We start from the raw sequence: 230,686 nt of genomic DNA, 5'->3' as shown, positions 1-230,686 counted from the left end.
CCAATGCCCCTATCAGCTTTGAATAAGGCTATTGGGCCTATCAGTATGGTAAAGGTAGCTTCAGGCAGTGTGACACGGTTTGATTTTGATGTAGATGCCACGCGCTATGCAGCTAAAGGTAAAATGACATTTTTATACAAAGACCTGAAGATTAACATCCTTAAACGTGACGAAGAAAGCGGCAAGCTTAAGAAAAAAGGGCTGACTTCTCTGTTAGCCAACTATCTGGTTATTGAGCGCAATAACCCGGACGAGCCCGGCAAGCAACCGCGCAGCGCCAATATCACTTTTGTGCGACCGTTAAATTACCCGTTCTTTAAAATAGCCTGGAAAACACTGTTTGCAGGAGTTAAAGAATGTGCCGGCGTAAGCGAAATGGATGAGAAACGTGCGAACGCTAAAATGAGCGAAGGCGATTTAGAAAAGCAGCGGGGAGAGAAGGATGATTGATTAGTAAGTCTACGAGAAAATCTTTATATTAGTGTAGTTAAACTTGTCTATGACAATTACCGTTTTTGGTTCTCGCACTAAATCATTATTTGTAATAGTAAATTACAGCTTAGGCTTATCTTTCATTTTATTTATAGCAACGATAATTACTTACTCTTTTGCAAATTCAAACCTTCTCATCTTTCTAATGTTTGGCTTTCTGCTTTGTGTTATTACGGCATCAATTTGTACTTTCTTATCATCAATAACAAAAGAGACAGCTACTATAGAACTTAATGAAATAGATGTACTGATATTAAATACTAATAATAAATCTGGTGATAAACTCTCCAGAAGAGGTAGCTATATTATTTCAGACAATCGTGAGTTTGAAATTTCTCGGAACGATGCCGAATTACTACGCGAATTGATTACTAACATTGACTATAAAAAACCCACATCTTTTATATACGAGCACCCGGCTGACGCGTTTAAAGGCCTTTTAAATGCATTACTAAATATCGGCCCTTTCTAATTTAGCCCTTATTTCCGCATATCCTTTTTTGAATATTCGCGCCGGTATTGCTTGACATCCTTCCCACCGTCCCAAACATTTGCCACAGCTTCTATTTTCACAGGGGGGGGTCTTTTTTTAGTTCGATAAGTTTCTTGCTCACCCGCCTAAAGGCTTTATTCTAGCGGCGTTTATCCGCTTTTCAGAAGTAGCCGTGGTGTAACCAAAAAAAGGGGTCTTTTTGTGTGAGCGCGACATGAAAAAATCAATTATATTGTGACAAATAAAGTGTCATTTCGACGAAGAATGAGGAAAAATCTTCCACGACATTTAAGCTCTAAAATGCAAATCTTAGAAGATTTCTCCCTACGGTCGAAATGACAACAATGATCTCAAACTTTATAATTCTAACTAACCACTCACTAACCCTACTGCAACAACAGCTTCAAATTCACACCAAAATTGGTAAACGAGGTATTAAAACTTTGTGATGTATAAGGTTTGGTGATGTTTGAATCGTAAAAAATGTTTAAGTTAAAACGCTGATTGATTACGTAATCGATAGCCGGGCGCAGGGTGATATTCTTAGCGCCTGAAGACACCTCGGCCGATTGCACATCGGCGCGGTATATCAGGGTTTTGTTATCGCGAAGAGCTACGTCAAGCTTAAAGTTCACATCGTTATTGCTTTTCATGTTAGGGAACAGCCCGAACGGAAATTTGAATTTATTGGTGCGGTAACCGAAGCCCAATACAACAATGTTCTCGCTTTGTTGCGCCAGCTGACTGTTAAGCAAACTCAAGCTAAGCGTACGACTTTTGCGGTACTCAAAGTTTGCCGTCATGCTGTTTTTAAAGCGGGCATCCATTCCTACAAGCGGTACAAACTGCTCAAATATGGTTACTTGGGAGAATTGGTAGAACGGCAGGAAGTCGCCCTCGGCATCGCGGGTAGCTTGCCCTGTACGGCTTTGCAGCAGCGTAGTATAACCGTTTACGTTGTATGACGAGCGGTACCCATGCCGTACGTCGAACGAATCAAACAGGTCAGCCAGGAAAGCGATACGGCTTAAGCCGCTGTAATTGATCTGCCAGTTTGGTATCGGTATTTTGGGGAACTGGCTCAGGCTATAGGTAGCCGCATCTTTACCGGTATAGGCTGCAAGGAACGAGGTCACCAGCACATCCTGTGAGTTTGGCCCGTAACCATCGGCAAAACCGTCGGCACCGGCATTAGGGCTTGAAGCGGGATTACCGGCCGCCAAACGCTGAGATACTATCTGCCGGTTAGCCAAAAACTCCTGGAAAACAGTTGAGATATTATCTATGCCGCGTTCACCTTTAAACGCTGTAGCCAGCGACAGGAACGACACGCTGTAGTTACCAGTAGTAACAGGGCTTTGTTCGTCGAACCCGTTTGTTGAAGAGTTATACTTATAGTTGGTTTGAAAGTTTCTGTCCTGCGCGCGGAAAGCGATCAGTTCGATACGGAAATCTTTAAATGGTTCAATAGTTCCCTTCAGGCGGATATCCTCATTAAAAGTTTTTACATACAGCTGGTTTTGCAGTGAATCAGCCGACAGCCAGCCATTGGCAACAGCCTTCATACGTATATCGGCCTGGCTGCCCAGCACAAAGCCTAAGCCCGGCGCACCGTAGCTGAAATCCTGACCGAAGATATTAGTCTCCGGCAAATAGCCCGGCAGGAAGGTTCCTTCAGTACGGGTATAAGTACCGCTTAAATTTTTAATACTGGTTAACAGGCCTATCCAAAACTTGCCGCCGCCGGTGTTATTCGGGTTGTTCGCGCGGCGTATAAACGGAAATTTATTATACAGCGTGGTAAAGGTAAGCGTTGGGTTTACCTGAATGGTGCGTGAGTTTTGTATGGTGTTACCTACGTTCAGGTCGGCATTGCGTAACGAAAATTCCGGTTCGGTTTGCCAGTTAAAGTGCGTACTGTAACGCACTATGGCAGCCGTCCAGTTTAACCCCGGTATCTTGTTTATTGGTGTTGTCCAGTTAAAGTTAAGCGTATGGCTATAGTTGGTATTGCGGCCCAGGTTAGTAATATTTTGCCACAGTATATTCGGTTTTAACCCGTTCACACGGTTGGCAGGCTCATCAATCACCGAAAGGTTGGTAGCGTCTATATCCATTGTTAATGACTTTGATAGGTTCCACCCTATGCCGTACACCCGGGTAATGTTAAAGTTCTTGTTATATGTTGTCGGCACCAAAGTATTTGGTATAGGCACCGTGGTTGTCAGGTTAGGGTCGTTATAACTCCTTAAGGTATTTTCCGAATAGAACCTGTCGAAATTCACGCTAAAGTTCAACCTCGATGGCAATATGCTAAAGTTAAACTCGCGAAGCAGCGCCAATGTATTGCTTTTGATGATCTTTTGTAGCGGCGTAATATATCTCGGCTGATTGCTGTAGTTATAAGCGAGTCCGAGTCTATAAGTCTTTTGCAGATCCAACTGCGTAACATAGTCACGGTGCTGGTATTCGTTATAAGCAAAGCTTGCGCTTAGGTTCTCCACATCCCATATATGGCTTTCAGCATTAGGGTCAGTTTTAGCCTTGTGCACATTGGTTAAATTAAAGCTTTTGCGGATGGTATAATTCTCAGCATAGTTGCGTATCGAATCACGCTTACGGGCATCCTGCTCGGCATTAAGTACATCTTTCAGCTCGATATCACCGGTAGCAGGGTCATACTGCGGCGTACCTTTTTGAGTTGATACGTTGACATACGCCGGAATATGGATACCAGTTTTCTCTGGGAAAAACTTGCCTAATTCCATATTTGCGGCAACATCCAAAGTTTGGTTATCGCTACGGCTGCGTTCGCTTACTTTTGAATCGAGCGAGCCAAACCCTACAGTACTTTTTGTACCGGCAACGGTGATGTCGGCAAAATCGGCCAGCTTGGCATTAAACCTTGCCGCTGCCGCCCAACCACCACGTTGGTCAAAATCGGTAAGGCGAAGCTCATCGTACCAAACGGTCGCGGTTTTCTCAAGGCCGTCATCATTGGCGCCGGTTTTTAGTGGATTACGCACACCAAGCATAATAGTTCGCAGGCGGCTTAAATCAGGCTGGCCTTTTATCAATACTCTTTTGCCATTTTCCACATACTCAAACACTGTATTATAATCAACTTTTGCTTGATTACGGGCAAGCTTAGCACGGGTTAGTAACGCCAGTTCCAGGTCAATCCTGTTCTCTAACGGCCAAATAGCATCGGGGTCTCGGGTGCCGGGTTGAGTTATTTTCAGCGGCACCTCATATTCATAGTAATTATCCTGGTAGTCAACTCCAAGCCTGATGAATGCCCGGATATCGTTATCTCTTAATTGCGTACCCTCGGCATGTACAAAAGCCTGTATTTTTTTGTACGACCGCAGATCGTTATAAAACGTCTTGAATGCAGCCTGTGAGTAACCATCACGCAGGTTGTCAACAAACAATGATAACGACTGCTCATTCAGCTGCGTATTGGTTTTTAAGTTATTATAATTACGCTGGCGCTGAATACCCGGCGGCACCACATAAGGTATTGGCGTACGATTGCCGTTCTCTTCAATATTTACTGCTTGTACGTCAATAAGATTAGGATCAAGCACCGGCGTTGGAATGGCAGGGTCGGCAATAATGTTGAGCGGATTTCTTTCACGGTTAAAGGCACGCCATTCGCTGCGCACCAATTGCAAAGTTGCAAAACGCAGTATCGATGTATCGGCGAAGCCCGTCATGAACATCCGCATAAAACGGATAGCTTTAAAATCGCTTATTCCGCTGGTGTTTGATTCGTATTCATTAATTGGCACCCTGAACTGGTACCAGGTAACAGCCTGTGTGCTGCCGTCAACCAATTTTACCTGCGAAGTAACTTTATCGGTAATAAAATTCTGGCCAACCATCATATCCTGCGGGCGGATAGACACCCTATACTGGAAGTACTCGTCCGTCTGGCTCATGTTATTATCCCGGTTGATATCCTCGCCATCAGGCAGCGGCGTTGATGCTGATGTGTTTACGCCCAGTTCATTTTGAGATTGCTCAGTGGTTTTTGAGTTACCTTCGGTACCGTTAAACTTTACATAACGGTCGAGTATCGAGGCCCCCCTTGCGTCAAGGTCAGGGCTTTGATAGTATTGAAAATCGTCTGACGATGGGTCGGCAGAAAGGCTGGCGGCTGCCTGTGGCTGCAGTCCGGCGGTTTGCTGCAGCACAGGTGCGAATTTGGTACGCTCATCATCATTATTTAATCCGTCTAAACCTACGTCCTGGCGGGTACGCGCTACCGGATCGTTATCAAATGCATTGATAACCGGTTGCAGGCGGGTTACTCTTCCCCAAACGGTTTCGTCAACCTTGGTAAAGTCACCATCAACAGGCAGGCCATTTTCTAAGCTTTTACGCCCATCTTTCAGAATATCTTCAGAAATGTTACCAAGGTTAAAATACAGGTCGCCGCCGGTATCTTCAGGCTTATAGATAAACGGATCAAGCATCCAGAATTCTATATAACCTACGTTGAGCGATTCAAAATCATTAGTTTCCAGCTTGCGGAAAATACCGCCCCAACGCGACTGAGGATTTTGCAGCGTACCATCGGTGTTAAGCCCGGTAGTAGTATAATTGTACTGTCCGCGCTGATTGGGGTAGAAAGCCAGGTTTAAAGTAGGCAGCAGCAGAGGCTGACCGGTTACCGACTGGCGGTAAGGAAACACTTCAGTTTCCAAAACCTGCCTTACATAGTGATTTGAGAGCTCGGCCCGTGAAATATTAAACGTTCCGGAACTGTTGTAAAATATAGGGTCGATATTAAAGAAAGCCAGCCGCGCACGGTTATATCCGTAACGCAAATCATTGATAAATTCTGACTCAGGGAATAGCCTTGGCGTACCTGATATTTGCCAGCTTATATAGCTTTTTACATCAATAACCGACTTGCTGTTCTCAAAGTCATCCAGGTAGGAAGTACCGTTTTCTGAGCCGGCGAAGGTAAGTACACCGGGGGTACCTGGTACCAGTTGCGCAAATTCGCCGGTAAAGTTTATAGTTGATTGTTCTTTGGTATCAATAAAAGGTATCTTATCTACCAAACGTGTTAAAAACCTCGACTCCGAAGTATAAGTACCATCAAAACCCCAGATGGTGTTTGATATCGATTCGTCGCCAACGGCTTCATTTTGTGATAACGGCTGTTCGGTAAGGTGCATCAACGTAGCACCCAATGCCAGTTTTTTACTGGCCACATAATCTAAGCGGGTACCAAAGAGTGTTTTTTGTTGTACGCCGAAAAGTTCGCTGTTTTCAAGCTTAATATTGATGGGCTGCCCGGATGACAGCAACGCCTGGTTAATGATACGAATACGCCCGGCCGAATAATCAACGGTATAATCAGTACCTTCGGTAAGTACCAGTGTACCGGCCGTTACCACTACTGACCCTTGCGGAATATTAACCGCGTTCAATAAAAACTCCGAGCCACCCTGCGACGAATATGTTCCCTTTATAACATAACGGTTAAGGTTGGGGTAATTTTGCTGAGCAATGGTTTTTTGCACCGTGTACAGCGAATCGAACACATAGCGGTTTATCAGTTCGGCCGGTTCACCGGCAAGCTGTGCACGCAGGTCGGCACCAAATGGTTCAACCTGCGGAAACATAATGCGCCCCTGTTGCGAGTCAATGGTAATGCCTTCCAGAAAGTCGAAATAACCATCGGGTTGTTCATCATTCTGTTGATTCAGCCTGTCAACTCCGTTTATATTCAGCCATAACCTGTCTTTAAGTTTCTGGCCTTCATCCATTACATATTCTTCAACGCTGCTTTTGTCATCCAAACGGGCAATACGTAGCCTGAAATCTGAAGGGTTGATCTGGAACGCACCTAACGAGTAGATGTTTTTCATCATCAGGTCCCAGCTTGGCAGCGATGGCCTGAGCAGCTCATTTTTTAGCAACTTTACAAACAGTACTTTAGGGTTGTTAGGATCAACCGAGATATCACTCGAGAACTCACCCACCTGGTATGTTTGGCCGTTATAGGTATACTGGAAAGCTACAGCCAGCACCTCATCATTGTTAAGCGGATAGTTCAGCGAAATATAACCCAGTTGTGAATGCAGCGTGTACTCACGGTCGGTTAGCTTACGCGCATAGGTCAGTTTTGCAAAATTGTCGGTATTGTTCTGAAAGAACGTAATAACATCATTTGAGTTGGTTTGCCTTGCACCTGCAGGTAATTGCGAAAGCAAGTTGTTTGACTGCTGCGGAAAGCCCGGACCTGAAAACCCTGCCGGCAATGCTGAACCACCGCCCGCAATCTGTGCATTGTACGGATCATTCTCACCTAAGTCGAGCAAGGCCACAATATCACGCGAATCGGTAGTATTATTAGTCCGGTTGGTTGTCCAAACCTCAATTTTGGTAATGTTGATACCTGAACTGATGATAGGTATATTCCTGAGCGCACGGTTATAATTATTACGGAAATATTGCGCCAGGAAGAAGTGTTTGTTGGCCTCATAATCAGCAGCCGTTACCCTGAACTCACCTTGCTGCTGGCCATTAGTGATTGTAATGGTTTTTGACTCAGACCGCTGTTGCGAGAATACGCTGGTAACATCGAGCCTGCCAAAACGCAGTTTTGTTTTTACCCCGAACAATGCCTGGCTACCGGTAATCAATGAGGTGTTCAGCGGCATGCTTACCATACCGGCCTCTATTTTCTGGATGATGTCGTCTTCCTTGCCGGTGTAATCAAGCTTCAGTTGGTTATCAAACTGAAACTGAGCGTCTGTATTGTAATTGGTGGCAATCTTTATCCTGTCGCCGATATTACCGGTAACATTTAACTGGATACGCTGGTCGAAATTGAAGTTAAATTGTGTGCGCTGGCGGGCATTGAAAAGCGGGTTCGAGTTTTTGTTTATTTGACCCGCAAATATCATCTCAGCCGATCCCTGCGGCTTTATGCTGATATCATTCCCGCCAAATATGCGTTCAAAAGTTCGACTACGTACTTTTATACGTGGCACAAAGCCTTCCTGCTGCGATTCGTAAGCATACGCGTCAGAAGCTCTTTTGAAATTTTCACGTTGATTTTCGCGCTGGGTAAGGCGCAGGTATTCCGAGAATGTCAAATACTGCGGCGGCCTCAACAGGTAATTACCCGACCGCTCAACCAGCATATACTGATTGGTTATCGGGTCATATTCTATACTGCGTTCGGTATTAAAAGGATTCGGGGTAAAGTAGCCTTCGCGGTTTCGCGCCTGGTTAGTTCGCGGTGCTTTTAATGGCACGGCAACCTTTGCCGAATCACCATCCTGCTGGGCAAAAGCAGTGGCTACACTGCCCAAAAGGCAGGCAATTAAAGCACCAAAAAATATCCTGACGGTAAAACTTCTTGCCAAAGTAAAAAACTTAAAAAGTTTAGAATAATACTTTAATAATGGTTTTAACCGCGTAAGCAGCTTTGGAATTTTAATAAAATTGTGTTCATGCCCATCCCCTCAAATGCAGACAGAAAAGCCTTACAGGCTTTGCCGGTCCAGGTTTTTGTTTTCTGTTGTAATTATAAACTTTTTAATGCAAATTTAATAAGCTGTTCAACTGATAATTCACCGTTTGCCTTGTTCATTTCATTCTCTAACACCTTCTCAGCAGCATTTCTGGCAAAACCAAGCATTACCAGTGCTGATAGCGCTTCATCTTTTACTGTTTGTGAAGCAGTAGGTTTAACAGGGGATAATAAACCTTCTTTTCGCAATTTGTCCTGCAGTTCAAGTATGATACGCTGCGCCGATTTTGGGCCGATGCCTTTTATGCGTTGAATTAACGGAACATTGCCGTTTATAATTGCAGTTTGTATCTCATCAGGCGTTACCGACGACAGTACCATACGGGCTGTGGCTGCGCCGATGCCCGATACCGAAAGCAAATGCAAAAATAAACGGCGCTCATTTTCATCAGCAAAGCCGTAAAGCGTGTGTGCATCTTCCTTTACGTGTAGCCAGGTGTATAACGTTACAGCCTCCTGGTCGCCCAAAAGCGAAAAAGTATTTAACGAAATGTTTACATGATAGCCTATGCCTCCGGCTTCTATAACTACATAGGCCGGGTTTTTGAAAACTAATTTACCTTTTATATAGGCGTACATCTACTTGCGTTTGCTTGTGGGTTTAGCGTTTTGAACTTTTGATTTTTCCTGAGCGTCAACTACCGCGATCGTGATCATATTTACTATTTCACGTACCGAACTGCCCAGTTGCAATACATGCACAGGCTTTTTTAATCCGAGTAATATCGGACCAACCGCCTCGGCGCCGCCAAGTTCCTGCAATAGTTTATAAGCTATGTTGCCCGATTCAAGGTTTGGAAAGATCAGCGTATTGGCCGGCTTACCGTTAAGTGTCGAGAACGGAAAATTATCTTTCAGCAGATCGGCATTAAGCGCGAAGTTAGCCTGCATATCGCCGTCAACCACCATGTTCGGATATTTTTCATGCAATACCTTTACCGTCTGTCGGGTTTTTTCAGGCACTTCACCCTCATTCGAACCAAAGTTCGAGTAAGACAGGATAGCCACCCGTGGATCGACACTGAATTGTTTCACGGTACGCTCAATCAGCACGGTTATATCAACCAGTTCTTCAACCGACGGATCAACGTTCACTGTAGTATCTCCGAAAAATACAGGGCCTTTAGGCGTAATCATCAGGTACATGCCTGCCACACGGTTCACGCCTTCTTCAATACCGATTATCTGCAATGCAGGTTTAACAGTAGTAACATAGTTTTTGGTCAAACCCGAAATCAGCGCGTCAGCCTCACCAAACTCAACCATGCAGGCGCCGTAATAGTTACGGTCGGCCATCATTTTACGTGCCTCCAGCAAGGTTATCCCCCTGCGCTGGCGTTTTTTGTATAGAAACTGCGCATAATCCTCAAACTTTTCGGTGCCTTCTTTCGGGTCGATGATCTGCACATCATCCAGATCCAGATCATTTTCCCTCATGATGGCTTTAATACGCTGAACGTTGCCAAGCAGTATCGGCGTAGCAATACCCTCGTCTTTCACTATCTGTGCCGCACGTAGTATCTTATAGGTATCGGCCTCGGCAAAAACAACGCGTTTAGGATCTTGCTTGGCTTTGCTGGTCAAATTGCGCAGCAGCTTGTCATTTCCGCCTAAACGGTTGCGAAGCTCTTCACCATACGCGTTCCAGTCGGTAATGGTTTTCCTCGCTACACCTGATTCTATGGCAGCCTTCGCAACCGCAGATGAAACTTCTGAAATAAGGCGCAGGTCCATCGGTTTAGGTATGATGTAATCACGGCCAAACTTCAGGTTGGTAATATTATAAGCCAGGTTCACTTCTTCAGGAACGGGCTTTTTGGCTAAAGCCGCGATGGCGTTCACCGCAGCGATCTTCATTTCTTCGTTAATGGCCGTCGCCCTGACATCCAGCGCCCCACGGAAAATATACGGGAAGCCCAATACGTTATTTACCTGGTTAGGATAATCAGAACGGCCGGTAGCCATGATGATATCCTTACGAGCGGCGGTAGCCGTATCATAATCAATTTCAGGCACGGGGTTAGCCATGGCAAATACGATAGGGTTCTTCGCCATACTTTTCAGCATATCAGCAGTAACCACATTGCCTGCCGATAAACCGATGAAGACATCAGCGCCCTTCATGGCATCAGCAAGGCTACTTATATCTTTACGCTGAGTAGCAAATTCAAGGCGGATATCATCAAGGTCGGTACGCTCAGGCGTGAGCAAACCGTTAATATCAAACATTACCAGATTCTCTTTTTGCACACCAAGCGACAGGTACATTTTTGAGCAGGATATAGCCGCGGCACCCGCGCCATTCACTACCATTTTTATTTTATCAAGCTTTTTACCCTGTATCTCGCAGGCGTTAATCAGCGCAGCTCCGGATATAATGGCCGTTCCGTGTTGGTCATCGTGCATTACCGGGATATTCATCTCGGCTTTCAAACGCGTTTCTATCTCAAAACAGGTAGGTGCCGAAATATCTTCGAGGTTAACGCCGCCAAATGTTGGCTCAAGCGCTTTTACAATAGTTACAAATTCATCAACATTTTTGGCGTTCAACTCCAGGTCGAACACGTCGATATCAGCATAAATCTTGAACAGCAGGCCTTTGCCTTCCATCACAGGCTTACTGGCTTCAGGGCCGATATTGCCCAGGCCTAAAACGGCGGTACCGTTGCTGATAACTGCTACAAGGTTACCCTTTGCGGTGTATTTATAAACATCTTCGGTATTGTCAGCTATACGCAGGCAAGGTTCAGCTACGCCTGGCGAATAAGCCATAGTAAGGTCACGCTGAGAATTAGTTGGCTTTGTTGGGACTACCTGTATTTTACCGGGCCGTCCCTGGGCATGGTAATTTAAAGCATCCTGCTTACGATTGGGTTTGTTCATCTTCTCAAATTCAGGTCAGAGCGCTAAAATTACAAATGTATTTGCACCATGTGCAAATATTTAATGCTTTTATTAAGCGTGTGAAATGAACTAAGGGATTAAACGCCGCTTATTTTCAGCAGCATACCCGGCTGCAGGCTTGCTCTTTTAAGGCCGTTTATCGCTTTGATTTTTTCAACAGAAGCGCCTTCAAACTTGGCCGCAATTTCGCTAAGGGTATCTCCGCGTTTTACCTTGTAGGTAACGTATTCTTTGATCTTTTTGCTTTTAACAGCGGGTTCGTCAGGAGCGGTTAAGCGTAAAACCTTGCCTATAACTGCTTTGTTGCTTTTCAGATTGTTCCAAACTTTTAGGTCCTGCACTTCAACGCCATAAGTATCGGCAATATCGCCAAGCGTTTCACCGCGACGAATTTTGTGACGGGTTGGCTTAGGCTCGGGCTTGGTATCAACATATGATGCATATTGAACACGCGGCTCGGCAACTGAGGGTGCTGCTTTAAAACCTTGTCCATTCAGCGCTTCATACAAAGCACTATAGTTTTCTTTCGCCGTTTGCGGGATAATCAGTCTGCGCGGTGCTTTATCTGACCCGTTAACAATTAAACGTTTATAAGAAGGATTCAATAATGCCAGTTCGCTTATGCTTACATCAAGCACACCTGCAATACTTTGCAGTGGTACGGATTTATTAACCAATACGGTATCAGTCAGAACAGAGAAAGTACATGCCTGCGGCGTAATGTTATGGTGCTTATAATAGTTCATTACATAGGTCATGGCAATGTATGCAGGCACATAGTTACGTGTCTCGGCAGGAAGATATGGCCTTATCGACCAAAAATCATTAGCTCCGGCCTTTTCAATTGCACGTGTAACGGCTCCTTTGCCACAGTTGTATGAAGCTATGGCCAGCAGCCAGTCGCCAAACTCCTGGTACGCGTCACGAATGTAAGCAGCGGCAGCATAGCTCGATTGGATAGGATCTCGGCGTTCATCTACATAATTATCCACCGCTAAACCGTACAGCCTCCCGGTAGCATACATAAACTGCCACGGACCGGTTGCTCCTACCCTTGATACAGCAAGCGGGTTAAGTTCTGATTCTACAATAGATAAGTATTTAATTTCTTCAGGCACACCCGCGTCGCGGAAAGCCTTTTCATATATCGGGAAGTAGTATTTTGATTTACCAAGAATGGCTGCTATACCGTCGCGACGGCGACTGTACACATCGATATAACTTTGAACGTATTCGTTGTAATCAAGCTGTACATCCTTTTGTATCGAATCTAATCGGCGTTTGAATATGCTGTTCTCATAGCTTGACGGAGCAATTTCCTGAGCTGCCAACGGCACAATAACGGTGTCGGCAGATAGACTACGTGTATTAAAATTAACGGGTTGTTGAGCTGCTGCGTTGAATTTCGCAGTGATTAATATCAGAAAGCAGATAAAAAACGTAAATAATCTCTTCATTCTTTAGGGATATCTATACGATTAGTTAACGCAAATTGTTTGCATTTACCAAAGTATTAATTTTTTATAGCTTAACGAAATATTCCGAAAAATTTAACAATTCGGTTTCCGCAAAACGTTTAGCCAGTAATTGTAACCCTAACGGCAAACCTTTGCTGTTATTGCCCGCCGGTAAAGAAATTGCCGGCACACCGGCCAGCGATGCCTGCACCGTAAAAATATCCGCCAGGTATGAGCGTACCGGATCTGTTTCACCCTTTCCTATCTCAAAAGCAGGCTCGGGTGCTGTAGGCGTCAGCAAAAAGTCGTACTGGTTTAAAATCTCGTTTGTTTTTTGCTGGATCAACCGGCGTACTTTTTGTGCTTTCGCATAGTAAGCATCGTAATAACCTGAACTCAGCACAAACGTACCAAGCATAATGCGGCGCTTCACCTCTTTGCCAAAACCTTCAGAACGGGACTTTTTGTAGGTAGACGTTAGGTCGGTTGCTGCGGGACTACGGTAGCCGTAATGCACACCATCATACCTTGCCAGGTTTGACGAGGCTTCGGCCATAGCCAAAATATAGTATGCAGGTACCAGATAGTCGAGCAGTTCAAATGAAACCGGCTCAACCGTGTGCCCGTCGGCGCGTAATTTATCAATGTAAGTAATCAGATTTGCTTTTACCTCAGGATCGACTCCCGAGCTTGAAACCGCTTCCTGGATATAAGCTATGCGTTTTTTTGATGTATCGGCGTGTACCGGATGTGCTTCCACGGGCTTGCGTGATAAGGTACTGTCATATTCATCAGTACCGGCCATCACACTATACAAAAGCGCTGCATCTTCAACCGAATTTGTAAGCGGGCCCACCTGATCAAATGACGACGCGTAAGCGATAATGCCATGCCTCGAAATACGGCCGTATGTAGGCTTAAATCCAATCACGCCGCAAAAAGCCCCCGGCTGACGTACTGAGCCGCCTGTATCAGTACCAATCGCCGCATGGCACATACCCGCCTGTACCGCCACTGCCGAACCACCCGATGATCCGCCTGATACCCTTGATGTATCAGCATAATTTTTTACCGGGCCAAATGCCGAATTTTCGTTAGACGCGCCCATGGCAAATTCATCGCAGTTGGCACGACCGATAATAATGGCGTCTTCAGCCAGCAGGCGGTCAACTATGGTTGATGAATAGATGGAAGTAAAACCGTCGAGTATTTTTGAAGAAGCCGAAACTTTATGGCCTTTGTAACAGATGTTGTCTTTTATGGCGATAACCATACCGGCCAGTTTACCGGCAGTACCGTTTTTTAATTTGCTGTCAACTTGTTTTGCCTGACTGATGGCTTCATCAGCGAATACCTCGTTCAACGCGTTCAAGTGCTTGCAAGCCTTTATTTGTTCAAGATACCCGGCAACAAGTTGCTCAACAGTCACAGCTCCGCTATTTAACTTACTTTTTATTTCAGTTAACGAGGAATAAAATTTAGCCATGCGGCTAAAATAAAAAACTTATCCGTTTGAAAATAATATAAAATCAACAGATAAGTTTTTAAATACAATGCCCGAGGTATGGGCAGCAGCTAATTTATTAAGAGTTAGCCTCAGTTTTTTTCTCAGTATGTACGGTTGTTACATCGTCAGAGGGGCTGTTGCTGGCGTCTTTAAATTCTTTTACACCCTTGCCTAAGCCTTTCATTAGTTCAGGAATTTTTTTACCCCCGAATAAAAGTAACACTACACACACGATGGCAATTATTTCGCCTGTTCCTAATCCCATGATCTTAGTTTTTATTATAAATTAATGTATTATCCTTTATACTCAACAGTGTTGGCAGGTTTTGTAAAATCAATCTTTTTACGCTCCTGGGGCTCACTTTCCTGCTGTGGCATTTCAACCTCTGCAACCGGCGCTTCAACTTCTGCACTCGTATCTACGATATTATTGTGATCAGGGTTTTCGGCATCACTTACAATAACCGGCTCTTCAACCTTTTCGGTAGAATAGTGGTCGGTAGTCTCTTCAATAAGCGTTGGCGTTTTCTTTTTACGCTCGGTTACTTCGTCGAAACTGTTGATCTGCTTGTTAATTTCGCGCTTTACGTCTTCAGAAGCATCTTTGAAATCACGTATCCCCCTACCCAATGTGCGTGCAATGCCCGGAAGTTTTTCGCCCCCAAACAGCAGCAACGCTACAAAAAATATCAGCATCAGCTCCCCGGTACCAATATTCAAAAACAAATAAACTGAATGCAGCATGATATTTAATTAACGTACAAATATATACATTTACTATTTGTCAATGATTTTTTATTAATCAGGCGCAAGCCATAATTTCGGATTTACCGGATTTTGGCCTTTGTACAAATCGAAATGCACCTCGGTTTCTCCTGTAGAAGCATCAGCGCCAACACTTCCAATAACCTGCTTGGTACTTACCTTTTGTCCTTTTGATACACTAACCGAACGAAGGTTTGAATAAGCGGTAAAGTACTCTCCATGCCTGATGATAACCAGGTAGGTACCGCTTACGTTAGCTACATTACTTACTTCGCCGTTAAATATGGCACGAACGGCAGCTCCGTCATTGGTGCGTATATCAATACCGGTATTTTCGGTTTTAATGCCATCAATATAATAAATGCCAAATCCCTGGGTTATATTACCGTTAGCTACCGGCCATGGCAAACTGCCGCGGTTTCCTAAAAAGTCGCTTGACAGTTTTGCGGCTTCAGGTGTAGCGTTCAGCACCTCGCTATTGCTTGATGATTTGGTAATGGTTTTTGTTGGTTTTGGAGCTGTGGCAGTAGCAGGTGTACCCGCGGCAGCGGCTTTTTCAGCAGCAATCCGGGCTCGTTCTGCAGCGGCGCGCGCTTCGGCCTCGGCCTTGCGGCGTGCCTCTTCAATTTCACGCTTAATTGCTGAAGCTATCTGCCGTGTTATCTTGGTGATCTGCGTACGTTTTACGCTTTGTTGTTTCTTTATATAACCCTGCTCTTTGGTAAGTTTAGATACAATTTTTGCCTGGTTATCCTTTTCACGGCCTAAGTTTTCTTTCTCTTTACGCTGATCGGCAAGCAGGGTGCTTTTTTCTTTTTTGGTACGATCAAGCACGTTTATCTTGACGTTAAGATCCTTTTGCGTGCCCTGAATATACTCGGCTTGTCGCTGGCGATATGAAGCAAACTGCTGCAGGTATTTAAGTCTTTTATACGCCTGATTAAAATCTTTCGCAGCGAAAATAAACATCAGTTTGTTGTAGGCGCTTTTGTTATGATAAGCAAAAAGAACCATGCCGGCATAATCCTTACGCAACTGGTCAAGTTGATCCTGCAGGCTGTGTACGGTGCGTGTGTTTTCTGATATCTGGCTGTCGAGATTACGTACCTCAGCGTTGATAGTATTGATTTTATCTTCCCGCAGATTTATTTGGGCTTTTAAGATATTAAGCTGTTTTATTGAGACCTTTTTGCTGTTCGCCGTTTTCTGATATTCACGGTTAAGTTCTTCCAACTCATCGTTCAGCTTATCGCGGCGACGTTTAAGTTCGGCGCTGCTTTGCGCGAAACTTTGCACCGCTGTAAGTATCCCGATAACAATTAAAAACAGTTTAAATAATCTCATCAATCAAAAATATCCTTTTAATCGGCTGCAGGCGTATATGAATCCGGTATGCTGAAAGGAAAATCAAGCTGCCTGTCAAACTCCACTTTACTGTAACGCAAATTAACCTGTATTTTTTGGTTTTTCACAACAGAAGCGATATCAATTTGCGATGGCACCACCCGGTTATCGGCCTGTATAAATACGTTATTTGTTACCTGTAACGATTGCTGCATAGCCTGATTAGCCAAACTGGTTTGCGTTACGCGCAGGTCGGGACCTAAAATTAACTTATACAACAGTCCGTCTAATTTGCCTGAAATATTGGTGTTTGGCGCTGCTACCTCAAAAGTCGTACTGTCATTCAATAGCTTGGGTATAGCATTACCAACCAGCAGCGACTGCAACGTGGCATAATCAATTTGACGGCCGGTAAATTTATGCACAAAGCTGAAAGGTTTTTTGGTGTATAAGCCTTGTAACTTGTTTATTACTAAAATACTATCGGGAGTTATCAACGCACGTGCAACTTCAACACCCAAAATAGCGGTGATTGATACCCATATCTTTTTGTCACGCTGTACCCTCAGGTTCATGGTTACATCGTTGTCATCTTTACCTATGGCAAGCTGCGTTTTGGCTTTTGCCGAAAAGGTATTGAATGTTATTTGTTTTGACCGTATGGTTGCCAGCCGGGCCGCCACATCATTGCTTGTATTTACCTTCGTAGTGTTACGGTTTACCACTACCTGCTTTTTTGACTTACACGCTGCCAGCGTAAGCAGCATGCACATGGCGATAAGCAGTTTATTCAACGTATTTCTTCTCATTTATCTTTCTGTCTAAAATTGGCGAGCCGCCCCCATTTGCTTTCGCTTTTTTCCAGTTTTGCACGGCCGCCTCAGTGTTGCCTAAATAAAACATTATATCGCCATAATGTTCTGACTGTACGGCACTATTATTTTTATCGTGCAATAAGGCCTTTTCCATCCACTCTTTTGCCTCGGCGTATTTTTTCTGTTTAAACAGAATCCAAGCATACGTATCTTCAAACGAAGCTGTGTTGGGCTGCAACTCGTTCGACCGCTTTGACATCTCCGCCGCTTTTTCCAGTTGCTCACCTCTTAACGATAAATAGTAAGCATAATTGTTTAGCGTGAAGGCATTATCAGGATTATAATCAAGCGCCTTTTCATACGCCTCGTCAGACGATTTAATATCGTTCAGTGAATGATAGCTATCGCCGAGTGATGAATAGGCATAGGCAAAGAGGTTCTTGTCGTCCGCATTAAGACCAATCGCTGTTTTAAGATAGCTAACCGCTTTTTTATGATCCTTCTTCATAGCCCAGGCTGCGCCTACCAGATAATTCATCCATGCCTGGTTAGGGAAATAGCTAAGCGCTTCCTCGCCATCGGTTATGGCTTCATCTGTGCTTTCTTCCGAAAGTTCAAGGCGTACCAGTTGCTCAAATGCCGCATAATTATCTTTCGCCAACGAAATGGCTTTTTTAAAAAGGGGTTTTGCCTCATTATAGCGTTCGTTCTGCATCAGCATATCGCCGTAAAGCGCCTGCGCCTTGGCATCACCGGGATGCGTGTTGGCCAATATACCGCTTAGTTCAAGCGCACTGGCCTTGGCGTCAGCGTCAGGAAACTTGGGCAAATAGCCAAGCACTATCCGTATCTTTTGGTTTACATCAATCTCAGCGCTCGAAAAGGCCATAACCAGTTGGTTAAAGCTGCTTTTAAAGTCTTTTTTATCACGGTAAATATCAGCCAGCGCAAGGTGAAGCAATCCGTTATCAGGGTTTAGCCTGCCGGCTTTTTCCAGCACTTCAAGCGCCTTATCGGCAAACCCGTTCGAATTATATAATTCAGCTTGAAGCAAATAATAGCGCAGTTCACCGGGGTTCGACGCGATCATGACGTCAAGATCGGCAGTGGCTTTTTCAAATTTGTTTTGTTTGAGGTAGATCTTCTGACGATTGGCGATAATATCATCAGTCAAACCGGTTAGTTCCTCAACGCGGTCATACAACTTTAATGCCTCATCATATCGCTTTTGCAAAAAATAAGCGCTTGCCTTGTCGAAATAATAATCGGGTTTTTCCGGATTCAGGCGTATAAGTTCGTCATAAACATTCTCCAGTTTGTCTATATCATTGGTTTTTTGATAACTATCGGCCAGTGCTACCCAATACCATTCATTATCAGGGTTTACTGTAACGGCTTTTTGCAGCAATTCCTGGGCTTCGTTTTCTTTATCTGCCGATTTTTTGAGCGCAGCAAGTTCAAATAGCGCGGCATCGTTTTCAGGATTTATCTGCAGTACACGGTTAAAAAGTTCGCCCGCAAGGGTAAAGTTCTCTATGGTTTTTTCGCGCAGGGCGGAAAAGAACAGCTGTTTGGCCATAATGCTGTCCATGGCGGTCATGGGTTTGCCCACCACCATTACCACACCGCTTTTTGCCTTTTTTTTATCCTGGGCAAAAGTAATGGCGGGCAAAGCCAGCATTAATATAAACAGCCTGAATTTCATGTATTAACCTATCCCTGTATGTCCATAACCGCCCGTACCTCGCGATGTTTCATTTAATTCGTAGGCTTCAAGCCATTCCACCCGCTCATGCCGTGCCACTATCATCTGGGCTATCCTTTCGCCTGTATTTATAACGAAATTTTCGGCAGATAAATTTACCAGCAGCACTTTTATTTCACCGCGATAATCGGCATCAATAGTACCCGGCGAATTTACGATGCTGATACCGTGCTTATATGCTAGGCCGCTACGCGGGCGTATCTGTGCTTCATATCCTTCGGGCAGCTCAATAAACAACCCAGTTGGGACAAGCGTACGCTCCAAAGGTTTAAGCGTAATGGGCGCTTCAACTTCAGCGCGAAGGTCCATACCGGCGGCGTGCAGCGTTTCGTAAGCAGGCAGCGCGTTGCCCGACTTGTTTATAACTTTAACGATCATCTTTTAAATATGCTCAATAATTCTTTACGCTCAAAGTAGAGCGTCGTAAGCCCGTAGGCAATCAGCAAAGCGTTGCCTACGAAAATATTCCGCTTAAATACTACGAATGACAAGTATACTATTACCACAGAAGATAATATGTAAGCAAGATTTTTTTTGACATTATACGGAATCGGGTAGTGTTTTTGTCCCCATAGATATGAAAGCACCATCATGCTGGTATAAGCTATCAGCGATATCCACGCCGAACCTACATAGCTGTACTTTGGTATAAATATAATGTTGAGTACAATGGTTATTATAGCACCGATGCCCGAAATGTAAAGCCCATAGCGGGTTTGGTCAGACAGTTTATACCATACCGACAGGTTCATGTAAATACCCAGACTTACATAACCGAACAGCAAAATGGGTACTATTTTTAACCCCGACCAGTACAGCTCTCGTTGCACCGGGTTTGAGGCACGTATAAAATATTTAAGTATCTCAATATTGGCTACCAGCCCGACAAAGATTATGCAAACCACTATAACAAAGTAGTTCATGATACGGGCGTAAGTTTGCCCGGCATTTTTATTTTGCGCATGGCTGAAAAAAAAGGGTTCGGCACCCAAACGGAAGGCTTGTACAAAAATGCTAAGGAACAGCGCTATTTTGGCGCAAGCCCCGTAAATGCCCACATCCTGGTCGTTTATACCGGGCGGCAACAGCTTATCAAGCATTATCTTGTCTATATTCTCGTTGATAATGTATGAAATATTAGCAATGAGCACCGGGAAGCTATACATCAGCATTTCTTTAAAAATGCCTGTATCAAATTTAAAACGGAGTTTAAAAACCTCGGGCAGCAGCATTATAAAGGTAAGTATGCTGGCCAGCAGGTTTGACAGGAACACATACCCTACCCAGTGCAGCCGGTACCATTGCTGCATCCATTCGGCACCCAATAAATTGTGTTTTATAACGTATGGTACACCAAACAGCAGGAACAAGTTCAGCAACACCACAAACAGCACGTTAAAAAATTTCACCATGGCGTAGCGCATCGGGCGGCCTTCGGCACGCAATCGCGCAAATGGTATTACGCACAGCGCGTCGATAACCAGTATGTAGATGAAACATCGCACATAAAACACATAATCGTCAAGCGTATTGGTGTAGCCCGATTTTAGCCAGGCAGCAATTGGGTGCGCGAATAGTGCTGAGAAGGTGAGGAACACCGTACACAAAGCTATTACAGCCAAAAAGGTATTATTATACACCTTATCCTTATCATCGGCGTTTTTGTTGAGGTACCTGAAATAGGTGGTTTCCATACCAAACGACAGCAGCGCGTTCAGGATAGATGCCCAGCTGTACATTTTGGTAAAAATACCGTATACCTTTACCGATAGTATACCGGCCAGTATTGGCGTAAGTATAAAATACAGCGTACGCGAAACAATAGTGCTTAGTCCGTAAACAGCCGTTTGTCCGGCAAATTTTTTAGCAGTTGACAATGTGAGTTATTACAAGAATACACTTTGAACCTTTACAGTAGGTTCCTTTTTATCACCTCAAAATTACGATAGTTTTTCAATTCGCCCTCATGTGTTTCAACAGCGGTTACTTCAGCTTTTTCCGGCCCCTCATTACACCACTCCAAAAACATATCCATATCGGCAGGTTCAGCCTCGGCTTCTATGTAAACACTGCCATCTTTTTGATTGTGAACAATACCTTTTATCCCCAGCTGATCGGCCACAGCCTTGGTTGATGCCCTGAAAAAAACGCCCTGCACATTGCCTTTTACCGTTATACTAAGATGTTTTTTCATGGGGAATTAGTGAATGGTTTATTATGTTGATTGAGTGAATAGTTGTTTGTATGCAAAGTTATAAACCCACTTAGCTTAATCAACCAATTAAATCAATCGCTTCACCTTTGTTTCCGGTGTGATTTTCAGGTTATCAAGCCCGGTTATCAGATTAAGTCCGGGAGTTTTACCGGGTTGCAAGCTGCCTTTATCTTTATCGATACCTAAAAATTCGGCGCCATTGAGGGTACCCCATTGTATCAGTTGCTCAAGTCCTATCGTCGGGAATTTTTGCTGTATTACGCGCATTTCGCTTAGTATGCACAGCTTGTTATTTGAGGCAAGGCTATCGGTACCCAGTGTAATGTTAAAACCCTGATCTAAAAACAGATTTATTTTAGGCAAACGCTTTTCAATGTAAAGGTTAGCATTCGGGCAAAAGCACCAGTTGATATGCCTGTCGAAGCGTTTAATAAAATAAATATCTTTTAAGTTGGTGCAGGTATTGTGCACCAGTAATATTTCCTGGTTGCTGGTTAACAGTGGGATAATCGACTGCAGCGAGTTACGTGCCTGCGGTTTAAAATAATCGATGTCTAAACCCAGAAAATCATACAGATCATTAAACGCGCCAAGCTTGTAACGGTAAAATTTGTTCTCGTCCTCGCATTCCTGGTTGTGTATACTTATCAGGTTTTTACCGCTGTCGCTGTATCTTTTTATCAGTTTAAAAAGTTCTTTTGATACGGTATAAGGCGCATGCGGCGTAAGCGAAACTGAAAGCGGTTTAAACTTTTCAATCAGTTCAACGGCTGAATCAAAAACGGCCTGCGCCCGTTCGGGCAAAAAGCTAAAGGTTTCAACAAAAGTGTGATAGTATAGCTTACTATTTTTCTTTATATCGACAGTAATGCCGGTATTTGCGATGTCGCCAACGGCCACTATACCGTTATCATACATTTCCTGGTCGGCAAGGCGGGCCGCTTCAGTTACCTGATCATCATTATACTGTGCTTCTTTACGTATAGTTAGGATAGCCTTAATAAACTCTACAAGACCGTCGCCTGCTTTAATTTTGTCTTTAAGGTGTGATAATTCAAGATGGCAGTGGGTGTTTACAAAACCGGGACATAAAATGCCGTTCAATTGCTCTATATTACCTGATTGAATTGAGGAGGGGTCATCTGAGATCGCTAAAATTTTTCCGTTATCATCAACGGACACAATACCATTTTTTATCGGATCGGCATAAACTGGGTAAACGTAATCGGCTCTAAAGTGTTTCATTCAGGTATCTGTTAGCATCTTCTCAAAATTTCTCTCCAAATATATGCCATTTCGAATTATACAATTAACCTATAGTTGTTGTTTTTTAATCAAATAAAAAAGAAATGACTTTTTAAAAATATTAAATTTTTAAAATTAAGTACCTTTGTGTTGTGAATAGTGCAAAAGTAAAAATTGATATCCGCAGCCTGAGCCTGAACGACTTACAGGAGCAATTCATTCGTATGGAAGAAAAAAGCTTCAGGGCAAAACAGGTTTACGAATGGCTTTGGAAGAAATCATGTTTCTCATTTGATGAAATGAGCAATATTTCAAAAGAACTACGTACTAAGTTAAACGATAACTTTATTATTAATAACGTTAAAATTAACAGTTCACAACTTAGTGGAGATAAAACTATAAAAAATTCTTTTATTTTACACGACAATCATTTAATCGAAGGGGTTCTTATTCCAACTACTGAAAGAATGACTGCCTGCGTATCTTCCCAAGTAGGCTGCAGCTTAACGTGTAAATTTTGCGCGACAGGCTATATGGAGCGTAAAAGAAACCTTAATCCCGATGAAATTTACGACCAGGTGGTATTAATTGACAAGCAGGCGCGTGAAAATTATGGCATGCCGCTTACAAATATTGTGTACATGGGCATGGGCGAACCGTTGCTCAATTACGCCAATATGATGAAGTCGATTGAAAAAATAACCAGCGAAGATGGCCTGAACATGGCGGCAAAACGCATAACCGTTTCTACCGCGGGCATTGCCAAAATGATAAAAAAATTGGGCGATGACCAGGTGAAATTTAACCTTGCACTATCGTTACACGCCGCTAACGACGAAAAGCGAAATACCATTATGCCTATTAACGAGCAGAATTCGCTTAAATCTCTTGCCGAGGCATTGAAGTATTATTACGCTAAAACAAAAAATCCGGTAACATACGAGTATATTATTTTTGATGGTGTTAACGATGGCATACAGGATGCCATGGAACTGGCACGTTTTTGTAAACACCTGCCCTGTAAAGTGAATATTATTGAATACAATCCTATCGCTTTTGCCAGTTACCTTAATGCGGGCGAAGATAAGGTTGAAGCCTTCGCGGCATATCTGCGTAAACAGGGTATTACTACAAATGTTCGACGTAGCCGCGGTAAGGATATTGATGCTGCCTGCGGTCAGCTTGCCATAAAAGAAAAAGATAAAGCGCTGGCATAAGCACAATGAAACTGCTTAAAACCTACCTTTCCGACTTTTTTGCGCTTATATTTCCTGAGGTTTGTGCCGCTTGCGATGGTACGTTACTATCAGGCGAGCAAATTTTATGTACCGACTGCAGGTACAATTTACCATATACCAACTTCCATTTACAACCTGACAACATTGTTGCACGCCAGTTTTGGGGTAAAATAAATATTAAAGGCGCATACGCGCTGTTTTATTTTACCAAAGGTGGCAAAGTGCAGCAAATGGTGCACCGGCTTAAGTATGACGGTATCCAAAAAGTTGGTGTACTAACCGGTACCATAGCTGGTGAACAGCTAAGTAACAACAACATCTTTAAAACTGTCGATTATATTATACCAGTACCGCTACACAAAAGTAAGCTGCGAAAAAGAGGCTTTAATCAAAGTACCTGTTTTGCCAACGGATTGTCAGTAAAACTGAATGCACCTGTTGAGGAGCATAACCTGATACGAACAGTGGCTACAGAAACACAAACCAAGAAAAGCCGTTTTAGCAGGTTTCGTAACATGCAGCAAGTATTCGCCGTTGCTGATCCTGACAAATTGCAAGGCAAGCACATTTTGCTGGTAGATGATATTGTTACTACCGGCTCAACGTTGGAGGCCTGTGGTGTGGAACTGCTTAAAATTCCCGGGGTGAAGTTAAGTATTGTTACTATTGCGTATGCAGAGTAGGTAGTGATCAGAGATTGGAGAATAGAGACTAGTTTTTTGAAGACTAAACGTCATGCCAAATTTATTTCGGCATCCTACCTTTCAATAATTGCTTATTTTCAGAAGGAGAGATCCTGAAACAAGTTCAGGATGACCGTATGGCAAGTTACTGTTTCTGGTAACGGCTTAATTTAGTGTACAGCGTTTTCGGGTCGAATGGTTTAAGCAGGTAATCATTCATACCGGCGTGCGTGATCTGGTTAATCTCTGTATTCAGCATTGACGCCGTTAAGGCTATAATAGGCAATTGCTGAAAATAGCTTTCACTTTTCGAGCGGATGATTTGCGTAGCTTCTAGGCCGCCCATTTCAGGCATGTGTATATCCATCAGCACGGCATCGTAATTCAAGTTAGCCTCAATTTTTTCAACCGCCTCTCGACCGTTCTCAGCAAAATCGGCAGTGGCGCCCCATTTCTTAAGCACCTTGTTAACCAGCAGCCTGTTAATCTGGTTATCATCAACTACCAAAACGTTTATGTTTAATTCTGCTTCCACTGTGCTATTGTTATTGTTTATCTGGCTTTCGGCCTTTTCAAACGATATTGTAAACCAAAAGGTTGAGCCTTGACCAACTACACTATCAACATTTATACGCGAATCGTGCAGTTCAATAAGTCGCTTACTAATAGGTAAGCCAAGCCCTGTACCTCCGTATTTGCGTGTTGTATCGGCCTCGGCTTGCTTAAATGCCTCAAATATGGTATTTATTTTGTCATTTGCAATACCAATTCCGGTATCAGCCACTGCAAACCTTATACGTACTTTCTTAGCACTTTGTTCTATAACTTTTATATCAATTGTTACACCACCCTCATTGGTAAATTTAACCGCGTTACTTACAAGGTTTAACAATATCTGGCATAAGCGTGTACGGTCGGCCAGTATAACCTGAGGCAATGAAGGATCAAGGTTCGCTTTCAGATAAATATTTTTTTCCTGAACCTTATATTTCAACGACGCGATAACGCTTTGTATCATTTCGCGGGTGTCCACATTTGCTTTCTCAAGCTCGATGTTACCGGTTTCTATCTTGGTAAAGTCAAGTACATCGTTTATCAGCGTAAGCAGGTTCTCGGCGCTAAACTTTAATATATTCAGGTTCTCTTTTTGTGATTCGAGCGGATTTTCTTCTATCAGCAGGTGCGACATGCCTATCACCGCGTTCAGCGGCGTACGCATTTCGTGGCTTAGTACTGATATAAACATATCCTTGGCACGGTTAAGCTGTATGGCCTCTTCTTTAGCGGCTATCAACTCAAGCTCAACCTTCTTTTTGGCAGTTATATCAATAATTACCTCTATATATTTGTCAACCTTGCCGGTATCATCCAGTATCACCGAATTAATTACCGATATCCACAGCGGTTGCCCGTCTTTACGATATATCAACAGATCTACCTCAAACGATTGTTTATTTTTTGATAGTTCACGGGTGCGCTCAATTATTGAAAAGTCGGTAAGTTCACCCTTAACCACATCGCCAAGGTGTTTCCCTTTTATATCATCAATACTGTAGCCGGTAATCTTTTCAAAACCACTGTTTATCCATTCAACGTTACCTTCGCTATCATTTATAATAACACCACCTGTAGTGCTGCTGGCCACCAGTGAAAGCATTTTAAGCTGCTGTTCAACTTTTTTACGCTCGGTGATATCAACCATGACACCTACCTGGCGCTCAACAGTTCCAACTTCGTTAAACAACGGACTGTTGGTTATCCATACCCACTTAGGTGTACCGTCTTTTTTGTAGATTTTTATTTCAACATCATACGGGCGATTTTCGGCAACGGCTTTTAACGCTTTTTCAAACACGCTCATGTCAGTATCTTCGCCCAGCAGCATGGTACCAAAGGTTTTTCCTTCCATCTCGGCAAGGGTATAACCAATAATATCTTCCATTACCTCATTCATCCAAACCACTCGTCCCTCAGCATCGCGTATTATGATACCTCCCGGCGATTTACGTGCGGCAAAAGAAAGTATCTCCAAATCCTGTTCGGCACGCTTACGCTGATTGATATTGATTATAACCCGTATATACTTGTCTATCTCACCATCAGCTTTAAAAATAAATGAGTTAATGATCTTAATCCAAAGTGGTTCACCCTCTTTTTTGGTCATTAAAAGATCAATCTCATATGACTTCTTTTTGCTGATCAACTCATTTAACCGCAGTATATCAGGGTTGGTCTCCGGATTTTTAAGAATGATATTTCGCAGGCGATTGCCTTCAACATCTTTTAGGTTAAAGCCGGTAATATCTTCAAAAGCATCGTTAACCCATACCACCTTATCATTGGCATCGCTTATTACTACTCCGTTACTTACCTTACTGGCTACCAGCGACAGCTGTTCCAACTCGACATGAAGGCGCTTATGTTCGGTTACGTCACGTCCACTGGCATACCACTTATTCTCTTTAAATGATAACGACCAGCTTATCCATAATTTTTCTCCTTTTTTATTAATAAGCTGCGTTTCGATATCCTGGCTGCGGATGTTGCCTGATTTAAGCCTTTCTAATGAAACATTGCGGCTTTCTTCACTAAAAAACTCCCAGATGACATGGCCTGTCACTTCCTCGGGCGAATAGCCTAAAACATTGGTAACCGCTTTGTTAATAAGTTCCACTCTGAAATCCTTGTCCATTATGCAATGAACTTCAGGAGAGGTATTAAAAAGATCAAAAAACTCCTCGTGAATGCGTACACTGGCTTCAAGTTCCATTTTTTGCTTGCGCAGTGTAAGGTGCGACATCACCTCGCCGGCAAGTGTGCTTAAAGCTTCACGCTGTTGCTCGTCAAGCTGGCGCGGAACACGATCAATAACACACAATGAGCCCAGTCGATGCCCTTCGGGATCAACTATAGGTGCGCCTGCATAAAATCTGATGTTAGGATCGCCGGTTACGAAAGGATTATTTTTAAATCTATCGTCTTGTGTGGCGTTATTTACCTCAAGAATGTTGTCGCTTTGTATAGTGTAATTACAAAAAGCGTCGGCACGGGGAGTGCCATCACCATCAATACCCACCACCGACTTAAACCACTGTCTCTTTTCATCAACCAGTGTTATAAGCGCTATTGGCGCCCGGCAGATGTATGATGCCAGTTTTGTAATGGCATCATACTCTTTCTCGGGTAGGGTGTCCAATATGGCGTACGAATCAAGCGCCGCCAAACGTTCAGCTTCGGTATTTTGAGGGGTATTTTCTTTAATCACGTAATTATTCTGATCCCTTATCCTTGTATAAAGGATAATCTGCCATTAATTTATGAACTTTTTTACGTATCTTCTTTAAAGAAAGTTCATTTTCAGGATCAACAATTACAGCGTCAATTAGTTCAACAATTTGTTCCATTTGTTTTTCTTTTAGTCCGCGGGTAGTGATGGCGGCAGTACCAACTCGTATTCCCGAGGTTACAAACGGTGATTTATCGTCAAATGGAACCATGTTTTTGTTCACAGTGATGTCTGCATTTACCAACGCGTTTTCAGCAGCTTTGCCCGAAATATTTTTGTTTCTCAGGTCGATAAGCATCAGGTGGTTATCAGTTCCGCCCGAAATAATATCGTAGCCACGCTCAACAAATGCTTTTGCCATTGCTTCGGCGTTCTTTTTTACCTGTACAATATATTTCATATAGCTATCGCTAAGCGCTTCGCCAAAGGCAACGGCTTTAGCGGCAATGATATGCTCAAGCGGACCGCCCTGTGTACCCGGGAACACGGCCATATCCAATAACGACGACATCATACGAATTTCGCCTTTTGGTGTTTTGTGGCCAAACGGGTTTTCAAAGTCTTTACCCAGCAATATCAAACCACCACGTGGACCGCGCAAGGTTTTGTGTGTAGTAGTGGTAACAATGTGGCAATGCGGCAGCGGATCAGTTAACAAACCGCGGGCAATTAAACCCGACGGGTGCGAAATATCAGCCAATACTAAAGCGCCTACTTTATCAGCCACTTTACGGATGAATTCATAATCCCAATCGCGCGAGTAGGCTGAAGCGCCGCAGATGATCATTTTCGGTTTTTCTTTCAGAGCCACTTTTTCAAGCTGCTTGTAGTCAATCAAACCGGTTTCTTTATCAACACCATAAAAATGCGACTCATACAACTTTCCCGAGAAGTTTACCGGCGAACCGTGCGTTAAGTGCCCGCCATGTGATAGGTCGAACCCAAGAATTTTGTCGCCCGGATTTAAGCAAGCCAGCATTACTGCGGCGTTTGCCTGCGCGCCTGAGTGTGGCTGCACGTTTGCCCATTCGGCGTTAAACAGTTGCTTGGCACGCTCAATAGCAATTACTTCAATTTCGTCAACTATCTGGCAGCCGCCATAATAGCGTTTGCCCGGCAGGCCTTCGGCATACTTGTTGGTAGCAACAGAACCCGCGGCTTCCATAACCTGGCGACTTACAAAATTTTCAGATGCTATAAGTTCAATGCCTTCTTCCTGGCGTTGCTGTTCTTCGTCGAGTAGTTTAAATATTAGTTTGTCTCTTTTCATGTGATATTTAAAAACGCCGCTAAGTTAGGTATTAGATATGAGATAAGAGATTTGAGATGTGAGATTTAGAGGTTTTAGATATGAGGCCTGAGATTTAAGAGGTGAGACAACCACTCACTTTTGATAATTATCAACAGACCTTTTAAATACCAACCTATCTCATATCTAAATATTCAATCTGAACATTATGTCTCCTTAGGCGATATCCTGAAATTGTTGTAACCAAGTCCAATTTGAATATCGATGAGTTCCTGCTGCAGCATTTCAAGCATGGCGAGGAAATTATATACAAAATGGACTTTGTTGTCGGAGCTTGACGCCATCGATTTAAAATCCATCATTTTGTTGATGCGAAGCAGGTCGGCAATAGCTTTTTTTTGCTGTTCAATGGTATACGGATATTGTACTACTGTATGGACAACCTCTTCGCGGCGATTAAACAGATTGCGCATCACACGCTCATACACCACCATCAGCTTATACAAAGTAACTTCCGACAGTTCTTCGCCCGGCAGCGTTACCTTTTCCATCTGCTCGATATCTGAAGCAATGTTTCCGCGTTTTTCCTGTTTTAGCCGTTCGTCCTCAAATACGCGCAACTCCTCACACAGGTCTTTAAAACGTTTATATTCTACCAGTTTGCGTATCAGTTCTTCCTTGGTGTCAATCTCGTTACCGGCCTCGTCGGTTTCGAAACGCGGCAGCAGCATTTTAGCCTTGATGCGCATCAGCGTGGCAGCAACGAAAATAAACTCACTGGCCACTTCCATGTTCAGGCTGGCCATCTGGTTAATGTAGTTCAGGAAATCATCGGTAATACGGGCTATGGGAATATCATGAATATTAAGCTCATCGCGCTCAATAAAAAATAACAGCAGATCGAACGGTCCTTCAAACTGGGGAAGTTTTATTTCGAAATTTTCATCCGTCATAGCCGGTATAAAAGTAAGGAATTTGCCTGATGTAGCCTCACCCATTAATGTTAGTGCTAAATCACTGACTAAACCACCCTCTCCGACTGGAGAGGGTTTGTAGTGTCACTGCAAATTGTAGTTGAGTTGATGGGTGAGGCGGTAAGTCACAAGTTTGCTTTGTAGTTCCTTTACGCAAAACGGAATTCGTGACAACCCCCGCATCTCACAAATCATGCTCAAAATTTCTCTTCCTATTTAAAACAATTATATCTTTATAGTTGTCCTTTTTTTATTCTGTTAATTCCCGTAATTTGCGGGTTAAATTTTTACTCTTAATGTCGATGCAGGTACCGGCCGGTAATTTGTTAGAAAAAATCAATTACCCATCTGATTTAAAGCAATTTAGCGAAGACGAGCTTGAGCTTGTCTGTCAGCAGCTGCGTCAGTATATTATTGATGTTGTGTCGGTAAACGGCGGACATTTCGCTGCCAGTTTGGGTGTTGTTGAGCTAACCGTAGCTTTACAATACGTTTTAAACACCCCTTACGACCAGCTGGTTTGGGACGTGGGTCACCAGGCTTACGGGCACAAAATATTAACCGGCCGCCGTGATGTTTTTCATACCAACCGTGTATATAAAGGTATAAGCGGTTTCCCTAAACGCGGCGAAAGCGAGTATGATACCTTTGGCGTAGGCCACTCGTCAACCTCTATTTCGGCGGCATTGGGGATGGCTGTTGCATCACACTACAAAGGTGAAAAAGACCGCCAACATGTGGCAGTGATCGGCGATGGAGCCATGACAGCAGGTCTTGCTTTTGAAGCGCTTAACCACGCTGGGATCGAAAACTCGAACCTGCTGGTGATATTGAACGACAATAACATGTCGATAGACCCGAACGTGGGCGCGCTTAAAGAATATCTCACCGACATTACTACCTCAAGACAATACAACCGTTTCAGAGACGATATAGCGAATGTGCTTACCAAGCTGTCGCAGGTTGGGCCCGATGCGTTCAAGATCGCCAAGAAAATAGAGAAAAGCATAAAAGGCACCTTGCTTAAACGCAGCAACTTTTTTGAGGCGTTAAAGTTCAGATATTTTGGTCCGATTGACGGGCACGACGTAAAGCACCTTACTAAAGTGCTGCGCGATCTGCGTGATATACCCGGCCCGAAGCTTTTGCATTGCATCACCGTAAAAGGTAAAGGCTATGCGCTGGCTGAAAAAGACCAGACCAAGTGGCACGCTCCGGGCTTATTTGATAAAATAACCGGCGAGATCAAGAAAACAATAAGCGAAAAACCGCAGCCACCAAAATACCAGGACGTATTTGGCCATACAATTATTGAACTGGCCGAACAAAATCCAAAGATCATGGGTATAACCCCGGCTATGCCATCCGGCTGTTCGCTTAACCTGATGATGAAGGCTATGCCCAACCGCGCGTTCGACGTTGGTATTGCCGAGCAGCATGCGGTAACGTTCTCTGCCGGACTTGCTACACAAGGACTTGTACCCTTTTGTAACATATACTCAAGCTTTATGCAGCGGGCGTATGATCAGGTGATTCATGACGTAGCTATACAAAAACTTAACGTGGTGTTTTGCCTCGACCGTGCCGGTATTGCCGGTGCTGACGGCCCGACACACCATGGAGCATATGACCTTGCCTACATGCGCTGCATACCCAATATGACGGTATCGGCACCTATGAACGAGGAAGAACTGCGTAACCTGATGTTCACTGCCCAGCAGGAAAACATGGGACCGTTTGTGATACGTTACCCACGCGGCAATGGCGTTATGGTTGACTGGCAGCGCCCTATGAAGGCTATTCCCGTTGGTAAAGGCCGGTTAGTAACTGATGGTGAAGAAGTGGCCATATTAACTATAGGTACCATTGGCAACGAAGCAGTGAAAGCAATCACCGCCTTAAATACCGAAGGCTACTACCCTGCTCATTACGACCTGCGTTTTGTTAAGCCGTTAGACGAAGCATTACTGCATAGCGTATTCCAAAAGTTCTACAAAGTTATCACTGTTGAAGATGGTTGCCTTGAAGGCGGCATGGGCAGCGCGGTGCTTGAGTTTATGGCCGACAAAGGCTATAGCGCACAGGTAAAACGACTGGGTATGCCTGACGCAATCATTGAACACGGTGAACAACCCGAACTTTGGGCCGAATGCGGTTATGATGCCAACGCTATTGCCGAACAGGTAAAAGCCTTCGGCATCAGCAAAAAGGCGCATACTATAGCGTCGTAAAAGTTAGCTGTTATTATTCTACGTCATCCCGAACTTGTTTCGGGATCTCTCAAAATATGTTTATTAGTTTGTGAGATGCTGAAAGAAGTTCAGCATGACATAAGTAATCAAGGTAATTTTAAAATCGTTAAATCGAGGTCTATCTCGCCCTATAACTTGCCAGATCGCTGTAAAAGCTACGGAACGAACTGCGGATACCCAATGTCAGCATGGCGGTTCGGCTGGTGAATTGTTCGTTAGTATCATTTCTGAAAATGCCGCCTAATTCGATACGCAGATTAGTTTTAGGATTAAGCAGGAAACCTACCTTGCCTTCAAAATAAATCATGTTAGTTGTTAGTCCCTGACCGGTGTAGTTACCAAAAGCACGCACAGGATCTCGATAGTTTTCAAACAGGTCTTTACCGTAATTCTTTCCATCTTCATCAAGTCCGTAATGGCCATAGTCTATCTCACCCGAAAAATCAAAACGTTTGTACGAGTAATTCAGCAAACCAACTACCTCCCTGAAGTTAGCTCCCCATGGATGCGCCAGTGGTTCGCTGTTGCCGGTATAATTCATTTGCGGACTGCGCTGCGAGTAGGTGTATGGGGTTACGTTGTTGGTCTCTACCAAATAATTCAATCCTGATACACCAAACAGATTAGCGCCCCTTAAACCCAGTTGCCAGCCATACTTATTACGCGCACTGCCATTGTTGGAAAAAAAGTTTGATGTTTCAAACTCATCAAGCATAAACTGTCCGTATAAAGTTGCGCCATTACTTATCTTCCATTTCGAGTTGAAACCCAATATCACGTTATCAGGCGAGCCGCTTGATGCCTCAACCGGACGCAGGAAGATTATAGGGTTTATATATGCGAAATCAAACCCACGCTTGGTTCCATCATCAAACTGGTTAGCCCATGTAACTGTTTCAAAGAACCCAACCGAAACACGGTTGCTGATATTCCAGTCTAAGTAGTGAAATATGGCCCATTTGTGCTTATCGGCAGAATAGTTGTTAATTGCCGGGTTCATTGGGTCGTTCATATAACTCCACATAGCCATGTATCGTACGTTACCTAATGTACCTACCAGCCTGAAAAATGGTGCCGGTGAAGCATAGTCTGATAATAACAATGAACGATAACCATCGCCAACGAATGATTTATCGCGGCCAGCTGAAATATTAAGATACTTTATGGGCGTGTATGATACGGTAGCAGTAATGTACGACCAGTCTTTATTTTGGCCCGAACCGCTGCGGTTGTATGCCTGCCCCGGCACAATACCTACCTGGTTAATGTAAGTATCAAGGTATTCGGGAAAGTTGGCTGTGTTTAAAAATCCACCAACGTTGTAAGAAAACTTATCTCCTACCGTTCCGCCCAGTTGCATACCAAGGCCAAACAGGTGAGTATTTTCTTTAAACTGACTGAAATTCCTGCCAATTGTAACGTCGGGCAATACATCAGCATAAAAACTGTTGTTTGCCGTCCGGCTATCAATTAAATGCTCTGTAAAAAGCTTACGGTAACCTAAGGAATGTGTATCACCGTCGTTGCCCATGTTCATCAGCGAATCGTACGCCGCACGCAGCAGCGAGTCATCGGCGAAATATGGCTTTAACGCGGTATGTACCCGGGTTTGGGTTGAATAAGCGGTACTATTTAGTTTTTGATAGAATTGATATGAATAAGGCTGGTATTGTGATTGCGCTTTTGCCGCAAATACAGTTAATCCTAAAACAGCGCTTATAAATAGTTTTTTCATGCGTTATTGTTTACCTTATTCAAAATAATTAAGTGTTTTAAATCCTCCCCTGCGTAAATGATCATCCTTCTTAACCAGATGCAGATCTGAACGTACCATATCCTCAACCAGCGCCTGCAGATCATACTTAGGTTGCCAGTCCAATTTTTGATGTGCTTTTGTTGCATCACCTATCAGCAAATCAACCTCAGTAGGGCGGTAATATTTAGGGTCGATCTTTACCACTGTTTGCCCGAAGCGCAAAACATCCGGATTTAGTCCGTTGTGCTGCATCTTCTCAACATCCATATCAATTACTACCCCTTTTTCGAAAGCTTCTTTACCGCTGAACTCTACCTCAATACCTAGTTCGATAAAGGCAAGACGAATAAAGTCGCGCACGGTGGTTGTTACACCTGTAGCTATCACAAAATCTTCCGGTTTATCCTGCTGCAGCATCAGCCACATGGCTTCTACATAATCTTTGGCATGGCCCCAGTCGCGCTGCGCCGACAGGTTACCCATGTACAAAAAGTCCTGCAAGCCCAATGCTATTTTGGCCACACCACGGGTGATCTTTCGGGTAACAAAAGTTTCGCCACGTACCGGGCTTTCATGATTAAATAATATGCCGTTGCAAGCATACATGTTATATGCTTCGCGATAGTTTACGGTTATCCAGTAGCCATACATTTTGGCTACGGCATAAGGCGATCGGGGGTAAAAAGGCGTTGTTTCGCTTTGCGGAACAGCCTGAACCAATCCGTATAACTCTGATGTAGATGCCTGGTAAATCCGCGTTCTTTCTGTTAGCCCGAGTATTCTTACAGCCTCAAGCACTCGCAGTACGCCTATTCCGTCGGCATTGGCGGTATATTCGGGCGTATCAAAACTCACTTTTACATGGCTTTGCGCAGCAAGATTATAAATCTCATCAGGCTGTACTTCCTGTATAATCCGAATCAGGTTCGTTGAGTCGGTAAGGTCGCCGTAGTCAAGCTTAAGCTTTACGCCCTGTTCGTGCGAGTCGTGGTACAGGTGGTCAATACGATCGGTATTAAAAAGTGACGACCTGCGTTTAAGCCCATGTACCATATAGCCCTTTTTCAGCAGAAATTCTGCCAGGTAGGCGCCGTCCTGCCCGGTTATACCTGTAATTAAAGCCGTTTTCATGTACAATAGGCGTGCTAAGCTTAAACACTACAATATTATCTATTTTAATTGTAAAACAGGCATAAGTATAAGCTTTGTGGTTGATTTAATCCCATATATCGTATTACAAAAATATTACCTGCAACATATCGTTTAAGTTATTAACACATAAATACTGTTTGTTAAAAAATAAAGGGTTATCAGGCAGTTAAACCATTTATCTTTATATAGTCTTAACAATTAAATAACCTGATATACTGATTTTTGTAAAAACTTATTACAATGAATTTTGAGTTTGCTTATTTGATTGTGATAGCGTTGCTGGGGCTCACCGGCATCTTCTATTTCAGTCCGTATGAACTGAAAGTTGATGAAGACGAAGACAACGAATAGTTGCACCTGCCCCAATAATTTTTTATTTCCGGTTCAGCGAGCCGGCCGGATAAATATCCCCGAATTTTAATGGCGAAACGCGAAGTTGACATAGTTGTAATATCTGATGTGCATTTGGGCACATATGGCTGCCATGCAAAAGAACTGCTGAAATACCTTAAAAGTATTAAGCCTAAACTACTGGTGCTTAACGGTGATATTATTGATATATGGCAGTTCAGTAAATCGTACTGGCCCGAGGCGCATATGAAAGTGGTGCGCCGTATTTTGAAATTTGTTACCGATGGTGTACCTGTTTATTATCTTACAGGAAACCACGATGAGATGCTGCGCAAGTTTGCCGATTTTAATTTAGGTACTTTTCAACTAATGAACAAAGTTGTGCTGAACATCGAAGGTAAAAAAGCCTGGATATTCCACGGTGACGTGTTCGACGTTACCATGCAGCACTCAAAATGGCTGGCTAAACTGGGCGCCGTGGGTTATGATTCGCTGATACTGATCAACAGCTTTGTAAACTGGGTACTTACCTTATTTGGTCGCCCCAAAATGAGTTTCTCGCAAAAGGTTAAAGCAAAGTTTAAAGACGCCGTTAAGTTCATCAATCAGTTTGAGCAAACCGCCGCCGATTTGGCTGTAGACAAGCAATACGACTACGTAATTTGCGGACATATTCACCATGCGGAAATACGCGAAATAGCATCAACCGAAGGTACCGGTTCAGTAACATACCTTAATTCGGGCGATTGGGTGGAAAGCCTTTCGGCACTTGAATATCACGATGGCAACTGGAAAATATTTCGTTACCGGCCTGAGGATTTTATGGCGCTGCCTGAAAGTGAGGACGACGACACTACTGATACCGAAGACCTGAAATCACGTCTTGATGTAAACATTCTGCTGGAAAAATTCAGGCAGGAACATCATTAATTGTTCCACCCTTATATATTTGCGCATCAAGTAAGCTGCTTTTGCTAAATGAACATCCTTTTTGCCATACAGGGAACAGGTAACGGCCATATAAGCCGGGCACGCGAAATTGTACCGCTGCTGCAACAGTACGGCAATGTCGATTTGCTGGTAAGCGGCACCGAGGCGGAGGTAAGCCTTTCGCAACCGCTTAAATACCGGTTTCACGGCTTCAGTTTCATATTTGGCAAAAACGGAGGGGTAGATAAGTGGGCTACGTACAAAACCATGAACATCCGTAAGCTGATTAATGATATCCGCAGCCTGCCGCTGAAGCATTACGACATCATCATTAACGATTTTGAACCGGTAAGCGCATGGGCATGTAAGCTGCAAAAGCTGCCATCAGTATCGTTAAGTCACCAATGCTCGTTTGTATCACCAAATACGCCTCGCCCTGAAAAGTGGAACTATGCCGAATGGCTGTTTAAATACTACTCGCCAACCACGCATCATATCGGTTTTCATTTTGAGCGGTATGATGACTTTATACACACCCCGGTTATCCGCAGCGAAATACGCCGCATGGAAGTAAGTAATAAAGGCCATTATGCAGTTTATTTACCGGCTTACCAGGATAAAACACTTGTAAAGTATCTGTCTAAGCTAAGTGGTGTTGAGTGGCAGGTGTTTTCTAAAAGGCAGAAGCGACCTATACGTGAAGGCAATGTGCAGATATTTCCGGTGAATAATGAGTCATTTAACACCAGCCTGGCCAGTTGCGAAGGCCTGCTAACCGGCGGTGGTTTTGAAGGCCCGGCAGAAGCGTTGTTTCTGCAGAAAAAGGTAATGATGATACCCATGAAAGGTCAGTTTGAGCAACAATGCAACGCGCTGGCAGCATCAAAAATGGGCGTACCGGTAGTGAATGCAATTGACGACCGCTTTGATCGTCACCTGTTCGACTGGGTACACAAGGGCGAGGTAGTTAAAGTTGATTTCCCCGATGAAACCGCGCAGATTGTGGATGATATGATAAAAAAGTATGCTAAAGCCGGTTTGATTTCGGCATAGTAAAAGAGACAATTCATTCAGGCATAATGTCATATCGACGAGGTAACGAGGAGATATCTTCTGAAAGCGAAATATCGGCATGGTGAAGAAGATTTTTACAATCGTGCGAAATGCCCCTCTTTGCCCTATTATCAATGGCACATAAAAACAACTTCATTACGCGAGTGGTTAAATACCAATAGCTAACTCAAGTCAATTTCATTAATATTGTGCCACGAAAACCGGCGCTAAATGATTAATATTTTCAGGAGCTATAACCCAATAAACATTGCATGGCTTGCCGTACTTACCTTACTTTTGCGCTTTGGGTATTTGGCACACGCGCCTTCGCAGGTAGAGTTTATTTTTGTTGAGCCTTTCGCACGACTGCTGGTACCGGTGAACTACGAATTTGCCTTGTCGCCGTTTTTTAATGTGCTGCTTGCTTCTGCGCTGGTGTTTGTACAGGCGCTATTGCTGAATACGCTGGTTAATTATTTTAACCTGGCTGGTAAGCCTTCATACTTACCGGCGTTAATGTATATTACCCTTTCGGCTCTTTTTACACCCTTTTTGATACTAAGCGCCCCGTTAATATGTAATTTCCTGGTTATACTAATGTTGTATAAACTTTTTGCATTGTACCAGGGCGGTGGTGTTATGGCGGCCGCGTATGATTTGGGGCTTATCGTGGCATTGGGCTCACTTATTTACCTGCCGTTTATTTACCTGTTTTTAGTGGTGCTGATAGCGCTTGTTACCTTCCGCCCATTTAACTGGCGTGAGTGGACGGCCGCCATATTAGGCTATGCCACAGTGTTTTTCTTTTTAGCGGTTGTTTACTACAGCACTGGCAGAATGCATGCCTTTACCAAAATATGGCTGCCGCTGGGTACAAAGTTCCCTAATAGTATCAGCATAAACACTTATAACTTTTTATTGCTGATACCGGTAGCTTTTATACTTGTGTTATCCGCATACCGCTTGCAGCAGCATTTTTTTAAAAGCTATGTGCACATACGTAAGTCGTATCAATTACTGCTGATTTTTTTTATAGTTGCAGGGCTTTCTTTTTATGTAAAAGCTACTTTTCAGTTAAACCATTTCCTGCTTTGTGCTATTCCGGCGGCTATAGCATTTGCCTACTATTTTTTGTACTCAAACAGCCGCTGGTTTTACGAAAGCATTTATATCCTGCTGCTTGCCGGCATTATATGGTTTCAATTTAACACTTTTTAACCTTAACATTCGTTCTAATTTAAGCGGTTATGTTAGCTTTGTAGAATGAAATTTGGAGTAGTTATTTTTCCAGGCTCAAATTGTGACGAGGATATCATTTATGTTCTTGATAAAATTTTAGGGCAGGAAGTTGTTCGCCTGTGGCATAAGGATCATGACCTGCAGGGTGTTGATTTTGTAATATTGCCCGGCGGTTTTTCATTTGGCGATTACCTGCGCTCAGGCGCTATCGCGCGCTTTTCACCAATTATGCAGGAAGTGATACAATTTGCCAATAAAGGTGGCTACGTATTCGGCATTTGCAACGGTTTCCAGATACTCACGGAGTCGGGGCTGCTGCAGGGTGCGTTGCTGCACAACAAAAACCGCAAATTTATTTGCCGCAACACCTTTGTAGTTCCGCAAACCCAAAATTCACTGCTTACTAACCAGATCGATCTTCAGCGTGTGCTTAAAATACCTGTAGCCCATGGCGAGGGTAATTATTTTGCAGATGAAGCTACGCTGAAGTCGCTTAACGATAACGACCAGGTGTTGTTCAGATACAGTGACGACAGCGGAAATATAACTGATGACGCCAACCCTAACGGCACACTTGAAAACATTGCAGGTATTTGCAACATCAAACGCAATGTATTCGGTTTTATGCCTCACCCTGAACGTGCTGCCGACTCGGTGCTTGGCAACGAAGACGGGCTGGCCATTTTTGAGTCTATACTGTCAATGGTGAAAGCCTGATGGCCAACCTGGTTATTGATATTGGCAATACGCTAACAAAACTTGCAGTTTTTGAGCACGGCGACTTAGTGTTTGATGGCTTTTATGAGAATGGCGAGCAATTAACCACGCTGATATCAACACACCAGATAAAACAAGCCATCTATTCATCAGTAAAAAAAGAAACACCCGCATGGCTTGAAAATTTACAGCAAACCATGCAGGTAATAAAGTTTACTAATAGCATGGCTGCGGGCATAACAAACCGGTATGTGACACCACAAACCCTTGGTGCCGACAGGATAGCCGCCGTAGCTGGCGCCCGGCATTTGTATCCGGGTGAAAGCAGCCTTGTAATTGATGTGGGTACTACCATAACGTATGACAAGGTTGACGCTGAAGGAAACTATTATGGCGGCAGCATATCGCCGGGTTTAAATATGCGTTATAAAGCTTTAAACAATTATACCGCCGGTTTACCGTTAATTGATGCTGACGGCGCTTTTAACCGTGAATACGGCGACAGTACCGAAACTGCCATACGCTCGGGCGTGCAAAACGGCCTGAAATATGAACTGACGGGCTTTATTGAAAGTTATACAAAACACGATACAAAACTGAATATTATATTAACCGGGGGCGACAGCGAATTTTTTGATACTCTGCTGAAAAATAGCATCTTTGCGCCCTGCATAAAAATTGAACCTCACCTGGTTTTGATAGGATTGAATGCAGCTTTACTACAGGATAATGATTAAGTACTCAAGGATTTTTATAACAGCCGTACTGGCTGCCTTTGCATTTAATGCAAGCGCACAAAACACAAGTAATACCAGTTCGCCATATTCACAATTCGGGCTTGGTGATATTGAGCCGCAACTAACACCGCAAAGTGCGGGAATGGGCGGCATAGGTGTGGCCACAAACGTTGTCAGCAGTTTCAGCACAATTAATTTTCTAAACCCGGCCTCATATGCCATGATAAACCTAACTACGATTGATGTGGGCGTATTTGGCAGCAGTTTAAAATTAAGCCGCACGGGACAAGGGTCAGAAAACAGTACTAATTTCAGGTTGAACCACTTAGCTTTTGCTATTCCTGTAACAAAAAAATCAGCTTTAAGCTTTGGGCTTCTTCCATATAGCTCAGTAGGTTATAATTATAAACAAAGTTCACCCAACTTTGGCACCGGTTTGCCGGCTGATACTAACGAGGTTAATTTTACTTATAGTGGCGAAGGCGGTTTAAATAAAGCATATCTGGGTTATGGTTTCGGGATAGGCAATTTATTGTTAGGCGCAAATGTATCTTACCTGTTTGGCAATGTAAAAAATTATAGCTCAACAGAAATACCTGACCTCTACGGTACCCAATATACACGTAATGAAAACAACCTGAGTGTATCAGGCTTTAATTTTGATTACGGCGCGCAATATATGATTAAGATGGGTGATAAAAACTGGCTTACTTTGGGTTATTCAGGCTCGTTAAATTCAAAGCTAAACTCGCAGCAGGACAGATTTGTTACGCATTATATTAACGACAGTGAGGGCAGCCCGATAAATATTGACAGTTTAATAAATGTAGAAGGCGCTAAATCAAAACTGCAGTTGCCAATGATTAACCGCTTCGGGCTTTCATTCAAGGCAGGCGATAAATTACTGATTGGAGCCGATTACAGTACCGGTAAATGGAGTGAGCTTACTATAGCTGGCACTAATGCCGGGTTAAAAAACAGTCAAACTTTTAACGTTGGCGCTCAAATAACTCCTAACGTAAACAAGCTGAATAATTATCTTGCCCTTGTTGATTATAGGGTAGGCTTTATGTACAACCAAACCTACCTTAACCGTAACAATACTGATATTAACCAGTATGCGGTAACCTTTGGATTAGGCCTGCCGTTGCGCCCGAGCATCACTAACACAAGCTTTTACAAAATAAATGTGTCAGCTGAAATTGGCAAGCGGGGTACCCTGCAAAACAATCTGGTTAAAGAAAACTTTGTAAACATACGCCTTGGCTTCACCATAAACGACAAGTGGTTCCAACGTTACCGTTTCGATTAATGCTATGCCATACTTCAGGTCAAAATATTTCTTCAAATTAAGTACAGCAGGATTAATTTCCTGCTTTGTTTTTAGCGCGTGTGAAAACGATCTGAAGAAAATTAAAGAGATATCTGAACTTGAAGTAATTAAACCCGTTGAACGCAGTAAAGATGTCGAGATCATTTTCAGCGATTCGGCAAAAGTAAAAGCTAAGGTTGAAGCGCCTGTTATGCTTAATCATACCGTTGCCAAACCCTACCGTGAAATGCCCAATGGCGTTAAGATCACTTTTTATGAAAACCTGAAACCGGTTAACGTTATTACCGCCGAACATGGCATACAAAGGGAAAGTGAAAACCTTATTGAACTGCATAAAAACGTAGTGGCTAAAAATGAACAGGGCGACATTTTTAAATCGGAAGAATTGATATGGGATGGAAAAAATAAAAAGATCCGGTCGACCCAGCCTGTTCAGATATTCATGAAAAATGGAGACATCATTAACGGCACAGGCTTTGAAAGCAATGAAAGCTTTTACCCTTATACTTTAGATAATACTACAGGTATATTTAACGTGAATGAAAACCCCGGTTTCACACAGTAATTTGCGCTAAATTTTGTTTGCCCTAAATGCAGTAAAATTGTATCTTGCGCCCTCTTTTTAAATAGTTAAGTAACACAGAGATCTATATGGGAATAATGAGTTTTTTGCGCAACAGGATGGGCCTGATTTTGGTCATCGTCATCGGGTTGGCGCTTTTTGCTTTCATTGCAGGTGAGGTTATCCAATTTGGCGGGTCGTTTTTCCGCGACGATGCTACTACGATAGGCGTAATCGGCAAAGAAAAAATTTCATACGACGACTTTAATCAGAAGTACGAAAAAAATGCCGATCAGGCTAAACAGCAATTTGGTGGTAACATGTCGCCTCAAATTGTAAATTATATACAGGAAAACACCTGGAACCAGATAGTAAGCCGCACCATCCTTACAAACGAAATGTCCAAGCTTAACCTGGTTGTGGGCGCTGATGAAGCAAAGTCATTAATCAGCGGACCTAATCCGCATCCTCAAATTGTGCAGGCATTCACTAATCCGCAAACCGGCCAGCTTGACAGAGCTCAGTTGAACAACGTTCTTTCTAACGTAAGCAACGCTAAGGATGGCGACCAGATGAAAGCGCAATGGAGTGAGTTTGTTAACGGTATCATTGAATCAAAAAAAGCTGAAAAATATGTAAGCCTGGTTACTAATGGCTTGTATGTAAACTCACTTGAGGCGAAAGACGATTATGAAGCCAAAAACAAACTGGCTAACTTTAAATATGTGTCGCTTGACTATGCATCATTGCCTGACAACAAAGTAACCATCAGCGATGATGATTATCAAGAATACTACAATGAAAACAAACACCTGTTCAAAAACAAACAGGAATTAAGGAGTTTTGAATACGTAGCTTTTAACGGCGCACCAAGCAAAGAAGACAGCCTTGCCATTAAAGCACAAGTTGAAAAACTTGCCCAGGAATTCAAATCAACCAACAACGACTCGTTATTTGTACAGGTAAATGCTGATACAAAAGCCCCTTTAACATATCACAAAAAAGGTCAGCTTGATCCTGCACTTGACTCTGTAATGTTTAACGCTGCAAATGGTTTTGTTTACGGACCATACTCTGCAGACGGCAGCTACAAGATAGCGAAACTGATTGACGGCCGTACCGGACCTGATTCGGTAAAAGCAAGCCACATCCTTATCAGCGCAGCAGGCGGCCCGGAAAAAGCACTTGCAAAAGCCGATTCATTGAAAAAACTTATTGAAGGTGGTCGTTCTTTTGAAGAACTTGCAAAAACTTTCTCTGAAGACAAAGGCTCTGCTGAAAAAGGTGGAAGCCTTGGAACTTTCGGCCGTGGCGCAATGGTGCCTGTATTTGAAGAAGCAGCTTTTAACGGCAGCAAAGGTCAGTTAAAGGTAGTAACTTCTCAGTTTGGCGTTCACCTTATCCGTATTGAAGATCAAAAAGGTTCATCAAAAGTGGTTAAGGTTGCTGTGGTTGATAAACAAATAGCGTCAAGCCGTAAAACTCAGGATGCTGCTTATGGTAAAGCCAGCGCTTTCCTTAGCAAGGTTAATGAAAACAACTTTGATGCCCAGGCAAAAAGCGCTGGTGCAAAAGTGATTCCTGTAAATGATGTTAACGGCCTGGCGGCGGCACTTCCGGGACTTGATAACGCCCGCGATTTGGTACGCTGGATATTCAAAGCCGAACAAGGCGATGTGTCTGAACAAGTGTTTACAGTAGGTAACCAATATGTTGTTGCCCGCGTAACCCAGGTAAAACCCGAAGGTACATTATCACTTGACCTTGTTAAAACACAAATTGAGCCAATGGTTCGTAACAGGGTAAAAGCAAAACAGCTTACTCAAAAACTGCAAAGCGCGCTTAATGGCTCAACTACTATAGCACAGGTAGCACAAAAAGCAGGTGGCAAATTAGCTCCCGCACAAAATATAGTATTCGCTAACCCTGTTATCCCGGGATTAGGCTTAGAGTATAAAGTTATTGGCTCAGTGTTTGGTTCGCAGCCGGGTAAATTGTCAAAACCTGTGGAAGGCCAAATGGGCGTATATGTGTACAGTGTTGATGGTTTTGTTAAACCAGCTCCGCTTACCAATACAGTAAAAGAAAAAGAACAAATAGCTCAACAATTAGCTCAACGCTCGCAAGGTGCCCTGTTTGAGGCGCTGAAAGATAAGGCGAATGTAAAAGATTACAGGGCCAAGTTCTTATAACAGTATTTTAAAGTAATTTTGCATCCGGGAATGGTTACGCTGTTCCCGGATTTTTTATTTTAAGTAAGATGGAAATACAGGAAAACATCATCAACAAAGTGGCATTAAGCGGCCTGGTTACTTTAGACCCTGCTGAATTTTATACGCCTGGTGAACGTGTGGTGTACGATATAAAGGATAACCTTTTTCATGGACTTATTCTGAAAGAAAAAGATTTCAGGGAGTTTGTAAAAGGACATGACTGGAGCCAATATCAGGACAAGTATGTTGCCGTAACATGCACTGCCGATGCTATAGTACCTGCATGGGCTTATATGCTGCTGGCCAACCGCATGGCGCCTTATGCCAAAGAAGTTGTTTTTGGCGATGCCGATGTGTTGGAAACCGTGCTGTTTGTTAAAACAATAACCGCTAACCTTGAGGTAGAAAAATACCGTGATCAGCGGCTGGTTATTAAAGGTTGTGGTGATATACCGGTGCCTGTATCAGCCTACGTTGAGCTAACCAAACGGCTAACACCTGTAGCTAAAAGCCTGATGTTTGGCGAACCATGCTCAACAGTGCCTATTTATAAAAGGAAAGACTGAGTGGTCATTAGTCATTACTGAGACAATGACTAATGACAAGCGTAGCGAAATGACCAATGATCAACCTTATTAAACTATTTACTATACTGATTGTCAATACATGGCAAACAGTATAAACATAAATGAGAAATTTTTTTTTAAGCATCATATTTTTAGCATCGGCATTAACGGGCTTTTCACAAACGTTGGATCATGTTGATAACCCGGTATTTGGTGCAGGTGAGCAGCTAAGCTATAAATTGAAATATGGTATTTTTACAGCTGCCGAAGCTAATTTAAGGGTACAGGAAAGCGCCACCAAATTTGGCGGCAAACCAGCTTTACAAATAGTAGCCGAAGGCAAAACCGCCGGTACGTTTGATGTATTTTACAAGGTGCGCAACCGGTACGACAGCTATATTGATAAAAGCACCCTGCTGCCTTATTTTTACAGCGAGAACCGCCGCGAGGGCAGCTGGAAACATACCGATAAAGTGACCTTTAACCAGGCGGAGGGCAAGTTAAAAGCCGAAAAAGGCGAGTTTACTTTTGAGGGCAAGGTATTTGATTTTGTATCGGCATACTATTATGCACGCTCACTTGATATATCAAACGTAAAAGTAGGCGAAACGATAACTATGCCTTACTTTCTGGAAGATGGCATACATAACCTGACGGTAACTTATTTAGGTAAAGAAAAGGTGAAATGCTCAATGGGTACGTTTAACTGCCTTAAATTTAACCCGACCATTATACCCGGAAAGATTTTTAAAAAGAACAGCAAATTGATGCTATGGGTTACTGATGATGGTAACCGTATACCTGTTAAAGCGCACGTTGAAGTTATAGTTGGCAGTTTAACTATGGACTTAACCGGCGCCAAAGGGCTTAAACACCCGTTAAATCCTGTAAAGAAGTAAAATAAATAATGATTGAAGTTGGCAGTGTGCTGGTGCACGAGGATGTGATTAGAGAGAATTTTGTTTGTAACCTGAACAAGTGCAAAGGCGCATGCTGTATTGAGGGTGATTCAGGCGCGCCACTGGCTCATAATGAACTTGCCATACTTGATGAGATATACCCGAAGGTAAAGCCTTACATGACCGAAAAAGGCATTGCTACTATTGAGAAAGAAGGCACTTATGTTACCGACTTTGAAGGCGATTACACTACTCCCTGCGTTGATACTAACAAAGAGTGCGCTTATGTAACCTGGGAAAACGGCATTACCAAATGTGCTATTGAAAAGGCTTGGGAAGCTGGTGAGGTCGACTGGAAAAAACCTATTTCATGCCACCTCTACCCTATCCGGGTTACTAACTACCCTGAATTTGATGTATTACATTATGACCGCTGGAGTATTTGCAGCCCTGCCTGTTCATTTGGCGATGAATTAAAAGTGCATGTACACGAATTTCTGAAAGCGCCGCTTATTCGCAAATACGGCGAAGAATGGTATAAAGAATTGGAAGAGGCTGTAGAGATGATGTAAATTTGCTTCATTACCATGCTGTTCAAACATCCATCGGCGAATAGATTCTTCGCTATCGCTCAGAATGACAGAATAACCATTGTCATGTTGAAGAACTAAACATTTATCGACAATAGATCCGATACTTCGCTATCGTACAGAAGTACTATAACAACTCCATTAATTCTTTCAAACTGCTTATCTGCGCGGGTACATCCTTAGGCTTTTCCAATCCCGCGGGGTTGAAATAAATCGCATCCATACCATAGCTTAAAGCGCCGCGAATATCGGCTTCAATACTGTCCCCTATCATCAGGCAGCCGTTTTTGTCGCACCCTGCAAGGGTTATAGCATGTTCAAATATCGCCTGGTCAGGTTTATTGTAGCCGATGGTTTCGGATATAATAATGTTTTTAAAATAACCTGTAATATTGGTTCCGGCTGTTTTAAGCTCGGTTGATTCTTTAAAGCCGTTAGTGATTAGATGCAGCGTGTACTTGCTTTGTAAATATTGCAGGGTTTCATGCGCGTGCGGAAACAGGTTGGTTTTTGTTGGGCACAGTTGTACATACTCGTTTTCAAACGTTGGCGGCATCAAATCAGGTTCTACACCTAAATCAATAAAAGTCTTTTTAAAACGTGTTTCCCGCAGTTCGGCTTTACTAATATTCCCAACATGATATTGTGCCCATAACTGGTGATTGTTGCGTGTGTACGTTTCTATAAACGCATCTGCCGCAGGCAGGCCAAGGTCGGCGAGTTTATATGTAATATAAAGCTCATGCAGTGTTTCTTCAGCGTTCTTGTCAAAATCCCATATAGTATGGTCAAGGTCAAAAAATATATGGCTGTATTTCTTTGCTGTGGTAGATGTATTCATTGGCGCAAAGGTAGATAATTTGTAAATGACGGTTATTACGCTAATGTCAATTCAATACACCTATCACTAAATAAAAAAGGCGATGAGTATACTCATCGCCTTTTTTATTTAGAATATCATCATTAAACGGTTTTCTTTTCTCCACCTTTCTTACGATTTTCTACATATGCGGCACCGCCTAATGCCAGTACCAGCAATATTGAACCGGCAAGCGATATTTTTTCACCGGCATAATATGAATTTGGATGAAAGATGAATTCAATTTTGTGATTACCTACCGGAATTTGAGCGGCACGTAACAAATAATCGGCCCGGAAATATGGTTTCTCTTCGCCGTCAATCAACATCTTCCAGCCTTTATCATAATATATCTCTGAAAAAACAGCTATCTGCGATGCGGTTGAACCGCTTTCGTACACCATGTGTTCAGGATTATAGCTTACCAGTTTTATCGAACCGCCTGCAGCAGGAGCTACACCTTTCTCAGTGATAAAGTTTTTATATCGCTGATCAACAATCGCTTCATTTTTAGGGTCAAAACTGCTGATGGCCTGCATTTCCTCATCGGCATTTTTAGCAAATTTTACACTTTGCACAAACCACGCGTTTCCGCAGGCGGTGCCATTATTTTGCATACGGGCCTGACCCTTTTCATCGGTTGATATAACATACTTAACATTAAGCATATCCAACACATCATGATTGATGCTTTTGCTGAATTGCATGTCAATCAATTCGTCAAAACGTTTAAGTTTAGCGGCATGGTAACCGCCAATGCTTTTATAAAAGAAAGATGTTGCTGCATTTTGGAACGGATTGCCCATGCTAAGGTCGAACACCCGGAAATGCGGATCAGGGTCACGTAATATCATCTGATCAATCTCACGCGGTTTTACAGGTTCTTTATAATCTTCTTTGGCGATAAATTTACTGTCGTTAAGAAAACGCTTATCTACAGTCCACATATCAGCAAGAGTAACAACTACAAACAATAGCGATACTAACGTAGCATTAAGTTTGTTGTTCAGATACGCCCATATCAGTCCAAAAACAACTATGATAAATATTAGCGAACGTATAGCATCATGGCGGGCAAGCGCAATACGATCCTGCACCAATGCATTTACCAGGCTGTTGGCAAAAGTTGCATCATTATTTAAAGCACGTGTAAGGCTATCGATACTTTGTTGATGATTCGGCGCTTTAAAGCTTAGTATCATATCAGGCAACAATATAAACAGCAAGCTGATGCCGCCTGTAATGTATAATGCTATTTTGGCTTTGTTAAAGATGAATTTTTTATCCTCGTTACGAAGTATTTCCTGCACAGCTAAAAACGCTAATAGCGGGAAACACAAACCTGCAACAGCAAGTATTGATTCAACCGCGCGGAACTTGTTGTACAAGGGCACGTAATCAAAAAAGAAATAGTTAAGCGGAGTGAAAAATTTGCCAAATGAAAGCAGCATGGTTAAAACAACTGTGGCCAGCAGCCACCATTTAACAGAACCCCGAACTATAAGCAAACCCAGTATAAACAAAAAGCAAACACCCGCCCCAAAGTAAAACGGCCCCCCCGTAAACGTTTTTTCGCCCCAGTATGTTGAGAAACCAAGCTGATGAACATAAGCTTCAGCCTGATCGGCAGGTACCTGTCTGTCTTCAAAAACCTTTGCAATATGTGAGCCGGTGCCCAAGGCATCGGTACCCGATTCGCCGCCATAAGCATTAGGAATCAGGAAAGTAAAGCATTCGCTTATGCCTTGGCTCCAGGCGAAGGCGTAATCCCTGTCGAGCCCTGCGGCCGGTTCATTAGTATGTTTGGTTAAGTTTGATTGACCACGAGTGGTTTCTTTACCATATTCATAAGTTGTCCAAAGACTGCCGGCATTAACAGCTATAGCTAATACAGTAGCAGCAGCAAGATATCCTATTGATTTTAGGAAGGGTTGTAATTTATTTTCTTTGATGAAACGATAAAGCTCAAACCCAACCAATAACAAAATCGATATCATCAGGTAATATGTCATTTGCAAGTGGTTAGAGCGTATTTCAAGCGCAAGAAACAAAGCAGTTAGCGACGCGCCTAACAGATATTTTCCGCGCAGCGCCAAAATAATGCCTGCTAAAATTGGTGCGAAGAAAGCTATAGCCAGCGCCTGGTTGGCGTGCCCTGCATTTATTATAATAAAGTTGTATGATGAAAAAGCGAACGCTATAGCTCCTGCTGCAGCTGCCCAGGGGGTTATACGCAATACCGATAGTAGCATATATGCGCCAAGCAAATAAAGCAAAATGGTACCAACCGGGTTAGGAAATACGGTTGTAACAACTGTTATAATGTGCGTAGTAATGTTTGAGGGATATTGTGCCCATATCTGGTAAGCAGGCATACCACCAAACATGCTGTTGGTCCATAAAGGGGCTTTGCCGGTTTTAGCCTTTACGTCCATTATTTCTTTTTGTGAACCCTGCGCCTGCATTACATCATGCTGATATAATGCTTTGCCTTGTATTAGGGGACTAAAAACGTAAGCGAAGGAGATAACAATAAAAACAGCTATTACAGCAAAATGCACGCTATTGCGCTTGAACCAGTTATTCATCAGAATAGTTTAAATGATAATCTTCAAAAATAAAAATTTGGGCGGGAATAGAAATTAAAGTTTTTTAAAGCTTTGGTTAGCAATTGCCTGCACGGGTACGCATCAAAAAGAACAAACCTATAAGGGCTACAATACTTAATACAAACGCTATAAGTCGGGGTTTATCAAACTCTTCGCGGTTTTTACTGATCACAAAAAAGTTGTATAACAGCAGGCAGCCAAGTACAATCCAGTAAAATTTGTTAATGGTGTCGCACATGGCAAATAGCTGCGTAGCCACCGCAAACACCACAAAGTTGGTAATAATAAGCAGAGTTGTTTCAGGAGTATTGTTATGCCTGGGGCGGCGTTTATAAAACTCTTCGGGAATCATCCTGTAACAATTATTTCTTTATCTCTTCGTACTCTACAAACTCACCTTCTGTATCGGGCACCTGTGACCGTTTTCCTTCCGGAACATAATCAACCTTCACAGTACCTTCAGGTTTGCGTTGCTGCTGGTAGTTGTTGTAAGGATTATGCTGTTGTTGCTGTTGAGCCTTTTTAACAATAGTTTGAAAAAACATAGGCAGCAGCAGACGTGCTACTACACGAAAAATATATAATACTGCTATTGAAATAAGCAGAAAACGGATCAATGCCATTTGATTATGAATTAAGCGTACAAATATAAGTTATTAACGCTAAAAAAGTTTGGTTATGATAGGAAGCCGGTTTTTGACGTAAAGGTGATACGTCATCCCGAACTTGTTTCGGGATCTCATAGGGCATATTGTATTTGCATGAGAGATGACGAATAACTCAAATCCCTCTCCTTTGGAGAGGGATTTAGGGAGAGGTTTACTTACTTCCAAACCTTTCTTCCATCATCTTTTCCAAGGCAAACATTTCATCACGAAGCTTGGCAGCCAGCAGGAAGTCCATGTTTTTGGCGGCGGCAACCATATCTTTACGGGTATTGTCAATTGACTTTTTCAAATCCGGTTTGCTCATGTACTGTACAATCGGGTCGGCGGCAATGGTGATTGCCTCGTTTTCAACGTAAGCTTTTTGCACACCGCCTTTAAAATCAACAACCGAGGTTTGCTCGATAATGGCCTCACGAGATTTACCTACCGTTCTTGGTACAATGCCATGTTCGGTATTATAAGCTATCTGTTTTTCGCGGCGGCGATTGGTTTCGTCAATGGTGATCTGCATCGATTCGGTTATCGTATCGGCATACATGATCACCCGGCCACGGTCGTTACGGGCGGCACGGCCAATGGTTTGTATAAGCGAACGCTCAGACCGCAGGAAGCCTTCCTTATCGGCATCCAGAATTGCTACTAATGACACTTCCGGTAAGTCCAAACCCTCACGCAGAAGGTTGATACCTATCAATACGTCAAACTCCCCTAAACGCAAGCCACGCAGTATCTCAACCCGCTCAAGAGTTTTTACTTCCGAGTGGATGTAACGCACCTTGATACCCAGCTTATCCATGTACTTGGCCAGTTCTTCGGCCATGCGTTTGGTAAGGGTGGTTACCAGTACACGGTCACCTTGTTTAATGGTTTGGTCTACCTCGTCCAGCAAGTCATCCACCTGATTAATTACCGGGCGGATATCGATCACAGGATCAAGCAACCCTGTTGGGCGTATCACCTGCTCAACTACCACACCTTCTGACTTTTCCAGTTCAAAATCACCAGGGGTGGCGCTCACATAAATAGTTTGTGGCGCAAGGCGCTCAAACTCCTGAAAGTTGAGCGGACGGTTATCCAGCGCAGCCGGAAGCCGGAAACCATAGTCAACTAACGATATCTTCCGCGACCTGTCGCCGCCGTACATGGCGCGTATCTGCGGTACTGTAACGTGGCTTTCGTCAATCACCATCAGGTAATCATCAGGAAAATAGTCTAACAAACAGAAAGGGCGTGCGCCGGGTTCCCGGCCGTCAAAAAACCTTGAGTAGTTTTCAATGCCTGAACAATACCCTAGTTCACGTATCATTTCCAGATCGTAGTTAACACGTTCTTCAAGGCGCTTGGCTTCTAAAAAGCGTTTATCTTCCAAAAACTGGTTCTTACGTACTTCAAGTTCGTGCTGTATGGCCCATATCGACTGCTGGAAACGTTCGCGCGGGGCAACGTACAGGTTAGCCGGGTACACCACCATATGCATCATTTTTTCGACAGTTTTACCGGTAGTAATATCGAAGGCGCTTAATTCTTCAATCTCATCGCCAAAAAATGAAATACGGTAAGCGTAATCAAGATAGGCAGGGAAAATATCCACCGTATCCCCTTTTACGCGGAAAGTACCGCGCTTAAAATCAGCAGTGGTGCGGGCGTATAATATTTCTACCAGGCGATGCAAAAAAGCATTGCGGCTGATCTTAGTGCCTACGGCAAATTTAAATACCGATGCCTGAAAATCCTCAGGGTTACCCATACCATAAATACACGAAATTGACGACACAACGATAACGTCCCGCCTGCCCGACATCAATGCTGAAGTAGTGCGAAGACGCAACTTTTCAATCTCGTCGTTTATCTGCAGATCTTTTTCAATATAAGTATTAGTAGTTGGTATAAATGCTTCCGGCTGGTAATAATCGTAATATGAAACAAAGTAGTTCACCGCGTTTTCGGGAAAGAACTGCTTAAACTCGCCGTATAACTGTGCTGCAAGTGTTTTATTATGACTAAGTATGAGCGTAGGGCGTTGTGTTTGAGCTATAACGTTGGCAATAGTAAATGTTTTACCCGAGCCTGTTACACCCAAAAGTGTTTGATATCCGTCGCCGTTGTTAACGCCCTCAACAAGCTGTTTTATGGCTCCGGGCTGGTCGCCGGTGGGTTGATATTCAGAGGTTAGCTTAAAATCCATCTATATGCAAAAATACTAATAAGTTATAACAGCAAAGAAACCGCCATAGTATGACAACGGTATGTCAGCAGTGGTTTTTATATTTTGATGACAAGTAACATTGGTTAAATTATCCGCTCAATAGTATTTCCTACTAAGAAAATTTTTACGTTAAGGTTTTATTATGATTTTTTTAATCGGCAGCACGTTTATTTACCGCAACTAAATTATAAACCTCCGGTTTGCAACACCCAATTGTACAGCCGGGTACATCTATGGCAATTATGAAACCAAACCTGTTTACACCCCCGTAGGGCATGGTGTGCCCGTGTGCACTCACTAATCATCAACCAATTACTAACCATTAACATTATGAACATGAAAAAAGTATTGTTCTTATTATTTGCTTTTGTATGCGCGTTAATAAGTGCGTGTAAAAAAGATGCTGCCATTAACAACCAAAATAGCGCAGCCAATGTACCTGTAAAAAGAGCAAACGCTTCGCCGCCGGGCGATGTGGTAGGCAAAGTTGTAGTAGGCTATCAGGGCTGGTTTGCCGCTGTAGGCGACGGCTCACCTATTAACCAGTGGTGGCACTGGGCGCCAAACTGGGGCGCAACGCCATCGGCAAGCAATAACGGCATAAAATCGTGGCCCGACGTGCGTGATTATACCACCACTTTTCAAACCGGGTGGGCTAACCTTAACAACGGTTCGCAGGCAAGGTTGTTCTCGTCATACACCACACAAACAGTTAATAAGCAGTTTGAGTGGATGCAGCAGAACAATATTGACTGCGCCGCCCTTCAGCGTTTTAACCCCACCGGCGGCGAAGGCCCCGTGCGCGATGCCATAACTGCCAAAGTGCGAGATGCCGCCCAGACTTATGGCCGTAAGTTTTATATTATGTATGATGTAACCAACTGGACCAACATGCAGTCGGAAATTAAAACCGACTGGACAAACAAAATGTCGGCGTACACTTCATCAACCGCTTATGCTAAGCAGAACGGTAAACCGGTAGTATGTATCTGGGGTTTTGGGTTTAACGATCCCGGCCGCCCGTTCTCTGCAGCCGCTTGCCTGGATGTGATCAACTGGTTTAAAGCGCAGGGCTGCTATGTTATCGGCGGTGTTCCACGCGAATGGCGTACAGGCGTAGGTGGTTCACGCGCGGGTTATATCAACGTGTACCATGCCTTCAATATGCTTTCACCCTGGCTTATTGGCGCGGTGGGTAACGTTGGCGACGCGGATAATATCTACAATCAGCACATGATTAGCGACCAGGCCGATTGCAACGCAAACGGCATTGACTATCAACCATGCGTATTGCCCGGCGACTTGCAACTGCACCAGCGCGCCCACGGCGACCTGATGTGGCGCATGTTTTATAACGCGGTACGTGTAGGCGCGCAAAGTATTTACATTTCAATGTTTGATGAGTATAATGAAGGCAACCAAATAGCCAAAACAGCCGAAAGTTCGGCGTTCATCCCGGCAGGATCAAACTTTGTTACGCTGGATGAAGACGGTACGCCATGCTCGTCTGACTATTACCTGCGCTTAACAGGAGATGGTGGCCGCATGCTGAAAGGACAAATCGCATTAACTGCTACACGCCCAACACAACCAATTGTAGGTGGTGGCGGTACAGGTAACCCGCCAATCGGGCAAACCATCACACTGAAAAGTGCGAACAACCTGTACGTATGCAGCGAGAACGGCACACAGGCCATGAACGCTAACCGTACAGCAGTAGGTGGCTGGGAGCAATTTGCCATAACCAGCGCAGGCAGCGGAAAGGTAGCCCTGCAAAACTCAGGCAAATATGTAAGCAGCGAAAACGGCACACAGGCCATTACCTGTAACCGCACGGCTGTAGGCCCATGGGAACAATTTGACTGGATAAACAATGGCGACGGTACTATTTCGCTGCGCGGCAGCAATGGACGCTATGTAAGCAGCGAAGGCGGTACTCAGGCCATGACGTGTAACCGCACAACCATCGGTTCTACAGAGAAATTTCGGGTGAACCAATAAAGCAACAAGAGGCTTATAATTTAGTATATCAGCCCTTCATGCAGACAGTATGAAGGGCTTTTTTATCTGGTCATGCTGAACTTATTTCAGCATCTCACGCGCTTGGTAACCTGCCTGAGAGATCCCGAAACAAGTTCGGTATGACAGATTGGTTTTAACCCTAATCATTCGTCCTTCTGTTCTTTAACCAATACCATCCCAAATTAAAAGCTATAACACTATGATTAAATATAGTCGGCAATAACCCATAATACTTTTTCATGATATTGAACCGCTCGACAAGGCTTTGGCGGTGTTTTTTCTTCGACATGCCGCCGACAAGGTATTTAGCTACATAAAGGTTCACGTTGACGATTTTTTTAGCTTTTATAGCAGCCTTTAATATCCAGTCGATATCGGCGCTGAGCTGGTACTGAGGATCGTAAGGCTCAACCAAAGTACGCCGTATAAAAATAGCCTGATGACTAACGCTCATGCCATATTTAAAACTTCGCCAGGTAAAGTTTGCAGGGGCTTTGTGCCTGCGCTGACCAAGGCTTTCACCGGCATCGTTTATCATTTCTGTTTCGCCATAATATATGTCAGCGCCGGGCGAAGATGCAAACACTGCTTCAACCGTATCCTGAGCATATATTTCATCGCCGGAATTCATAAATAACACATAATCACCAGTAGCAAGCGCCAGGCCTTTGTTCATGGCATCATAAATGCCTTTGTCTGGTTCGCTTATAAATTTTGCCAGCCGGGATTTATATTTCTCGAGGATATTAAGCGTACCGTCTGTTGAGGCGCCGTCGATAATAACATATTCGATATGCGGATAAGTCTGATTCAATACTGAAAGCATTGTCCGTTCAATATCCCGGGCGTTGTTATACACCACTGTAATTACTGACAATACAGGCTTTATATCCGTCATTTGCTTAACAGGCTTTTATATAGTTCAATATACTGTCCGGCTACAATTTCAGGCGTAAAGTATTTTAACACTTTTTGCCGTGCATTTTCTTTCAAGGCAGCCATAACACTGTTAAATAACACGTGGTGAAGCCCTACTGCAAGGTCTTGTGCCGATTTATATTCAGCGAGATAACCATTTTCCAAATGATCTATCATGTCTGGTATTCCGCCTGTATTAAAGGCGGTTACAGGCGTACCGCACGCCAGCGACTCCATCACCATATTCGGCAAATTATCTTCCACAGAAGGTGATACAAAAATATCGGCCAGGCTATAAATCTCAGCCAGATCACTTTGACTATTGATTATACCCAACTCATATACTTTGAACGGTAGCGTATTCACGTCAAAATGTTTGTTTTTACCAAAGATGGCAATCTCAACTTTTTCGGTGTGCAGATAGTTTTGCTTCAGTTGATTTAATGCATCAACCAGGTAAGTTATCCCTTTGCGCCTGTCGTTTATGTTGGCCGCACCAAAGAGAATAACGCGGGCGTTTGTATTAATGTTCCACTTTTCCCGCATGGAAACCTTATCTTTTGGCGAAAAAGCATTTATATCAATGGGGTTCGGAATAGTATGGATAGGTTTCGTACCAAGCAGTGAGCTTGTTCGCGCCACGCCACCCAGCCAGTTGCTGCAGGTTACCACGGTAAGGTTTTCTGTCTGCAGCAGAAAACCGGATTTACGCTTCCATACTTTGTGGGAAAGGTCATTAACGGAAGGCTTGCGCAACATCCAGCAATCGCCGCACTGATGTAAGAAATGATCGCATCCACCCGAATAATGGCAACCGCCTGTAAACGCCCACATATCGTGCAACGTCCAAACAATAGGTTTTCCCAAAGCGAACAGTTCTTTCAGATTTTTAATTGACAAAAATCCTGAATTTGTCCAGTGCAGGTGCAAAATATCTGCCCCTACTACAGCCGGATGGTTTGAAATATTACTACCCGAGTTGGCCGGCGAAAACGCGAACCTCACACTTTTATCCTTTTCCTGAAAAAAAATAAAAGGCAGCCGTTCCGCAAAAAAGTTGGCTTTACTTACCGGGTTACTTACCGCATCAATTACTAATGGCTCAGCAGTTTTTTTCTCTTGTACAGCAAGGGTTACATCAACCTGCTTAGCCTCAAGCGCTTTAAGCAGGCGCATACAGGCGGCAGGCGCACCGCCCCCGGCATCGGCAGTATTAATAAGCGTAACCTTCATGGAGGTACAAGTATAGGTGTTTTAGTCCATGGTTTATAGACGATAGACCATAGTATGTGTCAAGCATTTCTTCTATGGCTATAGACCATGGACTATAACTAAACAAATTATTTTTACTTTTGAAGAAGCTACGCATGAACATATTCGCTTACATGTTTCAGGACAGGAAGGCCAACCGGAAGAATTTCAAGGGGCAACTGGTGCTTTTTATGTTCAGGGTGGCGCAGCTCATCAACCGCTCGATGATTACCAAGGTGATCTTTTTCCCCTACCTGATGTTTTACCGCTTTTTTGTTGAATGGAGCCTGGGTATAGAGCTTCCGCGAAAACTTACGGCCGGCAAAGGATTGATCATTTATCACGGACAGGCACTTGTTGTAAATCAGGGAGTGATTATCGGCGAAAATTGTGTTTTGCGTAACTCAGTAACTATAGGGCATAAAAAACTTGCTGACGGCACATTCACCCGCTGCCCAAGGTTGGGTAATAATATTGATGTAGGCGCTAATGTTTGTATCATAGGCGATGTTGCTATTGGCGATAATGTAATTATTGGTGCAGGTGCTGTGGTGATAAAAGATATTCCGGCAAACAGCATTGCCGTAGGCAACCCGGCAAGAGTACTTGAAGGCCGCAGCGTTTTAACATAATTTTTAAGCTTTAATGGAGAATAACTTAACCGACCGTTCGTTCTGGAAATCGTTTTGGGAAGCAAAAACGGGATTGATTTTTCAGCTTAAGGCTAATTATGTTTTTGGTGATATACTGGCAAGGCTTGTTAAAGAGAAAAACATACGGTCGGCTATTGAGTTGGGGGGATTCCCGGGTTACTACGCCATCTACCTGAAAAAATACCTGCAGCTGGATACTACGCTTTTTGATTATTATATCCACCATGATATCATTAATAAGTTACTAAAGGCAAACGGATTAAGCGAAAGCGATATCAATATTATTGAAGCCGACCTTTTTAATTACACTCCTGAAAAGCAATACGACCTGGTAAGTTCATTCGGACTGATTGAACACTTTAACGATACAAAAGCTATTATTGAAACGCACCTACAGTTTTTGAAACCTGGCGGCGTGCTGTTTATCACCTTACCAAACTTTACAGGTGTAAACGGGTGGGTGCAACGCAAGTTCGATATCGATAATTACAATAAACACAATATAAGCAGTATGAACCTGCAGCTATTGGCCGATAGCTGCAAGGCTTTAGGCTTAAAAGAAGTGGAATGTTATTACTCGGGCAGGTTTTCCATCTGGCTGGAAAACAAAGCTCAAAAAAGCGGCTTAACTAAGGCATTCCTAAAAGCTGTATGGCTGGGCGGCAAAGTGCTCACTAAAATAGTTCCGGTTGAAAGCAAGGCGCTTTCGCCATATATAGTGTTGAAGGCGGTGAAGTAATTTATTGATCATCTGTCGCTCTTAGAAGATTTCTCCTCGTTCCTCGTCGGAATGACAAATTGTTTATTTATTTATAACATGTCATTTCGACCGTAGGGAGAATCTTCTGAGACGTGTATTCACCACTTTCAAAAGATTTTCATTGTCTCTGGACTGATACTATATCTTCTACAACTTCACATTCCCGGTGCGTTTCAGCGTTCCCCAACTGCTTAGCTCGCCTTTCAACGCCTTGCGTATCGACTTAAACAGCACGAAATACATGAGCTGACGCCATATAAAACGCTGTGGAATGATGTACACCAGCTTGCGATAATCCTCTTTTTCCATGCGGAAGGCGATCATAGAAACAATAAAATCAACCAGCAGGAACACAAGATAATAGTTCAGCAGCCTCTCGGGGTGCGGGCCGAATAAACTGATGATCATCATCAAGTCGGCAATGGGTGAAAATAATGGAAGGATAATCTGGAAGATGAGAATATTAGGCATACCAACCATACCAAAGAACTTGTATTTCTTATTGAACAGCGCGTCCTTATTTTTCCAGAAACTTTGTATTACGCCAAAGCTCCAGCGGAAGCGTTGTTTCAGCAGCGCGTTAACCGTTTCAGGCGCTTCTGTGTAAGCAATGGCGTCGCCGCAATTGCGTACCACATAGCCTTGCTTTAGTATGCGCATGGTAAGGTCACAGTCCTCGGCAAGGGTATCATACGTGAAGCCGCCTGCTGCGTTAATAGCCGATTTACGAAATGCCCCAATAGCGCCAGGCACAACAGTAATGCTATTGATCAGGTCGAACGCCCGGCGATCCATGTTCTGAGCGGTAATGTACTCAATAGATTGCCATCTGGTGATAAAATTAATCTCGTTACCCACTTTTACGGTACCTGCAACTGCGCCAATTTCTTCATCAGTAAAGCAGGTCATCAGGTGATAAATGGCATCGTTTTTAAGTTGCGTATCGGCATCAATACAAACAACAAACTCGCTTTCGGTATGATTTATACCGTAGTTTAGTGCTGATGCCTTGCCGCCGTTTGGCTTGGTGAATATCTTCACCAACGGGTGCTCACCATAAGCAGCCTTAACCACTTCAAAGGTTTTATCTTTTGATCCGTCATCAACAAAAATTATGTCGAAGTCGGGGTAGTCAAGTTGTAAAAGGCTGTTGATAGTTTTAACGGCCGTTACTTCTTCGTTATAAGCCGGCACAATAATGCTCACATGCGGAAGCTCTTCAAGCTTAATTGCTTCTTGCCGGTCTTTATTTTCAATGAACTGTCTTATTGCCAGTAGGCCAATCAAAACAATTCGCGCAAGCGCTAAAAATATCGCCGTAAGGAACACATAGAACAAAAACCAGTTGAAGTAAAAATATCCGGTAACTACAGCATCATACAACCCGCCGGTTAAACCGCTGTTGACATCATCTTTAACCACGGGCATCAGCTCATCTTTGCTTTTACCCAGTACATCGGCAATGGTGGTGAACTTATAACCGCGGCGTTTAAGTTCTTTAATTATGCGCGGCAGCGCCTGCACAGTTGGTTCGCGTGTGTCGCCGCCTGCATCATGCAGCAGTATCATCGAGCCTTTATCTGCCAGGCGGATAGTGCGCTCATAAATACTATCTGCGGTTACGCCGGGCTGCCAGTCCCACGGATCGATTGATTCACCAATATTGATATAACTTTGCTTGCGGCTTTCTTCAACAGGAATTACCTCGGCAATGGTTTGCGGTTCGGCATCAGCATTAAACGGCGGCCGGAACAGGATGGTGCTTCGCCCGGTAATCGACTCAATAAGTTTACGTGTAGCGTTAAGCTCAAGATTTACCCGCTGCAAGCTCACCTGCGATATATCAGGGTGCAGGTAGGTATGATTGCCTATCTCGTAACCCTCATCATATATCCTTTTTAGTATCGGAATATTTTTCTCTACCATCGAGCCAACCACAAAAAAAGTAGCCGGTACATTTTCCTCTTTTAAAATATCCAGTATCCGAGGCGTATAGTTAGGATCAGGACCGTCATCAAACGTAAGCACCACCTTTTTTGGCGCGTAGCCATAACGCCGTATTACGTACTTGGTGGGCAGTTCAACATAATTCTGGTCGATGATTGAATAGTCTGAAGTATCCAGTTTTATAGTGATCTTACCCGGATGCGGTCGTGTAATCAAGTCGAGCACCTCGCCATCACCAATGTAGTCGATCTTATTATTCAACCCCACGGTCGCCATTTTTTTAGTATCGAAACCGTTTTCTTTCAGCGAATCAATGGTCAGATTGTGGTGAATAAATGTCCATATACGCGGATCCTCAAAACCTAATCGCCAAACAGCTACACCGGCAGTTCCCCAGTCGTCGGCCATGCGCATAAGGTTAAAATTAGTTGCAGCATCGGCAAAGTAAACATTATGTTCAAGGCTGTCGGTACCAGTATATCGATAGTGCAGATTTGCCGAGGCAGGGTCGAAAATAATTTTACTGTTGTTCTCCTTGGCCACACTTATAGCCTGCTGATAACCGACAGGTACACCTACGCTGTTCTTCGGCCAGTCGTACCCCCCACCGGCCACCACCAGTATCACCTTCTCGCTGGGCACCTTGGAGCAAACGTTATCCAGTATGATCTCTACCCAATCCTGATGCGATACATCACCCTCATTGCTCGACTGGTTGTGCTGATCGATAGCCATCAAAAACAGGTAATCGTTGTACTTCTGAAGCTGTTCTACGTTATACTGCTCGTCGTCGGCTATCACATTATGCGTAGCCAGCAATTTATTTGCATGCAGGGTGGCATAAAGTTCTTTCTGGAAAGCGATAAAGTTTGGATCGTTATGATCAAGCTCATACATATCCAGGTTAATCCCATTGAACCGATATTTTTTCAACTGGATAACGATGCTGTTAATGAAACCTTTTCTAAGTTCAGCACTGGCAATGATTTTACGGGTTGTTTCAGTATCAAAACCGCCGCTTACGTTGTTGTAATTAACATAGTTCGACAGTGATACAATAACCTGCTTTTTGTATTTTTTATTAAGGTTGATAATACCTGTATCAATAGCAGTATTTACGGTATATGAACCTGGCTTAATAAAAAAGCCTTCGCACACTATCATATCCAGCTTCTGATAGTTATCGGCAAGTGAGGTATAAGCCTGAGGTTCCCAGGCACGGTAAAAGGCCGCGTTTATACCGCGCTTGCCTACGGCGTGTTTAAGCATTTGCTGCCTGCGGGCTTCCTGCAGCTTTTGTATCTGAACCTTTTGTATCTTAAAATCACGGAATTTAGTTGAGCGTTTCAGCTGTTCAAGCTGCTCTTTAGTAAGTTTTTTCGGCGAAGGATTTAAATTGGGCAATACCGGGTAACGGTTGTCAGTAACAGTAACCGCGGCGGCAATAAGTCCGCTGATAAGGATAAGAAAAAAGATACGGCTGAACCATTTGAACCGCTTCCACCTGTTAGGGGTATCGGCCTGAAATACCTGTTTACCAGACATGCAAGAACGTAAGCAATAAAGTTTATAAAAGCAGGCAGATGTTATTTACGGATATCAGGCGTAATGTTTGAAAAATCGACACCGCATTTGCAGTTGGTTCCGCAACCTTTTTTTGCCGTTAAACTTTTATAAAGCATACGGAAAAGGTAAACCGCGGCAGCGATGAACAATAAAGCCACTATAATTACCTGGATATCCATAACACGAAGTTAAATGTTTTGTATGGCATAAACGAATAAACAGCTGGCAATAGTATCTAACACGCTGATTCTAATTGCCATAACAAATTCATAATGTGGCAAAGCTTTAAAATGCAATAAATTAAGCGTACCTTTGCGCCAAATTTAGAGACGCATTTTCATGCAAAAAATAAGAAACATTGCTATTATAGCACACGTTGACCACGGTAAAACCACACTGGTTGACAAAATTTTACATAGCTGCGCCATTTTCAGGGATAACCAGGAAACCGGTGAGCTGATATTGGATAACAACGACCTTGAACGTGAGCGTGGTATCACCATTGTTGCCAAAAACGTTTCGGTACGGTATAAAGACGTAAAGATCAATATAATTGACACCCCCGGCCACGCCGACTTTGGCGGTGAGGTAGAGCGTGTACTTAAAATGGCCGACGGTGTAATTTTGCTGTGCGACGCATTTGAGGGCGCCATGCCGCAAACACGTTTCGTAACCCAAAAAGCTTTGGCTTTAGGCCTTAAGCCAATTGTAGTTGTAAATAAAGTAGATAAAGAAAACTGCCGCCCTGAAGAGGTTTATGAGCAGATATTTGAGCTTTTCTTTAACCTTGACGCTACCGAAGAGCAATTGGATTTTCCGGTTATCTACGGTTCGTCAAAACAAGGTTGGATGAGCACCGATTGGAAACAACCAACAGATAACATCTTCCCGTTAATGGATACTATCCTGTCGCACATACCTGCTGCACCGGAAATTGAAGGTTCATTACAGATGCAGATCACCTCTCTTGATTACTCATCATTTGTTGGACGTATTGCTATCGGTCGTGTTGCCCGTGGTGTTATAAAAGAAAATATGCCGGTATCCCTTGTAAAACGCGACGGTACCATCCAAAAATCAAGGATCAAAGAACTTTACGTTTTTGAAGGCCTTGGCAAAGCAAAAGTATCTGAGGTTAAATCAGGTGATATCTGCGCTGTTGTGGGTATCGAAGGGTTTGACATTGGAGATACAATCGCTGATTTTGAAAAACCAGAACAACTTGAGGTTATCAAGATTGACGAGCCTACCATGAACATGATGTTCACCATCAACAACTCGCCATTCTTTGGTAAAGAAGGTAAATTTGTTACCTCACGCCACCTGCGCGACCGTTTGTACAAAGAGATGGAAAAAAACTTGGCGCTTAAGGTTGTTGAAACCGATTCGCCTGACTCATACCTTGTGTATGGCCGTGGTATCCTTCACTTATCAGTTTTAATTGAAACCATGCGTCGTGAAGGTTACGAATTACAGGTAGGTCAGCCGCAGGTAATTGTTAAAGAGATTGACGGTGTAAAATGCGAGCCGGTTGAAACCTTGATAGTTGACGTACCGGGCGACGTTGCCGGTAAAGTTATTGAGCTGGTTACTCAGCGTAAAGGCGAACTACTGATAATGGAACCAAAAGGCGACTTGCAGCACCTGGAATTCGAGATACCTTCACGCGGTATTATTGGCTTACGTAACAACGTACTTACCGCTACTGCAGGTGAGGCTATTATGGCGCACCGCTTTAAGGCTTACGAGCCTTGGAAAGGTACAATACCTGGTCGTTTAAATGGTGTATTAATATCAATGGAAAAAGGACAAACTACAGCCTACTCTATTGACAAACTGCAGGACCGGGGCCGTTTCTTTGTAGATCCGGGTGTTGATGTGTACGAAGGTCAAATCCTTGGCGAACACATTCGCGATAACGATTTGGTGATAAACGTTGTTAAAGGCAAGCAGTTAACCAACATGCGTGCATCAGGCAGCGACGATAACGTACGTATTGCGCCGGCTATTAAATTCTCACTGGAAGAATCAATGGAGTACATCCAGGCTGACGAGTATATTGAAGTAACGCCGCAAAGCATGCGTTTACGTAAAATCTACCTTACCGAGAACGAACGTAAAATAAACGGTAAAAAGTTCCAGTCGTAAAAAACTGAAATAATTAATAAAAAAAGGGCTTGTATGCACAAGCCCTTTTTTTATTTTTGGGGTATAATTAAACTATAACCTTACACATAATGAAGAAATTATTATTTCTTGCAATGTTAGCTTTCGCTGCACTTAGTTCGTGTAGTAAAGTTTTTGACGAAACAAGCCACCGGAATCTTTTAGAAGGCATTTATATCGACAGCGCTTCGCTGCATATGGTTGTTGGCGAACAGCGTCAAATACCTATGGTAACAAATCCTTCAACTTTCCCCTTGGATTCACTGAAATTATATTCATCTGATATAAGTGTACTTACTATCAGCAATACAGGCTTGCTAACGGCTTTACGGGAAGGGCAATCAACTATTACAGTAAGTGATTTAGATAGCACTACATCCGTTAGCGTACAGGTTACAGTGTCAAAAGCTACGCCTGATAGCCTTACAGTAGGACTTGTTGCCTTTTATCCGCTGAATAACGATAGTGCTGCCGATTCATCGGGTAACGGTCATAACGGAACAGCTTTTGATCTTATTTCTACTACCGACCGCCACAATACTCCCGATGCAGCTTATCAGTTTAATGGCCAAACCAGCCACATTGTGATTGATGACAGCCAAGCATTACGGCTGAGCAATACCGATTTTACTCTTAATATGTGGGTAAAAGTTGATAGTTATATTGCAGCTTCAGGCAGTTCTTTACTGTCAAAAAATACAGGCGCTTTTCAACAAGGCTGGAACTGCTCAATTGTAGGTACTGATAACCATGATGGCGCTTATGCAGGAAACCTTTTTTATAACGTTTCGGGCGGCCCTGATCCGTTTGCAGTAGGCAACGTAGTTATTGGAACAGAAGGATGGCACATGCTTACCATTACTTACGAGCTTGAAAAGCAACAAATAAGTTTGTATATCGACGGTATACTGGATAGCTATGTACGGTCAATCCCAACTCCTAATCCAAACACAGCTGCAAAACTGCACATAGGTGATAATAGCCTGCTTGATGTTGATCCTTGGGCAAACGCATATAACTTTCATGGTAAGCTTGACGATATAAGTATTTATAACCGCAAGCTTACAGTAACAGAAATAAAAAAGCTTTCTGAATTATAAGATAAGACATTTATATAAAAAGGCCGCTTGTAGCGGCCTTTTTATTTGTCCGTTAATTTTGAAATAAGCTACTTTGCGGATGTTTTAAAGTGCTGTACTTATTATGCTGAATCCTAAAGTTTGTGTGGTGATAGTTACCTATGGCAATCGCTGGCTTTTTTTAAGCGCTGTGTTGCAAAGAGTGTTGTCATTTACCCAGATACAAAATGTGGTTGTGGTTGATAATGCTTCAGAATACAATGTAAAGCAGCATGCAAGCGATATTAAGGTAACTGTCCTTACAAACTCGATTAACCTTGGTTCAGCAGGGGGCTACAAGCAGGGCATAGCATATGCACACACGCAAACTACATGTGATTTCATCTGGCTGCTTGATGATGACAACCTGCCTGATACAACTGCGCTTGATATCTTACTAAATAAGTGGACTGAGATACCGGGCGCTAATGATAAAAAAGCATTGTTTTGCTTACGCGAAGACAGGGCAGCGCACATACAAATTGCTAAGGGAAGCGATTGGCATAGATATTACCTTGTACCAAACAATTTTTTGGGCTTTCACCTATTAAGAATACTTACAAATCAATACAAAAAACTAACCGGACAGTATAAAATACAAGGTTCATATAAGGATAGCGTAGTAATTCCTTATGTACCCTATGGCGGCTTATTAATGCACCGTGAAACAGTGTCAAAAATTGGCTATCCTGAAGAAAGGCTTTTTCTATACGTTGACGACTCAGAGTATACCTATCGTGTCACTCAACAAAGTGGTAAAATATGGCTTGTACCAGCAGCTCGGGTTGTTGATATCGACACCTCGCAAGGTATAAATTATAAAAAGCAACCACTGCATTCTCAGTTACTTGATGAGTGGAGTTTTCGCACTTATTATCATATACGTAACCGCATTTACTTTTACTCAAGGGTAGCAATCACAAATAAATTTATGTTCGCTGTGAATAAGGTTATATTTATGGCTTACCTGTATTTAATCAGTCTGCTTAGCGGTAGACAAAAGGAGTTTGAAAAACTGGCAGTTGCGGTAAACGACGGCTTGCATGGCAAGCTTGGAAAGGCCGGAACTGAAAAATTCTAACGCCGCATATTAATAATCAAAATCGCCGTTTTTAAATGGCAGCTTCAAAAATCCCAACACTCGGTTTAAGGTATGGCGTACCCTGTAACGCACATTCTTTTTAAACACGCCAAACCCTTTGTATTCGGGCGAGTAATACGGTATAGTGCGTGTGCCCGACTTTTGAGACACAGGCTTTTTCATAATACGTTTTTCAATTACTAAAATGCTATCGTAATAATGCATGGAATGCGCGGACCGTGTGAACGAATCTACCTTAAACGAAGGTTCCTGCGAGTGGAAGGCATGCAGTTGGTCGATAAGGTTTTTGGAGTATTCAATAAAAGTACCGTTTCGTTTATGGCCGCCGCCATAATTTTTCCAATATGATGTATGGTTATCTTCGCACAGATACACGCCATCAGGCTTAATATGCGAAAACAACTCTTCAAACGACACAATCTGCTGCAGCATGGTATGGCCGCCGTCGTCAATCAATATATCAATAGGTGGTATCTCTTGCTTAACTTTTCTTAAAAAATTCCGGTCGGATTGTGAGCCGATAAGGATAGCGATATTTTCTTCTTCAACTTCTTTACACAAAGGGTTAATATCCATACCATATATTTTTGCCCGAGGGCCAAAATAATCCTTCCACATTTGCAAGCTTCCGCCATTAAATGTACCAATCTCCAGTAAAACGATGTCTTTACCGCGGTATTTACTAAAATGCCGGTCGTATATCTCAAAATAATGATCCCATTTGTAAATAACCCGGTTGGTATTTTCTTTAAAATAGCGTTCTAAATCGTTCATTGTCGGTTGTTTGAGCGCCTAAAAATAACTAAATAATTTTCACTGCCGACTTACCGATTTAAATAACCGAATTGGCCTTATGCATTAAAGTGCGGGTTATTATAATATTTTTGCAGCTTAATATTTAATAGGCTAAATCTATCGAAATATTATAGGCAGCCAACAATCACAATAATGGGGGTAGTAAAAAAGCAAGCTTACAAAAACACGTTCATATCTTACCTGGGGATGGTAATTGCCTATGTTAATACGGTGCTGCTGTTCCCGTTTTTTACCAATTCAAGCCAATATGGTTTTTACAACTTAATAATAAGCATGTCGGTGCTGTATTCATTAGTAGCTTCTATGGGCGTACCAGGCATTATAGCGCGCTATTTCCCTGTTTACCGAACTGATGATGGCAAACATAACGGCTTCATCCATTGGGCCTTTTTATGGTCGATAATGGGGTTTATTATCGCGTCGGTATTATATATCGTTTTTAAGCCTATTATACTGGCATCGTTTATTGAAAGTTCGTCACTTATAGTAAGGTACTACTATTACCTTATACCACTATCGTTTTTTGTGGTGATGTTCAATTATCTTGAAATGACGGGCAGGGCGGTATACCAAACCATCTACTCAAACTTTTTACAAAATATATTGCTGCGTTTGTTAACATCAGTTTATCTGCTGTTGATTGCTTTTAAATGGATAAATTTTCAGGAATTTGTTTTTTTATACATAGGCAGCAACGGGTTAATCAGCCTGTTACTGTTAATAAGCCTTTTGGCAACTGCTAAATTTAAGTTAGCCGGTGCCGATTATAAATTTGCCTCCATACAAAAGAAAGAGATTATAAATTTCGGCTTGTTTACGGCAGTTTCGAGCGCCGTGTATGTGTTGCTTCAAAAAGTCGATACTTTAATGCTTAGCGCCATGACCAGCGATGCCGTGCAGGGCGTTTACAGTTGGTACTTTAATATTGCCATTGTAATAAGCGTACCGGCCCAGGCGCTTAGCCGTACCACATATGCCATAGTTGCCGATGCCTGGAAGAATAAAGACATGGCCAATATAGCAGACGTTTATTCAAAAACTTCAATTATACAGATGGTAATAGGTTGCCTGTTGTTTATTGGCATCATCGTTAACAGGGAAAATTTATACGCCATTGCAAAAAATAAAGAGTTTGTTAATCCGGAATACTTTGGATTATTTGTAGTAATTGGCCTTGGGTTTTTAGTTGACATCACAGGCGGGTTAAATGCCTATATCATTACCTCATCGCACAAGTACAAAATATTTACCGCTTTTATTGTAGCAGCAGTGTTTTTTTGCGTGGTGATGAATTACTTGTTGATACCAAAGTACAAAGGTATGGGCTCGGCTATTGCTTATCTGGTTACCATTGTGGGTATTAATATTGGCACTACGGTATATATAAAATACCGTTTCAAGATGCAGCCGTTTAGCTATAAGCACTTTTTGGTAATCGCTATCAGCGTAGTAAGTTTTCTGGTAGGCTTTTACTTTTGGCGTATGCCAAACGTTTTGGCGGACATTGTGATCAGAAGCGGCGTTACCACTGCTATTTATGGCGCCCTAACTTATTACTTCAAAATATCTGATGATGTAAACGAAAAGATTGACCACACTTTTGCCCGCTTTTTTAAACGTTAATTTGATAATTTAAGGGCAATAAATTAAAACCCACCGTGTTTTTAATGGTTATATTTCCGATTATTTAATCCATGCAGAACCTTGCTCCTATTGCCCTATTTGTTTATAACCGGCCCGACCATACACGCCGTACGCTTAATTATTTGCAAAAAAATCAGTTGGCTGAAGAATCGCGTTTATACATTTTTGCTGATGCCGCTAAAACCGATGCCGACAAGCCAAAGGTTGATGAGGTAAGGCAGTATATTAAAACCATAACCGGCTTTAAATCGGTAAAAGTAGTGCTGCGCGAGGAAAACATGGGCCTTGCGGGTTCAATAATTGAAGGCGTAACCCGGTTGGTTAATGAGTATGGCAAGGTGATAGTTTTTGAGGATGACCTGCTATCGTCGCGCTACACACTGCAGTACTTTAACGAAGCTTTAACCAAATACGAGCGTGAACCGCAGGTAATGCATATTGGCGCTTATATGTTCGATTTGAATGATAAAACTTTGCCGCAAACCTTTTTCCACCGTATAGCAACAAGCTGGGGATGGGCTACCTGGGCGCGTGCCTGGTCAAATTTCCAGCCTGACATTAACACATTGCTGCAACAATTTGATAATCATAAAAAGCATAATTTCTCGGTTGAGAATACCATGAATTTCTGGAAACAGATGCAGGAATTCAAAAGCGGCAAAAACAATTCGTGGGCAATAAGGTGGTATGCTTCTATATTTTTAAAGGGCGGTTTGTCGCTCCATCCTTCACGTTCTCTTATACATAATATCGGGCACGATGGCACAGGTACACATTCAAATATCGAAGATATGTACAAGGTACAAATAGCCGATCAACCTGTCACTTTCTTTCCGGCACGTATAGTTGAGAATCCACATGCACATGAGGCGATTAAGCTCTTCCTTAAAAACCGTAAGGGATCGCTGCTTGACAGGGGACTGCGTTTTATTAAGCAATTACAAGCCAGATATATGCCTGTAAAAAAGTATAACTAAAGTTTTTCTATCAGGCATACGGCGTAGGCAACCACGCCTTCTTCGCGCCCTATAAAGCCCATTTGTTCGTTGGTAGTAGCCTTTATGGAGATATCTTCTTCGTCGATGCCGGCTGCTTTGGCAATGTTAGCCTTCATAGCAGGCACATGCGGATTTATTTTGGGTGCCTCAAGGCATATCATGGCATCAATGTTGCCTATTGTCCAGCCTTTTTCATTTAACAGCTTTATTACTTCCTGTAACAGTATCAGGCTGCTTATGCCTTTCCAGCGATCATCTTTGTTAGAGAAATGGTAGCCAATATCCCTTAAATTGGCAGCGCCTAATAAGGCATCGCAAATAGCATGCAATATTACATCGGCATCAGAATGGCCGTAAGCGCCTGAATGGTGCTCAAGTGTTTCTCCGCCTAAAACAAAAGGATGATTTTCTTTCAGCTGATGAACATCAAAGCCAAAACCTACACGTATTTTTCCCACTTATTGTTGTTTTTTCGAACCTAAGTCGGCAGACAGTGTGAACCGCAGCGTATTGGCAAACGGGCTGTTTTGCTGACTGGCCGCAAGATAGGAAAAATCGAACCTAAAATCCTGGTATTTGAAGCCGGCACCAAGTGATAAATACTTACGACCGCCTTTCTGGCTTGATTCGAAGAAATAACCCGTACGCAGTGCAAACTGCTGGTTATACCAGTATTCAAAGCCCGGAGAAACAGTTACCTCACGCAGTTCTTCACTAAAACCGCCCGGCGCATCTGTAAACGAACGGAATATCCCGCTCGGTACCGAAATATCTTCACCATAGTTAAGTGAACCGTCGTCATTTATTTTGGTTGTAGGTATAAGCAGTTTGTTTAGGTCAAATGCGAAGGTAAGCTGGCTGGTAGCGTCAAGATACCAGGTATTGGCTATACCCACTTTCATGTTGGTGGGCAAAAAGTATTTCGGACCGTTATCTGTATAACCGATTTTTGTACCAATGTTGGATATGTTGGCGCCGAAAGCGAACAACGCGTCGGTACCGAACTGCTGTGTCGGGTTTTTGAAATACATGGAAACATCGGCAGCTACTGCATTGGCAGCACGGCCGGTTTGAGGCGAACCAGCTGTAAATGAGATATTTGACAGATTAGAGTGTATATACCGTAAGGTAAGCCCTAACGACAAGTTTTCGCCGAACTTTCTGGCGAACGAACCGTCGATAGCAAATTCATTAGGAGTATAAGTGCCCAGGTCGGCATTGTCTTCACCACGCAGATTTATTGATCCCAGGTTAAAATATCTTATTGATGCGCCTAAAGTATTCCGTTCGTCAATTCGTTTAGCAAAGCTTAAGTACGCCAGGTTAACATCACTCACTAAACGACGAAGCCATGGACTGTAGGACAGTGAAATAGCAGTATTTTCTTCCAGGAAAGCCAGTTTTGAGGGGTTCCAATGCGTAGCATTAACATCAGGCGATATGGCAACACCTGCATCGCCCATAGCGCCCGACCGGGAATCAGGAGAGATATTTAAAAAAGGCACTTCGGTAGGCACTGCCGATACCGAACTACCACCCAAGCCTGTTTGAGCAAAAGCAGCGCACGGAAAAAATAATGCTAAAGATGCTGCTTTCAGTATTAGATATCTCATGTTTTGGTTTACCGGTTTATCTTTTCAAATATAGAAATATATTTTCGGCATGCAAGTTTACTAAACACAGCTGCTAAATCGAAAAAACGATCATTTTAACTGTTGTAACTATTATAAGGTTTTTAACGTATAATATACTGTATAAAAGTGTGCAAACAAATAAACGCCTTTGCACGTTTTTGAATTGAATTATTACATTTACGTCGAAATAAGAATATTTACTTAGAAAATGAAGGTATTTTTTACCAAATCCATATGGTTGATGCTGATTGCCGGGGTAGCACTTAGTGCCTGCTCAAAGCAACAACGTTCGCAAAAAACGGGTCTTGTTTATAACGATAAAAGCAATGGCGGCTATATGCGTTTCAGGCAAAGCCATCCTTCGCCAGGTCCGGGCCTTGTGCCAATTGAAGGCGGTACATTTGTAATGGGTGGCAGCGCCGATCAGGATGTTACCTTTGATTACAATAACGTTCGTCGCAGGGTAACCGTGCCATCATTTTATATGGATGAAACCGAGGTTTCTAACCAGGACTGGCTTGATTACCTGCACTGGATAAACATTACCTTCCCCGACGATCGCGAAATGTATTACAATGCCACGCCTGACACATTGGTTTGGCGCAGGCCTTTATCGTACAACGAGCCGTATGTAGACAATTATCTTCGTCACCCTGCCTTCCAGGATTATCCGGTTGTAGGTGTTACCTGGGAACAGGCGCAGGATTACTGCGTATGGCGTACCGACCGTACAAATGAGAACATTCTTCGTGAAAGGGGCTACCTGGCAACCTGGAAAGACAATGCCGCGCGCCAGGGTAAAGAGCCTTTTAATACCGAGATATATATGAATAACCAATACCGCGGCGAAGGTATCGATGGTAAAAAGATGATGCCCGATCTTAATCCTAACGCACAGGGCGCCAACGGCGGCAAGGCGGTTAGGCCGGTACGTATGGAAGACGGTATTTTGAAACAAGGTTACCGCCTGCCATCTGAAGCTGAGTGGGAGTATGCAGCTTTAGCATTAGCCGGTAATACTGAATTTGAAAACATCAACGACGGTAAGGTATATCCATGGAATGGCCTTGGTGTACGTTCTCCCAAAAAATCAACACGTGGATTGATGCTGGCCAACTTTAAACGCGGCCAGGGTGATAACGCCGGTGTGGGTGGTTACCTGAACGATAAGGCTGACATTACCGCGCCTGTACGTTCGTACCAACCAAACGATTTCGGTTTATATAACATGGCCGGTAACGTGAATGAGTGGGTAGGCGATACTTACAGGCAAATGTCATTTGAAGACTTTGATGATTTCAATCCTTTCCGTGGTAACGAGTTTTTCGATAAGCGCCTGGCTGATCCGGCCCGTGGCTTATACGCTAAAGACAAGTATGGCCGTCCGGTAAAAGATCCGGCTAAATCAAACCGCAAGCTTAAATACAGCGAATTTTTGGCTCAACAACAAGGTGGTCCGGCAAATAATACTACCGGTGATGCCCCGGCTCAGGCAACTGCCGACAGCCTTCCGGCTAACGCGGCACCTGCAGCAAACACCAACCCTATAGCAGGCAAGCCATATACACACGATTATCGCGGTTATGCTGATACAGTTAATGCATCGTTATATGGCAATACTACACTGGTAAACAACCGCTCAAAAGTGTACAAAGGTGGCTCGTGGAATGATATGGCTTATTGGCTCAACCCTTCTACCCGCCGGTTTATGGATCAGGACGAGGCAAGCGCTGAAGTTGGGTTCCGCTGCGCGATGACGCTGGTTGGCGCTCCGGAAATTTATCCGCAAGGCAAACCGCATATCAAGGTTAAAAAGCCACGTTCAAGATAAGATATTACGTAGTTCAGTATATTAAAACGGCCCTGCTTAATCAAAAGCAGGGCCGTTTTTACTTTATTAAACAACGCGTCATTGCGAGGAACGAAGCAATCTCTGAACTTTAATGCAGATTTACATGTGTAGAGATTGCCTCCTTCCTCGCACGACGTTAGGATACACTTTGTATTAAAACTGCATCAGTATCTGCCCCTTTTCCACCTTGTCGCCGGGCTTAATTTTGATGCTTTTTACAGTTACATCTGCAGGAGCTTTAATAATATTTTCCATTTTCATGGCTTCCAACACAAAAAGGTTGTCGCCTTTTTTCACTTCGCTGCCTTCGTTTACAAAAACCTTTAATACGAGGCCGGGCATAGGCGCCTTTATTTCGCTCACCTTAACACTGTTCATGTCACTAAGGCCAAGCTTGTTAAGCAACGCGTCAAACTGATCTTTAGCGGTAATACTGTAGGTATTGTTATTCACTTTAATTTCGGCTGTTTTAGCAGCCTTGTCAAAGTTCACCACTTCTACATTATATGAGCGGTTATTGTTAATGATGTGATACGAAAGCGGGCTTAACTGTTTAATGTCGGCATTTACAACATGGCCATTAACCTGCAACTCATTGTTTACACGATCAATCTCATAGTTGTGCTTGCTGTTAACTTTAACCTGATATTTCATATCAGCGGGTAAATATATACTGTATTAAATTTGCGCCCATTTTTAGCGCTTTTAAGCGCGCTTCCTGGGTATCACCTGCATAAGTGCCGTAATCTTCCCAACCGTTGCCTAAATCGCTTTCGTAGGTATAGTAGCACACAAGTCGCCCTTTATATATCAGGCCAAAGCCTTGCGGACGTTTACCATCATGCTCATGTATCTTAGGCAGTCCGTTTGGAAAGTCAAACTTTTGGTGATATATGGGATGATTAGGCGGCAATTCAACAAAATCTAGTTCCGGGAAAACCTGCTTCATTTGCGGACGAATGAATTTGTCCAATCCATAATTATCGTCGATATGCAAAAAGCCGCCTCCTACCAGGTATTTACGCAGGTTCTTAGCCTCTTGCTGTGAAAATATCACATTGCCGTGCCCTGTCATAAACACAAACGGATAGTTGAACAACTGCGTACTGCCTGCCTCTACTATTTCTTCTTCAGCTTCAAAATTAGTTTTCAGGTTATCGTTGCAGAACTTGACCAGGTTTTTAAGCGCGGTACGGTCGCCATACCAGTCGCCGCCGCCACTGTATTTAAGTCGCGCCAGCTTGTATGCAGGATCGGTAAAACTGCCGCATAGCAGCAATACTATCACGCTAAATAAACAAATGGTTTTCCTCATTACCGGTTTAAAAAGTTCACTTCAAAGCAAGCCTCAAGCGCGGCCGTTTCGGTACGCAGGCGGCTGTCACCTAAAGTTATGGCTTTGTAACCGTTATTCAAAGCTGTATTAATTTCATCAGACGTAAAATCACCTTCCGGACCTATCAATACAGTATAACTGCCGCCGGTTTCAATAAGCGTCTTTAAAGGCTGCTTCGTCCCTTCGGCACAATGCGCTATAAATTTTTGTCCTTCAGATACTGATGATACAAACTTGTTAAATGGCGTTGCTTCATTCAGTATTGGGTGATATGCTTTGATGGATTGCTTAACCGCAGAGGTAATAATGCGGTTCAATCTGTCGGCGCGTGCTTCCTTACGCTCCGACCGCTGGCAGATGATCAGTGAAACTTCATCAATGCCAATTTCTGTTGCTTTCTCTAAAAACCACTCCAGCCGTTCAATATTTTTGGTAGGCGCTACCGCGATGTGCAGGTAATGGTTACGTTTTTGATATTCTGTAGTGACAGATGCAATATCAAGTATGGTACGTTTTGGATGAGCGTCTTTTATATGAGCTATATAGAAACCACCCCGACCGTCAATCAATTGCACTTCATCGCCGGGCGACAGGCGCAAAACACGAACAGCATGCTTGCTCTCCTCTTCGTTTAAAAAGTATTGGGAAATTGAGGGCTCAATATCGGGTGTATAAAAAAGATGCATAACGCAAGTTAATGCTTATCTACGGCATCTTCTTCATTAATCAGCAGTTCAAGCTTAACCGACTCGATATTCTGATCGGATTTTTTCAGGATAGTAATATTATAGCCGTTTGCTTCTTTCTGTTCGCCTACGTCAGGTATCTTACCAAACAAATCGCCCAGCCAGCCGGATACTGTATCATAATCACCGTCTTCAGGAAGATCATGCGGCAGGTGCTCATTCACATCATAAATTGGGGCAAGCGCGTTTACTATAAATTCACGCTCGTTCACTTCTTCAACTATAGGCTTTTCCTCGTCATACTCGTCCTGTATCTCACCTACCAGTTCTTCCACAATATCCTCAAGAGTAACCATACCGGCAGTACCGCCAAACTCGTCAAGCACAATAGCTATTTGAATACGCTTTTGCTGCAGTTCAGCCATCAAATCATTGATCTTTTTGGTCTCGGGCACAAAGTATGGCTTCCGAATGATATCTCTTAAATTGATATCTTCACCACGTACCAGCAACGGCAAAATATCTTTGGCATGTACTATACCAACAATTTTGTCAATCACTTCCTCGTAAACCGGGATACGTGAGTACCCTTCCTCTACAATCTTTTTTAATAACTTTTCTTTATCTGAATCAATGTCTATACCCGATATTTTGGTTCGGGGCACCATGATGTTTTTTACCACACGCTCGTTAAACTCAAACACGTTTTGTATCAGTTCGTGCTCGGTAACATCCAAGGCTCCGGTTTCTTTACCCTGTTCAAGCAAATACTGCAGCTCTTCAGAACTATGGTGTGTTTCTGATTCATGTACGCTGATAATACCAATACTTTTCAGTATAAAATTAGCGAAGCCGTTAAGCAGCCAAATAAATGGACGGAATATAACAAAGAATACTTTTAACGGAACCGATACTGTCATTACCGTACGAACGGACTTTTGTATGGCTATTGACTTAGGCGCCAGTTCGCCGAATACGATGTGCAGCACGGTTATAAACAGGAACGCCACTACGTGACTGGTGGTTTCAACCCATGCCACATTAGTATTAAGGCCGATTAACGAAAACGTCTTAAGCATCAATGCTGATGCTACTGATTCGCCGGCCCAACCTAAACCAAGTGAAGCGAGTGTTATACCCAACTGTGTAGCAGCCAGGTATCCATCAAGGTTATGCATTATGCCGCGTGCTATTTTCGCGGCCTGGCTCCCGGTTTTGGCTTTCAGTTCAATTTGCGACCCGCGCACCCTCACCATAGCAAATTCTGCCGCTACGAAAAATCCGTTCAGCAATACAAGGAAGATGGTAAGAAAAATCTGAAAGCCGCTAATACTATACTCGGGGTCCATGCATTAATTATTGGTAAACGGGAAAGGTAGTCTGATAAAGCTCTAAAGCCTCGGCGATAACCTTATGTGCATAACGTACGCCCATTAAGTGCTCAATGGTTACGTTTTTATCTTCAAGCTTTTTGTAATCCTGGAAGAAACGAACAATTTCTTTCATGGTGTGCGGAGGCAACTCGGCAAGGTCGTTAATATAGTTAACCGACATATCATTTTTCGCTACCGCGATGATCTTGTCATCCTGCTCGCCGTTATCAACCATGTGCATTACACCAATAACTTTAGCTTCGATGATAGACATCGGAAATACGTCAACAGAGCAAAGTACCAGTATATCCAGCGGGTCTTTATCGTCGCAATAAGTTTGCGGAATAAAGCCATAATTGGCCGGGTACATTACTGATGAGAAAAGAACACGATCAAGTTTTAGCAAACCTGATTCTTTATCAATCTCGTATTTTGCCTTTGATCCTTTAGGTATCTCGATAATTGCATTTACTATTTCCGGAATGTTAGTGCCTGGCGATACCTGATGCCACGGATGTAATGTACTCATGTAAATATGTTATATATTTTGTTACTTATTAATATCTGTTTTGTCCTCATTAACGGTTTTGCCGTCAATAAGTTTCTTTTTTAAAAACGCAAAAATCAGGGGAATTGTAGTTACCAGCAAAAACGCCAGCACAACATATTCCAGGTAGTCTTTTATTTGCGGATAGCGCCTTCCTAAAAAATACCCCGCCAGTGTAAGGCTGTTTACCCACGCTGCACTGCCGATTATGTTGTATAAAGTGAACTTTTTGAAATCCACCCGCACTACACCTGCAAAGATAGGTGCAAAAGTTCTGATTATCGGAAAAAATCTGCCTAAAACAAGTGCCATACCGCCATATTTTGCATAAAATTCTTCGGCAAGTACCACATAACGCCTTTTGAAGAAGAAAGAGTCGTCACGTTTAAACAAAACAGGCCCCGTTCGGTACCCAAACCAGTAGCCTGCAAAGTTACCAAGTATACCGGCACACATTATAGAAAACACCAGTGTTACAATGTCAACAGGCAGTTTGTCGGCGGCGCAAAACAAGCCGGCCATAAACAACAGGTAATCACCAGGAAGAAAAAAACCGAAGAACAAACCCGTCTCGGCGAATACAACCACCAGCAAAACATAAAAGCCCAGGCCTATTATGGTTTGGGCATCGGTTAAACTTTGAAGGTGGTCCCAGAAATGTTCCATTCAGTTATCCGTAAAACTACTAATATTATTGAATATGTAATTATACGGCTTTATTGCTAAATAAGGTTGGAAATAAAGTCGGGGTATATGCCTATAACAATAGTAATAAGCGCTGATATGCCCAGTACGAACGTATAATATGCCGGCACTGTAAGCGTATTGCCCTCACCTGTACGGAAATACATGGCTATAATCACTCTGAAATAATAGAATATGCTGATGATGGCGTTAACAACAGCTATAATAACCAGCCATATTTTGTAATGCGACACCGCGCCGGTAAACATAAAGAACTTGCCTATAAAACCTGCTGTAAGCGGAATCCCGGCCAGCGACAGCATGGCAATAGTAAGCGTTAGTGCAAGGAATGGGTTACGTGTACCCAGGCCGTTAAAGCTGTCGAAACTATCGGTACCACTTTGCTGCTGTACCAGTATAAGTGCGCCGAACGCAATTATAGAAGCAATAGAGTAAGCCAATGCATAAACCAGCACCGAACTTGCAGAAGCCGCACCAAGTGCAACAATTGCAAACAGCAGGTACCCTGCATGTGAAATGCTCGAAAATGCGAGCATGCGTTTAAAGCTTTGCTGATATAAGGCGGTAATGTTACCAATGAACAGTGTGATCACGGTTATAACAACAAGTACCGGAGCCCAGAAATCAGATATCTGCGCGAAGCAAGCTGAAAACAGACGCAGGAAAGCCGCGAAGCCTGCTGTTTTTACGACTGTTGACATGAAGGTGGTGATCAGCGTAGGTGAACCTTCGTACACATCCGGTGTCCAGAAGTGGAAAGGCGCGGCGCCAACCTTAAAGCACATACCTATAATAATTAGTAACAAACCTGTATGAAACAGCGGGTCTATCTCACGCGGATGAGCGATAACCCAGTTACGGATAGCTTCAAGATTGAAAGCACCTGTCGCTCCGTAGATCAGCGTAATACCAAACAGCAAGAAGCCGGTAGAAAAGGCCCCCATCAGGAAGTATTTCAAAGCAGCCTCGTTCGAAGCGAAGTCGTTTTTGCGGATACCTGCCAGAATGTATAAGCTTACCGACATGATTTCAATACCGATAAACAGCATCACCATGTTATAGAATGACACCATAACGATAATGCCTGCTAACGCGAAAAGAATAATAGCATAGTACTCAGCAACATTGCTGCTGATCTTCTCGAAATATCCTTTTGAAAGCAGCAGAATCAGCAAAGTAGAGATGATAGTAATTCCTGAAAATGCCACCGAGAAATTATCAAACAGCATCATGCCGGTAAATATCGGCTGTGCACCATTGTTCCATTCGGCAACGGCAAAACCTAAGGCAACCAACAAACCGATTACCGTAACAGGTAACAGCGCCTTGTTTGCTTTATATAACCCGAAGTACAAAAGCACCAGCGGTAAAACGGATAATATGATTAAAGTGGTCATGTAGATTTATCTTATATTATTTACTGCTGCATCAACAAACTTAGCGTTTACAGTATCAATCAAATTTTTTACTGCTGCTTCTGATATATGTAACACCGGCTGAGGATAAACACCGAGTACGATTACCAGTACGCAAATAATGCCAAGCACCAATTTTTCAGTACCGGTAATGTCAGTAAACAGTACTGTTAGTTCATTTGTGCCGCCTTGCATGGCTTTTTTGTACATACGCAGCATATATACCGCTCCAAAAATTATGGTTAGTCCGGCAACAGTGGCAATCCAATTGTTGTAATTGAAAACGCCTTTCAGCAATAAAAATTCACCGATAAAGCCATTGCTTAACGGCAGCGCTACAGTACCCAGCGTGATAATTAAAAATGCTGTGGCAAATTGCGGAGCAACTTTAGCTATACCACCAAGGTTAGCCAGCTCCCGGGTGTTCAGCCTGCGGCTAATGATGTCCCATACAAAGAACAACCCTACTACGTTGATGCCATGATTCAGCATCTGGATCATGGCACCTTGAACACCTTCGAGGTTCCAGGAGAAGATACCTGCAGCAATCAGTCCAACGTGCGAGATAGACGAATATGCTACCAGGCGTTTACCGTCTTTCTGGTTAAAGGCAATCAACGCGGCATAAACGATACCTATTACCGATAATATCACAGCAAGGGTTTGCCATTGCAGAAAGCCCAGTGGTGCGTTTGGTATCAGCCAGCGGATAACTCCGTATACACCCATTTTCAGCATAATACCTGATAACATCATGGTACCAGCCGATGGCGCTTCAGTATACGTATCCGGCTGCCAGGTGTGGAAAGGAAAAACCGGCATTTTAATAGCGAATGCTAAAAAGAATGCCCAAAACACCCACGATTGTGCTTTAGCGGTTACAGCGGCATTGTAAAGATCATTAAGCTCATATGTTTTTGAAGGCGAACTCAGATACAGATATATGATACCTATCAGCATAAACAACGAGCCCGCGAACGTATAAATGAAGAACTTTATAGTTATACGAATACGGTTTTCACCTCCCCACAATGCGCAGATAAAATAGATGGGTATCAGCGCGGCTTCCCATCCAACATAAAATAAAAAGCCGTTTAAAGCGGTAAAAACGGTAAGCATACCGGCCTGCATAAACAAGATCAGAGCGTAAAATGCGCCTGCGTTTTTATACTGATGCTGATACGTTGTCAGGATTATTAGCGGCACAAGCAGCGTGGTAAGCAATACCAGCACCATGCTTATGCCATCAATACCGGCAGTGAAATAGATACCTAATTTTGGTATCCATGGCTTGATTACAGTAAACTGTGTAGAAGCATCGGGCACAAAGCGCGAAAGGAAGAACACGGCTACAGCCAGTTCGGCAACAGCGAAAAACAATGCCACGTGTTTAGCCGCACCGTTCTTTATAAAAGCGGTGATGATGGCTGCTACAACCGGCAAAAATATCAGAATACTAACCGTCATTTTTTATATACTAAACGCTTCGTTTTAACCTATTAAAGTGTAACCATATACCAATACCGCAACAATACCCACCACCATCATAAATATATAGAAGCCAACATTACCTGTTTGCAGCAGGCGCAGTCCGCGACTTGTCCATACCGAACCCTTACCAAAACCATTCACAATGCCGTCAATACCCAGCAGGTCGACAACTTTGTAAAAGAACACTGATATAGCATCAAGCGGCCTGCGAATAAGGAAGTCGTAAATTTCATCCACGTAAAATTTGTGGTATGACAGGTTTGACAGCAGCGGACGCTCTTCACTATCGGCAACCGGTACACGCTTATTGCTTACATATTTTACATAAGCGAATACAAGGGCTATCACTGCAACCGCTACCGATATTGCCATCAGTGTAGTTTCAGCATCATGCAATACGTGGTGATGCGAACCAACTATTTTGGTTGATTGCTCGAACACCGGTGCCAGGAAATGCTCCAGTTCATGATGACCGCCCAATACCTCCGGCACGCCTATAAAACCGCCTACCATTGAAAGCACTGCAAGTACAATCAGCGGGATGGTCATGGTTGGTGGCGACTCATGCAGATGGTGCTCCTGGTCGTGCGTTCCGCGGAACTTACCGTAAAAGGTAAGGAACAGCATGCGAAACATATAAAACGACGTGAACGCCGCTGTAATAACCCCTATTACATAGAAAGTAGTGCTGCGCTCGTAAGCGTAACCCAGTATTTCATCTTTTGAGAAGAAGCCTGCAAACGGAGGAATACCCGCAATGGCGATGGTACCTATCAGCATTGTCCAAAAAGTGATCGGCAATTTTTTACGTAAACCACCCATATGGCGCATGTCCTGCTCGTTGCTCATAGCGTGGATAACCGAACCCGCACCAAGGAACAATAAAGCTTTAAAGAAAGCATGAGTTAATACGTGGAAAAAAGCGCCGGTAAACGTACCAACACCAAGGCCCAAAAACATGTAACCCAGTTGCGATACGGTTGAATAGGCCAGTACCTTTTTAATATCCGTTTGTGTTAAAGCAATCAGCGCGGCGAAGGTGGCGGTTGCCAAACCAATAATGGCAATAACATCCATAGTAACCGGCGCAAGTGTGAACATGACGTTAGAGCGGGCTATCATATAAATACCGGCGGTAACCATGGTAGCGGCGTGTATCAGGGCTGATACGGGCGTCGGCCCGGCCATTGCATCGGGCAGCCAGGTGAACAGCGGTATTTGTGCCGATTTACCGGTAGCGCCAACAAACAACAGCAAGGTTATCAACACCAAAACGCTATCGCCAGATTTCATGGTCGCAGCCTTGCCAAATACATCGGCAAAGCTTATGCTTCCGAAATAAGTAAATATCAAAAACACCGCGATAAGGAAACCAAGGTCGCCTATCCGGTTCATTACAAATGCTTTTTTGGCAGCATCGGCATAGCTTGGATTGTTGTACCAGAAACCAATAAGCAGGTATGAGCAAAGCCCCACACCTTCCCAGCCGATAAACATGATCAGGTAGTTTGAACCTAAAACCAGCAGCAGCATAAAGAACACGAATAGGTTCAAATAAGCGAAAAACTTACCAAACCCACTATCGTGATGCATGTAACCGATAGAATATAAATGAATTAAAAAGCCTACCCCTGTGATGATCAGCAACATGATTGCGCTCAATTGGTCGACCAAAAACGCGAACGGCACTTTTAACTTACCAACCGAAAACCAATCGAAATAAGTAACATTGATAGCATGACCGGTATCTTTTATCTGGAAGAAAACACCGATGCTGATAATAAAAGACGCCAATACCAACAAGCTGCCGATAACGCCTATCAAATTTTTAGGTAAGGAATTCCGCCCCAGGCCGTTGATTATAAAACCGGCCAGCGGCAGTAAAGGAATAAGCCAGATATATTTATCCATTTTTAGCCCCCTCTAAATCTCCCCCTAAAGGGTGAGACTTTTTGGTTTTGTTTGTTTAGTTTCTTTTATTTCCTGTTCGTCATTGTGAGCGTTAGCGTGGCAATCTCTTTAAGCTTATCTCTTTTAAATGTCCTAAAGAGATTGCTTCGTACCTCGCCAATGACGTCTGTATTTTACCTCACCCCAACCCTCTCCAAAGGAGAGGGAGTTGTTGGTTTTGTTATTTATCTCGTCATTGCGAGCGTTAGCGTGGCAATCTCCGAACTTTTATGCCGATATGCATGTGCAGAGATTGCTTCGTTCCTCGCAATGACGCTTTATTATTAGTTCCTTCCTTATTCACCTCCCCTTCAGGGGAGGCCGGGAGGGGTTTTACCACTTCAGCCTGTTCAATACGTTTATGTCGATTGAGTTGGTATTGCGATATATCATTACAATAATTGCTAGCCCTACGGCTACTTCCGCAGCAGCCAGCGCCATAATGAAGAACACGAAAACCTGTCCTGAGGCGTCACCCCGGTAAACCGAGAAAGCGGTAAGCAGCAGGTTCACGGCGTTAAGCATCAGCTCTATCGACATAAAGATCACAATAGCGTTGCGGCGTAGTAATACACCAATTACCCCTATCGAAAAAATGATAGCGCTTAACATGATATAATGATTAAGCGGAACCGTTTTTATGGCATTCAAAAAACTTTCCATCAGATAGTTTTGGTTTGTTTATCTTTTGTTGCCAGCAATACCGCACCCACCATTGCCGAAAGCAGCAGCAGTGACGATACCTCAAAAGGCAGCAAAAACTCGTTGAACAATACTTTACCCAAAGGTTTTACCAAACCCAGATTGGGGTTATTTAACACCACCGGCTGAGATGTGCCAAGCGTTTTAAGCGAAGCTATTAGTGTAACCAGCAGACATCCGCCGCCAAAAACAGCAGCTATTTTTACAATGGCCGGCTTAACGGGCTCATTATCCTTGTTCAGGTTCATCAGCATCAGCGTATACAGGAATAATACCAGTATAGCACCCATGTACACAATAAAATTTACCACAGCCAAAAATTGGGCGTTAAGCAGAATATAATGTATGGTGAAAGTGAAAAATGTTAATATCAGATATAAAATACTATGCACAGGGTTGCGCGCCGTAATAACCAGTAACGAAAAACAGACGGAGAGAAACGCGATAAAGTAAAATGTACCCATGTTTATAATGCAAAACCTTTGCCTGCCTTTTTAAGAGACGGGCAAAGGTATAAAACTTCTTTTATTGATTTAAAGGTGCCTCCACTAATTTGTCCTTACCATATATAAAGTCTTTACGAAGCATGTCTGACGGTACAATATCGCCGTCAAGATATATAGCTTCTTTAGGGCAGGCTTCCTCGCATAATCCGCAGAAAATGCAGCGCAGCATATTTATTTCATACACAGCTGCATATTTTTCTTCACGGTATAAATGCTCTTCGCCTTTCTGACGCTCGGCCGCCGTCATAGTGATGGCCTCTGCAGGGCATGACAATGCGCATAACCCACAGGCAGTACAACGCTCACGGCCTTCCTCGTCACGCTTAAGCGAGTGCATTCCGCGAAAGTTTTCAGAAAACTCTCGCTTTTGCTCTGGGTACCTAACCGTTACCGGCTTCCTGAAAAAGTGCTTAATCGTTATCGACAAGCCTTTTAAAATGGCAGGCAGGTAAATACGCTCCATAAAGTTGAGCGGCTTTACTTCAAGTACCTTCTTTTTATTGCTTAATGATTCCATTTAATTCAAAAGCTCCAATTAGTTTAAAAATGTAATAACTACACCGGTTATTACGATGTTGGCAATGGCAAGCGGAATAAGTCCCTTCCAGCCCAGGTTCATCAACTGATCATAACGGAAACGCGGGATAGTCCAACGGATCCACATAAAGAAGAAGATGAACATAAAAATCTTACCGAACAGGAATACCACGCCCAGTATGGTAACCAGGTTTGGCGAATTAATCATATCCATAAATGGAAAGTTATAACCACCAAAGTAAAGCGTTGCCATAACTGCCGATGATATGAACATGTTGATGTATTCGGCAAACAGGTAGAAACCCAGTTTCATTGACGAATATTCGGTATGATAACCGCCTACAAGCTCGGTTTCGCACTCGGGCAAATCAAATGGGGTACGGTTAGTTTCCGCGAAAGCGCAAACAATGAATATTAAAAAGCCCAGCGGTTGTTTGAATACATTCCAGGTGAACCAGCCATCGGCCCAGAAACCATGCTGCTGCTCGGCAATTTCACGTAAGCTTAATGAACCGGTTACCAGCAGCAGGGCGATGATTGACAAGCCCATTGAAATTTCATAGCTGATATTTTGCGACGCCGCGCGAATAGCACCCAGCAGCGAGTATTTGTTGTTTGACGCCCAGCCGCCTATCATTATTCCATACACACCCAGCGATACCACACCGAAAATGTACAGGATACCTACGTTGATATCAGTTACCTGAAGATCGATAACAGTTGAACCTATAGTCAATTTCTGTCCCCATGGAATAACCGCCGAACCTATACAGGCCGTCAAAATTGCCAGCGAAGGGCCTACAATAAACAGTATTCCGCTGGCGCTTGAAGGGATGATCTCTTCTTTCAGGAACATCTTGCCACCATCGGCCAAAGGCTGTAATATACCCCACGGACCGGCACGATTAGGGCCTACCCTGTCCTGGAAAAACGCCGCCACCTTACGTTCGGCGTAGGTGGAGTACATGGCTATTACCAGACTTATTGCAAAAATTATTACAACCAGTACTATCTTAATTATGATGTCGGTAGTTTCCATTATAAGCGTGTTTCGCGTTCAAATTGTTCTTTATTGGCCTCTTTTAACACCGGGTTGGTTTTTACAACCGGCAGCGGCTTAAATTCATAGTGGTTAGCGCTGATAACTGATTTATGCGATACCTTGCGCGGACCTTCAATCGTCCAGTCGGCAGTTTTTTTGGTGTCGAAACGGCAGGTATTGCAAATGAATTCTTCCACCTCACCATACACGTCTTTACGGCCTGTTACACGGATAACATCCTCGCCTTTGTACCACAGCGTCACCTTTCCGCAGCATTTATCGCAATTTCGGTGTGCCTCAACCGGTTTGGTGAACCATACACGGTTTTTAAAGCGGAATGTCTTATCAGTTAGCGCGCCAACAGGGCAAACATCAATTACGTTGCCTGAAAAATCGTTATCAATAGCTTTCTCTATGTAAGTTGATATTTCAGAGTGGTCGCCACGGTTTAGTATACCGTGCAGGCGGGTGTTGGTAATCTGGTCGGCAGTAAACACGCAGCGGTAACACAATATGCAGCGTGTCATGTGCAATTGTATCTTATCGCCAATGTCAATCTTCTCGAAAGTACGGCGGTCAAATTCATAACGCGTTTTGGCGGCGCCATGCTCGTAGCCTAAATCCTGCAGGTGACATTCGCCGGCCTGGTCGCATATAGGGCAATCAAGCGGGTGGTTTATCAAAAGCATTTCAACCACACCTTTGCGTGCCTCAATAACTTCCGGCGACGTTATATTTTGCACTTCCATACCATCCATTACCGTGGTACGGCATGATGCTACCAGCTTGGGCATAGGGCGCGGGTCTTTTTCAGATCCTTTGCTCACTTTTACCAAACAGGTGCGGCATTTACCCCCGCTGCCTTCCAGCTTGGAGTAATAGCACATGGCAGGCGGAACAATGTCGCCGCCTATCATCCTGGCAGCGTTAAGTATAGTTGTTCCCGGTTCTACGTCAATGGCAATGCCATCAATAGTTACTTTCATTTTACCTCTCCCCAACCCTCTCCTTTGGAGAGGGAGTATGAAACATTTATTTTCTTGTTGTCATTTCGAACGTTAGCGTGGCAATCTCTAAACTTTTCATGCCGATATGCATGTGTAGAGATTGCTTCGTTCCTCGCAATGACGCTTTATTATAGTTCCTTCGCTACGCTCAGGATGACAATTCCTTTCCTTCACCTCCCCTTCAGGAGAGGCCGGGAGGGGCTTATGCCGTTACCTCCAACTTCGGCAGCGGGTCAGCGTAATGTGCCAGGCCGTAGTTGCGGGTTATCGCTTCCTGGGCGTTGGTTACATGCCACTCAAACTCATCCCTGAAATGGCGGATGGCGCTGGCCACAGGCCACGCCGCCGCGTCACCCAGCGGACAAATTGTATTTCCTTCAATTTTTTTAGATACATCAACCAGCAGGTCGATGTCACTCATTTTACCATGACCATACTCTAAACGGTGCAGCACTTTCTCCATCCAGCCGGTACCTTCACGGCAAGGCGAACATTGTCCGCAGCTTTCGTGATGGTAGAAGCGAGAGAAATTCCAGGTATTGCGCACAATACACTGGTCTTCGTCCAGCACCACAAAACCACCCGAACCCAGCATGGTTCCGGTTGCAAATCCGCCATCGCTTAATGATTCATAGGTCATCAGCCTGGCTTCATTGTTAATGGTTTTCAGTATCAGGTTGGCAGGCAAAATAGGCACTGACGAACCACCGGCAACTACTGCCTTTAAACGTTTACCATTGGCAATACCACCACAATATTCATCGCTGTAAATAAATTCTTCAACCGGTACGCCAAGGTCAATTTCATACACACCCGGCTTTTTGATATTGCCTGATGCCGAAATCAGTTTTGTACCTGTGCTACGACCGATACCTAATTTGGCATATTCTTCACCGCCTTCGTTAACAATTGGCACTACAGCTGCAATTGATTCAACATTGTTTACCACCGTTGGGCAGCCATACAAACCCGCGATAGCAGGGAATGGCGGCTTAATACGCGGGTTACCGCGCTTGCCTTCCAATGATTCAAGCAGGGCAGTTTCTTCACCGCAAATGTAGGCGCCGCCGCCGGGCTGTACGTATAGCTCAAGGTTATAGCCTGTTCCTAATATATTGTTGCCTAATAGTCCGGCATTTTTTGCTTCCGCGATGGCTTTTTCAAGAATGCGGATCTGCGGCATCATTTCACCACGAACGTATATGTATGATGTATTGGCACCTAATGCATAACTGGCTACAATCATTCCCTCAATTAACAGATGAGGAATGTAGGTCATCAGGTAACGGTCTTTAAAAGTACCGGGTTCTGATTCGTCGCCGTTGCACACCAGGTAACGCGGCACACCTTCTGGCTTGGCCAAAAAGCTCCACTTCATCCCGGTAGGGAAACCCGCGCCGCCACGTCCGCGCAAGCCTGATTTTTTCACTTCTTCCACAACTTCGTCAGGAGTAAGCGTTTTCAGGGCTTTTTCAACAGCGGCGTAACCGCCTTTCTGGCGGTACACTTCCAGCGTGTTGATGCCGGGTACATTGATATGTTCTAATAATAATTTGCGAGCCATTTGTTGTTAAATTCTAAAAGCTAAGCTCTAAATTCTAATTTCTCTTTTGTCATGCAGTGTTTATTGATGCATCTGAATAGTTCAGAGATTGCTTCGTTCCTCGCAATGACGCTTTATTATCTGCCCTCTCACATGGAACAGAAGATATTTATCATATTTCCTCAGCTGACCGTTGTGTCGGGTCGGTTGGGGGTAATATGGTATTATTATATTCTTGCTCTGATGCCTTATTATCAACTGTAGCTACAGGGTTTACTCGCTGGAAACTCTGCTGGTTATCCCTGCCGCTTTTCAAATCAGCTATCAGTTTGTCAACCGATTCAGGTGTCAGATTCTCATAAAAAGTATATTCAGGACCAATTTGCAAAACCGGGCCAAAGCCGCAGGCCGCCAGACACTCCACACCTCGCCAGCTGAACAATCCGTCAGGTGTTACTTCCCCTTCTTTTACACCAAGCCTTTGCTCAATATGATCCATTATTTTTTCGGCACCAACCAGGCAACAAGGACCGGTGCGGCATACTTCCAAAACATACTTGCCTTGCGGGCGTAAAAAGTACATCGTATAAAAGGTAGCCACCTCGTACACTTCAATAGGTAATATCCCGAGGTATTCGGCAACTTTATCCATAGCTGCCGAACTAAGCCAGCCAAATTCTGCCTGGGTTAAATGCAGTATAGGTAATAAAGCCGATTTTTGTTTTCCTTGCGGATAACGGCTTTTTACATCGTCAAACTTAGCAATTAAAGCAGCAGAGAACTCAACCGCCTGCTGGGTTTCTTCTACTCTAAGCATCTAATTCTCCGGCTATTACGTTCAAACTACTCATGTTAATAATCGCGTCGCTCAGCAGCATACCCGCACTCATAGGGGCATACATCTGGTAATTTATAAAGCTTGGCCTGCGGAAATGCAAACGGTACGGCGAACGCCCACCATCGCTAACCAGGTAAAAGCCCAGTTCGCCATTGGCGCCTTCAACCGCATGGTAAAGTTCAGTAGCAGGCACTTCAACTTCGCCCATCACTATCTTAAAGTGATAAATAAGCGCTTCCATGTTGTTGTACACCTCTTCTTTCGGTGGCAGGAAAAACTCCGGCACATCAGCATGAAAGATGTCCGATGGCTCTTTTTCAATTTTGTTAAGCGCTTGTTCTATCAGGCGCAGGCTTTGCCACATCTCTTCGTTACGCACCAAAAAGCGGCTATATACATCGCCATTGTCGCCAACCGGCACCTCAAAGTCAAAATCTTCATAAGATGAATACGGCTCCATGGCGCGTACATCATAATCAATACCGGTAGCGCGAAGTATCGGGCCGCTCCAGCTATAGCTTAAAGCCGTTTCAGGAGTTACCGGGGCAACGCCGCGCGTACGGTCAACAAATATGCGGTTGCGGTTAAACAGACTTTCAAACTCTTTAAGTACTGCCGGATATTCTTTTACAAAGCTTCGTATTTTGGCAAAGGCAATATGGTTGAAGTTACGCTCGAACCCGCCTATGCGGCCAATGTTGGTAGTAAGGCGCGAACCGCAAACTTCCTCGTAAATCTCATAGATCTTTTCGCGCCACTGCATCATGTACGTAAAGCCGGTAAGCGCGCCGGTATCAACACCTAAAATAGCGTTGCACACAATATGGTCGGCTATGCGGGCAAGCTCCATAATGATGATCCGCATGTAATCAACCCGTTTCGGGGTTTTTATGCCGGCAAGTTTCTCCACCGTCATGTGCCAGCCCATGTTGTTTATGGGCGACGAGCAGTAGTTCAGCCTGTCGGTAAGCGGGGTTATCTGGTAGTATGGGCGGTGCTCGGCAATTTTTTCAAAAGCGCGATGTATGTATCCTATAGTTGATACGCCGCTAAGTATCCTCTCGCCGTCAATCTGCAGCACGTTCTGAAAAACGCCGTGCGTAGCAGGGTGCGTTGGCCCCAGGTTAAGGGTTGAGGCTTCGCTTTGCGGATCGTTATCAAAAAATACGGGGTGGTTTTGCATTCCTTATTATCTCCCGAAATAAAAGTCTTTTTTATCAACACGGTTAGGGTCCTCAAGCGGATATTCTCTCCGCATCGGAAAAACCGTCATATCATCAACATTCAATATCCTGCGCAGGTCGGGGTGACCGTCAAATATAACTCCGAAGAAATCATACGTTTCACGCTCCATCCAGTTGGCGCCGTCCCAAAGCGGGGTTGCCGTCGGTATGTGTGTATCACCATCGTGCATAAAAACTTTTATGCGGATGCGCACATTGTTTACCAGGCTGTGCAGGTGGTAAATCACCCCGATAGGTTTTTCCTGTTCGGGATAATGTATAGCGGTAATGTCTGTTAAAAATACAAACTGAAGCGCAGCATCAGTTTTCAGGAAGGTTAGCAGGTCAATGATCTGCTCGCGGCCGGTTTCAACGGTTAGCAAGCCGTAAGCTTCGCCTGTCAGCGTAACCTGATCGTTAAATTTTTCGGCTATCTTATCTAAAACTTCCTGATTGGTTATCTTACCCATTATTGAATTCCGTATTTAGCCAGCAGTGCCTGGTATTTAGGTTCGTTACGACGACGCAGCGATTCTGTTTGCACCAGCTTTTGTATATTCATAAATCCATCAATGATAGCTTCGGGGCGCGGAGGGCAGCCCGGCACATATACATCAACAGGTATTACTTCATCTATTCCCTGTAAAACTGAGTAAGTATCAAAAATACCACCGCTTGAGGCGCATGCGCCCACAGCCATCACCCAGCGTGGCTCGGCCATTTGCAGGTAAACCTGGCGCAGCACAGGAGCCATTTTTTTGGATATGGTGCCCATTACCATTAGCAGGTCGGCCTGGCGGGGCGAAAAGCTCAGCCTTTCTGCACCAAAGCGCGACAGGTCATAGTTAGCACCCATGGTAGCCATAAACTCGATACCGCAGCACGAAGTAGCAAAAGGTAACGGCCATAATGAATTAGAGCGCGCCAGTCCAATCGCTTTATCAATTGTGGTTGCAAAAAACCCCGATCCTTCAACACCAGCAGGGGCATCAACTATCTGTATATCACTCATGAAATATTCAAATAAACCTACACGGCAGAGAAACTACCGATAGCACAAATTTATAAATAAATAACGTTTTTAGTGTGCCGGCAAGTACTTGCCGAGGTATTTAGAATCAGTCTAAACTCAATCCCACTCAAGGGCGCGTTTTTTGATAACGTAGATGAAGCCGGCCAGCAGGGTTGCCATAAAGATGAACATTTCTATCATGCCGGTTTTGCCAAGATCCTTAAAGTTCACGGCCCAGGGATACATAAATATCACCTCAACATCAAACAACACAAACAGGATAGCTACCAGGAAGTACTTAATAGAAATAGGCGTGCGCGCGTTACCAATAACCTCAATACCCGACTCAAAGGGAGTCAGCTTATCATTAGTGACACGCTTTGGGCCTATTTTGTGTGTTACAAACATGGTTGTAAAAACAAAGCCAAGCGCTACCACTATTTGAAAAACAATGGGCAGGAAATTAATGGGTAAACTTTGTGCTTCCATGCTGCAAATATACTAATGCGGTTAAAATAAAAAAGGCTTCATTTTCATGAAGCCTTTTGTTTATTATTAATTAGTTACCTGCCAGCACTACTTTTTTTTTGAAAGTAACGTTGAGCCGACTTGTTGGCCGGATCAAGCTCACGGGCTTTGGTATAATTTTCAGATGCTTTCGCTTCATCTTTATCTTTGAACTCGGCAAGAGTACCTAAATAAGCGTAGGCTTCTGCCAGGTTGGTTTTACCTTTCTGATCGGTAGGTGCACCTTTAGCATTAACCACTTCTATGTATTTCTCATAGTATGGCTTAGCAAGGCCTTTTATATTGTTACGGTCGGCGTCTTTATAATCATTGGTACGCGCACGGAACAAGAAAGCATCAGCATAAGGTGATGAAGCCGTTTTATCAATTACGTAAGCGAATGCTGAATCAGCTTTAGTTAGCAACGAGGTATCTGCCTTGGCTGCCACTTCTTTGTTAGTGCTAAAATATTGCTTCTGGAAACCATAATAGTAGCTCAAACCTTCGTAAAAGTGATCGGTAAGTTTAACGCCTTTACCTTTTGCTATGAAGGTATTATATGCATCACCGGCCTCAACATAGCGTTGTTTAGTAAATAATGTTTTACCAATTTCAGCATATAAATCTGCCTGAGTGCTATCGAGTTCAATAGCTTTTTTCAGGGTATTAATACCTAACGAATCTTTACCGGTACCGATTTGAGCGCGGCCCAGGTAAATATAATCACGAGGGATTATACGTTTCTCGCCGGCTTCACTCATAAATTTGTTAAGCGCGGTTACAGCGGTTGGATAGTCTTTATTCTCAACTGCGGAGTATCCAAGGTAACGCTGAACTTTCAGGTTAGTTGACATTTTAGTCAGCTCGGCAACCTCAGCTTGAAGAGCCTTGTAATCACCTGCAAGCAACAAGAATTCGGCGTAACGAATACGTGATTCAACCGAACGGTCTGTCAGGCTAAGATATTTTTTATAGTTTTCCAAGCCTTCTTTTACTTTAGCCGATGCCATTTTAGGATCGTTAAACGCCCAGCGCAAATCGGTTTCAGCCCATTCGCGGTAAGCCGGACCATAGTTAGGGTCAAGCGCCAGCGCTGCTTTAAACTCAGCTTCTGATTGCTCAAAGTTGTTTGCAAATTTCCAAAGAACGCCTTTAGCCACAATAGCAGAAGCTTCTTTAGGGTTAGCTGTTAAAGCCGCCTCGTAGCTGTTTAACGCGTCGCTGCTTTTTACCAGCAAACGGTTAGCGTCACCAAGGGTTACAAGCAGGTCGGCATCTTTACCGTTTACTGCTTTACCTTTGTTAAGTACATCGGCAGCCGCTTTAGCGTCGGCAGGGTCAAGCAAATAAGCTTTACCTACATATAAATATGGCGTGCTGCTTTTACCGGCTAAACTAATAGCCTGGTTAAAGTTTGTGGTAGCACCTGCACTGTTTTTTTCAAGGCGTGCTACTGCGCCAAGTCCGGCATAGTTTAATGCTGATTTAGCATTTTTTGCAATGCCCTGGTTAAATACTGTTTTGGCAGAATCCGGATAATCCTGCAGTATATATACCCAACCCAGGTAGAAATAATTTTCATCTTTATCTGCCTGTGTTACGGTCAGGTTTTTAAGCATCGAAGTTGCTTTTTGATATTGCTCGGCGTCAATAGCTTTTTTGGCGTCGTCTAAACTTTGCGAAAAAACTGATGAACCTGCGAATATCAGCGGCAATGCTGCCATGGCAATTTTACTGATCTCTTTCATCTAATTTAAATTTAATTTACTCTGTCTTAAAACTCTTTTTAATGTTGATCTCCCTTCGCGGGATTGAATCAGGCAATAAACCCGATTTTAATATTATGCGTTGGCCGCGTTCTCCTGTTAAAAAGGCCGCGAAGCCCGAACCTAAACCCACCTTACCCGTACTGTTTACTAAATACAGTTCCCGGCTTAATGGATACTGATTTAGGACAAGCGTATTTTGTGATGGTTTAAAGTATTCGCGTGGATAGGTTTTACTTGACTCGTTTCTGACACTTACCGTTTGCACGTTATCAACATACTTTGCATAGTCATCATCCGGATCAATAAGCCAGCTAAAACCTACAATTCCAATAGCCCCGGTATGTTCGCTAACATACCTGATAACTTCTTTGTTCGATTTAAGCGCGTATATATTTTTCTGCTTAAGCTCGATACCACCTGATAATAACCTTAAATATCGTACCAAACTTGAGTTAGGATTATCAAAAACGATACTTTGACCGGTTTTAGTGTCACCATTAAGCATTTTTTTTATTTCAGCCACTGTAATAAGCGTATCTGCCGATGCTTTATTCACAATTAATGCTACGGCATCGCGTGCAAACATGCTATATATCGGCGGCAGTTTCCTGCTATTTAAAACCTTGGCTTCATCAGCAGTTAACTGACGCGGCAAAATGGCAACACGGGTACTGTCGTTTAAAAACGACCTTAACACGTCGTTTTCTGTACCGTATTTTATGTTAAGTGTCGCATCAGGAAACGCATTTTCAAATATCCTTTCTTCCTGTTCAATAACCGGTTTAAAAGATTCATCAGCAACAATAGTGATGTTGCCCGAAGCAAACCCTTCTACAGGCACCAGGCTTTTTGGCTTATTTTCACCACAACCCAATACGGTTAACACCGCAAAAACCGCAATTGCAAATTTTAATTTATTCATCGTCAGTTCTTGAGCTTTTAATAGTACGGGGTAACCTCAAAATACCATACAGTACAAACAAAGCACCAAAAATATAGCGCTGCGTTTGTGTAAGGGCAAGGTTTAAACCGTCCCAAAACATTATCATAAATCCTAATATGATTATACAAGGAAATATGATGAGCCCCAAAATAAGCAAAAATCGCCTTTTGGGCGATTTTTGCTTTTGATTTGAATTCAATGTCATGATTATGTTACTCTGATGCCAGGTTAAAGGCGATAGGCACACTGTATTGTACACGTACCGGACGACCATTTTGGATACCAGGTTTCCATTTTGGTGATTTTTTAAGCACGCGAACTGCTTCCTCGTCGCAACCGCTGCCAATACCACGCATTACTTTAATATCAGTTAATGAACCATCTTTTTCAACAACGAAGGTTACAAACACACGGCCCTGAACGTTGTTTTCGCGGGCTACGGCCGGATACCTGATGTTGTTACCAAGATATTTATAGAAAGCCTGCATACCACCCGGAAAGTCGGGCTGGTTTTCAACCGCTGTAAATATCTGGTTAGGATCTTCCTCAATTACCTGTTTTACGTCAGAGTTACCTACAGGTTCGTCAATACGTATCTCGGCATTAGGGTCACCCTTCTGGTCTTTTTGTCCAGGGTCGGCTACTTCAAGCTCCTTGCTGGTTGGCGGTTCCTCATCAGGCACCTGCTCGTCCGGTTTTACTACCGGCGGCGGGAATTTAACCTGGTCAACCTTCGGCTTTGGTGGTTCAACAACCGGCGGAGGTGGTTTTTTAATTTGATCAACGGGTGGCGGCGGCGTAAGCACCACTTCGGTGATGTTTACCTTCTCCGGCGCTTTCGGAATGAATCCTTTTATTTTATTGATGATTGTAGGCAACGCTATAACAAAAACGAATACCGAGATACCAACAAGTAAAGCAAGACCAGTACGTTTTGAATTTTGCTTTCTAAGTTCGTATGCACCGTAAGCTTTGTTACGATCGCTGAATACAACATCTATCCATTCCTGTTTTAATATATCTAATTTTGATCCTAACATTTTTTAGGCTTTAATTTATTTATTAATACAGTTTTTCTCTCTTCAACAGGTCTATCTCAACAGGCGATATATCAACTATACCGTATGATTCGATATTGGTAATTGCCATCTCGTCAAGCACGTCAACCAGGTTTTTGTATATCGATTTATCACTTGCTTTAATGATAACGAACATAAATTTACCGGTTTTTTTCTGCACTTCGTCTTTTTTCTCGAGCAGGGTTTTCCTTAAGCCGTTTTTGCCGTAATTTTCAACGGTTGGCGGCGTTTTGCCGGGTTCGCCTATGTACCACATCAATTTATCATTAGCGCCTAAAAGCAGCGTTAATGTACGTGAAGCGGCAACAGCAAGTTCCTGTTTTTGATTTTCGTCCTTATCAGGCATGGCTATATCCATTGCCTTAGGCTTGTTCAGGGTAGTTGTCATGATGAAGAAGGTGATCAGCAGAAACGCAAGGTCAACCATCGCTGTAAGGTCTACGCGTGTCGACTGCTTCTTACTTCTAACCTTTCCACCCTTTTTACCACCCCCGCCGGAGGTATCTAATTCTGCCATTTCTTATTATTTTGACGCTCCGCGAAGCGTTGTAATTAAACTAAACTTGTTAACTTCCTGGCGTTGAAGTATTGCTATAACTTCTTTTATAGTCGGGTACTCTTCCTTAGCATCGCCTTTGATTGAAACACGTAATTCTAAGTTTCTTAAAGCTTTTGCAGCGATACGCGATTCACGAATCCAGTTAAATAGCTGATCGCTAACCGAATCGCGGGGTATACCCGGTTGTTTATACTTTGAACGCTGGTCGGCATCAAGGGCTAAAAATTGTTTAAGCGATTGGATTGGCACGCCAAACACCGGCAGTACAGAGAATTTATCAGCTTCCTGCGGGGTAAACTGTATGCCATATTTTTCACCCATTTGCTGTAACGTTTGCTTACGTATTTCGGTACCCTCAACGCTGAAAAACGTTTTTTTCTGGCCAACAGTTATTACTGCTACGCCTTCTTCAGGCAACGGCACTTCTTTAACCGAACCCGGTATATCAACAGTTACCGGATCTTCAACCCTTGGTTTTGCACTTAATATGAAAAAGGTAAGCAGCAGGAACGCAACGTCGCACATGGCCGTCATGTCTAATGCTGTACTTTTTCTGGCAACTTTTACTCTTGGCATAATTTCCTTTGAATTTAAATATTAAGAACTTTATTAAATACCCGCCCGGCACTGAGGCCGGGCGGCATAAACTCCTAATATTTTACTTATTTGTGTGACGAAGCAAATGTTTGAACGATGCTGAAACCAGTCTCGTCAATTGCATAAGTCAGTTTATCAATTTTTGATGTAAACACGTTGTACATGATAATTGATATTGCTGAAGTACTGATACCTAATGCGGTATTGATAAGTGCTTCAGAAATGTGGGTTGATAGTGCTGACGTGTTTGGAGCACCTGCCGCAGCAAGTTCAGCGAACGCACCAATCATACCAATTACCGTACCTAACAGACCCATCAGTGTACCGATAGATACCAGGGTAGCAATGATAGTAAGGTTTTGCTCAAGCATCGGCATTTCTAATGCAGTTGCTTCTTCAATATCTTTTTGTATAGCTAAAGCTTTTTGCTCGGTATCCATAGCCGGATCGTTTTCAACTTCACGGTATTTTTTCAAACCTGATTTGATAACGTTTGCTACTGAACCTTTTTGTTTGTCGCACTCGGCAGCAGCTGCTTCAATGTTACCTGCATTTAAGAAGCTTTGAACCCTTCTAACAAACGCGTCAACATTACCTGTGCCTGATGCTTTACCGATTACGATGAACCTTTCGATAGAGAACACGATAACCATTAACAGGAAGCCCATGATGATAGGTACGATAACCCCACCTTTGTGCACAGTACCGAAGATGTCGGTTGGATCATTTTTAGGATCGCCGCCTTTAAAGTGGCTGCCATCACCTAAAACAAATATGTAGATAAGGACAGTTACTATCAGACATAGCGGAATAGCCAAAGTTGCAAACATGCCCGATGCGCTTGAGCTTTCTTTTTTAACAGGAGTACTTGGTTTTGATGGTGCGTTAGCCATTACAGTAAAATTTAGTTTTTAGTTTATGTTTATTTTTTGTTTTTAATTATTTGCTTTTTAAGCGGAAAACAAAGTTAGAATTTTAATGAATTAAAAAAACTCAACTTAGTTTAATTATGTAACTCTTAACAATTATTTAATATATGTGTTTCTTTTTATATTTCTCATAATTGGTGAATACATAACGTATTCATGCACAAATATTGTTTGTCGCAACACAATTTTTTACAATGAAAATTATTTTTTTCAATAATAACAAAAAATATACGACAAAAAGTATGTAACTAAAACGATAGATTATTCCTTTACAATAGCAGTTAAAGGTAATACAAATAACGTTAACTTTTGTGTTTCAGATAATTAACTTTTTAGATTTACCTGTAAACAACACATTTCTTATTTTAACTTAAGTTTTACATTAATTGTGTAACAGTTACACATTAATCAGCCACCTGCTTTCTTGGCCTTATATCCGTCGGCAAGTAACAGGGTAAGAATCTTTTCCCTGAAATCACCCTGAACCAGTATCTCACCGTCTTTTACAGAACCACCCGCGCCACATTTTGCCTTGAGTTTTTTGCCTAAAGTTTCAAGATCGGCATCGGTGCCAATAAAACCGGTAACACGCGAAACCAGTTTACTGCCGCCCTTACGGTCGAGAAAAATCTTCAGGTTTTGCTGTTGCGGCGGCAGGGTTTCAGTGGCATCATCGCCATTTTCAGTATATTGAAAATCAGGGTCGGTTGAATATACCACCCCTGTAAACTTCTGGTTCTTTTTCATGATAGATCAATAAAACAATTGGTGCCGACCGTAAAAATAGCAATTTACTGCCATATTTTTGACAGTGTTGACGGGTGTTGACGGTGTTGACAGGTGTTGACCCTGTTGACGGGTGTTGACAGTGTTGATCCTGTTGACGGTGTTGACTCTGTTGACGTCAACACCTGCAGGTTACCCCGCCTGGAAGCTTTCGCCTACAATAACATTAAGTGATTTAGGGAAGATGCTGATCTCGGCTTCGGTGCCTATTACCTGTGGCTCGCCATCAAGGTGTATCGGGCCGGCTTCGCCCCTGCGTACCCGGATGTTCTTTCCGCGGATGATCTCGATGTATTGTGAGCGGTCGGCTGTTTTGTTGAACATGCGTATGCCCATTTCCGGAAACTTATACAAAGGAAAAGGTTTTACCACACAAACGTCTATCAGCCCGTCCTGCACCGAAGCTTTTGGCGATACGTGTGCGTTATTACCATACTGCGACGAATTGGCAAAGCTCAACATAAACGCATCGCGCTCGTATTCTTTGCCATCAATATCCAAAGAATAATGCTGTGATTTATAACCCAGTATTTCTTTTACCGTAGATTTGAAATAAGTATAAAAACCACGGCGCTTGTTGCCGGCAAACAGGTCGCTGATGTGGGCATCAAAGCCCATACCTGCCATGTTAAAAAATGATTGTCCGTTCAACTTGGCCGAGTCGATGGTTTCTATGCGTTGAGCGTTAAGGGTTTCGATAGCTTTTTGTGTATCTACAGGTATGCCTAAAAAAAGCGAAAGCCCGTTACCCGATCCATAAGGAATAATGCCAAGTGTTGTGTTGCTGCCTACAATTGCCGACGCCACCTCGTTCACCGTGCCATCGCCACCTACAGCGGTAATTATATCATAATGGCCAATGGCGCCTTTTGCTATCCTGCGTGCATCGGCAATCCCGGTACTAAAAATAAATTCAGCATCAAAAACTGCTGTATCCAGGTAGTTTTTTATTAATTGCGGTACCCCGTCTTTCTTCTTACCCCCCGACACCGGGTTCACAATAAATAAAACTTTCTTTTTTAACAAGTTCGTAATATTAAGGTATCAAAAGTAAGGCTATTTTTGGCTTTGTAAAAATTGTTTTATTTTTGCGCCCTGAAAGTGGACTGATTTAAGTTGCCGGCTATTATGGCAATCAATTGCAACCACGTAAAAAAGTGCTAAAGTTTGCTCCTTTTTCGCGTCCTGCTATAATCTGCGTCCCTTTCCTTATTTTAATAACATAATAATGTCATACTTATTTACTTCCGAATCCGTATCAGAAGGGCACCCGGATAAAGTTGCCGACCAGATATCAGACGCGCTTATTGACCAGTTCCTGGCTTTCGACCCAGAGTCAAAAGTTGCCTGTGAAACCCTTGTTACCACCGGGCAGGTAATACTTGCCGGCGAGGTTAAATCAAAAGCATACCTCGACGTACAAAAAATTGCCCGCGACGTGATTAACCGCATTGGTTATACCAAAGGCGAATACATGTTTGATGGGAACTCGTGCGGTGTGCTTTCGGCTATTCACGAGCAGTCGCCTGATATTAACCAGGGTGTTGAGCGTAGTTCGAAAGAAGAGCAGGGCGCCGGCGACCAGGGTATGATGTTCGGCTATGCAACTATCGAAACCGACAACTATATGCCGCTGGCGCTTGATCTGGCTCACGCGCTACTTATAGAGCTTGCCGCCATCCGCCGTGAGCATGCTGATATTAAGTATCTGAGACCTGATGCAAAATCGCAGGTAACTTTAGAGTATGACGATAACAACGTTCCGGTACGTATCGACGCCATCGTAATATCAACCCAGCATGATGACTTTGACAGCGAACAAGCTATGCTGAATAGAATACGTGAAGATATCATCAATATCCTGATTCCACGCGTTACAGCTAAATATCCTAAATACTCGCACCTGTTTAACAGCGATATAAAATACCACATCAATCCAACCGGTAAATTTGTTATCGGTGGACCGCATGGCGATACCGGCTTAACCGGACGTAAAATTATTGTTGATACCTACGGTGGTAAAGGTGCGCACGGTGGCGGTGCTTTTTCCGGTAAAGACCCATCAAAGGTTGACCGTTCGGCTGCTTACGCAACTCGCCACATTGCCAAAAACCTTGTTGCTGCAGGTGTAGCAAGCGAGGTGCTGGTGCAGGTATCATACGCTATAGGCGTGGCGCAGCCAATGGGCATCTATGTAAATACCTACGGTACCGGCAAGGTTGGTTTAACTGATGGCGAAATTGCTAAAAAAGTAGAGGCAATTTTCGACATGCGCCCATACGCTATTGAAACCCGCTTTAAACTGCGTAATCCTATTTACAGTGAAACCGCTGCGTATGGCCACTTTGGTAAAGAAAGCAAAACAGTAAGCAAAACCTTTATCAGTCACGACGGGCACCGCACCACTGTAGATGTGGAACTGTTTACCTGGGAAAAACTTGATTATGTTGATCAGGTAAAACAAGCTTTCGGTTTATAATACCACAATAATATTGTTAATAGCGATGGCAAAACCATCGCTATTTTTGTTTAAAGCCATATCTTAGCAATTATGCACGACCCTAACCACAATCCATGGAAAACCCTGTCATCGGCCGAAAAATATGATAACCCATGGATAAATGTCACTCAATACGAGGTGATCAATCCCTCGGGCAACCCCGGTATTTATGGAAAGGTGCACTTTAAAAATTTGGCGATAGGTGTTATTCCACTGGATGAGGATATGAACACCTACCTTGTTGGCCAGTACCGCTACCCGCTAAACGCTTATAGTTGGGAAATACCCGAAGGCGGCGGGCCGTTGGGCGTCGATGCGCTGGAATCGGCAAAGCGTGAACTGCTGGAAGAAACCGGCCTTAAAGCGTCTGAATGGACAGAAGTACAACGCATGCACCTTTCAAACTCGGTGAGCGATGAACTGGCTATCATTTACCTTGCCCGTAACCTTGAACAATTTGAGGCTGAGCCGGAAGAAACTGAGCAATTGGTTATAAAGAAAGTTACGTTTGAAGAAGCTTATCTAATGGTATTAAACGGCGAAATAACTGATAGTATGTCGGTAGCTGGGATATTAAGGGTTAAGCTAATGTTGACTTAGACGCCGCTTACGAGTTTTCCCAGTAATTCACTATTTGGTCATATATCTTGTTATGATCACCTGAAATCCATTTTGTTGATATACCAAGTTCTGATTCATCTGAAAGCTTTAACAAAATTAAAAAGTCATTTTTTGAACTTGAAGAAGTATTTATATCGATAATATCATCCCAGTAAACAAACTCATTTGTTATGTAATACGTTAACTTGGTCTCATCGAATTCCAAAATAATTTCATTTCTAAAAGCACGTAATATAAAGTTTCTCATAAAATAGTAAGAGCCCCAAATTACGACAAGCACAAAGGGAGAAATAATTAAAGCCCACTTATACATTGATTTAACAATCGAATCAACAAGCATATAACAAAAAAGGCTTAATAAAAACGCAATGAATATTGCAGCAATGAATGAAAAATTTCTACTGTAATAGTATTTCATATTTAAAGCACCCAAATATGCATATTCATTTACATTTAACCCTATTGTTCAAATCTTTATCCTTTTAATTACCTTTGCCGGTCGTATGAAAAAGTTTTTAGGCTACATTTTATCGCCCATAGCAACTATTGCTTTTTTTCTGGTACTGATCATCTTTCACCCTATACAGATGATATGTTATAAGTTTTTTGGCTATGCCGCGCACAAACGCTCGGTTGACGCTTTGAACTTCTGCCTGATCGGCACTTATTACATCCTATTTAACACCACACGCTTTATAAATAAGCAAAACCTGCCTGTTGGCCGCCCTATGATTATTATGGCTAATCATCAAAGCTTGTTTGATATTCCGCCGCTGATCTATTTCTTCAGGAAGTATCACGCTAAATTTATATCTAAGATTGAACTGGCCAAAGGTATTCCGTCCATATCATACAACCTGCAAGTAGGCGGGGGCGCTAATATCGACCGTAAAGATCCCCGCCAGTCAATTACCGAACTGGTTAAACTTGGCACCCGCATGAAAGAGAAAAGCTGGTCGGCCATGATCTTTCCAGAAGGTACACGCTCTGCCGATGGTAAAGTAAAAGCCTTTCAATCGGCTGGTATTGCCACCCTTCTAAAAAAATGTCCGGACGCTTTACTTGTACCAGTCGCCATCCATAACTCGTGGAAAATGGTGCGTTACGGCATGTATCCGCTTAATACGTTTATTAACATGACATGGGAAGTGCTTGAGCCTATCGAGCCTTCAAGCGGTACCGTTGATGTGCTGGTAAAAGAAGCTGAGAACCGTATAAGGGCAAGGGTGAATCCGGAGTTGCTCGCAGAAGTTTAGTTCTGTCACATCGACGAGGAACGAGGCGATATCTTCTCTAAGCATTAAACCGCAAGCATGTCGTAGAAGATCTCTCACTAACGTTCAAGATCACAAAAAACCAACATCTTAAACGTTTTTCCCATCAATTATCCTGAAAAAATCATCACGATAAGTATCACCTACAGGAATGATCTTATCACCAATAAATATGCGGCTTCGCTCAATACTGTCAATCTTGTCGAGCGAAACAATGTATGAGCGGTGCACCCTGATAAAGTATTTCTCGGGCAGGGCATCTTCCATCTTCTTCATGTTTTGCAGAGTAATAATGCGCTCTGTAGTAGTAAAGATGGATATGTAATCTTTCAGCCCTTCAATAAATAAAATATCGTGCAGGTAAACCTTTTGAATTTTATGCTCGGTTTTTACAAAGATAAAATCATTCATAAAATCCTGCTGTTGCTGCTGCACCTGGGCCTGAGCTACTGGTTGAACCGACTGGGCAGACGGCTGTAATATTCCCTGCGCTTTTTGTACAGCTTTATAAAACCTGTCGAACGCAATGGGCTTAAGCAGGTAATCAACCACGTCAAGCTCGTAACCCTCTAACGCATATTGCGGATAAGCAGTGGTAAGTATCACCTTAGCTTTGCCGTTGGCTATTTTCAGGAACTGGATACCTGTAAGTTCAGGCATCTGCACATCCAAAAATACCAGGTCGGCCGAGCCATCCTGTACCAGCGTAAGTGCCTCTATAGGGTTGGTAGTAGCCTTTACCAACTGCAAAAAAGGCATTTTTGAAATGTAGTCTTCCAGTATATTTAAAGCCAAAGGCTCGTCGTCAACAACAAGGCACCTTATCATGCTATAAAACTACCTGAAATTTTTGAATCATAATAAAAATTCCACTTCGTCGGGCGTATATCTGGTTAACGATTTACAAACAGCACATCAAATTTTCTCCCAAATAAAATTATTTCTTTAAAAGATAATTTTTTAAAACATATTTAATAGCGTATTGTAGTTTATAGAGAATCAAAAATATAAGTTATGAAAAAATTGAGTTTAATGATTGGTATGGCAGCATTTGCATTTATAGTTCAAAGCGCACAAGCCCAAACCGGTGGAGTAAGTAGCCAGGACACGAGCAAGGTATCAAAAGGACAATCTGGTTCAACTACCCAGTCGTCACCTAATAACACGGTTACTCCGGCAACAGGTACCGATTCACCATCACCTACCTGGAATCAAGGTGATAATAAGTCAGGTAAAAAAGACGCTAAGAAAAATAAGAAGAACCGTAATAATTCAGGTTACGGTACAGGTTCCGGCAATGGCAATGGTACAGGAACCGGTACTTCAGGTACTGGAACAGGTAACGGCACAGGAACAGGCACTTCGGGTACTGGCAATGGTACAGGGACCGGTACTTCGGGCACAGGAACAGGTAATGGTACAGGTACAAGTGGTTCAAGTGGAACCACCACGCCTCCGAGAAAATAAGTGTTAAAGTTGACGTTTAATTATAAGCCGTCCGCGTTCAATCTCGGCGGCTTATTTATTATATATTGGCAATGCTATCCGCAGTTTTGTTAGCAGCGTCAATCAGGTCGAGCACTTTTTCGTCTACTTCAATATTAAACTTCCCGCCAAATATGTCGCTCGACGCGACAATGCGGTCGAAATCGGCAACGGTAAGCGTTTTAGGCTTCACCCCTCCTGCCGACCAATCGATATACCGGTAGTTATTGTTCACCACCTGGTCGCTGTAATGCGAATTCATTATCACTGTTTGCATCACAAATTCATCGGTACCCCAACTGAATTTGAGAAAGCGTAACAAGCTTTCATTGGTTTCCACATAAGTCACCACATACATGGCGCAATCGGGGCTGAGCGTCCAGAAAGTTGAGTTACTGCCGTAAAATTTAAGGTTTTGCGGCTTAGGGTTACGCTTTACAAACAGATTAATAAGTTGCTCAACACGGTATTTGCCTTTGAATGACAGGTTGACAAAATGATACCTGTTCACCCGGCGGTTGGCTTCCTGCCAGTCGTCATCAAAACTCCAGCATTTTATAAATTGCTTTCCTACGTTTTCTTTTAAAAATTGTTCTATGTGCCCGGCTGATTTAATTGGGTAATCCTGGCCGCTTAGTAAATTGATAAAAGCATATTCACGGTTGCTTGCTACAATTTCTTTTATGCCATTAAAAATCGCCTGTTGTGTAGTATAGCCTGCCCAGCGAACATGCACCCTGTTTTTTACAAAATACACGTTCGGAGTATCAAACAGCTCTTTGTAAGTATCCTGATCGATCCCTTTATCAACATGTATATAAAAATCAAAATTGCCAGTATTCATTTTATCAACCAGCCTTTTTATCTGACGAACTGGCGAATCGGTAATGATAAGAAGCGCAAAACGCATTGGCTTATAAATGGTTATGTGATATGATAAGACCTTACACAAATGTGTGTATGATATTATGAATTAATTTTATAACAGCCTAATTTACTTTAAAATATCTTTTCAATAACAGCTATTATTTTATGGTGAAAAACGTTTTAAACTACAGCTATAGATATTTCACCATAGTTAATGCGGTTTACAATACGAGATGCAGGTTGCAGGTGTAGCTTTGAGGAGTATCGGTGATATCAAGCTGATATTTATGCGGATACAGCAAGTTCAGGCGCCGCTTTACATTGGCAAGCCCGATACCTCCTGAGGCATCACGGTTATTAGTGTGCTTTTTATTTTCAATATGAAAGTCCAGGTGCCCGTCGGTCACGGTGATCTGCATTTTTATGGGCGACTCAGGGTCGCTTGCCACGCCGTGTTTAAAGGCATTTTCAATAAATGATATCAGTAACAACGGTGCAATGCGCTGACTGGTAATTTCGCCTTGAACCTCAAAATCGACAAATGCCTTATAGCCAAACCGTATTTTTTGCAGGTCGATATAGTTTTGCAGGTAATGTATCTCCTTTTCTAAATCAACCTTGTTATCGTTGCTTTCATACAGCATGTACCGCATAATTTCCGATAGTTTTAAAATGGCTTCGGGAGTGGTTTCCGACTTTTGGTAGGCCAGCGAGTAAATGCTGTTAAGTGAGTTGAACAGGAAGTGCGGATTGATCTGCGATTTCAGGAAAGAAAGCTCAGCGGTTAAGCGTTGATTTTCAAGGTCGCGCTGTATGCGTTCGTTTAAAAACCAATCGACAGTAAATTTCAGTACGATACTCAGGAAAATGAACAGCAGGCTTGTGAAAATCGTCCCTGCAAAATATGACCAGAAACTGATCTGTACGCCTTTCTCAACCAAAATAAACTCGCGGAAGATTAAACCAACACCATACTTACCTACTCCAATAATTATAATTGTTGCGATAACGGAAAGAATGTATTTGCCGTAGCGGTTTTGATCGAGAAAGCGGGGGATTAGAGATAGATAGTTAAAATAGAACAAGCCGATATTGATGCCGCCATACCCAAACACAATAACAATCATGTTTGCAATGCTGAGTTTGTGGCTGGTATAAATGATGTAGAAAAAGAACGACAGGATGCTAACCCATACCAGTATATGCCAGAAAATTTGCCACTGTTTTCTCATTAAAACTTATTACATCAAGCTTGTTATTACGTATTATCTGCACCTAAAATAACACTTATTATTACCTGAACGGGCATATTTTATATATAAACTGATATTTGTTCGATGAACCGCCCTTTTTAACCGACGAACGGGTTACTCCTTTATTCTTCCAGTTCATCTATAAATAAATGCTGTTGGTCTAATTGTTTTTATGGGGTTGATTATTTGCGGTTTCTTTGTTTCATCAAATCCAATCGCAATGAAAAAGTTAATCAAATACTCAAACCCTTTCGCACTGATGCTGGTACCGGTAATGTTCGCTTTAATAATGGGCGTTGCTTACCAGTTTAAACAGGAAGAAAATATCATTAATGGTTCGGCTGTAAAAGCAAAACATGCAACATCATTATTTTATAAAGGTGTTAGCCTGTTTAAAACAGTAGCTGGTATCAATACTGAAAAAGTATGGTAATCAGCACCAGCGAGCTGACCTTTAATTTTGGCAGCCAAAAGGTTGTCAACTCACTATCTCTCCAAGTTCCGCAAGGAAGTATATACGGCTTTTTAGGCCCTAACGGTGCCGGGAAAACCACCACCATTAAATTGCTGCTCAACCTGCTAAAAGCGGATGAAGGCAGCATTTTTGTTTTTGGGCAGGAGCTTCGAAGCAACCGCATCAGTATACTGAAGAAAATAGGTTCGCTTATTGAACAGCCTGCCCTGTACCTGCACTTAACCGGCCGCGAGAATATGCTTAACCGCGCTATGCTGCTACAGATACCTACGGCAAGGGTTGACGAAATGCTTAGCCTGGTAAAGCTTAGCAACGCAGCCAACAAAAAAGCCGGGCAGTATTCGCTTGGCATGAAACAACGCCTGGGCATTGCGCTGGCATTACTGGCCGATCCGGAGTTATTGATTTTGGACGAACCCACCAACGGCCTCGACCCGAACGGCATTATTGAAATGCGTGAGCTGCTGATCAGTCTTACACAACAGTATGGTAAAACGGTATTTATATCGAGCCATTTGCTGGCTGAGGTTGAACGTATGGCAACCCATGTTGGTATCATCAACAACGGCAGTATGCTTTTCCAGGGATGTATTGATGAACTGCAGTCGGTTAATCAGCCTGTTGTACATATCGAAACAGCAAATCCCGTTGATGCCGCTAACCTGCTGCACCGCAATAAAATCACGGTAACCGAAGTTACCGACACCTACTTAACCGTACCCTACATCTCAAAACAACATACGGGCGAGCTGAACGCCCTGCTAATCAGCAATGGCCACACCGTGTTTGCTATCGGCAAAAAGCAGCAAGACCTTGAAAAACTTTTCTTATCTATTACCCAAAACCGGAACTAAAGCATGAAAGCGTTTTTGTTATCCTTCCGGTCTGAATTTTATAAAAGCCGTAAAACGCTTGGGTTTTGGTGTGCGGTACTGTTACCGCTTCTTATATGCCTGCTAATGTTCATAGGCTTTTATTCCAACAGTGATAAACTGATACATTATCCCGGCATGTCGTTATGGATGCGTTTTGCCGGAGGCGTGCTTAATGTTACCGGCACCCTTCTGCTTCCCATGTTCATAGTTTTTACGGCATACTCAGTAAACAGCGTTGAACATAAAGCTGATAGCTGGAAAACATTATTTTCACTACCGCTGCCTAAAATGTCGGTTTACGCGGCAAAGTTTATTTACGCATTGTTCCTGGTTTTCCTATGCCTGGCGCTGTTTGTACTGTTCATCTCCGCTTTTGGCACCTTGCTGGGCACCATTAAACCTGAGCTTAAATTCAGCGAATACCGTATGGAATGCACACTGATGCAGATCTACTTTAAGCTGTTACTTTCATCATTAGGTATCTTATCGATACAATTCCTGTTAAGCCTGCTTTGGAAAGATTTTCTGAAACCGATGGGGATTGGTTTCGTCGGCACTATTTCAGGGGTTATAATGGGAGCAATGCAATGGAAATATGCTTATCTGTTCCCGTACAGCCACCCTATGCTGGCATTAACCAATATGATGCCGCGAGGAAAGCCCGACGCAACACCCACCCTTCATATCGACATTTTCACTAAGGATGTTTATATAAGCATGGCTGTAGCCGCCGTAGTGTTTGTTTGCGGGTATTTTATTGTGCTGAAGAAAAGTGTGAAGTAGGCTACTGAAAGCAAAACGCGGCAATTCGATACTCTTGTCAAGCAATTTGTCATGCTGAGGAACGAAGCATCTATCGGTAAAAGATCCTTCACTACGTTCAGGATGACAAAAGAATATCACATCCTACTTCAGCATTATATCCTGAGATATCCCGAAACAAGTCCGGGATTACTTAACACTTAACAACTAAGCTTCCCTACTTAGCTACCTCAGGCTCCGCGTTGATCTCGTGCAACGACAACGGCACCAGCTTCTTCGTTTTCAGGAAAGTTATAGTAACCACTACCAGCGTCATACATCCGCCGAAAATTGCGGCAGGTACAGTCCCCAGGAAATGTGCCGCCACGCCCGACTCAAAGTCACCTATTTCATTTGATGAACTAATGAACATCTGGTTAACTGATGATACCCGCCCGCGCATATTATCAGGTGTAAGCAACTGCATAATGGTGCCGCGTATGGTCATACTGACACTGTCGAAAGCACCTTCAGCAAAAAGGAAGAACAAGGAAAGATAAAAATTCCGCGATAGCGCAAAACAGATGATTGACAAACCAAAGCCTGTAACTACAAACAGTAAATTACGCCATGGCTTAGCCATTGGCGAATAACGTGTCATGGCCAGCATAGTAACCACTGCCCCAAGCGAACTTGCACCACGCATTAAACCCAAACCTTCCGGACCAACATGTAAAATATCTTTGGCAAATACCGGCAGCAGCATTACTACCCCGCCAAAAAACACCGAAAACATGTCCAGACTTATAGCGCCCAGCATCATCCTGTTACTGAACACAAAGCGGATACCCTCGCTAAGGCTTTTAAATACACCTTCTTTCGGCACAAATACCGGCTCTATTTTTTTAAGCATTGATACGGCGAAAAGCGTAATCAATAAAAAGCTAAGAATAATGATAAACACCGGCGTAATGCCATAAATACCATACACAAAACCACCTACTACCGGCGCTACTATCGATGCTATCTTCCAGGTTGAACCATTCCAGGTACTTGAGTTGGGGTAAACTTCTTTGGGCACACTGTTGGCCATTACCGTAAATGCAGCGGGCGCGTAAAATGCCCTTGCCGCACCATTCACAAATATCATGGCGTATATAACCGGTACAATATGCGTTATATGCAGGTGCTGTGCCATGCCGTGATAGGTAACCACCAGCATTACCGAGGATGAAAAGATCACCGCGGCAAACACCGTCAGCAAAAGCTTTCGTTTTTCAAATTTGTCTGAAAAGTATCCCCCGAACAAGGCGAGCCCGATAGCGGGTATCGCTTCAAACAGACCTATTAAAGCGAGAGCTATTTTGTCGTGTGTGATATCGTAAATGTATGCACCAAGTACTATAGTTTGCATTTGATAAGCAAAGGTGAAAAAGAACCGCATGCTTATGTATGAGCGGAAATCTTTATACCGCAGGGCGGCATAAGGGTCTTGTTTTATGGGAGCGTTACTATCCGTTTCAGGCACAATTCTATTTTAAGTGAACGTGCGCAAAATTACTGCCATTGATTTAAAACACCTGATGCTTTACGTAAAATTATCGCAACAAAAAAAACAGGACTATCGCCCTGCTTTAATTATCCTGTGTTGAAAGGTTATTTCAATCCGTGCTGATCAATCAGATAAATTAATGCCGCCATTGATGCGCTGCCCAGTTCCAGCTCACGTTTGCTTACATTTTCAAACACATCTGTTGGCGTATGGTGTATGTCGAAATAACGCTGCGAATCGGGCAGGAAGCCTATCAGAGCAACCGACGGCACTGTTTCCCGCAACGGCTCAATATCTGTTCCTGAAAAGCCGGCAGTAAGCCTGTCTGAATAATATGGCACAAACAATGGCTTCCATTCCTTATTTATTTTTTCCAGCGTAGCTGCAGGTAGGCCGTCAAATGTAAAACCTCTTGGTGTAAACCCGCCAAAATCACTCTCAATGGCCGCTATGTGTTCTTCCTTATTTTTAGCCGCTTCTTCAGCATATTTTAGGCCGCCTTTGTGGCCGTTCTCTTCATTCATAAAAAATACAGCACGAACCGAATTTTTAGGACGATAGCCTAAAGCTTTAAATATGCGCAGCGCTTCAGCTGATTGCACAATACCTGTACCGTCATCATGCGCGCCTTCGGCAAGGTCCCATGAGTCGAGGTGGCCTCCTACTGTTATAAATTTGTTTGGGTTTTCGGTGCCTGTAAGCTCGCCTATTACATTGTATGATTTTTCATCGGGCAGGGTCTGGCAATTTTGTTTAAACCAGAATTTTATCAGCGGAAGTTTCCGTAGCTTCAGCATACGGCTAAGCTTCTCGGCAGCTTGGGTTGATATGGCTGCGGCCGGAATAGCTTTTACACCCGGCGTACTCAATGTACCGCCTGTATGCGGATAATCATTTATATCAGGTGTTAATGAGCGAACAATCGCGGCAACAGCGCCGTATTTTGCAGCTACAGCCGGACCCATAAAGCGCTGATCGCCGGCATCGCTGTAACCATCGCCGGTTTCAATAAAGCGTGGGTTGAACGGGCGGTTAAAGAAAACGATTTTCCCCTTTATGGCGCTCTCGCCAAGCGTTTCCAGTTCTTTCAGGCTGTGCACCTCAATCACATTAGCCGTAATGCCTGACGCAGGTGTGGCTACCGACATACCTAACGCGGCTATAGGCACAGGAATTCGTGTTTTACCATCAATAATAGCAGCCTCTTCTTTAGCGCCACGCACCCAGTGTGGTACCATTACTTCCTGCAGGTACACCCTGTCAAAACCATAGCTTTCCATCAGCTTCTTACCCCAGTCAACAGCCTTTTGCGCGTTTGGCGAACCGCTTAAACGTGGGCCGATATTTTTACACAGATAGCGCAAAGCCTCATAGCCTTTACCATTGGTAAGCGCCTCGTCATAAATTTTACGGAACATCAGCGAATCCTGCGCCTGCAGCGACAGCGCGGCAATAAGCATAGCCGCCAGGGAAAGTAATTTTTTCATCCGGGTGAAATCAGTTTTAGCAAATATAAATTTTTTCGGCAGATGCCCAAGGTGTCAGGAGATCTTGTCCCAACTTAATCCGGCCTGTTTTGAGAGGTTGGCCTGGTGCAGTACCTGATGCTCGGGTAAAGCTAATTGCGGGTCTTTTTCAAAAATGCCTTCCACACATTTACGAACTTGTATCAGCAGTTCCTGGTCGGTAGCAATATTGGCAATCTTAAGGTCGAGCACACCGCTTTGCTGCGTACCTTCAATATTACCCGGGCCACGTAGTTCAAGGTCGATCTCAGCTATTTCGAAGCCGTTGTTGGTGCGCACCATAGTATCCAGTCGCTTGCGGCCGTCATGACTGAGCTTATTGCCGCTCATCAAAATACAGTATGACTGTTCGGCGCCTCGGCCTACCCTGCCGCGCAACTGGTGCAACTGCGACAGCCCGAAACGTTCAGCATTTTCAATGATCATTACCGAGGCGTTGGGCACATTTACCCCTACCTCGATAACTGTTGTAGCAACCATTATTTGCGCTTTATGTGCGATAAAACGCTGCATTTCCTCTTCCTTAACAGCAGCCTGTATTTTGCCATGCACAATGCTGATGTTATACTTTGGCAACGGAAACTCGTGCCGCATTACCTCTATGCCCTCTTCCAGGTTTTTTAGGTCGAGCTTTTCGCTTTCCTGTATCAGCGGATACACTACATACACCTGCCGCCCTTTGGCAATTTCTTCCCGCATCATGCCGAACATACGTAGGCGCTGGCTCTCATAAAAGTGTACCGTTTCTATTGGTTTACGCCCGGCAGGCAGCTCGTCTATTACCGATACGTCGAGGTCGCCATACAAAGTCATGGCCAGCGTACGGGGTATGGGTGTGGCTGTCATTACCAGCACATGCGGCGGCACAACATTTTTACGCCATAGTTTTGAACGCTGCTCAACACCAAAACGGTGCTGCTCATCAATCACCACAAAGCCAAGGTTTTTATACTGAACAGTATCTTCAATAAGCGCGTGTGTGCCTATCAGTATTTTAAGCTCGCCGCTCATCAGGCGTTCGTGTAATATGTTTCGTTCTTTCTTTTTGGTCGATCCGGTGAGCAATCCTACCTCTACAAAATCATCACCAACCAGTGCTTTAATAGTTTGATAATGCTGATTAGCCAGTATCTCTGTAGGCGCCATCATACAGGTTTGAAAGCCGTTATCAATAGCAATCAGCAAACTCATCAATGCTACAACGGTTTTACCGCTGCCCACATCGCCCTGCAGCAGGCGATTCATTTGCACGCCGCGCTGAGTATCAACACGAATCTCTTTCAACACGCGCTTTTGCGCGTTGGTAAGCGGGAAAGGCAGCTTTTCGTTATAAAAAGTATTAAAATACTCACCTACCTTATCAAAAATGTTCCCTTTGAATTTTTGCGTATGAAGCATCTTGTTCTTTAGCAGCTTAAACTGCAGTAAAAACAACTCTTCAAACTTCAGGCGATGCTGTGCTTCAGCAAGCTTATTGGCATCCTCAGGGAAATGAATATTACGAAATGCATCCTGCCTGCTCATTAACCTGTAGCGGTTAACTATATATAAAGGCAGGTTTTCATAAATATCTTTGGTGTGCAGCTCAAGCAGCGAGGCGGTAAGCTTTTGCAGCCCTTTACTATCTAAACTAAACTGCTTAAGCTTCTCAGTTGAATTGTAGGCGGGCTGCATGGTCATGTTGCCTTTGCGGTCGCGGGTTTGCGACGAATACAGCTCCATTTCGGGGTGTGACATTTGCGGCTTGCCGTTAAACATACCCGGCTTGCCAAATATTATGTAAGCCTTGCCTACCTGCAGTCCTTTTTCAACCCAGTTTATTGCCTGAAACCAAGCCAGTTCCATTACCCCTGTATCGTCCTGCGCTTGTGCAACAAGGCGTTTTGAGCGATTCTCGCCCAGTACTTCCTTGCGTGTAACCCGAACAATGAGCTGCACATAAGGCAAATCGGGATTGATATCGCGTACCTTGTAAAACTTGGTACGATCAATATACTTATAAGGGTAAAATTTCAGCAGATCATCAAATTTTACTATACCAAGCTCCTTTTTAAGCACCTCGGCACGGCTGGCGCCAACGCCTTTCAGGTATTCTATTGGTGTATCAAAAGGATTCACTGTAATCAATACAATGGCATTAATGATCTATATTTCTTTCAGAATTTCGGCAGGCAGAAATTTTTCGAGCAGGGGTTTCAGGTTGCGTTCAAGGCCGATAAATTTCCAGCCGGCTTTTCCATCACTTGATATAGCACATAACTTCGAGCGCACCTGCACTGTATAAATCTTTGTTTTAGGGTCAAACTTTACATTCCCCTCACCAAAGCCCTGTATTAACGATTTTTTTACCACAACCGTATCACGTGGCATACCTACCGACTCCTTTAAATTGATGTTCAAGGCATTCGAATAATCAACTACCGAGTAGTATTTTTCAGCTATTTTTTTTACATCCCCTATCGCTATCACCTTAGGATCTTTTACTGCAATATCAAAATCAGGACTTGCAAATGTTTTTTCCATCAGCCTGATGTAATCATCTTTTTTCAAAAAAGTAAAAACATCTTCAGCAATGTAATCGGCCATACCATGATAATCTTTATTTATCAATGTCTGACCGTAAGCATAAAACTGCGTTTCAATAGTTTTCTTAACGTCTTGCGAAAAGGCATTAAGAAAACTAACAACCAGCAAAAAGCTGAAAAATACTTTCATGTATTAACCTAAAAAGGCAGTAACAGAAATCTCTACGTTAACGTTTTTTGGCAATACTGATACCTGCACGGTTTCGCGAGCCGGGAAATCGGCAGTAAAGTATGAACCGTATATTTCGTTTACCTTAGCAAAGTCCCCCATGTCTTTTAAAAAGATGGTAGTTTTTACTACATGGCTAAACTCAGCACCCGCGGCGGTAAGTATTGCCTTAATATTTTTCATTACCTGATGTGTTTCTGTTTCAATGTCATCAAGTATTAAATCACCGGTGGCAGGTTCAATAGCAACCTGGCCTGAAACAAAAAGAAGTCCTCCTGCTTTTACCGCCTGGCTGTAGGGCCCTATGGGTGCAGGAGCGTCAGATGTATTTATTATAGCTTTCATTTTTTTAAGATAAACCAGTCAATTAATTTCCAGATTATGCCTGCTAAAAACATAATAATAGCAATAGCATTGATGGTATGCATTACCTTCAGGTTAAAGTTAGTAGGCCTGTTGGGATCTTTTTTCCGGAAGAAGTACATATGGCAAATCTAATAAAAAAAAGAAGGCTCCGGGTTATCCGGAGCCTTCGTAATATCTAAAGTGATATTAAAATTATTTGCTGAACTCAACGCGGCGGTTTAAGATACGGCCTTCTTCAGTTGAGTTGTCTGCAATCGGGTTAGTTTCACCGTAAGCTTTAACTTTCAGTTTGCTTGCTGGAACACCTGAGTTAACTAAGTAAGTTTTTACTGAGTTAGCGCGGTCTTTTGATAAAGACATGTTGTAAGCAGGAGTACCTTCTGATGAAGCGTAACCTTTGATAGTTACCGTAGCACCTGATGAACGCAGGTCAGCTGAAGTAGCGTCAAGAGCAGGATAAGCTGAAGTTCTTAACACTGAGCTGTCAAATTCAAACTGGATGTTCGAGTAAGCACCAGCTGAGTCAGCAGAAGCAGCAGCTGGGAATACGATAGCGCAACCAGCACCGTCAACTACTGTACCAGCAGGAGTGTTAGGGCATTTGTCGAACTGATCAGATACACCGTCACCGTCTGAATCTTTTTTCAGGTCGCTAACTGCAGTTTCAACAGCAGATACACGGCCTTTCAAAGCTTCAACTTCCTGACGTAAAGCCGGATCGTAAAGCTCATCATACAGCATAGCTACAGGGTTAACCCAGTCCATATTTGGTTTTGAAGATGAACCGAAAGTGAACTCTAAACCAGCGTAAGCATATGAGTAGCTGTCAAGGCTTCCAGGGTAGTTTTTAGCAAAACCGTCAAAGTTGTCTTCGTCAATGAAGGTCATGGTGTAACCTACGTTCAGGGCAACAGCGTTGCTTAAACGAAATTTAGCACCAACACCTACAGGAACAACCCAACCTTTTGCGTAAGTGTTGTTTCTGTCAAGACCGTGAGTACCTTTTGGATCGAACTCAGTACTTCCAGTACCGTCAGGACCACCGTTTCTCCAGGTTACAGGGTTATACCAGGCTAAACCGGCACCACCTTTAACGTAGAAATTAAGTGAGTTTTTACGGTGCATGAAATCAACGCTACCTATGTTTACATAAGCAGACAAAGTTCCTTGCCAGTATTCAGTTTCGAATTTGTCGTAGCCTTGGTTAGCTGGGTCGGCAAGACCTGCATCATTTTTCTTTTGGCTGTAGTCACGGTCACCAGAAACGCGGCCATAATTAACGTCGGCAATGATACCGAAGATATGGCTGAACTGATACCTTAATGATGCACCGGTACCCCATGAAATAATAGGTTCACCAGGATAATCGGTTGGACCGCTGATGATGCCACCGGTAAGCATTGAAGTAGAAGTGATACCACCGTTGATACCAAAGCTCCATTTGTTGTACTGGCCAGAACCGCCAAATACCCTGGCAGTAGTGGTTTCAGTCGAGGTTACGGTTGAGTCTGTTGAGGTTGAATCCACCTGTGCCATTGCAGCACCGGCAACCATCAAAGAAGCAAACGATAACGCGGCTGTTTTCTTTAATGTAGAATAATTCATAGTTTTAAGATTAAACGATTTTAATTGTGATTTTTTTCAAAAATACTAATTATGTTTGAAAAGAATACCAAATTTTGTTCCATTTTTTAATACACTCAACACATCAAAACCGAAAAGGTTTTACGTAATCCAATAATTATCGTTTAGTAAATGAAATATCTACCCATTGATAATGAACTATTTACCTTTAATAGAAAAAATTTCGTTTCACGATTAAAGCCTCATTCTCTTGCCATTTTCCATTCGAATGATGAATTTCCAAGAAGTGGCGATCAAGCCTTTATTTTTAAGCAAAACCCCGATTTTTTTTATCTTTCTGGCATCGATCAGGAGCAAAGCATCCTCCTTTTATTTCCCGATTGTCCTAATATCCTATACAAAGAAGTACTGTTTTTAAGACAAACCAATGAACATATTGCCATTTGGGAAGGACACAAATACACCAAAGAGGAAGCACGAGCAGCATCAGGTATTCAAAACATCTATTGGCTTAGCGATTTTGAAAATATATTACATAGTATTATTAACTATGCTGATAATATTTATATAAATACTAACGAGAACGACCGTTATGCCCATACGGTACCTTACCGTGATATACGCATGCTTAATGAGCTAAAGGAAAAGTATCCCTTGCATCATTATGAAAGGTCGGCGCTTATTATGCGTGACCTGCGCCCGGTTAAATCAGATATCGAGATAGAACTGACAAAAAAGGCCTGCGGCATAACCCGCGATGCTTTTGTGCGTGTACTCAGGTTTGTTAAACCCGGCGTTACTGAGTATGAGATTGAGGCTGAAATCATCCATGAATTCATCCGTCAGCGCTCAACAGGGCATGCTTATACCCCTATAATTGCATCGGGCAAAAATGCCATTGTGCTGCACTATAATGATAATAACCAGGTTTGCCACGATGGCGATGTGATACTATTTGATTTTGGCGCCGAATACGGTAACTACAATGCCGACATGAGCCGGAGCATACCGGTTAACGGCCGTTTCACCAAACGCCAGCGCGATTTGTACAATGCCGTGCTGCGTGTAATGCGCGCCGCTACCAAAATGCTGGTTGCCGGTACCGTTTGGAATGAATACCACGATGAGGTTGGCAAGGTAATGACAGATGAACTTATTGGTTTGGGCCTGCTTAAAAAGCATGAGGTGGAAAAGCAAGATCCAAAAATGCCTTTATATAAAAGGTATTTTATGCACGGTACTTCGCACCATCTGGGGCTTGACGTGCACGATTACGCCAGCCGTTACAAACCTTTTGAAGCTGGCAATATACTAACATGCGAACCGGGTATTTATATACAGGAAGAAGGACTGGGTATCCGTTTGGAAAATAATATCCTGATAACAGAAGGCGGCAACATTGACCTGATGGCCGATATTCCGGTTGAGGCTGAGCATATAGAGGATATAATGAATTAACCCCCTAGCCCCTGAAGTGGAAATAGATATTATTGGTTAGAAGGTTGGGAAAATTCGTCTACAAAATTATACAGGTTAAACTCAGGCTTGCTTGCAGCGGTTTCAAGTGCTGTAAGCAGGCTTTTTTTATCGATATCAGCCATACGCTTTTGCTGTATCAGCTTATAAGCTTTTTCGGCGAGCAGAAAGTTTTTACGATGATTTTGCGCTGATGGCTTTTCAATATATAAAGCTATTTCATCAATACCTTTATTTTCTGAAGCTACTGCTTCAAACACGGGTATATCCTGGTGTTGTTGCTGAGTGATCTTTCTCAGGTTATTGGCAAACTCACCGGCGCCTTCCCTGTCGGCCTTATTTATAATAAATGTGTCGGCTATTTCCATCAGCCCCGATTTGATGTTTTGTATCTCATCACCGGCTTCAGGTACTAAAACTACCATCGTTACATCTGCAAGACCTGCAATTTCTACTTCCGACTGACCTACGCCTACCGTCTCTATCAGTACATAATCAAAACCCGCCGCACGCAGCACGTCTGCCATTTCAATAGTTTTGGCTGATAAACCGCCAAGCGCCCCGCGGGTAGCCAGTGAGCGGATAAATACATCCGGATGATTAAAGTGCGGCGCCATACGTATCCGGTCGCCCAGCAATGAACCAAAGTTGAAAGGCGATGTAGGATCGATAGCAAGCACGGCTACTTTTTTTCCTTTAATAACAAGGTTACTTATCAGCGTATTAACCAGCGTGCTTTTGCCCGCTCCCGGCGGACCGGTAATACCAATAACTTTTGCGGTAGTTGAAAAGCTAAGGTTACACAGTATATCACCGGCACCGTTAAGATCGTTTTCAACTATTGTAAGTGTGCGTGCAAGCACCCTGAAATCAATATGTGCCGGTGTTTGGTTCATCGTAGATATAAAGTAACAAAACAATGCGCTATTTAAAAAGCATGCTATGACTATATTTGCCCCCAAGCGAATGAAAGTAGCCGGATTTACATTTATTAAAAACGCGGTAAAAAATGATTACCCGGTTGTTGAAGCAATTACTTCAGTTTTGCCATTGTGCGATGAATTTGTAATTGCCCTTGGCCAAAGCGACGATGATACCGAAGGTTTGATCAATAACATTGGCTCCTCAAAAATACGAATCATCCATACGGTGTGGGATAACAGCCTTCGTGACGGCGGACGTGTATTTGCTGTGGAAACCGATAAGGCCTTTGCCGCTATATCACCCAATGCCGACTGGGCGTTTTATATTCAGGGTGATGAGTGTGTACATGAAAAATATCTGCCGGTAATTAAAAAGGCAATGGAAGACAACCTTCAAGACACTAATATTGAAGGTTTACTTTTTAAGTACGTACACTTTTATGGTTCATATGATTTTTATGCGCACTCGCGCAGGTATTACCGTCGCGAAATACGCATAGTTCGTAACAATAAGGCAATTCACTCATACCGCGACGCCCAGGGCTTTCGTCTTGACGACCGCAAGTTGAATGTAAAGCTGATTGACGCTTACATTTATCATTATGGTTGGGTAAAGTCGTCAAAAGGTTTACTGCGCAAAGGACAAAATTTCACCCAGTTTTATAACCCTGAGTATGTACCCGACGAAAAAGCTATAGAAGAAAATGAGTTCGACTATGGTAATGCCGACAGGCTGCTGCCGTTTAAAAGCACGCATCCGGCGGTGATGCAGGCGCGTGTACAAAGGGCGAACTGGAAACTGAACATCGATGTAAAAAAAATATCGCGCATGAGTTTCAGACGTAAGGCGCTGCAATGGATAGAAGATGTTACCGGGTGGCGTATTGGCGAATACAAAAATTACAGGATTGTTAAATGACGTTGCCTGCAAAAACACATATCCTGATCAGCCGGACAGACGCAATAGGCGACGTGGTGTTAACGCTGCCTATGTGCGGTTACATCAAATCAGTTTATCCTAACGCAGTAATTTCATTTTTAGGCAGAACATACACCGGCCCGGTTATAAAAGCATGCGCTATGGTTGATCATTTTATCAATTATGATGAAATGCAGAAACTTCCTGAACCGGAAATGATCAGGTATTTGCAAGATAAAAATATCGACATTGTACTACATGTGTTCCCGAACAAACATGTGGCAAAACTCGCACGCAAAGCACGCATTAAAACACGCATAGGCACCACTAACCGTCCATATCACTGGCTTACATGTAATAAACTGGTAAAACTAAGCCGTAAAAAATCAAACCTGCATGAGGCGCAGCTAAATATGGTGTTATTGCGACCTTTAAACATGGCAGTTCCTGAGTTAGCAGAAATACCAAAGTACTATCAATTTAAACCGGCTGCTGAAGTACCAGCACAACTGAAGCAGATATTAACTACTGATAAATTTAACCTGATATTACATCCCAAGTCGCATGGCAGCGGCGTGGAATGGGGGATTAATAACTTTGCCGGCTTAATAGATTTGCTACCTGCCGAAAGATTTAACATCATTATAACCGGTTCCGAAAAAGAAAAAGATCTATTAAACAACTGGCTTAAACAACAACCGGAACATGTAATTGATGTAACCGGCCAAATGAACCTTGATGAATTTATAGCGTTTATACATAGCGCCGACGGTTTGGTAGCATCAGGAACCGGCCCTTTACACATAGCAGCAGCCTGCGGGATTAACACGCTTGGCCTATTCCCTAATACAAGGCCGATACACCCGCAGAGATGGGCGCCTTTAGGTTTAAAAGCCAATTTTATTGAAAGTGATTCGGGATCATTGCAGAGTATTACGCCTGAGATGGTTGCACAAAAAATTAACCAGTGGAAAAAGTAAAGAAGCGTATATTATTAACATTCGATTCGATGCGTTACCCGAATACAGGCCTTTTTTACTTTGGAAAAAGTTTAGGTAATAGCATTCTGGCTGAGGATAACAGCCGGTTTGATATTACTTTTTATGTGCATCGAAAATCTATTTATCAGTTTGCCAATCGGGTAAAAATACAATACTTGTCGAAGCTGCATAAACTGTTCTTCCCTCAATCCGGTAAATATAATCTGGTGCATTTTACCGATCAATACCCCCGTTTACGCCCGCAAAAAGTAAAAGGGAAAAAGATACTTACCGTACACGACATCAACTTTATCTACGAAAACTTTCCGCCTGAAAAAGTAGAGAAAAAATTAAACAAGCTTACCCGTTATGTTAATCTTTGCGATAAGATAGTAGCTATTTCTAATTACGTAGCCGAAGACATTATAAAGTATATTCCATCGGCACAAGGAAAAGTACAGGTGATCTATAACGGTGCTGATAAGCTAAGTATAAAAGCAGATCATCAACCCGCCTATCAACCTCAAAGGCCTTTTATTTTTACCATCGGGCATATATCAGCAAAAAAGAACTTCGCCGTGCTGCCTGCTTTGCTGCATAATAACGATTATGAATTGGTTATAGCCGGCATTGAAACGCCTTATAAGGATGAGATTATGCACGAAGCAAAAAAGTGGGGTTGCGAAGACAGGGTAAAGATTACCGGACCAATCAGCGATGATGACAAAGCATGGTATTATAAAAATTGCCTGGCTTTTGCCTTTCCGTCAATAGCCGAGGGTTTCGGTTTACCGGTTATTGAGGCAATGCACTTTGGCAAGCCGGTGTTTCTGTCAACCCATACCTCCCTGCCCGAAATTGGCGGCGATGCTGCTTTTTACTTCGACAGTTTTGACGGCAAGGCTATGCAAAAAGTTTTTGCCGAAGGAATGGAAAAATACAACTCAACCGATAACATTGAAGCCCATATTACCGCTTATGCTGAAAAATTCAGCTGGCAAAATACTGCAAAGCAATACCTTTCGCTTTATGAGGAATGCCTGGAAGATTAACCCTTTTTATTAACGCCCAGCTTTGCCTTTAATAGCCTGAAAGCATAACGTAGCCAAACTTTTAATCCGAAGTTTTCACGAATCAGTTTGGTTTTATCCTTTTCAAAAGGTCCGTCAATTGCCGTGCCTGATATGCCTAAATGATTATATTTTGCAATAATATATGGCTTGTATTCGAAATGATACTGTTTATCCCGATACAGCCGCATGTTTAATGCATAGTCAGCCGAAATGCGGTATTTTTCATTAAAGCTATATTTCTTAAAAATCGAAGCAGGGTAAATAATAGACTGATGATAGATGCCACCTTTGGCCATATAATAATCACTTATTTTCCCCGAGCGCACAACCCCATTGCTTATCACATTAGCATAATATATGGCTGACGGATCTTTAAGTTCGGTTGCAAAAGCTGAGAATTCAGGCAGCAATTCATCATCAGCGCCTAAAAAGTAGACCCAATCATTGTAAATATGCTTAATGGCCTTATTCATGGCGTTGTAAATGCCAGTATCTTTTTCACTTACCCAGTAGGCAAGCTTATGCGCATTATTTTGCAGAATACCTACCGTTCCATCGTTACTGGCGCCATCTACTACAACAATATCTACGGGGAACACTTGCTCATAAATACTGTTAAGGCATTGCTGTAGAGTAGCCGCCGCATTATAGGTAACAATTATTACTGTAACTTTCACGTTTAGTTTATTGAGCGCTAAGTTAAAACATGGTTAAACTATTATTGCAATATAATTAGGCAATTAAGTTAGCTTTGCACTTTTAATATTATTTAATGAAGACTTACTTCCGGCTGTTATCATTTGCTAAGCCAATTGAAAAATTTGCCATTCCTTATATTCTTTTCACCATATTGTATGTAGTATTCAGCACCTCAGTTTTAGCGCTGCTGATACCTTTGCTTAATACCCTTTTCGATAACAATTGCGTTCCGGCACATAATACTACCGCCGCTGTTAAAGAACTTTCCATATTTGATTTAAAAGGCTGGTTTGACTATTACCTGCAGCATTTTATTCAAACCAAAGGTAAATGGGGCGCATTGCAATTTGTATGCATAGTAATTATAGTAGCCGCGTTCTTGGGCAACCTTTTCCGGTACCTGTCTCAGCGCATAATGGAATCGTTACGCATACACACCCTGTTGAACATCCGTAAGGCCGTTTTCAACAATGTAATTAACCTTCACCTTGGCTATTTCAGCAACGAACGTAAGGGTAATATCATCTCAAAAATCGCATCAGAAGTACAAGTTGTACAGTTTTCGGTAACCGGGACACTGCAGGTGATTTTTAAAGAGCCTTTGCAACTTATCGCTTTTTTGATCACACTGTTCTCCATATCAGTAAAACTTACCCTAATCTCCTTACTGGTTGTACCTGTAGCGGGTTTACTTATAGCGCGCATTGTTAAGCGTTTAAAAAGCCAGGCAACTGCCGCGCAAAACTCATATGCCAACATGGTAAGTTATCTTGACGAATCGCTTACAGGTATTAAAATCATCAAGGCTTTCAATGCTACTGATTTTATTACTACGCGCTTTGAAGATGAGAACAACCACTATTCAAGGATAGTTAAAGCCATGTCGCGCAGGCAGCAGTTGGCCTCACCGGTTTCAGAAACGCTGTCTATCACCATGATTTCGTTCATTGTACTGTATGGCGGCTACCTGGTGTTAAATAACCGGTCTGACCTCACACCTGCACAGTTTGTTGGCTACATCGGTTTGTTTTCACAGCTTATGCGCCCGGCTAAAGCCATTTCAGATGCATTTAGCAATATCCATTCAGGCCTGGTTGCAGGCGAAAGGATACTGGAGCTTATTGATGAAAAACCGCAAATAGTTGATGCACCCGGCGCTATTACAGTTGATGGTTTTCATGACAAAATCACATTGGAGAATATTTCGTTCGCCTATAATGAGCGATTGGTGCTGAAGGACATTAACCTGGAAATCCCTAAAGGAAAAACCGTGGCGCTTGTTGGCCCTTCCGGCGGCGGCAAGTCAACCCTGATGGATATGCTGCCGCGATTTATTGAACCCAAAGAAGGCGCCGTGCTGGTTGACGGTGTTGACATCAGGAAGATAACCACTAATTCGCTGCGCTCGTTAATGGGTTTTGTTAACCAGGAATCGATACTGTTTAACGATACCATTTTTAATAATATCGCTTTTGGTAAAACGGGGGTTACCCGTGAGCAGGTTGAAGAAGCGGCCCGTATAGCCAACGCCCACAATTTTATTATGGAAACCGAAAACGGCTATGATACCAACATTGGCGACCGTGGTTCTAAACTTTCGGGCGGACAAAAGCAGCGTATAAGCATTGCACGTGCGGTATTAAATAATCCGCCTATTATGCTGCTTGACGAGGCTACTTCGGCGCTTGATACCGAATCCGAAAAACTGGTTCAGGATGCGCTGAACAACTTGATGAAAAACCACACCTCGCTTATTATTGCGCACCGTTTAAGCACTATTCAAAACGCCGACATTATTGTGGTGCTTGAAGAAGGCCGTATTGTTGAACAGGGAAGCCATAACGAGTTGCTTGAAAAGAACGGGCTATATCGTAAACTGATAGACATGCAAACCTTTAACGTTGATTAAGCTTAAGGGTACTTTATTATGCCAAAAAAGAATTTTATTAGCAAGAACTGGCTGAAGTTAACCGATAAGGCTGCATACAAACACTATAAAGCCGAACTGGACCTTGAAAGACGCGAAGCAGAAACACACCGCCTTTATCATGAGCAGATCACATATGATCCCGTTCAAACGATTGCGGCAGCTAAATCAAAAGGCTTTATTTACGTTACCCACAGTGGCAACGCCGGTGATATCATTTATGCGTTGCCAACGCTGAAAAAACTACATGAGTTAAGCGGCGCTGATATTAATCTTTTGCTAAAGCTTAACCGGCCTATTGTACTTAACCCTAAATATACCCATCCTTTGGGTAATGTAATGCTGAACCAAAAAATGGCCGACATGCTGTCGCCGCTTATTGAAGCTCAACCTTATATTGCTTCGTGCAGGGTGTACAATGGTGATGACATTGATATTGATCTGGATAATTTCCGTACACCGCTTATACCTATGGACAAGGGAAACATTGCCCGCTGGTGCAGTTACCTTACCGGCATCAGTCCAGACTTACATGTAAACTGGCTTGATGTTGAAGCCGATAACAACTACAATGATACTATCGTTCTTGCCCGCAGCGAACGCTATAGGAACGACTTCATTAATCATCAATTTTTAAATCAGTACCCGAATAAAGTTTTCATTGGTGTCGATAGCGAATACAATGACATGAAGCGAATGCTGCCTGATTTAAAACGGGTGGAAATTCAAAATTTTACGCAAATGGCAAGTATAATAGCCGGATGCAAGTTTTTTATCGGTAACCAGTCGTTTCCCTTTGCAATTGCCGAAGCGTTGAAAGTACCGCGGATACTGGAACTATCTTTTGAAGTGATTAATGTAGTGCCTGAAGGCGGCTTATCGTTTGATTTTTTGTTCCAGAAGCATTTCGAAAATTATGTAGCTACGCTGAACAACAGTTAAGCAAGCGTATCATAAAAATCATTCTGACGCTGCTGGCGTTCAATGTCCTTAATGTGCAATAATGAATATTCGTCTTCAGCAGGCAATTGAAATGATTTATTGTACCCGGTAAACACTTCGTGTACTTTGTTTTTCCATTTTATTTTACCGTTCAACTTAACAATGCGCGGCTGGTAATCAGGAAAGTTGATATAACCTTTCTCATTGATGTTCCAGTTCCATTTTTGCACATGCTCATCAGTATATCCGTTAACAAGGTTTATGCGTGGCACTAAAAAACAATCGTATTTTCTTCTTCGCTGAAGTATCGGTTTAAGCCCTGTTATTAGCGTATCCTTAGGTACTTCGTCGGCATCTATTTGGAAAAGATAATCGCCTTTGGCCAGCTCGAAGAAGTGATTTTTAAACGTCGCGAAATCGTTGTTAAGCATGGTTTCCTTCAATATAATCATGCCTGAGTATTTTGCAAGCACATTGCTTACCCGGTTGTCTCTGTTGGTTATATCCTGCAGTACTATTACTTCGTCGTTTTCCTCAACAAGTGGCAGCAACGTCTGCAGCAATATTTCAAGCTCTTTCCACTCGTTGCAAACCGTGATACAGTATGATATACTTATTCTTTTTTTAAACAGGTTGAAAAACATAGCCTTTTTTTGCAGCTTTATACCGGCGAACGTTGGCAAAGTAACATAAATTTGGTTGCACCGGGTAATCTATATGACAACAAATACAAAAGCTGCGGTTATAATACCTTTTTATAAAACTATTTTAACGCGCTATGAAGAAATCGCGCTGAAGCAATGTTTTAACATACTTGATGGCCACCCAATCATTGCGGTTAAACCCCACAGCCTAACCTTACCTGAAAGCGCGACAAAAAAAGGCTTTTATGATATTATTTCATTTGATGACAAGTACTTTGCCGACATCCACGGCTACAATGCCTTAATGCTTTCTGAAGAATTTTACAAGTCGTTTATCAACTACGAATATATTTTGATCTATCAGTTGGATGCATTTGTATTCAGGGATGAATTGATTGAATGGTGCAGCAAAGGGTATGATTATATTGGCGCACCATGGACTTATAAGAAAGCACCCGGCCTTGTTAGAAAACTTAAAAATTATCTCTATTTTAAAAACAACGCGAAATACAAAGACGGCATGCCTAAAATTGGCAGGCAAATGGAAGACCGCGTGGGCAATGGTGGTTTTTCGTTACGGCGGGTAAAAACATTTGCAAACTATGCCGCAAGTCAGCGTGAAAAAATTGAAGAGTACCTACGCATGCGGCATCCCTGGTTTAACGAAGACATTTTTTGGAGCATCGAGCTTAACCGTAAAAAACAACAGCTGGTTATCCCTGAGTTGAAAACCGCTTTAAAGTTTGCTTTTGAAACTAATCTTGATCGCTGCCTGCACATCAACAACAACCAGTTACCCTTTGGCTGCCATGCATGGGACAAGCATGCCGACTTTTGGCGCCCGATATTTAAAAGCTTTAACGCTGATATATAATTCATGCAAATAATTATTTTAGCTGCAAAAGAGTTTCTCTTGTTATACTAAATGACAGATAACGAACCACATTTGCAAACTGATACGGTTGCGGTGCTGATACCTTTTTACAAAGGAACCCTTACCCATCTTGAGTTGGTAGCATTACAACAATGCTTTTCTGTTTTATCAACTTATCCTATTATCGCTGTTAAACCCCAAAGCCTAATACTGCCTGAAACAAGCTATACCTTCAACAGTATTGTTTCTTTCCCTGACGATTACTTCACCAGCGTGGAAAGCTATAACAGGCTGATGTTATCAGCTGAGTTTTACAGCGCTTTTTTGAAGTATGATTACGTTCTTATTCATCAGTTGGATGCTTTTGTTTTCAGAGATGAAATTGTTAAATGGTGCGGCAAGGATATTGATTATGTAGGCGCACCCTGGTTATTGCCCCGACGCCCATTGGTAAGTAAAGCATATATTAAAGCTCAGCTTAAATACTATCAATACAAATATTTTACTAAGCATATAAAAGGTATAACTGAACTTGCCCAGCTTGAGAAACGTGTGGGCAATGGAGGCTTATCATTACGAAAGGTAGCCAGGCTATTCGAGTTATGCAGTATAATGCAGCCACAGATCGATATATATAATAAAAATACCGGCCACGGCTTTAATGAGGATGTTTTTTGGAGTATTGAGGTTAAGCGGCACGGGTACCGGTTTAATATCCCGCCTTTTAAAGAAGCCCTGCAGTTTGCCTTTGAAATAGCTCCTGAACGCGCGCGATTATTAAACAATGGCGAACTGCCTTTTGCCTGCCATGCATGGGATATCAATATTGATTACTGGCGACCGATATTCAAGCAATACGGTTATACCATATAAAAAACCGCCTGTCTATTGCAGAAACAGGCGGCCGAAAAAATAAATCAATCACTAATTATCTGAATTTGAAACCCAGTCCTATTTGCCATACCTGGTTGCGGTAATCAGGTATGTACGAGTCAATGTCTGCATGGCTGTCTTGAATATCAATTGTATAACGCGCGTGCAAGTCAACATTACGCCCGATATCAACGCTTAAACCTATCACACCGCCAAGCAGGGTTTTGTTGCCCGCGTAATCATAACGGTCTTCGGTAACGGTAGTAAAACCATCACGGTAAACATTTTTTGACGATACCAGGAACGATAGCTGCGGACCGGCCACCAGGTTAAAGTTTGGCGCCAGCTTTACTTTTGCCAGTAGAGGCACATCAATAAAGTTATTCCGCTGGCGAAAGTCACCATCAACAGTATTGGCGCTAAAGCCCTTTTGCGACCATAATATTTCCGGCGCGAATGATAACGGATAGATGATCGGTACATCCAAGGTAAAACCGATATTGGCGCCTGCAAGGCTGCTTGTGCTGTAATCGCCATCATAAGCATCAACAGTATTGGCTATGTTAAGCCCGGCTTTAAAGCCTGCTTTTACTTCATAGAAACTGTTATGCTGTTTTTGTGCACGGTAATAGGCAGGTGGTGGTGGCGGGCGTCTTATCACTCTACGTCGGTATTGCGCGCTAACATCTCCTGCTACCAGCAGGCATATTGCAAAAAATAAAATCTTTTTCATACTCTGTTGTTTTATACCTGATAGAGTGAAAGCGCCGGCAAAGGTTTATTCGGTATTAAAAATTCACTGTAACAAAACAATTGCATCAAAATGCAGATTAAAGCTACATTTGAGCTATGAGAGGAAACACCCCCGCCCTTAAATATATTACTACCCTGCTTTTTACAGTTATAACATACGGTGCTTTTGCGCAGCGAACCGGCTATGTAGAGTCGCTTGCAAAGCAGAACCGATGGGTTGATTCGGTGTATGATAAGCTAAGCAAAAAAGAAAAAATTGGTCAACTGTTCTTTGTACGCGCGCATACCAACAAGGGTAAAGCTTATGAAGACACTGTTGAAAGTGTTATAAAAAAATATAAAGTTGGCGGCCTTGTTTTCTTTCAGGGCGGGCCCGGCAGGCAAACGGCTTTAACCAACCGCTATCAGAAAGCCGCCGAAGTGCCGTTGCTGGTAACTATGGATGCTGAATGGGGACTTGGCATGCGGTTAGATTCAACCACCTCATATCCTTACCAGATGACCCTTGGTGCCATACAGGATAATACCCTCATCACCAAGATGGGCCAATTTATAGCCCGTGATTTTAAACGAATTGGTGCACACCTCAATTTTGCTCCGGTAATGGATGTGAACAACAACCCCAATAACCCGGTAATCAACTACCGGTCGTTTGGTGATAATAAGTTCAATGTTGCACGTAAAGGTATAGCCTACTTTAAGGGAATGCAAAGCGAAGGCATATTGACTACTGCAAAACACTTTCCCGGACATGGCGATACCAATGTAGATTCGCATTACGACTTGCCATTATTGCCTTTTACACGTAAACGTTTAGACTCGCTGGAGCTTTATCCGTTCAGGGAGGCCATCAATGCAGGCCTGAGCGGCATGATGATCGCACACATGAATATTCCGGCTCTTGATTCGTCGAAGAACAGACCTTCTACCCTATCGCGGCCAATTGTTACCCATTTACTTAAAGATTCGCTGATGTTTAAGGGGCTTGTCGTGTCTGACGCGATGGAGATGAAGGGAGTTACCAAGTATTTTCCAAACGGCGAAGCCGAACTGCAGGCTTTTCTGGCAGGAAACGACATTATCGAATTATCTGAGCATCTTGAAACGTCTATCAAGCTAATTAAAAAGGCCATCCGTAAGAAGAAGATCAGCAAAGAAGAGTTCGAAGCAAAAGTAAAAAAGGTACTTGCAGCTAAGTATTGGGCTGGCCTTAACCAATACAAAGATGCTGACCCGAAAGGAGTGGTACAATATATTAACCGCCCCGAAGCAAAACAACTGATACAACAGCTTAGCGACGCGGCGGTCACCATGCTTAAAGGCGACACCCGGAGTTTACGCCTAAACCAGTTAAACCGTACCGCCATTGTTGGTGTTGGCGTAGATAACATCACCGTATTTCAGCAGGAACTTGCGCGCTGGTACCCCAACAGTATGATGTTTGTGGTGGGAAAGGCTACCCCAGTGCGCGACCTTAACGCCATGCTGAAAAGCCTGCGTGACTACGACCAGGTTTTTATGGCGATATATGATACCCGCCTGCGTCCGGCAAGCAAGTTGGATTATAACCTGGATATCAAGTTCCTGATAGCCCAGTTGGCGGCACAACCTAATACAGTGGCTACATTATTTTCAAACGCCTATACCATTGCAGGTCTGCCGGGTATTGAAAAAAGCGGCGCGCTGCTGGTATGCTACCAAAACAGTGAGGAGTTGCAACGATCGGCAGTTAAAGTTATCACCGGGCAAATCAAGCCGATGGGTAAACTGCCGGTGAGTGTGAATATGTATTTCCCTACGGGAACGGGGGTGATGCTGCCGTAAAGAATTAAAAATTATTATCGTTAAGGAAGCCTTTTTCCTTAAGTAGTTTAAGGATATGTTTACCCTCAGCTTCGTCAATGCCATCAGCAAATTTTATGGTTTGCATACCGTAATCAAAAACAATTGTACCGCTGCTGGTGCCGCCAAAAAACAATGGTTTAAAACCAAACGGAAACAACTGATTTATAGGATTGTCGGACACCCTGAAAGATTTGCATTCGGTGATATAATAGGATTTAGGTTTATTAAACAACATCCCTTTTTTGGCGATGTTAAGGGAATCTTTCTGCACGCTAATTACTTCTTTACCGGCAATAAACCACCACAATACCCGGCCTACAAAAAAACCGGGTACAGCCCAAAATAGAGGAAATATAATGAACAATGGAAACGGTAAATCATCAGGCGTTGAAAAAATAAAGCTAACTAACATAATAATTCCGCCAATTGCCCAACCTGTAAACCAAAACCCGAAGATGAACAAGAAGAAATAATTTCGTTTAGGGGGTATGCTTATCTCTGCATATCCGGGCGTAGTTTCAATTACTGCACGCCCGTTGTAAGGTAATTCCATATTGGTGTTAAATATCATTCATATATATCGCTTTACAAAAAATTTTGGCATTTCAAGGGCTGCATTTAGTAACTTTACTTCTTATGCAGATCCCTCCTATCAATAAATATAACGCAAAATTTCAGGAAGCTTTAGCCACCTTAAACGATGAGCAGCTGGCCGCCGTTAACAAAATGGATGGCCCGGTGCTGGTGGTTGCAGGGCCGGGAACAGGTAAAACACAGATACTTGCTGCACGTATCGGCAAAATACTTACCGAGACCGACGCGCAACCCAACGAGATACTTTGCCTTACTTATACCGATGCCGGCGCGGTGGCTATGCGCAAGCGTTTGTTCGACTTCATCGGGCCGGATGCTTACCGGGTGAACATATATACCTTCCACGCTTTTTGTAACGAGGTGATACAGGAAAACCTCGAGTACTTTGGTAAGCTGAGCCTTGATGCCTTGTCTGATCTGGAATCGGCACAATTGTTTCGCGAACTGGTTGACGAGTTTCCAAATGATCATGCACTGAAACGTTTCACAGGCGATATTTACTATGATGCACCACGTCTTAAAGCTTTGTTTTCGGCCATGAAACGTGAAAGCTGGGATGAAGAGTTAATTAACCGGTCTGTTAAGGAGTATATTGAAGATTTGCCGAACCGTGAAGAATACATCTACAAACGGGCAAATCCATCTAAAGGTATCCGCATTGGCGACCCAAAGCAAAAGGAAATTGACGAGGTTACCGATAAGATGAATAAGTTGCTGGCTGCCGTAGGCGAATACAAGCGCTATAACGCCAAAATGAAGCAGCTTAACCGATATGATTATGACGACATGATCATTTGGGTGCTAAAAGCCTTTCAGGAAAACGAAGACATTTTACGCCGTTACCAGGAACGCTATCAATACATTCTGGTTGATGAGTTTCAGGATACAAGCGGTTCGCAAAATAAGCTCCTTAAATTTTTGCTCAATTATTGGGATACCCCTAACGTGTTTGTGGTTGGCGACGATGACCAGTCGATCTTTAAGTTTCAGGGCGCCAACATGGAGAATATCACCTCCTTCGCCAGGGATTATGTCGAATCGTTATACACTGTGGTGCTGAAACATAACTATCGTTCAAATCAGCATATACTGGATACCTCAAAAGCGCTTATCAACAAAAATAAACAGCGGCTTACGGCGGCGTTAAACCTTGACAAAGACCTACGTGCTTCACATCCGCGGTTTAGTGAGGTAATGGTTGAGCCGACCGTCCGTGAATACGAGAATCCGAACAAGGAATTGGTGGATGTTGCCCGCATCATTAAAAAACTTTTGGAGAGTGGGGCACCGGCAGGCGAAATAGCGGTTATTTACCGCAACCATGCGCAGGTTGAAGACCTGATACATTACCTTGATACGCAAAAGATAGCTGTTAATACCAAAAGAAAGATCGATATTTTGCGCCTACCTTTTGGTGAAAAGATCATTAACATACTGCGTTATCTCAGCATGGAACTTGATTCGCCTTACAGCGGCGACGAACTGTTATTTGAGATTATGCACTATGATTTCTTTAACATTCCGCCAATTGAAGTTGCTAAGGCCAGCATCGCGGTAGCAAAAGCAAATTATAGCACATTAAGCGGCGACGAGCCTAAAACTTCGCTACGCCGTTACATCAGCGAGATGCGTACACCGGCGCAACCGGGCTTATTCGATAATGTGCAGAACGTAGAAATGAAGTTCCTGATCAGTAATATCGATTACCTTTTAAGGGATTCTGTAAGCCTTACACTTCAGCAATTGTTTCAGCAGGTTATCGCCAAAATGGGTATCCTTCGCTATGTAATGCTTCAGCCTGATAAGGGCGCTTACATGCAGATATTGACTGCCTTTTTCGACTTTATAAAAGAAGAAACCCGTAAAGAGCCCGAACTGACACTTTCAGGACTGATCGGCATTATCGCCATGATGAAAGAGCACGGTATCCGGCTCGACCTGAACCAGGTGATCTACTCAGATAACGGTATAAACTTTTTAACCGCACATGGTTCTAAAGGACTGGAGTTTGAGCATGTTTTCTTTATTGGCTGCGACAGGAACACATGGGACAAAAAAGGCCGCAACAACAGCTTTTCATACCCTGATACTTTAACCGGGGGTGGTGAGGACGACATCGCGCAACGTGAGGAAGCACGCCGCCTTTTTTACGTGGCTATAACGCGTGCGAAACAATGCTTAAATATCTCATACGCCCGAAAAGACAAAAAAGACAAAGACCAGGAAGCCTCAATGTTTGTAGGCGAGATACTGGCCGAAACGCACCTGCAGGTAACTTATCCGCAAGTAAGCAGCGACGATATGGTTGAATTTATGGCAACACAGTTCAGTGAAGCGGATAAACCGACGGTTGAACTGCTGGACAGGAACTATATCGATATGTTACTGCAGAACTACACCCTTTCGGTAACGCATCTAAATAATTTCCTTGATTGTCCGCTTAAGTTTTACTTCCAGTGTTTGATCAGGGTTCCGCAGGGTAAAAGTCCGGCGGCTACCTTTGGGCAGGCAGTGCATTGGGCGCTCAACCGTGCTTTCCGGAAGCTAAAGGAGAACAACGATGAGTTTATACCTACCGAGGAATTTATGCGTGAGTTCCGCTGGTATATGTACCGTAACCGCGATTCGTTCACTAAAACCGATTTCAAACTCAGGGTTGATTACGGCGAAAAAATTCTTCCTGTTTATTATGAGCAGAATGTACCTGTCTGGAATAAAATTGCCGTTACCGAACGCACCATCCGGAACATTGAAATTGAAGGCGTGCCGATAAAAGGTAATCTCGACAAAATTGAATTTGAAGGCAAACAGGTAACCGTTGTTGATTACAAAACCGGAAAGCTAAAAAACGCTAAGGATAAGCTACAGCCACCTACAAATGCTAATCCTAACGGTGGCGATTACTGGCGTCAGGCGGTATTTTATAAGATACTGGTTGATAACGACCGCACCAACGACTGGCAGGTTGTTAATACGGTTTTTGAGTTTGTTGAGCCAGTAAAAGAAGGTGAATACCACAAAGAAAAGGTAACCATTTCACCTGCCGACGTAGCTGAAGTTACCGGGCAGATCACCGCTGTTTACCAAAAAATTATGGCACATGATTTCGCAACAGGCTGCGGTAAAAAAGAATGTGACTGGTGTCACTTTGTAAAAAGCAATTTTCGGCAGATAGGCGATGTAATGCAGGTGGAAGAGGAAGAATAACACATCCTGTTTTTATTTAAATTACTTAACTCATATATTAGGCGAAAATCTTATCACCTAATATGGCTTTTGGTTTTTCCCCTAAACATGAAGTTGAAATTCAACTAAACGGCTTTAACCAGCGCCGTTATATTGCAATTGCATTAATTGCTGCAGAACAACTTAAATGGAATGTTAACTATCTAAGCAATAATGGCTTAATAGCTTATACCAGAAAGTCACTTTTTACATGGAACTCAGAGTTTAAATTTACTGTGAAGGATGACACCGCAGTCATCTCCAGTGAAAGTACAGGCTCTGAAATTTTTGATTGGGGAAAAAACAAAAAAAAGGTAGAAGCATTTTTGGATACATATGATCAGCTACAATCATCAATCACCGAGGAACAAATTGAGCAAAAGCTTGCTGAAGTTGCCGATATAATTGTAGCTGACAGTGAAGATATTTTAATAGCCCCTCCCAAAACCTCAGGCGAAAAATTAAAGGGAGTACTATCATTATTTATCCCAAAGGGCAATTATTTTATTACACCCATACTTATTAATCTGAATATATTAATATTCATTTTAATGACTATTACGGGAATAAATATCATTGAGCCGGATACCCAAAGTTTGCTTAAATGGGGTGCTAATTTTAAGCCGCTTACCCTTGGGGGAGAATGGTGGCGGTTACTTACCAGCACATTCATACATATTGGTATCATCCACCTGCTGCTTAACATGTATGCGCTATTGTATATAGGCATGTTGCTTGAGCGTTATTTAGGTAAATTACGATTTGCGATAGCTTATTTGATAACCGGAATATTTGCCAGCTTAACCAGTTTATGGTGGCATAACTTTACTGTTAGCGCCGGCGCCTCTGGAGCTATATTTGGTTTATATGGTGTTTTCCTGGCAATGTTAACAACAAATTTTATTGATAAAAATGTCCGCAAGGAAATGTTATCAAGCATTGGCATTTTTGTTTTTTACAATCTTGTTTATGGTATAAAGGCGGGCATCGATAATGCTGCCCATATAGGAGGCTTATTAAGTGGCATACTGGTAGGCTACTCACTCTATCCGAGTATTATAAATAACACAAATTTAAAACTTAAACATTTGATTCTATCAGGCTTAATAATAATTACCCTTGGTGTAAGCGCAGTGATTATTAACAAGATGCCGAATACCACAGTGTCATATGATGCGATGATGGCACAGTTTACTCAAAATGAGAAAATTGCTATTGATGTATTAAATACTGCCAAGGGAAAATCTGATCAGCAAATAGCAGATGGCTTAAAAGAACAAGGGCTTACAAACTGGAATAAAAACCTCGCGTTATTAAAAGAAACCAAAAAACTTGACCTTCCTGACGTTTTAAAAGAGCGCATAGATATATTAACAAGGTATTGCGAACTGAGGGTTAAAGCTTATACGTTTATGATAAAATCTCTTGAAGAAAAAACGCTTGATTATGATCCTATAATTGACTCATGCAATACTGCCATTAATCAAATTATCACTGAGAGCCAAAATCAACAGTAACGAGCTTTACGCATCTACCACATCTTTCTCTCCAATCTGCTGACGCCACATGGCATAGTATAAACCCTTTTGCAGCAGCAGGTCGATATGTTTGCCCGATTCAATGATCCGGCCTTTCTCCAACACATATATCCTGTCGGCATGCATGATGGTTGACAGGCGGTGCGCTATTAATATAGTAATATGCTCATTAGCGGTTGATACATCCCTGATGGTTTCTGTGATCTCTTCCTCGGTAAGCGAGTCAAGTGCCGAGGTAGCTTCATCAAAAACCAAAATATCCGGTCGGCGCAGCAGGGCACGTGCAATAGATAAGCGTTGCTTTTCACCACCTGAAACCTTTACGCCGCCCTCGCCTATCACGGTATCTAATCCTTTATCTGCACGTGCCAGCAGGCTTTGACATGCGGCACGGTGCAGGACATGCATACACTCTTCATCAGTAGCGTCCGGCCTTACAAACAGCAGATTTTCACGGATAGTACCCGAAAATAGCTGTGTATCCTGTGTTACAAACCCAATACGTTCGCGCAGCTTATCAAGGTCAATATCTTTACTTAATATCTTGTTGTATAAAATATCCCCTTCAAGCGGCTGATAAAGGCCTACAAGCAGTTTTACCAATGTAGTTTTACCCGAACCCGACGGACCAACAAAGGCGATGGTTTCACCTGTATTTGTTTCAAAGCTGATATGATTTAATGCATTACGATTGGCAGTTAAGTGTTTAAAGCTAACGTCCTCAAAAGTAAGATTGGTTACTTTTTCAAGCAGTACAGGCTTTTCAGGCTTTACTTCGATAGGTGTGTTTAATATCCGGTTAAAGTTTCCTAATGATACCTCGGCTTCACGCCACGAAAGGATGACATTCCCTAACTCCTGTAAGGGGTTAAACAAAAAAAATGAATAGAAAAGGAAGGTAAAGTAATTGCCCGGAGAAATGTTTCCCTTGAAAATAAGCAACAGTAATATCACCACCATGCTGCTGCGTACAAGGTTAACTGTTGTCCCCTGCACAAAACTCATACTGCGTACAAACTTTACTTTCTTAAGTTCAAGGTCAAGTATCTTATAAGTAGTTTTATTAAGACGCTCTATTTCCTGATTGGCAAGGCCAAGGCTTTTTACCAGTTCGATATTACGTAACGACTCGGTAGTTGAGCCAGCCAACGCTGTGGTTTCACCAACAATGCTTTTCTGGATACGCTTTATACGCTTGCTCATTTGGGCGCTTATTATGGCGATAACAGGTATTGAGGCAAAGTAAACAATAGTAACCTGGTAACTTACCGTTGCCGAATACACGATGACGAACACCATACCCACCAGGCTCACAAATAATATACTGATGAACGAGGTGATAAACTTCTCCATGTCAAGGCGCACCTTTTGCAGTATACCCAGTGTTTCGCCGCTGCGCTGATCTTCAAACACCTGGTAGGGCATTTGCAAAGAATGCCTTAACCCATCCGAATACATTTCGGCACCCGTTTTTTGTACAATAATGCTGGTAAAATAATCCTGAAAGTTTTTAGCTATACGCGATACCATGGCCACACCAACGGCATAACCTACCAGCTTAAGGATGTTAGCAAGGTATTCGTTATAAGTTAGCTGTGATCTCTTTTCAATCACCTCATCAACTATACGGCCTGTGATAAGCGGGTCGAGCAAAGAAAAGCCGATATTTATAGCTGCCAGAAGCAGCGCCAGCCCAACCACCCATTTATGTTTTGATAAGTATTTAAGAAGCAGTTTCATAAGCCTGCAAAAATAAACAAGGGAATGTGCAATGCGCTCATTCCCTTGTAATTTGACATTAATTTGGTTAATTAAACTGTCATGATATCTTTTTCTTTTGCTTCAGATAGCTGGTCAGCTTTAGCTATGTAGCTATCGGTCAGTTTCTGAACTTCACCTTCGCCTGTTTTGATCTCATCTTCAGATACGCCTTCAGACTTCAATTTCTTGATCTTTTCGTTAGCGTCTTTACGAATGTTACGGATAGCAATTTTACCGCTTTCAACCTCACCTTTGGCTTTTTTAACTAACTCGCGGCGGCGCTCTTCGGTAAGCGGCGGAACATTGATACGAATGATCACGCCATCGTTCATTGGATTAACGCCCAGGTTAGCGTCTTTAATAGCTTTTTCTATCGGGCCTAATAACGATTTTTCCCAAGGCTGTACCACAATTGTACGTGCGTCAGGAGTATTTACGTTACCTACCTGGCTAAGCGGTGTTGGCGAGCCGTAATAGTCAACGGTAAGATCGTCAAGCATTGAAGGGCTTGCCTTACCTGCGCGTATCTTGGTTAATTCATTATCAGTATGCTCAATAGCTTTTTCCATTAAAGCCTTTGCATCGTTTATTTGCTTTTTAATGAGTTCGCTCATTTTAAAAAATTTTCGACAAAAATAGTAAACCTCTCCTAAATCCTCCCCAAAGGAGAGGACTTTATTTACTCCCTCTCCTTTGGGGAGGGCCGGGATTATTGTAATTATCTTACTATGGTACCCACATGCTCGCCATTGGCAAGTTTCATGAAGTTACCCGGCTCGTTCATGTCAAATACAATAATCGGCAATTTGTTTTCACGGCATAAAGTAATAGCGGTCATGTCCATCACGTTCAGGCCTTTGTCATACACTTCCTGGAAAGAAATCTCGTCGTAACGGGTAGCGGTTGGGTCTTTCTCCGGATCGGCGGTGTAAATACCGTCCACACGGGTACCTTTCATTACCACATCGGCCTTTATTTCGATAGCACGTAATGAAGCCGCGGTATCAGTAGTAAAATAAGGATTACCGGTACCTGCGCCAAATATTACTATCTTCCCGGTGTGCAGATGTGTCATGGCACGACGGCGTATGTACGGCTCGCAAATCTGCTCCATTTTAATAGCCGACTGCAAACGGGTTTCCAAGCCTAAATCTTCAAGGGCGCTTTGCATAGCCATACAGTTGATCACTGTTGCCAGCATACCCATGTAGTCGGCCTGGGCACGCTCCATACCTGATTTCTCGGCGCTTAATCCGCGGAAAATATTTCCGCCTCCAATTACAATAGCTACTTCAATACCGGCATCAACAACTTTTTTTATGTCCTCGGCATATTGCTGCACGCGGTTGTTATCAATACCATACTGCTTTTCGCCCATCAGCGATTCGCCGCTCAGTTTTAGTAAGATCCTGTTGTACTTCATTAAAGAGATGTTTTATAAAGAGTTGTCAGTTAATTTTTCTTTTTGGTTTTACGATCTCACCCTGCAAAACGACGCCTTCGACTGTAAACTTATCATTAAAAATCAGTAAATCCGCATCAAACCCCTGTTCAATTTGTCCTTTTTTGTTAAAACCTGCAAGTTCAGCGGGATACAATGATGCCATATTCACAGCCTCGGCCAGTTCAATTCCCACGTGTTGCACACAATTTTTTACCGCTTTGAGCATAGTTAAAGCCGAACCCGAGAGAATACCGTGACTTTCGTAATGATCTTGCACAAACTTATGCGGATACAAGCCTTCGGTAGTTTCGGTTACGGCATCCGTAATCAAAAACAATTTATTACCCAACTCGTGTTTGGCAAGCGCGATCATCGGATAGCTTACATGTATGCCATCGGCAACAATGCTGGTAAACGGCTTTTTATTAAATATTGCAGGAATGATGCCCGGAGCACGGTGATGCATTTGCGGCATAGCGTTGTACAGATGCGTAGCGGCAGGTATACGCTCGTCGAAAAAGTTTAGCGCCTGTTCATAGCTTGCGTCGGTATGGCCTGCAGAGATAATGATATTTTGTTTGTGCAAATAATCAATCACTTCAGCATCCTGCAATTCAGGCGCAATGGTAATCATTTTGATTATGCCTTTGCCGCGTTCAACCCAGGCCTTTACCTCAGTTAACGTTGCTTTTTTAATAAATTTTTCGGGGTGCGCGCCTTTGCGTTTGGTGTTGAGATATGGGCCTTCTATGTGTAAACCCAGGAAGTTTCCTTTAGCCTTAAGCTGATAACTACGGGCAGCATCAATAGCCGCTTCAATTATAGCGTCGCTGTTTGTAGCAACCGTTGCAAAAAAGCCGGTTGTGCCTTCGGTAAGCAAACTGGTTTCCATTTGCGCAAGCGCATCTTCAGATGGCGAACCGCTGAACAGCTTTCCTCCTGCGCCATATATCTGCAGGTCTATTAGTCCCGGTGCAAGGTAGCTGCCGTTAAGGTTTATCTTTTCGGCTTCCGCCGGAATATCTGCTTCATCAATAACCGCTTTAATACTTTTACCTTCAATTAATATCGCCTTGCCGGAGTGTATCACTCCGCATGTTATCAGCTGAAGGTTATATAATGCAGTTATCATAATCTGATGTCATGTCGAACTTAATTCGGCATCTATCATGTAAGCTTTAGCGTGTATAAAGGGATGCTGAAACAAGTTCAGCATGACGCTTTCAAAAATAAAATGTCAAAAAAAATCCCCGCCTTTCGGCGAGGATTAAATAAAATTAAGCTCCTAAAGCAACCCGCTTAAAGGCGGTTACTGTTAAGCCCTTTTCAACAGTTGCCAGGAACTGTGAAATATTTTTTGAAGGATCCTTCACAAACTCTTGATTTAACAATGTCGACTCTTTGTAGAATTTGTTCAGTTTACCTGCGGCGATCTTTTCAACCATATCCTCAGGTTTGCCTTCAGCACGGATTTGCTCTTTCGCGATAGCAAGCTCACGCTCAATAGTAGTAGCGTCAACGCCATCTTTATCAATAGCTACAGGGTTCATCGCAGCAATTTGCATAGCTACGTCTTTACCTGCTTCTTCAGCGCCTTCAGCGTTTGCACTTAAAGCAACCAGTACGCCCAAACGGAAGTTACCGTGGATGTAACCAATAACTTTTTCGCCTTCAACAACTTCATATTTGGAAACACCGATCTTCTCACCGATTTTACCGGTTTTGTCGGTAATAGCATCAGCGATAGAGATACGTGAAGTTTCGGTATCAATTTCAAGTTGAGTAAGCTCTTCAATAGTTTTCGGAGTTTTTTCAACTGCTGCATTCGCGATAGCGTTTGCAAAAGCGATGAACTCTGCGTTTTTAGCAACAAAGTCGGTTTCGCAGTTAAGCTCGATAACTACACCTTTTTTGCCATCGGCAGAAGCGCGTGCAATAACAACACCTTCGTTCGACTCACGGTCCTGACGGCTTGCTGCAACTTTAGCGCCTTTTTTTCTTAAGTAATCAATAGCAGCTTCAAAATCACCATTGGTTTCAGTTAAAGCTTTTTTGCAATCCATCATACCGGCGCCTGTTTGCTGGCGCAGTCTGTTTACGTCGGCTGCAGAAATTTGTACTGTAGACATGTCTTAAATAAGTTATAGTGTGAGTAGTGAGTTGTGAGTAGTGAATAATGAGTTTAAAAACAACTCACCACTCACTGCCCACCATTCACTCAAATATTATTCTTCTGAACCTTCAGCAGCAGGAGTTTCAGTTTCGGCAGAAGCTTCTGCTTCGGCAGTTACTCTTCTCCTTTTACCACCTTCGGCCTGTGCGCCTTCGGCAGGTGCTGTATCAGCTTTTGCTTTTGCAGCAGCAGCTTCTTTTTCAGCTTCGTCTTCCTTCTCGCGTTTGCGCTCGTCTAAACCTTCTTCAATTGCTTTGATGATGATCGAAGTGATTAAAGAGATTGATTTAGTAGCGTCATCGTTAGCCGGGATAGGGAAATCGATGTTTGACGGATCAGAATTGGTATCAACCATTGCAAAGGTTGGTATGTTAAGTTTTAACGCCTCTGAAACCGCGATATGCTCTTTTTTAACGTCGATTAAGAAAAGCGCTGCAGGCAAACGGTTAAGGTCGGCAATACCGCCTAACAAAGTTTCCAGTTTGATACGCTCACGCTGAATCATCAGCCTTTCTTTTTTCGACAGGTTGCTGTAAGTACCGTCTTTAGTCAGTTTGTCGATGTTCGACATCTTTTTGATCGACTTGCGTACGGTAGCAAAGTTAGTTAACATACCGCCTAACCAACGCTCGGTTACGTAAGGCATGTTTACAGTTTTCGCCTGCTCAGCTACGATATCTTTTGCTTGTTTCTTGGTAGCAACAAACAAAACTTTACGTCCTGATTTTACAATTTGTTTTATAGCCGAAGCGGCTTCTTCAACCTTTACTAAGGTTTTGTTAAGATCGATAATGTGGATACCATTACGCTCCATGAAAATGTACTGAGCCATTTTCGGGTCCCATTTGCGGGTAAGGTGGCCAAAGTGTACACCTGCATCCAGTAAATCCTGATATGTTGTTCTTGCCATTGTTGAGTCCTCCTTAAAATATTAACGTTTACTGAATTGGAATCTTTTCCTTGCTTTCCTGCGTCCCGGTTTCTTACGCTCAACCATACGGTCGTCACGTGTCATTAAACCTTTAGCGCGTAATGCAGGTTTCTTATCAGCATCAAGCTCAACAATAGCTTTAGCGATAGCTAAACGAACGGCTTCTGCCTGTCCTTTAACGCCGCCGCCTGCTACGTTTACCTGTACATCATACTGGCCCGCTACACCCGCAACCTCTGATGATTGGTTTACGATGTATTGCAAAGGCAATGTAGGGAAGTACTCTTTATAATCTTTACCGTTAACGGTGATGTTGCCGTTACCCTCGCTTAAATAAATGCGGGCAACTGCTGTTTTTCTTCTGCCTGAAGTGTTAGTTGTTGGCATTTTCTTTCTCCTTTGAAATTAAAAAGTTAAATGGTTTTAGGGTTTTGAGCGGCATGCGGATGCTCGGCGCCTGCGTAAACATGCAGGTTGCCAAATAATGCTTTGCCCAAACGATTTTTAGGTAGCATACCACGAACGGCTTTTTCAATTACGCGCTCAGGGTGCTTTGCCATTAACTCCTTAGGAGAAATGAAACGCTGACCACCTGGGTAACCAGTGTAAGAAACATATTGCTTGTCGCTGTATTTGTTTCCGGTCAGTTTTACCTTGTCTGCATTAATAACGATAACGTTATCACCGCAGTCTACGTTTGGGGTAAAGCTTGGCTTGTTTTTTCCTCTGATAATCATAGCGATTTTAGAAGACAAGCGCCCCAAAATCTCGCCTTCCGCGTCAACAACAACCCACTCCTTGTTAACGGTTTTTTTGTTGGCCGAGACAGTTTTGTAACTTAACGTATTCACTTGCTTAAAATTAAATTAATTAAACGTTTATTATACCCCGTAATTTCGGGACTGCAAAGATACGCTTTTATGCGTGATTGTCAAATGCTTTTTGCGAATAGTTTGGTTATATAAAATGCTTGCTTTTAAACTGATGCTGACGGTTAAAACGCTTAAACGACCAAGTTGCAACAATTGTGAATTGAAACATTTAAAAAATTATGTAAAAAAATATGTAGATAGGCAACCTTTCTTACCACTAAATCGTTTAACCAAATATTAAAACCAATTTAATTATGAAAAAAAACCAAAACCTCTTCCGCCCATGGGCCGTTCTATTCTTGGCATTAACTTTATTTTTGTCAACTACAGCTGTTCAAGCCGACGTTAACCCGGTTAAAAAAAAGGTCCATCTTTCACCATTTGCGTATCCGGGTTATAAAGTTTATTCCACTTTGTCGAGTGACAATAGTCAAATAACCCTGCATTTGTTTTTCGAAACCGGACCTGGTAGCCTAATACCTGCTCCTGCACCTACTACCTTAGGAGTTACGTTGTATCTTATAGCACCTGGTGGTGGTACTACTTCTTTTTACGCGCCATTTGTAGAGGGTTATACCACTATAACTCATCCTACAGGTTTGCCAAGTCATTTGCCGGGATATACTTACCGCATTGCAGCAGTAACCCCAACTTCTGCCAATTCATACCCGATATTTTTTGACTACCTTACATACAACGTTAATTAATAACTTCTTTGGTAAAACTATTAAACGGCGCCTCATCCAGGGCGCCGTTTCAATCGGACTGTTGTTTCTCTGTTGGGTCTTTAGAAACCCATTTAAGTTGAGTGATTAATCATCAGATTAAGAGTAATGTTAGAATATCTGTATTGATATCGATAATTTTATTCAGCCATGTTTCTGGTATTTGTACCCTGCAACGCTTTAACCGGTTTGCATTTTCGATTTGAGGTAGATATTTAATTGATTTCCGGAATCTGATTGTTTCCGGTATTAATATCAAGTAACAAAACGGTATCAATTTTTAGATTAGGAGATGCGACAGTACACACATAGACATCGGGCCCATTTAGTGCGTTTAGCAGCAACATTTTTCTCGCCACATGAAAAACAATGCAATTACACTGCGAACTGAGTCGTCAAATATTTCCTCGGGCCTCTTTCATTATCGCCGTATTCAACTCAGTTATAATTTGCATCGTTACAGTCGGTTCCTTATCAGGTTTAACATAGCTCCACAACAAGAAGCCCACAATGCAGTAACCATTGCAAGTGTAACAAAAATGAGTATAGGCAAAAGATTTTTCATTCTGTCTTTTTATACCACTCTGCTACAAAAAGTAACCTTATTGAAAGTTAAAAAGCAGTTTCCCTGCTCATCTTTTCCGGCAGCTCCCGCTTTTCACTCATACGCCTGCAGGCCTTAAGCACTGGCCGGTATCCGTTTCAATCGGGTTTATGATGATTACTTTGAGGCAATTTTTAACAGCTCATTTAATTCAGGATATTTTACGCCAACTTCTATCGCTTCATAAACAGGGGAAATAGTTTCATCCCCCACCATATAAAACTGCAATCCCGAAGTTTTTCCGGTTTGATAAATAAGGGGCTTACCATTAGCCGGCTTGATAATGTAGGTAGTAAAATAAAAAGTGGTTTTTACATGTAGGTTTTCACCGGGGCTAGTCTGAAGACTGTCTAACCGTATCTCGTTTAGCCCGGATAGCGTATCTACTGGTATTGCGGTTGATATCTGATAAATCACCAGTTTGTTTTTTCCTTTGCGCTCCCACCTCATCACGTTATGCTTTCCTTCCTGATAACGTTTGAATTTAAACGCTGAAAAATTCATCCGGGCATACTTAGTAAAATGATTGAAGTTAATATGCCTGTTGTAATCTATATGCCCGTCATATATTATCTCTCTATCCTTTTTAATATCAGCGGCAAGGCTTGGTATCGGTGCTTTTTGTTGTGGAAGCATCCACATTAACATCAAAATAAAAATGCTCATCACTCCTAAAATAATGATTATATACAATTTTTTTCAAAAAATCTCAATACACTAAGTCCCCATTTTCCGGGTGCCTAAATTCACTTTCTATATAGAGAAATTACGCGTACAATCCCTATTTGGCTGATTATTACACTAAGACAAGCTTTAACAATTTTTTTCAAACACCCATTGTAACGCCAGGCCAAAAAATTCCGTCAATGTCTTCAAATCGCCGCAAATGCAGCCGGTACCCTGGGTTTGGCGGCACACTTTAAAACATTTACTTAATCACAAAAACAGCCCTGTGAAAGGCTTTAAAAATTAAACATCATGAAAAAAACCATATTCACTTTAGCAGCAGTTGCAACCCTGTTTTTAGGCGCTTGCAAAAAAGACAAAGACGATAACAACAACCCTGGCGGCAAAGGCGACAGCTACCAACCCGTTACCGCAGGTTCAGTTTGGAAATACCGCAACACATCGTTTGGTGAAGGCGCGTCTGTTGACACTTCAACCAACACCATGTTAGCCGAAACCAAAAACGTAAACGGTAAAACTTACCATATATTAAATTCAGTTACCGGCGACGAAACCAGCCAGGGCTTTATCGGCGTAAACGGCAGCGTTTACAGCATGTATTACGAAGCAGGCCTGAATGAAGCTATAGCGTTAACTTACTTAAACGATGCAAAAAATGCCGGTGATAACTGGACTGAGGATTTAGTAGTTCAAGACGGTGAAACCGAATTTACAGTAAAAGTAAAAACTACGATTGTTGAAAAAGGCATTTCTAAAAACATCCTCGGCAAAAACTATAGCAATGTTATTCACAGCAAAGTTGAATTACAAGTAGAATTAGAGGAAGGCGAATGGGAAACGCTGTCACAACTTGATTTCTATGTAGCAAAAGGCGTAGGTATCATTGGTATCTACAGCAAGTTTGGCGACGAAGACGTAAGCAAATCTGAGTTGTTCAATTACAACATAAAATAATCAACCGCCCGCGAGGGCTCAATATACAATAGCGATGGGCCTCTACCTCCCATCGCTATCATCTACCTTGACAATGAGAAACGTTAACCTATGGCTGGCAGCCCTAACCATGCTGATACTTGCGGAAAGCGCCTGCAAAAAAGGCGGCAGCAGCAAGCCTGATCCAAACAAAAATGAAGATGTGCAACCTTTAGCGCATTTCACTTGGACGGGCACTCAGCGGGTAAATGCTGAAATAACGTTTGCAAACAGTTCGCAATACGCTGATAGCTACAAATGGAACTTTGGCAACGGCGAAACATCAACACAGCAAATACCCGGCAAAGTGAAATATGCCCAAGAAGGCGTGTATGACGTGGTACTAACGGCTATAAAGGGCGAACTCAAGTCGGTATATAAACAAACACTGGCCATAGCGACTGACAACAAACCACTGGCGCATTTTTCATTTACCTATAAAGACAATCAAACTTATGCGCCTGCAGTAGTGCAGTTTAACAACGAATCGGTTAACGGGTTGCAATATGAATGGGAAATAAACGGCAACATCTACCATGAGCCAAACCCGAAAGTAACGTTTAACCAGCCCGGTGATTACGCGGTTATTTTAACCGCCATTAATGGCGACCAGCAGACGGTGTTTACCGATACGGTTAACATCACTGCGAATAATAACCCGGTAGCTAAGTTTGCTTTACCATACCATCCGTTTCCATACACGGTTAACGAGCCGATACAGCTGGTTAACCTGTCAAAAAATGCTGACAGCTGGCTATGGACCTTTGGTACCGACGGACCGCCGGCGTCGACAGACGAACACCCGGAAGTGAAATTCAGCAAACCGGGCACCTATACCATACAGCTGATAGCAAAGAAAGGCACTTTGCAATCGGCACCCCGATCGATTAATTTAAAGATCAACCCATAACCGCAGCATAGTTCAAGTTAAGCGGCCGGGAGGTAAATATATCACATGCTTGTTTTAGGGGAATTAAGTAAGATATGTTTACACTTCCGGCCGCTTTATATAATGGCAATGCCATAAAACGGCTTGTGCTTATTTTGAAAGCACCGTACGTTTAGTTTTGCGTTGTATACATATATTATATATGACAAAGCAAATTAAACTAAGTGTACTCGACCAGTCGCCCATACGCAAAGGTGTAACACCTGAACAGGCGGTACAGGAAACCATTTCCCTTGCAAAACATACCGACCAATTAGGCTATCACCGTTACTGGGTGGCCGAACACCATAATACCGGCCTGCTTGCAGGCTCAACGCCCGAAGTATTGATTGCACACCTGGCAGGCCAAACCCAAAATCTGCGCTTTGGTTCGGGTGGCATTATGATGCCTAACCATAGTACCTTAAAGGTTGCCGAAAACTTTAGGATGCTTGAAGCGCTTTTCCCGGGACGGATTGACCTGGGTATGGGCCGCGCGCCGGGTACCGACAGGCTTACCGCGAGCGTGCTTAACCCCAGCAACCAGTTTAGCGAGCAGGATTTTATTGAACAACTGCACGACCTGATCAACTACTTTCACGATCGCGGCGTGCCCGGTACACCGCAGTCAAAAGTGCGGGCTATACCGCAGGTATCAACCGTGCCGGCCATGTGGCTGCTTAGCTCGAGCGGGCAAAGCGGGTTATTCGCGGCGCATTTTGGCATGGCGTTTTCGTACGCGCATTTTATCAACCCGTATGGCGGGGCGCAAAGCGTGCAGATGTATCGTCAGCGCTTTAAACCGTCGGAAGATCTGGCCCAACCGCAGGTAAACGTGGCGCTGTTTGTTTTTTGCTCGGAAGATGAAGAAAAGCTGAAGCAGCACCGCGCCGTGATGGAACACCGCTTTTTGCAGTTTGAAAAGGGCGCGCCAGTTTTCCCAATAGGTTATGAAGACGTAAAGGACATTGAGTACACCCAGGCCGAGCTCGACCGCATTGCCTATAACAGCAAACGCGTTATCACCGGTACACCCGATCAAATAAAAGCAAAACTCACTACCCTGGCTGATGAATATGATGTTGACGAATTAATGATTGTTACCATTACCGAAGAATTTGAAGACAGGCTGCGTTCGTACGAGTTGCTGGCGGAGGTGTTTGGAATGAAAGCGTAAAGCAAAGTGTAGGTGTTGACGGCAACAGTATATATATAAATCAACACCTGCAACACCGTCAACACCGTCAACACCGTCAACACCGTCAACACCGTCAACACCGTCAACACCGTCAACACCGTGCTTCAGTTTGCAACTGAAGCACGGTGTTATCAGCAATATCCAACATCTTCGGCGCAATAATAACTCTACGTTTCCCTGAGATTAACTACCTATGCTACAATTGATAATTTTTTAACTCCGGATAGTTACAACCTGTAGTTTTTCATTTTTTATCAAACAAAAAACACCTACTCAGGTTATTTATTTAACTAAACAATAAATTTTTTAATTAGATACTATTATGGAAACCATAGAAAAATCAGTTGAAGTTTTAAACGATTTGATACAGCTTAATAACGACCGCGTGGACGGTTTTACCCGCGCCAGCAAAGAATTAAGCCCTGAAGATAATGACCTGCAAAACCTGTTTACCATGTTTGCGCAAGACAGCCGCACCAACGTACAGGAATTAACTGCTGCTGTAGCTCAGCTTGGCGATCAGCCCGATCATGGCAATAGCATCACCGGTACTATACACCGTGCATGGCTTGATGTAAAAGCTACTTTTAGCGGACACGACCGTAAAAGCATACTTGAAGAGTGTGAACGTGGCGAAGATGCTATTAAAAAAGCATACCAATCGGCCCTGGCAGAAGAACTGCCTGCAACCGTAGCTGTGTTGCTTAGCACTCAGCAACAAAAAATTAACGAAGGTCACGACCGTATTAAATTACTTCGCGACAGCGCTGTATAAGGCATTACGCTCAAAAAAGGCCGCCCTGGTAAATAGGGCGGCCTTTTTTGATTTGGGTCACTTTTAGTATAATTTAAAAGTTACTACGGGTTATTAATTGTACCTTTGCGTAATTTTTTGAATATCTATTATAAGTCTTAATTGTGTATATATTAATTTTCTTTCTTGCACACTGGTTCCTTTCCCTGTTCTTTCAAACATTTTACCTGCATCGTTATGCATCTCATAAAATGTTCAGTACAGGCAAGGTAAGGGAGCGCATTTTTCATTTCCTTACATTCGTTTGTCAGGGATCATCATTTTTAAATCCGCGCGCATACGCGTTAATGCACCGTGAGCACCATGCTTACAGCGATACCGAAAAGGATCCGCATTCGCCGCACTTTTTCAGGGATGTTTTTCAAATGATGTATTACACCTCGTTAAATTACGGTCAGCACCTGCGCCGCTTAAAAGAACCTGAAGCCCGTTTTAAAGGAAACCTTCCTGAATGGCCGCTTATTGATAAATGGGGTTCAACCATTGCTTCGCGCCTGGTATTTGTTGGTTTATATACCTGGTTTTATATCGCGTTTGCTACCAGCTGGTGGATGTTTTTGTTACTGCCTGTACATTATATAATGGGCCCGCTGCATGGCGCCATTGTTAACTGGTGCGGCCACAAGTATGGTTACGCTAACTTTGACAACGGCGACAAATCAAAAAATTCAACCCCGTTTGATTTTCTTATGCTTGGCGAACTGTTCCAGAACAATCACCACCGCAGCCCAAACAAGGCCAACTTCGGTGCAAAATGGTTTGAGCTTGATCCGGTTTACCCTGTAATGAAATTTATGCATTGGGTTCGCCTGATAAAACTGCGAAAACCAATAGCAGGATAATAAAAAAAGCGGCTGTAAATACAGCCGCTTTTTTTATAGTTAATTTTTATCGATTGTTTTAATTCGTGTATCGGGCCGGCTTTGTATGGCCATACGTGATATTACCAGCACAGTTGCATTGTTATCCTCTATCCGGTGACTCATCTTTAGCCATCCGTAATAATATTTGCCATTCTTTTTTATACGCAAACCAAGGTATTTGTCCCGGGCGTTTTTCCAGTTGCCTGTAAACATAACCTCGTTAGTTTTGATTCTCTTCTCAAATAAAACCGTACGATTGTTATACCATTTGCCATTTGGAGTAAAACCTTCCGCGATGCTTTTGTTTGCTTCAAAAGCAATACCGTCATCTTCATTTTGCACTGCTATATCAGCATGATCTTCAGGATAGATATAATAGTGCTCAATAGTCCAGCCGTCTTCCATATACAAGTAAACGGCTAAACCTGCATCCCTTATACCATCACCGTCAATATCGAGCGCCGGGATCGGGTTGTTATAACTTAAAATATTATCGGACGGCACCGAAAAATGAATGTCCGGGTCAACGTGGTTTTTGTCTTTTTTGCAGCCTTGCAAACCAACTGCAGCTATCATCAATATTATTAAAAATTGTTTCATATTGTTTGGGCTGAATTATTTACAGTAAAAACGGCAACAAGTAATACAGCGCTACAACAGTGATAATTTAATTGTGTGTATTTAATGCATCCCGCCTTATTAATTATATTTGCCGGTAAACAATACTATTATGAGTGTATCGGCATTAGCCCAAAATCTGCGCGGATCTGAAATAATTAAAATCGCCGCTGAAATAAACGAACTGAAGCGTAAAGGCGAAAATATTGCCAACCTTACCATTGGGGATTTTGATTCGAATATATATCCTATTCCTGCCGAACTGAAGCAAGGCATTATTGAGGCTTATGGCCAAAACCAAACCAATTACCCGCCGGCCGATGGCATGCTGAACCTGCGCGAAAGCGTTTCTAAATTTTTGAAACAAAGGTGTGGACTTGATTACGCAGCCGCTAACGAAATACTGATATCCGGCGGATCACGTCCGCTTATTTATTCGATATACCTGGCCGTGGTAAACCCCGGCGAAAAGGTGGTTTTCCCGGCACCGTCATGGAACAATAATCACTACTGCGACTTGCTGAAGGCCGATGGCATAATGGTGCAAACCCTACCCGAAAATAATTTTATGCCTACGGCAGATGAGCTTCGTCCGTATATAAAAGGGGCTGCTTTGCTGGCGCTGTGTTCGCCGCTTAACCCAACTGGTACCATGTTCAGCAAAAAAGACCTGGAAGAAATTTGTGATCTGGTTATTGAAGAGAACAAAACCCGCGCTGAGGGTGAAAAACCGCTTTACCTGCTGTATGATCAGATATACTCGCAGCTTACCTTTGGCGAGCACAAACACTATGACCCTGTTACACTGCGCCCCGAACTGCGCAACTACACTATTTTTGTTGATGGCGGTTCAAAATGCTTTGCCGCAACGGGCGTACGTGTGGGCTGGGGTTTTGGTCCGGCTAAAATTGTGAATAACATGAAAGCCATTGTAGGCCATATGGGCGCATGGGCGCCAAAAGCCGAGCAGGTGGCTATGGCAAAATACCTTGCAGGCGAAAGCACTGTGAACACTTATCTTGACAATATTAAAGAACACGTACAAACAAGCCTGAACAGTTTACATAGCGGGTTTCAGCAATTGAAAGCTGAAGGTTTCGCGGTTGATTCTATTGAGCCGATGGGCGCCATCTATCTTACCATAAAAATTGATTACCTGGGCAAAACCACGCCTGAGGGCAAGGTACTAGAAACGGCAACCGACATTAACTTTTACCTGATTAAAAACGCGGGTATTGCCTTTGTACCGTTTTCGGCATTTGGTACCGGTGAAGACATGGCCTGGTTCAGGGCATCGGTAGGTACTATAACCAACGAAGATATACAGCTTACTATACCGCGCATTAAAGCCGCGCTGGAAAAACTTAAATAGATTATTCAGAAAATGGATATGCCCTTTGAGACTGTTAGCTTAAACGGAAGCAATACAGATGTGTTAAGCGAAACTTACGCCGCGCTTCGTGAGAAGTTTGAAGCGGAGCCGACGGGGCATATTGATTTTCAGGTGGAAGGGTTTTCAGTATTCAGCCATTATGCGGGTATCACGATACGCAGCTCATATGTTATAAGAACAGCTACCGACAGCTGCTACATAATGTTTGTAGAAACGTTTATAAAAACGCTTTCGCCAAGAGGATCAAACATCGAACATTTGGATTACCAGGTGTGGGGACTTGGATTTTTAAAGCATGATGCCGGGCGCGTTATGATACGGCCCGAAACGTTTGTTGATAAACTTGCAGAACTGGTTTACGCCATTGAGCTTGACTTTAAGGATGATAAGGCGTTCAGTAATAGTTTTTATGTGATTGCCGATGACCGTTATAAAGCATCGGCGGCCCTAACACCTGGCTTCAGGAAGGCACTGCTCGACATCCGTAAGCAAGATTATGTTATTGAGATAAACGAACACACTTTTATCATCGGCAACCGAAAACCTATCTCGCCTGACGGAGCCACGCGGCTCGGAGAATTAGTTTGTAAGCTGGTGTCTAATCAGTAAGTGAGATGTTTATAATAAGTCACAGAAGATTTCTCCTTGTTCCTCGTCGAAATGACATCCGTTTTGTTCAATATTTAACTGTCATTTCGAACGGAGTGAAAAATCTTCTCCAAGCAGTATTTAAAAATTCCCGATTATAACTAAGCCGCACTCGATATATACTTTACCAAACTTCGTTTAGCCACCGGAAGCAGCGTTTGCTCGAGCGGAAAGGCGATATCACTTTGCACATAATATACCGCAGGGTTTGGCAGGTGCCTGCGGGTACTTATCAAATGCCGCTTTACACTTTCAGGCGTGTTAACTATGCCTTGTTCGTACGTTTCTACAAACTCGATGTTGATCCCACGGTACTTGTCATCCTTTCCTTCAAAAATGGTGAGGCGGTACTCATATACAAAATTTGTACGGTCGTCGCCGTTGCGAAGCGAAAAATAACCATGATAGGGCAGCAGCGGCACTACACCTACCGGATCAATATTCAGGCGGCTTTCAACAAAATCATAAATCTCTTTACCTGTTTGTATCGCCGGATCTATTTTACCCATAGCATAGCCGATGATACGCTCAATCTCCTGCATCGAGTTATCGTCCTGAATGATCTTTTGGTAGGTAAGTTTAACCGCGTCGATATCAGCCTTGGTAAGCCGTTGCGGAAACGCCTGCTGCAATACCGATTTGTTCTGTTTAAATTCTAAAAGATTATTATAATGAAAAATGAGGTCGGTAAGGTTAGGGTATAACCTGCTTTTATCAAAGTGGCGGTTAATTTCCTGCAGATAACTTAAAAGCAGGTATTTTTTATGTTCAAAATCAATAGCGCCCTCAATAAACCAGTTGATACCAAGCTGTTTCATTCGTTCAATCTCCTTTCATGAAGCTTAAATTAAATAAAAAAAGCCACTTTTGCAATATGGCAACAGGCACGCTTTATCTAATTCCCGTTCCGCTGGCTGATGATGCGGCGGCAAAATCGTTTACGCCATACCTGGTTGATACTATAAACAGCATTAAGGAATATATTGTTGAGAACGAGAAAACCGCGCGTCGTTTTTTAAAGGAAGCCGGACTTAAAATACCGCAAAGCGAACTTATCATTCACGATTACGGCAAGCACAACCGCGACAAGGCCGACAATAACTTCTTTGCCGCATTGCTGGCCGGTAATGATGTTGGCCTGATGAGCGAGGCAGGCTGCCCCGGCATTGCCGACCCGGGCGCTGATGTGGTTGCCGAAGCGCACCGCAAAGGCATAAAGGTGGTACCGCTGGTTGGGCCGAGTTCTGTCATACTGGCACTGATGGCTTCAGGCTTTAACGGGCAAAGCTTTACATTCCATGGATATTTACCTATTGATAAGGTTCAGCGTGCAAAAAAAATAAAGGAGTTGGAAGGCTTGGCCGAGCGTAATAAGCAAACCCAGTTGTTTATTGAAACGCCTTTCCGTAACAACCAGCTACTTGAAGAAGTGTTAAAAAGCGGCAACCCGAATACGCTTCTTTGCATAGCCTGCAACATTACCGCTGCTGACGAAATGGTACAAACCAAAACGCTTGCCGCCTGGAAAATGCAACCACCTGATCTGCATAAAAAACCCGCTATTTTTTTGTTATACCGATAAACAATGGCCATACCGCAGCAAACATCCGTTTTAATTGTGGGCGCAGGTCCGTCAGGATTGATGATGGCGGCACAATTGCTACGCTATGGTGTTCAGCCCATAATTATTGATCAGCGTGATGGCCCGACCGACCATACTAAGGCTTTGGCCGTACAGGCACGCACCATGGAGATATACCGGCAAATGGGCTTGGTTGATCGTGTATTAAGCGAAGGCAAACCGTCTGAAGGGATAACTTTTAACCAGAATGGCAAACCGCAGGCATCATTCGACTTTGAAAACATAGGTACCGGACAAACGCCCTTCCCTTATGTGTTCTTCTACCCGCAAAGCCGCAATGAGCGCCTGCTGCTTGACGAGCTTACCCGCCTTTGCTGCCCGGTATACTGGAATACAACTTTAGTATCAGTTAAACAACATAGCCAAAATGTAACTGCTGTTGTAAACGATGGTAACGCCGAACAAATCACAACCTGCAACTGGGTTATAGGAGCCGACGGCGCGCACAGCAAAGTACGCAAGCAATTGAATATTAAATTTGTCGGCGATACTTATCCGCACAGCTTTTATCTTATTGATGCGCAATTGGCACCCGGACAGTTAAAAAGCAACATAGAACTTCATCTCGCTAAAAAAGGTCTCGCGGCATTTTTTCCCATGCCTGATAAGGATACTTACCGCATTCTGGGCGATCTGCCTGCCTCACTTGAAAATAAGGAAAATGTTACTGTTGAGGATGTATTACCCTACCTGAGAAAAGTGACTAACTGGCCGGTCGAGCTGGCAAAAACCAACTGGTTTTCGTTATACCGAATTCATCACCGTGTGGCTGAAAATTTCAGGTTGGGCAACTGCTTCCTGATAGGTGATGCGGCGCATATCCACTCACCTGTTGGCGGGCAAGGTATGAACACCGGTTTACAGGATGCGTATAACCTTGCCTGGAAACTGGCAGGCGTAATAAACGGTCAGCTAAACACGCAGATGCTTGACAGCTACGCCGCCGAGCGCATGCCCGTAGCCAAAGCGCTTGTTCACACTACCGACAGGGCGTTCAACATCATCACCACAGGAAACTTCATCATCAATTTTGCCAAGCGGTGGGTTGTGCCGGGCGTACTTAAACTGGTATGGGGCAGCCAGAAGTTTAAAGAGTTATTTTTCAGGCAGGTATCTCAAACAAGTATTAGCTACCGGCATAGTAAAATCAACTTACACCTTAGCCGCTCGTCAGCTATTAAGGCGGGCGACAGGCTGCCTTACATCAAAATATATGATGAAAAAACACAGCAGGAAACCGACCTGCATGCATGGTGCAGTAAGCCCGGTTTCACGCTTATTGTGCTTGGGAAGTATAAGGAAATAGACATTTTCACCCTTGCCAAGTGGATAACGCAAAAATATAACGGCATCCTCAATCTTTATTACCTGCCGCCCTCAACGCAAAATACCGCCGTATTTACTGCTTTTGACATCAGCAACCTCGATCAAAAAAAAGCCATAATTGTACGTCCGGATATGTACATCGGGTTTATCAATGATATCGTGGCTATTGACATGATGGATAATTATCTGCTTAATGTGGCGGGAGTTTTAGCGCAGGCTAATCAGCCGTGAATAGTTTCACGCTTGCCATAATTTTGAATTACTTGTGCCTCATAGTCGAGGTATTCCTTCCAGCGTTTGTCAACATCAATACCATCGGCATACTTTTTAGCCAGGCGGATAAACATCGAATAATGTGTAGCCTCGCTTACCATTAATTCGTGATAAAATTTGGATAACTGCTCGTCTTTGATATTTTCTGACAGTACTTTGAAACGTTCGCAGCTGCGGGCTTCAATCATGGCGGCAAACAGCAGGCGGTCTATCAATTGCTCATGACGGCTACCGCCTTTTTTCATGAATTTCACCAGTTCATTTACGTAATCGTCCTTACGTTCACGGCCAAGCACATAGCCACGCTCAAGTATAATGTCATGTACGCGTTTAAAGTGATCCATTTCTTCCTGCACTAAAGCAGCCATTTCCTGCACCAAATCGCTCAGGTTAGGGTTTTGTACAATAAGGGTTATGGCATTGCTGGCGGCCTTCTGCTCGCAAAAAGCGTGGTCGGTTAAAATCTCTTCGATGTTGCTTTCTACCACGTTGGTCACCCATTTCGGATCGGTAGGCAATTGCAGTTTAAGTATGGTTTTGTCGCTCACAAAACAAAGCTACTACTTAATCTTCGTCATTAAAAGCAGGATTATTGGAAAGGGAACGAGCGTGATGGTGGATGGTGAGGATGTTGATTTGCTTATCAGAGACAATCTCATATATGATGCGATAGCGCCTGTATATAAGTTCCCTGGTTAAATCATTTTCAGTATCTTCAAATGGTTTGCCAAGTTCAGGAATTGTCTTTAACTTATTGAGGGCTTCTTTAATTAAACTAATTTCGCGCTTTGCATACTTTAAAGAGTCTTCTCGTATAAAATCATATATTTCTTTTAAATCGTGACGAGCAAATTCTGAGTAGATCAGCTTTAATCCCATGAATCTATTTCTTTATCCATGTCTTCTTCACTTAAAAAGTTACCTTCTTCTATTTGCTTCCTTGCTTGTTGAATTTTTGCCATTAATAATATCCTGTCAAACACTTCCTCCACATCTACATTATCCGGCATAGTGCTCACTATATATTCCAACTTGTCTTTCGCTATAATCATCACTCCTAATGTTTATATAAATATACAGATTTTTACCTATACAAGTTTTTACTCTCAATAAAATTCAGCACCGCATCGGGCACAAAATACTGTACATTCTTTTTTTCTGCCAGTGATTTACGGATAAAACTTGCCGATAGTTCCATCAGCGGTGTCATGGTTATGGTTACTGATGGATGCGATGCCAGCTCAGCATTTTCATAGCCCGGCCGGGGGTATACAAATATGCGATAATCACGAAGTATAAGCTTATAGTTTTTCCACTTATGCAGGGTAACCAGGTTGTCTGACCCCATAATGAGCGCGAATTCATGCTGCGGATATTTTTCTCTCAGGAAGGTTAGGGTGTCAATGGTGTATGATGGTTGCGGAAGCTTTAGCTCGACATCACTTACCTCAATGTTGGTAGCATTATCGGTAGCCAGCTTAGCCATTTCCAGCCTGTCGTAGGTATTAATTAAATCGCTGTACTTTTTAAAGGGATTTTGCGGCGACACCACCAGCCATACCTTATCAAGCGCGGTATGATTGGCCATATAGTTGGCTATTATTAAATGCCCGATGTGTACCGGGTTAAACGAACCGAATAATAAGCCTATCTTCATTCAAATCAAGCAAACTTATAACTTCCAACTTAGCCAATAAAATCTTTCACCAACTGCTCAGCTTCAGCACAAGCTGTGTTAAGGTCGTAATTTTTAAGGATTATATCAAACTGTGGCGCGTAGTTTAGTTCTTTCTCTGCTTTGGCAAAGCGTTCCTGCAGTTTTTCAGGACTGTCGGTACCCCTGCCACTCAATCGTTGCTTTAATACTTCCAGCGATGGCGGTTGTACAAAAATGGCAAGTGCCTGGTCGGCATACTTACGTTTAAGGTGCAAACCTCCTTCAACATCAATATCAAATATTACTGTTTTGCCTTCCTGCCATATACGCTCAATTTCCGATCGTAAGGTGCCATAGAACGTACCGGTGTACACTTCCTCAAACTCAACAAAATGTTTTTTGGCTATCAGGTGCAAAAATTCTTCCTTGCTGATAAAGTAATAATCTTTGCCATGCTGCTCATCGCCCCGGGCAGGGCGTGTGGTAGCCGAGATTGAAAACTCCAACTCCGGAATTTTACCCAGCAGGTGGTGTACTATTGTGGTTTTGCCTGCACCCGAGGGGGCCGAGAATATGATCAGTTTGCCTTCCATTTTGTCATTGGTCATTAGTCATTGGTCATTGGGCGTTGGCATTTTAAAATTACTTGCCAGTAGCTTACTAATGACAAATGACCAATGACCAATGACTGACGACTACAACACATTAAGTAATTGCTCTTTTATTTTTTCCAGTTCTTCTTTCATACCCACCACCAGCTTTTGTATGCCGGCATCGTTGGCTTTTGAACCAATGGTATTTATTTCCCTGCCTATTTCCTGTGTTATAAAACCAAGCTTTTTGCCGCTGGCATCATCCGCTTTCAGCGTTTCCAGGAAATAATCACAGTGGGTTTTCAGCCTGATCTTTTCTTCGGTGATATCAAGCTTATCAATGTAGTAGATCAGTTCCTGCTCAAAGCGGTTATGATCAATCACCTCTACGCCTGCTGCTTCAGCTAAAAAATTGTTCAGGCGTTCACGTATCAGCGGAATTCGTTTTGGTTCTTCTACTTCAACCGCTTTCAGGTTTTCCTGTATAATGCCTATGCGATATTTTATATCTTTTTCAAGCACGTCGCCTTCATCTTTTCTGAACTGGGTGAAAGCTGCCAATGCCTGGTTAAAAGTTTTTTCAACTACTTTCCATTCTTCTTCCGATATGGTTTCTTCATCATATTTTACCACTTCCGGAAGCGTTAATGCCAGCTGCATTAAATTACCCGACTGCTCACCCAGTTCGGCGCTTACGTTTTTAAGCTGTTCGTAGTAATGCTTAAGCAAAGCGGTGTCAATACCGGCGGCTTTAACTGCTGTGCCGGTTTGTTCAACGTTAATGGTAAGGTTTACTTTACCACGTTCTATCTGTTTGCTGCACTCGGTACGTAACTGAAATTCTTTTTCAGTAAACATTTTTGGCAGGCGTAACGATAGCTCAAGAAATTTGCTGTTAAGGGATTTTATCTCAACGGTATATTTAGTGCCGCCCGTATCAAAACTGGCGGTGCCATATCCGGTCATGGATTTTATCATGCGCAAAGATAGCGTTTTTAGTTATTTAAGCCCACTTAACTTAGGCACATCCGGTTTAACACTTTTTAGCAATTACTGTGAAATACAATATTTAAGTTTACGTTGAATATGCACATGAGGCTGATATACTTCTGGTTACTTTTTTTACTCTTTTTGATACCGGGTGAAACCTTTGCCCAGCAGGTTCGCGGAATGGTTTTCAAACAAAACTCATCGTTAAGACTGTCGCAAACACAAGTTGCCAATCTTAAAACGAACACGAAAGTATTAACCGACAACCTGGGCATCTTCACTATAAACGCTACACCGGGAGACACGCTACTTTTTACGAAAACCGGTTATACCGCAGTAAAACAGGTAGTGGTTAATCAGCTTGATATTGCCGTTTATATGCCCGAGGCTAAGGTTATTCAGCTTGATGAAGTGAGCGTAAAAGCACAAAGCAAACAACAGGAACTAAGTGATGTAATGAAGGATTACCGGGGCAAAGGCACTTTTTTCGACGGTAAGCCACCGGCGCTTTTATTTTTAAATTCACCGCTGACAGGTTTATATGAGTTATTTGGACGAACGCCCAAAAACGCCGCGCACTTTAAGCGCTTCGCGCAAAAAGAGCTTGAGCAGAACGAGATCAACAAGCGTTATAACAAGGAGTTTGTTAAACGGATAACCGGTATTACCACTGATGCTGAGGCACAAAGGTTTATCGATACTTATTCGCCAAATTATGAAGATCTTAAAACCTGGAATGATTATGATTTGGTGAAGCGCACCAAACGCTGGTATGAGCATTATAAGAAAGGACAACCGCCGGTGAAGGGATTACAGTAGAATCTTTAAATCTAAAATCTAAATACTAAACTCTAAAGCTTAATGGTATGCCATGCTGAACTTGTTTCAGAATCTCACATGCAAAGCAAACCTGTCTCGAGGGATCCCGAAACAAGTTCGGGATGACATCATTGATTCAAAACTTACTTCAAATTATTCTTCTGTCATGCTGAACTTGTTTCAGCATCTCACATGCAAAGCAAAGCTGTCCTGAGGGATCCCGAAACAAGTTCGGGATGACGTATTGTTATTCTGAACGAAGTGAAGAATCTTTGGTAAACGACAAAGCCGGCGATAGATGCTTCGTTCCTCAGCATGACAAAATGGTATAAGAAAAAGTTCAGAGATTGCTTCGTTTCCAGCAATGACGTGTTTGGAGAATAGGAATAAATTCGAAATTGAACATTCGAAATCCAAAATCAAGCTTAAATTCCCAAGCTTTCGCAGGCTTTTTCTGCTGATAGTTTTTCGGCGTTCTTTTTACTGAACTCTTTGCCAATGCCCAAAGGTTCACCGTCAACACTGGTTTGTATGGTGAACAGCTTGGTGCTTTCGCCTTCCTGGTTAGCTATCAAATCAAAGCTGATATCCTTACCATGGCGCTGGCACCACTCAATAAGCTTACTCTTGAAATTGGTTTCAGTTTGCTCGAGGGTATGGATATCGATATGCGACTTAATAATATGGTTGATAAGGAAGTTCTTGGTGAACTCATAACCCTTATCCAGGTAAACCGCGCCTATCAGCGCCTCGAAAGCGTCACCCAATAGTGAGCCCTGCCGACCCGAGTTAAGTATGCGGTTATCATACTCAATAAGCTGCTCAAAGCCCAGCTTGCGTCCGAGCTGATTAAGGTTTACGCGGCTCACAATTTTCGAGCGCATTTCGGTTAAAAAGCCTTCGTCTTTATAAGGATATTGCTTAAAAAGCACTTCGGCTACAACGCTGCCCAAAACAGCGTCACCTAAAAACTCAAGGCGTTCGTTGCTGTTCTTTACGCCATGCTTTACGTTTTGCGCTACCGACTTATGCCTGAATGCCAGCCTGTATAAAGACAAATTGCCCGGCACGAAGCCGAGCAAATTCTTTAATACTTTAACATATTTTCTGTTAGGCGATAAATATAGCTTGTAAAACCGGCTGATTGGCATTAACACACATTTAAGCTTCGTACTTTTTGAAAATAACCGAGGCATTGTGGCCACCAAAACCAAAGCCATTGCTTTGTACAGCCCTTACCTCGCGCTGCTGCGCTGTGTTAAAGGTAAAGTTTATTTTCGGATCAAACGCCGGATCATCAGTAAAGTGATTGATGGTTGGCGGAATGATACCGTTTTTAAGCGCAAGTATAGAAGCAATGGCCTCAACAGCGCCTGCCGCACCTAAAAGGTGCCCGGTCATTGATTTGGTTGAGCTGATGTTAATACGGTAAACTTCGTCGCCGAAGGCATCCTGTATCGCTTTTACCTCTTGCGGGTCGCCAATAGGGGTTGAAGTGCCGTGTACGTTCACATAATCGATGTCTGCAGGGGTCATACCGGCGTCTTTTAAAGCCGCTTTCATTACCAGCGCCGCGCCCAACCCTTCGGGATGAGGTGCTGTCATGTGGTAAGCATCGGCACTCATGCCGCCACCCACCATTTCGGCGTATATTTTAGCGCCGCGGGCTTTAGCATGCTCCAGTTCTTCCAGTATTATGGTTCCTGCGCCTTCGCCTGCCACAAAACCCTCGCGGTCCAAATCAAACGGGCGTGATGCCGTGGCCGGATCGTCGTTGCGGGTTGAAAGGGCGTGCATAGCGTTGAAACCGCCTATACCTGCTTCGTTAATAATAGCCTCTGAACCGCCTGTTATAAACATCTCAGCCTTATTAAGGCGGATGTAATTGAATGCATCAATCAATGAATTGTTTGACGACGCGCAGGCAGATACAGTTGAAAAATTCGGTCCGCGCAAGCCATATTTTATTGAAATGTGGCCCGGCGCAATGTCCGATATCATTTTTGGGATGAAAAACGGGTTAAATCTTGGGGTACCGTCACCTTTGGCAAAGTTTACCACCTCATCCAAAAAAGTTTTCAAGCCGCCAATGCCCGATCCCCAGATAACGCCTATACGGCTGGTGTCCAGTTTATCGAAATCAAGTTCGGCGTCTTTTACAGCTTCTTCGGTTGAAAACAAGGCATATTGCACAAACGGATCGAGCTTACGGGCATCTTTACGCCCTAAAAATCCATCCGCGTCAAATCCTTTAAGCTCACAGGCAAACTTAGTTTTGAAATGGGTTGTATCAAAACTTTTTATTAAGGCAGCGCCACTCACTCCTTTTATCAACGCGTCCCAATACTCCGGTACAGTGTTGCCAATAGGAGTAAGTGCTCCAAGCCCCGTTACTACTACTCTTCTAAACTCCATTTAATAGGTTTGGGAGTCCCTTATTTAACGTTTTTCTCAAGGTAAGCGATAGCCTGACCTACGGTACCGATAGTTTCTGCCTGATCGTCAGGAATAGCTACGTTAAATTCCTTTTCAAACTCCATTATTAATTCTACGGTATCTAAAGAGTCTGCACCCAGGTCATTGGTGAAGCTTGCTTCAGGTGTTACTTCACTCTCGTCAACACCTAATTTTTCTACGATGATAGCTTTTACTCTTGAAGCGATATCAGACATGGTTTTTGTAATTTAATGATTAATAATTTTTTCGATGCAAAGAAAGATAAATTCTCTTAAATATCAAATCTAAAACTTTTGCACATTATGCATAACAAAATTTTAACTCGACGGTTTGTATTAGTAGATTTACCCCCGCAAAAATAATGCTTTTGAACAGGAAAGTCTTAAAGTTTGAAATCGATCTTGATTTTGTGCTGATTGCAGTAACTACGTCATTAAAAGATTACCGCACCTGTTACCTGATTAATAAGAACCTGCATTTTAATTTTGTTAAAAGCCCCGACCTTGAGGTAGAGATACAACCCGGTAACGGCCCGGTATATTTTTCAATATACCATGATTATTGGGAAACTACCGAAACCGACTTTTATTTTATAGCCAATAAGGGAAGCGACGGATATCTTGTGCCCGAAATGCGTGGTACCGATTACTTTTTAATGATCAAGAATTATATTGATGATGATGAACTTGAGGGATTAATTGTATCCCTTAACAAAATACCTGAAATAGTTACCGCGGTAAAGATTGACCCTAAAAAGTTAAAATCCCGTGAAAATCTTCTATTTTAGCGCCGGATTTTTGGAAGTGTTATGTTTACACCATAATATATACACTATATAATATATAAGCAGCCAATATATGAAATTGCATTACAACCGAACCAAGATAGTTGCCACCATGGGACCTGCATCGTCGCCGAAAGACGTGCTGTTATCTATGATAAAGGCAGGCGTAAATGTTTGCCGCCTCAATTTTTCGCATGGAAAAGTAGAGGATCACAAAAAAGTGATTGACACTATCAGGGAAATTAACGCGCAGTACAAAACCAATGTCGCCATACTGGCCGATCTTCAGGGACCGAAAATACGTATCGGCCTGGTAAAAGACGGTGGCATACACCTGGTGAACGGTACACGTATAAACATGACCACCCATGAGTGTATTGGCGACGACAACCAGATATACATTACTTACGAAACCTTTCCGCAGGACGTAAAACCCAATGAGATTATTTTGCTTGACGATGGTAAGATACAGATGCGTGTTATTGAAACCAACCGCAAGGATACCGTTGTTTGCGAAGTGGTACACGGCGGTATATTAACATCTCGCAAGGGTGTTAACCTACCAAACACTAAGGTTTCTATTCCAAGCTTAACTGAAGATGACCTTGGTAACCTGCACTTTGCTTTGGATAATGATGTAGAGTGGATAGGCCTTTCTTTCGTACGCGACGCGTCGGACATTGTTGAACTGAAACGTGTGATCAACTCTCGTGGCAGCAACGCCCGCGTTATTGCTAAAATTGAAAAGCCTGAGGCTATTGATAATATTGACGCAATTATTGCCGCTACCGACGGTGTGATGGTTGCCCGTGGTGACCTGGGCGTTGAAATGCCTATGGAGCAGGTGCCATTACTGCAAAAAATGATAGCCCGTAAATGTCGTGCAGCATCAAAACCGGTTATTGTTGCTACGCAGATGCTTGAATCAATGATAACCACCCCGCGCCCAACTCGCGCCGAGGTGAATGACGTTGCCAACTCGGTACTTGACGGTGCAGATGCGGTGATGCTGAGCGGTGAAACATCAGTTGGCGAGTTCCCGGTTATCGTTATCGAAACTATGGCCAAAATCGTGCGTAACGTTGAAGAGTTTGGTTATCCGTTTAATACAAAACAGGATAATCTTGACGAAGCATCACCAAATTACCTGAGCGACGCCGTATGTTCATCAGCTGTTTTTCTGGCAGGCCATACCAACGCCGTAGGCATCGTATCAATGACTACCAGCGGTTACACTGCCTTTGAAATATCGAGCTACAGGCCTAAAGCCAATACCTATATCTTCACCTCAAATAAAAACCTGTTGAATGCCCTTAGCTTAGTTTGGGGTGTACGCGCGTTTTATTATGACAAGCTGGAGAGTACTGATGAAACCATCAGCGATGTAAACGGAATACTTAAAACAGAGAACCTGATACAGCCGGGCGATGTGGTGATAAACACTGCGGCTGTGCCTATTTCAAAACAAGGCAAAACCAATATGCTTAAAGTGAGTGTTATCGAGTAACCAACTCAACGCTTATACATAAATAAAAAGAGCTGCATTATGCGGCTCTTTTTATTTTAAAATATTTCGGCTTTACAAACCCTGTTAACTAATCTGTCGAGTTTACCGAAATAATAATCGTAGTATATTCTCATCATTCCCATAGCTGTAATTATTTAACTTGTTAAAAGACGTTTTGTATAACAAAAACGTTACAAATACTAAAATAGTTTATTATATTGATAAATCGTTTTATATCCTGTTAACTGATGCAAAATTTGCACGTTAATTTAAATTTAATTTATAACAAACTTACCGTTAATTACTATAGCAAAAACCTTTCCAAAAAAGGCATAAAACGTTAAATTTATAGTTTTCCACAATATTAAAATACTGTAAATTAGCTAATTATACCAAACACCATTGCTGATAACCTATTAGGCTAACATAGTGTGGAAAACTCTGAATTGTCTGGTGTTATTGAGGACGGTAAATTTGGTTAAAAACTCTCTGAGATTTTTCTAACTGACGAATAAATAATAAAAACATTAACAGCTATGGGCAAAAACATTCCTAAAAAAGCATCCGCGGCCGGCGGTAAAGGACTGAAGGTGAGCAGGTACTTCAGTAAAGAAGGGGTAAGCGTTTATGACTTATTTACCTACGAAAAACGTTCATCGGTTATACGTAACCCCTCGGGCGACGCGGTGTTTGAAATGAATGACGTAGAGGTGCCTGCATCATGGTCGCAGGTGGCTACCGATATATTGGCCCAAAAATATTTCCGTAAAGCCGGGGTACCACAACCCGACGGTACAACCGGATCAGAAAAAAGTATTAAACAGGTGGCCCACCGCATGGCCAACTGCTGGAAAGAGTGGGGATCACGTTATGGGTATTTTGCTACCCCAAAGGACGCGGAGATTTTTTACGACGAGATAGTTTATACCATAGTTGGTCAGCTATCTGCACCAAACTCGCCACAATGGTTCAACACCGGTTTGCACAGCTCATACGGCATTACCGGCAAACCGCAAGGGCACTACTATGTTGACCCGGTTACCGAAGTATTAAGCAAATCAACTTCAGCATATGAGCGTCCGCAGCCACATGCCTGTTTCATCCTTTCTGTTGAGGATGACCTGGTGAACGAAGGCGGTATTATGGACCTTTGGGTACGTGAAGCGCGTATCTTCAAATACGGATCAGGCGTTGGTACCAACTTCTCACGCATCCGCGGCGAAAACGAAAAACTTTCGGGCGGTGGTTACTCATCAGGCCTGATGTCGTTCCTGAAAATAGGCGACAGGGCAGCCGGCGCCATTAAATCGGGCGGTACAACACGCCGTGCGGCTAAAATGGTGTGTTTAGACCTTGATCACCCTGAAATTGACAGCTTTGTAAACTGGAAAGTTGAAGAAGAGAAAAAAGTTGCCGCTTTAATAGCTGCCGGTTACTCGTCAGATTATGAAGGCGAAGCATACCGCACTGTTTCTGGTCAAAACTCTAACAACTCGGTACGTGTACCTAACAGCTTTTTCCATGCCTTAAAAGAAGGCAAGCAATGGGATTTGATAGGCCGCATGAACGGTAAAGTGGTAAAATCAATCTCTTCACAAAAACTTTGGGATGATATCGCTTTTGCTGCATGGGCTTGCGCCGATCCTGGTGTACAGTTTGATACTACTATTAACGAATGGCATACCTGTCCTGAGGGTGGCCGTATCAACGCTTCGAACCCATGTTCAGAGTACATGTTCCTGGATAATACCGCATGTAACCTGGCATCAGTTAACCTTGCGCATTACTTTGATAAACAAACCCGCACTTTTGATGTAAAAGGCTTTGAACATACCTGCCGTATCTGGACTATCGTACTTGAAATTTCAGTATTAATGGCACAGTTCCCGTCGAAAGAAGTGGCTGAGTTATCATATGATTACCGCACTTTAGGTTTGGGCTATGCTAACCTTGGTTCGGCATTAATGGTTAACGGTATTCCTTACGACAGCGATAAAGCACGTGCTATCGGCGGCGCTATTACCGCTATCATGACCGGTACCGCTTACGCTACTTCGGCAGAAATGGCCCGCGAGTTAGGTCCGTTCCGCAGATACGAAGAAAATAAGGAGCACATGCTGCGTGTAATGCGCAACCACCGCTACGCGGCATACAACTCAACTGAAAACTACGAAGGGCTGGAAATACTTCCTCCGGGAATTGACCAGAAACAATGTCCTGACTACCTGCTTTCAGCTGCATGCAACGCATGGGACAAAGCGGTTGAAATGGGTGAAAAACATGGTTACCGTAACGCTCAAACTACCGTTATTGCACCAACAGGTACCATCGGTTTGGTAATGGATTGCGATACTACAGGTATCGAGCCCGACTTCGCCCTGGTAAAATTCAAAAAACTATCAGGCGGCGGTTACTTCAAAATCATCAACCAGGCCGTTCCTGAGGCGCTGCAAAACCTTGGTTATAAAGAGCATGAAATTACCGCTATAGTAAACTATGCCAAAGGTGCTGCTACCTTAAAAGGTGCGCCGCATATCAACCTTGAAACTTTAAAAGCTAAAGGTTTAACTGACGGCGAACTTGAAAAGCTTGACAAAGCAGTTGTTTCAGCATTTGAGATTTCATTTGCTTTCAACATCTGGACTTTAGGCGAAGACGTTATAAAACGCCTTGGTTTTACTCCTGAGCAATACAACGCGCCTGACTTTAACCTGCTTCGTTCACTTGGTTTCAGCAAAAAACAAATTGCCGAAGCTAACGAGTATGTATGCGGTACCATGACCATTGAAGGTGCGCCATACCTGAAAGAAGAACACTACCCTATTTTTGATTGCGCTAACAAATGCGGCGCGAAAGGTGAGCGTTACATACACGCGCATGGCCACATCAAAATGATGGCTGCTGCGCAACCGTTCCTTTCAGGTGCTATTTCAAAAACCATCAACCTGCCAAACGAGGCTAAGGTTGAAGAGATAAAAGACTGCTACGAACTATCATGGGCATTAGGCCTTAAAGCTAACGCGCTTTATCGTGATGGTTGTAAACTGTCTCAGCCGCTTTCAACAAAATCAGACGTTAAGGAAGAAGCCGACGAAAAACTTGACAGCGTTGAAGAAGTACTGGGCGAAGCCGCTAACGTAAAACTAAGCGACCTTACCCCTGATCAAGTATTGGAAGCAGCGATGGCTATCATCGAGAAATCAAAAGATACCCACTTTATGCGCCAGCTGTCGCGTGTGGTGCAAAAGAAAAGCCTTCCGCACAAACGCCGTGGTTATACACAAAAAGCCAGCATTGACGGTCAGACAGTTTTCGTTCGCACAGGCGAATATGAAGACGGTACTTTAGGTGAGATCTTCGTGGATATGCACAAAGAAGGCGCTACCTTCCGCTCGCTGATGAACTGCTTTGCTATAGCTGTTTCGGTAGGTTTGCAGTACGGTGTGCCGCTTGAAGAGTATGTAGAGAAATTCACCTTTACCCGCTTTGAACCTGCAGGTATGGTAATGGGCCACGCTAACATCAAGAGCGCGACCTCTATTATCGACTACATTTTCAGGATGCTGGGCTATGAATACCTTGACCGTACCGACCTGGTACACGTGATTACCGAGCAAAAAGCGGTAGTTGGCAGCGGCTTTGAAGACAGCGACTATAACACCGACGAAACCAACGTTTATGAGCCGTCTAAACCGGTAGCAGCAGCTACCACTACCGGCGGCAGCAAACCACAATTAAGCGTTGACCTGAGCATGGGTGTACAGAGCGACGCACCAAGCTGTAATGTATGCGGCCACACTACTGTACGTTCGGGCACTTGCTACAAATGCCTTAACTGCGGCAACTCAATGGGATGTTCTTAATCAACACCGAAGCAGCAGCCTAACCGCTGCTGCTTCAGCCCTCAATAATAGTTAATTTTTTACACCATGAAGTCCTGCCAGAAGGCAGGACTTTTTTTTGTTTGATTACTCATTATCAACAATAAAAAACACATTCCCATTACTTATGGTTATATGATATTAAAAGAAATAACCAGATGATGAACGTGCCATTTACCCCGCAACTGCTTGGCGACCTGATAGAAAAAGGTTTTACATATGTATTAGCCAGCGTTGCATTTGATGAAGCTGATACTGAAAGTTCTCCGCTGGTGCTAAAACCGGTGAAAACAGAACCTGTACTCGCAAATTTGCCCGAAGGATTTCAAACGTATTATAAAATTACCCGCGAGCCGCTGCAAATGGTATGCGGCGGAACTGATATACCCCTACTTCTTCAGTATGATGCTATGGCTGTTGGCGATGGCAGCAGCAGCATTTATGACGATACCTATTTCAGGATGAGCGAGGAGTTTTTCAGGCAGGTACTGGACAGCCTGGAAGACTATGCCATTTTTACTACCGACACAATGGGTAATGTAAACAGCTGGAACAACGGCGCCCAAAAAGTATTAGGCTATGCCGAGCAGGAAATATTAGGCATAAACAGTGAAGTATTCTTTACCCAGGAAGACCGTGAGAGTAATGAACCTGAAAAAGAACTTAAAACTGCATCGACAGATGGCCGTGGCATTGACGAACGTTACCATGTACGGAAAGATGGCAGCCGTTTTTGGGGCACAGGGCTTGTATTTCCGCTATTTGACGAAAGCGGAAAGCATCGTGGCTATACCAAAATTATGCGTAACCTGGGTGAAGAAGAACACGCCCGCCAGGTTGCCGAAAGCAAATAACACCAACGGGCGTGTTCTGTACTTTATTAATCTAACTCAATTTTGGTAAGCCCTTTGCCCGCAAGGTAAAGGGCTTTGCCATCGTTAGATATAGCTATTCTTTTGTTTTCAACATTTTGGGCTATCTTAGTTACAATACCATCTTTTATCTGATATACGTTACCTATTGAGCCAACACCTGCGACGCCTTCCGGATTATATTCACCGGTTTTAAAATATATTGTTTTGGCATCTTTACTAACCTCTATCATGGCCATTACCGCAAAAAATACACTATCTATAGGCCCTTCATCAATTATAGTTTGATGATTATCAGGTGAGTTTCTGAAACCTTCTTTAAAAGTATAATTAAAAGAGCTATTCGGATCTAATGTGTAATGATAAAGTCCTCCGTAATAAAGATCACCAACAACGCCTAACCAGTTCCACCACAAATCGCCGGGCGCTCCGGTTGTAAAGCAGGTTATAAACGCATCTTCTGTTTCAGAAAAAGGTATCAGGCCAAGCTGGCCATTTTGGGTAATCTTATGCAGAGAAAACAATATCGGGTCAAATCCGCCTCGTAGCGTCCCGAATATGATGGAATGATCGGCTTCGTCAACATTTAGCTCAAGGTTTCCAAAGGTTTGTTCAGTAAAATCTTGTAAAGGTGGCTGACCAACCTGATAAAACTTAAGCAGCTTACCGCTCTTCATAATCTTAATCCCGTTTGTTCCTCTTAAATAAAAAGTAAAGTCTTTTGAAATGGCCAGGTACATTGGATTGAAATTATCATAAAAACCGGCCGGTACAGGAACGTCAACCAAAGCTGTACCGTTCAGCCGTTTTAACCGCCCGTTCTCCAGCAGAAAAACATGGTCATTATAACATATTTGCACATCAGTAAAGGTGTGGGCATCAGCCGGTATTACCGTGATTAAGTCCGTTGTATCTCCCGGCACAAGCGTTTCTGCCTTGTCAGTTTGCAAATCGTGGCCGTTAAACTTTTTACAGGATGTAAATACAGCGCATAAAATGAGTAAGATAAATAAGTTTTTCATGGCATATCTGTTTGGTTAAACAAGTTTAGCCAATAACTATTAGCAAGATGTGTCACGGTTTGCGTTGTATAACATATTGTGAAAATATGTTTAAAACAAAAAAACCGCCTCATTTCTAAGGCGGCTCACATTTAAAACTGTTTGATCTTATTTCATGTACAAGTACTCCAGATTGGCATACCCCGGTTTTTTGTATTTGTACCAGTCGGTATATTGTGTACCGCCTGAACGAACCCACTCGTCAAAGTGTGTGTAAGCCCTGTTAATGTTAACCGTTTCTATCGGGTATTTGGTTGTAGTTTTATAACTGATGGCCCATGGCAGGTTACTGTCGGCTACGTAATATTTGTTTTTAGCCGGATCGGTCCTGTCATCAATAGAGCCAAAGAAGCTTTTATCAGCTTGATCGGTTGGTTTGTAACCCGGTAAATGCACCTCGCGACCGCGTGTAAGGTTGATCATCAGGAACGGATTAAAATCTGATATCTTAAATTCGGCACGGTTACGCGGACTGGTTAAAGTCAGTTTTACAGTAACCATTTTACCATCCACTGTTTCCTTTTCAGGCATAGTGTTTACAAAGTAAGAAGCATCAGGGTATTTAAGCACATTATCCTGGTTATCAAACGGAATAATCACTGCCTTTTGCTGACCTGCTTCAACACCGTTTGGTGCAAGCGATACATAGTTTTCTGAAAGCTGCTGTCCTTTTACCGAGCGTATTGCCGATGACGAAATTGGCAGTTGCAGGCCAAAGCCATTTTTAAACGACGCGCCGGCAGCAATAGGGTCAAAAGTAAGTTCCATATTCACCACTTCGTTGCGGGCGTTCAGCGCAAATTTATAGCGATAATTGATTACCATATCATTCATATCATAATCTCCTTTTGCCGGCCAGTTATCCTCAAAGCCCCATTGCGCGTAGGTTTTTGCCGAAGGATAGTAATCGTTATAAGCAAGCTCCGCATCATTGGGATATTCGTCCTGATCGTCAGGAACACCATCACCATCGGTATCAGGCTTATTGTCAATTGGCGGGATATTGCCCGGATCAATAGCGTTTTGAACCTGCGATTTTACATAGAAAACAATATCGTTAAAGTCATGATCGCAATATGTCTCCTCGCGTTGTATATCTTCAAAGCCTACCAAAAAATGTCCGTGATCGTTATCATTCAGCACGATGGTGTGCTTTTTCAGGTTGCTGCTGCTCTCTGGATTGAACTCGTCAGTCGAGTAAAATTTGTTTACACCAGTTTCAATATCGGTGCTTGTCCATGAGTTACGCAGCACAATAAAACCGATTGTAGTACCAGGTTCAAAAGTACCTAAAGTAACTTTGTCACCCGATTTCAACGCGCCGCCCGATCCGCCTACCGAAGCATTCGGGAATATAAAGGTCGCCTTTTTGATATTGTCCGGTGATTTAGGTGGATTTTTGGTTGGATAAGTATAATAAGCCAGCGTATTCTGATAGCTTGCCCCTTCAGACACAAAAGTTAAAGTTACAGGCGTACGTTTAGTGATGTTTAACACCGATGATACGCCGCTGCGCAGGTATTCAGGATGGTGATCCATAACCGGTACCGATTCGGGCAGCGAACTGTTGATGTATTGAAGCGTTTGCACGTCTATTTCATCCGGCTGTTTCTCAAGATATTTCGGGATACCTAAAAATAGCGGGTAATCATAGTCGTTACGTACGGCATCGTTAATTGAAGTGTAAGGCGCAGGCCATACAAATTTGATAGCAGTAACATCGTTGGTACGCAAGGTTGAAGTAGCTGTCTTCTTTGCCTCTTCAGGGATTACACCACCGCTAAAGCCGGTTTTGCCACCAATGGTTGCTACAGCCGTTGTACCTTGCAGCTTAACATGAGCGTTACGCATCAGGCCTACATAAGCCGGGTCAACAACAAGTTCGTTAGTTGAAGCCTGGATGTTTACCTGGGCCGATAAACGCCCCCCCTCATCGGTTATCCCCTTAAATATCGGATCTGCAAGATTTGTATCTTCCGGGTCATAAACACTTACCTTCACCCCGGCCAGCGGCTGATCGTTCGGAGCTTTAAGTGTAATATCAAGATTTACATCTTTGGTGGTTTGATAAGTAAAACCTTCGGGCATCAGCAACTCCGGTTTTGCAGGGTTACCGGCAATTGCAGGGTCAAGGTTTTCTTTTTTGCAGGATACATAGCACATAGTGCTAACTGCAGCAAAAAGCGTTAAGATTTTTTTCATAGTATGTAAGTAAAATAGATTGCCCTGTGCAGCACAAACATGGCTCCATTGTGCCATTTTTTACTTAAAAACTACGTTTTTATCGATAATAGAAATTTACTTTCCACAAACTGGAAAATCAATTCTACAAGCTATTCCTGTTATTCCCCAAAATTCCACAGCATAAAAAAAGCAGCCCTGGCAATGCCAGGGCTGCTAATGTATTGCTTGTTATATACTGAGTATTATTTTGTGTACAGTAAACTGGTGTTACGGTAACCTGCTGCCGTGTTGCTGTACCAATCGGTATATGATGTACCGGCCGATCTGGCCCACTCTGCAAAGTGCAGGTACGCGTTGTTGATTGGCGCTGTTTCTATAGGGTACAATATTGAGGTATTGTAGCTGATAGCCCATGGCCAGTTCTCGTTAGAAAGATAGTATTTACCTGTTGATGGTTTTGAAGCATCATCAGATGTATCGAACAATTTAGCGTCAGCCTTATCAGTTGGCGCGAAGCCGGGCAGGTGAACTTCGTATCCACGGCGTTTGTTGCTGATCAGGAACGGATTGAAGGCTGATGCCTGCAGGTTAGCCGGATCAATAGCAGCGGTGAATTTCACTTCAACAGATACTGTTGTACCTACTACTTTGTTCTTATCCATCATAGTGTTTACAAAGAATGACAGGTCAGGGTATTTCAGCACGTTGTCCTGATCGTCAAACGGAATGATAACCGCTTTAGCCTGGCCGCTTTCAACACCATTTGAGGCGCGGCTGATATAGCTTCCGGTAATGTTTTGACCGGTTACTGATGCAACTTGCGAAGCAGCTACAGGTAACTGTAAACCAAATCCGTTTTTAAATGACGCGCCTGATGCTACCGGAACAAAATCACCGGTTAACGATATTACCTGGTTTTTAGCGTTGCTGATGAATTTATAACGGCAGTTTACTACAAGGTCATTCAAATCGTAGTCGCCTTTGTTTGGCCAGTTATCTTCAAAAGCAACCTGCGCGTAAGTATTTTCTGATGGATAGTAGCTGATATACGCTTTTGTAGCGTCATCAGGGAAAGCGTCTTTATCGTCATCCACACCGTCGCCGTCTTTATCTTTACCTGTATCAACCGGTGGCACGCCATCGTCTGATATACCGGTAACCGGGTTTGATGTAGCGTAGAAAACAAGGTCGTTAAAGTCGTTGTCTGAACTACCGTCACGTGGAAGGTCTTCAAAACCTATCAGGAACAGGTCATTTGCACTATCGTGCAGTACCACTGAGTGTTTTCTCAGGCTGGCAGTGCCTTCAGGGTTCAGGTTATCGTCTGAATAATAAGTAGTGTTACCTGTGTTAACGCCTGAACCGTTCCATGAGTTACCAATCAGCATAAAGGCGATTGTGGTACCTTTCGGGAAACGGCCAAGCTTTACTTTGTCGCCGGCTTTCAAGCCACCGCCCGATCCTACGCCCGAAGCATTAGGAAATATATAAGTAGCGTTTCTGATATCGCGCTCCCTTGCCGGCGGGTTACCTGTAGTATAGGTATAAAACGCTAAGGTATTCAGGTTACCTGCACCTTCTGAAACGTAAGTGATCCAAACGTCCGACTGTTCAACGATATTCAATGTTGATGTAACAGTGCTTTTCAGATATTCAGGGTGTGTTTGCGGAAGCGGGCTCGACTCCGGTAAAGAAGCGTTCACATTGCGCAGCAGTTCGGCAGAGATTGCGTCGCCGGTTGCTTCCAGGTATTTAGGCCTGCCCAGGCTTAACGGATATGATGAAGTATTTAATACCGCTTCAGATGTGTTTCTGTATGGCGATGGGTACGAAATAGTTGTTAAGCTGCTCGCGTTAGTGGTAAGCGAATTAGTTTTCAAAGTGTTTGGTACAACATTGATAAAGTCGCCTGATACACCATCAGCGCCGCCAATAACAATTGAGGTAGCATTGCCTTTTATTTCAGCATTTACGTTACGGATCAAGCCTACATATGCAGGGTCAATAACCAATTGAGTTAATGAAGATGGTACTGTGATCTTTCCTTTAATATTACCACTTTTATCAGTAACGGCTTTAAAAATGGCAGCATCAGGGTTTGATGGATTATAAACATTTACCACCACGCCTGCAATTGCTTCGTTTGTGTTGGTACGCAGGGTAATGTTAACGTTAACGTCTTTCGTAGTAGCAAAATTGAAACCTTCGGGGGCTAACTTGTTGCCTTCAACTTCAGGGGCAGTTTCCTGACCGGGGGTTGAATCCTTTTTACATGAGGCGGCAAATATCGCGGTAGTTATAAAAAGTGTAGTAAATAATTTTTTCATAATAAGTCTCGGGAAATAAAACCAATCGTTCAAATTTGTGTTATACTCTGCCATACGCAAATTCGGTTCCATCGGATTTTGAACCTGAATTTTTCCCATTTTTCTAAAAAACTTGTGGAAGATGGGCGTTTTCTTGAGTATCAAATTCCCCAAAACAAAAAAGGACGCCCCATTTACGGGGCATCCTCCGGTCAGTGTTTATCCTATTTTAACTTACACTATTTAGAATATATAAAACTGTTGTTGCGGTAACCTGATGCTGTATTACTATACCAGTCTGTAAACGATGTACCACCCGATTGTGCCCATTCTGCAAAGTGCAGATATGCTTTAGTTATGCTTGCTTCTTCAATTGGGTATTGAATAGCGGTTGTATAACCTATAGCCCATGGCCAGTTCTCGTTAGACAGGTAATATTTGCCGCTACCCGGTACCGATGCGTCGTCACCTGTTTTAAACAATTTGGTATCTGCTTTATCAGTTGGCGCATATCCTGGTAAGTGCACTTCATAACCCCTGCGCAGGTTGCTGATCAGGAATGGGTTGAATGATGAAGCTGCAAGATTAGCCTGGTCAACCGGTGAAGCAAAAGTTACGGTTACTGTAGTAGTAGAACCTGCAACTTTATCTTTAGTTGGCACTGTATTAATCAGGAATGAGTTATCGGGATATCTTATTACGTTATCGTGATTGTCAAACGGAATAATAACCGCTTTGCTTTGACCGCTTTCAACACCGTTTGAAGCGCGGGTGATATAGTTACCAGTTATATTTTGTCCGGTTACCGACGCTACAGCTGACGCTGCTACCGGCAATTGTACACCAAAACCATTTTTGAAAGAAGCGCCTGCAGCCATAGCGATGTAATCGCCGGTTAAGGTAACCACCTGGTTTTTAGCGTTGCTTACAAAAGTATAACGGTAGTTCACTACAAGGTCATTCAGGTCATAGTCGCCTTTGTATGGCCAGTTATCTTCAAATGCAACCTGCGCATAAGTGTTTGCCGACGGGTAGTAGCTGATGTATGCTTTAGTGCCATCGTTAGGGAAAGCATCCAGTTCATCAAGCACACCGTCGCCGTCTTTATCGCCGCCATCATCAATAATAGCTACACCTTCGTTTGAAATAGCTGTAATAGGGTTAGCAGTAGCATAAACTACAAGGTCGTTAAAGTCGTTGTCTGAACCATTCTGACGGTTGATATCTTCAAAGCCCATCAGGAACAATTTGTGCACATCATCATATAATACAACGCTGTGTTTACGTGTAGCAACAGTTGACTCAGGGTTGAATTTGTCGTTCGAATAAAATTTGGCAGCGCCTGTATTAACACCTGTACCTGTCCATGCATCCTGGAACAATACGAAAGCGATTGTAGTACCGGCTTCAAATGTGCCTAATTTCACTTTATCGCCGCTTTTTAAGCCACCGCCCGAACCTGAAGCCGAAGCATTAGGGAAAACATAAGTGATATCATCGATACCATTAAGTAAAGTACCACCGGTAACCTGGCTTGGAGGGTTGCTTGTTCTATAAGTATAGTAACCTAAAGCATTTTTGTAACCTGCGCCTTCTGATACGAAAGTGATCCATACATCAGATTTTGCTTTTACGTTGATGGTAGAAGTTACTGTAGATGTTAAGTATTCAGGGTGTGTAGTAGTTAATGGTGTACCTTCAGGCAATGAAGCATTGATGTATGATAACAATGAAGCATCAATAACGTCACCTGTGCTTAGCAAATAAGCCGGACGACCAAGGTTTGTAGGACTAACAAACGCGTTTGATGCTGTATAACCTGTAGGATACAAAAAGTCAATGCCCAACAATCCGTTTGTATGTAAGCCGTTGGTTTGTTTGAAAGTTACTTCTTCAGGAACGATATCCCCTGAAAAGCCTTCTGAACCGCCAAGCACAACTGTGGTTGATGAACCGTTGATATTGGCTTTTGCGTTACGTATTAAACCTACATAAGCCGGGTCGATAATCAATTGAGTAAGGTAAGCCGGCACAGTTACTTTTCCACGAAGTTTACCGCTTGCATCAGTAACGCCCCTGTAAATTGGCGCCTCGGTATTTGAAGGATCGAAAACACTTACAACCACCCCCTCAAGTGCCTGGTTGTTGTTTGAATGAAGCGTAATATCAAGACTTACATCTTTTGATGTTTTGAAATTGAATCCGTCCGGAGCGATCTTAGTGTCCGGGGTAACCACACCACCGTCATTATCAGGGGTATTACTGTCTTTCTTACAGGCGGTGAAGCCTACAATAGAAAGGATTAATAGTAAGGTATTTAACTTTTTCATATAAATTAATTAGTGTTCGTTATACGCCACTTAGTCAATTTTTGTTCCAATGTTATTTAACCTTCATTTTATATACCAAATGCCTTAGTTAATGTGGAATGAACGAAATGAACGGCACCATTTTCCCCAAACTTTGGGGAATTCCACATTTTATTGAATGATAATTAAAATATTTCCGGAAAGGAAAGGCGGATATTTGGCACTTCAGTCCGCGTTTACACAATTAGCTACACATCAGTACTATTGTCTGCCGGTGCGGACGGTTCCAGAAACGCTTTCAGTGTTTCAAGTGTATCCGCTTCTTCTTTCTTTTTATCATGACGCCAGCGCAGTATCCTTGGAAAACGTAGCGCTATGCCCGATTTATGCCTTGTTGATTTGTTGATGCCTTCAAAGCCTATTTCAAAAACCAGTTCAGGCTTAACCGTTCGTACCGGCCCGAACTTTTCAAGCGTGTTTCGTTTCACAAAATAGTCGACCTTGTTTATTTCCTGGTCGGTAAGTCCTGAATAAGCCTTAGCAAAAGGCACCAATTTATCACCATCCCAAACGGCAAAAGTATAATCGGTGTACAAATCGGCGCGGCGGCCGTGGCCTTTTTGAGCATAAACCATTACCGCGTCGACAGATAGCGGATCGATCTTCCACTTCCACCAGTCGCCACGACGGCGGCCTACCTGGTAGGTAGCATTTTTACGCTTCAGCATAATGCCCTCAGCAATCATCTCTCGCGATTGCCCACGGATAGCTTCAAGCTCTTCCCAACTGCCGAATTTTATCAGTGTAGAAATATTAAAGATCTGCGGCCATTCGGTTACAGCCTGCAATTGCTCCAATATTTCCCGGCGTTCCGATTGTGTTTTGTAACGGATATCTTCGCCGTTATACTCAAGGCAATCATAAGCGATAACGGCCACCGGGCTTTCTTCCAGTATTTTTTTGCTGAGATTTTTGCGGCCTATGCGGGTTTGCAGTACATTAAAAGGCAAAGGACGGCCATTGGCAAAGCTTAATATCTCGCCATCAAGCACGGTGCCATCGGGCAGGGCATTCAAAAAAGGATGCAGTTCGGGAAACTTATCTGTCGACAGGTCTTCACCCCTGCTCCAGATAAATATTTTGCCTTCACGCTTTATCATTTGCGCGCGTATGCCATCCCACTTCCATTCGGCCTGCCAGTCGGCGGCATCGCCCAGCGCGTCCTGCAGCTCGGCTGCCGATTTTTGCTTTTCAGAGGTTTCCTGTATCGGGTAAGCCAGAAAGAAAGGGTAAGGCCGGGATATATCATCCGCAGCACCCCGCGCCTCTATCAATTGCGTATAGCTATAGGTTTCGGGCATCCAGCTGCCCATAACGCGATGTGTTAAAGTAGCGGGTTCGATGCCCGTAACATCAGACAAGGCCTTAATCACCAGATTTTGCGACACACCCACCCGAAAGCTTCCGGTAAGTATTTTGTTAAACACAAAACGCTCCTGCCTGTCGAGCATCATCCACGATTCGGTAAGCCATAGTTTGCGTTCCTCTTCAGTTTTCGTGGCAATTTCATTTATTTCAGCCACCCATTCGCTAAGTGTTTTACTGCTGCCGCCGGTACTTTCGGGCATTAGCAGCGACATGGTTTCAGCCAGATCACCCACTACATGATAACTTTCCTCAAACAACCACGGTGGTATGTTCGACATTTCAATTGCCCAGTTACGTACCAGCGTGGCATTGATAGGCCGCTTAGGCCGCCGACCCGTAAACAAGGCCAGCATTTGCATTTTATCACTGTCGGGCACACAGTTAAAATAGTCTTTTAATATGCGTACCTTCTCGTTGGTTTTGTTGGTTTCATCAAGAGATAGGAAAAGGTTAGCGAAGTTTTTCATAATGAAGCCTCCTCTGCCTCACCCCGCCCCTCTCCAAAGGAGAGGGTGCTTTCTTCTGATGTAACTGTATCTTTCAAATCAACATCTTGTGCATTTATATCCTCATCATCACCAAATAAGGTATGAACCTCACGTGCGTCAAAGCCTATCTCGTTTAAATAACGAGCGAAAGACGCGGTGTAACCATGGGTAAGGTAAACCTTTTCGCAGCCGGTGGCGTCAATAGCGCTCACCAATCCGTCCCAATCGGCATGGTCTGACAGAACAAACCCACGGTCGGCTGCCCTGCGGCGCTTTGCCCCGCGTAGCGCCATCCACCCCGAACAATATCCAAAACTGAATGGTGCAAACTTGCGTATCCATGGCGTACCAATTGCCGAGGGCGGCGCAAGTATTATTCCTTTTCTTATCTCTTCTTTAGGTGTTTCATATGTAATGCGGGTGGTTGGATTTAAAGTTACTCCGTTACGGCGCAGCGCTTCATTAGTATTTTCGATAACGCCGTGTGTAAATACGGGGCCAATGCTCAGGTCGAGGTGCTGTAAAATGCGTTGCGCTTTGCCCAGCGAGTAACCGGCAATAACTGTTGCTATACCCTGTTCCTTATTGTTGCGCCACCAGTTGTTAATATCAGTAAAAATTTCTGCCTGCGGCTTCCACTGGTAAACCGGCATCCCGAAAGTACATTCAGATATAAAATGATGGCACCTCACCGGCTCAAACGGTGTTGATATACCATCGTCCTCGGTTTTATAATCTCCGCTTACCACCCACACTTCGCCCTTATAACTCACCCTAACTTGCGCCGAGCCTATCACATGCCCCGCCGGGAACAGGCATATCTCAACACCATTCTTCGTTACAGTTTCGCCATATTCAATGGTTTGCAGGTTGATATCGCCGAGGCGGTAGTACAACACCTCTTTAGAAAGGTGGTGCGCCAGGTAGCTTTTATGCCCCCAATAGGCATGATCGGCATGGGCATGGGTAATAACGGCATCATCCACAGGTTTCCATGGGTCGATGTAAAATCGCCCAGTTTCGCAGTAGATTCCGCAATCGGTAAATTCAAGCAGCGGTTTTGCCATAGGTGCATGTATAACCTGCAGAATGGCAAATTGGTTTTAAACAACAAATCCCGGCTGTGGGGCCGGGATTTGTAATACTAAAAAGTCGTTATTATTTGAAGCTGTTAACTGTAGTTGCCAGTTTGTTTTCAAGGTTAATGTAATCAACCAGAATCTGTCCTGCTTCCAGTTTCAAAAAGTCAAGATCTTCGTTACGTGGTTTGGCAGCGCCTTTTTTCAAAGCCGGAAGCCCCATGGCTACCCTGCGCAGGTTGTTGCGTGTAAACGATTTTTCTTCGTCGGCATCACGCTCTTTTTTAAGCTGCGCCTCGTTAAGCGTTACGCTTTTTTCCGACTCATGTTTTTTGAAATCTGCGATATCTTCAAGGAGATATTTATAGCTGTCACTTTGCGCCATACGCTGATCGTGCTGTTTTTTAAGCTGTGGCAGTGCCGCGCTGAAATCACCGGTACGTGCATAATTGCTCTTTGGAATTACATCATAAGGTAATGCCGAAGGCTCAGTATCTTCACCGTATTTATCCAGCGGAATAATAGACGGAAAGCTGATATCAGGCGTTACACCTTTATGCTGGGTAGAGCCGCCGCTTATACGGTAAAACTTAGCCATAGTAAGGTTAAGCTGGCCATATTTGTTCTGGCTGCCGGTACCTACAGTTTTGTCTTTACCGGTAAGGTTTGACAGTTTTTCGCTGATAGATGTACTGATCACTTTATCCAAATTGATAGCGCTTTGCACGGTACCTTTGCCATAGCTTTGAGTACCCACGATGATACCACGGCCATAATCCTGTATAGCGCCTGCAAAAATCTCTGACGCTGATGCACTGAAACGATCGATATTTACCACCAATGGTCCGGTCCATGCCACTTCCGGATCGTCATCATCGTCCACTTCTATCTGGCTGCGTGCATCTTTAACCTGCACTACCGGACCGGTTTTAATGAACAGGCCGGTAAGCTCAATGGCTTCGTTAAGTGAACCACCGCCATTTTGCCGAAGGTCGATCACTATGCCATCAACTTTTTCCTGCTTTAACGTATCAAGCAGTAATTTTACGTCGTGCGTAGTGCTTTTATAATTTGGGTTGCCCGAGCGGTAATCTTCAAAATCAAGGTAGAAAGCCGGGATAGAAATAATACCTACCTTAAATGCTTTACCATTGCTGTTGTATGTTTTGATCTCCTTTTTAGCCGATTGGTCTTTCAAAATGATCTTTTCACGTACCATTTCAACCACCTTTGGCTTGCTGCCTGTTCCGGCGCCCGCAGGTAATATTTCAAGGCGCACAACAGTACCTTTGGTACCACGTATAAGCGCAATGGCGTTTTCAATGCGCCAGCCGATCACATTTTGAAACTCGCCGGATTTGCCCTGGGCTACGCCAACAATACGGTCGTCAACATTTAGTTGTTTGCTTTTATCGGCAGGGCCGCCCGGAACAATAGATTTAATAGTAACATACTCATTTTCTGATGCCAGTGACGCACCGATACCCTGCAACGAACGTGACATTTCGATATTGAAATTAGCCGCGTTGGCAGGATTAAAATAATTGGTGTGCGGATCTACAGCCTCGGTAAACGCGTCCATAAATAACTGGAACACATCCTGGTTTGATAACTTGTTCGATTGCGACAGCAGGCTTTCGTAACGTTTCTTCAGCGTTTCTTTGTTTTTAGCCTGATCTTTATTAGCCAGTTTAAGGTTAAGCAGATCGTACTTTACACGCTGTGTCCAAGTTTTGTTGGCATCGCTCTCGCTGGCAAACCAGGGCAGCTTGTCGCGCTCGTAGGTAAAGCTTTCGTTTTTGTTAAAATCATAATTAGCGTTTACCTGGGCTATCGAATATTTAATACGGTCGTTATACCTTTTTTGGTACACATTAAATATGTAGAATACATTATTGAGGTTGCCCGATTTCAGGTCGTCATCAAGTGTATACCGTACTTTCTCAAAGTCCTTTACATCTTGTGCCTGCAGATAATTATGATTTTCGTCGAGCGATTTGATATACCTGTCATAAATAACTGATGATATCGAATCGTTTAAAGGAACTTTTTTATAGTTATAAGAAGACACCATTTCGGCCACTTTCTGCATCACAACGGCTTGCTGGGCATCGGGCTGAAGGTCATTTGATCCGGTAACTTTTATTGGTTTTGAAGAGGACTGATCACAGGCAAGGGCGGCACCAATTGCCAACACCGCATATATATTTCTTAGCATACTTTTTACCGTTTTTAGATCGGGATTTTTAATTAACATCAATACTTGTGCCTATATTATAAAATAAACAGACAGCAAGTGCCGCCCGCGGTTTAACTTATTGAATAACAATAATACGATAATGTTTGATTTGTATTATATATGACGAAGTATTTTACCGGCTTGTTACAAAATCGAATCAATATATTATTTCGACTTATCAAGCGGTTCAACAGCCTCGGCATAGCGCAGGCCGGGCTTAGGGGCTATAGAGGTAATGCCCTGTATCGATTGCAGTTTTTTATCTATTTCTTTCGACTCGCGGAACCAGCCCTGTGAGTTGGCAATGGCGCGTGCTTCGAGCAGATCCTGACGGGCGAGGCTAACTTCACCCATATCCATTTTTATTGAGGATAGCCTGATGAGGTTAACAAAGGTATGTTTATCATCATTTTGCCTGCGCGACAGCATATTGCTTTGCAGCAGGAACCATTTGGCTTCAGAAAGCCGGTTCTGCTCTACATACATTTCGGCCAGATCGCTAAAATTATAACTGGCAGCGCCATACACCCTGTAACGCATATTATGCTTCATGATCTTCATCATGGCCATTTCGGCTTTCTCGAAATCGTAATAGTTTTTAAGCGTGTAGGCGGTAAGCTGGGGGGTGGTTACCTTTGCAGGTACCATTTTGAATTTCTTTTTGGCAAACGGACTTTTTACCTGGGCAATGGCCGGGTAACGTTTATGCTTTAAGGGACCTATCCTCCACCACTGCGCAGACGCACTTATCCCGCAAAAACACAAAAAAATCAGTAAAAAATATCTCATGGATTACTTTTGCCCGGGTTAAATTAAATTAACTGGTAGTCAAATATAAGAAAATTAAAACGATAATAACAATACCTTATTGCGCTGCTGCACAAAAAGGTATTGTTATTACAGAACTATTAATGAGGAAGATAGAGTTATAGCCTGTTGTCATTTCGACCGTAGGGAGAAAATCTTCCAAAATATGTTTTACACTGAGGTCTGCCACTTGGAGAAGATTTCTCCTCGTTCCTCGTCGAAATGACATTTTCGAAATCTGAAATATACCAGATTTACTACTCAAAAACCTCCACCTCACCGTCATGCAAAGCCCAAACCATGTACGGATGGGTATCATCATGGTAAATATCACCGTTACGGGCGATAGCAATAACGCCGGCAAAGCCATCAAAGGGTCCAAGCTCATCCAGCGTTTTATCACAGGCGGCATGCAGCGTAAAGCCATCGGTAACGCGGGTAACTATTTTTGTCGCGACTGATCCACTTACAATATCTTCACCTACACCGGTGCATGATACGCCTGCAAAAGCGTTGGCATAATTACCGGCAGTGGTTGCCGAATCACTTACCCGGCCCGGTATTTCAAAACCTTTTCCACCGGTTGAGGTGGCAGCCGCGATATCGCCATGGAGATCAAGCGCTACACACCCAACCGTACCCAGGCGGATTGAGTCGCTCAGTTTTTTCTCGTATTCTTTACGGCGCTGCGGAATTTCCGGACTATAAAACTTAAAGCCATTGTTACGTGCAAACTCCTGTGCGCCTTTGCCGCTTAGTACACGGTCGTCATAGTTCATCAGTTTATCGGCAATGCAAATAGGATTTTTCACATCCTCAATGTTGATCACCCCCGAAAATTTTTGTGTTTTACCATCCATCAGCGCCGCGCTGAGGCGTATTTTACCATCACTTTGTATCTGTGACCCGGTACCGGCGTTAAACAGGTCGCAATCTTCAAGAAGCGAAACAGTGTACACAACGGTTTCGACCGCGGTATGCGTTTCCAGGTACTTGTACCCGGCCTGTACTATTTCACGTAAGGCATTTTGCTTAGCCTGCTTTACTTCCTGGTTGGTTTGCGATTCGCTGAAAAAACCGCCGTGGATAATTAATTTCATCTCTCTATTTTACAAACGTCATGCTGAACTTGTTTCAGCATCTCACATGCTATTTGTACACATCCTGAGAGATCCTGAAACAAGTTGAGCATGACTTCGGGCTTTTCGACTATTTACTGCAACAGATCGTCCGCATCATCAGGCATATTTAAAAATACGCCTTCTTCAACCTTCACAGCCTTTTTAATATGCAGGCGGTGTTCGTCAAGGTCGTACTTATCAAATATCGACATTACGTGCACCTTTAGGTTCTCTATAGATACCGGGCTGCCCAGTTCAACATCATATATATTGGTTTCAACCATACTTTTGCCGTCAACCAGAATAATTAATCCTGACCCAATGGCTTCCATAGTACGGCCTTCGGTGATAAGCAAACCCGCGTCTTCACCTAAACCAATACCTAATATACCCGGGTTGCTGGCCACGGCATAAAACAGCCTGCCTATACGGCCGCGCTGTACAAAGTGCGTATCAACTATAACACCGTCAACAAAGCCAAGGCCTGCGGTTATCTGCACCTCGCCTTTTATAAGCGCCTCGTTGCTTTGCCCGCGGTAGATCATGTGTGTAGAAGCGGCCGCCGCACCTGCTGACGTACCTGCTATAACAAAATGTTCTTTCTGGTAACGCTTTTTAAGTATCTGCAAAAATTCTGTGCCGCCAAAAATAGCTGTAAGCCGCAACTGATCGCCGCCGCTGAACATTACTACATCCGCCTTACGGATACGGTCGAGGTATTCCTTATTCGCAGCATCCTCACGGCTTTTAACATGCATTACGTTAACATGCGTAACACTAAGCTGATTAAAGGCTTTTATATACTCTTCACCAACAAGTTCGGGTATTTGCGAGGCGGTGGTAATTACTTCAACTATTGAGCCTTCATGGTTTGCGCTCTCGGTAATAATGCGCCTTAGTATCCCTTTTTCAAAAAACTTAATATAATTAAGCTGCATTATATGTTCCTGGGCGCTTACGTTGCTACCCATATCAACCGCTCCGCCTATTATGATTAATTTTCCTTTCGGGACACTCATTATTTCGCTCCTATATCTTCTAAAATAATACAAAGTAAGTTAAAATCAGCCATAAACGACTGTTATTTTTACTTTTTTTGACCGATCAAGCATCAAAAGTTTAATTGTATTGTTACTTGTTTTAAATTTAGACAGAAATAAAACGGCCTCATTCAATTTATGAAAATCGAAAATATACAGGTACTGCGCGGTCCGAACATCTGGAGCATCAGCCGCAGAAAACTCATTCAAATGCGGTTAGACCTGCAGGAACTTGAACACAAACCAACCAATAAAATTGACGGATTTTACGAGAGGCTGAAAGCATTGCTGCCGTCTATGTATGATCACCGCTGTTCGCCCGGCGTACCCGGCGGTTTTTTTGAGCGGGTTATAGCCGGTACCTGGATGGGCCACGTTATTGAGCATATTGCCCTTGAAATACAAACCCTTGCCGGCATGAACACCGGTTTTGGCCGCACCCGTGAAACCAAAACGCCGGGCGTATATAATGTAGTGTTTAATTATGTGGAAGAGAAGGTAGGCATTTATGCCGCCGAAGCCGCTGTACGCATTGCGCAGGCGCTTATAGACGGTACTGAATACGACCTTGAGCATGACGTACAAACCATGCGTGAAATCCGCGAGGATACACGCCTTGGGCCAAGCACCGGTTCAATAGTTGACGAAGCAATCGCGCGCAACATTCCATGGATTAGGCTTAATAACCAATCGCTTGTGCAGCTGGGTTACGGCAAATACCAGGTACGTTTTCGTGCTACCATGACCGAGCAAACCAGCAGCATCGCCGTTGACATAGCCAGCAATAAGGAAGAAACCAAACGCCTGCTGCAGGAACAGGCCATACCCGTTGCCAAAGGCATGACCATCTCATCAACCGATCAGGTTGATGAAGTGATAAAACGCGTTGGTTTTCCGCTGGTGTTTAAACCGCTTGACGGTAATCACGGCCGCGGCATCAGCATCAATGTAAAAACACGTGAAGACGCCATTGCCGCATATGAGCATGCCGCACGTATATCGCGCAAGGTGATTGTTGAGCGCTACATTACCGGGTATGATTTCCGCGTACTGGTAATTGATAATAAAATGGTGGCTGCCGCCATGCGGGTACCTGCCCATGTTAAGGGTGATGGCGTATCAACCGTACAGCAGCTTATTGATAAAGAAAACACCGACCCGCGCCGCGGCTACGGACACGAGAAAGTGCTGACGCTGATATCAGTTGACCGTGACACACTTGACCTGCTGGATAAAAAAGGCTATACACTGGAGAGTGTTCCGCCGGAAGGTGAAACGGTGTTCCTGAAATCGACAGCGAACCTGAGCACAGGCGGTACTTCTATTGACGTTACTGACCATGTGCACCCGCAGAATATTTTTTATGCGGAAAGAATATCAAAGATCATCGGACTGGATATATGCGGTATAGACATCATGGCCGAAAACCTTACCGAACCGCTTCCTGACACAGGCGGCGTTGTGCTTGAGGTAAATGCAGCGCCGGGTTTCAGGATGCACGTAGCGCCAAGCGAAGGCCTGCCTCGCAACGTGGCCGGGCATGTGCTGGACATGTTGTATCCGCCGGGTAAACCATCACGCATACCTATTATTGCGGTTACCGGCACCAATGGTAAAACTACAACAACACGCCTGATTGCGCATATTGTCAAAAACAACCGCAAGCGTGTAGGCTACACCACCAGTGATGGTATCTACGTACAAAACACCATGATGCTGAAGGGTGATACAACAGGCCCGGTAAGCGCCGAATTTATTTTGAAAGACCCTACCGTTGATTTCGCCGTGCTTGAAACCGCCCGTGGTGGAATACTACGTTCGGGGTTAGGCTTTACCCGTTGTGATATTGGCGTAATTACCAATATACAGGAAGACCACCTTGGCCTTGCTGACATACACGACCTTGATGATTTGACCCGTGTAAAAAGCGTGGTAATTAACTCCGTAAAGAAAGACGGCTGGGGTGTACTTAATGCGGATAACCCTTATTGTGTAAGGATAGGCAAAAGAGCTGATTGTAATATCGCCTATTTTAGCCGCGACGAGAATAATCCGGTAATTAAAGAACATTGCAAAAACGGTGGCGTAGCCTGTGTGCACGAGAATGGTTTCATCACTATACTAAAAGGCGACTGGAAGATACGCGTACAGAAAACTATTGCCATACCGCTAACCTTTGGTGGAACGGTGCCTTTTATGATTGACAACGTAATGGCGGCTACACTTGCGGCATTTTTGTGGGGTTTTAAAACTGAGGATATCCGCATTTCGCTTGAAACCTTTATTCCATCTGCTGCGCAAACACCTGGCAGGATGAATATTTTTGATTTCAAGGAATTCAGGTTCATGATAGACTTTGCGCACAATCCTGACGGATACAACGGGGTGCGTGAGTTTTTGAGCCATGTGGATTCGCCTTACAAGATTGGCCTGATTGCCGGTACCGGCGACCGCCGCGACGACGACCTGCGTGAGTTAGGCCGCATAGCCGCACGCATGTTCGATCATATTGTACTCCGCCAGGAGAACCACTTGCGCGGCCGTACCAAAGAGAACATGATAGGCCTGATGACCGAGGGAATGAAGGAAGTAAAGCCTGATATGTCATACGAGGTAATTGATTACTCGAATGTTAAATCTATTGAATATGTAATAGGCCTTGCGAAACCAGGCAGCTTTATCACTACCCTTAGCGATGCTGTAGACGGTGCGATAGGCATTGTGCAAACTTTCCAGGAAAAGGAAAGGGATCAGTAGAGAATATCGAACACTGAATGCTGAATATCGAATTTTTAATTACTTTATTATTTTACATTCGGCATTCAGTGTTCGATATTTAAGTCAGCTTTTCTTCGGTTTACTTAAATACCAGTGCCAAAGCATCATGGTAGCCACAGTACGATAAGGCTGCCATTGAGCGGCTACCTCAATTATTTCTTCGCGGGTGATGCCTGAAGGTAAGCTTTTCACTTTTTTCAACGCGTTTACTGCTGCTAAGTCGCCGATTGGAAAAATATCCGCTCGCTGTAAAACAAACATCAGGTACACATCAACGGTCCAGTTGCCAATGCCCTTCAGGGCAGTAAGACGGCTGCGTATCTCGTTGTTGGGCATGGCTTCAAACTCATGCAGGTTGATCTGTCCGCTTAATATGGCTTCGGCAAGATAGCGCGTGTATGCAGTTTTCTGCCTGCTGAAATAACAAGCTTTAAACTCTTCATCGGTTAACAAAAGCACCCGGGCAGGTGTTATTTCCTGTATCCTTTCGCGCAACTTATTTAAAGCTGACAATGCCGATGCCAGCGACACCTGCTGTTCCAGTATAATATGTACCAGCGTTTCAAACGTATTATAGCGGCTCCACATAGGTGGATAGCCATAGGTATCGATAATGGCTTTCATATCGGGGTCGCGGGCGGCAAGCTCGTCGCAAATAGTATGAAAGGTGGCTTGGTTGAAGGTGTTTTGCATATTATTGATTCGTCATCCCGAATTTATTTCGGGATCCCACAGGACATTCCGGCGTGTGAGATGCTGAAACAAGTTCAGCATTGACAGGGTTATATTAATACACAATTTTACTAATTTTTTTAGGATTTAGCGTTTAGTTTTCAGAATTTTACCGTATGAACAACCTGCCGCCCTTAGCCGAACGCATGCGACCTGCATCTCTGGATGATTACGTTGGCCAAAAACATCTGGTTGGCCCCGGAGCCGTGTTGCGCAAGGCCATTGAAAGCGGCAGCCTGCCTTCAATGATCTTCTGGGGACCGCCGGGAGTAGGTAAAACCACGCTGGCCTATATTATTTCGCAATCGTTGTACCGGCCATTCTTCTCATTAAGTGCCATCAATTCAGGCGTTAAGGATGTGCGCGAAGTGATAGAGAAAGCTTCACTGCTAAAAGAACAGGGCGCTACCCTGCCGGTGTTGTTTATTGACGAGATACACCGCTTCTCGAAATCTCAACAGGATTCGCTTTTAGGCGCTGTTGAGCGTGGCATTGTTACGCTGATAGGCGCTACTACCGAAAATCCATCGTTCGAGGTGATCTCGGCGTTACTGTCGCGGTGCCAGGTGTATGTGTTGCAGCCGCTTGATGAAAGCGACCTGCTTAATCTGCTTAACAAGGCCATGAAAGAGGATGAGGTGCTGAAAGAAAAAAGCATCACCATAAAAGAGCATGAAGCCCTGCTGCGCCTTAGCGGCGGCGACGCACGAAAGCTGCTTAACATTTTCGAGCTGCTGGTAAACGCATTCGACACCAAAAAAATAACGCTTACCAACGATGTGGTACTTGAGCATGTGCAGCAAAACATGGCGCTGTATGATAAAACCGGCGAGAATCATTACGACATTATTTCGGCCTTCATAAAATCAATGCGGGGCAGCGACCCGAACGGCGCGCTTTACTGGCTTGCCCGAATGATTGTTGGCGGAGAAGACCCGCTGTTTATAGCCCGGCGTATGCTGATACTGGCTTCAGAGGATATCGGCAACGCTAATCCTAACGCGCTGCTGCTGGCGCAAAGCTGTTTTGAGGCGGTTAACAAGATCGGCATGCCCGAGTCGCAACTGATCCTCTCACAAACGGCCATTTATCTGGCAACATCGGCAAAAAGTAACTCGGCTACTACTGCCATTGGCGAGGCCATTGCGCTGGTTAAGCAGCACGGCGACCTGCCCGTGCCCCTGCACCTGCGTAACGCGCCAACCAAGCTAATGAAAAACCTCGGTTACAGTAAAGGCTATAAATACGCCCACAGTTTTGAAGGCAACTTCGCCGATCTTGACTTTCTACCCGAAGCCATTCGCGGTACCAAAATTTATAATCCCGGCAATAACGCCAAAGAGAACGAGGTAAAAGAAAAGCTCAAAAAACTCTGGGGCAACAGGTATAAGTATTAGTGCGTGGTGCAAGGCGGTTGGCGGTTGGTGCATCGGGCTCCCCTATTGAGAGGGGTAGGGATGTGTTAGTAAACTATACTTCATTGTTAACACACCCGACATTGCTACTGCTTTATGTTACTTTTGTGCAACCCCTCTCAAGAGGGGAACTTTAGGTTGGTGGTTGGATCTTCGTCTCAAATGCACATTAACTGTCACGAAATCATAGAAAAATACTATCTTCCGCTAATTTCTATTGATATGACCAACCACCCTAACGACCTTAAAAAAGAATTTCAGGTTGAGCGGATAGCTTTTTTCAGCGATGCCGTTTTTGCCATTGCCATTACCCTGCTTATTATTGAAGTAAAAGTCCCTGAAGTACATGATGACGGGCACAGCGTTGCGCACAAATTAGGTGAGCTGATACCCAAATTCATCGGCTTTATTGTCAGCTTCTTTGTAATAGGTATGTACTGGGTAAACCATCACCGCTTTTTTAAGCACATTATCCACTATAATCAAAAGCTTATATGGGGAAATATGCTGCTGCTGTTCTCCATCGTGCTGATGCCGTTCAGCTCGGCGTTTTACAGCGAATACTGGTTTTCAGACAGTTTAATTTCTATTGGTTTCTACGTTTTCAATATAACCCTTACCGGAATATTCAATACCCGCATGTGGTACATTATCAGTAATCCGGCTAATAAGTTAAGTTCAGGCCTGGAAGACCGGAACCTGGTACGATACCTCATCACCCGTTCAATGGTTCCTTCATTTATTTTTACTTTATCATTTATAGTGGCTTTATTTAGCCGGCCTGTCGCCTACTGGTGCCCGGTATTGATCTTCGTCGTGTTAATGTTCATCAGAATGTATTACAAAAAGCATCACCCCGAAATTTTTGCGAAGCTTTAATATCCTGTAACATTTTTTCATACTTTTAATCTTAAAGAAAACTCCCCTGATACATGACCTCCGCATTCATCAGTCACGAACTGAAAGCCTTCTGGCGATCAAAAAACACCGGTAAAAGCATTGCCATCCGCATTGTGATGGGCATACTGATATTATTTCTGTTTGGGTATGCTTTGCTGTTAGGCATTGTGCTGCCTAAAATAATTGAAGAAGTTTCAAAAACAGACCCTATCATCTCTTTTTGCGGTATTTTACTGGTTTATTTCCTGTTCGAACTGCTAATGCGTCTGCAGCTGCAGGAGCTTCCAACCCTACGCGTACAGCCATACCTGCACTTGCCCGTAAAACGCAACGCACTGGTAACTTATCTTGCCACAACCTCGTTGCTGTCAGTATTCAATCTATGGCCTTTCCTGCTGTTTTGGCCGTTTATTTTTCAAGTTATAGCCCCGGACGAAGGTGCAATCGTGGCTTTGGCTTTTATTGTTTCAATCTTGGGCTTTTCGGTATTTAATAATTACCTCGCACTGTATATTAAGCGCAAAGCTAACCTTAACGGCTGGATATTTTTAGTCGTGGTTATCGGTCTGTCGCTCATCACTTCCGGTGATTATGTATGGCATCTGTATTCGCTGCGCGATTTTTCTTATGCCTTTTTCGGTAAACTGATCCACACGCCGGCTTATGCCCTTATTCCGGTGGTACTGGCTTTAGGTATGTATTACCTGAACTTTGTATATCTGAAACAGAATCTATATCTCGAAGACCTGAACTCGTCTAAAAAATCGTCATTCAAAAGCAGTACCGATTACCCGGTGTTGCAGCGCTTTGGCACGGTTGGCGACCTGGTGGCGAACGAGGTTAAACTTATCATGCGTAACAAGCGCCCACGCTCCACTATTATTATGGGCCTGATGTTTATGTTTTACGGACTGATCTTCTACACCAACCCAAAACTGGGCACAAGTGATTACTCAGCCATTTTCGTAGGCGTTTTCATGACAGGTATCTTCATCATTAACTACGGGCAGTTTATGCACAGCTGGCAGGCATCCCATTTTGACGGACTGCTGGTAAGCCGTATAAATTTTACTGATTTTATTAAAGCAAAATTTTTACTATTCACCATGGTATCAACGGTAGCGTTTGTGCTTACCATACCTTACGTGTACTTCGGCTGGCGCATTTTGATCATCCATTTTGTAATGTATGTGTACAACCTTGGCGTAAATACCGCTATTATGCTCTTTTTCGCCAATCGCAACTATAAGCGTATCGACCTTTCAAAAGGCGCTTCATTTAACTGGGAAGGTGTAGGCGCCACACAGCTGCTGGTAGGCTTTCCGCTGCTGCTTATTCCGTTTATTATTTATGCGCCTTTCAGATTTTTTGGTGTAGCCAATGCAGGCCTTGTAGCGCTTGCGCTGATTGGCATAGCAGGAATAGCTTTAAGGCAGGTAATTTTAAAAGGACTTGTTGACGATTTTAACACAAAGAAACTTCAAATAGCCGAAGGCTTCAGAAATAAATAATACCATGATAGAAGTAAGAGACATTGTAAAGATATACGCCGGGAAAACCGTTGTAAACGTACCGCATCTTGAAATAAAGAAAGGCGAAACCATTGGCCTGGTAGGCAATAATGGAGCTGGTAAAACCACGCTTTTCAGGATGATACTGGATTTGATCCGCCCTGATAAAGGCGAGATCTTATCAAAAGGCGAAGTAGTAGCCGGGCACGAGCACTGGAAGAGCTACACTGCCGCTTACCTTGATGAAGGCTTTTTGATAGATTACCTTACTCCCGAAGAGTACTTATATTTTATCGGCGGACTGTATGGCCTGAACAAAGCGCAGGTAGATGAGCACCTGCTTTCCCTGAAAGAGTTTTTCAACGGTGAGATACTTGAACGCGGCAAATATATCCGCGACCTATCAAAAGGTAACCAGGCAAAAGTAGGCGTGGCTGCCTGCCTGCTGCACAAGCCTGAGCTGCTGATGCTTGATGAGCCTTTTGCCAATATCGACCCAAGTACACAAATACGCCTGAAAAACCTGCTGAAAGACATCAATAAAACAAGCGGCACCACAACCATTGTTTCAAGCCACGATTTGAACCACATTACTGATGTGAGCGACCGTATCCTGCTGATGGAAAAAGGTGTTATTATAAAAGATATTGCCACAAATTCATCAACCCTGGCCGAGCTGGAAGATTACTTTGCTGTTGGACAAGGCCTGTAACGATGTATTTTATAAGAGAAGCGAATATTAACGACGCAGAAACCATACGGCAGCTTGCCGAAGAAACATGGTGGCCGACTTATTCGCCCATACTGGAGGCCGAACAAATAAAGTTTATGCTGGCCGATATTTATTCGACCGAAAAGCTGGCCGAACAAATAGCCTATAACAAGCAAACATATCTACTGCTTATAGAGGATAATGTACCGGTTGGCTTTGCCGCTTTTTCACCACGCGAGGATAATCCGACTGTTTATAAACTGCATAAACTATACTGCCTGCCTGCCATGCAGGGTAAAGGCTATGGCCGTGCACTAATAGCGGAAGTTGAAAAACGTGTTAAAGCTGCAGGCTTTTCTGCGCTCGACCTTAACGTGAATCGCTATAACAAAGCAAAAGGTTTATATGACAAAATGGGCTTTAAAGTGATTTACGAAGAAGATATCCCTATCGGCCCTTATTTTATGAATGATTTTGTAATGCGTAAGGAGTTGTAGCTTAGTAATACAAGTCATGCTGAACTTGTTTCAGGATCTCACAGGACAGGTTATTAATTTCCAGGAGAGATGCTGAAACAAGTTCAGCATGACCACCATGTCATCCCGAACTTGCTTCGGGATCTCTCAGGACAAGTTTTTGCTTTCCGGGAGAGATGCTGAAACAAGTTCAGCATGACCTTTTTATTCACCCCATTCCATATAAAACTGCTCAAGAAAGCCTTCCATATACCGGTGTCGCTGCCCGGCAAGTTGTTTACCGGCGGCGGTATTCATTTTATCTTTCAACAGCAGCAGTTTTTCGTAAAAGTGATTGATGGTAGGCGCGGTAGAATTCTTATACTGCTCCTTGGTCATGTTCAGGTTTGGCTTAATCTCAGGATCATAAAACGGTCTGCCTTTGTAGCCACCATAACTGAATGCCCGTGCTATACCTATGGCACCGATAGCGTCGAGCCTGTCGGCATCCTGCACAATCAGCATTTCATGCGAGGTAAATACCTGATCACCAAAACCTGCCTTGAACGACATGTGCCTGATAATATGCTGTACATGTTCAATAACTGCCTCATCAACACTTAAGCCGCGCAGCCACGCCCCTGCAACCCGCGGACCAGCCTCTTCGTCGCCGTTATGAAATTTGGCGTCCGCAATGTCATGCAGCAAGGCGGCAAGTTCAACCACAAACTGGTCGGCGTGCTCGCTTTCAGCTATCAGCTTAGCGTTGTTCCACACGCGGTATATATGCCACCAGTCGTGCCCGGCTTCGGCCTGATGAAGTTCCTGTTTAACAAATTGTAGGGTTTTATCAATTATTTCTGCCTGCTGAGTAGTTAACATCAGGCAAATATAAGGCAAAAGCCTATACGTGCTCGGGCAATGCTTCGCCAATCAATTCAATAGCACCTGTTTCAAGTACTTCGGCTATCTGGAAAAGCCTTTCCAAGGTTATCTTGGTGTAACCTAATTCAATCTTGCTATAAGCGTTCTGTGAAATTTTAAGCTTGGCAGCCAGGTACTCCTGCGTATAGTTCTTCTCTTCACGAATCTTCCTGATATTGGCAGCTACACTTTTTATTTTCACACTCAATGCGTCCTTCATATATCTATTCTCTCGTATTACCCAATTAACGAGAAAATATTACAGTTGGATTTTGATATGTTAATTTTAAGTGAATTATTTAAATAATTTATTAAAAATCAACCTATAAAGAGCCGATTAAATATTATTGCTATCTATTATTCAATATTATATTTAACCGTTATGGCAGGCAACAAAGTGGCCTCGTCAAGCGGAACCTGATCATATGCCACGATGGGCTTACGTTTCAGCGTATAATCATACAGATCGCGCTGGTTAACGTCGGTTGCTTTTGCCGGCGCATTAAAGCCTATTGAGAATGGCAGGATAAAATCGTGCAGCTTTTGCCTGTCGGGAATGATCCATTTGCGGTTAGTTTTGCGCAGCGCATTGATGATAGGCACCACAAGAACAGCGTCATCAGCATAATACACAATGATCTTGCTGATATTTCCCTTATCATCGGCAGTAAATTTAAAAATGGCCGTACCGACTGCTTTTTTCTTCACTATTTCGGGGGATACTATAAGGCTGTCTTTGAAAAACTTAGTTAACACAGCGCTTCCACCCTGAAACGGGAACGCCAGGTGCTGCTGGGCCATAGCAGTCATGGTGAATATCACCAGCCCCAAAGTAAATACTGCTTTTTTCATTTATTTTATTCGTCTGATTTTGGCTCGCGGCGGGTGCCTTCATACAATTCGTATTCAAGCAGGCGGCAGTCGAGTTTTCCGTTGTAAAATTCAATTTTGCGTGCGGCTTTCAGTCCAATTTTTTTGGCAAGATCAGGATTACCGGTAAAAATATACCCTTTATAACCCTTACATTCCTGCTTCATAAAGTCGCCCATACGGCGATAGGTGGCCTCAAGCTTGGTATGTGTACCCAACCGTTCGCCATACTCGGGGTTAAACATAATCACACCCGGACCGGCAGGCACTTCGGTATCCGCAAAATCACAAACGTTAAACTCTATCAAATGTTCTACACCGGCGGTTTTAGCGTTCTTTTGGGCGATGTCAACCGCGTCGGCAGAAAGGTCGGTAGCTATGATTTTGAAATCTATCTGCTTTTCAGCTTTATCCTTCAGTTTACGGCGTTCGATAAAAAACACCTGCTCATCATACCCTAAAATATGCATAAATGCATAATTCATCCTGAACAGTCCCGGCGCCTTGTTGGTAGCCAGTAATGCGGCTTCAATAGCAAGCGTACCCGAGCCACACATCGGGTTAATGAACGGGCTTTTCCTGTCCCATCCTGTAGCCATAATGGTAGAAGCAGCAAGCGCTTCGAGCATGGGCGCCTTGCCCGGTATCTTACGGTAACTGTGCTTGGCCAGTGTTTCGCCTGAGGTATCCATAAATATCTCGGCACGGTCGTCCTGCCAGTACAAATGTACAACGGTTTTATTTACATCGGCGCCCGAGTTCGGCCTGATATCCTTTACCTTTTTTATCCTGTCGACAATGGCATCCTTCACCTTTACATTGGCAAACAGCGGCGTACGGATATGCTCGTTATTTACGTTTGAGGTTACTGAAAAATAACCGGTAAAGTCGATCAGCTTCTCCCATTCTATCTCAACCAGTTGGTTGTACAGCTCATCGGGATTGGCAGCAGTAAAGCTTTTTAGCGAGTACAGCACCTGGCTGGCACAGCGCAAATTCAGGTTCAGCGGAATACAATCGGTAACCGTTCCCTGCAGTTCAACACCGGTTTGAAAAACACGCGTTGGGGTAAATCCAAGCTCTTCAACCTCACGCTGCAGGTATGGCGACAGCCTCTTGTTGCAAGTAATTACGATCTTGCTATCTGTGTGGAAAACTTCCATAATAATTGGCGAAAATAAACAATTAAATACACCTGTATTTTAATTTGTTAGCATTAACTTTACATTTTAATATTTGATTTATGGACATTAAAGGTAAAGTACACGAAGTTTCGCCGACCCAGCAGGTTACCGATTCGCTTAAGAAAAGGGAACTTATAGTTGAATATATTGAGAACCCGCAATACCCTGAATATTTAAAATTTGAAGCTATACAAGACCGCTGCAACCTGCTTGACAACGTTAAGGTAGGTGACGATGTTGAAGTATTTTTCAACCTTCGCGGCCGCCCGTGGACTGATAAATCAGGCAAAAAAAGCTACTTTAACTCGCTGCAACTGTGGCGCATAAACGTGCTGAGCGGTGCTGGCGCAAGCTCAACTCCTGAATACGCTCCACCGGTTGACCTTAGCTCGGCACCAGACGAAGACGATCTTCCGTTCTAATTTATTTAGACAATTGTGATATTTGAAAAAGCGATAGGAAACTATCGCTTTTTTTGTGACCGCTAATACTTAATCGGTTTTATAAGAAAATTTTACGCCGGATTTGCGTAGCATAACTCTACTTATTATTTCTTTACTAATCGAGTCATCATAAGTGATACCGTCGAGAAAATGAAACAGGTTTACGGATTTTATAAATAAATCTGTCTCACTAAACTTTATGTTATTTAATACCATTTGCTTAACAGGTAAATCTCTTAAAAGCCAAAGCTCATCTAAGTTGATATACGCAAATTTTATCAGTTCTACTTTTTTTAAATTAGTTATCCAATCAGGAATGCTGCCATATCCTGCTTCACCGGAAGAAATATTAGAAAAAGTGGGTTGTAAAATTAATTGCCTTACTTCAAATAAATCTTGTCCAATTTCTTCTAACAAGTTCTTTGGATAAAAATTAGAAGTAACAAATAATGTGTGAGGGATGCCATCTAATCCAATGAGAACACATTTAGGAGTTAAGTATAGTATCTTTCCTTCTCCATTTAAACCCTCAAAATCAGCGACCACAGTAGTGTCTCTCAATACTGAAACCGGAATTGCGTCTTTTGATGGCTTTTTCATAATTGATAATACAAATAAAACATTAAATCAATAATATAATATGACCAAAAAAAAGCGGCAGGCATTACACCCACCGCTGCAGACATATATATTGAGTAAATTATCGGGCTTAGTCTTCCTTAACTATTCTTTTCAGCGCTACGTTGCTGCCTTGTTTTACCTGCAGGTAGTAAACACCGTTCATGGGCAGGGTGAATGCTTTGCTGAAGTTGCCTGATGATGCCTTATCACTCCAAAGCGCTTTTCCCTGGCTGTCTTTTAGCTGCACATCGGCACTGCCTTTTGCGGTAAGATTGAATGATAAGGTTGTTTTTCCGGTTAAAAATTCCGGTACCAGAGTGATGCTGTTCAGGTCCAGTTCAGCCTTTTCAACACCGGCAATGGCTTTTGTTTTTTCAGTGGAAGCGTCGCTTACGCGGAAGCTAATATGCGTGCTGATGCCTTCGTCGTCAGTATTGGTATAGTTAAAGCTTTGTGTATTACGCTGGCCGAAACCATCGAACTTAAATGAACGAACGTCAGGTCCGTGGAAATTATCGAAATTATATTCAAAACCCGGTTGACCCCTGAATTTATCGATTTTTATCCTGACATCCTTGTGCAGGCTGTCGTTATTAAAGTCATCAAAGGCGAAAAACTGCGGCTCTGCTTCAAAGTTACGTTTGATAATTACGTCGCCTTTAGCGTCTTTACGGCGCTCAAAAGTTATGCGGGGTTGCCTTTGAGTAAAAACCCTTACTTCATTACCCGGCTCAAACATAGCCAGGGCATCATCCTTCTCTTTACCTTTAAGTTCCTTTATGTTTTTGCCGTTGACAACCGTATCTCCGTCTTTAATGCGTATCTCAATACGTTTTTTAACATAATTATCTTTCTTTTCTTTATCCTGTGCCAGTACCAGTGGCGGCAAGCCTATAATGGCTACGATGCTTAAAGCAAAAATGCTTTCAAAGCCCGGTTTTAATAGTAATTTTTTCATGATGGTTTTATGATTTAAGCGTTTGATAAGCAAAATTACCAGGCAGCTAAATACCAAGATGTTAAACACTTGCAATTATTTGTTAAAATTTGTTAAAGGATGTTAACAGGGCGGTTATTTAAATAATTTTGTTGAACGGATGAAGAAAAGAAGCATAACCCTTATAATAGTTTTGATGAGTTTGGCGCTGCTGGGGGTAATGGCTATGCAATTGTATTTCCTTAGGCAGTCATACCAAATGCAAAGCGAGCTGTTTGACCGCTCGGTAAACGAGGCACTTAACAACGTAGCCAGCAAGGTAGCCAAGCAAGACGCGGTGAACTTTTTAAACGCTAAGGCACAGCGCCGGTATGTGCATATTAAATCACAAACCGATGAGGTTACTACTATAGACCATCTGATACCTAATCCCGCTATTGTGAAAGTAAAGCCTCAAAAGCGCCAGGTGCTTGATAAGCAAAAACGGGCATTATTGATGGACAGCCTGCAGCGCCTTAAATTTCAGCGCAAACAGCAGGAACTGGAAGACGGCTATAATTTACGTTTGCGTTTCGAGGAGTTTACCGACGAATATGGTGAGGTACACAGCCGCGTAATTCCTGAAGTGGTTAGAAAAGACGCCAATGCCTGGAAACGACCTAAAAAAATTCGAAAATATGACACGCTGCGCTATGCCTATATGGATCCGCAGTTCGGGCAGCAGATAATTATTGTTCCGCGTATCAACCCTTTATGGCAGCAACAGCAGGAACGCGTAGAAAAAGAAAAGCAGATAGCGCGTGTAAAAAAACTGCTTGAAATGGATTCGCTGGGAAGCCTTCCGGAGAAAGCAACCAAGCCAAAGGAAGCCTCAAAAGTTAAACAGGTTACGGTTTTTGAAAACCTGGCACAGGAATACAGCAAGGTGAACGAGCCGCTGTACAAGCGCGTAAACCGTTTCTGGATAGATTCGCTGCTGCGGTTCGAGCTGCATAGCAAGGGTATTTACCTGCCTTTCAGTTACGAGGTACTTACCGCAAATAACGATTCGCTGATATTCTCAAATGCCGTTGACAAGGGTGAAAAGCCCGTATTTATAGAAGCGAATACTTATCAAACGCCAATTTTCAGTAATGAGGTGATAAACGACCCGGGTAAGATCAGGATTGCGTTCCCTCAAAAAACATCGTTAATTATCGGCCGTATGGGCGCCAGCATGGCCACTACCGCCGGGTTGTTGCTGGTACTTGTTTTCTGCTTTGGTTATACCATTTTCACTATTCTGAAGCAAAAGAAGATATCTGAAATGAAGATAGACTTCATCAATAACATGACCCACGAATTTAAAACACCGGTATCAACCATTATGATAGCCAGCGAGGCATTAAAGGATGATGAGGTAACACAGGACAAAAGCCGTATTTCGCGCCTGGCAAATATTATTTATGAAGAGAACGTTCGCCTTGGCAGCCATATTGAAAGGGTATTGAACATTGCCCGCCTGGAAAAGAACGACTTCAAGCTTGACACCAAAAAGGTTGACGTGAACGATATGATAACCCTGGTGCTTGACAGCATGTCGCTTAAACTGCAAAAGCATGATGCCAAAACCACGCTTAACCTTGATGCTGAAAACGCGATAATTATTGCTGATGAGCTGCATTTTTCGAACGTGCTGTATAATCTGATTGATAATGCCATAAAGTACAGTACCGACGCGCCGGATATAACCATCAGCACGCTGAATAAAAATAACCAGTTGCTGATAAGGGTGGCTGATAAAGGCATAGGCATGAGCCGCGACCAGCAGTCGAAAATATTTGAGCAGTTTTACCGCATACCAACCGGTAACCTGCACGATGTTAAGGGTTTTGGCCTGGGCCTTAGCTATGCCAATACTATTGTTAAGAAACTTAACGGAACCATAGGCGTTAAATCAGAAAAAGACAAAGGCTCGGAATTTGAACTGAAGTTTCCGCTGGCGTAACTTGAGTCGGAAAGTCCGGAAGTCAGTAAAGACAGAAAGATTTTTTGCTTACATGATCATACACTTCCGGACATTCGGACTTTACCGTCTTCCGGACTAACATATCACATGAAAAAAATATTGCTTGTTGAGGATGATCCTAACCTGGGCTTACTGCTTCAGGATTACTTACAGTTAAAAGGTAAGTTTGATGTAGTGCTGTGTAAAGACGGCGACGAAGGCCTGCGAGGCTTTACCAAACAACCTTTTGACCTTGTGATACTTGATGTGATGATGCCAAAGAAAGACGGTTTCACATTGGGTAAAGACATCCGTAAGATAAACGCGCAGGTGCCTATTATTTTTGCTACCGCGAAGGGCATGATAGAGGATAAAACACAGGCCTTTAACCTTGGCGGCGACGATTATATTACCAAGCCATTCCGTATTGAAGAACTGTTGCTGCGCATAAATGCCCTGCTTCGCCGTAGTGAGAACAGCGAAAAGAAAGCCGAAGAACAGCAAACCCGTTTCGCCATAGGAAAATATGATTTTGACTACCAGGCGCAATTGATCTCCATAAACGGTCAACAGCAAAAATTATCTACCAAAGAGGCCGAACTGCTGCGCTTGTTATGCATGCGTAAAAACGAGGTGCTTACCCGTGAAGAAGCGCTGCTGAACATCTGGCACGACGACAACTACTTTAACGGCCGCAGCATGGACGTGTTTTTAAGTAAAATACGCAAGTATTTGAAAGACGACCCGAACGTGGAAATTATCAACGTACATGGCCGCGGTTATAAGCTGCTGATAAATTAAGCTACTTATATCTGCTGCCCGAAGTTGAAGATATTGCCGCTGTTATCTAAAACAGAAAACTGGCGCATACCCCATGGCGTATCCTTTAAAGGTGCATTTGGATGGATGATATCCTGCTGCTGGTATTCTTTATACAGGTCGTCGATATCCGTCACCAGTACGTAGCAACCTGTCGCTTTCGGTATTTCAGGATCGTCGCACAGCCACAGGTGTATAACTATAGTGTCGCGCCCGAAGATCAGGTACGCCGGATAGGTGTTGATACAGGTAAAGCCCAGCTTTTCGGTATAATACTTAATAGTTTCCTCGGCGTTAAGATAAGCAAGTATAGGTATGGCTTTTTGTAACATGATTGATGACTTAGACGTACCCAAATATACACCAATACCAATCACCTGTAACAACTTTGTTAGTGGTTGTTCAACCTAAAAATGAATAGATTTGGTTTTTAACTGACACTCACAACATATGAAATCAAAACTACTCATCACATGCCTGTTGCTTACAGGCGCAGCTACTGCTACGTTCGCGCAGGAGCCTGTTGATACTGCCATGATACGAAAAATACGGCAGGAAGGGCTTAACAACTCAAAAGTTATGGAAACCGCTTTTTACCTGACAGATGTGTCAGGCCCGCGTTTGGCTGGTTCTCCGGGTTTAAAACGCGCGCAAAACTGGGCGGTTTCACAGCTAACCAAATGGGGGCTGGTAAATGCAAAAAACGAGCCCTGGGGTAAATTCGGTAAAGGCTGGGAAGTACAAAAGAACTATGCCGCCATTACCGTACCATATTATCATGCGCTGATAGCTATCCCAAAAGCATGGACACCCGGTACCAATGGCGCTATTAAAAGCGAAGTGATATTAATTAAGGCTGATACCATTACCGACCTTGATAAATATAAAGGCAAGCTGCAAGGTAAAGTAGTAATATTCGATACAAAAAACACTTTAAAGCCGGGCTTTGAGGCCGATGCTGAGCGTTATGCCGACAGCTCGCTAAATAAAATGGCAGCAGAAAAGCCACAGGCCCGGCGCACGCCAAACGCCAACAATATGCAAAACCCGCGTATGGTTGCCGCTTTAAAAGCAAGGGCTTTGCGTAATGCAATCAACGCTTTTTTAAAAGATGAAAATGTAGGCCTGATACTTAGCATGGCCCGCGGTACGGATGGTACGGTGTTTACCACTAACGGCGCTTCGTATGCTGATACCGCAAAAGTTGTAGCTCTGGAACTGGAAACCAGTGGGGAAGACTACCTGCGTATTGTGCGCCTACTGAAAGCCGGACAGAAAGTGGAAATTGAAGCCGACATAAAAACCGAATTTTTTACTGCCGATTTGCAGGGTTATAACGTAGTGGCCGAAATACCGGGTACTGATAAAAAGCTGAAAGAGCAGGTAGTAATGCTTGGTGGTCACCTCGATTCGTGGCATGCGGCAACCGGAGCCACTGATAACGCTGCGGGCAGCGCGGTAATGATGGAAGCAGTACGCATTTTGAAGGCCGTTGGCTTTAAACCCAAACGTACCATCCGTATTGCTTTGTGGAGTTCGGAAGAGCAAGGCTTGCATGGCTCGCGTAACTATGTGCTTAACCACTTTGGCGACCCGAAAACCATGCAGTTAAAACCTGAGCAGGGCAAGGTATCGGCATATTATAACCTGGATAATGGTACCGGTAAAATACGCGGTATTTATTTGCAGGGTGATTCAGCCGCCGGGCCGGTGTTCAGCGCGTGGCTTGCCCCGTTTAAAGACCTTGGCGCCAATACCCTTACCATCAGCAATACCGGTGGGACCGACCACCTGGCGTTCGACGCCGTGGGCATACCGGGCTTCCAGTTTATACAGGACCCTCTCGAGTACGGCACCCGTACACACCACACCAACCAGGACACCTACGACCGCCTGATAGAAGACGACCTGAAACAAGCCGCTACTATAGTCGCGTCGTTTGTGTACCATACCGCTCAGCGTAAGGATATGATCCCACGCAAGGAACAGCCAAAACCGCAAGGCACTAACTAAAAAGAGGTATAACATTTTATAACAAAACAGCCCGTGGGTTTTGCCACGGGCTGTTTTGTTTCGATAAACCTGGTCATCCTCGCAAGTCTTTAACAAACTCGCGCATGGCAGCGCCCGGGTCTTCCTGGCGCATAAAGTTTTCACCTATTAAGAATCCGCTAAAACCTGCCTTTTTCAGTTCCTTAATAACATTGGTATTGCTGATGGCGCTTTCTGATATTTTCAGGAATTCATCAGGTATATGCTCTGCAAGGTCAAACGACGTTTGTACTGACACAGTGAAATCAGCCAGATTGCGGTTGTTTACACCAATGGCATCAAGGTTCGGATCGATACTGCGCTGCAGTTCTTCAAGGTTGTGTACTTCAAGCAGCACGTTCAGGCCAAGGCTTTTTGCCAACGAGGCTAATTTTTTTATCTCGTCAGGTGTCAATATAGCTGCTATCAGCAGGATAATATCTGCGCCTAACGCTTTCGCCTCTATCACCTGGTACTCATCAATCATAAAATCTTTCCGCAGTACTGGTATTGTATTCAGTTGACGTGCCCGTATCAGGTCGGCTTTGCGGCCCATAAAAAAGTTGCGGTCAGTCAATACTGATAATGCTGAAGCACCTGCATCAGCATAAGCGGTGGTTACTTCCTTTACAGTCACCTGGTCGTTTATAATACCTTTTGAGGGCGACTTACGCTTAAACTCCGCTATAATGCCGGTACGGTTCTCATCAAGCAAGAACTCTTTGAACGAATATGTTTCCCGGTGAAAATACTCCGACTCTTCCAACTGGGTGTATGATACCTTAGCCTTCGCAGCAGCAACTTCACGCTTTTTGTTAGCAACTATCTTGTCAAGTATTGTCATAAGCCTAACCAGTTTTTTAACATTTCTTTGCCGTGTTCCGTTAATATCGATTCGGGGTGAAACTGCACGCCCCGCACGTCATACTGCTTATGCCGCAGCGCCATCACTGAATTATCTTTTTCATCGATAGCGGTAATAGTGAGCACATCCGGCAGGCCTTTTTCACTTACCACCCACGAGTGGTAGCGCCCCACCTTAAAGCTTTCGGGCAGGCCGATAAACAGTTTTTCCTGCTCGTCGGTCACCTTTATAGGCGTTGCAATGCCGTGCATAGGCTGGGTAAGGTTGTACAAACTGCCACCAAATGCTTCGGCAATGGCCTGCTGACCAAGGCACACGCCAAAAATACTTTTTGTAGGCGAATACTTTTCAATCACCTGCAGCAATAAACCCGCTTCAGACGGTATGCCCGGTCCCGGCGAAAGAATAATATAATCAAACGCCTCAACGTCCTCCAGCTTAAACTGGTCGTTACGCCAAACCTCGCATTCCAGCCCTATCTCGTTAACCAGATGCACCAGGTTATAGGTAAACGAATCGTAATTGTCTATTATTAATATTTTACCCCCCGGCCCCCTGAAGGGGGAGTTTGATTGGGTGGTTGTTTTATTTTCTGTACTCATTGTCTTTATACTTTATCACCTCCCCTTTAAGGGAGGCCGGGTGGGGCTTCGGGCTACAGCTCCTCTGCCAACTCAATTGCCTTCCTTAATGCCGCTATTTTGTTATTTACTTCGTTCAGTTCACTCTCGGGTACCGAACCTGCTACAATACCCGCGCCCGCCTGGTAGTGCAGCATGTTGTTTTTACTCAAAAATGAACGTATCATAATGGCATGGTTAAAGTCGCCGTTAAAACCAAGGTAACCGATAGCGCCGCTGTAAAAGCTGCGTTTGATGTTCTCATTTTCGTCGATGATCTCCATAGCACGGTATTTTGGCGCGCCGCTAAGCGTACCCGCCGGGAAGGTATCAGCAACAATTTTAAATGAAGATACGCCCGGATGCAGCTTTCCGCCCACGTGCGAAACAAGATGTATAAGGTGTGAGTAGTATTGAACCTCTTTAAAGGCTTTAACCTCTACCTCCTCGCAATGGCGGCTAAGGTCGTTGCGGGCAAGGTCAACCAGCATCACGTGCTCTGCCGATTCTTTAGGGTCGTTCATCAGTTCGTATGCTATTTCGGCATCTCTCTCATCATCACCGCTGCGCTTAAATGTTCCTGCTATAGGGAAAATACTGGCCACACGGTTTTTAATGGTGATCTGTGCCTCGGGCGATGAACCGAATATGCGGAAATCGCCGTAATCGAAATAGAATAAATATGGCGAAGGATTGATAGAGCGCAGTGCGCGGTACACGTTAAATTCATCACCGCTAAACTGTTTTGAGAACGCACGTGAAGGTACTATCTGGAAAACATCGCCGCGGTAAATATGCTGCTTCATCTTCTCCACTATGGCAATAAACTCCTCATTGCTGAGGTTACTGTTTTCGGCGGCATTGCTTTTAAAGCTGTACTCAGGGAAGTTTTTGTTTTTAATCAGGTCTTCTACTCTGTCGATGCTACCCTTAGTGGTTTCTCCTTCAATAGTGTTATGGAAGATGTAAAGCTCGTTTTTAAAGTGGTCGATACCGATAATGTAGCGGTAAATATGGTACTGCATTTCAGGTATCCGGCGTGCATCATTTTCTACCTGTTTCAGCCTGATGGTTTCAAAATGCTCAACCGCCTCGTGGGTAAAATAGCCAAACAAACCGCTTGATATCACCTTTGAAGTCCTTTCCTCAGCCTCAAAACTCAGCAGGAAATTATTGATCTCATCTATTAGTTCAAACGATCCTTTAGCTTTCACGTCTTTACCACCGTCCGGATATCGCAGTTTTAATTCACCCTGATTAAGCACCAGCCCTGCAATAGGTTCGCAGCAAACATAGCTCATGCTGTTCTCGCGGCTGTGATAGTCAGAACTTTCAAGCAGCAGCGAATTTGGGAACACATCGCGCAGGCGCAGGTAAATGCTAACCGGCGTGGTGGTATCGGCAAGTAGCTTTTTATGTGTGGTAACTATTTTAAATTTCTCCATATCTAAATCCGTATAAACAAAAAAACCCGTCGAATGAGTGAAATTCGCCGGGTCCTAAGTAGGTTTACAATTGGTTAGTAGTTGATCTTAAATACTCATGCCGGCTGCCAAATTTAATTGGTGCCACCAGCTTTTTATTTGAGTGTTTTTGATCATATGCGTTGGCAAATTTATAAAGAAAAATGAATTCGCAAATTTTTTGTTACAATTTTAGGCGGTTGTGCCAAACAGCGGTCGGCCGCTTTGTATAATAGCCAGTATAATAACCAGTAAGGCCAGTCCGTACGTAATGGCAACCACCCGGTGTTTCAGGTAAGCAACCTGTATTTTTTTTGATTTACTATGGCCAATTGTTATAAGTACAATGGCAAACAACATCATTACTACGTGTTCCATTGTCCAGTAACGTGTTTCAGCCACTTTCATGGTGTCGCTGGTAAACTGCACAAACGGACTTAAAAAGTAAAGCACCAAACCCAGCAAAAACTGTATGTGTGCCGATATCATAGTGAACATGTTAAGCTTACGGTTGCCGTTGCTGTAATTTTTTTTACCAAACCAGTTGACAAATGCGGCTACAACAGCTATCACCAGCAGCAAGAAAACCACATACCGCCAGCCCGAATGGGCCATTTTAAAAAACGTATAAAGTGTCATTGAAAGTAATGTTTGAAACAAAAGTAGAACAATTTGAGGCATAAACAATAGGTTTTTAACGCATATTAATGCACAGTTAACTGCCGGCAAACACCATATTAGGAATAAAACTTACAACCTGTTGTACTGTTATTCGATAATGAAACAGCGGAATATTTTGTGGAAAGGAACCGGCGATTACTGCACACTTGAAAACTGTATGGTAACCATGGGTGAGCGGGTAAACACGGTAAGCGCAATTGTGCTGGGAGTTATTGATAATGTTCCGTTCAGGGTAAATTATATTTTGCATGCCGATGCCAAATGGCGCACCACTTCTTTCGAGGTATCATACCAGTTGCACAACAACCTGCATAAGGTAAATTATAGCATCGACCCCAAAGGCAACTGGACCAACAAAGGCATACAATACCCGCTGTATTGCGAGTGTGCGGCTGTTGATATTTCGGTAACGCCGTTCACCAACACGCTGGCTGTAAAGTCGCTTGAGTTGAAGGCTGGGGAAAGCAAGACAATCACTGTTTTATATATTGATGTTGTTGAGCATCAAACATCTGTACAAACCCAAACCTACACACGCCTTAATGAAAACACCTACCGGTTTGAAACAGCCGACAAAAGCTTTACAGCCGATATCATTTTTGATGATGAAGGACTGGTGGTAAACTATCCACAGCTTTTTGAGCGGGTGTACTGCGGATGATCAGGCCGGAAAACTAAACTTTCCCATTAGCACAGTGGGGTTATTGCCTATTTGCAACGGCTCGCCAACAATGGCTTCATTAGCCAGCAGCGCGAAGAGTATCGCTTCTTTGGCATCAGGGTTGATACCAATGGCGTCGCTGCTTTGTATGCTGGTGCCGGACAGTTCATTTTCGAGCTGCTTAATAACATGAGGATTTCGCGCCCCGCCGCCGCTGGTAAATAGTTTTATATCATCGCCAATGCAATGCTGCTTCACAAAATCAGCTATGCTTTTTGCGGTGAAGGCGCTTAACGTAGCTATGAGGTCGTTTGGTTCGATGTTTTGAACTCCGGCTGCTTCCTGCGCTCTTTCAACGTAGGCAAGATTGAACAGCTCGGGTCCGGTGGTTTTGGGCAGGCTTTCGTTAAAAAACGGATGATTGAGCAATGGGGATAGCAGCTCATTATTTACCGTTCCTGAAAATCCGATGCGGCTATCCTCATCATAAGGCTTATCAAAATATTTTTTGCAGGCGGCATCTATCAGGGTATTACCCGGACCGATATCAGTACAAAGCACCGTTTCGCTTTTTTCCGCCGGAAGCCACGTAAGGTTGGCTATACCGCCAATGTTCAACAAAATTCTGTTTTCGCCTTGCTTGCTTCCTAACAATACATCGCCATACAAGGCCAAAGGCGCACCTTCGCCGCCGGCGGCTATATGTTTTTGCCTGAAATCGCTTAAAGTAATAATGCCGGTTTTTATTGAGATATGATCGGCATCGCCAATTTGCAATGTTGCGTTAGGATAACCTAAATGACCATGAAGCCTTGAAGGAGCATGATAAACCGTTTGCCCGTGACTGGCAATCAGATCAACCGAAGCCGCGTCAACCCTCCAGCTATCTAATGCCTGTATTATCAGTTCAGCATGGTAAGTGCCAACCTTCGCGTTCAGCAGGCACAGCTTTTCCATATCAGCCTGCCGTTTAGCAAACACCTGCCTTATGTCGTCTTTAAAATTTTCAGGATAGGGTATAGTAGTAAAATGCAACAGCTCAAACTTTGTATCAAAACCGCTACTGGTAAACCGGCATAAGGCTATATCCAACCCATCGAGCGACGTACCGGACATTAGTCCGATGACGAGCCGTTCAGGCTTTTGGGCGACATCAAAAAGTTTTTGCAGGTTACGGTTAAAGGTGGCCATTAGCCAAAGTTATGGTTTTTGGCGTGAGGCGCAAGGCGTGCGCGGGTGGTAAGTCGGCTCCCCTCTCGAGAGGGGCAGGGGTGTGTTAATGGACTTTGTCACGGATAACACACCCCGTGATTGTTAGTGCTGCAGGTAATATAGTGCAACCCCTCTAAAGAGGGGAACTTAGGCAATACTTATTTTAATGGTAAAAGTGGTGCCAATATTTTGACAGTGTTGACGGGTGTTGATGGTGTTGATGGTGTTGACGCTGTTGATGGTGTTGACGCTGTTGACGGGTGTTGACTCTGTTGATGGTGTTGACTCTGTTGACGTCAACACCTTGCAATTACGGTATAAGATGGATACTTTTAAGCCCATGAGCCAGCTTTCCACACGTTTATTATCGCTCGACGTTTTCCGTGGGGCTACCGTTGCCGCAATGATACTGGTAAACAATCCCGGCGACTGGGGCCATATCTACCCGCCGCTTGAGCATTCGGTATGGCATGGCTGCACCTTTGCCGACCTGATTTTCCCATCGTTCCTGTTCATGGTAGGAGTATCCATTGTATACGCGATGGAAAGCCGTAAGGCTGATCCGGCCAACCACCCGAAGATACTATCGACTGCACTACGGCGCACTTTGGTACTGATAGCCCTTAGCCTAGTTACACAACTACTTTTTCATCCGGGTTTAGCAACGCTGCGCCTGCCAGGTGTATTGCAGCGTATTGCGCTGGTATTTTTTATATGTACGGTTCTTTACTTAAAAACATCTCAAAAAACCCGCGATTGGCTTATAGCAATCCTACTCATTGGCTACTACCTGCTGTTAAGTTATACACCTGTACCCGGGCAAGGCGCACCTGATATAAACGCCGAAGACAAGAACATCGGTGCCTGGCTGGACAGGCTGATCTTTACTCCTGACCACCTGTGGGTATTCTCCAAAACCTGGGATCCGGAAGGTTTATTAGGCACCCTACCTGCCATAGTTACCGGACTGATAGGCATACGTGCCGGCACCTGGTTAAAACGCAAAGACCGGGACGACAGCACCAAAGTAAGCTGGCTGTTCACCCTGGGCTTTGTAGCGATAGTTATTGGGTTGATCTGGGGACTCTTCTTTCCTATCAATAAAGCATTGTGGACAAGTTCGTTCGTGCTATATACCGGCGGTTTCGGGCTAATGGTGCTGGCGGCCTGCTACTGGCTGATTGATGTGCATGGACACAAAAGGATCACCGGCTTTTTTGTACCGTTTGGCGTGAATGCCATAACAGCTTACATGCTGTCGATGTACATCCCGCATTATTTGAACAAGCTTACTTTCGGTACCGCTAATAAAACCTTATACGACGTTTTATTTAAAGGCTGGCTAACGCCTGTGAACGCTTCGCTGGGTATGGCGGTGTTTTGGGTGCTTGTAGTATGGCTGGTAATGTGGGTGCTTTACCGCAAAAAGATCATTATTAAAGTATAAGCTAAATTATTCCAAGCTTGTTCAGGTAAATATCAATTTCGCTGTCGCCCATGCCGTATATTTTTTCATCCTTCCAGAAAGCTTTATAAATGCCATGCTTAGTGATCATACCGCTGTTGTAAATATCCTGAAGCTTTTGTTCGATATAATTTAAGCCATTTGTATTAACCTGCAGGCGTTTTAAGTGCGCCTCAAGCGCCGGTTTAAGCAGGTGCAATCCGCCCCAAAAATTCGTTTTGGTTATAAATTCATTTAGCGCTACAGGGTCACCGCTTACATAGGCGTTCCAGCCTTCGGCGGCAAGTGAGAAATCGTATTCGGTAAGCTGCAGCCTGATATTATCATACAGGTACTCGAGTTCTTTGCCGCTTAACTCGCCCATTCCCCTGAAATCATCGCGCCCGGGTACGGTGTCAGGACAAATCAGGTAAAAAGCGGGTTCGCTCATGTCGGCCTTCTGCCTCAGCAAGTTCATCACGCCAAGCAGATTTACCTGGCAATGCAGGTCAAACTCGAACCACAAGTTATATTCAGCATAAGGCTCATTAAGCATACCCAGTTTATCAACCAGGTTATGGCGGTAATCATCTGCCGGCACGGCAAAAGTGTTCGTTATCCACTGTTCACGTGCTTCCCAAAATGCAGCCGAAGAAACATCCCGTGTAAGCGGCCCTTCAGACAGCACTTCACGCCAGATAAGTGCATCGCCTTCAAGTCCGGTTTGTTTAAAGCTGTTAAAGGTAGAGTCGCCGTTTAGTATATGAAGAATGTTTGACATAGTTTTCAGTTTGAGCTTAGCAATTTACGTTTACTAAATTCCGAAAATCCTTTAATTCTTCAAATTCAACTTCATACACAAAAAAGCCACGCGGACATCCGCATGGCTTAGCAAAAAAAAGTTTATTAACTGACCTTTATTTATCTCTTTTTGTAGTGATCAACAATACACCATTTTTACCTTTAGTGCCATATATTGATGTAGCGCTATTATCTTTTAATACACTTATCGATTGTATAGTGTTTACATTCATTTTTGAAAGGTAATCATAGCTTGATTCCTTACCATCAATAATAACAAGCGCTTTATTGGCTGAGCTGTTTGGAGTGAATTTTATGACGAAATTACCGCTGTTTTTTAAAGTATCGTTAGACCCTAAACCAACAACCGTGAACTTATCTGTTGACTCCTTTTTGAGTCCATAACCGGTAACAGTCACGTCATTGTTTCCTTTCAATTCTGTAGCTGCTTTCACATCAGCTTCTTCACGTGTAGCGTAACTTACTACAGTAACCGCGTCGAGCATGGCGGGTTTATTGTATCCGGTTTTTTGAGGCTCGTCAGTAGCCAAATCAAACTGTATCGGCACGGTATATTGCACCCTTACCACTTTGCCGTTTTGTTTTCCGGGTGTCCATTTGGGCGAATTCTTTAATACACGCATCGCTTCTTCATCACAACCGCCGCCTATGCCACGCATCACTTTTATATCTGAAAGCGAACCGTCTTTTTCCACAATAAAGTTCAGGAAAACCCGGCCGGCTATCTTTTTATTACGCGCCTCAGCAGGATAACGGATATTTCTTCCAAGATATTGACCAAAACCATTTATCCCACCCGGAAATACGGGCTGTTCTTCAACCTGTGTAAACACCGGGCTATTATTTGCAGGCACTGTGTCAATTATCGGGGCAGTGCTTTTAACTGAAGTTGTAAGCTCTACAGTTATGTTTTTGTCTTTATTTGCAACCGGGACGTTATTTGAACCAGGCGCTGGTGAAGACAACCTCACCTCTGTAATTGGCGTTTCAAGCACATCGGCGGTTTTTATTTTTATCGACTGTACAGCATGTACATCATTTACCGTTGCCGATGATAAAATCAGCATGGCGGCAAACAACGGTGCCGATAAACCATATTTTAACAGCTTAACCCTTGCCGACCTGTTTTTTTGCAGCATAATGATGCGCTGTTTTAACAAGCTGTTATTGAAAAAAGGATTAACCAACTTGTGCGCCGGAGCGTTTAACGTATGGCTTAACAACAGCATAGCATAATCGGCCTTGTCGGCGCCGCCATTAACAACCTGGCTATCGGCAATAAATTCATGTATATGCCTGATGGCTTTGCGATACAAATACACAACCGGGTTAAACCAGCATATTATGCTTACTACTTCAATCAGCAATACGTCAACCGAATGCCACTGGCGCGCGTGCACCAGTTCATGAGCGGCAATAACATCGTTTTGATCAAGCTCGCGGCTTATTTTTATTTTTTTGAAGAAAGAATACGCGACCCCTTTTTCATCCTCGGCAGTTAAATTACTCAGCCTGATAAATTGATAAATAAGTTTTCCGGCTAAAATTAAAATGCCTGTGAGGTATAAATAAGCCAGTATTTCTCCAACGCTCACGCTTTCTTCAACCGGGGTAAACCGGTAAAGTATAACGGGGCCATTGTAAATCACAGTTTTTACCTGCCGGGTAATAAACAGGTTCTGCACCCAATCGGCCTGTATTACCGGAATAATAAATGACAGCATTGCCGATGCCACCAAATAGACGCGATTAAGCTGAAAAAAAGTTTCTTTACGAAGTAAAAGCGCATAAAACCCATAAAACAGCACGAGGTACAGGTTTGCCAGTATTAAATATTGCCACCAAGCCATAACTATTTCTTTTTAAATTTTTCAATCAGTTTCATTATCTCATCAGCTTCCTTAATGTCTATTTTTTCTTTCTTCACAAAAAAAGAAAGCATACTGTTAACCGAATTATCAAAGTACCCGCTCAGCAATTTGTCCGAAGCGAAATCCTGGTACTGCTCCTTGCTAATCACCGGGTGGTACTCATGGCTTTTGCCATAAGCGGTGTGCCCCACAAAACCTTTTGTTTCCAGTATCCTGATGATGGTTGATACAGTATTGTAGGCCGGTTTCGGCTCGGGTAGTTGGTCAATCACATCTTTAACATAGGCTTTTTCAAGTTGCCAAAGCACCTGCATTATCTGTTCTTCGGCGCGGGTAAGTTCTTTTATTTCCATAGTATCGTTATTTAGCGTCCTGGTATATAGCCGGACTGCATTGTGCAAACTTTTTATTGGCGGTAATAGCTAATTTATAATTTTTTGCAAACTCATTCACCTGTTTTATAAGGGTGTCCTGTTTTGCGGCATCCATACTTGTAGGTTGTAAATTAAGCAGGTAATGGTCGATATTACCATCAGGCTCAAAATAAATGCGGTGAAATATTCGCGTCGGCTTTTCCCACTTAAAATTATTTTTTTGCAGGAAGATACTCAAATCAGAAAGCATGGTGGTATATGCTTTATAAAACACCTGAACTTCAGCCCCTTTAAACACTGCTTTTGCCGTATCGGCGTCAAGGGCATTAGCGTATAATTTATCCAGTTTTTGCATGGCAATTCCCTGCTTTTCAGCTTGCTGAAAAGTAAGCGCCTTTTGCTGCGCATGGCACATTGCAGGTATTAATAGCAGGAAGATAAATGCAGTATAACGCATCTGTTTATAATATAAAACTAAGTTATTAGTTATCTTTCATAATTACAACTAATTTTTTAGTTTATTTTTCTGCAGAAACTTTTATCCGATTTTCCCGTTCTTCAAATCACATAATTATACACCTCAATGCATATAGTTTTTCACGGCGCGGCGCGCAACGTAACAGGTAGCAAACATTTAATTCAGCTAAACGACGGAACAAGTATCCTGCTTGATTGCGGGATGTTTCAGGGACTTGGAGAGCATACTGACGATATGAACGAGCACTTTGGCTTTAACCCCAAAAAGCTCGACTACATGATACTTTCGCACGCGCACATTGACCATTGCGGATTGATACCCCGCCTGGTTGCTGAAGGTTTTGAAGGACAAATATTTTGCACCGCTCCTACTATGAACCTTGCTCGCATACTGTTGATGGATTCGGCCAAGATACAAATGCAGGACGCTGAATACAGCAACCGCCAGCGTCAGAAAAAGAACATGGAACTTATTGAACCCTTGTATAATGAAGACCATGTGATGGAAGCCATGCGGCTTTTTAAGATCGTTGACTATCACGAAGAATTTGAGATAACACCTCGTGTAAAACTACTGTTTACCGATGCAGGCCACGTGGTAGGCAGCGCGGCGGTACATTTAACCATATTTGAGGATGCTAAAGAAACACGTATCACCTTTAGTGGTGACGTTGGCCGTTACGGCGACCTGTTGCTGAAGAGTCCGCAGAAATTCCCTCAGGCTGATTACATCTTGCTTGAATCAACCTACGGCAACTCGCTTCACAAAGATTTAGGGCCGATTGAAGATGCCTTACTGGATATCATCAAACATACCTGCCTGGTTAAAAAAGGCAAAGTAATTATCCCGGCTTTCAGCGTAGGCCGCACACAGGAATTGCTGTACGCACTTAACTCGCTCGAGCTAAAGGGCGTGTTACCTGATGTACCTTACTTTGTTGATAGTCCGCTTTCTGAGCAAGCCACGCAGGTGTTAAAAGATCACCCGGAAGTGTATAATAAAGATGTAAAAGAAGTGATGAAAATTGATGCCGATCCGTTCGCTTTTAAGGGTTTGCGCTTTGTACAATCGACAGAAGAATCTATCGCGCTGAACACCGATCCGAGGGCATGTGTGATCATCTCATCATCGGGCATGGCCGAGGCGGGTAGGGTTAAACACCATATCCGCAACAACATCAACAACAGCAAAAACACCATCCTGATAGTGGGCTACTGCGAGCCTAACTCATTAGGCGGCCACCTGATGCGCGGCGACAAACACGTATTTATCTTTGGTGAAGAATACCAGGTAAATGCTGATGTGGAAGTAATAAAATCAATGAGCGCCCATGGCGACTATGAGGATCTGATGCATTTCCTTTCGTGCCAGGACCCTGAGCAGGTAAAAACACTATTTCTTGTTCATGGCGAATATGACATACAGCAACTTTTTGCCGAACGGTTGAAAGAGAAAGGTTTTAAGAATATTGAGATACCTGCTCAGCATAGCAGGGTAGATCTATAGGCAAGTTATAGAAATCAAAAATTTATGTTTTCCTTTTGATGATAGATGGCGTTTACCTCTATACTATCATCTTTAACTAAATAAAATATGTAGAATTTGTCCCAAATCAGTACATATGAATTCTCACTTATAAATTTACCTCTATAGGGAGACTTTTCCAACAAGTGAAACTGTTTGAAAAGCGCTCTAACTATTTTGTTTGAATATGTATTTGAATGATTTCTAACATTGTTAAATTCGATTATCCTATCCAAATGTAAATATGCACTTTTGGCTACTATTAATCTTTTAGCCATTTCTCATATCGTTTCTCCAATTCTTCTAAAGTTAGAAAATCACCATTTTTAATATCTTCCATCCCCTGCCTGATGCCTTGTAACACATGTTCAGGAATTTGAAACACATCCTCCTTTTGAGACACCAGCATGTTAATCTTCTCCAACAGTTCAACATCGGTTGAGCTGTCTACCTTTTCATGAATACGTTGTTTTAACTCTGTAATTGTCATAATATAAAGTTAGGGATAAAGGGGGTTTATTTCCAAGACATGACTTTGTATTTTTGCCAAAGTTTGTCAGCATATTGCCTGAATGCTACAGGTGCTGTTTTAAATGCCTGGTCAAATGTATAAGTTCCTCCCATTTTGTATTCCGCAACTTCCACACGGCTTAAGCCACGCATCGCATACTTTTTACTGGATTCGTACATAATAATTTTTAAGGGTGTGGGGCTAACATCTCCCTGACAACCTACTTTATACATAAGCCATACCTCAGCTTCCCTGTTATTATCAATATCCGTTATAGCAAAGGCGTCTTTTATAAAAGATGCGCTGATATCAACAGGGCATTCTTTTACAAAATCAACAACGCGCCATGTCAGCACCCAGTTTCCATTTTTTAAACTGTAATGAAGTGCAGATAATGAGGCGTCTCTGAAATCACTTTCTCCGCCTTTACTTATTTTTTCGCCCGTTTCTGCTGCAATGAATATATGATCACCGTCTTTATCAGTCCATCCAAAAGCTTTGATCATCTTGCCCTCATAGGTAATGTTTTTAGGTATATCTATTATTGTGATAGCATTTGTTTTTATTTGCCCGAAACTGGCTTTCGCAATCAGTGCAAGTAACAATAAGCAATAAAATTTCATAATAAACAATTGTCAACCAGGATTATCAGACTTCAATATTAAATAATTTTTTATCTTTGCAGCATACTATACAAACAAATGTAATTCTCTATCAAACAGGTTCAACAATTAAAGCGTATCCTCAAAGCACGCGTTGAACAGTACCTATTTTAAATAACCGATTTTTTATAATTTATTGCAGATGCCCCAGGGGCATTATACCTGTGTTATGAAATTTTGGCATAAACGCATTATACAACAGCCTTTTTACTAAATTGGCATTTGCATTGTAATTCATTTTACTGAATGAGACAAAAATTTTATGATACTGCTGAAAAGCAGGAAAAAGTGATATTAGTTGGCGTTATTACCGCTAACGAAACTGAAGAACAGGAAAAAGAATATCTTGAAGAACTTGAGTTTCTGGTTGAAACTGCTGGCGGCAATACTGTTAAGCATTTCACACAAAAGCTACAACGCCCCGAGCGTGCTACCTATGTAGGCACCGGAAAACTGGAAGAGATAAAGGAATATGTAAAAGCAGAAGAGATTGATATTGTTGTGTTTGACGATGAGCTTTCCCCATCGCAGCTACGCAATGTTGAGAATGAGCTTGGTGTAAAGATACTCGACCGTAACAACCTGATACTCGACATATTTGCCGGCCGTGCGCAAACGGCACAGGCTAAAACCCAGGTTGAACTTGCACAACTGCAATACCTATTACCCCGCCTTACCCGTATGTGGACCCACCTGGAACGTCAGAAGGGTGGTATTGGTATGCGTGGCCCGGGTGAGTCGCAAATAGAGACTGACAGGCGTTTGATCCTGAACAAAATATCATTACTGAAAGACAGGCTGAAACAAATTGACCGCCAAAACGAAACACAGCGCAAAAACCGTCATCAGCTGGTGCGTGCTGCGCTGGTGGGTTATACCAATGTTGGCAAGTCGACTATTTTGAATATGCTGTCGAAATCAGAGGTGTTAGCCGAAAACAAATTGTTCGCTACGCTGGATACGACTGTACGCAAAGTGGTAATTGATAACGCGCCGTTCTTACTTTCAGACACTGTTGGTTTCATCCGCAAGCTGCCTCACCATTTGGTGGAGTGCTTTAAATCGACACTCGATGAAGTGCGTGAAGCAGATATTTTAGTGCATGTGGTGGATGTTTCACACCCTAACTTTGAAGACCAAATTCGCACGGTTAACGAAACGCTGAAAGACCTGGGCGCCATTGATAAGGAAGTGATCACTGTTTTTAATAAGATTGACGCGTACAAACCAGTACAGATCTTTGAGGGTGAAGATGCACAACCGTTAACCCTTGAAGATTTCAAGCAAAGCTGGATGGCCAAGAACAACAGTCCGGCGGTGTTTATTTCGGCGTACAAAAAGGAAAACATCGACGAGTTCAGGCAGTTATTGTACGACAAAGTAAAAGCGATCCATACTGCTCGCTACCCGTACGACCACCTGCTTTACTAAACTTATTTTTTTCGATAAATTTGGAAAGCCTGTAGCATTACAGGCTTTTTTGCGTCTATACCGATATGAACTATAAATTATTACTTACGCTGGCTGTTATTACTTTTTCATCTGCTGTAGGTTTCGGACAAGCTCGCAGCAGTATTGGCTTAGGATTAACCATAAACAAGCCTCTTTCATCCGACTACCATTTTGGCCACGGGCTCGATCTGCAAGGCAGCATCCGCGTTAGCGATCAAATAGCCATACTACCCGAACTGGGTTACAGAAAAATCTATTCGAACGGGAGGAAGATTTACCGTGACGGCTATTTGTACACCCGCCTGCAGGACCTTGGTACCGTTTATTTGGGCGTTGGCGGTAAGTATTATTTCACTAACCGTTGGTTCGCCGGCTTAGGCGCCAACTTACACATCAGCGGCGGTAACGAGGATATTGTTTAAGGCGGTATTGGCGGCGGCGCAAATGTAGGGTATGATATGCCGTTAGATGCACATAGTAACCTTGAGCTTTCTTTTCGTGGTGATTTGATGCAGCTTCAGGATGTTGACGACAAGCTAAAACCTGTATTGGGATTAAGAATAGCGTATAAGTTTAATTTTAGGAAAAAGAGTTAAATTTACTTCATGACATTAGAAGAGTTCAAGACTGCTATAACCAAAGGCAATAAATTCAATGATTGTTTCAATTACTTGTTGTGTCTATTCTTCATAGGTTTGGGTTGCTTTTTTTTGTATAAAGTAATTTTAGAAAATGGTGATATCATTCCGGCTAATATTTGGAACTCAGTAATGATGTTTGGAATGATCTCTTTTTTTATATCGCTTGGAATATATGGTATATGGAGGATAAACAAAGATTATAATACATATGAAATTTTCTCGAATAAATCTGAGGTAGAAAAAGAAAAAATCATTAGTGACTATTTGGTTAATTTGACGATTTACAGAAAATCTATTGAAAATAATTTTTATCATATAACTTATCAAAATAAGTACTTAAACTCCGTTGAAGTTTATATTTATTTCGATAAAAATCATTTTTATATTAATGCAAGAGGAGCAGAAAGTGGTGCTAAGGGAATAATTGATTTCGGGCTAACATACCGAGCAAGCAATCGAATTATACGGCATATAAAAGCCAATGCTTAATATTAGTATTAACTCAAAAACAACCCTTCACTTATCTCCGGAATAATCTCCATTTCCCGTGCTATTTCAAACAATAACTTCACCGCTTTTTTTCCTTCTTCACCCAAATCAACAGAGTACCTATTCACATACAATTCAATGTGCTTGTACATTACTTCCTCGCTCATTTCCTGCGCGTGTGATCGAATAAATTCCAGTCCGGATTTGGGATTAGCAAAAGCATATTCAACCGACTTTTTAAGCACCCGGTTTATTTTATGCTGAACATCTGCAGGCAGGTTGCGGTTAGCCACAATCCCCCCCAGCGGAATTGGACATCCGGTTTTCTTTTCCCAAAAATCGCCCAGGTCGATAATTTTTTTCAAACCCTTATCCTGGTAAGTAAAGCGGTTCTCGTGGATGATAAGACCAATGTCGATCTTTTCATCAAGCAGGGCGTCTTCAATTTCGTTAAAAACCATTTCCTGCCTGTTGGTAGCTCTGGGGAAAGCAAGCCTAAGCAAAAAGTTCGCGGTAGTGTACTTACCCGGAATACCTATTATCAAATTTGACGTTTGATCGTTTTCAAGATCAGCAGTAGAAAATTCTTGTTTTGAGATTAACAAAGGCCCCACACCAAAACCTAATGCGCTGCCCGCGTCAAGCAATACGTATTTGTCGGCCACGTAAGCAAAGGCATGGTAGCTTAGTTTGGTAATATCCAGTTCGCCGCGGAAAGCTTTCTGATTAAGCGTTTCTACGTCATCATAAAACACCTCGAACTCCAGTCCTTCGGTATCAATTTTATGGTGTATAAGCGCGTCGAAAATAAATGTATCGTTGGGGCAGGGCGAAAAGCCAAGGGTTAGTTTCATGATTTATCCTTTTAAATTTCTTCCAAGTCCTAACTCGTAGAAAACTGAGTGATGAATGTAAAACAGTGTAACCAATATTAATAAAGAGAATACCTTGATAAACGAAGGTGTATTATAACTTTTAAATAAGGAGATAATTATTATAAACAAAGAGGGTATTAACCCTAATATCATTACACCTTCGAGATATGCTTGATGTTGCCTGAAGTGAGGCGAAGTATCAAAAAGTTTTATTCCGATATCATACATCGCAAATAACACATAAAGAGTAATTGTACGAGGTATTAACGGAAATTTAAAAGTGTTAAAAAACAGCAGAAAAGTAATTGAAATTAAAATTGCAGGAGTAAATAAATTAAAACCGCTTGTGCCGCTTAATATACAAATGTGAGCGATAATAAGTGCAACTGATATTACTAAGCATAAATATTTATTTAATTGAATATACATTATAACGTCTTCAAAAACTCCACTGCAAATGTATTCAGATTTTTAACGGCAAGTCCAATCTTCCAGGCATCGCGATTGCGCTTTTCCACGTAATTTGACACAGCCCTGATTTGCATGCAGGGTACGTTCATCTGCCGGCAGGCATAAAAAAACGCCGCGCCTTCCATGCTTTCCAACTGCGCGCTTATGCGCTTAGCGGTTTTTTGTATCGATGCATCGTTGCCATGCACGGTATTAACCGTAATAGCCGTAGCTTTTTTTATATCGATAGTGTCAGGCAATTTATAGCTTGATTGAAACACGCTCTCACCAAATCCAAGTTTATCTATCGTTATAAAATCTTCGTGGTCTTCGGCGCCAAGTTCTGAAAGAGTATCCTGGGTAATTTCCAATACTTCGCCTAATTCAATATGACGGTCGAAACTGCCGCATATACCTAAATTTATTGCCAGATCATACTGGTTTGCTGCCAGGTGCCTACCTAAAGCGAATGCGGTTGCCACCATGCCCGCCCCTGTGATCAAGGTTTTTATATCCAGTTTTTCAAACACTTCTTTTTTATCGCGGGTGGTGTGTGAGCACTGGTCGCAATCGTACATGGCGAAGCGCATATCGGCTGTAAGCGGCTCAATTTCAGGTGCGGTGGCGGCTACTATCAGTACACGCATATGGCAATAATTTGACAGCTAAGATAAAACAACTACGCTGTTTTTGTTTTGTATATTTGCACCCACAATAAATATGATGATTTACATTACGCGCCGTGAACACTTTAATGCCGCGCACCGCATGTACCGCGATGAGTGGAGCGAAGAGAAGAATTTTGAAATGTTTGGCAAGTGCGCTAACCCGAACTGGCACGGGCATAACTATAACCTGTTTGTAACCATCAAAGGTAACATCAGCTACGAAACAGGTTACCTGATGGACTTAAAGGACCTGAAAGCCATAATACTTGAGTATGTGGTGGATAAGCTCGACCATAAAAATCTAAATAAGGATGTTGACTTTATGCAGGGAAAAATGGCATCGACCGAGTTACTTTGCATAGAGATTTTCAAGCAGCTTAAAGCGCCTATTGAGGCTTTTGAAGGCGTTTTTCTGCACTCGGTACGCCTGCATGAAACCGAAAACAATTACGCCGAGTACTTTGGCGAATAAACCATAACATGATCACTGGACAGCATATACCCGACCGCGATGATGATATTGACGGCTACGAAAAAATAGACCGTTATAATCCTGACCTGATACACAGCTTATCAGACCATTACCGCGACGTATTGAAACTTATTGGCGAGCATCCCGACAGGGAAGGGCTTGTAAAAACGCCCGAACGCATGGCAAAAGCCATGTTATACCTTACTCATGGCTACGATTTGAACGCCGAAGAAATATTAACCTCGGCAATGTTTAAGGAAGAATACAGCCAGATGGTAGTAGTAAAAGACATTGAAGTATATTCAATGTGTGAGCACCATATGCTGCCTTTTTTCGGCAAGGCGCATATTGCCTACATCCCTAACGGATATGTAGTTGGGCTAAGCAAAATACCGCGTATTGTTGATGTATTTTCGCGACGGCTGCAGGTACAGGAACGTTTGACCAACGAGATTCGCGACTGTATACAAAAAACGCTTAATCCTGTAGGCGTGGGTGTAGTAATTGAGTGCCGCCATCTGTGCATGAGCATGCGTGGCGTGCAAAAGCAAAACTCGGTAACCACCACATCGGCGTTTACAGGTGAGTTTTTGAAAGAAAAAACCCGTACCGAATTTTTGAACTTAATATCTTCGAGGTTAAGTTAGGATTTGAGGTTGGTGATTAGAGATTAGTTGCCATCCATAACAAACCACTAAGCCATAATCTTGTTAACTGAAATTATTGATACTAACCACTGATCTCTGATCACAAATCTCTAAAAATTGAAAGCATATATTTTCCCCGGACAAGGCGCGCAATATTCAGGCATGGGCAAAGATCTTTACGAACAGTCTGAACAGGCACGCGCGTTATTTGAACAGGCTAATGATATTCTGGGTTTCAGCATTACCGACATTATGTTTAACGGTACTGATGAAGACCTTAAACAAACCCGCGTAACACAACCTGCCATATTTTTACATTCGGTTATCCTGGCTAAGACCTTAGGTGAAGATTTCCAGCCTGATATGGTTGCCGGCCACTCGCTTGGCGAGTTTTCGGCACTGGTTTCGGCAGGCGCTTTAAGTTTTGAAGATGGTTTGCGTTTGGTTGCAGCACGAGCCAACGCCATGCAAAAAGCCTGCGAAATACAGCCATCAACCATGGCGGCTATTTTAGGTCTGGACGATTTTACGGTTGAAGATATTTGCCAGCAGCTTACTGATGTAGTGGTACCTGCAAACTATAACTGCCCGGGCCAATTGGTAATATCAGGCACTATTGCCGGTGTTGATGCCGCGTGCGAAAAGCTTACCGCAGCAGGCGCCAAACGAGCTGTAAAACTTAATGTAGGTGGAGCGTTCCACTCGCCGCTTATGGAATCGGCACGTGTTGAGCTGGAAGCAGCTATTGTTAAAACCGACATTAAAGCACCGGTTTGCCCGATCTATCAAAACATCGACGCGAAGCCATATACCGATCCTGAGCAGATAAAACATAACCTGATTGCCCAACTGACAGGGCCTGTGCGCTGGACGCAAACTGTTAAGCATATGCTTGAAGACGGAGCTTCTTCGTTTACCGAGGTTGGTCCGGGTAATGTGCTGCAGGGTTTGGTTAAAAAAGTCGACCGTGCAGTAACTACACAAAGCGCTGAACTGAAAGCTTAAATCCGGGCGGTTTACCGCCCATTTTACTTACATTTATCTATCTATTTTACAAGCTTGAGTTACAGGGTAAAAATTCGTTGGTTGCTGGCCTTACTTACCGTAAGCTTGTTTGTAACTGCTTTAATTGTACCTCGGTCGTACACTCCCGAGAAAACGCTTGAGCAAACAGCCAAAGCGCTTGAAGGCAAGATACATGCCCGCGAACAAACAATAGATGATCTTGTAAACGACAGCGTTAGATTCAATCAGTTAAAAACACTTGAAAAAAACAACAAGCTTGCACTTGACCTGATAGACGAGTTCACTATCAAGAACCGTGTTTGGGTACTCACCCTGAAAAACAATAAGCTTGCATTTTGGAGCGGTATACGAGTATTGCCCGATAACCCGGCGGTGATAAAAGAAGGCTATTCGTTTACCAAACATCCAAACGGTTATTACGAAACCATCAGAAGAACGAAGGGCAACTTTTCGGCCATCTTCTTTTTCCCGGTTGTTTACGATTTTGCCCTGCAAAACAAGTACCTGCGCAACGGGATAGATCAGGATTTGTTTGATAATAACACCATTGAACTTGCCGATATAACCGATGCTAAATTTCGCGCTATACACAGTATCAATGGCTCTTATCTGTTCTCGGTTAAGCTGAAACCCAATATTGTAAACAGTAAGTTTTACTATTCTGAATTTATATTATGGCTGCTGGCCTTCACCACTTTGTGTGTGTTAGTGCACGAGTTATGTAACAGTTTAGCCAACAGGGGGCGTATAGTGTTAGCAGTGCTTGCCTTAACCGCTTTTATAGTAGTGGTAAGATTTGTCAACCTATACTATAACCTTCCCGACTTTTCAGATAGGCTTGACGCCTTTAATCCCAAGTTTTACGCTTCAAGTGTAGTATATCGCTCGCTCGGCGACCTGAGTATAAACCTACTGTCGATTTGCTGGCTTACTGGCTTTTTGTATTTGCATCGGCATAAACTACTTACCAACGTAAAAAGTAAAGCTGGTAATTACCTTATTTTAATAGTATGCACACTTTTACTGATTGGCGGTGCAACGGCTTTACTCAGTACTTTCTACGGGCTGGTAATTAACTCAAACATCAATTTTGATGTAACCAACGTACTTAATTTATCAGGACTAAGCATTACAGGCCTTGTTATGCTATGCTTCGCCTTTCTGATATTTTTCTTTTTGAATGACGTATGTGTTGAGGTATGCATGAAACTGCCTATCCCATCATACCAAAAGGTTGGCTGGTTTATTATATTGATTATAGCTGCTACTGTATTAATTACCTGGCAGTATCAGTTTACACCCTTTTTCCTTTTCCTTGCGCTGTTAACGTCAATAAGATATTATAGCTACCGGTATGAGCGGTCGTTGTTATCGCCATCGTCGTTGCTGCTTATGGTGCTTATCTGCTCGGTTATCTCTTCTATTGAACTGAACAACTTCCAGAGCTCAAAAGAGGCTGACACCCGTAAATTGCTGGCGCGTAAACTGCTTGTTCCTGATGATAATAATGCCAACCAAGCGCTTAAACGCATAGAGAAGCAGATATTAAAAGATCCGCTTATTGTTGACGCTTTTAATAATTCCCAACGGCCCGAAAGCTATCTGAAGACACGCCTAAAGAAACTGTATTTCGATGATTACTTGTCGAGATATGAACTCCAGGTTTACCGCTTTAACCCCGATGACCAACCTATGGCGGGTGGCGATTACTCTCTGGATATCTTTAAGGATATGGTTATTTACAGTTCCTTCAAAGTGTCCGACTATTTTTACCGTGAGAACGATACGTTTGGCTTTCAGTACTATTTTGCCATACTTCCTGTAAAGAACAAAGCAGTAAACTCAGGCACAATGGTTATCGAGCTGAAGTCAAAAAGCCTGCATACGCCTCATTCTTTCCCTGATTTGTTACTTCGAACAGGCGACAATGACGATAAGGACAAGTTTAGAGAATATTCGTACGCTTTTTATACAGATAACCGGCTTGTGACTAAAAACGGCAGCTATGTGTATGATCTGGTTAATAGTGAGTTTACACCGCCACTTAAACAATTTAAGTTTATATCAACCAAAAGCAATCGTGTTGAGTGGTATCGTAAATTTAATACATACAGCCACTTAATTTATAAACCATCGGCGCGTAACCTTATTGTTATTACAAAGGAAGAGAACATGCTGTTTTTCGGCATTACTTCGCTTACCTTCTTTTTTGTACTGATACTGTTGTTTGCGCTACTTATTATTTTGGTTAGATGGCTTTGGCTACGCATACGCATTTTAACCGTTAGCGAGAACCGCATAAAATGGAGTTTTAGCATCAATTTTGATAAGATACTGTACAAAACCCGTATCCAGTTCTCTATAATACTTACCGTTGTGGTAACGCTTGTAATGGTGGGCTTTATTACATTCCTGTTCATTAGTACACAGTACAATAACCAGCAGGAGGAGATGATACGCAATAAGATAAGCCGCATTACACAAGCCTTTGAAGAAGGCTTATTCAATAAATACATCAACAACATCCAGCAGGAAGATTTTAACGACTTTGAAGAAGTAGCCAAAACCTACTCGGCCGACCTGAGTATGTTTGATCCGCAGGGCAAGCTGCTTGCAACTACACAGCCCAAAATTTACGAGTACGGATTGCAAAAGCCGCTGATGAACAGCAAGGCGTACATCTACATGGCTAAGCTGAAAAAGTCGGAATTTGTTAATAGCGAATCGCTGGGCAGTTTGAAATATAAATCCGTATATGCACCACTTAAAGATAAAAACGATCATATATTGGCCTACCTGCAGTTACCTTATTACAGCAACGAGGCCGATTATAAAGAACGTATAGGGTCATTGCTTAATGCCATGATCAACGTGTACGCTATGATCTTTATCACCATCGGGCTATTGGCTGTTATCATTGCACGACAAATAACCGCGCCGCTTAACTTTATACAAACCAGTTTAGGCCGCATTATTTATGGCAGAAAAAACGAGCCTATCAAGTGGGAACGCGATGATGAAATTGGCGCACTGGTAAAAGAATACAATAAGATGATCTCGGCGCTTGAAAACAGCGCGCAAAAGCTGGCGCAAAGTGAACGTGAAAGCGCCTGGCGTGAAATGGCCAAACAGGTGGCGCATGAGATTAAGAATCCGCTTACGCCGCTTAAGCTCGGTTTGCAACTGCTTGAAAAATCGTGGAGAGATAAAGACCCTAAGTTCGACCAGAAATTTGAGCGTTTCAGCCGGTCGTTTGTTGAGCAGATTGAAAGCTTGTCGTCAATAGCTTCGGAGTTTTCGGCATTTGCTAAAATGCCCGATACCCGGATGGAGCAACTTAACATTTTTGATATGCTTAACCAGGCAGTAACTATTTTTAAGCAGATGGATAATCTTACTATAAGCTTCCCTCAGCCTGAAAAACCGTTCTATATAATTGCCGACCGCGACCAGCTATTGCGCTGCTTCAACAATTTGTTAAAGAACGCCATTGAAGCCACACCGCCCGATCGTAAAGGCGTTATAAGCATCAACTATACCATAACCAGTAAAAACATATTGCTTAGCTTTAAGGATAACGGCAACGGCATTCCAGAAGAAATGCGTGAGCGAATTTTTGAGCCGAATTTTACCACTAAAAGTTCTGGTACCGGCCTGGGATTGGCATTTATTAAAAACTCTATTGAAAATGCCGGCGGTAAAGTATGGTTTGAAACCTCCATTGGCGTAGGCACTACTTTCTATTTTAGCCTGCCATCGGCATAAAAGCATCTTGTAAGTACACTATATGCCTCCTGTCATGCTGAGGAACGAAACATCTATCAGCGAATAGATTCTTCCCTACGTTTAGAATGACAAAGCTGATAAGTATTGCACAAAAAAGGCCGCCCCTCAGGCAGCCTTTTTCTATCACTTTATTAAGAATATTATTTTAACGTAAAGCTTGTTTTTCCCATTGTATAACCATCGGCATACAGCATTACGGTGTACGTACCTTTCTGGAAAGTAAGCGGGTTTGTCCAGTCGATGGTATAAGCGCTGCCATCATCTCTGAAATCAATAGATGTTTTGTAGCTGTACTGCAGTTCTTGTCCATCGGCGCTAAATGCACCCGCATCAGCAGGAGTAATCAGGTTACCGGTTGGGTCGATAATACGAACGTACACATCGTGCAGCGCTTTAGCGGCTACGCTGTTAGGCGCTACTGTAAAGTTAATCTTTATCTTTTTAGCATTCTTAGCCCTGTCGGTGTCAGACTCTTTGCCGCTGTTTTTCACCTTATAAGCTACAACATTGGCGTTGCCTGTTTTTAAAGCAGATGCCTGTGCAACTTTAACATTCAGGTCCTGATTTTCTTTTTCAAGATTGGTTGCTTTTTCGGTAACGGTGGCCAAGTTTGTTTTCAGCGTGTCACGCTCAACCAGCAGCGATGAGTTTTGCTTTTTAAGCTCCTCTATATCGGCAGTGTACTTGGTTACAAAATACCGCAGTTGTTTTACATCTTCCTGTGCTTTTGAAAGTTCGGCCGCAGTTAATTTGCCTTTCGCCAGTTCACTGCGCAATATGCGAATGCGGTTGCGTAACGAATCGTTTGTGGCCTGCAGCTCGGCAGTCACCTTTGTTTTGCTGCCGCTTATCTGCTCAATTTGCGCCTCAAGGCTATCAAGTTCAGTTTGCAAACGTGTTTTCTCATCATTGATGTACACATATTTTGTATCCGACTTGTTTTTTTGAAAATACAGGTAAACGTCTGTTCCCAGCAGCGCAACAACAACTATAATCAGGAAGTAAATAACGTTCGAATTCTTTTTTGCAGGTTGTTCAGATTGGTTCTCCATATGTTACTTTTTTAAAGTACTGCAGCATCAGCATAATGTGAACGGCTACCTTATAAATACGTTGATATTGCAAAAATATGATATTAATGTATTAAAAATATTCGCCGGTAATCGGCCGTTAGCTTGCTAAAATAAGCACTGCAGGCTTAAAACACAAACATCCGTATTAATTATCAACCATACTAAACGGCATCAATATGAGTTTATATCTTTGCAGCTAAATTAATTATACCCGGCTTTGATACGCAGATACACATCTTTCATCATATTTTTTTTCACACTTTTTGGTTTAACGGCAGTATATGCACAACCTGATAATCAGGATGCTGCCGATACATATGTACCTGCACCTAAACGTGAGTTCAGAGGCGTATGGATAGCTACCGTTGTAAATATCGACTGGCCAAGCAGCCAGCGGTCGGCCCCTGAAACGCAGCGAAAAGAATTATTAAATATATTGAATGAGCATCGGCAAACGGGTATAAACGCGGTTATGCTGCAGGTGCGCCCCGCCGCCGACGCTTTATATGCCAAAAGTTTCGAGCCATGGTCAAAGTACCTTACCGGGCAACAAGGCCGTGCCCCATATCCAGAATATGACCCATTAGAATTTGCCATTGATGAAGCCCATAAACGCGGCATTGAGCTGCATGCCTGGTTTAACCCTTACCGTGCAACGTTCGACAGGAATTTCAGCGCCCTGGCTACCGATCATATTACCCGCCTTAAGCCCGAGTGGTTTTTTACATACGGCGGTATAAAACTGTTTAACCCTGGCATACCCGAAGTGCGCGAGTATATTGTTAAAGTGATACTGAACGTGGTAGATAACTACGATGTTGACGGCATACACCTTGACGATTACTTTTACCCCTATCCTATTGCCGGGCAGCGTATTGATGATGAAGCGGCCTATGAAAAATGTGGCAGCGACTTTGACAACATTAAGGACTGGCGCCGGGCAAATGTTGACAGCTTGATAAAAATGCTGAGCGACAGCATACATGCCCACAAACCTTATGTAAAGTTTGGCATAAGTCCGTTTGGTATTTGGGCGAATAAGAATCAAAACCCTGAAGGATCTGAAACCAACGGCGGTTCATCATACTACGAACAGTTTGCCGACTCGCGCAGGTGGATAACCGAGGGTTGGCTTGATTATATTAATCCGCAGCTATACTGGCAACTTGGCAACCGTGCCGCGGCTTTTGATAAGTTGTTAGATTGGTGGAGCAACAACGCCAACAACCATCATTTGTATATCGGTCAAGGGCCATACCGTATACTTGAGCGTAAAACGGCCGCCTTCCGCAACCCTGCCGAACTGCCCAATCAGGTAAAATACCTGCGGAATAACGCGCGCGTACAGGGCAGCGTTTATTTCAGTTCAAACTCGCTGCTGGCCAACCCGCTTGGCTTCACCGACTCGTTAAGGGCAAACTATTATAAATATCCTGCTTTGCCGCCGCCTATGCTTTGGCGCGATTCGGTGCCGCCCAATGTGCCACGTAACCTCACCATTAAGCCATCGGTAAATGGCATCACTTTACATTGGCTGGAGCCCCTACAAGCCCGCGACCATGAACCTGTTTATGGTTACGTAATCTATCGTTTTGAAGAAGGTGAGAAAACCGATATTAACGACCCGAAACATATTCTGCATATTCAATACAACAACAGTACTTTTTACCAGGATGACACTGCCGAAAAAGGCAAGACTTACCTGTATGTAATAACCGCTATCGACAGGTTAAAAAACGAAAGCGACCGAACGCCGGCTATTGCTGTAAGTAATTAAGTCATTTGCTTAAAGCATTACGTCATTACGAGCGTAGATCTTAACCTTCATCCGTCATGCTGAACTCGTTTCAGCATTGCACATATCAAGCATACAGAGCTTATGGGATGCCGAATCAAGTTCGGCAGACAATGGATTATTTTATTGTTTTGCTGCCCAGGCATCCATTTTGGTTTCCAGAACGCTTAGTGGTAATGAACCATCTTTCAGTACCTCAGTATGAAAATCAGCAAGCTTAAATTTATCACCTAATTGTTTCTCGTATTTGGTGCGCAGCTCACGTATTTTAAGCGCGCCGGTTTTATAGCCCAATGCCTGCGCCGGTATACCCATGTAACGTTCAATTTCGGCAGTGGCGCCCTGCTCGTTTATCGATTCATTGTCCATCATGTATTTTATGGCCTGCTCACGTGTCATGCCCTTGGTGTGTATGGCTACATCAACCACCAAACGTATGGCACGATGCATTTCGTCACCCAAAGCGCCCATGTGCTGATAAGGGTCGGTATATAAGCCCAGCTCTTTACCTAACGATTCGGTATACAGCGCCCAACCCTCGGTATAAGCATTTTCATAGGTTAAAAACCTGCGGAACTTAGGCAGCGATGGATTTTCAAACGTCAAAGATATCTGGTAATGGTGGCCGGGTATAGCTTCGTGCAGAAACAATGATTCCATGCCTGATGTCACATTAAATTTTGTTGCATCCAGTATCGGTACATAAAATATGCCGGGACGCTTGCCGTCTGCCGACCCTGGATTATATTCAGCACTGGCAGATGCCGCCCTGAAAGCCTCAGTTTGTTTGATCACAAACGGTGTTTTTGGCGCATGACTGAACATTTTCTCAAGGTTAGGCTTCATACGCTGATGAATGTTTTCAAAAGCGTTAAGCACATCCTTTGGTGTTTTATATGGCATAAACTTCGGGTCGGTTTGCATGTAGGTGAAAAAGGC

Annotated in this window: 208 protein-coding genes and 1 pseudogene (2 of these 209 cut by a window edge); 80 read left to right on the top strand and 129 right to left on the bottom strand. The window is 43.2% G+C overall.

Going from position 1 to position 230,686, the window contains the following annotated elements; genetic code table 11:
- Together EOD41_RS08090 and EOD41_RS08085 are read left to right on the top strand one after the other, a co-directional pair.
- On the top strand, positions 1–450 hold the final stretch of the coding sequence (locus EOD41_RS08090) for a hypothetical protein (protein WP_127704271.1). Its footprint begins 1,299 nt before the window's first position; the window shows 450 of its 1,749 coding nt (coding positions 1,300–1,749); its start codon lies beyond the left edge, outside the window; the stop codon is at positions 448–450.
- A gap of 49 nt (positions 451–499) precedes the next feature.
- The gene (locus EOD41_RS08085) at positions 500–964 is read left to right on the top strand and encodes a hypothetical protein (RefSeq protein ID WP_127704270.1); all 465 of its coding nucleotides are present in this window, start codon (positions 500–502) and stop codon (positions 962–964) included.
- 407 nt (positions 965–1,371) lie between these two features.
- Here EOD41_RS08085 and sov read toward each other — a convergent pair whose 3' ends face one another.
- The 14 genes from sov to EOD41_RS08015 form a co-directional block, all read right to left on the bottom strand.
- A complete protein-coding gene (sov, locus tag EOD41_RS08080; protein ID WP_240663262.1) occupies positions 1,372–8,379 on the bottom strand; it encodes a T9SS outer membrane translocon Sov/SprA in 7,008 nt (2,335 codons plus the stop codon).
- A 161-nt stretch (positions 8,380–8,540) separates the two neighbouring features.
- Positions 8,541–9,125 (bottom strand): Holliday junction branch migration protein RuvA, encoded by a 585-nt coding sequence (ruvA, locus tag EOD41_RS08075; protein WP_127704269.1) that lies wholly within the window; start codon positions 9,123–9,125, stop codon positions 8,541–8,543.
- A complete protein-coding gene (locus EOD41_RS08070; RefSeq protein WP_127704268.1) occupies positions 9,126–11,429 on the bottom strand; it encodes an NADP-dependent malic enzyme in 2,304 nt (767 codons plus the stop codon). It lies immediately after the preceding gene.
- Between the two features lie 98 nt (positions 11,430–11,527).
- The gene (locus EOD41_RS08065; RefSeq protein ID WP_127704267.1) at positions 11,528–12,907 is read right to left on the bottom strand and encodes a lytic transglycosylase domain-containing protein; all 1,380 of its coding nucleotides are present in this window, start codon (positions 12,905–12,907) and stop codon (positions 11,528–11,530) included.
- 64 nt (positions 12,908–12,971) lie between these two features.
- A complete protein-coding gene (gene gatA, locus EOD41_RS08060) occupies positions 12,972–14,393 on the bottom strand; it encodes an Asp-tRNA(Asn)/Glu-tRNA(Gln) amidotransferase subunit GatA (RefSeq protein WP_127704266.1) in 1,422 nt (473 codons plus the stop codon).
- A gap of 97 nt (positions 14,394–14,490) precedes the next feature.
- On the bottom strand, positions 14,491–14,679 hold the full coding sequence (locus EOD41_RS08055) for a Sec-independent protein translocase subunit TatA/TatB (protein ID WP_127704265.1): 189 nt from the start codon (positions 14,677–14,679) through the stop codon (positions 14,491–14,493).
- 29 nt (positions 14,680–14,708) lie between these two features.
- Positions 14,709–15,158 carry a Sec-independent protein translocase subunit TatA/TatB gene (locus EOD41_RS08050; RefSeq protein WP_127704264.1) on the bottom strand — a complete coding sequence of 150 codons (450 nt, stop codon included), beginning with the start codon at positions 15,156–15,158 and terminating at the stop codon, positions 14,709–14,711.
- Positions 15,159–15,212: 54 nt separating this feature from the next.
- Entirely contained in the window at positions 15,213–16,523 is a 1,311-nt protein-coding gene (locus EOD41_RS08045; RefSeq protein ID WP_127704263.1) for a murein hydrolase activator EnvC family protein, read from the bottom strand.
- 17 nt (positions 16,524–16,540) lie between these two features.
- Positions 16,541–17,332: a DUF4292 domain-containing protein gene (locus tag EOD41_RS08040; protein ID WP_127704262.1), complete on the bottom strand. Its 792-nt coding sequence runs from the start codon at positions 17,330–17,332 to the stop codon at positions 16,541–16,543.
- Positions 17,310–19,043, bottom strand: a complete 1,734-nt coding sequence (locus EOD41_RS08035) for a tetratricopeptide repeat protein (protein ID WP_127704261.1) — start codon at positions 19,041–19,043, stop codon at positions 17,310–17,312. The genes EOD41_RS08040 and EOD41_RS08035 overlap by 23 nt, the downstream gene beginning before the upstream one ends.
- 3 nt (positions 19,044–19,046) lie before the next feature.
- Complete coding sequence (gene dut, locus EOD41_RS08030; protein ID WP_127704260.1) at positions 19,047–19,481, bottom strand: dUTP diphosphatase; 435 nt, start codon at positions 19,479–19,481, stop codon at positions 19,047–19,049.
- Positions 19,478–20,980: a lipopolysaccharide biosynthesis protein gene (locus tag EOD41_RS08025; protein ID WP_127704259.1), complete on the bottom strand. Its 1,503-nt coding sequence runs from the start codon at positions 20,978–20,980 to the stop codon at positions 19,478–19,480. The genes dut and EOD41_RS08025 overlap by 4 nt, the downstream gene beginning before the upstream one ends.
- 32 nt (positions 20,981–21,012) lie before the next feature.
- Positions 21,013–21,297 (bottom strand): acylphosphatase, encoded by a 285-nt coding sequence (locus EOD41_RS08020; RefSeq protein WP_127704258.1) that lies wholly within the window; start codon positions 21,295–21,297, stop codon positions 21,013–21,015.
- A gap of 87 nt (positions 21,298–21,384) precedes the next feature.
- A complete protein-coding gene (locus EOD41_RS08015) occupies positions 21,385–22,563 on the bottom strand; it encodes an amidohydrolase family protein (RefSeq protein ID WP_127704257.1) in 1,179 nt (392 codons plus the stop codon).
- A 152-nt stretch (positions 22,564–22,715) separates the two neighbouring features.
- On the opposite strand from EOD41_RS08015, the gene rlmN reads away from it, so the two are divergent.
- Entirely contained in the window at positions 22,716–23,780 is a 1,065-nt protein-coding gene (rlmN, locus tag EOD41_RS08010) for a 23S rRNA (adenine(2503)-C(2))-methyltransferase RlmN (RefSeq protein WP_127704256.1), read from the top strand.
- A 5-nt stretch (positions 23,781–23,785) separates the two neighbouring features.
- Positions 23,786–24,484, top strand: a complete 699-nt coding sequence (locus EOD41_RS08005; RefSeq protein ID WP_127704255.1) for a ComF family protein — start codon at positions 23,786–23,788, stop codon at positions 24,482–24,484.
- Between the two features lie 145 nt (positions 24,485–24,629).
- On the opposite strand, the gene EOD41_RS08000 is transcribed toward EOD41_RS08005, so the two are convergent.
- The 3 genes from EOD41_RS08000 to EOD41_RS07990 all read right to left on the bottom strand — a co-directional run bounded on the left by EOD41_RS08000 (position 24,630) and on the right by EOD41_RS07990 (position 30,017).
- On the bottom strand, positions 24,630–27,749 hold the full coding sequence (locus EOD41_RS08000) for a PAS domain S-box protein (protein WP_127704254.1): 3,120 nt from the start codon (positions 27,747–27,749) through the stop codon (positions 24,630–24,632).
- A gap of 4 nt (positions 27,750–27,753) precedes the next feature.
- The gene (locus EOD41_RS07995; RefSeq protein ID WP_127704253.1) at positions 27,754–29,040 is read right to left on the bottom strand and encodes a serine hydroxymethyltransferase; all 1,287 of its coding nucleotides are present in this window, start codon (positions 29,038–29,040) and stop codon (positions 27,754–27,756) included.
- Positions 29,041–29,225: 185 nt separating this feature from the next.
- Positions 29,226–30,017 (bottom strand): segregation and condensation protein A, encoded by a 792-nt coding sequence (locus tag EOD41_RS07990; protein ID WP_240663259.1) that lies wholly within the window; start codon positions 30,015–30,017, stop codon positions 29,226–29,228.
- A gap of 278 nt (positions 30,018–30,295) precedes the next feature.
- Here EOD41_RS07990 and dxs point away from each other — a divergent pair, with 278 nt between their 5' ends.
- Positions 30,296–32,224: a 1-deoxy-D-xylulose-5-phosphate synthase gene (gene dxs, locus EOD41_RS07985; protein ID WP_127704491.1), complete on the top strand. Its 1,929-nt coding sequence runs from the start codon at positions 30,296–30,298 to the stop codon at positions 32,222–32,224.
- A gap of 139 nt (positions 32,225–32,363) precedes the next feature.
- Here dxs and EOD41_RS07980 read toward each other — a convergent pair whose 3' ends face one another.
- Together EOD41_RS07980 and gmd are read right to left on the bottom strand one after the other, a co-directional pair.
- Positions 32,364–33,980 (bottom strand): gliding motility protein RemB, encoded by a 1,617-nt coding sequence (locus EOD41_RS07980; protein ID WP_127704252.1) that lies wholly within the window; start codon positions 33,978–33,980, stop codon positions 32,364–32,366.
- Positions 33,981–33,995: 15 nt separating this feature from the next.
- Positions 33,996–35,132 (bottom strand): GDP-mannose 4,6-dehydratase, encoded by a 1,137-nt coding sequence (gmd, locus tag EOD41_RS07975; RefSeq protein WP_127704251.1) that lies wholly within the window; start codon positions 35,130–35,132, stop codon positions 33,996–33,998.
- A gap of 441 nt (positions 35,133–35,573) precedes the next feature.
- Here gmd and EOD41_RS07970 point away from each other — a divergent pair, with 441 nt between their 5' ends.
- From EOD41_RS07970 to EOD41_RS07920, 11 genes are all read left to right on the top strand, one after another.
- On the top strand, positions 35,574–36,434 hold the full coding sequence (locus EOD41_RS07970; RefSeq protein ID WP_127704250.1) for a UDP-2,3-diacylglucosamine diphosphatase: 861 nt from the start codon (positions 35,574–35,576) through the stop codon (positions 36,432–36,434).
- A gap of 48 nt (positions 36,435–36,482) precedes the next feature.
- Complete coding sequence (locus EOD41_RS07965; RefSeq protein WP_127704249.1) at positions 36,483–37,487, top strand: glycosyltransferase family protein; 1,005 nt, start codon at positions 36,483–36,485, stop codon at positions 37,485–37,487.
- A gap of 231 nt (positions 37,488–37,718) precedes the next feature.
- Entirely contained in the window at positions 37,719–38,705 is a 987-nt protein-coding gene (locus tag EOD41_RS07960; RefSeq protein ID WP_127704248.1) for a DUF6427 family protein, read from the top strand.
- A gap of 45 nt (positions 38,706–38,750) precedes the next feature.
- On the top strand, positions 38,751–39,443 hold the full coding sequence (gene purQ / locus EOD41_RS07955) for a phosphoribosylformylglycinamidine synthase subunit PurQ (RefSeq protein WP_127704247.1): 693 nt from the start codon (positions 38,751–38,753) through the stop codon (positions 39,441–39,443).
- Positions 39,443–40,180 (top strand): type III pantothenate kinase, encoded by a 738-nt coding sequence (locus EOD41_RS07950; RefSeq protein ID WP_127704246.1) that lies wholly within the window; start codon positions 39,443–39,445, stop codon positions 40,178–40,180. The genes purQ and EOD41_RS07950 overlap by 1 nt, the downstream gene beginning before the upstream one ends.
- Positions 40,173–41,492 carry a hypothetical protein gene (locus EOD41_RS07945; protein WP_127704245.1) on the top strand — a complete coding sequence of 440 codons (1,320 nt, stop codon included), beginning with the start codon at positions 40,173–40,175 and terminating at the stop codon, positions 41,490–41,492. The genes EOD41_RS07950 and EOD41_RS07945 overlap by 8 nt, the downstream gene beginning before the upstream one ends.
- A 4-nt stretch (positions 41,493–41,496) precedes the next feature.
- On the top strand, positions 41,497–42,078 hold the full coding sequence (gene lptC, locus EOD41_RS07940) for an LPS export ABC transporter periplasmic protein LptC (protein WP_127704244.1): 582 nt from the start codon (positions 41,497–41,499) through the stop codon (positions 42,076–42,078).
- Positions 42,079–42,173: 95 nt separating this feature from the next.
- A complete protein-coding gene (locus EOD41_RS07935; protein ID WP_317133192.1) occupies positions 42,174–44,267 on the top strand; it encodes a peptidylprolyl isomerase in 2,094 nt (697 codons plus the stop codon).
- A gap of 68 nt (positions 44,268–44,335) precedes the next feature.
- Positions 44,336–44,854 carry a DUF2480 family protein gene (locus EOD41_RS07930; protein WP_127704242.1) on the top strand — a complete coding sequence of 173 codons (519 nt, stop codon included), beginning with the start codon at positions 44,336–44,338 and terminating at the stop codon, positions 44,852–44,854.
- 122 nt (positions 44,855–44,976) lie between these two features.
- Complete coding sequence (locus EOD41_RS07925; protein WP_127704241.1) at positions 44,977–45,753, top strand: DUF3108 domain-containing protein; 777 nt, start codon at positions 44,977–44,979, stop codon at positions 45,751–45,753.
- 8 nt (positions 45,754–45,761) lie between these two features.
- Complete coding sequence (locus tag EOD41_RS07920) at positions 45,762–46,325, top strand: DUF3109 family protein (protein WP_127704240.1); 564 nt, start codon at positions 45,762–45,764, stop codon at positions 46,323–46,325.
- 145 nt (positions 46,326–46,470) lie between these two features.
- On the opposite strand, the gene EOD41_RS07915 is transcribed toward EOD41_RS07920, so the two are convergent.
- The 5 genes from EOD41_RS07915 to uvrB all read right to left on the bottom strand — a co-directional run bounded on the left by EOD41_RS07915 (position 46,471) and on the right by uvrB (position 52,664).
- Positions 46,471–47,184, bottom strand: a complete 714-nt coding sequence (locus tag EOD41_RS07915) for a YjjG family noncanonical pyrimidine nucleotidase (protein WP_127704239.1) — start codon at positions 47,182–47,184, stop codon at positions 46,471–46,473.
- Between the two features lie 122 nt (positions 47,185–47,306).
- Positions 47,307–49,790, bottom strand: coding sequence for a YfhO family protein (locus tag EOD41_RS07910; protein WP_127704238.1), 2,484 nt, complete (start codon positions 49,788–49,790; stop codon positions 47,307–47,309).
- Between the two features lie 76 nt (positions 49,791–49,866).
- Positions 49,867–50,163 carry a hypothetical protein gene (locus EOD41_RS07905; protein WP_127704237.1) on the bottom strand — a complete coding sequence of 99 codons (297 nt, stop codon included), beginning with the start codon at positions 50,161–50,163 and terminating at the stop codon, positions 49,867–49,869.
- Between the two features lie 10 nt (positions 50,164–50,173).
- Positions 50,174–50,434 carry a DUF4834 family protein gene (locus EOD41_RS07900; RefSeq protein ID WP_127704236.1) on the bottom strand — a complete coding sequence of 87 codons (261 nt, stop codon included), beginning with the start codon at positions 50,432–50,434 and terminating at the stop codon, positions 50,174–50,176.
- 196 nt (positions 50,435–50,630) lie between these two features.
- Positions 50,631–52,664, bottom strand: a complete 2,034-nt coding sequence (gene uvrB, locus EOD41_RS07895) for an excinuclease ABC subunit UvrB (protein ID WP_127704235.1) — start codon at positions 52,662–52,664, stop codon at positions 50,631–50,633.
- Between the two features lie 357 nt (positions 52,665–53,021).
- Here uvrB and EOD41_RS07890 point away from each other — a divergent pair, with 357 nt between their 5' ends.
- Entirely contained in the window at positions 53,022–54,686 is a 1,665-nt protein-coding gene (locus EOD41_RS07890; RefSeq protein ID WP_127704234.1) for a lectin, read from the top strand.
- A gap of 160 nt (positions 54,687–54,846) precedes the next feature.
- Here EOD41_RS07890 and EOD41_RS07885 read toward each other — a convergent pair whose 3' ends face one another.
- Together EOD41_RS07885 and EOD41_RS07880 are read right to left on the bottom strand one after the other, a co-directional pair.
- Positions 54,847–55,605, bottom strand: coding sequence for a glycosyltransferase family 2 protein (locus tag EOD41_RS07885; RefSeq protein WP_127704233.1), 759 nt, complete (start codon positions 55,603–55,605; stop codon positions 54,847–54,849).
- Positions 55,602–56,858 carry a glycosyltransferase family 4 protein gene (locus EOD41_RS07880; RefSeq protein WP_127704232.1) on the bottom strand — a complete coding sequence of 419 codons (1,257 nt, stop codon included), beginning with the start codon at positions 56,856–56,858 and terminating at the stop codon, positions 55,602–55,604. Before EOD41_RS07880 ends, EOD41_RS07885 begins: the two co-directional genes overlap by 4 nt.
- A gap of 119 nt (positions 56,859–56,977) precedes the next feature.
- On the opposite strand from EOD41_RS07880, the gene EOD41_RS21200 reads away from it, so the two are divergent.
- Positions 56,978–57,508, top strand: a complete 531-nt coding sequence (locus EOD41_RS21200) for a serine acetyltransferase (RefSeq protein ID WP_317133191.1) — start codon at positions 56,978–56,980, stop codon at positions 57,506–57,508.
- 13 nt (positions 57,509–57,521) lie between these two features.
- On the top strand, positions 57,522–58,268 hold the full coding sequence (locus EOD41_RS07870; protein WP_127704231.1) for a class I SAM-dependent methyltransferase: 747 nt from the start codon (positions 57,522–57,524) through the stop codon (positions 58,266–58,268).
- Between the two features lie 168 nt (positions 58,269–58,436).
- Here the strand turns inward: EOD41_RS07870 and EOD41_RS07865 are convergent, their stop codons facing one another.
- Positions 58,437–61,781, bottom strand: coding sequence for a polysaccharide deacetylase family protein (locus EOD41_RS07865; protein WP_127704230.1), 3,345 nt, complete (start codon positions 61,779–61,781; stop codon positions 58,437–58,439).
- Between the two features lie 41 nt (positions 61,782–61,822).
- Positions 61,823–61,981 (bottom strand): FeoB-associated Cys-rich membrane protein, encoded by a 159-nt coding sequence (locus EOD41_RS07860; protein ID WP_127704229.1) that lies wholly within the window; start codon positions 61,979–61,981, stop codon positions 61,823–61,825.
- Positions 61,982–62,141: 160 nt separating this feature from the next.
- Here EOD41_RS07860 and typA point away from each other — a divergent pair, with 160 nt between their 5' ends.
- From typA to EOD41_RS07845, 3 genes are all read left to right on the top strand, one after another.
- Positions 62,142–63,950 (top strand): translational GTPase TypA, encoded by a 1,809-nt coding sequence (gene typA, locus EOD41_RS07855; protein ID WP_127704228.1) that lies wholly within the window; start codon positions 62,142–62,144, stop codon positions 63,948–63,950.
- Positions 63,951–64,039: 89 nt separating this feature from the next.
- Complete coding sequence (locus EOD41_RS07850; RefSeq protein WP_127704227.1) at positions 64,040–65,068, top strand: LamG-like jellyroll fold domain-containing protein; 1,029 nt, start codon at positions 64,040–64,042, stop codon at positions 65,066–65,068.
- A gap of 103 nt (positions 65,069–65,171) precedes the next feature.
- Entirely contained in the window at positions 65,172–66,167 is a 996-nt protein-coding gene (locus tag EOD41_RS07845) for a glycosyltransferase (protein ID WP_127704226.1), read from the top strand.
- Between the two features lie 9 nt (positions 66,168–66,176).
- On the opposite strand, the gene EOD41_RS07840 is transcribed toward EOD41_RS07845, so the two are convergent.
- The gene (locus EOD41_RS07840) at positions 66,177–66,962 is read right to left on the bottom strand and encodes a class I SAM-dependent methyltransferase (RefSeq protein WP_127704225.1); all 786 of its coding nucleotides are present in this window, start codon (positions 66,960–66,962) and stop codon (positions 66,177–66,179) included.
- Positions 66,963–67,136: 174 nt separating this feature from the next.
- Between EOD41_RS07840 and EOD41_RS07835 the strand changes: the two genes are divergently transcribed.
- Positions 67,137–68,627 carry a lipopolysaccharide biosynthesis protein gene (locus tag EOD41_RS07835; RefSeq protein WP_127704224.1) on the top strand — a complete coding sequence of 497 codons (1,491 nt, stop codon included), beginning with the start codon at positions 67,137–67,139 and terminating at the stop codon, positions 68,625–68,627.
- A 71-nt stretch (positions 68,628–68,698) separates the two neighbouring features.
- The gene (locus tag EOD41_RS07830; protein WP_127704223.1) at positions 68,699–69,625 is read left to right on the top strand and encodes a glycosyltransferase; all 927 of its coding nucleotides are present in this window, start codon (positions 68,699–68,701) and stop codon (positions 69,623–69,625) included.
- Here EOD41_RS07830 and ispF read toward each other — a convergent pair.
- A complete protein-coding gene (ispF, locus tag EOD41_RS07825; protein ID WP_240663255.1) occupies positions 69,622–70,104 on the bottom strand; it encodes a 2-C-methyl-D-erythritol 2,4-cyclodiphosphate synthase in 483 nt (160 codons plus the stop codon). The genes EOD41_RS07830 and ispF overlap by 4 nt on opposite strands.
- Positions 70,105–71,259 (bottom strand): type IX secretion system outer membrane channel protein PorV, encoded by a 1,155-nt coding sequence (gene porV / locus EOD41_RS07820; protein ID WP_127704222.1) that lies wholly within the window; start codon positions 71,257–71,259, stop codon positions 70,105–70,107.
- Positions 71,260–71,488: 229 nt separating this feature from the next.
- On the opposite strand from porV, the gene EOD41_RS07815 reads away from it, so the two are divergent.
- Entirely contained in the window at positions 71,489–73,111 is a 1,623-nt protein-coding gene (locus EOD41_RS07815; RefSeq protein ID WP_127704221.1) for an SUMF1/EgtB/PvdO family nonheme iron enzyme, read from the top strand.
- A gap of 174 nt (positions 73,112–73,285) precedes the next feature.
- Here EOD41_RS07815 and EOD41_RS07810 read toward each other — a convergent pair whose 3' ends face one another.
- From EOD41_RS07810 to EOD41_RS07670, 28 genes and pseudogenes are all read right to left on the bottom strand, one after another.
- Complete coding sequence (locus EOD41_RS07810; RefSeq protein WP_127704220.1) at positions 73,286–73,786, bottom strand: acetyl-CoA carboxylase biotin carboxyl carrier protein subunit; 501 nt, start codon at positions 73,784–73,786, stop codon at positions 73,286–73,288.
- A 1-nt stretch (position 73,787) separates the two neighbouring features.
- Positions 73,788–74,447: a DUF4159 domain-containing protein gene (locus EOD41_RS07805; RefSeq protein WP_127704219.1), complete on the bottom strand. Its 660-nt coding sequence runs from the start codon at positions 74,445–74,447 to the stop codon at positions 73,788–73,790.
- Positions 74,447–75,154: a 16S rRNA (uracil(1498)-N(3))-methyltransferase gene (locus EOD41_RS07800; RefSeq protein WP_127704218.1), complete on the bottom strand. Its 708-nt coding sequence runs from the start codon at positions 75,152–75,154 to the stop codon at positions 74,447–74,449. Before EOD41_RS07800 ends, EOD41_RS07805 begins: the two co-directional genes overlap by 1 nt.
- An 8-nt stretch (positions 75,155–75,162) precedes the next feature.
- A complete protein-coding gene (locus EOD41_RS07795) occupies positions 75,163–76,503 on the bottom strand; it encodes a hemolysin family protein (protein WP_127704217.1) in 1,341 nt (446 codons plus the stop codon).
- 7 nt (positions 76,504–76,510) lie between these two features.
- Positions 76,511–77,056: an inorganic diphosphatase gene (locus tag EOD41_RS07790; protein ID WP_127704216.1), complete on the bottom strand. Its 546-nt coding sequence runs from the start codon at positions 77,054–77,056 to the stop codon at positions 76,511–76,513.
- A 21-nt stretch (positions 77,057–77,077) separates the two neighbouring features.
- A complete protein-coding gene (locus EOD41_RS07785; protein WP_127704215.1) occupies positions 77,078–77,740 on the bottom strand; it encodes a DedA family protein in 663 nt (220 codons plus the stop codon).
- A gap of 56 nt (positions 77,741–77,796) precedes the next feature.
- Positions 77,797–79,176, bottom strand: a complete 1,380-nt coding sequence (locus tag EOD41_RS07780; protein WP_127704214.1) for an NADH-quinone oxidoreductase subunit N — start codon at positions 79,174–79,176, stop codon at positions 77,797–77,799.
- Between the two features lie 6 nt (positions 79,177–79,182).
- Positions 79,183–80,661 carry a complex I subunit 4 family protein gene (locus EOD41_RS07775; protein WP_127704213.1) on the bottom strand — a complete coding sequence of 493 codons (1,479 nt, stop codon included), beginning with the start codon at positions 80,659–80,661 and terminating at the stop codon, positions 79,183–79,185.
- A gap of 24 nt (positions 80,662–80,685) precedes the next feature.
- Positions 80,686–82,596, bottom strand: a complete 1,911-nt coding sequence (nuoL, locus tag EOD41_RS07770; protein WP_127704212.1) for an NADH-quinone oxidoreductase subunit L — start codon at positions 82,594–82,596, stop codon at positions 80,686–80,688.
- Positions 82,597–82,968: 372 nt separating this feature from the next.
- Positions 82,969–83,298: an NADH-quinone oxidoreductase subunit NuoK gene (gene nuoK / locus EOD41_RS07765; RefSeq protein WP_127704211.1), complete on the bottom strand. Its 330-nt coding sequence runs from the start codon at positions 83,296–83,298 to the stop codon at positions 82,969–82,971.
- On the bottom strand, positions 83,298–83,801 hold the full coding sequence (locus tag EOD41_RS07760; protein WP_127704210.1) for an NADH-quinone oxidoreductase subunit J family protein: 504 nt from the start codon (positions 83,799–83,801) through the stop codon (positions 83,298–83,300). The genes nuoK and EOD41_RS07760 overlap by 1 nt, the downstream gene beginning before the upstream one ends.
- 61 nt (positions 83,802–83,862) lie before the next feature.
- On the bottom strand, positions 83,863–84,360 hold the full coding sequence (locus EOD41_RS07755; RefSeq protein WP_127704209.1) for a NuoI/complex I 23 kDa subunit family protein: 498 nt from the start codon (positions 84,358–84,360) through the stop codon (positions 83,863–83,865).
- Positions 84,361–84,378: 18 nt separating this feature from the next.
- Positions 84,379–85,419, bottom strand: coding sequence for an NADH-quinone oxidoreductase subunit NuoH (nuoH, locus tag EOD41_RS07750; RefSeq protein ID WP_127704208.1), 1,041 nt, complete (start codon positions 85,417–85,419; stop codon positions 84,379–84,381).
- Positions 85,419–86,408, bottom strand: coding sequence for a 2Fe-2S iron-sulfur cluster-binding protein (locus EOD41_RS07745; RefSeq protein ID WP_127704207.1), 990 nt, complete (start codon positions 86,406–86,408; stop codon positions 85,419–85,421). Before EOD41_RS07745 ends, nuoH begins: the two co-directional genes overlap by 1 nt.
- Before the next feature lie 223 nt (positions 86,409–86,631).
- Entirely contained in the window at positions 86,632–87,993 is a 1,362-nt protein-coding gene (gene nuoF / locus EOD41_RS07740; protein WP_127704206.1) for an NADH-quinone oxidoreductase subunit NuoF, read from the bottom strand.
- Positions 87,994–88,282: 289 nt separating this feature from the next.
- Positions 88,283–88,789 (bottom strand): annotated as a pseudogene (locus tag EOD41_RS07735) (NADH-quinone oxidoreductase subunit NuoE family protein); the annotation flags it as partial.
- The gene (locus EOD41_RS07730) at positions 88,782–89,993 is read right to left on the bottom strand and encodes an NADH-quinone oxidoreductase subunit D (RefSeq protein ID WP_127704204.1); all 1,212 of its coding nucleotides are present in this window, start codon (positions 89,991–89,993) and stop codon (positions 88,782–88,784) included. The pseudogene EOD41_RS07735 and the gene EOD41_RS07730, both read right to left, overlap by 8 nt.
- 6 nt (positions 89,994–89,999) lie before the next feature.
- Positions 90,000–90,503, bottom strand: coding sequence for an NADH-quinone oxidoreductase subunit C (locus EOD41_RS07725; protein WP_127704203.1), 504 nt, complete (start codon positions 90,501–90,503; stop codon positions 90,000–90,002).
- The gene (locus EOD41_RS07720; RefSeq protein ID WP_127704202.1) at positions 90,503–91,045 is read right to left on the bottom strand and encodes an NADH-quinone oxidoreductase subunit B; all 543 of its coding nucleotides are present in this window, start codon (positions 91,043–91,045) and stop codon (positions 90,503–90,505) included. The genes EOD41_RS07725 and EOD41_RS07720 overlap by 1 nt, the downstream gene beginning before the upstream one ends.
- A gap of 117 nt (positions 91,046–91,162) precedes the next feature.
- The gene (locus tag EOD41_RS07715) at positions 91,163–91,534 is read right to left on the bottom strand and encodes an NADH-quinone oxidoreductase subunit A (protein WP_127704201.1); all 372 of its coding nucleotides are present in this window, start codon (positions 91,532–91,534) and stop codon (positions 91,163–91,165) included.
- Between the two features lie 74 nt (positions 91,535–91,608).
- Positions 91,609–93,300 (bottom strand): tetratricopeptide repeat protein, encoded by a 1,692-nt coding sequence (locus tag EOD41_RS07710; protein WP_127704200.1) that lies wholly within the window; start codon positions 93,298–93,300, stop codon positions 91,609–91,611.
- 16 nt (positions 93,301–93,316) lie between these two features.
- Positions 93,317–94,243 (bottom strand): PstS family phosphate ABC transporter substrate-binding protein, encoded by a 927-nt coding sequence (locus EOD41_RS07705; RefSeq protein ID WP_127704199.1) that lies wholly within the window; start codon positions 94,241–94,243, stop codon positions 93,317–93,319.
- 233 nt (positions 94,244–94,476) lie between these two features.
- Positions 94,477–95,304: an energy transducer TonB gene (locus EOD41_RS07695; protein WP_127704197.1), complete on the bottom strand. Its 828-nt coding sequence runs from the start codon at positions 95,302–95,304 to the stop codon at positions 94,477–94,479.
- 22 nt (positions 95,305–95,326) lie between these two features.
- The gene (locus EOD41_RS07690; protein ID WP_127704196.1) at positions 95,327–95,860 is read right to left on the bottom strand and encodes an ExbD/TolR family protein; all 534 of its coding nucleotides are present in this window, start codon (positions 95,858–95,860) and stop codon (positions 95,327–95,329) included.
- 6 nt (positions 95,861–95,866) lie between these two features.
- On the bottom strand, positions 95,867–96,478 hold the full coding sequence (locus EOD41_RS07685; protein ID WP_127704195.1) for a biopolymer transporter ExbD: 612 nt from the start codon (positions 96,476–96,478) through the stop codon (positions 95,867–95,869).
- Between the two features lie 86 nt (positions 96,479–96,564).
- Positions 96,565–97,392, bottom strand: a complete 828-nt coding sequence (locus EOD41_RS07680; protein WP_127704194.1) for a MotA/TolQ/ExbB proton channel family protein — start codon at positions 97,390–97,392, stop codon at positions 96,565–96,567.
- Positions 97,393–97,836: 444 nt separating this feature from the next.
- Entirely contained in the window at positions 97,837–98,175 is a 339-nt protein-coding gene (locus tag EOD41_RS07675; RefSeq protein ID WP_205780503.1) for a translation initiation factor, read from the bottom strand.
- Between the two features lie 171 nt (positions 98,176–98,346).
- Positions 98,347–99,240, bottom strand: a complete 894-nt coding sequence (locus tag EOD41_RS07670) for a diacylglycerol/lipid kinase family protein (RefSeq protein WP_127704192.1) — start codon at positions 99,238–99,240, stop codon at positions 98,347–98,349.
- 202 nt (positions 99,241–99,442) lie between these two features.
- On the opposite strand from EOD41_RS07670, the gene metK reads away from it, so the two are divergent.
- Both metK and EOD41_RS07660 read left to right on the top strand, forming a co-directional pair.
- Positions 99,443–100,693, top strand: a complete 1,251-nt coding sequence (gene metK, locus EOD41_RS07665; protein WP_127704191.1) for a methionine adenosyltransferase — start codon at positions 99,443–99,445, stop codon at positions 100,691–100,693.
- 72 nt (positions 100,694–100,765) lie between these two features.
- The gene (locus EOD41_RS07660; protein ID WP_127704190.1) at positions 100,766–101,314 is read left to right on the top strand and encodes an NUDIX domain-containing protein; all 549 of its coding nucleotides are present in this window, start codon (positions 100,766–100,768) and stop codon (positions 101,312–101,314) included.
- A 7-nt stretch (positions 101,315–101,321) separates the two neighbouring features.
- On the opposite strand, the gene EOD41_RS07655 is transcribed toward EOD41_RS07660, so the two are convergent.
- Complete coding sequence (locus EOD41_RS07655; protein WP_127704189.1) at positions 101,322–101,753, bottom strand: hypothetical protein; 432 nt, start codon at positions 101,751–101,753, stop codon at positions 101,322–101,324.
- A gap of 85 nt (positions 101,754–101,838) precedes the next feature.
- Between EOD41_RS07655 and EOD41_RS07650 the strand changes: the two genes are divergently transcribed.
- Positions 101,839–102,591 carry a lysophospholipid acyltransferase family protein gene (locus EOD41_RS07650; protein WP_127704188.1) on the top strand — a complete coding sequence of 251 codons (753 nt, stop codon included), beginning with the start codon at positions 101,839–101,841 and terminating at the stop codon, positions 102,589–102,591.
- Positions 102,592–102,699: 108 nt separating this feature from the next.
- On the opposite strand, the gene EOD41_RS07645 is transcribed toward EOD41_RS07650, so the two are convergent.
- Positions 102,700–103,437 (bottom strand): LytR/AlgR family response regulator transcription factor, encoded by a 738-nt coding sequence (locus tag EOD41_RS07645; protein WP_127704187.1) that lies wholly within the window; start codon positions 103,435–103,437, stop codon positions 102,700–102,702.
- Positions 103,438–103,623: 186 nt separating this feature from the next.
- On the opposite strand from EOD41_RS07645, the gene EOD41_RS07640 reads away from it, so the two are divergent.
- Entirely contained in the window at positions 103,624–104,076 is a 453-nt protein-coding gene (locus EOD41_RS07640; RefSeq protein WP_127704186.1) for a hypothetical protein, read from the top strand.
- 58 nt (positions 104,077–104,134) lie between these two features.
- Here the strand turns inward: EOD41_RS07640 and EOD41_RS07635 are convergent, their stop codons facing one another.
- Complete coding sequence (locus EOD41_RS07635; protein WP_127704185.1) at positions 104,135–105,004, bottom strand: beta-1,6-N-acetylglucosaminyltransferase; 870 nt, start codon at positions 105,002–105,004, stop codon at positions 104,135–104,137.
- Positions 105,005–105,182: 178 nt separating this feature from the next.
- A complete protein-coding gene (locus EOD41_RS07630) occupies positions 105,183–106,193 on the bottom strand; it encodes a sensor histidine kinase (RefSeq protein WP_127704184.1) in 1,011 nt (336 codons plus the stop codon).
- 241 nt (positions 106,194–106,434) lie between these two features.
- Between EOD41_RS07630 and EOD41_RS07625 the strand changes: the two genes are divergently transcribed.
- From EOD41_RS07625 to EOD41_RS21155, 4 genes are read left to right on the top strand one after another with little or no spacing between them, the layout of a single operon-like run.
- Entirely contained in the window at positions 106,435–106,647 is a 213-nt protein-coding gene (locus tag EOD41_RS07625; RefSeq protein WP_127704183.1) for a hypothetical protein, read from the top strand.
- A complete protein-coding gene (locus tag EOD41_RS07620) occupies positions 106,641–107,543 on the top strand; it encodes an ABC transporter ATP-binding protein (RefSeq protein ID WP_127704182.1) in 903 nt (300 codons plus the stop codon). Before EOD41_RS07625 ends, EOD41_RS07620 begins: the two co-directional genes overlap by 7 nt.
- A gap of 3 nt (positions 107,544–107,546) precedes the next feature.
- A complete protein-coding gene (locus EOD41_RS07615) occupies positions 107,547–108,347 on the top strand; it encodes an ABC transporter permease (protein ID WP_127704181.1) in 801 nt (266 codons plus the stop codon).
- 51 nt (positions 108,348–108,398) lie between these two features.
- The gene (locus EOD41_RS21155; protein WP_262707653.1) at positions 108,399–108,530 is read left to right on the top strand and encodes a hypothetical protein; all 132 of its coding nucleotides are present in this window, start codon (positions 108,399–108,401) and stop codon (positions 108,528–108,530) included.
- Positions 108,531–108,543: 13 nt separating this feature from the next.
- On the opposite strand, the gene EOD41_RS07610 is transcribed toward EOD41_RS21155, so the two are convergent.
- The 7 genes from EOD41_RS07610 to EOD41_RS07585 all read right to left on the bottom strand — a co-directional run bounded on the left by EOD41_RS07610 (position 108,544) and on the right by EOD41_RS07585 (position 116,108).
- Positions 108,544–109,833, bottom strand: coding sequence for an MFS transporter (locus tag EOD41_RS07610; RefSeq protein ID WP_240663252.1), 1,290 nt, complete (start codon positions 109,831–109,833; stop codon positions 108,544–108,546).
- A 128-nt stretch (positions 109,834–109,961) separates the two neighbouring features.
- Complete coding sequence (locus EOD41_RS07605; RefSeq protein ID WP_127704180.1) at positions 109,962–111,344, bottom strand: M20/M25/M40 family metallo-hydrolase; 1,383 nt, start codon at positions 111,342–111,344, stop codon at positions 109,962–109,964.
- A gap of 54 nt (positions 111,345–111,398) precedes the next feature.
- Positions 111,399–113,501, bottom strand: coding sequence for an ATP-dependent DNA helicase RecG (recG, locus tag EOD41_RS07600; RefSeq protein ID WP_127704179.1), 2,103 nt, complete (start codon positions 113,499–113,501; stop codon positions 111,399–111,401).
- Between the two features lie 27 nt (positions 113,502–113,528).
- Positions 113,529–114,098, bottom strand: a complete 570-nt coding sequence (locus EOD41_RS07595; protein WP_127704178.1) for a hypothetical protein — start codon at positions 114,096–114,098, stop codon at positions 113,529–113,531.
- A gap of 3 nt (positions 114,099–114,101) precedes the next feature.
- On the bottom strand, positions 114,102–114,482 hold the full coding sequence (locus EOD41_RS07590; RefSeq protein ID WP_127704177.1) for a RidA family protein: 381 nt from the start codon (positions 114,480–114,482) through the stop codon (positions 114,102–114,104).
- A complete protein-coding gene (locus EOD41_RS21195) occupies positions 114,479–114,622 on the bottom strand; it encodes a DUF6728 family protein (protein WP_317133188.1) in 144 nt (47 codons plus the stop codon). The genes EOD41_RS07590 and EOD41_RS21195 overlap by 4 nt, the downstream gene beginning before the upstream one ends.
- A gap of 73 nt (positions 114,623–114,695) precedes the next feature.
- Complete coding sequence (locus tag EOD41_RS07585; RefSeq protein ID WP_127704176.1) at positions 114,696–116,108, bottom strand: OmpA family protein; 1,413 nt, start codon at positions 116,106–116,108, stop codon at positions 114,696–114,698.
- Positions 116,109–116,258: 150 nt separating this feature from the next.
- Here EOD41_RS07585 and EOD41_RS07580 point away from each other — a divergent pair, with 150 nt between their 5' ends.
- Positions 116,259–117,545 carry an aminopeptidase P family protein gene (locus tag EOD41_RS07580; protein ID WP_127704175.1) on the top strand — a complete coding sequence of 429 codons (1,287 nt, stop codon included), beginning with the start codon at positions 116,259–116,261 and terminating at the stop codon, positions 117,543–117,545.
- 29 nt (positions 117,546–117,574) lie between these two features.
- Here the strand turns inward: EOD41_RS07580 and meaB are convergent, their stop codons facing one another.
- A complete protein-coding gene (gene meaB, locus EOD41_RS07575) occupies positions 117,575–118,459 on the bottom strand; it encodes a methylmalonyl Co-A mutase-associated GTPase MeaB (RefSeq protein ID WP_127704174.1) in 885 nt (294 codons plus the stop codon).
- Between the two features lie 46 nt (positions 118,460–118,505).
- Here meaB and EOD41_RS07570 point away from each other — a divergent pair, with 46 nt between their 5' ends.
- Genes EOD41_RS07570 through EOD41_RS07560 form a run of 3 tightly spaced genes read left to right on the top strand, consistent with a single transcriptional unit; the run spans position 118,506 to position 121,437 of the window.
- Positions 118,506–119,405 carry a glycosyltransferase family protein gene (locus EOD41_RS07570; RefSeq protein WP_240663250.1) on the top strand — a complete coding sequence of 300 codons (900 nt, stop codon included), beginning with the start codon at positions 118,506–118,508 and terminating at the stop codon, positions 119,403–119,405.
- Positions 119,402–120,385, top strand: coding sequence for a glycosyltransferase family 9 protein (locus tag EOD41_RS07565; RefSeq protein WP_127704173.1), 984 nt, complete (start codon positions 119,402–119,404; stop codon positions 120,383–120,385). Before EOD41_RS07570 ends, EOD41_RS07565 begins: the two co-directional genes overlap by 4 nt.
- A complete protein-coding gene (locus EOD41_RS07560) occupies positions 120,373–121,437 on the top strand; it encodes a glycosyltransferase family 4 protein (protein WP_127704172.1) in 1,065 nt (354 codons plus the stop codon). Before EOD41_RS07565 ends, EOD41_RS07560 begins: the two co-directional genes overlap by 13 nt.
- On the opposite strand, the gene EOD41_RS07555 is transcribed toward EOD41_RS07560, so the two are convergent.
- A complete protein-coding gene (locus EOD41_RS07555) occupies positions 121,434–122,135 on the bottom strand; it encodes a glycosyltransferase family 2 protein (protein WP_127704171.1) in 702 nt (233 codons plus the stop codon). The two genes, EOD41_RS07560 and EOD41_RS07555, sit on opposite strands and share 4 nt — an antisense overlap.
- A 95-nt stretch (positions 122,136–122,230) precedes the next feature.
- Here EOD41_RS07555 and EOD41_RS07550 point away from each other — a divergent pair, with 95 nt between their 5' ends.
- Positions 122,231–124,066, top strand: a complete 1,836-nt coding sequence (locus tag EOD41_RS07550; protein ID WP_127704170.1) for an ABC transporter ATP-binding protein — start codon at positions 122,231–122,233, stop codon at positions 124,064–124,066.
- 18 nt (positions 124,067–124,084) lie between these two features.
- Positions 124,085–125,026 (top strand): hypothetical protein, encoded by a 942-nt coding sequence (locus EOD41_RS07545; protein ID WP_127704169.1) that lies wholly within the window; start codon positions 124,085–124,087, stop codon positions 125,024–125,026.
- Here EOD41_RS07545 and EOD41_RS07540 read toward each other — a convergent pair.
- The gene (locus EOD41_RS07540) at positions 125,023–125,670 is read right to left on the bottom strand and encodes a glycosyltransferase (protein WP_127704168.1); all 648 of its coding nucleotides are present in this window, start codon (positions 125,668–125,670) and stop codon (positions 125,023–125,025) included. The genes EOD41_RS07545 and EOD41_RS07540 overlap by 4 nt on opposite strands.
- A 73-nt stretch (positions 125,671–125,743) precedes the next feature.
- Here EOD41_RS07540 and EOD41_RS07535 point away from each other — a divergent pair, with 73 nt between their 5' ends.
- Entirely contained in the window at positions 125,744–126,544 is an 801-nt protein-coding gene (locus EOD41_RS07535) for a DUF5672 family protein (protein ID WP_127704167.1), read from the top strand.
- A 51-nt stretch (positions 126,545–126,595) separates the two neighbouring features.
- Positions 126,596–127,417 carry a DUF5672 family protein gene (locus EOD41_RS07530; protein ID WP_127704166.1) on the top strand — a complete coding sequence of 274 codons (822 nt, stop codon included), beginning with the start codon at positions 126,596–126,598 and terminating at the stop codon, positions 127,415–127,417.
- Positions 127,418–127,472: 55 nt separating this feature from the next.
- Here the strand turns inward: EOD41_RS07530 and EOD41_RS07525 are convergent, their stop codons facing one another.
- Positions 127,473–128,150: a porin family protein gene (locus EOD41_RS07525; protein WP_127704165.1), complete on the bottom strand. Its 678-nt coding sequence runs from the start codon at positions 128,148–128,150 to the stop codon at positions 127,473–127,475.
- Between the two features lie 116 nt (positions 128,151–128,266).
- Between EOD41_RS07525 and EOD41_RS07520 the strand changes: the two genes are divergently transcribed.
- Positions 128,267–129,994 (top strand): glycoside hydrolase family 3 protein, encoded by a 1,728-nt coding sequence (locus EOD41_RS07520; protein WP_127704164.1) that lies wholly within the window; start codon positions 128,267–128,269, stop codon positions 129,992–129,994.
- A gap of 4 nt (positions 129,995–129,998) precedes the next feature.
- Here the strand turns inward: EOD41_RS07520 and EOD41_RS07515 are convergent, their stop codons facing one another.
- A complete protein-coding gene (locus tag EOD41_RS07515; protein ID WP_127704163.1) occupies positions 129,999–130,568 on the bottom strand; it encodes a hypothetical protein in 570 nt (189 codons plus the stop codon).
- Between the two features lie 83 nt (positions 130,569–130,651).
- On the opposite strand from EOD41_RS07515, the gene EOD41_RS07510 reads away from it, so the two are divergent.
- Both EOD41_RS07510 and EOD41_RS07505 read left to right on the top strand, forming a co-directional pair.
- Positions 130,652–133,816 (top strand): ATP-dependent helicase, encoded by a 3,165-nt coding sequence (locus EOD41_RS07510; protein WP_127704162.1) that lies wholly within the window; start codon positions 130,652–130,654, stop codon positions 133,814–133,816.
- A 62-nt stretch (positions 133,817–133,878) separates the two neighbouring features.
- Entirely contained in the window at positions 133,879–135,351 is a 1,473-nt protein-coding gene (locus tag EOD41_RS07505) for a rhomboid family intramembrane serine protease (RefSeq protein ID WP_127704161.1), read from the top strand.
- A 6-nt stretch (positions 135,352–135,357) separates the two neighbouring features.
- Here the strand turns inward: EOD41_RS07505 and EOD41_RS07500 are convergent, their stop codons facing one another.
- From EOD41_RS07500 to rplM, 8 genes are all read right to left on the bottom strand, one after another.
- A complete protein-coding gene (locus tag EOD41_RS07500) occupies positions 135,358–137,112 on the bottom strand; it encodes an ABC transporter ATP-binding protein (RefSeq protein ID WP_127704160.1) in 1,755 nt (584 codons plus the stop codon).
- Positions 137,113–137,183: 71 nt separating this feature from the next.
- Positions 137,184–137,747 carry a ribosome recycling factor gene (gene frr / locus EOD41_RS07495; RefSeq protein ID WP_127704159.1) on the bottom strand — a complete coding sequence of 188 codons (564 nt, stop codon included), beginning with the start codon at positions 137,745–137,747 and terminating at the stop codon, positions 137,184–137,186.
- A 104-nt stretch (positions 137,748–137,851) separates the two neighbouring features.
- Positions 137,852–138,556, bottom strand: a complete 705-nt coding sequence (pyrH, locus tag EOD41_RS07490; protein ID WP_127704158.1) for a UMP kinase — start codon at positions 138,554–138,556, stop codon at positions 137,852–137,854.
- 25 nt (positions 138,557–138,581) lie between these two features.
- Positions 138,582–139,709 carry an N-acetylglucosamine-6-phosphate deacetylase gene (gene nagA / locus EOD41_RS07485; RefSeq protein ID WP_127704157.1) on the bottom strand — a complete coding sequence of 376 codons (1,128 nt, stop codon included), beginning with the start codon at positions 139,707–139,709 and terminating at the stop codon, positions 138,582–138,584.
- A 145-nt stretch (positions 139,710–139,854) separates the two neighbouring features.
- Entirely contained in the window at positions 139,855–140,706 is an 852-nt protein-coding gene (tsf, locus tag EOD41_RS07480) for a translation elongation factor Ts (RefSeq protein ID WP_127704156.1), read from the bottom strand.
- A 96-nt stretch (positions 140,707–140,802) separates the two neighbouring features.
- Positions 140,803–141,660, bottom strand: coding sequence for a 30S ribosomal protein S2 (gene rpsB, locus EOD41_RS07475; protein WP_127704155.1), 858 nt, complete (start codon positions 141,658–141,660; stop codon positions 140,803–140,805).
- A gap of 21 nt (positions 141,661–141,681) precedes the next feature.
- A complete protein-coding gene (gene rpsI / locus EOD41_RS07470) occupies positions 141,682–142,068 on the bottom strand; it encodes a 30S ribosomal protein S9 (RefSeq protein WP_127704154.1) in 387 nt (128 codons plus the stop codon).
- A gap of 26 nt (positions 142,069–142,094) precedes the next feature.
- Complete coding sequence (gene rplM, locus EOD41_RS07465) at positions 142,095–142,532, bottom strand: 50S ribosomal protein L13 (RefSeq protein WP_127704153.1); 438 nt, start codon at positions 142,530–142,532, stop codon at positions 142,095–142,097.
- Between the two features lie 275 nt (positions 142,533–142,807).
- On the opposite strand from rplM, the gene EOD41_RS07460 reads away from it, so the two are divergent.
- Positions 142,808–143,260 carry a hypothetical protein gene (locus EOD41_RS07460; RefSeq protein ID WP_127704152.1) on the top strand — a complete coding sequence of 151 codons (453 nt, stop codon included), beginning with the start codon at positions 142,808–142,810 and terminating at the stop codon, positions 143,258–143,260.
- A 739-nt stretch (positions 143,261–143,999) separates the two neighbouring features.
- On the opposite strand, the gene EOD41_RS07455 is transcribed toward EOD41_RS07460, so the two are convergent.
- Entirely contained in the window at positions 144,000–144,548 is a 549-nt protein-coding gene (locus EOD41_RS07455) for a hypothetical protein (protein WP_127704151.1), read from the bottom strand.
- Positions 144,549–144,860: 312 nt separating this feature from the next.
- Here EOD41_RS07455 and EOD41_RS07450 point away from each other — a divergent pair, with 312 nt between their 5' ends.
- From EOD41_RS07450 to EOD41_RS07430, 5 genes are all read left to right on the top strand, one after another.
- On the top strand, positions 144,861–145,523 hold the full coding sequence (locus tag EOD41_RS07450; RefSeq protein ID WP_127704150.1) for a hypothetical protein: 663 nt from the start codon (positions 144,861–144,863) through the stop codon (positions 145,521–145,523).
- A 73-nt stretch (positions 145,524–145,596) separates the two neighbouring features.
- Positions 145,597–146,451, top strand: a complete 855-nt coding sequence (locus EOD41_RS07445; protein ID WP_127704149.1) for a PKD domain-containing protein — start codon at positions 145,597–145,599, stop codon at positions 146,449–146,451.
- A gap of 181 nt (positions 146,452–146,632) precedes the next feature.
- The gene (locus tag EOD41_RS07440) at positions 146,633–147,646 is read left to right on the top strand and encodes an LLM class flavin-dependent oxidoreductase (protein ID WP_127704148.1); all 1,014 of its coding nucleotides are present in this window, start codon (positions 146,633–146,635) and stop codon (positions 147,644–147,646) included.
- Between the two features lie 343 nt (positions 147,647–147,989).
- Positions 147,990–148,442: a ferritin-like domain-containing protein gene (locus EOD41_RS07435; RefSeq protein WP_127704147.1), complete on the top strand. Its 453-nt coding sequence runs from the start codon at positions 147,990–147,992 to the stop codon at positions 148,440–148,442.
- A 143-nt stretch (positions 148,443–148,585) separates the two neighbouring features.
- Entirely contained in the window at positions 148,586–149,323 is a 738-nt protein-coding gene (locus tag EOD41_RS07430; protein WP_127704146.1) for an acyl-CoA desaturase, read from the top strand.
- A gap of 39 nt (positions 149,324–149,362) precedes the next feature.
- Here EOD41_RS07430 and EOD41_RS07425 read toward each other — a convergent pair whose 3' ends face one another.
- Entirely contained in the window at positions 149,363–149,944 is a 582-nt protein-coding gene (locus EOD41_RS07425; RefSeq protein ID WP_127704145.1) for a hypothetical protein, read from the bottom strand.
- Positions 149,945–150,074: 130 nt separating this feature from the next.
- Here EOD41_RS07425 and EOD41_RS07420 point away from each other — a divergent pair, with 130 nt between their 5' ends.
- Together EOD41_RS07420 and EOD41_RS07415 are read left to right on the top strand one after the other, a co-directional pair.
- Entirely contained in the window at positions 150,075–151,334 is a 1,260-nt protein-coding gene (locus EOD41_RS07420; protein ID WP_127704144.1) for a pyridoxal phosphate-dependent aminotransferase, read from the top strand.
- Positions 151,335–151,352: 18 nt separating this feature from the next.
- Positions 151,353–151,964 carry a hypothetical protein gene (locus tag EOD41_RS07415; protein ID WP_127704143.1) on the top strand — a complete coding sequence of 204 codons (612 nt, stop codon included), beginning with the start codon at positions 151,353–151,355 and terminating at the stop codon, positions 151,962–151,964.
- Positions 151,965–152,104: 140 nt separating this feature from the next.
- On the opposite strand, the gene EOD41_RS07410 is transcribed toward EOD41_RS07415, so the two are convergent.
- A complete protein-coding gene (locus EOD41_RS07410; protein ID WP_127704142.1) occupies positions 152,105–152,821 on the bottom strand; it encodes a hypothetical protein in 717 nt (238 codons plus the stop codon).
- Between the two features lie 56 nt (positions 152,822–152,877).
- Here EOD41_RS07410 and EOD41_RS07405 point away from each other — a divergent pair, with 56 nt between their 5' ends.
- Together EOD41_RS07405 and EOD41_RS07400 are read left to right on the top strand one after the other, a co-directional pair.
- Positions 152,878–153,585, top strand: coding sequence for an SAM-dependent methyltransferase (locus tag EOD41_RS07405; RefSeq protein WP_127704141.1), 708 nt, complete (start codon positions 152,878–152,880; stop codon positions 153,583–153,585).
- A gap of 3 nt (positions 153,586–153,588) precedes the next feature.
- Positions 153,589–155,202, top strand: coding sequence for an FAD-dependent monooxygenase (locus EOD41_RS07400; protein ID WP_127704140.1), 1,614 nt, complete (start codon positions 153,589–153,591; stop codon positions 155,200–155,202).
- On the opposite strand, the gene miaE is transcribed toward EOD41_RS07400, so the two are convergent.
- From miaE to EOD41_RS07370, 6 genes are all read right to left on the bottom strand, one after another.
- Positions 155,193–155,792, bottom strand: coding sequence for a tRNA-(ms[2]io[6]A)-hydroxylase (gene miaE / locus EOD41_RS07395; protein ID WP_240663247.1), 600 nt, complete (start codon positions 155,790–155,792; stop codon positions 155,193–155,195). The two genes, EOD41_RS07400 and miaE, sit on opposite strands and share 10 nt — an antisense overlap.
- Positions 155,793–155,808: 16 nt before the next feature.
- The gene (locus EOD41_RS07390; protein WP_127704139.1) at positions 155,809–156,123 is read right to left on the bottom strand and encodes a type II toxin-antitoxin system RelE/ParE family toxin; all 315 of its coding nucleotides are present in this window, start codon (positions 156,121–156,123) and stop codon (positions 155,809–155,811) included.
- Entirely contained in the window at positions 156,114–156,296 is a 183-nt protein-coding gene (locus EOD41_RS07385) for a hypothetical protein (protein WP_127704138.1), read from the bottom strand. Before EOD41_RS07385 ends, EOD41_RS07390 begins: the two co-directional genes overlap by 10 nt.
- A 32-nt stretch (positions 156,297–156,328) precedes the next feature.
- A complete protein-coding gene (gene nadD, locus EOD41_RS07380; protein ID WP_127704137.1) occupies positions 156,329–156,901 on the bottom strand; it encodes a nicotinate (nicotinamide) nucleotide adenylyltransferase in 573 nt (190 codons plus the stop codon).
- A gap of 29 nt (positions 156,902–156,930) precedes the next feature.
- A complete protein-coding gene (gene gmk / locus EOD41_RS07375; RefSeq protein WP_127704485.1) occupies positions 156,931–157,494 on the bottom strand; it encodes a guanylate kinase in 564 nt (187 codons plus the stop codon).
- Between the two features lie 102 nt (positions 157,495–157,596).
- Positions 157,597–158,472 carry a YicC/YloC family endoribonuclease gene (locus EOD41_RS07370; RefSeq protein WP_240663245.1) on the bottom strand — a complete coding sequence of 292 codons (876 nt, stop codon included), beginning with the start codon at positions 158,470–158,472 and terminating at the stop codon, positions 157,597–157,599.
- A 114-nt stretch (positions 158,473–158,586) separates the two neighbouring features.
- Here EOD41_RS07370 and EOD41_RS07365 point away from each other — a divergent pair, with 114 nt between their 5' ends.
- Positions 158,587–159,303, top strand: coding sequence for a hypothetical protein (locus tag EOD41_RS07365; RefSeq protein WP_127704136.1), 717 nt, complete (start codon positions 158,587–158,589; stop codon positions 159,301–159,303).
- Positions 159,304–159,728: 425 nt separating this feature from the next.
- On the opposite strand, the gene rnc is transcribed toward EOD41_RS07365, so the two are convergent.
- The 3 genes from rnc to EOD41_RS07350 are packed head-to-tail and all read right to left on the bottom strand — an operon-like array spanning position 159,729 to position 161,975.
- A complete protein-coding gene (rnc, locus tag EOD41_RS07360; RefSeq protein ID WP_127704135.1) occupies positions 159,729–160,454 on the bottom strand; it encodes a ribonuclease III in 726 nt (241 codons plus the stop codon).
- Between the two features lie 10 nt (positions 160,455–160,464).
- Positions 160,465–161,718 carry a beta-ketoacyl-ACP synthase II gene (gene fabF / locus EOD41_RS07355; protein ID WP_127704134.1) on the bottom strand — a complete coding sequence of 418 codons (1,254 nt, stop codon included), beginning with the start codon at positions 161,716–161,718 and terminating at the stop codon, positions 160,465–160,467.
- A gap of 20 nt (positions 161,719–161,738) precedes the next feature.
- Positions 161,739–161,975: an acyl carrier protein gene (locus tag EOD41_RS07350; protein ID WP_008508386.1), complete on the bottom strand. Its 237-nt coding sequence runs from the start codon at positions 161,973–161,975 to the stop codon at positions 161,739–161,741.
- Positions 161,976–162,121: 146 nt separating this feature from the next.
- Between EOD41_RS07350 and EOD41_RS07345 the strand changes: the two genes are divergently transcribed.
- From EOD41_RS07345 to EOD41_RS07330, 4 genes are all read left to right on the top strand, one after another.
- Entirely contained in the window at positions 162,122–162,547 is a 426-nt protein-coding gene (locus tag EOD41_RS07345) for an IPExxxVDY family protein (protein ID WP_240663242.1), read from the top strand.
- 70 nt (positions 162,548–162,617) lie between these two features.
- Positions 162,618–164,051 (top strand): pyruvate kinase, encoded by a 1,434-nt coding sequence (gene pyk, locus EOD41_RS07340; protein ID WP_127704133.1) that lies wholly within the window; start codon positions 162,618–162,620, stop codon positions 164,049–164,051.
- A gap of 536 nt (positions 164,052–164,587) precedes the next feature.
- Positions 164,588–167,914, top strand: coding sequence for a vitamin B12-dependent ribonucleotide reductase (locus EOD41_RS07335; protein WP_127704132.1), 3,327 nt, complete (start codon positions 164,588–164,590; stop codon positions 167,912–167,914).
- Between the two features lie 176 nt (positions 167,915–168,090).
- Positions 168,091–168,786 carry a PAS domain-containing protein gene (locus EOD41_RS07330; RefSeq protein ID WP_127704131.1) on the top strand — a complete coding sequence of 232 codons (696 nt, stop codon included), beginning with the start codon at positions 168,091–168,093 and terminating at the stop codon, positions 168,784–168,786.
- A 26-nt stretch (positions 168,787–168,812) separates the two neighbouring features.
- Here EOD41_RS07330 and EOD41_RS07325 read toward each other — a convergent pair whose 3' ends face one another.
- The 10 genes from EOD41_RS07325 to EOD41_RS07280 all read right to left on the bottom strand — a co-directional run bounded on the left by EOD41_RS07325 (position 168,813) and on the right by EOD41_RS07280 (position 184,845).
- Entirely contained in the window at positions 168,813–169,826 is a 1,014-nt protein-coding gene (locus EOD41_RS07325) for a hypothetical protein (protein ID WP_127704130.1), read from the bottom strand.
- Between the two features lie 147 nt (positions 169,827–169,973).
- Positions 169,974–172,067: an LruC domain-containing protein gene (locus EOD41_RS07320; protein ID WP_164849897.1), complete on the bottom strand. Its 2,094-nt coding sequence runs from the start codon at positions 172,065–172,067 to the stop codon at positions 169,974–169,976.
- Positions 172,068–172,291: 224 nt separating this feature from the next.
- Complete coding sequence (locus tag EOD41_RS07315) at positions 172,292–174,376, bottom strand: LruC domain-containing protein (protein WP_127704128.1); 2,085 nt, start codon at positions 174,374–174,376, stop codon at positions 172,292–172,294.
- Between the two features lie 218 nt (positions 174,377–174,594).
- Complete coding sequence (locus EOD41_RS07310) at positions 174,595–176,685, bottom strand: LruC domain-containing protein (protein ID WP_127704127.1); 2,091 nt, start codon at positions 176,683–176,685, stop codon at positions 174,595–174,597.
- Between the two features lie 227 nt (positions 176,686–176,912).
- Positions 176,913–178,559, bottom strand: a complete 1,647-nt coding sequence (locus tag EOD41_RS07305) for an ATP-dependent DNA ligase (RefSeq protein WP_127704126.1) — start codon at positions 178,557–178,559, stop codon at positions 176,913–176,915.
- Positions 178,556–179,647 carry a ligase-associated DNA damage response exonuclease gene (locus tag EOD41_RS07300; RefSeq protein WP_127704125.1) on the bottom strand — a complete coding sequence of 364 codons (1,092 nt, stop codon included), beginning with the start codon at positions 179,645–179,647 and terminating at the stop codon, positions 178,556–178,558. Before EOD41_RS07300 ends, EOD41_RS07305 begins: the two co-directional genes overlap by 4 nt.
- 91 nt (positions 179,648–179,738) lie before the next feature.
- A complete protein-coding gene (locus EOD41_RS07295) occupies positions 179,739–181,877 on the bottom strand; it encodes a carboxy terminal-processing peptidase (protein ID WP_127704124.1) in 2,139 nt (712 codons plus the stop codon).
- Positions 181,878–182,063: 186 nt separating this feature from the next.
- Positions 182,064–182,687, bottom strand: a complete 624-nt coding sequence (locus EOD41_RS07290) for a hypothetical protein (protein ID WP_127704123.1) — start codon at positions 182,685–182,687, stop codon at positions 182,064–182,066.
- 275 nt (positions 182,688–182,962) lie between these two features.
- A complete protein-coding gene (locus EOD41_RS07285) occupies positions 182,963–183,805 on the bottom strand; it encodes an isoaspartyl peptidase/L-asparaginase (RefSeq protein ID WP_127704122.1) in 843 nt (280 codons plus the stop codon).
- Between the two features lie 113 nt (positions 183,806–183,918).
- Positions 183,919–184,845, bottom strand: a complete 927-nt coding sequence (locus tag EOD41_RS07280; protein WP_127704121.1) for a cyanophycinase — start codon at positions 184,843–184,845, stop codon at positions 183,919–183,921.
- 159 nt (positions 184,846–185,004) lie between these two features.
- Between EOD41_RS07280 and cphA the strand changes: the two genes are divergently transcribed.
- Positions 185,005–187,623 (top strand): cyanophycin synthetase, encoded by a 2,619-nt coding sequence (gene cphA, locus EOD41_RS07275; protein ID WP_127704120.1) that lies wholly within the window; start codon positions 185,005–185,007, stop codon positions 187,621–187,623.
- Between the two features lie 84 nt (positions 187,624–187,707).
- On the opposite strand, the gene EOD41_RS07270 is transcribed toward cphA, so the two are convergent.
- On the bottom strand, positions 187,708–188,337 hold the full coding sequence (locus tag EOD41_RS07270) for a DNA-3-methyladenine glycosylase family protein (protein ID WP_127704119.1): 630 nt from the start codon (positions 188,335–188,337) through the stop codon (positions 187,708–187,710).
- A gap of 155 nt (positions 188,338–188,492) precedes the next feature.
- On the opposite strand from EOD41_RS07270, the gene EOD41_RS07265 reads away from it, so the two are divergent.
- The 5 genes from EOD41_RS07265 to EOD41_RS07245 all read left to right on the top strand — a co-directional run bounded on the left by EOD41_RS07265 (position 188,493) and on the right by EOD41_RS07245 (position 193,411).
- Positions 188,493–189,773 (top strand): replication-associated recombination protein A, encoded by a 1,281-nt coding sequence (locus tag EOD41_RS07265; RefSeq protein WP_127704118.1) that lies wholly within the window; start codon positions 188,493–188,495, stop codon positions 189,771–189,773.
- A gap of 240 nt (positions 189,774–190,013) precedes the next feature.
- Positions 190,014–190,670, top strand: coding sequence for a TMEM175 family protein (locus EOD41_RS07260; RefSeq protein WP_164849896.1), 657 nt, complete (start codon positions 190,014–190,016; stop codon positions 190,668–190,670).
- A gap of 53 nt (positions 190,671–190,723) precedes the next feature.
- Positions 190,724–192,202, top strand: coding sequence for a DUF5687 family protein (locus tag EOD41_RS07255; protein WP_127704116.1), 1,479 nt, complete (start codon positions 190,724–190,726; stop codon positions 192,200–192,202).
- Positions 192,203–192,206: 4 nt separating this feature from the next.
- Positions 192,207–192,914: an ABC transporter ATP-binding protein gene (locus tag EOD41_RS07250; RefSeq protein WP_127704115.1), complete on the top strand. Its 708-nt coding sequence runs from the start codon at positions 192,207–192,209 to the stop codon at positions 192,912–192,914.
- 2 nt (positions 192,915–192,916) lie between these two features.
- Complete coding sequence (locus tag EOD41_RS07245) at positions 192,917–193,411, top strand: GNAT family N-acetyltransferase (protein WP_127704114.1); 495 nt, start codon at positions 192,917–192,919, stop codon at positions 193,409–193,411.
- A gap of 183 nt (positions 193,412–193,594) precedes the next feature.
- Here the strand turns inward: EOD41_RS07245 and EOD41_RS07240 are convergent, their stop codons facing one another.
- The 4 genes from EOD41_RS07240 to EOD41_RS07225 form a co-directional block, all read right to left on the bottom strand.
- Positions 193,595–194,251, bottom strand: a complete 657-nt coding sequence (locus tag EOD41_RS07240) for an HD domain-containing protein (protein ID WP_127704113.1) — start codon at positions 194,249–194,251, stop codon at positions 193,595–193,597.
- Positions 194,252–194,273: 22 nt separating this feature from the next.
- Positions 194,274–194,513 carry a helix-turn-helix domain-containing protein gene (locus tag EOD41_RS07235; RefSeq protein ID WP_127704112.1) on the bottom strand — a complete coding sequence of 80 codons (240 nt, stop codon included), beginning with the start codon at positions 194,511–194,513 and terminating at the stop codon, positions 194,274–194,276.
- Positions 194,514–194,650: 137 nt separating this feature from the next.
- Complete coding sequence (locus EOD41_RS07230) at positions 194,651–195,145, bottom strand: hypothetical protein (protein ID WP_127704111.1); 495 nt, start codon at positions 195,143–195,145, stop codon at positions 194,651–194,653.
- Between the two features lie 5 nt (positions 195,146–195,150).
- A complete protein-coding gene (locus EOD41_RS07225; RefSeq protein WP_127704110.1) occupies positions 195,151–196,326 on the bottom strand; it encodes a THUMP domain-containing class I SAM-dependent RNA methyltransferase in 1,176 nt (391 codons plus the stop codon).
- A gap of 80 nt (positions 196,327–196,406) precedes the next feature.
- On the opposite strand from EOD41_RS07225, the gene EOD41_RS07220 reads away from it, so the two are divergent.
- Positions 196,407–196,769 carry a DUF3127 domain-containing protein gene (locus EOD41_RS07220; RefSeq protein ID WP_127704109.1) on the top strand — a complete coding sequence of 121 codons (363 nt, stop codon included), beginning with the start codon at positions 196,407–196,409 and terminating at the stop codon, positions 196,767–196,769.
- A gap of 69 nt (positions 196,770–196,838) precedes the next feature.
- Here the strand turns inward: EOD41_RS07220 and EOD41_RS07215 are convergent, their stop codons facing one another.
- Positions 196,839–197,390: a hypothetical protein gene (locus EOD41_RS07215; RefSeq protein WP_127704108.1), complete on the bottom strand. Its 552-nt coding sequence runs from the start codon at positions 197,388–197,390 to the stop codon at positions 196,839–196,841.
- Positions 197,391–197,499: 109 nt separating this feature from the next.
- Entirely contained in the window at positions 197,500–198,369 is an 870-nt protein-coding gene (locus tag EOD41_RS07210; RefSeq protein ID WP_127704107.1) for a T9SS type A sorting domain-containing protein, read from the bottom strand.
- Between the two features lie 139 nt (positions 198,370–198,508).
- Here EOD41_RS07210 and EOD41_RS07205 point away from each other — a divergent pair, with 139 nt between their 5' ends.
- Together EOD41_RS07205 and EOD41_RS07200 are read left to right on the top strand one after the other, a co-directional pair.
- Complete coding sequence (locus EOD41_RS07205) at positions 198,509–200,335, top strand: sensor histidine kinase (protein ID WP_240663240.1); 1,827 nt, start codon at positions 198,509–198,511, stop codon at positions 200,333–200,335.
- 108 nt (positions 200,336–200,443) lie between these two features.
- The gene (locus tag EOD41_RS07200) at positions 200,444–201,136 is read left to right on the top strand and encodes a response regulator transcription factor (RefSeq protein WP_127704106.1); all 693 of its coding nucleotides are present in this window, start codon (positions 200,444–200,446) and stop codon (positions 201,134–201,136) included.
- Between the two features lie 5 nt (positions 201,137–201,141).
- Here EOD41_RS07200 and EOD41_RS07195 read toward each other — a convergent pair whose 3' ends face one another.
- Positions 201,142–201,486, bottom strand: a complete 345-nt coding sequence (locus EOD41_RS07195; protein ID WP_127704105.1) for a bleomycin resistance protein — start codon at positions 201,484–201,486, stop codon at positions 201,142–201,144.
- 118 nt (positions 201,487–201,604) lie between these two features.
- On the opposite strand from EOD41_RS07195, the gene EOD41_RS07190 reads away from it, so the two are divergent.
- Positions 201,605–203,167, top strand: coding sequence for a M28 family metallopeptidase (locus EOD41_RS07190; RefSeq protein WP_127704104.1), 1,563 nt, complete (start codon positions 201,605–201,607; stop codon positions 203,165–203,167).
- Positions 203,168–203,240: 73 nt separating this feature from the next.
- Here the strand turns inward: EOD41_RS07190 and trpC are convergent, their stop codons facing one another.
- From trpC to EOD41_RS07170, 4 genes are all read right to left on the bottom strand, one after another.
- Positions 203,241–204,029: an indole-3-glycerol phosphate synthase TrpC gene (trpC, locus tag EOD41_RS07185; RefSeq protein WP_127704103.1), complete on the bottom strand. Its 789-nt coding sequence runs from the start codon at positions 204,027–204,029 to the stop codon at positions 203,241–203,243.
- Positions 204,026–204,652, bottom strand: a complete 627-nt coding sequence (locus EOD41_RS07180; RefSeq protein WP_127704102.1) for an anthranilate synthase component II — start codon at positions 204,650–204,652, stop codon at positions 204,026–204,028. The genes trpC and EOD41_RS07180 overlap by 4 nt, the downstream gene beginning before the upstream one ends.
- 53 nt (positions 204,653–204,705) lie before the next feature.
- Positions 204,706–206,115: an anthranilate synthase component I family protein gene (locus tag EOD41_RS07175; RefSeq protein ID WP_127704101.1), complete on the bottom strand. Its 1,410-nt coding sequence runs from the start codon at positions 206,113–206,115 to the stop codon at positions 204,706–204,708.
- Between the two features lie 210 nt (positions 206,116–206,325).
- Positions 206,326–206,772, bottom strand: a complete 447-nt coding sequence (locus EOD41_RS07170; protein WP_127704100.1) for a cytochrome B — start codon at positions 206,770–206,772, stop codon at positions 206,326–206,328.
- A 139-nt stretch (positions 206,773–206,911) separates the two neighbouring features.
- Here EOD41_RS07170 and EOD41_RS07165 point away from each other — a divergent pair, with 139 nt between their 5' ends.
- Positions 206,912–207,475 carry a putative glycolipid-binding domain-containing protein gene (locus tag EOD41_RS07165; protein ID WP_127704099.1) on the top strand — a complete coding sequence of 188 codons (564 nt, stop codon included), beginning with the start codon at positions 206,912–206,914 and terminating at the stop codon, positions 207,473–207,475.
- Here the strand turns inward: EOD41_RS07165 and EOD41_RS07160 are convergent, their stop codons facing one another.
- On the bottom strand, positions 207,476–208,666 hold the full coding sequence (locus EOD41_RS07160) for an anhydro-N-acetylmuramic acid kinase (protein ID WP_127704098.1): 1,191 nt from the start codon (positions 208,664–208,666) through the stop codon (positions 207,476–207,478).
- Between the two features lie 241 nt (positions 208,667–208,907).
- Between EOD41_RS07160 and EOD41_RS07155 the strand changes: the two genes are divergently transcribed.
- On the top strand, positions 208,908–210,134 hold the full coding sequence (locus EOD41_RS07155; protein ID WP_240663238.1) for an acyltransferase family protein: 1,227 nt from the start codon (positions 208,908–208,910) through the stop codon (positions 210,132–210,134).
- Between the two features lies 1 nt (position 210,135).
- Here EOD41_RS07155 and EOD41_RS07150 read toward each other — a convergent pair whose 3' ends face one another.
- The 4 genes from EOD41_RS07150 to EOD41_RS07135 form a co-directional block, all read right to left on the bottom strand.
- A complete protein-coding gene (locus EOD41_RS07150) occupies positions 210,136–210,912 on the bottom strand; it encodes a DUF1835 domain-containing protein (RefSeq protein ID WP_127704097.1) in 777 nt (258 codons plus the stop codon).
- A 136-nt stretch (positions 210,913–211,048) separates the two neighbouring features.
- Positions 211,049–212,803, bottom strand: coding sequence for a M56 family metallopeptidase (locus EOD41_RS07145; RefSeq protein ID WP_127704096.1), 1,755 nt, complete (start codon positions 212,801–212,803; stop codon positions 211,049–211,051).
- Positions 212,804–212,805: 2 nt separating this feature from the next.
- Positions 212,806–213,177, bottom strand: a complete 372-nt coding sequence (locus EOD41_RS07140) for a BlaI/MecI/CopY family transcriptional regulator (protein WP_127704095.1) — start codon at positions 213,175–213,177, stop codon at positions 212,806–212,808.
- Positions 213,178–213,184: 7 nt separating this feature from the next.
- Positions 213,185–213,655 (bottom strand): hypothetical protein, encoded by a 471-nt coding sequence (locus tag EOD41_RS07135; protein ID WP_127704094.1) that lies wholly within the window; start codon positions 213,653–213,655, stop codon positions 213,185–213,187.
- 126 nt (positions 213,656–213,781) lie between these two features.
- Between EOD41_RS07135 and EOD41_RS07130 the strand changes: the two genes are divergently transcribed.
- Positions 213,782–215,182: an MBL fold metallo-hydrolase RNA specificity domain-containing protein gene (locus EOD41_RS07130; protein ID WP_127704093.1), complete on the top strand. Its 1,401-nt coding sequence runs from the start codon at positions 213,782–213,784 to the stop codon at positions 215,180–215,182.
- A 14-nt stretch (positions 215,183–215,196) separates the two neighbouring features.
- Here the strand turns inward: EOD41_RS07130 and EOD41_RS21230 are convergent, their stop codons facing one another.
- Genes EOD41_RS21230 through EOD41_RS07115 form a run of 3 tightly spaced genes read right to left on the bottom strand, consistent with a single transcriptional unit; the run spans position 215,197 to position 216,334 of the window.
- On the bottom strand, positions 215,197–215,478 hold the full coding sequence (locus EOD41_RS21230) for a type II toxin-antitoxin system RelE/ParE family toxin (protein WP_127704092.1): 282 nt from the start codon (positions 215,476–215,478) through the stop codon (positions 215,197–215,199).
- Entirely contained in the window at positions 215,463–215,690 is a 228-nt protein-coding gene (locus EOD41_RS07120; protein ID WP_127704091.1) for a hypothetical protein, read from the bottom strand. Before EOD41_RS07120 ends, EOD41_RS21230 begins: the two co-directional genes overlap by 16 nt.
- Positions 215,691–215,716: 26 nt before the next feature.
- Positions 215,717–216,334, bottom strand: coding sequence for a M949_RS01915 family surface polysaccharide biosynthesis protein (locus EOD41_RS07115; protein ID WP_127704090.1), 618 nt, complete (start codon positions 216,332–216,334; stop codon positions 215,717–215,719).
- Between the two features lie 285 nt (positions 216,335–216,619).
- On the opposite strand from EOD41_RS07115, the gene hflX reads away from it, so the two are divergent.
- From hflX to EOD41_RS07100, 3 genes are all read left to right on the top strand, one after another.
- Positions 216,620–217,804, top strand: a complete 1,185-nt coding sequence (hflX, locus tag EOD41_RS07110) for a GTPase HflX (protein WP_127704089.1) — start codon at positions 216,620–216,622, stop codon at positions 217,802–217,804.
- A gap of 65 nt (positions 217,805–217,869) precedes the next feature.
- Positions 217,870–218,247, top strand: a complete 378-nt coding sequence (locus EOD41_RS07105) for a hypothetical protein (RefSeq protein ID WP_127704088.1) — start codon at positions 217,870–217,872, stop codon at positions 218,245–218,247.
- Between the two features lie 183 nt (positions 218,248–218,430).
- Positions 218,431–218,955 (top strand): hypothetical protein, encoded by a 525-nt coding sequence (locus EOD41_RS07100; protein ID WP_127704087.1) that lies wholly within the window; start codon positions 218,431–218,433, stop codon positions 218,953–218,955.
- Positions 218,956–218,963: 8 nt separating this feature from the next.
- Here the strand turns inward: EOD41_RS07100 and EOD41_RS07095 are convergent, their stop codons facing one another.
- Both EOD41_RS07095 and mqnB read right to left on the bottom strand, forming a co-directional pair.
- Positions 218,964–219,809, bottom strand: a complete 846-nt coding sequence (locus EOD41_RS07095; RefSeq protein WP_127704086.1) for a menaquinone biosynthesis family protein — start codon at positions 219,807–219,809, stop codon at positions 218,964–218,966.
- Between the two features lie 449 nt (positions 219,810–220,258).
- Entirely contained in the window at positions 220,259–220,927 is a 669-nt protein-coding gene (gene mqnB / locus EOD41_RS07090) for a futalosine hydrolase (RefSeq protein WP_127704085.1), read from the bottom strand.
- Between the two features lie 76 nt (positions 220,928–221,003).
- On the opposite strand from mqnB, the gene EOD41_RS07085 reads away from it, so the two are divergent.
- From EOD41_RS07085 to EOD41_RS07070, 4 genes are all read left to right on the top strand, one after another.
- Positions 221,004–221,420, top strand: coding sequence for a 6-pyruvoyl trahydropterin synthase family protein (locus EOD41_RS07085; protein ID WP_127704480.1), 417 nt, complete (start codon positions 221,004–221,006; stop codon positions 221,418–221,420).
- A gap of 8 nt (positions 221,421–221,428) precedes the next feature.
- Positions 221,429–222,067, top strand: a complete 639-nt coding sequence (folE, locus tag EOD41_RS07080) for a GTP cyclohydrolase I FolE (protein WP_127704084.1) — start codon at positions 221,429–221,431, stop codon at positions 222,065–222,067.
- 117 nt (positions 222,068–222,184) lie between these two features.
- Complete coding sequence (gene fabD / locus EOD41_RS07075) at positions 222,185–223,072, top strand: ACP S-malonyltransferase (RefSeq protein WP_127704083.1); 888 nt, start codon at positions 222,185–222,187, stop codon at positions 223,070–223,072.
- Between the two features lie 54 nt (positions 223,073–223,126).
- Complete coding sequence (locus EOD41_RS07070; protein WP_127704082.1) at positions 223,127–226,858, top strand: sensor histidine kinase; 3,732 nt, start codon at positions 223,127–223,129, stop codon at positions 226,856–226,858.
- 161 nt (positions 226,859–227,019) lie between these two features.
- On the opposite strand, the gene EOD41_RS07065 is transcribed toward EOD41_RS07070, so the two are convergent.
- On the bottom strand, positions 227,020–227,931 hold the full coding sequence (locus EOD41_RS07065; protein ID WP_127704081.1) for a hypothetical protein: 912 nt from the start codon (positions 227,929–227,931) through the stop codon (positions 227,020–227,022).
- A 238-nt stretch (positions 227,932–228,169) separates the two neighbouring features.
- On the opposite strand from EOD41_RS07065, the gene EOD41_RS07060 reads away from it, so the two are divergent.
- Positions 228,170–229,729 carry a glycoside hydrolase family 10 protein gene (locus tag EOD41_RS07060; protein ID WP_240663236.1) on the top strand — a complete coding sequence of 520 codons (1,560 nt, stop codon included), beginning with the start codon at positions 228,170–228,172 and terminating at the stop codon, positions 229,727–229,729.
- A 141-nt stretch (positions 229,730–229,870) separates the two neighbouring features.
- Here EOD41_RS07060 and EOD41_RS07055 read toward each other — a convergent pair whose 3' ends face one another.
- Positions 229,871–230,686, bottom strand: partial view of a DUF885 domain-containing protein gene (locus tag EOD41_RS07055; protein WP_127704080.1) — the 3' portion only. Its footprint extends 969 nt past the window's final position; only the last 816 of its 1,785 coding nucleotides appear in the window; its start codon lies beyond the right edge, outside the window; the stop codon is at positions 229,871–229,873.

The organism is Mucilaginibacter limnophilus (genome assembly GCF_004005815.1).
Lineage (GTDB): Bacteria > Bacteroidota > Bacteroidia > Sphingobacteriales > Sphingobacteriaceae > Mucilaginibacter > Mucilaginibacter limnophilus.
The sequence above is the reverse complement of the archived record's forward strand: the minus strand, read 5'-3'. Positions and strand labels throughout refer to the sequence as shown.

What these genes read in the sequence shown, in the direction of transcription:
- EOD41_RS07970 (WP_127704250.1), top strand. Translation starts at nt 35,574, where the DNA reads ATGGCGAAACGCGAAGTTGACATAGTTGTAATATCTGATGTGCATTTG.
- fabF (WP_127704134.1), bottom strand. Translation starts at nt 161,718, where the DNA reads ATGGAGTTTAGAAGAGTAGTAGTAACGGGGCTTGGAGCACTTACTCCT.
- mqnB (WP_127704085.1), bottom strand. Translation starts at nt 220,927, where the DNA reads ATGCGTGTACTGATAGTAGCCGCCACCGCACCTGAAATTGAGCCGCTT.
- EOD41_RS07720 (WP_127704202.1), bottom strand. Translation starts at nt 91,045, where the DNA reads ATGAGTGATATACAGATAGTTGATGCCCCTGCTGGTGTTGAAGGATCG.
- EOD41_RS07990 (WP_240663259.1), bottom strand. Translation starts at nt 30,017, where the DNA reads ATGGGTGAGGCTACATCAGGCAAATTCCTTACTTTTATACCGGCTATG.
- EOD41_RS07400 (WP_127704140.1), top strand. Translation starts at nt 153,589, where the DNA reads ATGGCCATACCGCAGCAAACATCCGTTTTAATTGTGGGCGCAGGTCCG.
- EOD41_RS07780 (WP_127704214.1), bottom strand. Translation starts at nt 79,176, where the DNA reads ATGACCACTTTAATCATATTATCCGTTTTACCGCTGGTGCTTTTGTAC.
- ruvA (WP_127704269.1), bottom strand. Translation starts at nt 9,125, where the DNA reads ATGTACGCCTATATAAAAGGTAAATTAGTTTTCAAAAACCCGGCCTAT.
- EOD41_RS07660 (WP_127704190.1), top strand. Translation starts at nt 100,766, where the DNA reads ATGCACGACCCTAACCACAATCCATGGAAAACCCTGTCATCGGCCGAA.
- EOD41_RS07225 (WP_127704110.1), bottom strand. Translation starts at nt 196,326, where the DNA reads ATGGAAGTTTTCCACACAGATAGCAAGATCGTAATTACTTGCAACAAG.
- EOD41_RS07725 (WP_127704203.1), bottom strand. Translation starts at nt 90,503, where the DNA reads ATGGGTAAGATAACCAATCAGGAAGTTTTAGATAAGATAGCCGAAAAA.
- EOD41_RS07565 (WP_127704173.1), top strand. Translation starts at nt 119,402, where the DNA reads ATGACGTTGCCTGCAAAAACACATATCCTGATCAGCCGGACAGACGCA.
- nadD (WP_127704137.1), bottom strand. Translation starts at nt 156,901, where the DNA reads ATGAAGATAGGCTTATTATTCGGTTCGTTTAACCCGGTACACATCGGG.
- EOD41_RS07330 (WP_127704131.1), top strand. Translation starts at nt 168,091, where the DNA reads ATGATGAACGTGCCATTTACCCCGCAACTGCTTGGCGACCTGATAGAA.
- EOD41_RS07980 (WP_127704252.1), bottom strand. Translation starts at nt 33,980, where the DNA reads ATGAAAAAACTATTTATAAGCGCTGTTTTAGGATTAACTGTATTTGCG.
- EOD41_RS07595 (WP_127704178.1), bottom strand. Translation starts at nt 114,098, where the DNA reads ATGAAAGTATTTTTCAGCTTTTTGCTGGTTGTTAGTTTTCTTAATGCC.
- EOD41_RS07315 (WP_127704128.1), bottom strand. Translation starts at nt 174,376, where the DNA reads ATGAAAAAATTATTTACTACACTTTTTATAACTACCGCGATATTTGCC.
- nagA (WP_127704157.1), bottom strand. Translation starts at nt 139,709, where the DNA reads ATGATAACTGCATTATATAACCTTCAGCTGATAACATGCGGAGTGATA.
- EOD41_RS07325 (WP_127704130.1), bottom strand. Translation starts at nt 169,826, where the DNA reads ATGAAAAACTTATTTATCTTACTCATTTTATGCGCTGTATTTACATCC.
- EOD41_RS07870 (WP_127704231.1), top strand. Translation starts at nt 57,522, where the DNA reads ATGGAGAATAACTTAACCGACCGTTCGTTCTGGAAATCGTTTTGGGAA.
- EOD41_RS07405 (WP_127704141.1), top strand. Translation starts at nt 152,878, where the DNA reads ATGGCAACAGGCACGCTTTATCTAATTCCCGTTCCGCTGGCTGATGAT.
- EOD41_RS07795 (WP_127704217.1), bottom strand. Translation starts at nt 76,503, where the DNA reads ATGGACCCCGAGTATAGTATTAGCGGCTTTCAGATTTTTCTTACCATC.
- EOD41_RS07680 (WP_127704194.1), bottom strand. Translation starts at nt 97,392, where the DNA reads ATGGCTAACGCACCATCAAAACCAAGTACTCCTGTTAAAAAAGAAAGC.
- EOD41_RS07540 (WP_127704168.1), bottom strand. Translation starts at nt 125,670, where the DNA reads ATGTTTTTCAACCTGTTTAAAAAAAGAATAAGTATATCATACTGTATC.
- EOD41_RS07085 (WP_127704480.1), top strand. Translation starts at nt 221,004, where the DNA reads ATGATTTACATTACGCGCCGTGAACACTTTAATGCCGCGCACCGCATG.
- EOD41_RS08050 (WP_127704264.1), bottom strand. Translation starts at nt 15,158, where the DNA reads ATGCTGCATTCAGTTTATTTGTTTTTGAATATTGGTACCGGGGAGCTG.
- EOD41_RS07885 (WP_127704233.1), bottom strand. Translation starts at nt 55,605, where the DNA reads ATGACGGATATAAAGCCTGTATTGTCAGTAATTACAGTGGTGTATAAC.
- pyk (WP_127704133.1), top strand. Translation starts at nt 162,618, where the DNA reads ATGAAATTGCATTACAACCGAACCAAGATAGTTGCCACCATGGGACCT.
- EOD41_RS07345 (WP_240663242.1), top strand. Translation starts at nt 162,122, where the DNA reads ATGCTTTTGAACAGGAAAGTCTTAAAGTTTGAAATCGATCTTGATTTT.
- nuoH (WP_127704208.1), bottom strand. Translation starts at nt 85,419, where the DNA reads ATGGAAACTACCGACATCATAATTAAGATAGTACTGGTTGTAATAATT.
- EOD41_RS08005 (WP_127704255.1), top strand. Translation starts at nt 23,786, where the DNA reads ATGAAACTGCTTAAAACCTACCTTTCCGACTTTTTTGCGCTTATATTT.
- EOD41_RS07755 (WP_127704209.1), bottom strand. Translation starts at nt 84,360, where the DNA reads ATGGAATCATTAAGCAATAAAAAGAAGGTACTTGAAGTAAAGCCGCTC.
- EOD41_RS07705 (WP_127704199.1), bottom strand. Translation starts at nt 94,243, where the DNA reads ATGAATAAATTAAAATTTGCAATTGCGGTTTTTGCGGTGTTAACCGTA.
- nuoL (WP_127704212.1), bottom strand. Translation starts at nt 82,596, where the DNA reads ATGGATAAATATATCTGGCTTATTCCTTTACTGCCGCTGGCCGGTTTT.
- EOD41_RS07790 (WP_127704216.1), bottom strand. Translation starts at nt 77,056, where the DNA reads ATGAGTACATTACATCCGTGGCATCAGGTATCGCCAGGCACTAACATT.
- EOD41_RS07300 (WP_127704125.1), bottom strand. Translation starts at nt 179,647, where the DNA reads ATGGCAAAACCGCTGCTTGAATTTACCGATTGCGGAATCTACTGCGAA.
- EOD41_RS07655 (WP_127704189.1), bottom strand. Translation starts at nt 101,753, where the DNA reads ATGAAATACTATTACAGTAGAAATTTTTCATTCATTGCTGCAATATTC.
- EOD41_RS07210 (WP_127704107.1), bottom strand. Translation starts at nt 198,369, where the DNA reads ATGAAAAAATTACTATTAAAACCGGGCTTTGAAAGCATTTTTGCTTTA.
- EOD41_RS07965 (WP_127704249.1), top strand. Translation starts at nt 36,483, where the DNA reads ATGAACATCCTTTTTGCCATACAGGGAACAGGTAACGGCCATATAAGC.
- EOD41_RS07250 (WP_127704115.1), top strand. Translation starts at nt 192,207, where the DNA reads ATGATAGAAGTAAGAGACATTGTAAAGATATACGCCGGGAAAACCGTT.
- meaB (WP_127704174.1), bottom strand. Translation starts at nt 118,459, where the DNA reads ATGAACCAAACACCGGCACATATTGATTTCAGGGTGCTTGCACGCACA.
- EOD41_RS07685 (WP_127704195.1), bottom strand. Translation starts at nt 96,478, where the DNA reads ATGCCAAGAGTAAAAGTTGCCAGAAAAAGTACAGCATTAGACATGACG.
- EOD41_RS07675 (WP_205780503.1), bottom strand. Translation starts at nt 98,175, where the DNA reads ATGAAAAAGAACCAGAAGTTTACAGGGGTGGTATATTCAACCGACCCT.
- EOD41_RS07270 (WP_127704119.1), bottom strand. Translation starts at nt 188,337, where the DNA reads ATGCAAAACACCTTCAACCAAGCCACCTTTCATACTATTTGCGACGAG.
- EOD41_RS07450 (WP_127704150.1), top strand. Translation starts at nt 144,861, where the DNA reads ATGAAAAAAACCATATTCACTTTAGCAGCAGTTGCAACCCTGTTTTTA.
- EOD41_RS07460 (WP_127704152.1), top strand. Translation starts at nt 142,808, where the DNA reads ATGAAAAAAAACCAAAACCTCTTCCGCCCATGGGCCGTTCTATTCTTG.
- EOD41_RS07930 (WP_127704242.1), top strand. Translation starts at nt 44,336, where the DNA reads ATGGAAATACAGGAAAACATCATCAACAAAGTGGCATTAAGCGGCCTG.
- EOD41_RS07285 (WP_127704122.1), bottom strand. Translation starts at nt 183,805, where the DNA reads ATGAAATTAATTATCCACGGCGGTTTTTTCAGCGAATCGCAAACCAAC.
- EOD41_RS07505 (WP_127704161.1), top strand. Translation starts at nt 133,879, where the DNA reads ATGGCTTTTGGTTTTTCCCCTAAACATGAAGTTGAAATTCAACTAAAC.
- EOD41_RS07150 (WP_127704097.1), bottom strand. Translation starts at nt 210,912, where the DNA reads ATGTCAAACATTCTTCATATACTAAACGGCGACTCTACCTTTAACAGC.
- EOD41_RS07760 (WP_127704210.1), bottom strand. Translation starts at nt 83,801, where the DNA reads ATGGGTACATTTTACTTTATCGCGTTTCTCTCCGTCTGTTTTTCGTTA.
- EOD41_RS21155 (WP_262707653.1), top strand. Translation starts at nt 108,399, where the DNA reads ATGCTGAGGAACGAAGCATCTATCGGTAAAAGATCCTTCACTACGTTC.
- EOD41_RS07905 (WP_127704237.1), bottom strand. Translation starts at nt 50,163, where the DNA reads ATGATTCCCGAAGAGTTTTATAAACGCCGCCCCAGGCATAACAATACT.
- gatA (WP_127704266.1), bottom strand. Translation starts at nt 14,393, where the DNA reads ATGGCTAAATTTTATTCCTCGTTAACTGAAATAAAAAGTAAGTTAAAT.
- EOD41_RS08035 (WP_127704261.1), bottom strand. Translation starts at nt 19,043, where the DNA reads ATGAAATTCAGGCTGTTTATATTAATGCTGGCTTTGCCCGCCATTACT.
- EOD41_RS07860 (WP_127704229.1), bottom strand. Translation starts at nt 61,981, where the DNA reads ATGGATATCCAGGTAATTATAGTGGCTTTATTGTTCATCGCTGCCGCG.
- EOD41_RS07785 (WP_127704215.1), bottom strand. Translation starts at nt 77,740, where the DNA reads ATGGAACATTTCTGGGACCACCTTCAAAGTTTAACCGATGCCCAAACC.
- EOD41_RS07580 (WP_127704175.1), top strand. Translation starts at nt 116,259, where the DNA reads ATGAAATATCTACCCATTGATAATGAACTATTTACCTTTAATAGAAAA.
- EOD41_RS07925 (WP_127704241.1), top strand. Translation starts at nt 44,977, where the DNA reads ATGAGAAATTTTTTTTTAAGCATCATATTTTTAGCATCGGCATTAACG.
- EOD41_RS07385 (WP_127704138.1), bottom strand. Translation starts at nt 156,296, where the DNA reads ATGATTATAGCGAAAGACAAGTTGGAATATATAGTGAGCACTATGCCG.
- EOD41_RS07335 (WP_127704132.1), top strand. Translation starts at nt 164,588, where the DNA reads ATGGGCAAAAACATTCCTAAAAAAGCATCCGCGGCCGGCGGTAAAGGA.
- EOD41_RS07585 (WP_127704176.1), bottom strand. Translation starts at nt 116,108, where the DNA reads ATGAATTATTCTACATTAAAGAAAACAGCCGCGTTATCGTTTGCTTCT.
- EOD41_RS07690 (WP_127704196.1), bottom strand. Translation starts at nt 95,860, where the DNA reads ATGGCAGAATTAGATACCTCCGGCGGGGGTGGTAAAAAGGGTGGAAAG.
- pyrH (WP_127704158.1), bottom strand. Translation starts at nt 138,556, where the DNA reads ATGAAGTACAACAGGATCTTACTAAAACTGAGCGGCGAATCGCTGATG.
- EOD41_RS07530 (WP_127704166.1), top strand. Translation starts at nt 126,596, where the DNA reads ATGACAGATAACGAACCACATTTGCAAACTGATACGGTTGCGGTGCTG.
- EOD41_RS07845 (WP_127704226.1), top strand. Translation starts at nt 65,172, where the DNA reads ATGCTGAATCCTAAAGTTTGTGTGGTGATAGTTACCTATGGCAATCGC.
- lptC (WP_127704244.1), top strand. Translation starts at nt 41,497, where the DNA reads ATGCCATACTTCAGGTCAAAATATTTCTTCAAATTAAGTACAGCAGGA.
- metK (WP_127704191.1), top strand. Translation starts at nt 99,443, where the DNA reads ATGTCATACTTATTTACTTCCGAATCCGTATCAGAAGGGCACCCGGAT.
- EOD41_RS07710 (WP_127704200.1), bottom strand. Translation starts at nt 93,300, where the DNA reads ATGAAAGAGATCAGTAAAATTGCCATGGCAGCATTGCCGCTGATATTC.
- EOD41_RS07650 (WP_127704188.1), top strand. Translation starts at nt 101,839, where the DNA reads ATGAAAAAGTTTTTAGGCTACATTTTATCGCCCATAGCAACTATTGCT.
- EOD41_RS07745 (WP_127704207.1), bottom strand. Translation starts at nt 86,408, where the DNA reads ATGAAAGTAACTATTGATGGCATTGCCATTGACGTAGAACCGGGAACA.
- EOD41_RS08070 (WP_127704268.1), bottom strand. Translation starts at nt 11,429, where the DNA reads ATGAACAAACCCAATCGTAAGCAGGATGCTTTAAATTACCATGCCCAG.
- EOD41_RS07620 (WP_127704182.1), top strand. Translation starts at nt 106,641, where the DNA reads ATGGTAATCAGCACCAGCGAGCTGACCTTTAATTTTGGCAGCCAAAAG.
- EOD41_RS07200 (WP_127704106.1), top strand. Translation starts at nt 200,444, where the DNA reads ATGAAAAAAATATTGCTTGTTGAGGATGATCCTAACCTGGGCTTACTG.
- EOD41_RS07390 (WP_127704139.1), bottom strand. Translation starts at nt 156,123, where the DNA reads ATGGGATTAAAGCTGATCTACTCAGAATTTGCTCGTCACGATTTAAAA.
- EOD41_RS07280 (WP_127704121.1), bottom strand. Translation starts at nt 184,845, where the DNA reads ATGAGTGTCCCGAAAGGAAAATTAATCATAATAGGCGGAGCGGTTGAT.
- EOD41_RS07140 (WP_127704095.1), bottom strand. Translation starts at nt 213,177, where the DNA reads ATGGAAATAAAAGAACTTACCCGCGCCGAAGAACAGATAATGCAGGTG.
- EOD41_RS07180 (WP_127704102.1), bottom strand. Translation starts at nt 204,652, where the DNA reads ATGAGTACAGAAAATAAAACAACCACCCAATCAAACTCCCCCTTCAGG.
- EOD41_RS07515 (WP_127704163.1), bottom strand. Translation starts at nt 130,568, where the DNA reads ATGGAATTACCTTACAACGGGCGTGCAGTAATTGAAACTACGCCCGGA.
- EOD41_RS07295 (WP_127704124.1), bottom strand. Translation starts at nt 181,877, where the DNA reads ATGCTAAGAAATATATATGCGGTGTTGGCAATTGGTGCCGCCCTTGCC.
- EOD41_RS07840 (WP_127704225.1), bottom strand. Translation starts at nt 66,962, where the DNA reads ATGAACGATTTAGAACGCTATTTTAAAGAAAATACCAACCGGGTTATT.
- uvrB (WP_127704235.1), bottom strand. Translation starts at nt 52,664, where the DNA reads ATGGATTTTAAGCTAACCTCTGAATATCAACCCACCGGCGACCAGCCC.
- EOD41_RS08045 (WP_127704263.1), bottom strand. Translation starts at nt 16,523, where the DNA reads ATGAGATTATTTAAACTGTTTTTAATTGTTATCGGGATACTTACAGCG.
- EOD41_RS07520 (WP_127704164.1), top strand. Translation starts at nt 128,267, where the DNA reads ATGAGAGGAAACACCCCCGCCCTTAAATATATTACTACCCTGCTTTTT.
- EOD41_RS07500 (WP_127704160.1), bottom strand. Translation starts at nt 137,112, where the DNA reads ATGAAACTGCTTCTTAAATACTTATCAAAACATAAATGGGTGGTTGGG.
- EOD41_RS07445 (WP_127704149.1), top strand. Translation starts at nt 145,597, where the DNA reads ATGAGAAACGTTAACCTATGGCTGGCAGCCCTAACCATGCTGATACTT.
- EOD41_RS07950 (WP_127704246.1), top strand. Translation starts at nt 39,443, where the DNA reads ATGGCCAACCTGGTTATTGATATTGGCAATACGCTAACAAAACTTGCA.
- EOD41_RS07305 (WP_127704126.1), bottom strand. Translation starts at nt 178,559, where the DNA reads ATGAAAAACTTCGCTAACCTTTTCCTATCTCTTGATGAAACCAACAAA.
- EOD41_RS07175 (WP_127704101.1), bottom strand. Translation starts at nt 206,115, where the DNA reads ATGGAGAAATTTAAAATAGTTACCACACATAAAAAGCTACTTGCCGAT.
- EOD41_RS07695 (WP_127704197.1), bottom strand. Translation starts at nt 95,304, where the DNA reads ATGTTAGGATCAAAATTAGATATATTAAAACAGGAATGGATAGATGTT.
- EOD41_RS07640 (WP_127704186.1), top strand. Translation starts at nt 103,624, where the DNA reads ATGAAAAAATTGAGTTTAATGATTGGTATGGCAGCATTTGCATTTATA.
- cphA (WP_127704120.1), top strand. Translation starts at nt 185,005, where the DNA reads ATGAAAATCGAAAATATACAGGTACTGCGCGGTCCGAACATCTGGAGC.
- EOD41_RS07775 (WP_127704213.1), bottom strand. Translation starts at nt 80,661, where the DNA reads ATGACGGTTAGTATTCTGATATTTTTGCCGGTTGTAGCAGCCATCATC.
- EOD41_RS07605 (WP_127704180.1), bottom strand. Translation starts at nt 111,344, where the DNA reads ATGAAAAAATTACTTTCCCTGGCGGCTATGCTTATTGCCGCGCTGTCG.
- purQ (WP_127704247.1), top strand. Translation starts at nt 38,751, where the DNA reads ATGAAATTTGGAGTAGTTATTTTTCCAGGCTCAAATTGTGACGAGGAT.
- dxs (WP_127704491.1), top strand. Translation starts at nt 30,296, where the DNA reads ATGCAGGTACCGGCCGGTAATTTGTTAGAAAAAATCAATTACCCATCT.
- EOD41_RS07625 (WP_127704183.1), top strand. Translation starts at nt 106,435, where the DNA reads ATGAAAAAGTTAATCAAATACTCAAACCCTTTCGCACTGATGCTGGTA.
- EOD41_RS21230 (WP_127704092.1), bottom strand. Translation starts at nt 215,478, where the DNA reads ATGGCTAAAAGATTAATAGTAGCCAAAAGTGCATATTTACATTTGGAT.
- EOD41_RS07455 (WP_127704151.1), bottom strand. Translation starts at nt 144,548, where the DNA reads ATGAGCATTTTTATTTTGATGTTAATGTGGATGCTTCCACAACAAAAA.
- EOD41_RS07865 (WP_127704230.1), bottom strand. Translation starts at nt 61,781, where the DNA reads ATGTCTGGTAAACAGGTATTTCAGGCCGATACCCCTAACAGGTGGAAG.
- EOD41_RS07065 (WP_127704081.1), bottom strand. Translation starts at nt 227,931, where the DNA reads ATGGAGAACCAATCTGAACAACCTGCAAAAAAGAATTCGAACGTTATT.
- rpsI (WP_127704154.1), bottom strand. Translation starts at nt 142,068, where the DNA reads ATGCCAACAACTAACACTTCAGGCAGAAGAAAAACAGCAGTTGCCCGC.
- EOD41_RS07815 (WP_127704221.1), top strand. Translation starts at nt 71,489, where the DNA reads ATGAAGGTATTTTTTACCAAATCCATATGGTTGATGCTGATTGCCGGG.
- EOD41_RS07830 (WP_127704223.1), top strand. Translation starts at nt 68,699, where the DNA reads ATGCAGAACCTTGCTCCTATTGCCCTATTTGTTTATAACCGGCCCGAC.
- EOD41_RS08065 (WP_127704267.1), bottom strand. Translation starts at nt 12,907, where the DNA reads ATGAAGAGATTATTTACGTTTTTTATCTGCTTTCTGATATTAATCACT.
- EOD41_RS07535 (WP_127704167.1), top strand. Translation starts at nt 125,744, where the DNA reads ATGACAACAAATACAAAAGCTGCGGTTATAATACCTTTTTATAAAACT.
- porV (WP_127704222.1), bottom strand. Translation starts at nt 71,259, where the DNA reads ATGAGATATCTAATACTGAAAGCAGCATCTTTAGCATTATTTTTTCCG.
- EOD41_RS07910 (WP_127704238.1), bottom strand. Translation starts at nt 49,790, where the DNA reads ATGAATAACTGGTTCAAGCGCAATAGCGTGCATTTTGCTGTAATAGCT.
- EOD41_RS07320 (WP_164849897.1), bottom strand. Translation starts at nt 172,067, where the DNA reads ATGAAAAAAATCTTAACGCTTTTTGCTGCAGTTAGCACTATGTGCTAT.
- EOD41_RS07425 (WP_127704145.1), bottom strand. Translation starts at nt 149,944, where the DNA reads ATGAAACAATTTTTAATAATATTGATGATAGCTGCAGTTGGTTTGCAA.
- EOD41_RS07245 (WP_127704114.1), top strand. Translation starts at nt 192,917, where the DNA reads ATGTATTTTATAAGAGAAGCGAATATTAACGACGCAGAAACCATACGG.
- EOD41_RS07880 (WP_127704232.1), bottom strand. Translation starts at nt 56,858, where the DNA reads ATGAAGGTTACGCTTATTAATACTGCCGATGCCGGGGGCGGTGCGCCT.
- EOD41_RS07290 (WP_127704123.1), bottom strand. Translation starts at nt 182,687, where the DNA reads ATGAGATATTTTTTACTGATTTTTTTGTGTTTTTGCGGGATAAGTGCG.
- EOD41_RS07545 (WP_127704169.1), top strand. Translation starts at nt 124,085, where the DNA reads ATGCCAAAAAAGAATTTTATTAGCAAGAACTGGCTGAAGTTAACCGAT.
- EOD41_RS07105 (WP_127704088.1), top strand. Translation starts at nt 217,870, where the DNA reads ATGAACTATAAATTATTACTTACGCTGGCTGTTATTACTTTTTCATCT.
- EOD41_RS07810 (WP_127704220.1), bottom strand. Translation starts at nt 73,786, where the DNA reads ATGAAATATCAGGTTAAAGTTAACAGCAAGCACAACTATGAGATTGAT.
- EOD41_RS07550 (WP_127704170.1), top strand. Translation starts at nt 122,231, where the DNA reads ATGAAGACTTACTTCCGGCTGTTATCATTTGCTAAGCCAATTGAAAAA.
- gmk (WP_127704485.1), bottom strand. Translation starts at nt 157,494, where the DNA reads ATGGAAGGCAAACTGATCATATTCTCGGCCCCCTCGGGTGCAGGCAAA.
- hflX (WP_127704089.1), top strand. Translation starts at nt 216,620, where the DNA reads ATGAGACAAAAATTTTATGATACTGCTGAAAAGCAGGAAAAAGTGATA.
- folE (WP_127704084.1), top strand. Translation starts at nt 221,429, where the DNA reads ATGATCACTGGACAGCATATACCCGACCGCGATGATGATATTGACGGC.
- EOD41_RS07730 (WP_127704204.1), bottom strand. Translation starts at nt 89,993, where the DNA reads ATGCAAAACCACCCCGTATTTTTTGATAACGATCCGCAAAGCGAAGCC.
- EOD41_RS07215 (WP_127704108.1), bottom strand. Translation starts at nt 197,390, where the DNA reads ATGAAAAAGCCATCAAAAGACGCAATTCCGGTTTCAGTATTGAGAGAC.
- EOD41_RS07310 (WP_127704127.1), bottom strand. Translation starts at nt 176,685, where the DNA reads ATGAAAAAGTTAAATACCTTACTATTAATCCTTTCTATTGTAGGCTTC.
- EOD41_RS07590 (WP_127704177.1), bottom strand. Translation starts at nt 114,482, where the DNA reads ATGAAAGCTATAATAAATACATCTGACGCTCCTGCACCCATAGGGCCC.
- EOD41_RS07995 (WP_127704253.1), bottom strand. Translation starts at nt 29,040, where the DNA reads ATGAAAAGAGACAAACTAATATTTAAACTACTCGACGAAGAACAGCAA.
- EOD41_RS07850 (WP_127704227.1), top strand. Translation starts at nt 64,040, where the DNA reads ATGAAGAAATTATTATTTCTTGCAATGTTAGCTTTCGCTGCACTTAGT.
- nuoK (WP_127704211.1), bottom strand. Translation starts at nt 83,298, where the DNA reads ATGGAAAGTTTTTTGAATGCCATAAAAACGGTTCCGCTTAATCATTAT.
- rpsB (WP_127704155.1), bottom strand. Translation starts at nt 141,660, where the DNA reads ATGGCAAGAACAACATATCAGGATTTACTGGATGCAGGTGTACACTTT.
- EOD41_RS07960 (WP_127704248.1), top strand. Translation starts at nt 37,719, where the DNA reads ATGATTAATATTTTCAGGAGCTATAACCCAATAAACATTGCATGGCTT.
- EOD41_RS07205 (WP_240663240.1), top strand. Translation starts at nt 198,509, where the DNA reads ATGAAGAAAAGAAGCATAACCCTTATAATAGTTTTGATGAGTTTGGCG.
- EOD41_RS07835 (WP_127704224.1), top strand. Translation starts at nt 67,137, where the DNA reads ATGGGGGTAGTAAAAAAGCAAGCTTACAAAAACACGTTCATATCTTAC.
- EOD41_RS07265 (WP_127704118.1), top strand. Translation starts at nt 188,493, where the DNA reads ATGAACAACCTGCCGCCCTTAGCCGAACGCATGCGACCTGCATCTCTG.
- EOD41_RS07435 (WP_127704147.1), top strand. Translation starts at nt 147,990, where the DNA reads ATGGAAACCATAGAAAAATCAGTTGAAGTTTTAAACGATTTGATACAG.
- EOD41_RS07805 (WP_127704219.1), bottom strand. Translation starts at nt 74,447, where the DNA reads ATGAGGAAAACCATTTGTTTATTTAGCGTGATAGTATTGCTGCTATGC.
- EOD41_RS07510 (WP_127704162.1), top strand. Translation starts at nt 130,652, where the DNA reads ATGCAGATCCCTCCTATCAATAAATATAACGCAAAATTTCAGGAAGCT.
- trpC (WP_127704103.1), bottom strand. Translation starts at nt 204,029, where the DNA reads ATGACAATACTTGACAAGATAGTTGCTAACAAAAAGCGTGAAGTTGCT.
- dut (WP_127704260.1), bottom strand. Translation starts at nt 19,481, where the DNA reads ATGATCGTTAAAGTTATAAACAAGTCGGGCAACGCGCTGCCTGCTTAC.
- EOD41_RS07570 (WP_240663250.1), top strand. Translation starts at nt 118,506, where the DNA reads ATGACTATATTTGCCCCCAAGCGAATGAAAGTAGCCGGATTTACATTT.
- EOD41_RS08020 (WP_127704258.1), bottom strand. Translation starts at nt 21,297, where the DNA reads ATGAAAAAACATCTTAGTATAACGGTAAAAGGCAATGTGCAGGGCGTT.
- EOD41_RS07890 (WP_127704234.1), top strand. Translation starts at nt 53,022, where the DNA reads ATGAAAAAAGTATTGTTCTTATTATTTGCTTTTGTATGCGCGTTAATA.
- EOD41_RS07715 (WP_127704201.1), bottom strand. Translation starts at nt 91,534, where the DNA reads ATGGAAGCACAAAGTTTACCCATTAATTTCCTGCCCATTGTTTTTCAA.
- EOD41_RS07100 (WP_127704087.1), top strand. Translation starts at nt 218,431, where the DNA reads ATGACATTAGAAGAGTTCAAGACTGCTATAACCAAAGGCAATAAATTC.
- EOD41_RS07935 (WP_317133192.1), top strand. Translation starts at nt 42,174, where the DNA reads ATGAGTTTTTTGCGCAACAGGATGGGCCTGATTTTGGTCATCGTCATC.
- EOD41_RS07525 (WP_127704165.1), bottom strand. Translation starts at nt 128,150, where the DNA reads ATGAAAAAGATTTTATTTTTTGCAATATGCCTGCTGGTAGCAGGAGAT.
- EOD41_RS07195 (WP_127704105.1), bottom strand. Translation starts at nt 201,486, where the DNA reads ATGTTACAAAAAGCCATACCTATACTTGCTTATCTTAACGCCGAGGAA.
- EOD41_RS07160 (WP_127704098.1), bottom strand. Translation starts at nt 208,666, where the DNA reads ATGGCCACCTTTAACCGTAACCTGCAAAAACTTTTTGATGTCGCCCAA.
- gmd (WP_127704251.1), bottom strand. Translation starts at nt 35,132, where the DNA reads ATGAAAACGGCTTTAATTACAGGTATAACCGGGCAGGACGGCGCCTAC.
- EOD41_RS08015 (WP_127704257.1), bottom strand. Translation starts at nt 22,563, where the DNA reads ATGAAACACTTTAGAGCCGATTACGTTTACCCAGTTTATGCCGATCCG.
- EOD41_RS07135 (WP_127704094.1), bottom strand. Translation starts at nt 213,655, where the DNA reads ATGCGTTATACTGCATTTATCTTCCTGCTATTAATACCTGCAATGTGC.
- EOD41_RS07260 (WP_164849896.1), top strand. Translation starts at nt 190,014, where the DNA reads ATGACCAACCACCCTAACGACCTTAAAAAAGAATTTCAGGTTGAGCGG.
- EOD41_RS08055 (WP_127704265.1), bottom strand. Translation starts at nt 14,679, where the DNA reads ATGGGATTAGGAACAGGCGAAATAATTGCCATCGTGTGTGTAGTGTTA.
- EOD41_RS07095 (WP_127704086.1), bottom strand. Translation starts at nt 219,809, where the DNA reads ATGAAACTAACCCTTGGCTTTTCGCCCTGCCCCAACGATACATTTATT.
- EOD41_RS07630 (WP_127704184.1), bottom strand. Translation starts at nt 106,193, where the DNA reads ATGAGAAAACAGTGGCAAATTTTCTGGCATATACTGGTATGGGTTAGC.
- EOD41_RS07145 (WP_127704096.1), bottom strand. Translation starts at nt 212,803, where the DNA reads ATGGCTTGGTGGCAATATTTAATACTGGCAAACCTGTACCTCGTGCTG.
- EOD41_RS07155 (WP_240663238.1), top strand. Translation starts at nt 208,908, where the DNA reads ATGGTGTTGACGCTGTTGATGGTGTTGACGCTGTTGACGGGTGTTGAC.
- EOD41_RS07255 (WP_127704116.1), top strand. Translation starts at nt 190,724, where the DNA reads ATGACCTCCGCATTCATCAGTCACGAACTGAAAGCCTTCTGGCGATCA.
- rnc (WP_127704135.1), bottom strand. Translation starts at nt 160,454, where the DNA reads ATGCCAATCAGCCGGTTTTACAAGCTATATTTATCGCCTAACAGAAAA.
- EOD41_RS07130 (WP_127704093.1), top strand. Translation starts at nt 213,782, where the DNA reads ATGCATATAGTTTTTCACGGCGCGGCGCGCAACGTAACAGGTAGCAAA.
- EOD41_RS07440 (WP_127704148.1), top strand. Translation starts at nt 146,633, where the DNA reads ATGACAAAGCAAATTAAACTAAGTGTACTCGACCAGTCGCCCATACGC.
- EOD41_RS21195 (WP_317133188.1), bottom strand. Translation starts at nt 114,622, where the DNA reads ATGTACTTCTTCCGGAAAAAAGATCCCAACAGGCCTACTAACTTTAAC.
- typA (WP_127704228.1), top strand. Translation starts at nt 62,142, where the DNA reads ATGCAAAAAATAAGAAACATTGCTATTATAGCACACGTTGACCACGGT.
- EOD41_RS07410 (WP_127704142.1), bottom strand. Translation starts at nt 152,821, where the DNA reads ATGAAACAGCTTGGTATCAACTGGTTTATTGAGGGCGCTATTGATTTT.
- EOD41_RS07190 (WP_127704104.1), top strand. Translation starts at nt 201,605, where the DNA reads ATGAAATCAAAACTACTCATCACATGCCTGTTGCTTACAGGCGCAGCT.
- tsf (WP_127704156.1), bottom strand. Translation starts at nt 140,706, where the DNA reads ATGTCTACAGTACAAATTTCTGCAGCCGACGTAAACAGACTGCGCCAG.
- nuoF (WP_127704206.1), bottom strand. Translation starts at nt 87,993, where the DNA reads ATGGCTCGCAAATTATTATTAGAACATATCAATGTACCCGGCATCAAC.
- EOD41_RS07635 (WP_127704185.1), bottom strand. Translation starts at nt 105,004, where the DNA reads ATGCGTTTTGCGCTTCTTATCATTACCGATTCGCCAGTTCGTCAGATA.
- EOD41_RS07220 (WP_127704109.1), top strand. Translation starts at nt 196,407, where the DNA reads ATGGACATTAAAGGTAAAGTACACGAAGTTTCGCCGACCCAGCAGGTT.
- frr (WP_127704159.1), bottom strand. Translation starts at nt 137,747, where the DNA reads ATGAGCGAACTCATTAAAAAGCAAATAAACGATGCAAAGGCTTTAATG.
- EOD41_RS08040 (WP_127704262.1), bottom strand. Translation starts at nt 17,332, where the DNA reads ATGAGAAGAAATACGTTGAATAAACTGCTTATCGCCATGTGCATGCTG.
- EOD41_RS07115 (WP_127704090.1), bottom strand. Translation starts at nt 216,334, where the DNA reads ATGAAATTTTATTGCTTATTGTTACTTGCACTGATTGCGAAAGCCAGT.
- EOD41_RS07165 (WP_127704099.1), top strand. Translation starts at nt 206,912, where the DNA reads ATGAAACAGCGGAATATTTTGTGGAAAGGAACCGGCGATTACTGCACA.
- EOD41_RS07915 (WP_127704239.1), bottom strand. Translation starts at nt 47,184, where the DNA reads ATGAATACATCTACCACAGCAAAGAAATACAGCCATATATTTTTTGAC.
- EOD41_RS07420 (WP_127704144.1), top strand. Translation starts at nt 150,075, where the DNA reads ATGAGTGTATCGGCATTAGCCCAAAATCTGCGCGGATCTGAAATAATT.
- EOD41_RS07235 (WP_127704112.1), bottom strand. Translation starts at nt 194,513, where the DNA reads ATGAAGGACGCATTGAGTGTGAAAATAAAAAGTGTAGCTGCCAATATC.
- EOD41_RS07170 (WP_127704100.1), bottom strand. Translation starts at nt 206,772, where the DNA reads ATGACACTTTATACGTTTTTTAAAATGGCCCATTCGGGCTGGCGGTAT.
- EOD41_RS07230 (WP_127704111.1), bottom strand. Translation starts at nt 195,145, where the DNA reads ATGAAAAAAGCAGTATTTACTTTGGGGCTGGTGATATTCACCATGACT.
- EOD41_RS07645 (WP_127704187.1), bottom strand. Translation starts at nt 103,437, where the DNA reads ATGATAAGGTGCCTTGTTGTTGACGACGAGCCTTTGGCTTTAAATATA.
- EOD41_RS07370 (WP_240663245.1), bottom strand. Translation starts at nt 158,472, where the DNA reads ATGATAAAATCCATGACCGGATATGGCACCGCCAGTTTTGATACGGGC.
- EOD41_RS08085 (WP_127704270.1), top strand. Translation starts at nt 500, where the DNA reads ATGACAATTACCGTTTTTGGTTCTCGCACTAAATCATTATTTGTAATA.
- EOD41_RS07240 (WP_127704113.1), bottom strand. Translation starts at nt 194,251, where the DNA reads ATGTTAACTACTCAGCAGGCAGAAATAATTGATAAAACCCTACAATTT.
- EOD41_RS07615 (WP_127704181.1), top strand. Translation starts at nt 107,547, where the DNA reads ATGAAAGCGTTTTTGTTATCCTTCCGGTCTGAATTTTATAAAAGCCGT.
- EOD41_RS07920 (WP_127704240.1), top strand. Translation starts at nt 45,762, where the DNA reads ATGATTGAAGTTGGCAGTGTGCTGGTGCACGAGGATGTGATTAGAGAG.
- EOD41_RS07350 (WP_008508386.1), bottom strand. Translation starts at nt 161,975, where the DNA reads ATGTCTGATATCGCTTCAAGAGTAAAAGCTATCATCGTAGAAAAATTA.
- EOD41_RS07945 (WP_127704245.1), top strand. Translation starts at nt 40,173, where the DNA reads ATGATTAAGTACTCAAGGATTTTTATAACAGCCGTACTGGCTGCCTTT.
- EOD41_RS07365 (WP_127704136.1), top strand. Translation starts at nt 158,587, where the DNA reads ATGAGGCTGATATACTTCTGGTTACTTTTTTTACTCTTTTTGATACCG.
- EOD41_RS07415 (WP_127704143.1), top strand. Translation starts at nt 151,353, where the DNA reads ATGCCCTTTGAGACTGTTAGCTTAAACGGAAGCAATACAGATGTGTTA.
- EOD41_RS07120 (WP_127704091.1), bottom strand. Translation starts at nt 215,690, where the DNA reads ATGACAATTACAGAGTTAAAACAACGTATTCATGAAAAGGTAGACAGC.
- EOD41_RS07800 (WP_127704218.1), bottom strand. Translation starts at nt 75,154, where the DNA reads ATGCATCTTTTTTATACACCCGATATTGAGCCCTCAATTTCCCAATAC.
- EOD41_RS07900 (WP_127704236.1), bottom strand. Translation starts at nt 50,434, where the DNA reads ATGGCATTGATCCGTTTTCTGCTTATTTCAATAGCAGTATTATATATT.